The organism is Shuttleworthella satelles DSM 14600 (assembly GCF_000160115.1).
Classification (GTDB): domain Bacteria; phylum Bacillota; class Clostridia; order Lachnospirales; family Lachnospiraceae; genus Shuttleworthia; species Shuttleworthia satelles.
Map to the genome: position 1 here is coordinate 1,083,182 of NZ_GG665866.1, position 230,686 is coordinate 1,313,867.

General features: G+C 52.2%; 214 protein-coding genes, 2 tRNA genes, 2 pseudogenes and 1 riboswitch (2 of these 219 cut by a window edge). Of the genes and pseudogenes, 22 read left to right on the forward strand and 196 right to left on the reverse strand.

The window, feature by feature from the left end; genetic code table 11:
- The 30 genes from nadD to gmk all read right to left on the reverse strand — a co-directional run.
- Positions 1-468 carry the beginning of a nicotinate (nicotinamide) nucleotide adenylyltransferase gene (nadD, locus tag GCWU000342_RS10165; protein WP_006906179.1) on the reverse strand. The gene continues 981 nt to the left of window position 1, outside the view, so the window shows 468 of its 1,449 coding nt (coding positions 1-468); its start codon is at positions 466-468; its stop codon lies beyond the left edge, outside the window.
- A gap of 99 nt (positions 469-567) precedes the next feature.
- Positions 568-855, reverse strand: a complete 288-nt coding sequence (yhbY, locus tag GCWU000342_RS04865) for a ribosome assembly RNA-binding protein YhbY (protein ID WP_045000704.1) — start codon at positions 853-855, stop codon at positions 568-570.
- 11 nt (positions 856-866) lie between these two features.
- Positions 867-2,153, reverse strand: a complete 1,287-nt coding sequence (obgE, locus tag GCWU000342_RS04870; protein WP_045000327.1) for a GTPase ObgE — start codon at positions 2,151-2,153, stop codon at positions 867-869.
- A 252-nt stretch (positions 2,154-2,405) separates the two neighbouring features.
- Positions 2,406-2,696: a 50S ribosomal protein L27 gene (gene rpmA / locus GCWU000342_RS04875; RefSeq protein WP_006906182.1), complete on the reverse strand. Its 291-nt coding sequence runs from the start codon at positions 2,694-2,696 to the stop codon at positions 2,406-2,408.
- Between the two features lie 3 nt (positions 2,697-2,699).
- The gene (locus GCWU000342_RS04880; protein ID WP_006906183.1) at positions 2,700-3,023 is read right to left on the reverse strand and encodes a ribosomal-processing cysteine protease Prp; all 324 of its coding nucleotides are present in this window, start codon (positions 3,021-3,023) and stop codon (positions 2,700-2,702) included.
- A gap of 5 nt (positions 3,024-3,028) precedes the next feature.
- Positions 3,029-3,337, reverse strand: a complete 309-nt coding sequence (gene rplU, locus GCWU000342_RS04885; RefSeq protein ID WP_006906184.1) for a 50S ribosomal protein L21 — start codon at positions 3,335-3,337, stop codon at positions 3,029-3,031.
- Positions 3,338-3,530: 193 nt separating this feature from the next.
- Positions 3,531-5,522, reverse strand: coding sequence for an ABC transporter permease (locus tag GCWU000342_RS04890; RefSeq protein ID WP_006906185.1), 1,992 nt, complete (start codon positions 5,520-5,522; stop codon positions 3,531-3,533).
- Positions 5,519-6,274, reverse strand: a complete 756-nt coding sequence (locus GCWU000342_RS04895) for an ABC transporter ATP-binding protein (protein WP_006906186.1) — start codon at positions 6,272-6,274, stop codon at positions 5,519-5,521. The genes GCWU000342_RS04890 and GCWU000342_RS04895 overlap by 4 nt, the downstream gene beginning before the upstream one ends.
- 322 nt (positions 6,275-6,596) lie before the next feature.
- Complete coding sequence (locus GCWU000342_RS04900; protein WP_006906188.1) at positions 6,597-7,511, reverse strand: sensor histidine kinase; 915 nt, start codon at positions 7,509-7,511, stop codon at positions 6,597-6,599.
- Positions 7,511-8,188 carry a response regulator transcription factor gene (locus tag GCWU000342_RS04905; RefSeq protein ID WP_006906189.1) on the reverse strand — a complete coding sequence of 226 codons (678 nt, stop codon included), beginning with the start codon at positions 8,186-8,188 and terminating at the stop codon, positions 7,511-7,513. Before GCWU000342_RS04905 ends, GCWU000342_RS04900 begins: the two co-directional genes overlap by 1 nt.
- A gap of 162 nt (positions 8,189-8,350) precedes the next feature.
- Positions 8,351-9,466, reverse strand: a complete 1,116-nt coding sequence (locus GCWU000342_RS04910) for a ribonuclease E/G (RefSeq protein ID WP_006906190.1) — start codon at positions 9,464-9,466, stop codon at positions 8,351-8,353.
- A gap of 86 nt (positions 9,467-9,552) precedes the next feature.
- The gene (locus tag GCWU000342_RS04915) at positions 9,553-10,311 is read right to left on the reverse strand and encodes a TIGR03936 family radical SAM-associated protein (protein WP_049921552.1); all 759 of its coding nucleotides are present in this window, start codon (positions 10,309-10,311) and stop codon (positions 9,553-9,555) included.
- Positions 10,286-12,169 carry a TIGR03960 family B12-binding radical SAM protein gene (locus tag GCWU000342_RS04920; RefSeq protein ID WP_006906192.1) on the reverse strand — a complete coding sequence of 628 codons (1,884 nt, stop codon included), beginning with the start codon at positions 12,167-12,169 and terminating at the stop codon, positions 10,286-10,288. Before GCWU000342_RS04920 ends, GCWU000342_RS04915 begins: the two co-directional genes overlap by 26 nt.
- Entirely contained in the window at positions 12,166-12,591 is a 426-nt protein-coding gene (gene hisI / locus GCWU000342_RS04925) for a phosphoribosyl-AMP cyclohydrolase (RefSeq protein WP_006906193.1), read from the reverse strand. Before hisI ends, GCWU000342_RS04920 begins: the two co-directional genes overlap by 4 nt.
- Before the next feature lie 387 nt (positions 12,592-12,978).
- Positions 12,979-13,479, reverse strand: a complete 501-nt coding sequence (locus tag GCWU000342_RS04930; RefSeq protein WP_006906194.1) for a hypothetical protein — start codon at positions 13,477-13,479, stop codon at positions 12,979-12,981.
- Positions 13,480-13,586: 107 nt separating this feature from the next.
- Positions 13,587-14,180 carry an imidazoleglycerol-phosphate dehydratase HisB gene (gene hisB / locus GCWU000342_RS04935; RefSeq protein ID WP_006906195.1) on the reverse strand — a complete coding sequence of 198 codons (594 nt, stop codon included), beginning with the start codon at positions 14,178-14,180 and terminating at the stop codon, positions 13,587-13,589.
- A gap of 188 nt (positions 14,181-14,368) precedes the next feature.
- Positions 14,369-15,685 carry a histidinol dehydrogenase gene (gene hisD / locus GCWU000342_RS04940; protein ID WP_006906196.1) on the reverse strand — a complete coding sequence of 439 codons (1,317 nt, stop codon included), beginning with the start codon at positions 15,683-15,685 and terminating at the stop codon, positions 14,369-14,371.
- Entirely contained in the window at positions 15,682-16,338 is a 657-nt protein-coding gene (gene hisG / locus GCWU000342_RS04945; RefSeq protein WP_006906197.1) for an ATP phosphoribosyltransferase, read from the reverse strand. The genes hisD and hisG overlap by 4 nt, the downstream gene beginning before the upstream one ends.
- A 144-nt stretch (positions 16,339-16,482) precedes the next feature.
- Positions 16,483-17,661, reverse strand: coding sequence for an ATP phosphoribosyltransferase regulatory subunit (gene hisZ / locus GCWU000342_RS04950; protein WP_006906198.1), 1,179 nt, complete (start codon positions 17,659-17,661; stop codon positions 16,483-16,485).
- A gap of 136 nt (positions 17,662-17,797) precedes the next feature.
- A complete protein-coding gene (locus GCWU000342_RS04955; protein ID WP_006906199.1) occupies positions 17,798-18,328 on the reverse strand; it encodes a Holliday junction resolvase RecU in 531 nt (176 codons plus the stop codon).
- 92 nt (positions 18,329-18,420) lie between these two features.
- Positions 18,421-19,434 (reverse strand): RluA family pseudouridine synthase, encoded by a 1,014-nt coding sequence (locus GCWU000342_RS04960; protein WP_006906200.1) that lies wholly within the window; start codon positions 19,432-19,434, stop codon positions 18,421-18,423.
- A 123-nt stretch (positions 19,435-19,557) separates the two neighbouring features.
- Entirely contained in the window at positions 19,558-20,217 is a 660-nt protein-coding gene (locus tag GCWU000342_RS04965) for an HAD family hydrolase (RefSeq protein ID WP_242649974.1), read from the reverse strand.
- A 130-nt stretch (positions 20,218-20,347) separates the two neighbouring features.
- Positions 20,348-21,061, reverse strand: coding sequence for a hypothetical protein (locus GCWU000342_RS04970; RefSeq protein ID WP_006906202.1), 714 nt, complete (start codon positions 21,059-21,061; stop codon positions 20,348-20,350).
- A gap of 4 nt (positions 21,062-21,065) precedes the next feature.
- Positions 21,066-21,554 carry a pantetheine-phosphate adenylyltransferase gene (gene coaD, locus GCWU000342_RS04975; RefSeq protein ID WP_006906203.1) on the reverse strand — a complete coding sequence of 163 codons (489 nt, stop codon included), beginning with the start codon at positions 21,552-21,554 and terminating at the stop codon, positions 21,066-21,068.
- Positions 21,555-21,557: 3 nt separating this feature from the next.
- The gene (gene rsmD / locus GCWU000342_RS04980) at positions 21,558-22,103 is read right to left on the reverse strand and encodes a 16S rRNA (guanine(966)-N(2))-methyltransferase RsmD (protein WP_006906204.1); all 546 of its coding nucleotides are present in this window, start codon (positions 22,101-22,103) and stop codon (positions 21,558-21,560) included.
- On the reverse strand, positions 22,094-22,618 hold the full coding sequence (locus GCWU000342_RS04985) for a CinA family protein (protein WP_006906205.1): 525 nt from the start codon (positions 22,616-22,618) through the stop codon (positions 22,094-22,096). Before GCWU000342_RS04985 ends, rsmD begins: the two co-directional genes overlap by 10 nt.
- Position 22,619: 1 nt before the next feature.
- The gene (gene pgsA / locus GCWU000342_RS04990; protein ID WP_006906206.1) at positions 22,620-23,162 is read right to left on the reverse strand and encodes a CDP-diacylglycerol--glycerol-3-phosphate 3-phosphatidyltransferase; all 543 of its coding nucleotides are present in this window, start codon (positions 23,160-23,162) and stop codon (positions 22,620-22,622) included.
- Positions 23,146-24,495 (reverse strand): 30S ribosomal protein S12 methylthiotransferase RimO, encoded by a 1,350-nt coding sequence (rimO, locus tag GCWU000342_RS04995; RefSeq protein ID WP_006906207.1) that lies wholly within the window; start codon positions 24,493-24,495, stop codon positions 23,146-23,148. The genes pgsA and rimO overlap by 17 nt, the downstream gene beginning before the upstream one ends.
- A gap of 1 nt (position 24,496) precedes the next feature.
- A complete protein-coding gene (rpoZ, locus tag GCWU000342_RS10170) occupies positions 24,497-24,907 on the reverse strand; it encodes a DNA-directed RNA polymerase subunit omega (protein WP_006906208.1) in 411 nt (136 codons plus the stop codon).
- Between the two features lie 2 nt (positions 24,908-24,909).
- Entirely contained in the window at positions 24,910-25,554 is a 645-nt protein-coding gene (gmk, locus tag GCWU000342_RS05005) for a guanylate kinase (protein ID WP_006906209.1), read from the reverse strand.
- 342 nt (positions 25,555-25,896) lie between these two features.
- Here gmk and GCWU000342_RS05010 point away from each other — a divergent pair, with 342 nt between their 5' ends.
- The gene (locus tag GCWU000342_RS05010; protein WP_045000332.1) at positions 25,897-27,642 is read left to right on the forward strand and encodes an Rqc2 family fibronectin-binding protein; all 1,746 of its coding nucleotides are present in this window, start codon (positions 25,897-25,899) and stop codon (positions 27,640-27,642) included.
- 88 nt (positions 27,643-27,730) lie between these two features.
- Here GCWU000342_RS05010 and recG read toward each other — a convergent pair whose 3' ends face one another.
- The 3 genes from recG to GCWU000342_RS05025 all read right to left on the reverse strand — a co-directional run bounded on the left by recG (position 27,731) and on the right by GCWU000342_RS05025 (position 32,051).
- Positions 27,731-29,824 (reverse strand): ATP-dependent DNA helicase RecG, encoded by a 2,094-nt coding sequence (gene recG / locus GCWU000342_RS05015; RefSeq protein WP_278081332.1) that lies wholly within the window; start codon positions 29,822-29,824, stop codon positions 27,731-27,733.
- A gap of 193 nt (positions 29,825-30,017) precedes the next feature.
- A complete protein-coding gene (locus GCWU000342_RS05020; RefSeq protein ID WP_006906214.1) occupies positions 30,018-31,673 on the reverse strand; it encodes a DAK2 domain-containing protein in 1,656 nt (551 codons plus the stop codon).
- A gap of 18 nt (positions 31,674-31,691) precedes the next feature.
- Complete coding sequence (locus GCWU000342_RS05025) at positions 31,692-32,051, reverse strand: Asp23/Gls24 family envelope stress response protein (RefSeq protein ID WP_044958747.1); 360 nt, start codon at positions 32,049-32,051, stop codon at positions 31,692-31,694.
- A 165-nt stretch (positions 32,052-32,216) separates the two neighbouring features.
- On the opposite strand from GCWU000342_RS05025, the gene rpmB reads away from it, so the two are divergent.
- Entirely contained in the window at positions 32,217-32,402 is a 186-nt protein-coding gene (rpmB, locus tag GCWU000342_RS10175; RefSeq protein ID WP_083790727.1) for a 50S ribosomal protein L28, read from the forward strand.
- 265 nt (positions 32,403-32,667) lie between these two features.
- Positions 32,668-34,770, forward strand: coding sequence for a sodium-translocating pyrophosphatase (locus GCWU000342_RS05030; RefSeq protein WP_006906218.1), 2,103 nt, complete (start codon positions 32,668-32,670; stop codon positions 34,768-34,770).
- A gap of 157 nt (positions 34,771-34,927) precedes the next feature.
- On the opposite strand, the gene GCWU000342_RS05035 is transcribed toward GCWU000342_RS05030, so the two are convergent.
- From GCWU000342_RS05035 to GCWU000342_RS09945, 13 genes are all read right to left on the reverse strand, one after another.
- Positions 34,928-35,368, reverse strand: a complete 441-nt coding sequence (locus GCWU000342_RS05035) for a GerW family sporulation protein (RefSeq protein WP_006906219.1) — start codon at positions 35,366-35,368, stop codon at positions 34,928-34,930.
- 11 nt (positions 35,369-35,379) lie between these two features.
- Positions 35,380-36,360, reverse strand: a complete 981-nt coding sequence (locus GCWU000342_RS05040; protein ID WP_006906220.1) for a hypothetical protein — start codon at positions 36,358-36,360, stop codon at positions 35,380-35,382.
- Positions 36,357-36,671, reverse strand: coding sequence for a hypothetical protein (locus GCWU000342_RS05045; RefSeq protein WP_156784485.1), 315 nt, complete (start codon positions 36,669-36,671; stop codon positions 36,357-36,359). The genes GCWU000342_RS05040 and GCWU000342_RS05045 overlap by 4 nt, the downstream gene beginning before the upstream one ends.
- A 119-nt stretch (positions 36,672-36,790) precedes the next feature.
- Positions 36,791-38,413, reverse strand: coding sequence for a peptidoglycan D,D-transpeptidase FtsI family protein (locus GCWU000342_RS05050; protein ID WP_006906222.1), 1,623 nt, complete (start codon positions 38,411-38,413; stop codon positions 36,791-36,793).
- 10 nt (positions 38,414-38,423) lie between these two features.
- Positions 38,424-39,779 carry an FtsW/RodA/SpoVE family cell cycle protein gene (locus tag GCWU000342_RS05055; RefSeq protein WP_006906223.1) on the reverse strand — a complete coding sequence of 452 codons (1,356 nt, stop codon included), beginning with the start codon at positions 39,777-39,779 and terminating at the stop codon, positions 38,424-38,426.
- Entirely contained in the window at positions 39,779-41,977 is a 2,199-nt protein-coding gene (locus GCWU000342_RS05060) for a U32 family peptidase (protein WP_006906224.1), read from the reverse strand. Before GCWU000342_RS05060 ends, GCWU000342_RS05055 begins: the two co-directional genes overlap by 1 nt.
- Entirely contained in the window at positions 41,970-42,641 is a 672-nt protein-coding gene (gene zapA / locus GCWU000342_RS09940; RefSeq protein WP_006906225.1) for a cell division protein ZapA, read from the reverse strand. The genes GCWU000342_RS05060 and zapA overlap by 8 nt, the downstream gene beginning before the upstream one ends.
- 1 nt (position 42,642) lies before the next feature.
- On the reverse strand, positions 42,643-43,647 hold the full coding sequence (ruvB, locus tag GCWU000342_RS05070) for a Holliday junction branch migration DNA helicase RuvB (RefSeq protein WP_006906226.1): 1,005 nt from the start codon (positions 43,645-43,647) through the stop codon (positions 42,643-42,645).
- A gap of 60 nt (positions 43,648-43,707) precedes the next feature.
- Positions 43,708-44,307, reverse strand: a complete 600-nt coding sequence (ruvA, locus tag GCWU000342_RS05075; protein ID WP_006906227.1) for a Holliday junction branch migration protein RuvA — start codon at positions 44,305-44,307, stop codon at positions 43,708-43,710.
- Between the two features lie 2 nt (positions 44,308-44,309).
- Entirely contained in the window at positions 44,310-44,825 is a 516-nt protein-coding gene (locus tag GCWU000342_RS05080; protein ID WP_044958728.1) for a Gx transporter family protein, read from the reverse strand.
- 167 nt (positions 44,826-44,992) lie between these two features.
- A complete protein-coding gene (locus tag GCWU000342_RS05085; RefSeq protein WP_006906229.1) occupies positions 44,993-45,382 on the reverse strand; it encodes a NusG domain II-containing protein in 390 nt (129 codons plus the stop codon).
- Entirely contained in the window at positions 45,375-46,979 is a 1,605-nt protein-coding gene (miaB, locus tag GCWU000342_RS05090) for a tRNA (N6-isopentenyl adenosine(37)-C2)-methylthiotransferase MiaB (protein ID WP_006906230.1), read from the reverse strand. The genes GCWU000342_RS05085 and miaB overlap by 8 nt, the downstream gene beginning before the upstream one ends.
- Positions 46,980-47,594 (reverse strand): 5-formyltetrahydrofolate cyclo-ligase, encoded by a 615-nt coding sequence (locus GCWU000342_RS09945; protein WP_049921555.1) that lies wholly within the window; start codon positions 47,592-47,594, stop codon positions 46,980-46,982.
- A gap of 141 nt (positions 47,595-47,735) precedes the next feature.
- On the opposite strand from GCWU000342_RS09945, the gene GCWU000342_RS05100 reads away from it, so the two are divergent.
- The gene (locus GCWU000342_RS05100) at positions 47,736-48,782 is read left to right on the forward strand and encodes an FAD:protein FMN transferase (RefSeq protein WP_045000334.1); all 1,047 of its coding nucleotides are present in this window, start codon (positions 47,736-47,738) and stop codon (positions 48,780-48,782) included.
- 193 nt (positions 48,783-48,975) lie between these two features.
- On the opposite strand, the gene GCWU000342_RS05105 is transcribed toward GCWU000342_RS05100, so the two are convergent.
- The 6 genes and pseudogenes from GCWU000342_RS05105 to rsxC form a co-directional block, all read right to left on the reverse strand.
- Positions 48,976-49,821, reverse strand: coding sequence for an RnfABCDGE type electron transport complex subunit B (locus GCWU000342_RS05105; protein ID WP_006906233.1), 846 nt, complete (start codon positions 49,819-49,821; stop codon positions 48,976-48,978).
- Positions 49,822-49,823: 2 nt separating this feature from the next.
- Entirely contained in the window at positions 49,824-50,405 is a 582-nt protein-coding gene (locus tag GCWU000342_RS05110) for an electron transport complex protein RnfA (protein ID WP_006906234.1), read from the reverse strand.
- Positions 50,406-50,639: 234 nt separating this feature from the next.
- A pseudogene (gene rsxE, locus GCWU000342_RS10905) lies at positions 50,640-51,464 on the reverse strand (electron transport complex subunit RsxE); the annotation flags it as partial.
- Positions 51,464-52,093 (reverse strand): RnfABCDGE type electron transport complex subunit G, encoded by a 630-nt coding sequence (locus GCWU000342_RS05120; RefSeq protein WP_006906236.1) that lies wholly within the window; start codon positions 52,091-52,093, stop codon positions 51,464-51,466. The gene GCWU000342_RS05120 and the pseudogene rsxE, both read right to left, overlap by 1 nt.
- The gene (locus tag GCWU000342_RS05125; protein ID WP_242649975.1) at positions 52,090-53,037 is read right to left on the reverse strand and encodes an RnfABCDGE type electron transport complex subunit D; all 948 of its coding nucleotides are present in this window, start codon (positions 53,035-53,037) and stop codon (positions 52,090-52,092) included. The genes GCWU000342_RS05120 and GCWU000342_RS05125 overlap by 4 nt, the downstream gene beginning before the upstream one ends.
- A 10-nt stretch (positions 53,038-53,047) precedes the next feature.
- On the reverse strand, positions 53,048-54,397 hold the full coding sequence (gene rsxC / locus GCWU000342_RS05130) for an electron transport complex subunit RsxC (protein WP_044958722.1): 1,350 nt from the start codon (positions 54,395-54,397) through the stop codon (positions 53,048-53,050).
- Between the two features lie 330 nt (positions 54,398-54,727).
- Here rsxC and GCWU000342_RS05135 point away from each other — a divergent pair, with 330 nt between their 5' ends.
- Both GCWU000342_RS05135 and GCWU000342_RS05140 read left to right on the forward strand, forming a co-directional pair.
- Positions 54,728-55,810 carry a ribonuclease H-like domain-containing protein gene (locus tag GCWU000342_RS05135; protein WP_006906240.1) on the forward strand — a complete coding sequence of 361 codons (1,083 nt, stop codon included), beginning with the start codon at positions 54,728-54,730 and terminating at the stop codon, positions 55,808-55,810.
- Between the two features lie 50 nt (positions 55,811-55,860).
- Positions 55,861-56,409, forward strand: coding sequence for a DUF308 domain-containing protein (locus tag GCWU000342_RS05140; RefSeq protein ID WP_006906241.1), 549 nt, complete (start codon positions 55,861-55,863; stop codon positions 56,407-56,409).
- A 28-nt stretch (positions 56,410-56,437) separates the two neighbouring features.
- On the opposite strand, the gene GCWU000342_RS05145 is transcribed toward GCWU000342_RS05140, so the two are convergent.
- The 65 genes from GCWU000342_RS05145 to GCWU000342_RS05465 form a co-directional block, all read right to left on the reverse strand.
- Positions 56,438-56,695 carry a PF20097 family protein gene (locus GCWU000342_RS05145; protein ID WP_006906242.1) on the reverse strand — a complete coding sequence of 86 codons (258 nt, stop codon included), beginning with the start codon at positions 56,693-56,695 and terminating at the stop codon, positions 56,438-56,440.
- A 133-nt stretch (positions 56,696-56,828) separates the two neighbouring features.
- Positions 56,829-56,984, reverse strand: coding sequence for a hypothetical protein (locus GCWU000342_RS10460; protein ID WP_006906243.1), 156 nt, complete (start codon positions 56,982-56,984; stop codon positions 56,829-56,831).
- 293 nt (positions 56,985-57,277) lie between these two features.
- Positions 57,278-58,393: a 30S ribosomal protein S1 gene (gene rpsA, locus GCWU000342_RS05150; RefSeq protein ID WP_044958960.1), complete on the reverse strand. Its 1,116-nt coding sequence runs from the start codon at positions 58,391-58,393 to the stop codon at positions 57,278-57,280.
- On the reverse strand, positions 58,374-59,234 hold the full coding sequence (ispH, locus tag GCWU000342_RS05155) for a 4-hydroxy-3-methylbut-2-enyl diphosphate reductase (protein ID WP_006906246.1): 861 nt from the start codon (positions 59,232-59,234) through the stop codon (positions 58,374-58,376). The genes rpsA and ispH overlap by 20 nt, the downstream gene beginning before the upstream one ends.
- Entirely contained in the window at positions 59,231-59,899 is a 669-nt protein-coding gene (cmk, locus tag GCWU000342_RS05160; RefSeq protein ID WP_006906247.1) for a (d)CMP kinase, read from the reverse strand. Before cmk ends, ispH begins: the two co-directional genes overlap by 4 nt.
- Positions 59,900-59,955: 56 nt before the next feature.
- Positions 59,956-61,206, reverse strand: a complete 1,251-nt coding sequence (locus GCWU000342_RS05165; protein ID WP_006906248.1) for a BaiN/RdsA family NAD(P)/FAD-dependent oxidoreductase — start codon at positions 61,204-61,206, stop codon at positions 59,956-59,958.
- On the reverse strand, positions 61,199-62,122 hold the full coding sequence (locus tag GCWU000342_RS05170) for a MurR/RpiR family transcriptional regulator (protein WP_045000338.1): 924 nt from the start codon (positions 62,120-62,122) through the stop codon (positions 61,199-61,201). The genes GCWU000342_RS05165 and GCWU000342_RS05170 overlap by 8 nt, the downstream gene beginning before the upstream one ends.
- A gap of 235 nt (positions 62,123-62,357) precedes the next feature.
- Positions 62,358-62,921 carry a hypothetical protein gene (locus GCWU000342_RS05175; protein WP_006906250.1) on the reverse strand — a complete coding sequence of 188 codons (564 nt, stop codon included), beginning with the start codon at positions 62,919-62,921 and terminating at the stop codon, positions 62,358-62,360.
- Between the two features lie 214 nt (positions 62,922-63,135).
- Positions 63,136-63,921: an aminoglycoside N(3)-acetyltransferase gene (locus tag GCWU000342_RS05180; protein ID WP_006906252.1), complete on the reverse strand. Its 786-nt coding sequence runs from the start codon at positions 63,919-63,921 to the stop codon at positions 63,136-63,138.
- Positions 63,922-64,092: 171 nt separating this feature from the next.
- On the reverse strand, positions 64,093-65,502 hold the full coding sequence (locus tag GCWU000342_RS05185; RefSeq protein WP_006906253.1) for an oxaloacetate decarboxylase subunit alpha: 1,410 nt from the start codon (positions 65,500-65,502) through the stop codon (positions 64,093-64,095).
- A gap of 507 nt (positions 65,503-66,009) precedes the next feature.
- Complete coding sequence (locus GCWU000342_RS05190; RefSeq protein WP_006906254.1) at positions 66,010-67,158, reverse strand: sodium ion-translocating decarboxylase subunit beta; 1,149 nt, start codon at positions 67,156-67,158, stop codon at positions 66,010-66,012.
- Positions 67,159-67,185: 27 nt separating this feature from the next.
- Positions 67,186-67,545 carry a biotin/lipoyl-containing protein gene (locus GCWU000342_RS05195; protein ID WP_006906255.1) on the reverse strand — a complete coding sequence of 120 codons (360 nt, stop codon included), beginning with the start codon at positions 67,543-67,545 and terminating at the stop codon, positions 67,186-67,188.
- Between the two features lie 16 nt (positions 67,546-67,561).
- Positions 67,562-68,275: an OadG family transporter subunit gene (locus GCWU000342_RS05200; RefSeq protein ID WP_006906256.1), complete on the reverse strand. Its 714-nt coding sequence runs from the start codon at positions 68,273-68,275 to the stop codon at positions 67,562-67,564.
- 13 nt (positions 68,276-68,288) lie between these two features.
- On the reverse strand, positions 68,289-69,701 hold the full coding sequence (locus tag GCWU000342_RS05205; protein WP_045000340.1) for a carboxyl transferase domain-containing protein: 1,413 nt from the start codon (positions 69,699-69,701) through the stop codon (positions 68,289-68,291).
- Between the two features lie 162 nt (positions 69,702-69,863).
- Positions 69,864-70,436 (reverse strand): SMC-Scp complex subunit ScpB, encoded by a 573-nt coding sequence (gene scpB, locus GCWU000342_RS05210; protein WP_006906258.1) that lies wholly within the window; start codon positions 70,434-70,436, stop codon positions 69,864-69,866.
- A gap of 6 nt (positions 70,437-70,442) precedes the next feature.
- Positions 70,443-71,204 carry a segregation and condensation protein A gene (locus GCWU000342_RS05215; protein WP_006906259.1) on the reverse strand — a complete coding sequence of 254 codons (762 nt, stop codon included), beginning with the start codon at positions 71,202-71,204 and terminating at the stop codon, positions 70,443-70,445.
- An 86-nt stretch (positions 71,205-71,290) separates the two neighbouring features.
- Positions 71,291-73,381: a polyribonucleotide nucleotidyltransferase gene (locus GCWU000342_RS05220; RefSeq protein WP_045000342.1), complete on the reverse strand. Its 2,091-nt coding sequence runs from the start codon at positions 73,379-73,381 to the stop codon at positions 71,291-71,293.
- Between the two features lie 157 nt (positions 73,382-73,538).
- Positions 73,539-73,805 carry a 30S ribosomal protein S15 gene (gene rpsO, locus GCWU000342_RS05225; protein WP_006906262.1) on the reverse strand — a complete coding sequence of 89 codons (267 nt, stop codon included), beginning with the start codon at positions 73,803-73,805 and terminating at the stop codon, positions 73,539-73,541.
- Positions 73,806-73,930: 125 nt separating this feature from the next.
- Positions 73,931-74,866, reverse strand: a complete 936-nt coding sequence (locus GCWU000342_RS05230) for a bifunctional riboflavin kinase/FAD synthetase (protein ID WP_006906263.1) — start codon at positions 74,864-74,866, stop codon at positions 73,931-73,933.
- Positions 74,863-75,810 (reverse strand): tRNA pseudouridine(55) synthase TruB, encoded by a 948-nt coding sequence (gene truB, locus GCWU000342_RS05235; protein ID WP_006906264.1) that lies wholly within the window; start codon positions 75,808-75,810, stop codon positions 74,863-74,865. The genes GCWU000342_RS05230 and truB overlap by 4 nt, the downstream gene beginning before the upstream one ends.
- Before the next feature lie 106 nt (positions 75,811-75,916).
- Positions 75,917-76,864, reverse strand: coding sequence for a DHH family phosphoesterase (locus GCWU000342_RS05240; RefSeq protein ID WP_006906266.1), 948 nt, complete (start codon positions 76,862-76,864; stop codon positions 75,917-75,919).
- The gene (rbfA, locus tag GCWU000342_RS05245) at positions 76,851-77,228 is read right to left on the reverse strand and encodes a 30S ribosome-binding factor RbfA (protein WP_006906267.1); all 378 of its coding nucleotides are present in this window, start codon (positions 77,226-77,228) and stop codon (positions 76,851-76,853) included. Before rbfA ends, GCWU000342_RS05240 begins: the two co-directional genes overlap by 14 nt.
- A gap of 24 nt (positions 77,229-77,252) precedes the next feature.
- Entirely contained in the window at positions 77,253-80,129 is a 2,877-nt protein-coding gene (gene infB, locus GCWU000342_RS10185) for a translation initiation factor IF-2 (protein WP_006906268.1), read from the reverse strand.
- A gap of 13 nt (positions 80,130-80,142) precedes the next feature.
- A complete protein-coding gene (locus GCWU000342_RS05255; protein ID WP_006906269.1) occupies positions 80,143-80,457 on the reverse strand; it encodes a L7Ae/L30e/S12e/Gadd45 family ribosomal protein in 315 nt (104 codons plus the stop codon).
- Positions 80,458-80,460: 3 nt separating this feature from the next.
- A complete protein-coding gene (gene rnpM, locus GCWU000342_RS05260; protein ID WP_006906270.1) occupies positions 80,461-80,715 on the reverse strand; it encodes an RNase P modulator RnpM in 255 nt (84 codons plus the stop codon).
- Complete coding sequence (gene nusA, locus GCWU000342_RS05265; RefSeq protein ID WP_006906271.1) at positions 80,712-81,932, reverse strand: transcription termination factor NusA; 1,221 nt, start codon at positions 81,930-81,932, stop codon at positions 80,712-80,714. Before nusA ends, rnpM begins: the two co-directional genes overlap by 4 nt.
- 21 nt (positions 81,933-81,953) lie before the next feature.
- Positions 81,954-82,427 (reverse strand): ribosome maturation factor RimP, encoded by a 474-nt coding sequence (locus GCWU000342_RS05270; protein ID WP_006906272.1) that lies wholly within the window; start codon positions 82,425-82,427, stop codon positions 81,954-81,956.
- 141 nt (positions 82,428-82,568) lie between these two features.
- Positions 82,569-82,907, reverse strand: coding sequence for a DUF3784 domain-containing protein (locus GCWU000342_RS05275; protein WP_045000345.1), 339 nt, complete (start codon positions 82,905-82,907; stop codon positions 82,569-82,571).
- Between the two features lie 94 nt (positions 82,908-83,001).
- Positions 83,002-83,235, reverse strand: a complete 234-nt coding sequence (locus tag GCWU000342_RS05280; RefSeq protein ID WP_006906274.1) for a cysteine-rich small domain-containing protein — start codon at positions 83,233-83,235, stop codon at positions 83,002-83,004.
- Positions 83,236-83,312: 77 nt separating this feature from the next.
- Positions 83,313-84,866: a cobyrinate a,c-diamide synthase gene (locus GCWU000342_RS05285; RefSeq protein ID WP_006906275.1), complete on the reverse strand. Its 1,554-nt coding sequence runs from the start codon at positions 84,864-84,866 to the stop codon at positions 83,313-83,315.
- Between the two features lie 50 nt (positions 84,867-84,916).
- A complete protein-coding gene (gene cobK / locus GCWU000342_RS05290) occupies positions 84,917-87,007 on the reverse strand; it encodes a precorrin-6A reductase (RefSeq protein ID WP_006906276.1) in 2,091 nt (696 codons plus the stop codon).
- Positions 87,004-87,732 (reverse strand): precorrin-3B C(17)-methyltransferase, encoded by a 729-nt coding sequence (gene cobJ / locus GCWU000342_RS05295; protein ID WP_006906277.1) that lies wholly within the window; start codon positions 87,730-87,732, stop codon positions 87,004-87,006. The genes cobK and cobJ overlap by 4 nt, the downstream gene beginning before the upstream one ends.
- A 198-nt stretch (positions 87,733-87,930) precedes the next feature.
- Positions 87,931-89,058: a cobalt-precorrin 5A hydrolase gene (locus tag GCWU000342_RS05300; RefSeq protein WP_006906278.1), complete on the reverse strand. Its 1,128-nt coding sequence runs from the start codon at positions 89,056-89,058 to the stop codon at positions 87,931-87,933.
- A gap of 3 nt (positions 89,059-89,061) precedes the next feature.
- The gene (cobM, locus tag GCWU000342_RS05305) at positions 89,062-89,838 is read right to left on the reverse strand and encodes a precorrin-4 C(11)-methyltransferase (RefSeq protein WP_045000347.1); all 777 of its coding nucleotides are present in this window, start codon (positions 89,836-89,838) and stop codon (positions 89,062-89,064) included.
- Positions 89,839-89,969: 131 nt separating this feature from the next.
- Positions 89,970-91,154 carry a cobalt-precorrin-5B (C(1))-methyltransferase CbiD gene (gene cbiD, locus GCWU000342_RS05310; RefSeq protein ID WP_006906280.1) on the reverse strand — a complete coding sequence of 395 codons (1,185 nt, stop codon included), beginning with the start codon at positions 91,152-91,154 and terminating at the stop codon, positions 89,970-89,972.
- Positions 91,151-91,813, reverse strand: a complete 663-nt coding sequence (locus GCWU000342_RS05315) for a precorrin-8X methylmutase (RefSeq protein ID WP_006906281.1) — start codon at positions 91,811-91,813, stop codon at positions 91,151-91,153. The genes cbiD and GCWU000342_RS05315 overlap by 4 nt, the downstream gene beginning before the upstream one ends.
- Entirely contained in the window at positions 91,810-93,279 is a 1,470-nt protein-coding gene (locus GCWU000342_RS09950; protein WP_049921559.1) for a pyridoxal phosphate-dependent aminotransferase, read from the reverse strand. The genes GCWU000342_RS05315 and GCWU000342_RS09950 overlap by 4 nt, the downstream gene beginning before the upstream one ends.
- 128 nt (positions 93,280-93,407) lie before the next feature.
- On the reverse strand, positions 93,408-94,451 hold the full coding sequence (cbiB, locus tag GCWU000342_RS05325) for an adenosylcobinamide-phosphate synthase CbiB (protein ID WP_006906283.1): 1,044 nt from the start codon (positions 94,449-94,451) through the stop codon (positions 93,408-93,410).
- Positions 94,448-95,167 (reverse strand): histidine phosphatase family protein, encoded by a 720-nt coding sequence (locus GCWU000342_RS05330; protein WP_006906284.1) that lies wholly within the window; start codon positions 95,165-95,167, stop codon positions 94,448-94,450. The genes cbiB and GCWU000342_RS05330 overlap by 4 nt, the downstream gene beginning before the upstream one ends.
- Positions 95,148-95,654, reverse strand: a complete 507-nt coding sequence (locus GCWU000342_RS09955; protein WP_006906285.1) for a bifunctional adenosylcobinamide kinase/adenosylcobinamide-phosphate guanylyltransferase — start codon at positions 95,652-95,654, stop codon at positions 95,148-95,150. The genes GCWU000342_RS05330 and GCWU000342_RS09955 overlap by 20 nt, the downstream gene beginning before the upstream one ends.
- Before the next feature lie 129 nt (positions 95,655-95,783).
- Positions 95,784-96,599 (reverse strand): adenosylcobinamide-GDP ribazoletransferase, encoded by an 816-nt coding sequence (locus tag GCWU000342_RS05340; RefSeq protein WP_006906286.1) that lies wholly within the window; start codon positions 96,597-96,599, stop codon positions 95,784-95,786.
- Positions 96,600-96,602: 3 nt separating this feature from the next.
- Entirely contained in the window at positions 96,603-97,223 is a 621-nt protein-coding gene (locus tag GCWU000342_RS05345) for a bifunctional adenosylcobinamide kinase/adenosylcobinamide-phosphate guanylyltransferase (protein WP_006906287.1), read from the reverse strand.
- Positions 97,220-98,434 carry a nicotinate-nucleotide--dimethylbenzimidazole phosphoribosyltransferase gene (locus GCWU000342_RS05350; RefSeq protein WP_006906288.1) on the reverse strand — a complete coding sequence of 405 codons (1,215 nt, stop codon included), beginning with the start codon at positions 98,432-98,434 and terminating at the stop codon, positions 97,220-97,222. The genes GCWU000342_RS05345 and GCWU000342_RS05350 overlap by 4 nt, the downstream gene beginning before the upstream one ends.
- A 293-nt stretch (positions 98,435-98,727) precedes the next feature.
- The gene (locus tag GCWU000342_RS05355) at positions 98,728-100,305 is read right to left on the reverse strand and encodes a cobyric acid synthase (protein ID WP_006906290.1); all 1,578 of its coding nucleotides are present in this window, start codon (positions 100,303-100,305) and stop codon (positions 98,728-98,730) included.
- Between the two features lie 233 nt (positions 100,306-100,538).
- Positions 100,539-100,610, reverse strand: a tRNA-Glu gene (locus GCWU000342_RS05360).
- A gap of 29 nt (positions 100,611-100,639) precedes the next feature.
- Positions 100,640-100,711 (reverse strand) — tRNA-Glu (locus tag GCWU000342_RS05365).
- Between the two features lie 85 nt (positions 100,712-100,796).
- Positions 100,797-101,813 (reverse strand): UDP-glucose 4-epimerase GalE, encoded by a 1,017-nt coding sequence (galE, locus tag GCWU000342_RS05370; RefSeq protein ID WP_045000349.1) that lies wholly within the window; start codon positions 101,811-101,813, stop codon positions 100,797-100,799.
- Between the two features lie 301 nt (positions 101,814-102,114).
- Positions 102,115-102,471: a 50S ribosomal protein L20 gene (gene rplT, locus GCWU000342_RS05375; RefSeq protein WP_006906292.1), complete on the reverse strand. Its 357-nt coding sequence runs from the start codon at positions 102,469-102,471 to the stop codon at positions 102,115-102,117.
- A gap of 25 nt (positions 102,472-102,496) precedes the next feature.
- A complete protein-coding gene (gene rpmI, locus GCWU000342_RS05380; RefSeq protein ID WP_006906293.1) occupies positions 102,497-102,694 on the reverse strand; it encodes a 50S ribosomal protein L35 in 198 nt (65 codons plus the stop codon).
- Between the two features lie 15 nt (positions 102,695-102,709).
- The gene (gene infC / locus GCWU000342_RS05385) at positions 102,710-103,252 is read right to left on the reverse strand and encodes a translation initiation factor IF-3 (protein ID WP_408640212.1); all 543 of its coding nucleotides are present in this window, start codon (positions 103,250-103,252) and stop codon (positions 102,710-102,712) included.
- A gap of 299 nt (positions 103,253-103,551) precedes the next feature.
- Complete coding sequence (pheA, locus tag GCWU000342_RS05395) at positions 103,552-104,688, reverse strand: prephenate dehydratase (protein WP_045000738.1); 1,137 nt, start codon at positions 104,686-104,688, stop codon at positions 103,552-103,554.
- A 183-nt stretch (positions 104,689-104,871) separates the two neighbouring features.
- Positions 104,872-109,470 (reverse strand): PolC-type DNA polymerase III, encoded by a 4,599-nt coding sequence (locus GCWU000342_RS05400; RefSeq protein WP_006906298.1) that lies wholly within the window; start codon positions 109,468-109,470, stop codon positions 104,872-104,874.
- Between the two features lie 15 nt (positions 109,471-109,485).
- Entirely contained in the window at positions 109,486-110,550 is a 1,065-nt protein-coding gene (ispG, locus tag GCWU000342_RS05405) for a flavodoxin-dependent (E)-4-hydroxy-3-methylbut-2-enyl-diphosphate synthase (RefSeq protein WP_006906299.1), read from the reverse strand.
- 58 nt (positions 110,551-110,608) lie between these two features.
- Positions 110,609-111,643 (reverse strand): M50 family metallopeptidase, encoded by a 1,035-nt coding sequence (locus tag GCWU000342_RS05410; RefSeq protein WP_006906300.1) that lies wholly within the window; start codon positions 111,641-111,643, stop codon positions 110,609-110,611.
- A 4-nt stretch (positions 111,644-111,647) separates the two neighbouring features.
- Positions 111,648-112,814 (reverse strand): 1-deoxy-D-xylulose-5-phosphate reductoisomerase, encoded by a 1,167-nt coding sequence (locus tag GCWU000342_RS05415; protein ID WP_045000740.1) that lies wholly within the window; start codon positions 112,812-112,814, stop codon positions 111,648-111,650.
- Between the two features lie 207 nt (positions 112,815-113,021).
- Positions 113,022-113,828, reverse strand: a complete 807-nt coding sequence (locus GCWU000342_RS05420) for a phosphatidate cytidylyltransferase (protein ID WP_006906302.1) — start codon at positions 113,826-113,828, stop codon at positions 113,022-113,024.
- A gap of 57 nt (positions 113,829-113,885) precedes the next feature.
- Positions 113,886-114,584, reverse strand: coding sequence for an isoprenyl transferase (locus GCWU000342_RS05425; RefSeq protein ID WP_006906303.1), 699 nt, complete (start codon positions 114,582-114,584; stop codon positions 113,886-113,888).
- A 167-nt stretch (positions 114,585-114,751) separates the two neighbouring features.
- Positions 114,752-115,306 (reverse strand): ribosome recycling factor, encoded by a 555-nt coding sequence (gene frr, locus GCWU000342_RS05430; RefSeq protein ID WP_045000353.1) that lies wholly within the window; start codon positions 115,304-115,306, stop codon positions 114,752-114,754.
- A 31-nt stretch (positions 115,307-115,337) separates the two neighbouring features.
- Positions 115,338-116,036 carry a UMP kinase gene (pyrH, locus tag GCWU000342_RS05435; protein WP_006906305.1) on the reverse strand — a complete coding sequence of 233 codons (699 nt, stop codon included), beginning with the start codon at positions 116,034-116,036 and terminating at the stop codon, positions 115,338-115,340.
- 166 nt (positions 116,037-116,202) lie between these two features.
- Positions 116,203-117,132 (reverse strand): translation elongation factor Ts, encoded by a 930-nt coding sequence (tsf, locus tag GCWU000342_RS05440; RefSeq protein WP_045000354.1) that lies wholly within the window; start codon positions 117,130-117,132, stop codon positions 116,203-116,205.
- Positions 117,133-117,204: 72 nt separating this feature from the next.
- A complete protein-coding gene (gene rpsB / locus GCWU000342_RS05445; protein ID WP_045000355.1) occupies positions 117,205-117,942 on the reverse strand; it encodes a 30S ribosomal protein S2 in 738 nt (245 codons plus the stop codon).
- Positions 117,943-118,297: 355 nt separating this feature from the next.
- Positions 118,298-119,092, reverse strand: a complete 795-nt coding sequence (codY, locus tag GCWU000342_RS05450; protein ID WP_006906308.1) for a GTP-sensing pleiotropic transcriptional regulator CodY — start codon at positions 119,090-119,092, stop codon at positions 118,298-118,300.
- A gap of 166 nt (positions 119,093-119,258) precedes the next feature.
- Entirely contained in the window at positions 119,259-121,337 is a 2,079-nt protein-coding gene (gene topA / locus GCWU000342_RS05455; protein ID WP_006906309.1) for a type I DNA topoisomerase, read from the reverse strand.
- Between the two features lie 235 nt (positions 121,338-121,572).
- Positions 121,573-122,712 (reverse strand): DNA-processing protein DprA, encoded by a 1,140-nt coding sequence (gene dprA / locus GCWU000342_RS05460; protein WP_156784487.1) that lies wholly within the window; start codon positions 122,710-122,712, stop codon positions 121,573-121,575.
- 94 nt (positions 122,713-122,806) lie between these two features.
- Positions 122,807-124,363, reverse strand: coding sequence for a YifB family Mg chelatase-like AAA ATPase (locus tag GCWU000342_RS05465; protein ID WP_006906311.1), 1,557 nt, complete (start codon positions 124,361-124,363; stop codon positions 122,807-122,809).
- A 133-nt stretch (positions 124,364-124,496) separates the two neighbouring features.
- Between GCWU000342_RS05465 and GCWU000342_RS05470 the strand changes: the two genes are divergently transcribed.
- Positions 124,497-125,450, forward strand: coding sequence for an RluA family pseudouridine synthase (locus tag GCWU000342_RS05470; RefSeq protein ID WP_045000356.1), 954 nt, complete (start codon positions 124,497-124,499; stop codon positions 125,448-125,450).
- A 61-nt stretch (positions 125,451-125,511) separates the two neighbouring features.
- Here GCWU000342_RS05470 and GCWU000342_RS05475 read toward each other — a convergent pair whose 3' ends face one another.
- The gene (locus GCWU000342_RS05475) at positions 125,512-126,141 is read right to left on the reverse strand and encodes a DUF5662 family protein (protein WP_006906313.1); all 630 of its coding nucleotides are present in this window, start codon (positions 126,139-126,141) and stop codon (positions 125,512-125,514) included.
- A 269-nt stretch (positions 126,142-126,410) separates the two neighbouring features.
- Here GCWU000342_RS05475 and GCWU000342_RS05480 point away from each other — a divergent pair, with 269 nt between their 5' ends.
- Positions 126,411-126,725 carry a DUF1292 domain-containing protein gene (locus GCWU000342_RS05480; RefSeq protein WP_045000744.1) on the forward strand — a complete coding sequence of 105 codons (315 nt, stop codon included), beginning with the start codon at positions 126,411-126,413 and terminating at the stop codon, positions 126,723-126,725.
- Here GCWU000342_RS05480 and GCWU000342_RS05485 read toward each other — a convergent pair.
- Entirely contained in the window at positions 126,710-128,617 is a 1,908-nt protein-coding gene (locus tag GCWU000342_RS05485; RefSeq protein WP_045000357.1) for an ATP-dependent helicase, read from the reverse strand. The two genes, GCWU000342_RS05480 and GCWU000342_RS05485, sit on opposite strands and share 16 nt — an antisense overlap.
- A gap of 31 nt (positions 128,618-128,648) precedes the next feature.
- On the opposite strand from GCWU000342_RS05485, the gene GCWU000342_RS05490 reads away from it, so the two are divergent.
- Positions 128,649-128,906 (forward strand): hypothetical protein, encoded by a 258-nt coding sequence (locus tag GCWU000342_RS05490; protein WP_006906317.1) that lies wholly within the window; start codon positions 128,649-128,651, stop codon positions 128,904-128,906.
- A gap of 390 nt (positions 128,907-129,296) precedes the next feature.
- Here GCWU000342_RS05490 and gltX read toward each other — a convergent pair whose 3' ends face one another.
- The 4 genes from gltX to GCWU000342_RS05510 form a co-directional block, all read right to left on the reverse strand.
- Positions 129,297-130,745, reverse strand: coding sequence for a glutamate--tRNA ligase (gltX, locus tag GCWU000342_RS05495; RefSeq protein WP_006906319.1), 1,449 nt, complete (start codon positions 130,743-130,745; stop codon positions 129,297-129,299).
- Between the two features lie 159 nt (positions 130,746-130,904).
- A complete protein-coding gene (locus tag GCWU000342_RS05500) occupies positions 130,905-131,714 on the reverse strand; it encodes a DUF2225 domain-containing protein (RefSeq protein ID WP_006906320.1) in 810 nt (269 codons plus the stop codon).
- Entirely contained in the window at positions 131,711-132,961 is a 1,251-nt protein-coding gene (locus GCWU000342_RS05505; RefSeq protein ID WP_006906321.1) for a DUF5716 family protein, read from the reverse strand. Before GCWU000342_RS05505 ends, GCWU000342_RS05500 begins: the two co-directional genes overlap by 4 nt.
- 10 nt (positions 132,962-132,971) lie before the next feature.
- Entirely contained in the window at positions 132,972-136,523 is a 3,552-nt protein-coding gene (locus GCWU000342_RS05510; protein WP_006906322.1) for a DUF5717 family protein, read from the reverse strand.
- Positions 136,524-136,727: 204 nt separating this feature from the next.
- On the opposite strand from GCWU000342_RS05510, the gene cobD reads away from it, so the two are divergent.
- Positions 136,728-137,822: a threonine-phosphate decarboxylase CobD gene (gene cobD / locus GCWU000342_RS05515; protein ID WP_006906323.1), complete on the forward strand. Its 1,095-nt coding sequence runs from the start codon at positions 136,728-136,730 to the stop codon at positions 137,820-137,822.
- Between the two features lie 17 nt (positions 137,823-137,839).
- Here the strand turns inward: cobD and GCWU000342_RS05520 are convergent, their stop codons facing one another.
- From GCWU000342_RS05520 to GCWU000342_RS05580, 14 genes are all read right to left on the reverse strand, one after another.
- Positions 137,840-138,979, reverse strand: a complete 1,140-nt coding sequence (locus GCWU000342_RS05520; protein WP_045000359.1) for a glycerate kinase family protein — start codon at positions 138,977-138,979, stop codon at positions 137,840-137,842.
- 157 nt (positions 138,980-139,136) lie between these two features.
- Positions 139,137-139,472, reverse strand: a complete 336-nt coding sequence (locus GCWU000342_RS05525; RefSeq protein WP_006906326.1) for a hypothetical protein — start codon at positions 139,470-139,472, stop codon at positions 139,137-139,139.
- A 231-nt stretch (positions 139,473-139,703) separates the two neighbouring features.
- Positions 139,704-141,188, reverse strand: coding sequence for an ATP-grasp domain-containing protein (locus GCWU000342_RS05530; protein WP_049921564.1), 1,485 nt, complete (start codon positions 141,186-141,188; stop codon positions 139,704-139,706).
- An 85-nt stretch (positions 141,189-141,273) separates the two neighbouring features.
- On the reverse strand, positions 141,274-142,629 hold the full coding sequence (locus tag GCWU000342_RS05535) for a Na+/H+ antiporter NhaC family protein (RefSeq protein ID WP_006906328.1): 1,356 nt from the start codon (positions 142,627-142,629) through the stop codon (positions 141,274-141,276).
- Positions 142,630-142,741: 112 nt separating this feature from the next.
- Positions 142,742-144,592 (reverse strand): aminopeptidase P family protein, encoded by a 1,851-nt coding sequence (locus GCWU000342_RS05540; RefSeq protein ID WP_278081421.1) that lies wholly within the window; start codon positions 144,590-144,592, stop codon positions 142,742-142,744.
- Positions 144,593-144,701: 109 nt separating this feature from the next.
- Entirely contained in the window at positions 144,702-145,046 is a 345-nt protein-coding gene (locus GCWU000342_RS05545) for a hydrogenase maturation nickel metallochaperone HypA (RefSeq protein WP_006906331.1), read from the reverse strand.
- Complete coding sequence (locus GCWU000342_RS05550) at positions 145,047-147,830, reverse strand: FAD-dependent oxidoreductase (protein WP_006906332.1); 2,784 nt, start codon at positions 147,828-147,830, stop codon at positions 145,047-145,049. It lies immediately after the preceding gene.
- 164 nt (positions 147,831-147,994) lie between these two features.
- A complete protein-coding gene (locus GCWU000342_RS05555) occupies positions 147,995-149,032 on the reverse strand; it encodes a DUF5692 family protein (protein ID WP_006906333.1) in 1,038 nt (345 codons plus the stop codon).
- Between the two features lie 451 nt (positions 149,033-149,483).
- A complete protein-coding gene (locus GCWU000342_RS05560; RefSeq protein WP_045000360.1) occupies positions 149,484-152,333 on the reverse strand; it encodes a hypothetical protein in 2,850 nt (949 codons plus the stop codon).
- Between the two features lie 178 nt (positions 152,334-152,511).
- Positions 152,512-153,234 (reverse strand): DNA alkylation repair protein, encoded by a 723-nt coding sequence (locus GCWU000342_RS05565; protein ID WP_006906336.1) that lies wholly within the window; start codon positions 153,232-153,234, stop codon positions 152,512-152,514.
- An 8-nt stretch (positions 153,235-153,242) separates the two neighbouring features.
- Positions 153,243-154,298, reverse strand: coding sequence for a hypothetical protein (locus GCWU000342_RS05570; protein ID WP_006906337.1), 1,056 nt, complete (start codon positions 154,296-154,298; stop codon positions 153,243-153,245).
- A gap of 92 nt (positions 154,299-154,390) precedes the next feature.
- Complete coding sequence (locus tag GCWU000342_RS10465; RefSeq protein ID WP_006906338.1) at positions 154,391-154,540, reverse strand: hypothetical protein; 150 nt, start codon at positions 154,538-154,540, stop codon at positions 154,391-154,393.
- Between the two features lie 48 nt (positions 154,541-154,588).
- Positions 154,589-155,191 (reverse strand): MptD family putative ECF transporter S component, encoded by a 603-nt coding sequence (locus GCWU000342_RS05575; protein ID WP_006906339.1) that lies wholly within the window; start codon positions 155,189-155,191, stop codon positions 154,589-154,591.
- 59 nt (positions 155,192-155,250) lie between these two features.
- Positions 155,251-157,473, reverse strand: coding sequence for an ATP-binding cassette domain-containing protein (locus GCWU000342_RS05580; RefSeq protein WP_006906340.1), 2,223 nt, complete (start codon positions 157,471-157,473; stop codon positions 155,251-155,253).
- A gap of 332 nt (positions 157,474-157,805) precedes the next feature.
- Between GCWU000342_RS05580 and GCWU000342_RS05585 the strand changes: the two genes are divergently transcribed.
- The 3 genes from GCWU000342_RS05585 (at position 157,806) to GCWU000342_RS05595 (ending at position 160,053) form a co-directional block, all read left to right on the forward strand.
- Positions 157,806-158,573, forward strand: coding sequence for a DUF6630 family protein (locus tag GCWU000342_RS05585; protein ID WP_006906341.1), 768 nt, complete (start codon positions 157,806-157,808; stop codon positions 158,571-158,573).
- Between the two features lie 236 nt (positions 158,574-158,809).
- Positions 158,810-159,148 carry a transposase gene (locus GCWU000342_RS05590; protein WP_006905209.1) on the forward strand — a complete coding sequence of 113 codons (339 nt, stop codon included), beginning with the start codon at positions 158,810-158,812 and terminating at the stop codon, positions 159,146-159,148.
- A 29-nt stretch (positions 159,149-159,177) separates the two neighbouring features.
- Complete coding sequence (locus tag GCWU000342_RS05595; protein WP_006905210.1) at positions 159,178-160,053, forward strand: IS3 family transposase; 876 nt, start codon at positions 159,178-159,180, stop codon at positions 160,051-160,053.
- A 69-nt stretch (positions 160,054-160,122) separates the two neighbouring features.
- Here GCWU000342_RS05595 and GCWU000342_RS05600 read toward each other — a convergent pair whose 3' ends face one another.
- The 17 genes and pseudogenes from GCWU000342_RS05600 to asnS form a co-directional block, all read right to left on the reverse strand.
- Positions 160,123-160,512, reverse strand: coding sequence for a PrgI family protein (locus GCWU000342_RS05600; protein ID WP_006906342.1), 390 nt, complete (start codon positions 160,510-160,512; stop codon positions 160,123-160,125).
- Positions 160,513-160,515: 3 nt separating this feature from the next.
- The gene (locus GCWU000342_RS05605) at positions 160,516-160,779 is read right to left on the reverse strand and encodes a hypothetical protein (protein ID WP_006906343.1); all 264 of its coding nucleotides are present in this window, start codon (positions 160,777-160,779) and stop codon (positions 160,516-160,518) included.
- A 17-nt stretch (positions 160,780-160,796) separates the two neighbouring features.
- Positions 160,797-161,660, reverse strand: coding sequence for a VirB6/TrbL-like conjugal transfer protein, CD1112 family (locus GCWU000342_RS05610; RefSeq protein WP_006906344.1), 864 nt, complete (start codon positions 161,658-161,660; stop codon positions 160,797-160,799).
- Positions 161,661-161,679: 19 nt separating this feature from the next.
- On the reverse strand, positions 161,680-161,895 hold the full coding sequence (locus GCWU000342_RS05615; protein WP_000863833.1) for a Maff2 family mobile element protein: 216 nt from the start codon (positions 161,893-161,895) through the stop codon (positions 161,680-161,682).
- A gap of 3 nt (positions 161,896-161,898) precedes the next feature.
- Positions 161,899-162,210 (reverse strand): single-strand DNA-binding protein, encoded by a 312-nt coding sequence (locus GCWU000342_RS05620; RefSeq protein ID WP_005541371.1) that lies wholly within the window; start codon positions 162,208-162,210, stop codon positions 161,899-161,901.
- A 165-nt stretch (positions 162,211-162,375) separates the two neighbouring features.
- Positions 162,376-164,160, reverse strand: coding sequence for a VirD4-like conjugal transfer protein, CD1115 family (locus GCWU000342_RS05625; protein WP_006906345.1), 1,785 nt, complete (start codon positions 164,158-164,160; stop codon positions 162,376-162,378).
- Positions 164,157-164,642 (reverse strand): PcfB family protein, encoded by a 486-nt coding sequence (locus GCWU000342_RS05630; RefSeq protein ID WP_006906346.1) that lies wholly within the window; start codon positions 164,640-164,642, stop codon positions 164,157-164,159. The genes GCWU000342_RS05625 and GCWU000342_RS05630 overlap by 4 nt, the downstream gene beginning before the upstream one ends.
- The gene (locus GCWU000342_RS05635) at positions 164,639-165,490 is read right to left on the reverse strand and encodes an ATP-binding protein (RefSeq protein ID WP_006906347.1); all 852 of its coding nucleotides are present in this window, start codon (positions 165,488-165,490) and stop codon (positions 164,639-164,641) included. The genes GCWU000342_RS05630 and GCWU000342_RS05635 overlap by 4 nt, the downstream gene beginning before the upstream one ends.
- A complete protein-coding gene (locus tag GCWU000342_RS05640; protein ID WP_045000370.1) occupies positions 165,487-166,266 on the reverse strand; it encodes a replication initiator protein A in 780 nt (259 codons plus the stop codon). The genes GCWU000342_RS05635 and GCWU000342_RS05640 overlap by 4 nt, the downstream gene beginning before the upstream one ends.
- Positions 166,267-166,353: 87 nt before the next feature.
- Positions 166,354-166,638, reverse strand: a complete 285-nt coding sequence (locus GCWU000342_RS05645; protein WP_006906349.1) for a CD1845 family protein — start codon at positions 166,636-166,638, stop codon at positions 166,354-166,356.
- 158 nt (positions 166,639-166,796) lie between these two features.
- On the reverse strand, positions 166,797-168,395 hold the full coding sequence (locus GCWU000342_RS05650) for a class I SAM-dependent RNA methyltransferase (protein ID WP_006906350.1): 1,599 nt from the start codon (positions 168,393-168,395) through the stop codon (positions 166,797-166,799).
- Between the two features lie 208 nt (positions 168,396-168,603).
- Positions 168,604-169,623: a hypothetical protein gene (locus GCWU000342_RS05655; RefSeq protein WP_006906352.1), complete on the reverse strand. Its 1,020-nt coding sequence runs from the start codon at positions 169,621-169,623 to the stop codon at positions 168,604-168,606.
- A gap of 289 nt (positions 169,624-169,912) precedes the next feature.
- Positions 169,913-170,125: pseudogene (locus GCWU000342_RS05660) on the reverse strand (hypothetical protein); the annotation flags it as partial.
- Positions 170,126-170,393: 268 nt separating this feature from the next.
- Complete coding sequence (locus GCWU000342_RS05665; RefSeq protein WP_006906354.1) at positions 170,394-172,655, reverse strand: ATP-dependent helicase; 2,262 nt, start codon at positions 172,653-172,655, stop codon at positions 170,394-170,396.
- A gap of 70 nt (positions 172,656-172,725) precedes the next feature.
- Complete coding sequence (locus GCWU000342_RS05670) at positions 172,726-173,019, reverse strand: YerC/YecD family TrpR-related protein (RefSeq protein ID WP_006906355.1); 294 nt, start codon at positions 173,017-173,019, stop codon at positions 172,726-172,728.
- A gap of 308 nt (positions 173,020-173,327) precedes the next feature.
- Complete coding sequence (gene asnA, locus GCWU000342_RS05675; protein ID WP_006906356.1) at positions 173,328-174,338, reverse strand: aspartate--ammonia ligase; 1,011 nt, start codon at positions 174,336-174,338, stop codon at positions 173,328-173,330.
- Positions 174,339-174,388: 50 nt separating this feature from the next.
- Complete coding sequence (gene asnS / locus GCWU000342_RS05680) at positions 174,389-175,786, reverse strand: asparagine--tRNA ligase (RefSeq protein ID WP_045000748.1); 1,398 nt, start codon at positions 175,784-175,786, stop codon at positions 174,389-174,391.
- Between the two features lie 374 nt (positions 175,787-176,160).
- Positions 176,161-176,261, forward strand: a riboswitch (TPP riboswitch).
- A 28-nt stretch (positions 176,262-176,289) separates the two neighbouring features.
- Between asnS and GCWU000342_RS05685 the strand changes: the two genes are divergently transcribed.
- A complete protein-coding gene (locus GCWU000342_RS05685) occupies positions 176,290-176,976 on the forward strand; it encodes an energy-coupled thiamine transporter ThiT (protein ID WP_006906359.1) in 687 nt (228 codons plus the stop codon).
- A gap of 150 nt (positions 176,977-177,126) precedes the next feature.
- On the opposite strand, the gene GCWU000342_RS05690 is transcribed toward GCWU000342_RS05685, so the two are convergent.
- The 8 genes from GCWU000342_RS05690 to uxuA form a co-directional block, all read right to left on the reverse strand.
- Entirely contained in the window at positions 177,127-178,356 is a 1,230-nt protein-coding gene (locus GCWU000342_RS05690; protein ID WP_006906360.1) for a DUF4317 domain-containing protein, read from the reverse strand.
- Positions 178,357-178,535: 179 nt separating this feature from the next.
- Entirely contained in the window at positions 178,536-179,522 is a 987-nt protein-coding gene (locus GCWU000342_RS05695) for a DMT family transporter (protein WP_169304665.1), read from the reverse strand.
- Positions 179,523-179,715: 193 nt separating this feature from the next.
- A complete protein-coding gene (locus GCWU000342_RS05700; RefSeq protein ID WP_006906362.1) occupies positions 179,716-181,074 on the reverse strand; it encodes an MATE family efflux transporter in 1,359 nt (452 codons plus the stop codon).
- Positions 181,075-181,130: 56 nt separating this feature from the next.
- Positions 181,131-182,450, reverse strand: a complete 1,320-nt coding sequence (locus GCWU000342_RS05705; RefSeq protein ID WP_006906363.1) for an aspartate kinase — start codon at positions 182,448-182,450, stop codon at positions 181,131-181,133.
- Between the two features lie 252 nt (positions 182,451-182,702).
- Complete coding sequence (locus tag GCWU000342_RS05710; protein WP_049921572.1) at positions 182,703-183,308, reverse strand: ECF transporter S component; 606 nt, start codon at positions 183,306-183,308, stop codon at positions 182,703-182,705.
- A gap of 237 nt (positions 183,309-183,545) precedes the next feature.
- The gene (locus tag GCWU000342_RS05715; protein WP_006906366.1) at positions 183,546-184,637 is read right to left on the reverse strand and encodes a sugar kinase; all 1,092 of its coding nucleotides are present in this window, start codon (positions 184,635-184,637) and stop codon (positions 183,546-183,548) included.
- A gap of 81 nt (positions 184,638-184,718) precedes the next feature.
- On the reverse strand, positions 184,719-186,329 hold the full coding sequence (locus GCWU000342_RS05720) for a mannitol dehydrogenase family protein (protein ID WP_006906367.1): 1,611 nt from the start codon (positions 186,327-186,329) through the stop codon (positions 184,719-184,721).
- Positions 186,330-186,346: 17 nt separating this feature from the next.
- On the reverse strand, positions 186,347-187,426 hold the full coding sequence (gene uxuA, locus GCWU000342_RS05725) for a mannonate dehydratase (protein WP_006906368.1): 1,080 nt from the start codon (positions 187,424-187,426) through the stop codon (positions 186,347-186,349).
- Between the two features lie 231 nt (positions 187,427-187,657).
- Between uxuA and GCWU000342_RS05730 the strand changes: the two genes are divergently transcribed.
- Positions 187,658-188,563, forward strand: coding sequence for a helix-turn-helix transcriptional regulator (locus GCWU000342_RS05730; RefSeq protein WP_045000371.1), 906 nt, complete (start codon positions 187,658-187,660; stop codon positions 188,561-188,563).
- A gap of 111 nt (positions 188,564-188,674) precedes the next feature.
- Here GCWU000342_RS05730 and GCWU000342_RS05735 read toward each other — a convergent pair whose 3' ends face one another.
- From GCWU000342_RS05735 to GCWU000342_RS05765, 7 genes are all read right to left on the reverse strand, one after another.
- Positions 188,675-189,163: a MarR family winged helix-turn-helix transcriptional regulator gene (locus GCWU000342_RS05735; protein WP_045000372.1), complete on the reverse strand. Its 489-nt coding sequence runs from the start codon at positions 189,161-189,163 to the stop codon at positions 188,675-188,677.
- A gap of 45 nt (positions 189,164-189,208) precedes the next feature.
- Positions 189,209-190,132: an NAD(P)/FAD-dependent oxidoreductase gene (locus GCWU000342_RS05740; protein ID WP_006906373.1), complete on the reverse strand. Its 924-nt coding sequence runs from the start codon at positions 190,130-190,132 to the stop codon at positions 189,209-189,211.
- Between the two features lie 62 nt (positions 190,133-190,194).
- Positions 190,195-190,506, reverse strand: a complete 312-nt coding sequence (gene trxA, locus GCWU000342_RS05745; RefSeq protein ID WP_006906374.1) for a thioredoxin — start codon at positions 190,504-190,506, stop codon at positions 190,195-190,197.
- 474 nt (positions 190,507-190,980) lie between these two features.
- On the reverse strand, positions 190,981-192,129 hold the full coding sequence (locus GCWU000342_RS05750; RefSeq protein WP_242649976.1) for an FprA family A-type flavoprotein: 1,149 nt from the start codon (positions 192,127-192,129) through the stop codon (positions 190,981-190,983).
- A 190-nt stretch (positions 192,130-192,319) separates the two neighbouring features.
- Positions 192,320-193,315 carry an L-lactate dehydrogenase gene (locus tag GCWU000342_RS05755; RefSeq protein ID WP_006906378.1) on the reverse strand — a complete coding sequence of 332 codons (996 nt, stop codon included), beginning with the start codon at positions 193,313-193,315 and terminating at the stop codon, positions 192,320-192,322.
- Positions 193,316-193,448: 133 nt separating this feature from the next.
- Positions 193,449-194,747, reverse strand: coding sequence for a phosphopyruvate hydratase (eno, locus tag GCWU000342_RS05760; protein ID WP_045000373.1), 1,299 nt, complete (start codon positions 194,745-194,747; stop codon positions 193,449-193,451).
- A 224-nt stretch (positions 194,748-194,971) separates the two neighbouring features.
- Complete coding sequence (locus GCWU000342_RS05765) at positions 194,972-195,175, reverse strand: DUF1858 domain-containing protein (RefSeq protein WP_006906380.1); 204 nt, start codon at positions 195,173-195,175, stop codon at positions 194,972-194,974.
- A 147-nt stretch (positions 195,176-195,322) separates the two neighbouring features.
- Between GCWU000342_RS05765 and GCWU000342_RS05770 the strand changes: the two genes are divergently transcribed.
- A complete protein-coding gene (locus GCWU000342_RS05770; protein WP_006906382.1) occupies positions 195,323-196,000 on the forward strand; it encodes a Crp/Fnr family transcriptional regulator in 678 nt (225 codons plus the stop codon).
- A gap of 56 nt (positions 196,001-196,056) precedes the next feature.
- Here the strand turns inward: GCWU000342_RS05770 and GCWU000342_RS10645 are convergent, their stop codons facing one another.
- From GCWU000342_RS10645 to GCWU000342_RS05795, 6 genes are all read right to left on the reverse strand, one after another.
- A complete protein-coding gene (locus GCWU000342_RS10645; RefSeq protein ID WP_006906383.1) occupies positions 196,057-196,233 on the reverse strand; it encodes a DUF6472 family protein in 177 nt (58 codons plus the stop codon).
- Positions 196,234-196,244: 11 nt separating this feature from the next.
- Positions 196,245-196,745 (reverse strand): COG2426 family protein, encoded by a 501-nt coding sequence (locus GCWU000342_RS05775; protein WP_045000375.1) that lies wholly within the window; start codon positions 196,743-196,745, stop codon positions 196,245-196,247.
- A 163-nt stretch (positions 196,746-196,908) separates the two neighbouring features.
- The gene (locus GCWU000342_RS05780) at positions 196,909-197,970 is read right to left on the reverse strand and encodes a pyridoxal phosphate-dependent aminotransferase (protein WP_006906386.1); all 1,062 of its coding nucleotides are present in this window, start codon (positions 197,968-197,970) and stop codon (positions 196,909-196,911) included.
- Positions 197,971-198,091: 121 nt separating this feature from the next.
- Positions 198,092-199,753 carry a L,D-transpeptidase family protein gene (locus GCWU000342_RS05785; protein WP_006906387.1) on the reverse strand — a complete coding sequence of 554 codons (1,662 nt, stop codon included), beginning with the start codon at positions 199,751-199,753 and terminating at the stop codon, positions 198,092-198,094.
- 123 nt (positions 199,754-199,876) lie between these two features.
- Entirely contained in the window at positions 199,877-200,761 is an 885-nt protein-coding gene (hslO, locus tag GCWU000342_RS05790) for an Hsp33 family molecular chaperone HslO (protein ID WP_045000376.1), read from the reverse strand.
- Complete coding sequence (locus tag GCWU000342_RS05795) at positions 200,758-201,687, reverse strand: class I SAM-dependent DNA methyltransferase (RefSeq protein WP_006906389.1); 930 nt, start codon at positions 201,685-201,687, stop codon at positions 200,758-200,760. The genes hslO and GCWU000342_RS05795 overlap by 4 nt, the downstream gene beginning before the upstream one ends.
- Before the next feature lie 151 nt (positions 201,688-201,838).
- Here GCWU000342_RS05795 and GCWU000342_RS05800 point away from each other — a divergent pair, with 151 nt between their 5' ends.
- Positions 201,839-203,029 carry a DUF6709 family protein gene (locus tag GCWU000342_RS05800; RefSeq protein WP_242649977.1) on the forward strand — a complete coding sequence of 397 codons (1,191 nt, stop codon included), beginning with the start codon at positions 201,839-201,841 and terminating at the stop codon, positions 203,027-203,029.
- A 37-nt stretch (positions 203,030-203,066) separates the two neighbouring features.
- Here GCWU000342_RS05800 and GCWU000342_RS05805 read toward each other — a convergent pair whose 3' ends face one another.
- The 4 genes from GCWU000342_RS05805 to pta form a co-directional block, all read right to left on the reverse strand.
- Positions 203,067-204,032, reverse strand: a complete 966-nt coding sequence (locus tag GCWU000342_RS05805; protein WP_006906391.1) for an alpha/beta fold hydrolase — start codon at positions 204,030-204,032, stop codon at positions 203,067-203,069.
- A gap of 235 nt (positions 204,033-204,267) precedes the next feature.
- Positions 204,268-206,040 (reverse strand): single-stranded-DNA-specific exonuclease RecJ, encoded by a 1,773-nt coding sequence (recJ, locus tag GCWU000342_RS05810; RefSeq protein ID WP_006906393.1) that lies wholly within the window; start codon positions 206,038-206,040, stop codon positions 204,268-204,270.
- Between the two features lie 158 nt (positions 206,041-206,198).
- Positions 206,199-206,711, reverse strand: a complete 513-nt coding sequence (locus GCWU000342_RS05815) for a ferritin (protein WP_006906394.1) — start codon at positions 206,709-206,711, stop codon at positions 206,199-206,201.
- A 244-nt stretch (positions 206,712-206,955) separates the two neighbouring features.
- Complete coding sequence (pta, locus tag GCWU000342_RS05820) at positions 206,956-207,942, reverse strand: phosphate acetyltransferase (protein ID WP_006906395.1); 987 nt, start codon at positions 207,940-207,942, stop codon at positions 206,956-206,958.
- Between the two features lie 457 nt (positions 207,943-208,399).
- Here pta and GCWU000342_RS05825 point away from each other — a divergent pair, with 457 nt between their 5' ends.
- Entirely contained in the window at positions 208,400-209,014 is a 615-nt protein-coding gene (locus GCWU000342_RS05825) for an ECF transporter S component (RefSeq protein ID WP_006906397.1), read from the forward strand.
- Positions 209,015-209,055: 41 nt separating this feature from the next.
- The gene (locus tag GCWU000342_RS05830) at positions 209,056-209,235 is read left to right on the forward strand and encodes a DUF4250 domain-containing protein (protein WP_006906398.1); all 180 of its coding nucleotides are present in this window, start codon (positions 209,056-209,058) and stop codon (positions 209,233-209,235) included.
- An 85-nt stretch (positions 209,236-209,320) separates the two neighbouring features.
- Here GCWU000342_RS05830 and purD read toward each other — a convergent pair whose 3' ends face one another.
- From purD to GCWU000342_RS05905, 15 genes are all read right to left on the reverse strand, one after another.
- Positions 209,321-210,604: a phosphoribosylamine--glycine ligase gene (gene purD, locus GCWU000342_RS05835; protein ID WP_006906399.1), complete on the reverse strand. Its 1,284-nt coding sequence runs from the start codon at positions 210,602-210,604 to the stop codon at positions 209,321-209,323.
- Between the two features lie 98 nt (positions 210,605-210,702).
- Positions 210,703-211,350 carry a phosphoribosylglycinamide formyltransferase gene (purN, locus tag GCWU000342_RS05840; RefSeq protein WP_006906400.1) on the reverse strand — a complete coding sequence of 216 codons (648 nt, stop codon included), beginning with the start codon at positions 211,348-211,350 and terminating at the stop codon, positions 210,703-210,705.
- Entirely contained in the window at positions 211,344-212,369 is a 1,026-nt protein-coding gene (purM, locus tag GCWU000342_RS05845) for a phosphoribosylformylglycinamidine cyclo-ligase (protein ID WP_045000756.1), read from the reverse strand. Before purM ends, purN begins: the two co-directional genes overlap by 7 nt.
- 188 nt (positions 212,370-212,557) lie before the next feature.
- Entirely contained in the window at positions 212,558-213,058 is a 501-nt protein-coding gene (gene purE, locus GCWU000342_RS05850) for a 5-(carboxyamino)imidazole ribonucleotide mutase (RefSeq protein ID WP_006906402.1), read from the reverse strand.
- 116 nt (positions 213,059-213,174) lie between these two features.
- Positions 213,175-214,911, reverse strand: coding sequence for an ABC transporter ATP-binding protein (locus GCWU000342_RS05855; protein ID WP_006906403.1), 1,737 nt, complete (start codon positions 214,909-214,911; stop codon positions 213,175-213,177).
- A complete protein-coding gene (locus GCWU000342_RS05860; RefSeq protein ID WP_045000378.1) occupies positions 214,908-216,680 on the reverse strand; it encodes an ABC transporter ATP-binding protein in 1,773 nt (590 codons plus the stop codon). Before GCWU000342_RS05860 ends, GCWU000342_RS05855 begins: the two co-directional genes overlap by 4 nt.
- Before the next feature lie 361 nt (positions 216,681-217,041).
- On the reverse strand, positions 217,042-219,192 hold the full coding sequence (locus GCWU000342_RS05865; protein ID WP_045000380.1) for an aminopeptidase: 2,151 nt from the start codon (positions 219,190-219,192) through the stop codon (positions 217,042-217,044).
- A 90-nt stretch (positions 219,193-219,282) separates the two neighbouring features.
- Positions 219,283-219,615: a hypothetical protein gene (locus tag GCWU000342_RS05870; protein WP_045000382.1), complete on the reverse strand. Its 333-nt coding sequence runs from the start codon at positions 219,613-219,615 to the stop codon at positions 219,283-219,285.
- Positions 219,616-220,077 (reverse strand): VanZ family protein, encoded by a 462-nt coding sequence (locus tag GCWU000342_RS05875; RefSeq protein WP_006906407.1) that lies wholly within the window; start codon positions 220,075-220,077, stop codon positions 219,616-219,618. It lies immediately after the preceding gene.
- Between the two features lie 86 nt (positions 220,078-220,163).
- Positions 220,164-220,844 carry an orotate phosphoribosyltransferase gene (gene pyrE / locus GCWU000342_RS05880; protein ID WP_045000759.1) on the reverse strand — a complete coding sequence of 227 codons (681 nt, stop codon included), beginning with the start codon at positions 220,842-220,844 and terminating at the stop codon, positions 220,164-220,166.
- A 250-nt stretch (positions 220,845-221,094) separates the two neighbouring features.
- Positions 221,095-222,012 carry a dihydroorotate dehydrogenase gene (locus tag GCWU000342_RS05885; protein WP_006906409.1) on the reverse strand — a complete coding sequence of 306 codons (918 nt, stop codon included), beginning with the start codon at positions 222,010-222,012 and terminating at the stop codon, positions 221,095-221,097.
- The gene (locus tag GCWU000342_RS05890) at positions 222,009-222,863 is read right to left on the reverse strand and encodes a dihydroorotate dehydrogenase electron transfer subunit (RefSeq protein WP_006906410.1); all 855 of its coding nucleotides are present in this window, start codon (positions 222,861-222,863) and stop codon (positions 222,009-222,011) included. Before GCWU000342_RS05890 ends, GCWU000342_RS05885 begins: the two co-directional genes overlap by 4 nt.
- The gene (gene pyrF, locus GCWU000342_RS05895) at positions 222,860-223,789 is read right to left on the reverse strand and encodes an orotidine-5'-phosphate decarboxylase (RefSeq protein ID WP_045000384.1); all 930 of its coding nucleotides are present in this window, start codon (positions 223,787-223,789) and stop codon (positions 222,860-222,862) included. The genes GCWU000342_RS05890 and pyrF overlap by 4 nt, the downstream gene beginning before the upstream one ends.
- 89 nt (positions 223,790-223,878) lie before the next feature.
- The gene (gene hflX, locus GCWU000342_RS05900; RefSeq protein WP_045000761.1) at positions 223,879-225,162 is read right to left on the reverse strand and encodes a GTPase HflX; all 1,284 of its coding nucleotides are present in this window, start codon (positions 225,160-225,162) and stop codon (positions 223,879-223,881) included.
- Positions 225,163-225,290: 128 nt separating this feature from the next.
- Positions 225,291-226,268, reverse strand: coding sequence for a tetratricopeptide repeat protein (locus GCWU000342_RS05905; RefSeq protein ID WP_006906413.1), 978 nt, complete (start codon positions 226,266-226,268; stop codon positions 225,291-225,293).
- Positions 226,269-226,625: 357 nt separating this feature from the next.
- Between GCWU000342_RS05905 and GCWU000342_RS05910 the strand changes: the two genes are divergently transcribed.
- From GCWU000342_RS05910 to GCWU000342_RS05920, 3 genes are all read left to right on the forward strand, one after another.
- A complete protein-coding gene (locus GCWU000342_RS05910) occupies positions 226,626-227,873 on the forward strand; it encodes an adenosylhomocysteinase (RefSeq protein ID WP_045000386.1) in 1,248 nt (415 codons plus the stop codon).
- 93 nt (positions 227,874-227,966) lie between these two features.
- Entirely contained in the window at positions 227,967-229,343 is a 1,377-nt protein-coding gene (locus GCWU000342_RS05915) for an HlyC/CorC family transporter (RefSeq protein ID WP_006906417.1), read from the forward strand.
- 170 nt (positions 229,344-229,513) lie between these two features.
- Complete coding sequence (locus GCWU000342_RS05920; protein ID WP_006906418.1) at positions 229,514-230,035, forward strand: peptidylprolyl isomerase; 522 nt, start codon at positions 229,514-229,516, stop codon at positions 230,033-230,035.
- An 87-nt stretch (positions 230,036-230,122) separates the two neighbouring features.
- Here the strand turns inward: GCWU000342_RS05920 and GCWU000342_RS05925 are convergent, their stop codons facing one another.
- A complete protein-coding gene (locus tag GCWU000342_RS05925; RefSeq protein ID WP_006906420.1) occupies positions 230,123-230,494 on the reverse strand; it encodes a nitrous oxide-stimulated promoter family protein in 372 nt (123 codons plus the stop codon).
- A gap of 154 nt (positions 230,495-230,648) precedes the next feature.
- Positions 230,649-230,686: the end of an amino acid ABC transporter ATP-binding/permease protein gene (locus tag GCWU000342_RS05930; protein WP_006906421.1), read on the reverse strand. Its footprint extends 1,615 nt past the window's final position; only the last 38 of its 1,653 coding nucleotides appear in the window; the start codon falls outside the window, past its right edge; it ends in the stop codon at positions 230,649-230,651.

Here is a 230,686-nt window from a genome sequence, read left to right on the forward strand (position 1 = left end):
CGCGGCCGCCTGGTCCCGGCTGATCTGCTGCGAAACAGTGATCGCGTGCAGGGTTTCCTCCGGACTTCGGCAGGCAATGAGAATGGTCGCCATGGCACAGATCCGCTCCGGGTGGACCCAGCTGAAGAAGAGGTCCAAAGAATCCTCTCCAATGATGTAATAGAAGCTGTCGTCAGAAAAACGCTGACGCAATTCCTTCAGACTGAGATAGGTGTAGGATTTCCCGGACCGGCGAATCTCCAAGTCGCTGACCTTTACCCCTCGCATTCCCTGAACTGCAAGTTGACACATGTGAAGGCGGTCATAGCGTCCAAGAGAATCTGTAATCCCCTTGTGGGGCGACTCCCCTGTCGGCATCAGCCAGACCTCGTCCAGGCCGAATTGCTCTCTGGCCTGACGGATGATATTCAGATGGCCATTGTGAATGGGATTGAAGGTTCCTCCCATAATTCCAATCCTGCGCGTCATACATGACTCCGATCTGAAGACTTCTTCCCCGCGGCAACAGCAAATTACTCTGTCCAAATTTGTGATAACAGGAATCTCATCCTGTCAGTCAGCTGATATTCACCTGGGCAGCTCAATCTTTGGCTTTTTGGCCGGGCGGTAGAGAATGATAATTTTTCCGATCACCCTCACGACAAGAGAGTGACTCCTTTCCGCCAGGATATTGGCAAGCTCCATGGGGTCATCGAAGCAGTTCTTTAATACGTGAATTTTGATCAGCTCTCTGGCCTCCAGAGCCTCGTCAACAGAGTTTACAATTTCCGGGGTTACTGAAGATTTGCCGATCTGCAGGATTGCGTTCAGAGGGTTCGCCATGGAGGACAGATAGGCCCTCTGCTTGTTGGTCAATGTCAGCATAGTCACTCCTTATAGTAGTCAAATGTCAGCCCATACATGCGAACCGTATCTCCGTCCTTAATTCCCCTGGACTCAAGATCCTTGAGGATCCCCTCTTTCTTCAGGAACTGCTGGAAGAAGACGAAACCGCGCTCTGATTCAAGATTCGTGTAACCGAGCATTTTGTCAATCTTTGGCCCCTCAACGACATACTCTCCGTCCGCGTTGATCTCAATACTGTAGGGCTCGTCTGCGCGTATCAGGTCGTTGGGGTCGAACTCAGCATCGTAGACGACAGGTTCTTTGGGGAGGGAGGATAAGAGCTCTGATACCCTGTAGAGCAGTTCTTTTACACCCCGGCCTGTCACAGCGGAGATTCCATACACTTCGATTCCTTCCGAAGAAAATGCCTCCCGCAATCTGGTCAGAACCTCTTCCCCGCCATCCGGGCAGAGGTCCAGCTTGTTGGCGGCAATGATCTGAGGTTTCTTAAGCAGCTTAGAATGATAGGACTCCAGCTCATGGTTGATGGCCCTGATATCTTCGATGGGATCCCGCCCCTCCACAGAGGCCGCATCGACAAGGTGGACAATCAGCTTGGTCCGTTCGATATGACGAAGGAACTGGTGACCCAGCCCCAGTCCCTCAGAGGCTCCCTCAATCAGACCCGGAATGTCAGCGATCACGAAACCGGAGGCCCCCTCCAGATCGACGACGCCCAAATTAGGATTTAGGGTGGTGAAATGGTAGTTGGCGATCTTGGGCCGGGCATTGGTCGCCCGGCTTAAGAAGGTGGATTTGCCCACATTTGGGAATCCGACCAGGCCGACGTCTGCAATTACTTTGAGCTCCAGGATCACTTCAATTTCAACGGCATTCTGTCCTGGCTTGGCGAATTTGGGCGCCTGCATGGTAGATGTGGCAAAATGCATATTGCCAAGTCCGCCATTTCCGCCCCGTAGAACGACCATACGCCGGTTATCTCCGGACATGTCCGCAATCACCTGCCCGGTCTCCGCAGACTTGACAATGGTGCCCTCGGGAACCTTGAGGACAATGTCCTGTCCATTTCTGCCGTGGCATCGCCTCTTGCCGCCCTCTTCTCCGTTGCCGGCCGCAAACTTGTGTCTGTGACGATAATTGTAGAGAGTGTTCATTCCGTCATCCACCTCGAAGATGACGTCTCCCCCCTTGCCTCCGTCGCCGCCGTCAGGCCCTCCGTCGGGTACGAACTTCTCTCTGCGAAAACTGACATGCCCGTCTCCCCCCTTGCCGGAAACGATCCATATCTTAGCGCGATCTGCAAACATAATTATCCTCCACTTATCCAAGGGAATCGAGGAATCTATCTTTTGAGATTTCCTGATCCCCATGGGATTACAGATTCTCTTGGGCGCTATGACCGCAAAGCGTCAATCACTGCACCGTGCAGGAGCATCATAGCCTATCCGACCGGATAGAACAAGAAAGTCCTGAAAGAAAAAACCACCCCGGATCGCATCTGCAAGCTCCAGGCAAGTGCGAAACAGGGTGGTTGATTTTATTCTGACAGAAATGCCCTTTTATTCCGCGTCCGCAACGGGATAGACAGAAGCGACCTTCTTGTCTCTTCCCTTGCGCTCGAAGCGAAGCACACCGTCAACCTTGGCGAAAAGAGTGTCATCGCCGCCAATCCCGACATTCAAGCCCGGATGGATCCTGGTGCCGCGCTGTCTGTACAGAATATTCCCGGCCTTTACATGCTGTCCGTCCGCCCTCTTGGCGCCCAGTCTCTTGGACTCGGAATCTCTACCGTTCTTGGTAGAACCCATTCCCTTTTTATGAGCGAAGAACTGAAGATTCATCTCTAACATGGATCACACCTCCTGTGTGTTAAATGAGACATAGGTCTCACCATAGCTGTCTATAATTTTTCGGATACCCAGAATCATGGTTTCCATCAACAAATGACTGTCATGGGATACGGTATCTTCAAACTGAAAATCAATCATGCCCTGGCCAGGGTCCTCTCCGATAGAGAAGTGATCCTCAGTAAAGGTCTCAATCGCATTGATGGTATTGAGCACAAGCGCCGAAACCGCTGCACAGACGACATCATCTGTATCGGCGTAGCCCGCATGCCCCAGCAGATAGAGTCTGCGAAACTCGCCCTTTTCCTTTGTGACAGTAACAGAAATCATGGCAGTCAGCCATTGATCTTGTCGATCTTAACCTGCGTGAATGACTGTCTGTGACCGTTTTTCTTGTGGTAGCCGGTCTTTCTCTTGAACTTGTAGACAATCACCTTGCGAGCGCGTCCGTTGCGAACGACAGAGGCCTCCACGCTGGCGCCGTCAACTGTAGGACTGCCAACCTTTAGCCCGTCATTGCTGACTGCTAAAACCTGGTCGAAAGTCACCTTCTCGCCCTCCTCGGCACCGAGCTTCTCAATGCTGATGACGTCTCCCTCAGATACCTTGTACTGCTTACCACCGGTAGCAATAATTGCGTACATGTCTGTACCTCCTCAACATACGCCAGTTTTGGTGTCCCGGGACCATCCCGGAATCTTCATACCTAACTGCGCGACATACTAGATTATATTAGCATCACAGAAAATCGCTGTCAAGCTGGCAGACGATCTGATCGCAGACAGGTGGCCGATGGATCCGATCATAGGGTGGACTGCAACCGAACTTACGAATCGACTAACGGACAATCCGGTAGTAGATGCGGCTTGTCAGAAGGAAAATCAACAGGTAGACTAGGGCGAATATCCCTGTCACAATTCCAAGTCGAATCATGTAGTAGGTCATATTGCTCACGCCAAAGAGGATCAGAATGTTGGACATAATCTTGCCGGCCGCAAGGCAGTGAACGATTGCCACCGCAAGAGGGGCGAAGAAAAGCCATACGATCTGACTGGCCGCGGTTCTGCGGATCAGAGCATCCGGGAGTCCCACCTGTTTCATGATCTGATACTTTTCGCGGTCCTCATAGGCCTCGTTGACCTGCTTGTAATAGGTGACAAGAACCGTTCCGATCAAGAAAACCAGGCCGACCACAAGCCCCAGGAAGAGGAAGCCTCCGTTGAGGGAATAGACTTCATTTCTCGCCTCTGTTTCATTGATTGCCACAAAGTTATCGTGATTCATACTCTTAACTGCCCGGTTTAGAGCCTCGGATTGATCGGCTGCATTCCAGGCGTAATAGGAATTTGTAATTGTTCCCATCCCCATTTCGTCAGGCGCCTGCAGCAGGTCAGATACCTCCAGCATGGTTTTTTGATCCGGCAGAACCAAAAAGATATAGTCCACATTGAAGTTAGACGAAACCATGGTCTTTCCCTTGCTGAGCTGGTAGGTCTTATCCCCTATCTTCAAGCTCTTGATGTTTGACACGCTGTCTCTGTTACTATAGATCAAAGCCTGTCCCTGACTGAGTTTGATATCAGTTCCAAAATACCGGTTATATTCGTCAAGACTTCCCAAAATGGCAAAGCCGGTCTTAAAGCCGTCTTTGGGATTCATCAGATCCTTCTCTTTCCTGGAAACATACTTTATCTCCTGACTGGAATATAAGACGGCACTTGTCAGCTGAGTAATGCTGATCCCGTCCTTGACCTTCGTATAGGCTTCTGTCGTCTGGCGGGCTTTCTCCTCCACCTCGCCTGCCCATTGTTGAAGCTCATCCGTACTTGGAGACTGTTCCGTATTTTGAATGGAGTAGAGCTCATAGTAGCGGTTATGCAGGATTCCATCTACCGTTTTCTCCATGTTGGAGTACATGACAAAGACCGTTGACAGGGTCAGAATGACCCCGCAGGCCATAATCGCCATCGAGGCAAGCCCAACCGCGTGAGATTTCATGCGGTAGAGAAGACCTGAAATGTTTAGAAAATTCCTGGCCTTATAGTAAGACTTCCTCTTTCGACGAAACTTGAGATAGATCACAGAAAAAGAGATAAAGAGGCAATAGGTGGCCAGGGCAACCGCTAGAACAGCAAAGACGATTTTGCTTATGGCGGATAAGAGCCCTTCTACATGCATGGCCTGATAATAGCCATAGCTTAAGGCAGCCAGACCGATAACCAGAAGCAGCCAGTTGGATCTCGGTTCCTTTTCACCCTTCTTCTCTCCTGTCAACAGGGCAAGAGGAGCCTTGGAGCGGATCTTGCTGCAGTTGATGACAAAGAGGACAAAAAAGAAGGCCAGCTCGAATCCCGCCGTCATAAGAAATGCCTGCGCAGAGAATGGGTAGTTCATCAGCTTGACCCCGGAATCATGGAGCAGCTCATTGAGTCCGGCAAAGATCAGCTTGCCGAAGATGAAGCCCCCAATGGTGCTGATTATGGTCATAAGGGCAAAGAGAATCAAGAGCTCAATGAAGAGAATTCGGCGGATATGCCGTTTCTCCAGGCCCAGAATGGAATAGAGGGCCAGCTCCTGCTTCCTTCGACTCATGAGAAAGCGATTGGAATAGAGGACAAAAACACCGGCCAGAATCAAGATCAGCCAGGACCCGTATTGAATGAAAGTGATCAGGTCCTTATGCCTGGTCAGAACATATTGATTGGACTGCAGGGACACCATGACATTGTAGAGAAGAAACATAATGCCGTTGGAAATGACAAAGGGGATATTGACCAGGCGGTTTGCCCTGATATTCTTGAGAGCGAAACGGGCTGCGATGGTAGTCATGCAAGCACCTTCTTTCTGAGGACTGTCTGGGCCTGATGGATGCGCTCCATAAAGGCCTCCTGATCTTCCTCCCCCCGGTAGAGCTCATGGAAGACAATCCCATCCTTGATAAAGAGAACCCGCCTGGCGTAAGAAGCTGAGCGCAGGGAGTGGGTTACCATGAGGATGGTCTGAGCATTTTCATTGATTCTGGTGAAGAGTCTCATGATCGCGTCAGCAGAAGCGGAATCCAGGCTTCCGGTCGGCTCGTCCGCAAGGAGCAGGGCTGGCTTTGTAATGATCGCTCTTGCCGTGGCAATGCGCTGTTTCTGGCCGCCGGAGATCTCATAGGGATATTTGTCTACAAAATCTCCGATCATGAGCTGATCCTGAATCTCCGCTAGGCGGCTTTTCATCTCCTCTGCCCTGACGCCTGAGAGAACCAGGGGAAGATAGATATTGTCCCGGTTGGTAAACTGGTCCAGGAGGTTAAAGGTCTGGAAGACAAATCCGAGCTCATTGCGTCGGAAGGCGGTGATGTCCTTCTCCTTGAGATGGGCCAGATTCTGTCCCTCGAGGATAATACTGCCGGACGTGGGCTGGTCCAAGGTGGCAACCAGATTTAAAAGAGTCGTTTTCCCGGATCCGGACTCGCCCATAATCGCGATGAACTCGCCCTCGTCGACGGAGAAATTGACCCCCTTCAGGGCCTGGGTCTCGATGCCTCTGGACCGGTAGGTCTTCTTTACATCCTGCAACTCCAGTATTTTCATGGGATACCTCCTCTGATATCGTTTCAATCTCATTTTGCTCTGATGTGTGCGCTCAAAAATCAGAAGGATCGTTTCGATCGATCATCCGATTCGCTATCATCATAGACCTATCCGGTCGGGCAGGCATTTATATAAAATAACAGCTTCCTTACAGACCTGTAAGGAAGCTGTGAAAATCCTCTCTTACCCGGCCAAATACCTGAAGAAATGATATGGGCAGCTTGTTTTTCTCTCACGAGGCGAAAGATAGATCCGAGCAAGGCAAAAGATGGATCCGATCAAGACGAAAGGTGGATTCGATCCATGGAAAAGCTGGATTGAATCAGGGAAAGAGCACTGTAAAACAGCTCCCCTCTCCCACTTTGGATTCGACAGCAATTTTAAGCGATAATTTCCTGGCAATCGTATCTACAAGAAAGAGTCCCAGACCGGAGGACTTATCTGTTGCGCGTCCGTTAAAACCGGAATAGCCCCTGTCGAAGATTTTGGGCAGGTCCTGCGCGGGAATCCCGGCGCCGGTGTCTTCAACCCGCAAGGCTTTCTTGCCCAGATCATAGCAAATCAAGATCTTTCCCCCGCGCGTGTACTTGACCGCGTTGGAGATGAGCTGTTCCACAAGAACAGACAAACCGCGGGCATCGGACAGAACATAAGCGGACCTGGGAATGTCAATCTCAATCCGATCGTCGTTTTCCACGAAAAGGAGAGAGTAACGCTTTAAAATCTCTGTCACAAGCGGCTTCAGCTTCACCCTGGTCAGATCCATGTCATTGGAATCTTGCATAAGCTTCAGATAGGACATGGCCATATTGGCGTATCCGTTGATCTCCATCAGGCGGGATTTGATTCGAATGGCGTTGCTGTCACAGGACATAGAGTCGGATTCCAGAAGCAGGGAGGCTGCTGTAATCGGCGTCTTCATCTGGTGCATCCAGAGAAGGAAATAGTCTTCCAGATCTTTCTGCCTCTGCAGGGTCTCCTCTTCCAATTGACGCTTTTCTTTCATAATCCTCTCCAGTTCCCTGCTCAAGTCCGTCCGGCGCCTGATATGATAGCTGGCAAAGACAAGGTAAATCAGCCAGGAGAAGACAATAATCTGTACGCAGAGAATCATATAAGAGTTCTCCATTCCGCCAAGCATAGAAACGGTGGCAAGGAGAATGACAACCAAAAGCAAGCTTGTCGTGACCGGAAGAATTTCACGGAGAAAATCGAGGATTTCTTTTTTGTCAGGCATTATGTTTCCTCCGACAGGCAGTAGCCGATTCCCTTTTTGGTTTCGATCAGATTTTCCAGGCCGATTTCTCTTAATTTTTTGCGAAGTCTGGAGATGTTGACCGCCAGAGTGTTGTCGTCAATAAAGTTCTCGCTCTGCCAGCAGTGGTCGATCAGGGCTTCCCGGCTGATCACCTTTCCCCGGCCGACAAAGAGGGGTTCTAAGATCAAAAGCTCTGTCCGGGTCAGATCCAGCTGTCGATCCCGAAAGTAAATCGCGGTCTTGGCAAGGTCCAGTTTCACCCCATTCCAGACGAGCTCATTGGCATTCTGCCCGAACTCGTAGGATCGACGGAGAAGGGCGTCGATCTTGGCTCGCACCACTTCTAGGGAGACCGGCTTGGTCACATAGTCGTCCGCCCCCATCTGCATGCCCTGGATCAGATCCATATCATCAGACTTAGAGCTCAGAATTAATATGGGCAGAGTCGAGAAGGCGCGGATCTGCTGACACCAGTAGAAACCGTTATAAGAGGGGAGCACGACATCCATGATGACCAGATCCGGCGCCGCTTCCCTGACCTCCTGGGCAACCCTGGTGAAATCGCGGACACATGTCACCTTATGGCCCCAGCTGGTCAGATATTCTTCCAGAGACTTAGCGATGATCTCATCGTCCTCGACAAGAAATAAATTCATATCAGATCATTCCTTCCCATATTCCATGACCGTCTTTGCGGTCGTCTCGCTGTCATGAGCGCAAGCCGGCTTCTATATAAAATGCAGGCCTTTTCCCCGAGCGCAAGCAGTTTTTTCGTCCCGAGCGTAAGCAGTCCAGTTGATGCGGGCCCACAAATCGCATTATGACGAGAGGATCTGCTTTAATGATGCGTATTTCTTCTGCCTGGTTATCTCCACCAAGCCCAAAGCGGTGACGTCAACCAGACTCACCCCCTGGGGGTCCCTCTTGCAGCAGGAGGACAAATGTTCCATCACCCGGGTCAGATCTCTCTTATCTCTCATATTGATAAAATCAATGACGATATTGCCCCCGCAGGGAAGCCAGACAGTTCTTGAACTGATTTCTTTCATCAGTCGGGTCAGATTGCGCAGCTGATAGAGGGGGTATTCGTCCCGGTAGGCGTGAAAGAGGGGAGCATAGTCTGCCAGTCGACTGTCGGCTCGCCTGGTCCATGAACATCCTTTTGATCCCTGTGTGTGAGAGCCATTGTTTCTTTCTCCCGCAAAGGAGGCAATCACCTCCTCTAAATCACTGGTGATGGACGCGATCTGCCCGGCGGGATAGGTCATCAGCCGCTCCATCCAAAGAGGCTGACCAGGCTGAAAGACCGTAAAAAGCGCCTGCTGACCGATGGTCGCCTGAAAGTCCTCCATTTGCTCAACGAGAGCTTCGACCTGCCCGGACAACTCCTCCTCTCCTAAAGAGGCTGCGGACGTCCGCAAAGTCAGATGATAGTTTTCCCCCTGGCAGGCTGACAGAAAATCTCTGAGACGTCTTCGGTCCTGTCCGCTGATCTTCCTGGAGATACCGGATTCTCCCGATCCCAAATGCGCAATGACGTCGGCGGATTTAAAGACGATATCACTGCTCCCTATGGCGTCCTTGCTCTTGATGGGGTCGGCGACAATCTGCAGGAGGATTTGGTCACCCCCGTGAATCCCCTCGGATTTGGACTGTCTGCGCACATAATTGAGTTCATCCGGACTCTTCACGGGGAGAAAGACCTTTTTCTGGTCTGCGATATCGACAAAGGCTGCATGCAGGGAGGGCAGATATTTTTGAATCCGTCCAATGTGAATCTGTCCGACCATGCTGGGTCTGGCCAGGTTCTCCACCTGCAGCTCAATCGCCTGTCCGTCCCCGGTCCGAACAAGAAAAAGCCCGATCTCTATGTCCTTCCAGGGCATCCGGGTAATGCATATCTCAAGTTGTTCCTGCTCTGAAATTTCCGGCATCCTGTATCCTCATCAAGTTTCCCATCAAATCCCCATCAGATCCTTATCAGATCCCCATCAAAGCCTTATCAGATTAGACACGCCAATCAAAAAATTCCCTCCCCTACATCCTCCAGGGAGACAAATTGTCCATCCACCCTGGTGAACATATCCTCCCGGTAGACGCGGATAGCATATTCCTGAGGATCCAGCCCCAGGAAGCGATGGAAATGTTCCATGACCAGATCCGGCTTGATATTATCCGTCGAACCGGAAGACAGCATGATGCGGTGGCAGACAGGGCCGCATTCTTCGTCCGCTGGATCCGCCGGACAAGCCTGATTTCCTGGGATAAAAGGCTCAATCTCCCAGCGGTAGATCAGGGGCTTGAGATCAAGCGAGCGCTCGGATTTTTTGGTCTTCTTGACAATTGTAATATGTTCTGCCCGATCATAGAAGTCCTCCCTGGCATCGATCAGCTCCCTCAGCTGAAGAGGCGCCTTGCCCCTGCGATAGGTCAGGCGGTAGCTGGAGGCCTCTACAGACGCCATGGCGTTTTTCGCGTTCTCGGGCAGCCGGCGAAGAGAATGAATCACCATCCCGTCCACCATAGTCTCCCCAAGCGCCTTCATAGCGGAAAGCCCATCCAGACCCTCTTCCGTCTCAATATCCATGTACTCCCCGTCGGAAGTAATGCCGAGGCCCAGGGGCTCCGCAAAGGACATAATGGGATGGGGATGGTAGCCCTGAGAGAACTTCATGGGAATGCGGGCCCTTCGCATGGCCTTCTGGAAATAGCGCATGATATCCAGGTGCCCGATGTATTTCATGGCTCCATGTTTACCGAAGCGGATTCTGATTTTCAAAGCACACCCCTCCCCCCATCGATCTCATACCGCAGCCGGAGCACTGGTCCCTGCAGTTTGGCGTCAGTTTACCCGCCATGGCATTCTTCCACTCCCGCTCCAAAAAGGGACGGGTCAGGCCGCAGTCGATGAAGTCCCAGGGGAAGATTTCGTCGAGGGGGCGCTGACGATAGGCATAGAAATCAGCGGAAATACCGAATCTGTCGAAGGCCTCCTGCCAGACCTCATCGTTAAAGTACTCGCTCCAGGCATCGTAGATCTGGCCCTTTTGGGTATAGGCCCAGAGAATGGCATCGGCCACCTTGCGGTCCCCTCTGGCGAAAATCCCCTCTAATACGGAGATCTGGGGATGATGCCACTCATAGTGCAGGCTCTTGCGATTGAGCTGCTCGTGCATGGTGTCTTTGACCAGCCTGGCCCTTCGGATGTAGTCCTCCGGCGGATGCATGGGGGCCCACTGAAAGGGAGTGAATGGCTTTGGGACGAAGAAAGATGTGGACATGGTGATCTGCGCTCTTCCATTTCTCTGGTCTTTGGGGATCTCTTCAAAGTAGAGGGCTGCCAGATCGTTGCCCAGCCGGGGAATGGCCATAATGTCCTCATCAGTCTCCGTGGGCAGGCCCAGCATGAAGTAAAGCTTGAGCTTGTTCCAGCCCCCGTGAAAGGCCTCTTTTGCCCCCGACATAATTTCTTCCAGGCTGATTCCCTTGTTGATGACATCCCGCATTCGCTGGGAACCGGCTTCCGGGGCAAAGGTCACAGAGGACTTGCGGACATCTTGAATCTTTGACATGACGTCTAAGGAGAAGGCGTCAATGCGGAGGGAGGGCAGGGAGATATTGATCTTCTCCCGGTCGCATTTGTCAATCAGATAGTCCAGAAAATCGGACAGGCCCCGATAATCGGAGGAGGACAGAGAGGACAGAGAAATCTCGTCATAGCCGGAGGAGGAAAGCATCTCCTCCACATAGGATTTCAGCGTCGCAAGGCTCTTCTCCCTGGTCGGTCGATAGACCATGCCGGCCTGGCAGAAACGGCAGCCGCGGATGCAGCCCCGCATAATCTCAATGACCACACGGTCCTGCACCGAGCGGACAAAGGGGACGATCGGGTGAACCGGATACGTCGCGTGGTCCATGTCCATCATGACCTGCCTGCGCACCCGACTTGGAATGTCATCGTATTTGATTTCCCAGTCCTCAAGCCTGCCGTCCTCCTGATAGACCGGCGTAAAGAAGGCAGGAACATAGACCCCGGGAAATTTGGCCGCCTCATGCAAAAAGTCCTCCCGGCTGTAGACTCCCTCCTTTTTCATGCGCTCATAGAGGCGGACGACGTCAACATTGTTGACCTCCCCTTCTCCCAGGAAGAACATGTCAAAAAAAGGGGCGATGGGCTCCGGATTATAGGTGCAGGGGCCGCCTCCGACGACGATGGGATCTTCCTCGCCGCGGTCTTTAGCCAAAAGGGGAATCTGACTCAAATCCAGGATCTGCAGGATGTTGGTGTAACACATCTCATACTGGATGGTGATGCCCAGGAAGTCCTTGTCCCTGACTGCTGTCTGGGTCTCTAAGGTAAAGAGGGGAATATTCCTCTCCTTCATGATCTTATGTAAATCCGGCCAGGGGGAGTAGAGGCGCTCGCAGTAGATCCCCTCCTCCCTGTTGTACATATCATACAGAATCTGAATGCCCTGGTGGGACATTCCCACCTCGTAGACGTCAGGGAAGCACATGACAAAGGAGACAGCGACCTCAGAGGGATCCTTCATGACGCTGTTTAATTCATTGCCGATATAGCGGGCGGGCTTATCCACCTGCATCAAAATATCCTCTGAGAGAGCAAGTTTTCTCATAGATTCTCCTGGTCAACAGACTTTTGGTCCAGCCCATCTGCGCTGACGATGGGATTGTGAAAACAGGAATGAGCGCCGGTATGGCAGGCGATTCCTCCAATCTGATGCACTGTCGCAAGAATAGTGTCGTAATCGCAGTCAGCGATCAGAGAGACCACCTCCTGCCTGTGTCCGGAGGTCAAACCCTTGGTCCAGAGCTCATTTCTGGAGCGGGACCAGTAGGTCATGAGACCTGTCTCCACAGTCTTCAAAAAGGCCTCCTCATTCATATAGGCCAGCATCAGTACGTCCTTGCTGCCCTCTTCCTGCACAATCACAGGGACCATGCCGTCTGCGTTGCGCTTGAAATCAGACCACTGCAGACGGGGCTGGTGGAAAGAAAATGGTCCGGACTCATCTTGTGTGATTGCTCTCTGATCCATGGGATATCCTTATCCTAGCTGCTTTCTCGTTTCTCATCCTGCTGACTCTATCAATCATTCGCTTTTGTACTCATGAAAAAAGCAAGAAGCTGAACCCCACAGGAATTCATCTCCTTGCATTTTACTTGATCCTGAAATGGTTTTCACCTTCGGAGTATTTTCCTCCGTCAGCGATCGTCTTTCGTGCCGATCAGCGCTCCGGCGCCGACAAAGAAAACGGTTACAAGAACAAAGGCAAATAATGTAGACATCCCGTCACCCCCATGACATGATAGTCGATTGATTCCCCAATGAACTTTACTCAGACATTATAGCAAAAGAATCCAAGTTCGGCGAGTGTTCTTTCTTTCACCCCGTAGCCTGACGTGTGTAGCACGATAACGATATCTAATCTTCTTTATAACAGATAATATATGCTTTTATATTGTCACTTCCTTCATATAAAGTTAAAGGAATTGTTAAAATATCAGTTTCAGTACTAGCTGTATTATAATCTTTTCTTTCTTCTGGAGGATACGGATACATTGCTACTGTATAGGTATGTCCTTCCTCCAAATAAAGATCGAACTGTATTTTTTCAGTTTTTAAATTCCTTGTTTTCCCTAAAAATACATCTGTTGACTCAAAAATACCTTCAAAAGAATGATTCCCCGCGGATAATGCCAGTATTTTTTCTAGATTTTCACCAGAAACAGGGTTGAAAACAGAAATATCCTGATTATCTATCTTGATTTTTCGGCAATACAAGTGAACAATCGCTTTATCTTTATTATTTACAAGATAAGAAGAGGCTTTTGCTTTATTCTTTTTACCTATCAGCATAAATAAAATAAAAAGTATCAGCCACACAAGTGCAACAATTGAAACAATTAAAATAGTCTGGTTCATAAATTTACCCCCTGCTTTCTTGTTTAGAAAATATTCTAATTAATTTTCAAAAAATATTTTTATTAATTGTATACTTTTATTAAAATAATAACAACCTATTGATTCCGTCATATTTTCCCCTTGGTGGACAGGACATCCACGATTCTGGGATCAGAGGAAACCGCCTGATCCAGGGCCTTGGCAAAGGCCTTAAAAATCGCCTCGATCATGTGATGACAGTTTCCCTCCGTCAGCATCTTCACGTGCAGGTTCATCATAGCCGAGTAGGAAAGGGCGTAAAAGAACTCCCTCACCATCTCCGTGTCCATCTGCCCTACCATGGGGACGGGAAAGACGGGATCGAACTGCAGATAGGGGCGGCCGGACAGGTCAACAGCAGACAGAACCAGGACCTCATCCATGGGCAGGATACAGGAACCATAGCGGCGAATCCCCCTCTTGTCTCCCAGAGCCTGTCGGATGGCCCTGCCCAGGACAATGCCGGTGTCCTCGATGGTGTGGTGGCAGTCCACACCCAGGTCTCCCTTGACCTGAGCTTTCAGGTCAAAAAACCCGTGGCGGGCAAAGCCCTCCAACATGTGATCGAAAAAGCCAATGCCGCTGTCAATTTCAGATTGACCGGATCCGTCCAGATTGATTGTGATTTCGATCTCCGTCTCCCTTGTTTTGCGGCTTACGCTTGCAATTCTGTCCTGAGCCATATTCTACCTCCCTAACACTGTTTATCTCTTCATCCGGCTTGTCTTTCTATCTTCTGATCTTTTGATCCGGCTGTTCTCTCCATACAACTGGTCTCTCTTTTTTCCTGTTCTCTATAAAGTCTTTTCAACGATCTGCTGTGATCTGGATCTTATGTCATAGACAGAGCCGGATCAACTCTAAAAGAGATTCAAGTCAACTCTACATTCTCCTCATCTTCCTCAAAGCGAACACGCACAGAATTGGCGTGACCAGTCAGACCCTCCGCCTCCGCAAACCGGGCCACATCCTGATAGACTCCCCGCAGGGCCTCTTTAGAGTAAGAGATGACAGACGACTTCTTGATGAAGTCGTCGACGGACAGGGCGGAGAAGAACCTGGCTGTACCGTTGGTTGGAAGGACATGGTTGGGCCCGGCCAGGTAATCTCCGATGGGCTCGGAGGAATAGGAGCCAAGGAAGATCGCCCCGGCGTTTTGAATCCTGGTCAGACTCTCCCAGGGATCTCTGGTCACAATCTCCAGGTGCTCCGGAGCGATGGCATTGACGCAGGCGATGGCCTGATCCATATTTTCAGCCAGGAGAACATATCCGTAGTCCTCAAGAGACTTTCGGATGATCTCTCTGCGGGCCAGCTTTTCAGTGAAGTAATCCTCCCAGCGAATCACCTCCTTGGCCACCCTCTCATCGTCTGTCACCAGGATGGCGGAGGCCATGGGGTCGTGTTCTGCCTGAGACAGGAGGTCGGCCGCGACATATCTGGGATTGCAGCTTTGATCGACAAGGGCCATCACCTCAGACGGACCCGCGATTGAATCAATCGAGACGTAACCGAAGACGGCCTTCTTGGCCAGAGCCACGTAAATATTGCCGGGGCCCACAATCTTGTCTACCTTGGGAATCGTCTCCGTTCCGAAGGCAAGGGCCGCAACCGCCTGAGCCCCGCCCAGCTTGTAAATCCGGCTGACCCCTGCCTCTTTGGCGGCCACCAGAGTGGGGGCATAGACCTTCCCCTCCATGTCGGGCGGCGTGGTCATGACAATATCGGGAACGCCTGCCACCCGGGCGGGAATGACATTCATCAGAACAGAGGAGGGATAAGCGGCCCTCCCGCCGGGAACATAGACCCCGACCCGCTCCAAAGCGGTCACTCTCTGGCCTAAAATGACGCCGGGATGATCGGCGTCGAACCAGGATTTCTGACGCTGTTTTTCGTGAAAGGCGCGGATGTTGGCAATCGACTTGCGGATGACGTCTAAGAGAGCGGGATCTACCTTCCGGTAGGCCTCCTCGATCTCCTCCTGACTGACGAGGACAGAGGAGGCGTCCAGCAAAATTCCGTCAAATCTGGCCGTATAGTCAAAGAGAGCCGAGTCCCCCCCTTCCCGAACCTGGTCGATGATCTCCTGCACGCTTTTCTCAAACTGATGATAAGAGCTTGGGCTTCTCTTTAAGAGCTGGTCTAAAATATTGGCGATACTGCTGTCATTTAATTTTGTGATCTTCATGCTCCCTCCTGACTCGCCCTTTTAAGCGCCTCGATCAAGGCGGTGATGCGCTCGTTTTCCATCTTCATGCTGACCTGGTTGACGACCATGCGGGCGGACAGGGGCACGACCTCTTCTAAGACAGTCAGTCCGTTCTCACGCAGGGTAGAACCGGTCTCGACAATATCACATATGACCTCCGACAGGCCGACAATGGGAGCCAATTCGATGGACCCGTTCAGCTTGATGATTTCTACCGTCTGGTGCTTCTTCTTGTAGAAATAGTCCCGGGTGATCTTCGGATACTTGGTCGCCACGCGAATCAACTCCTTATGTCTGAGCTTATCCTTTGCGCAGGAGGGACCGGCGATACACATGCGGCACTTCCCAAATCCCAGATCAAGAACCTCATAGATCTTTCGCCCCTCTTCTAAGATGGTATCCTCGCCCACAATGCCAATGTCGGCAGCTCCATACTCGACATAGGTGGGGACGTCCGGCCCCTTGGAGAGAAAGAAGCGCATCTTATGCTCCTCGTCCACAAAAATCAGTTTTCTGGTCTTTGAATCATCCATCTCTGGACAGAAAATGCCGATTCTCCCGAAGAGCCGCATGGCCTTTTGCGCCAGGCGTCCCTTTCCCAGAGCCACCGTCAAATATCTCTCTTCTGCCATATCTCACCTCGTATGATACCTGATTTAACTGACACCAATTTTGATTCAACCGGTATCAATTTCTCTTGTCACAGATTCTATTTCATTCTCAATTTCGTTTCATTGCGCCAGCAGTGCTCTCGTCAATTTCCGGCCTCTTCTGACTCAGATCAAGCATGTCAGGCGGGCGCCGGCGTAGCGGCTTTTCTCTGCCTCCAGATCTCTCGTGTCCTCGCAGGATATTAAAGTCACCCTCTGTCCTGCCTGGCGCAGGTCATGAGCCAGATGCAGGGCCTTGACGCGCTGAGACCTGTGGTAGAGGACAAGCTGGTCCTGACCGTCCTCTTCGATCTCAAGTTCCTGACTGGATGCGGCCAGCATCAGCCGGTCGACAGAGAACGCGAAGCCGATGGCTGCGGCATTCTTGCCGAAGTAAGACAAAAGCTGATCATAGCGGCCGCCTCTGACGAAGGCCTGTCCGCTTCCGAAGGTGTAACCGGCAAAGATCAGCCCCGTGTAATATTCACTGGAGGCCAGCAGCCCGGGCTCAAAAGAGACATAGGAGTCAACTCCGTAAATTTTGAGGATCTCGTAGATCTGCTCCAATCGGTCGAATGCCTCTGTAATCTTTGGGTAGGCAGCACATCGATTCGTCAGGTCAGCCCAGTCGACAGGACTGTTGTAAATCCTTGTCATCGAGTCAAAGAGCTTCGCCAGGTCGGCAGGGACGGACTCCTCTTCCAGGTACTCCTGCAGACCGAAGCGATTGTGATTTTCAATCAGACTCTGGATCCGCTCGCGGTTGTCATCGTCAAAGCGGCAGGCATCCATAAGACCGGAAAGAAGATCGGCGTGCGTCACAGAGATCTGAAAGTCCAAAAAGCCAATGGCCTGCATCCCGCAGACGACAAGCGCAATCATCTCGGCATCTGCGTCGACGGAAGGATCCCCGATCAACTCAGCCCCAAGCTGCGTGCTCTCCTTAAGATGCCCCTGATAGGAAGAATTGTTATCGAAAATATTGCCCTGATAAGAGAGGCGTATGGCCCTGTCCTCCTCTGTGAAATATTTCGCGGCGGCCCTGGCAATGGAGGGAGTGATATCCGGCCGAAGAACCAGGGTATTCCCCTCCCGGTCAAAGAACTTGTACCAGGATTTCGCGTGGGAAGTGCCCCTCTTTGATCCGAAGACGTCAAAGAATTCAAATGTCGGCGTCTGAATGGGCTGATAGCCGAAAGAAGCCAGTCTCTTGTGCAGGGCTCTCTCAATATGCTTCTTTCTGGCCAGCTCTTCTCCGTAGAGATCTCTTACCCCCTCCGGCGTGTGTAAGATGCGGTCGTTCATCTTCCCTCCTGACTTTATCTAATTAACGCGATAACGCAGTATCATATTAAAGCTATTTTACTCTCTTAATCGCTGTCGTCAAGTTGATTCACAAGAGATCCAGGTCATGGATCCATATCATAGCGGATGGGGATTCTCACCTCTTTTGCAGATCCAAGGCCAGCTGATCCAGGTATGGGACCAGAAGGTTTCCCCTGCGGGAAAAGAAACAGTCCGCATCCAGCTCCTCCCTGCGAAAGCTCTTTCGTCCGCCCTCTTGCATGCGATTCCAGAATCGCATCATCTCCCGATATTTCATATAGTAGAACTCTTCCCTCCGGGTGAAGGAGAGCAAAAGAAAGCTGATTCCGTCCTGTCTCTCAAAATCAGTCATGAAGGCAACCTGATGCTCATGGATATTGGCCAGTGGAAAGGTATCTCCCGCGCACTCCTTGGCGTCAAAGCAGACCGGAACCCCCTGGACCAGGCCGATATAGTCTACCGTGGATTTCTGATCGAAATAGGCCAGCGTAATGTGCCGATTGGTCTTGTCAATATTGATGGGAGTAATGGGCGTCGGTATCTTCTGCACCAGAGCAAGTTGATTGTCCCGATAGACCTCATTGGTCTGATTGATATATTCCTCTAAGCCGGATCCTCTTAATCCCCTCGAATTCCAGGTCGCCATAACAGATTTATCCTATCTTTCTTTTAAGACCGTTTGTTTTTCTTTCTTTTAAGGTCGTCTGTTTTTCTTTTTTTGGGCCGTTTGCTTCCCGGTCAGGTCTGTGACTTTCGATTTTTCAATGTCCCGTCACGCGCGCACCCATCCTGTCCTGATAAAACCCGCCTGTAAATCTCTCCCTCCGGACAGATGATCTCTCTGCCATCCGGCAGTTTGATGGAATAGGAATGGAGCAGCTGGCCTCGGACCCCATATTTTCTCCTCAGGATCTGATTCCAGTGAAAATCTCCATATTTGGGATCTCCGGCGATGGGATGACCGATCGATGCCAGGTGAGCGCGAATCTGATGGCTTCGCCCGGTCATCAGATGAACTTCAAGCAGGGTCAGATCCTTCCTATGGTCAAGAGGGCGATAGGCGGTGTGTATCTCCTGCGCTCCCTCGGGCAGGTCTTCTTTCTTTTCAGAGACCAGAACCTGATTCCTGCCGACATCCTTATAGAGGTACCCGTCCAGCTGCAGCTCTTCTGTAAGGCGTCCTCTGACAATTGTGTGATAGAGCTTGATGACGCTCCGATCTCTGAGCTGTTCTGACAGATATTGCTGTCCCCGCAGGGTCTTTCCCGCCAAAATAAGCCCGGAGGTATTTCTGTCCAGTCGATTGGCGACCGAGGGGTGAAAAAGGAAATAAGACTCCCTTGTCAGCGCCCCCTTTGCGATCAGATAGGCGAGCATCTCCTCATTGAGAGAAATGTCTTTCTGTCCGGCTCGCTGGGAGAGACAGCCCGCCGGTTTATCGAGGGCAAGAATATCTTCATCCTCATAAATCACATGAACATGTCTGTAGTCGATTTCCTTCAGGGTGAAAAAGGCCTGATCCTGATGATCCCCTCCCCTCATCCGTTCAAAGGTCTCATCCGAAAAGAAAACCTGAATGCGATCGCCCTCAGACAGCAGCTCTCTTCCCTCTGCCCTCTTTTGGTTGAGGACGATATTCTTCTTGCGAAGCATCTTATAGAGAAAGGAAGTCGTAGCTGCGCGGAAGTATTTGCAGAGGAACTTGTCTAACCTCTGACCGGCCTCTTCTTTTGTGATAGAGATTTCTCTCATATTCTCTTCCCTTTTCTCTCATATGCTCTTCTGTTTCTCTGTCACTCTTCTATTTTTCTGTTGTCCTTCTATTTCCTGGTAAAGGGACATGAAGCTTGCGCAGGGAACCTGCCGGAAACAGTTTTATTGGCTCAGAATCGAGATTGCCTCCGCAAAGCTGTCAATGAAATAATCCGCCTCCCGGATTTTCTGATCACGGACAGCGGCGGAATAGGGGTCTTCAACGGCACAGACCTTCATTCCAGCGGTCCTGGCAGCTGCGATACCGGGAAGGATATCCTCGAAAACCAGACAGGACGCGGGCGAAAGAGACAGATCTCTGGCGGCCCTGAGATAAATATCCGGCGCGGGCTTCCCCCTGGAGATCTCGTCAGAGGTGACGCAGACAGAGACCAGTTGATCCAGATGGTTTCTGGAAAATGACGCCTCCACCAGGGGACGGGAATTGGAGGTGCCGATCGCCAGAGCATAGCCTCTGTCGCGAAGCATTTTCATGAACTCGATGGCGCCAGGCTTGGTCTCTATGGTCTTCTCATAGGCCTCCATAGCCATGGCATTCCAGATTCTTGTCAGCTCCTCAACGCTCTCCGCCAAATGATAGCTCTCCTTAAACCAGGCCGCCGTCTGAATCATAGACATCCCCTCGATTCTCTCCTGCAGATCCGGCCGCATCAAAAGTCCGCGGGAATTCAGGAAGTCCTCATCAATCTGTCTCCAGATATGCATGGAATCGAGCAGGGTGCCATCCATATCAAAAATCACTGCTTTTACCTGATCGAACAAGTTCTGCCTCCTCAAACAGGCCCAATATAGAGGAAGCCGACCACCATAGGATCGCCTGCGCAGCTTGGCTGCAAAAGCGAACTCTGGTGATCGGCATATATGAACTCAGCTTCCTGCCGCGATCTGCTCCTTAAGAAAAGAGCTCATCCGGGACCTCGATCGAAGCGTCCTCCTCAGCAGAAGCCTCCAGGTCAGCCGTGGCGGCCAGCTTGGAATCCGCGGATGGCTTGGCTTCGGACTTTGCCGGCCTCTCAATATGAGGGGTCTGCACCGGAACCGGGCGCAGCTCCTCACGGTTCTGCTGAATCAGATCCAGATATCCGTTCATGGAAGAGGAGAACTGCTCATCAGATGTGCGGACAGCCTCTGTCAGAGCAGTGTGGTACTGGCTGGCGTCCCGCAAGGTATTCTCTACAATGGATTGCACGCGGGAAAGCAGGTCATCGGTGTACTCAATGGCGCCGGTGCGGATACTGTTGGCATCTTCTGTCGCCTTGTCCAGCATCTCCTGCGCGTTCTTGGTCGCCACATTGACCACTTCATTGGCCTGCGCATAGGCCTGCTGCATGATCTGGTGCTCGCTCACAAGCTCATTGGTCTGAATCTGCGCCTGCGCTATGATGGCGTCCGCTTTGGTCTGCGCGTCTGCGAGAATGGCCTCCTTGTTGTTGATAATCTTCTGATAACGCTTGATCTCGTCCGGAGTCTTGCTCCTGAGCTCCTCGAGAAGAGAGTCGATCTCATCGCGGTTGACAACAATCTTGGTCGAGGAGAAGGCGGACGGCTTACAGCTGTCAATGTACTCCTCAATCTCACTGATCACATCTTCAATTCTACTTGACATCTTTTCACTCCTTATCAATATTGTATTTGCCGTAAATCAACGGAATGATCTCCGCCGGTACAAATTGACGAATGTCGCCCCCATAGGATGCAAATTCCCTTACTATTGTAGAACTTAAATAGGAATAATTCAAACTGGTTGTGAGAAAAATTGTGTCAATTTCCGGATACTCCACGTGGTTGGTCTGCGCGATCTGAAGCTCATACTCGAAGTCACTGACCGCCCGAAGCCCCCGAACTAAAAAACCGGCGTCCATGCGTCTGGCGTAGTCGATGAGCAGGCCCTCGAAGGAATCGACTTTCACATTGGGGCAGCCAGCTGTCAGCATTTTTAGCATGTCGACTCTCTCTTCCACGGAAAAGAGAGATTCTTTGGCCGAATTATTGAGAACCGCGACAATCAATTGATCAAAGAGCTTGCTGGACCGCTCGATGATATCCAGATGTCCGAATGTGGCCGGGTCAAAGGAGCCCGGATAAATTGCTGTGCGCATAGCTTACTCCAGAGACAAGAATACATGCTGATTGGTCTTGTAGCGTTTGATCCTGTCGATTTGATAGCCCAAAGACTCCGCGTAGGAAAAATCACTGTTCAGAGGGGACTCGATAATGACGATGGCATTGGCCCTGAGAAGATCTCTCAGCTGTCTTAAGACGCCCTCTTCAAAATCCTGTCCATAGGGGGGATCCATAAAGACAAGATCCGGCAGATCCCGTCGATCCCAGAGAGCCAGGGCTGAGGAGACGTCAGAGGCAATTACCTTAGCCCTCTTTTCCAGATGACATCTGCGCAGGTTTTCCTGAATGCAGGCGATAGCCTCTCTCCCCTGATCCACAAAGGAGGCTGCTCTTGCCCCGCGGCTCAAGGCCTCAATCCCCATCTGCCCGCTGCCCGCAAAGAGGTCCAGGAAATAAGCCCCCTCGACTTCATTCTGCAGAATGTTAAAGAGGGTTTCCTTTACCCGGTCCTGAGTCGGTCGAGTCTTGAGCCCCCTGGGCGTCAAAAGCTGTAATCTTCTGGCGCTGCCAGCAATCACTCGCATAGCTGATCCTCTTTCTCCTTCTCCCGGATACAATCCAAAAGAAGCTCCAAAGCGGCAGCGGTCGCCTTGTCGCGAACCGTATTCCGGTCCCCGGAGAAGGCATAGTGGCGAACCAATGTGTTGCCCTCGTAGGAACAGGATAAATAGACCGTGCCGACCGGTTTGGACTCGCTTCCACCGTCCGGCCCCGCAATTCCGGTCGAGGAGAGGCCAAAGTCAGACTGGTAGCAGACTCTGGAGCCGAAGGCCATCTCCCTGGCTGTCTGCGGGGAGACCGCTCCGAAGAGTTCCAGGGTCTCATGGCGAACCCCCAGCAGAGACTCCTTGGACTGATTGGAATAGGTGATCAACCCCTGGGAAAAGACATTGGACGCCCCCGCTACTCCGACCAATTCGGCAGATATCAGCCCACCGGTACAGGATTCACTGCTGGTGACCGTCCATCCATGGCTGACGAGATTACAAACAACCTGATCGGCGAGCTCTTTCGCCCGCGTCCTGAGCTTATTTTCCATACTATTTCTGCTCCTTTAAGACAGCCGCGTTCTGCAGCAGGTAGGTGACCAGTGAAATCAGAGTCAGGGCCAGGGCGATCCACATGAGGATGTCTCCCAGAAGGGCCCAGTAGACATTATCAAATGCCAGCACCTTGACAATGACCATCAGCATCTGAAAAACCGTCTTGAACTTGCCCCAGTAGTTGGCCGCGATTACAATCCCGTTATCAGAGGCAATCAGACGAAAACCGCTGATTATGAATTCTCTGGCCACAATGATGATCACGATCCAGGCATAGACCTGTCCGGAAACAATCAGACAGATCAGGGCGGATACCACCAGAAGCTTATCCGCCAGAGGATCCATAAATTTTCCGAAATCCGTGATCAGGTTGTACTTGCGCGCAATCTTGCCATCCAGAAGGTCTGTCAGACTGGCGACGATAAAAATCGCCGCAGCCGCAAGACGCAGTCCCTGCGACTGCCAGCCCAGAAGGTAGACTATCACGAAGACCGGAATCAGCAAAACGCGAAAGACCGTTAGTTTATTGGGAAGATTCATCCGTCGGCTCTCCTATCAGATCGTACTCATAAGCGCCTGATACGTGCGTCATAACCAGGTCGCCTGTGTGAAAGACGTCGTTTTCTCCGCTGACAAAAATATAGCCGTCAACATCAGGGGCATCCCGATAGGTTCGTCCCACATAGGCGGGTTCGTCAGCGATCTTGCCCTCGATGATCGCCTCCAAGTCAGAGCCGACCAGGGACTCATTCATGGCGAAATTGATTTTCTGCTGCTTTTCCATCACCCGGGCCAAACGCGCTTCCTTGACCTTTTGATCCAGCTGTCCGGCAAACGAAGCGGCAGGCGTATCCTCCTCCTGGGAATAGGCAAATGCCCCAAGGCGGTCAAACTGCATCTCGTCGATAAAATCGAGCAGATTCTGATGCATCTGATCCGTCTCACCTGGGAAGCCGCAGATGACGGTGGTGCGAATGGCAATGTCCGGCATGGCCTCTCTGAGCATGGCAACCTTTTTTCGAATATCGTCCTGATTGGTTCTGCGGCCCATTCGTCTGAGGATCTCGTCATCCCCGTGCTGGATAGGCATATCGATATAGTGCAGGACCTTGTCATTGCGAACCATCGCCTGAATCAGCTCCTGATCAATCTCCTCCGGATAGGCGTAAAGAATGCGGATCCAGCGCAGGCCCTCGATATCGTTCAGCTTATCCAGAAGCTCCGGCAGCATCTTCCTCCCATAGAGGTCACTGCCATAGAGAGTCGTCTCCTGGGCGACTAAAATCAATTCTCTGACCCCCTGGGAGACCAGTTCCCTTGCCTCTTTGATCAGCTTGATCATGGGGACCGACCGGTAGCTGCCGCGCAGCTTCGGAATAATGCAGTAGCTGCAGTGCTTGTCGCAGCCCTCCGCAATCTTTAAGTAGGCGTAGTGACCTGCCGTCGTCAGAAGCCGTCCTGCTTCCTCATCATCCGGAAGATCGTCAAGATCATCGATACGGGTCTGCGGCAAGCCGTCGAGGACCGCATGCAGGACAGGGACGATATCATCGTAGGAGTTGGTTCCCAGCACCCCATCCACCTCCGGGATCTGCTCTCTGATCTGCCTGGCATACCGCTGGGAGAGACAGCCTGTGGCGAGCAGAGCCTTGAGACGTCCTTTCTCTTTATAAGCAGCCATCTGCAGGATGGTCTCTATGCTCTCCTCCTTGGCTGATTCAATGAAGGCGCATGTATTGACAATGATAATATCCGCTTCCTCTTCACTGTCAGTCATGGAAAAGCCGTCGCGGTGCAGACGGGAGAGCATATGCTCCGAATCCACCAGGTTTTTGTCGCAGCCGAGGGAGACAAAGAGGATCTTTAAAGACACCCTACGCCTCCTCCAATTCGCTGCCGGCGGCATCCGTCAGATCAGAGCTCTCCTCTTCATCCTCCTCAGCCTCATCCTGGGCCTTAAGAGCGTCTCTCTTCTCCTTCTCAGCTCTGGCAGCGGCCTCCGCAGCGGTTCTGGCAGCAAGGGCCTCCTCCTCATTTAAAATCACAAGCTTGCCCTGAGCCAGCTCATGGACGGCGATCGTAATCGGCTTCATTCCCTCGGTGTTCTCTATCATGGGGCTGGCCCCGGCGATCAGCTGACGGGCGCGCTTGGCGCAGGCCGCAACAATGGTATAACGGGAATTGACCATCGGCTCCTCTCCGACCTCAACCTGATTGTTGATGATCTGCATCAGCTCCACATAAGACGGGTGGATCATCTCAAAACGCGCATCGTTCTTAGCCATTCTTACTCTTCTCCTTTCGCGAAGACCTGAAGTTCTCTCTGAATCCGGGCAATCGCCCCTCTTCTGCGGAATGTATGATTGTGTTCACTCTGAATGATCGAGTGAACCTGAGCGACAGAGTCCTCGATCTTATCATTGATTACCAGGTAGTCATATTCGTTCATGAGTCTGGACTCTCTGGCGGAAATTGCCAGCCTCTGAGCCACAACCTCTTCGCTCTCGGTTCCCCTGCCCAAAAGACGATCTCTAAGCGCCTCGGCGGAAGGCGGCGTCACGAAGAGGAGGAGGGCCTCAGGGAAGATCTTCTTTACCTGCAGAGCGCCCTGAACCTCGATCTCTAAAATGATATCCCTGCCGGCCGCGATCTCTTCCTGCACATATGCCCTGGGCGTACCGTAATAGTTGCCGTTAAAGTTGGCGTATTCCAGCAGTTCTCCGGCCGCAATCATCTGCTCAAAGGACTCTTTGCTCTTGAAAAAGTATTCCCGTCCATCCTCTTCTCCGTCCCGAATCCCTCTGGTCGTCGCTGAGATAGACAAATGGTAGGTATCCGGGTGACGACTCATGAGGTGCTTCATAATCGTCCCCTTCCCCGCTCCTGAAAACCCTGAGAGAACGATCACCATTCCGCTGTCTTTCTCTAACATCTGCCACTCCTTAATCTATATGCCACATCGATATGCTGCGCATCGACATCTGAACCTGCTCAACAGACAGAAATAATTCAATTTATTATATTCTAGGAAACAAGCTCCGTCAAACCCGTGCGGGATCGAATCAAAGCCCGTCATAGCCCGCACGGACAGTTCCCTCATCATCTCTCATTTTTCAAGTCGAATCATAACTCCATTGCTGAAGTGAATTTCCTTTGTTGAAGTGAATTTTCTTTATAATAGAGCAAAAATCAAGCATAATATAGCAATATCAAACGTTAAAATATCTCGCAGACATTCTCTTGTCGCGATTTACACAGAAAGCAGGGTGATTCTATGGCATTCGACGGATCCAGCATCCACTGCCTGGTATCAGAACTGAATCGAGAGCTCACGGGTGGACGCATCTCAAAAATCGCCCAGCCGGAGGCCTTAGAGCTTCAGCTGACCATCAAGACAGCCGCAGGCAACCGCCGTCTTCTGATATCGGCCAACGCCTCTCTTCCCCTTATCTATCTGACCGAGGAGAATAAGACCGCCCCTCTGACCGCCCCTGTCTTCTGCATGCTCCTTCGCAAGCACATTCAGGGCGGACATATTTCTTCTATTGAGCAAATCGGCTTCGAGCGCGTCATCCGCATCCGCGTCCGCCATATGGATGAGCTGGGCGACCCCGCCGAGAAGCAGCTCTACATTGAAATTATGGGAAAGCACTCCAATATCATCTTCTGCGATCAGGAGGATAAGATCATCGATGCCATCAAGCGCGTCCCCTTCTCCCTCTCCTCAGTCCGAGAGGTTCTGCCGGGACGAGATTATTTCATTCCCGCTCAGGAGGGAAGACACAACCCTCTAAACAGCAGTCAGGAGGAATTCATCTCCGCTGTCTTCTCCTCGCCCAGGCCTCTGGTCAAAGCCATCTACTCCGCCTATACGGGTTTTTCTCCGGTCATCGCCAATGAGATCCTCTGCCGGGCGGGACTGTCCTCAGCCAACAGCAGCGCGGAGCTGACAGAAATCCAGCAGATCCAGCTCTACGGCGCGTTTGACCGCATGATGACCGACCTTGGCCAGGAGCGCTTTAGCCCCTGTCTGATCAGGGATGCGAAAAGCGGCGCCCCCAGGGAATACGCCGCCTTTTGCATCAGCTTTTATCCAAAGGATACACTGGTCAGATACGAGTCTATCTCCCGCCTTTTGGTCGACTACTACGCGGGCCGCAACAAGGCGACCAACATGCAGCAGAAATCCTCGGATCTCAGGCATCTTCTGACCACTCTCCTGGACCGCAACCGCAAGAAGGAGGCCATCCAAAAGAAGCAGCTCAAAGACACTGAAAAGATGGACCTCTACCGCATCCGGGGCGAGCTGCTGCACACTTACGGTTGCAGTGCCAGACCGGGCGACAGGTCTTTAACCTGCGTCAACTACTACGACAACAAAGAGATTGTCATCCCTTTGGATCCTCTTTTGTCCGCGCAGGAGAATGCCGCCAGGTGCTTCGCTCGCTACGAGAAGCTGAAGCGAACCAAAGAGGCCTCCCTCCGCTTGATCGAGGAGACCTCTTTGGCCATCGCCCATCTGGAATCCATGCTGACTGCCCTGGATCTGGCCGAAAACAGCGCTGACCTGGAGGCCGTCCATCAGGAAATGATCCGATACGGCTACATCAAAAAGAGGGGCAATGGCAAGAAAATCCAAGGAAAGAGCAAGCCCCTGCACTATGTGACGGAGGACGGCTATGACATCTATGTGGGCAAGAACAACGAGCAAAACGACTATCTGACCTTTAAGGTGGCCACGGGCAACGACTGGTGGTTCCACGCCAAGAAAATCCACGGCTCCCACGTCATTGTCAAGAACCCTGCCGGAGGAGAAATGCCCGACCAGGTCTACGAAATTGCCGCCTCCCTGGCCGCCTATTACTCCCAGGGACGGGAGTCCGGAAGCGTCGAGGTCGACTACCTGCAGAAGAAGAAGGTCAAAAAGCCTGCCGGAGCTGTTGCCGGCTTCGTCGTCTACTACAGCAACTACTCCCTTTTAGCAAGGCCCTCCACAGAGGGCGCCAGGCTTGTCGATTGAAGGGATCTTTTCCGGGGAAAAACTTGAATCGGCCTCATGAGATTCTTCTTTTCCCCTTTCCCTGCGGATTCGTGCAGACTTCCTTCCCTTACAGGTTCGTGTAGACCTCCTGCCGTCTGCGCTCTAAAAAGCTGCGAATCCCCGCGTGCTCCTCAAAGACCAGCCTGGGATCTGCCTCCAGGATTTCCTTGCTGTCCTCGGAAGCCATCTGCAGGACATCGGCGTCCTGGTAGATGTCCGCGATCTTAAAGTCCAGGTCTCCGGACTGTCGAATTCCGAAGAAGTCGCCCGGGCCGCGCAGCTTCAGATCCTCTGAGGCGATGGCAAAGCCGTCATTGGAGTGCACCAGAATCTCCAGGCGCCTGGAGATCTCCTCTGAATCCGAGGAATCAATGAAAATGCAGTAGGCCTGATCCGCTCCTCTTCCCACGCGGCCCCTGAGCTGATGGAGTTGGGCCAGCCCGAAGCGGTTGGCATTTTCAATAAGCATAACGCTGGCATTGGGCACATTGACACCAACCTCGACAACCGTCGTGGAAACCAGGACCTGAATCTTGCCGGAGGCGAAGTCCTCCATCACCTTGTCCTTGTCTTTGGACTTCATGCGCCCGTGCAAAAGACCGACGGTGATCTGATCCCCGTAGAAATCCTTCAGTGCCTGCGCATAGTCCATGACATTTTCATCCTCGCTGACATCGGAGGCCTCTATCAGAGGGCAGATCACATAGGCCTGGCGGCCGGCCAGAACCTCTCTGGCCACAAACTGCCAGGCGCTTTTCTTTTTATCCGAGCGAATGATGGCGTTCTTGATCTTCCTGCGGCCAGAGGGCAGCTCCCGTATCACAGACAGATTCATATCTCCATAGAGAATCATGGCCAAGGTTCTGGGAATGGGGGTCGCGGACATGACAAGAACATTGGGCGACTGACCCTTGGAGGCGAGGATCTTTCTCTGTCTGACCCCGAAGCGGTGCTGCTCGTCCGTCACCACCAGAGCCAGATCCCTGAATTCGACCGTTTCCTGAATCAGGGCGTGTGTTCCGACGATAAAAAGGGCATCCTCCTCTGAGATCCTGGACTGGATTTCCCTCTTCTCTTTGGCTGTCGACGCGCCGGTCAAACATACCACAGAGTAGGGCAGCGCATACTCCTGGCAGAGTCTGATAAACTCTTTTTCGTGCTGTCTTGCCAGGACCTCGGTCGGGGCCATAATGACAGCCTGAAAGCCATTCTCCAGGCAGGCCAGCATCGCCAGAAAGGCCACGATCGTCTTACCGCTCCCCACATCGCCCTGAATCAGCCTCTGACTGACCAGGGGCGCTGAGAGGTCTCCCAGAATATCAGCCAGAGCCTTCTTCTGTCCGGGAGTCAGGTCAAAAGGCAGTCTTTCCTTGACATCTTCCATCTGGGCCGTCTCTGTGATCGGATGCCGGTTTTCTTCCGGGGCCTCATCCAGGCGGTTTCTCCCCAGCTCCAGAAGGAAGAAAAAGAACTCGTCGTAGACCAGGCGCTTCCTGGCTCGCAGCAGATGATCAAAATCGATGGGAAAGTGAATCTGCTTTAATGCCCACTCATAGGAGGCCAGCTGATTGCCTTCCAGAATCTCCTGCGGGAGATATTCTCCCAGGCGGATACCACTGTCAAAGACGGTTTGAACCGCCTTCTTGACGTTGTTATTGGTCAGCCCGCCGGTCAGACTGTAAACCGGCTGTGGCTGCTGCATAAGGGCACTGTACTCGTCCGGACTGTAGATCTGAGCCTGGGATATTTTGAGCCTTTCCCCCTCCGCTTCCAGTTTTCCATAGAAGACATAGGCCTCTCCGACCGCGAGCTGACTTCGGATATAGGGCATGCGAAACCAGACCAGGTCCAGAGACCGATCCCCGAAAAAGGCGGTCGCAAGAGTCACATCCATGCGCCGCCCCTTCCTGACTTTGGCCGGACTCTTGAGCCTGGCCAAAAGAGCGACGGACGCGCCGGGCTTTAAGTCCCCGTAATTGGACAGGGGCGGATAGACCTGATAGGACCTCGGGTAGTGCAAGAGAAGGTCGCCCACCGTGTAGATATCCAGTTTTTGGTAGAGTTTCTCTGTCTTCTCCCCGATCCCCTTAAGGTCACGGAGTCTTTCCATGTAATCCATTCTGTCTCTCCGCTTTTTTGTCCTGTCTGCGTTTTTCTTCAATAAATTATTGGCATATCATTGGCATTTTTCTCTCAGAGACGAAATCAATGATTAAAAAGAGCCGGCCGACATACACCGCGGATGCACAGAAGGTAAAAAACGCGATATATGCCGGTCGGCTCTGTATTACTTATTTCTGTCCAGGGAAGGACTCACGCGACACTGTAATACCCATTTCTGTCTGAGGAAGGTCTCACTCGACACTGACCACATAGCAGTATACAGGCTGCCCGCCGTTCTGGACCTCGACTTCGACCTGGGGATGACGCTGGCGCGTCTGCTCGGCAAGGGCATTGGCGTCCTCTTCACTGGCATCCTGTCCAAAATAGATGCTGATGATTGAGGACTCTTCATCCACCATGGCGTCGATCATCTGATGAAAGGCCCGGTTCAGATCCGCGTCAACGGAAATGATTCCATCATCTCCGATCCCCATAAAGTCTCCCTGGTGGATCTGCTTATTGTCAATCAGAGTATCCCGGACCGCATAGGTGATCTGCCCGGTCTTAACCAGAGCGATCTCTTCCATCATGCGGTTCTGATTATCCTCCAGAGACTGATCCGGAATAAAGTTGATCATAGCCGTAATTCCCTGTGGAACCGTCTTCGTGGGAATGACGACAACCCTCTTGTCCTCGGTCAAATCTGCCGCCTGCTTCGCGGCCATGATAATGTTCTTGTTATTGGGAAGAACGATAATATTTCTGGCATTGGTCTTCTCGATCGCGGAGAGAATATCCTCCGTAGAGGGATTCATGGTCTGCCCTCCGGTGATGATGTGGTCGCAGCCCAGCTGGCGGAAGACATCATTCATTCCCTCTCCGACAGAGACGGCAACAAAGGCGATTTCTTTGGCCGATTCAGCCGATGATTCACTGCAAGAAGACTCTTTTTTCTCCTCTTCGGCTCTCTCCGAAGAAGCCTGCTCTGTCAGAGCCTCTTTCCCCTCCCTGGCCTGAACTGTCTTGGAGTTGGGATTGGAGTGCAGATGAACCTGATGCAGGACACCGTAATCCATGGCAATCGAGATCACCTGACCGGGATCATCACATTCGATTTCAACAGAAATGGAATTGGCATTGCCGGTCACCTGGCATTCCCTGCCCTTCATGATCTTATGCCTCAGGTCAGAAACCTGATCGCCTGTGACAAGCATGGCAGAGACGACCTTGAAGCGAAGGCGATAGGCATAGGCCGCCTCCGTCTGAATCTCAACGGCCTTCGCCTCTACTTCACCTCCTGAGAGAACAATAAAGGCGCCTTTTAAGACCTCGATCAGGCCCTGTCCGCCGGAATCGACAACACCGGCCTGTTTTAAGACGGGAAGCATATCCGGGGTCTGGGCCAGAACACGTTCGGCTTCCTTGATGACAGCGTCGGAAAATACCAGAACGTCGTCCGTCTGCGCCGCCATCTCAAGGGCCTTGTCAGCGGCGGCTCTCGCCACGGTGAGAATCGTACCCTCCTTTGGCTTCATCACAGCTTTATAAGCGGTCTCACAGGCTCTTTGCATGGCCTCGCAGAGGATCTGAACATTGAGTTCGGAATAGTCCCTGCTGATCTTGCAGAAGCCTCGAAAGAGCTGGGATAAAATAACGCCGGAATTACCCCTGGCGCCCCGGAGGGAACCGGAGGAGATGGCCTTGCAGATATCCTTCATGGCAGCTTCGCTGCCGAGTTCTTCTACCGCATGCGCGGCTGACGCAATCGTAGCCGTCATATTCGTTCCGGTATCACCATCCGGGACAGGGAACACATTCAGCTCATTGATCCATTCCTTGTGATTGTCAAGGTTGGTTGACGCACCGAGAAATGCCTTTGCAAGAAGCCTGGCGTTGATCGTCTTCATTTCCACCTGAGTTCCTCCTTAATCGGTAACGCGAACACCCTCGACGAAGATATTGATTTCTTTTACCTTCATTCCGGTAAAGGCCTCTACCTGATATTTTACCGTGTCCTTGAGGTTGCGGCAGACGGTACTGATCCCGACGCCATATGCCACGATGACATGGAAATCCAAAGTGATCTCGCTCTTGTCATCAATTGCGACATTGATGCCTCGATTCAGGTAATCCTTCTTGAGCAGGCGCGTCAGTCCGTCCATCATATTGACGGCTGCCATACCCACGATACCAAAGCACTCCACCGCGATAGAGCCGGCATATGTCGCGATCACATCCGGATTAATCTCTATCTTGCCGAGTCCGGTAGACATTGCACCTTGCATACAGGCACCTCCATTCTGAACAGACATTTTCACATGCAATTATATCGGATTCCCCGGAAAATACAAAGGGATTTTCCTTGCTTTTGCCCTGGCACTCTGCTATATTATCAATGTTGTGATTTGCCACTGAGGGCAAATAATCTTAATTTAAGGAGGTGTCTGACGATGGCAAAGTGTGCAGTTTGTGGTAAGGGCGCTCATTTTGGTATTAAAGTGAGCCATTCTCATAAAAGATCAAACAGAATGTGGAAATCCAATGTCAAGTCTGTTCGCATTATTGAGAACGGTACCCCGAAGAAGGCTTATGTCTGTACTTCATGCCTGCGTTCCGGTGCAGTTGAACGCGCATAAAATCATTCCTTCGGATTTATGACCCGCGAAGAAATTCGCGGGTCTTTTTTTACTTTCTGCGACCATCCTTTTTACTCTCGATGCCAATCTTTTATTTTTACTTTCAGTGACTTTCAAAGATCATCTTTCTTTTTTTTACATTTAATGAGCATCTTGCCATCTCCTTTTGCAGCCAGTATCATTTTATACAGGCAGTAGCTTCTGCTGTATCGCGTGTATCGCGGGCAGAAGCAGTTGTTCATAATATAATAAGGAGGGTCTGCATATGGAACTGTTTTTCCTGATTGGATTTATCGGAGCACTTGTCGCCCTGCTCTTTGCGCAGAGTCGCCGCCTTGTCGTTATGGCCTGCCCGGAGGGCAATGACCGGATGAGGAAAATCGCGTCCGCGATCCGCGAGGGCGCGAACGCCTATCTGAAACAGCAATACGCCACCGTCGCCAGAATCTTCGCGATCGTCTTTGTCATCCTCTTGCTCATGGCCTTTGGAACCAATGGGTCTATGCTCTCCAAATTCACTCCATTCGCATTTCTCTCAGGCGGCATTTTCTCCATGCTGGCCGGATATATCGGAATGAAAATCTCTACCCAGGCCAATTCCCGCACTGCCAGCGCGGCGTCAAAAAGTCTCAACCGGGGTCTTCGTGTCGCCTTTGCCTCCGGTTCCGTCATGGGCTTTACCGTCGTCGGACTCGGCATACTGGATATCTCCTGCTGGTTCTTTTTACTGCGTTTTATCTTCGGAATCTCTGACCCGACGGATCTTGGAAACATCATGGTTATGAACGGGATGGGAGCTTCTTTCATGGCTCTATTCGCCCGTGTCGGCGGCGGCATCTACACCAAAGCCGCCGATGTCGGAGCCGACCTGGTGGGCAAGGTTGAGGCGGGCATCCCGGAAGACGACCCCCGCAACCCCGCTACCATCGCTGACAATGTCGGCGATAACGTCGGCGATGTCGCTGGCATGGGAGCCGATCTCTACGAGTCCTACGTCGGTTCCATTCTCGCGACCTTTTCTCTCGGCCCCCTGGCCGGCTATGGCTACCGGGGGATGCTCCTTCCCATGGCTCTAGCAGTGACCGGCATCCTCTGCTCCGTTCTCGGGACCTTTTTAGTTCGAACGGATGAAAATACAGACCAGAAGGCTCTGCTGGGCTCCCTTCGCAAAGGAACCTACTCCGCGGCAATCCTGGCAGCGCTCTTCGCCGCGCCCCTTACCTATGTGATCCTTGGGAATATGGGCGTCTATGTATCGATTCTGTGCGGACTCGCCGGAGGAACAGCAATCGGCTACTTCACCGAATACTATACATCCGATAGCTACAAGCCCACGCAGGAGCTCTCCGCTTCCGCTCAGAGCGGCACCGGACCGCTGATTATCGGCGGTATCTCCCTCGGCCTCAAGTCCACAATGTCCTCCATCCTGATTGTCGCAGCAGCGGTTATCATCTCCTTTATCGCGGCCGGCGGGTACGGCAACTATAATCAGGGCCTTTATGGAATCGGTATCGCCGCAGTCGGCATGCTCTCAACGCTGGGCATCACGCTGGCGACCGATGCCTATGGTCCTGTAGCAGACAACGCGGGTGGCATCGCTGAGATGTCCGGTCTTCCGGAAGTCGTTCGTGAGCGCACGGATGCTCTGGACTCTCTCGGCAACACAACGGCCGCTACCGGCAAGGGTTTTGCCATCGGTTCCGCCTCTCTGACAGCGCTAGCCCTGCTGGTATCTTACGTCTCCATTGCCGACAACAAGCTCGCCGCCGCGGGGAAAAAGCTGATGGATCTCTCTCTGACCAACCCCCAGGTACTCGTCGGTCTCTTTGTCGGCGCCATGCTGACCTTCGTCTTCGCTTCCTATACCATGAGCGCCGTCCAGATATCCGCCCAGAGCATCGTCAGCGAAGTACGGCGTCAGTTCCGCCAGATCAAGGGAATCATGGAAGGGACTGCGGATCCGGACTACGCCAGATGTGTTGCTATCTGCACCAGGGGCGCCCTTCGCCAGATGGTCATTCCCGCGCTTCTGGCAATCATTGTTCCCATCCTCACTGGCCTGATCCTGGGCTGCGAGGGTGTCGTAGGACTCCTTGGCGGAGTCTCTGTCACAGGCTTTGCCATGGCCGTATTTATGAGCAATGCCGGAGGCGCCTGGGATAATGCCAAAAAGTACATTGAGAAGGGCAACTTCGGAGGCAAGGGGTCCGAGAGCCACAAGGCGGCCGTTGTCGGGGATACCGTGGGTGACCCCTTCAAGGACACCTCCGGTCCGTCTCTGAACATTCTGATCAAGCTCTGCTCTACGATTTCCATCGTCTTCTCCGGACTGATCGTCGCCTTCCATCTGACCGGCTTCTTCATGTGATTTCTCTCAGTGGAACCTGTGTCTGTCCGACATATACTCATGTGATTCCTTACAGTGATCATTCTCTCTGTTATTGTAAAAAGCACCCGGACAGCGGAAACCAAACCGCTGTCAGGGTGCTTTCTCTTACGTGAGGAGCCTTGTTGGAAATTCCTTCTTATTTCTGGTCCTTCTGTGAGACTTTCTGGCGGATCGCCTCGGCCGCCTTGTCTCTGGCCGTCTCAGACAGACTTTTGTCCTGTCTGTCCTGTTTTTCTTTCTTGTCAGCTCTGGCTGTTGTAAAGCGGTCGACGAAATCGGGAACCATGTCCAGAATGCGGTCCATTCCGCTATGCGTCGATATGTTAATCAAGCGGGTGATGCCATTATGAATGACAATCACTGAATTCGGAGAGACACGTCCTCCCATGCCTCCTGCCTGGTAATCCTTGGGTCCCATAGAACCGGCCCCCATTCCAAAGGAGACAGACACAAGGGGAATAATAATCGTGTCATCAATGTGGATGGGGTCGCCCACAACCGTCTTGGAAGAAACGAACTGATCCAGGCCATTGATCATACTGGCCACAGAGGATTTAATACCTTCATTAGCTGCCATTGCTGTCTCCTTTACTCATCCAGTATTTCCTTGATCCTATAATACGACTTACGGCAATCCCGATTCAAGAAGATTCGTATTGCGGCCCAGAGAAAACTGCGCAGGGCCAGGCGCATTCGCAGGCAAAACACACCGGAAAGATAGATCTCCTCACTGACAAAATCCGGGCGGATCGACACGTTCTTCTGGTAAATCACCGGCAAGAGGCTGAGCAGGCCGGCGAGGTAGGCCGTATTCTGCGGATCATCCAGATCAAAAGCGACCCGCGTATCTCTCAGGCTAAGATGAAAACCGCGAAGGAGTTTTTTCAATCTCTTCCAGAGAAATTTCAGGCTCTTCTTGCTCTCTTCCTGGCGGATAAAGCTGAGAATACTTCGTATCTTCTTTGCCGCATCCTTTCCTTTTCCTGAATGGGCGCCAGAATCAGATATGCTCTCCTTCTGCCCGGACTCTTTTCTCCGGCTTCCTGTCTTTTTTCTCAGCTTCTTTTGGGATTCTATATTCCCAATATTTCGAACCGGCTGGCTGATCTCTTCCTTTATCTCCTGCTTCTTCTGAATTTCTGTATTCCCGGCATCCCGGGACGACTGCCTCTTCGCCTCTTTTTTCTGCGGCTTTCCGGCCTCCTGGCTCAGCCGGCTCGTCTGCCCTGTAACTCTCTCCGTTAATACCTTGTCCACAGGATTTTGTTCCCCGGGCTCTTTTCGTCTGACGGCCTTGGGCCTCTGGTAGAGAGTGAGCAGACCCCAGAGAAGACTGACCCGTATGCTCGCCTCCTCTTCTCCCGTCGCGCGAACCAGGTCCAGCCCCAGAAAATAGAGAAATCCCCTGACCGACAGGCGCAGATCCAGGCTCTTATCTCTGCTGTCTCCCTCGCCGCTCGCCCGAATATGCATGGGGAAAATGACCAGATAGAGCAGACAGGCGAAAAGAAAGAGAAGAAGCGCCAGAAGGATGATTCCTGTCCACTTGAGGATGAGAAGTAATATCATAATCTCTCCTCCTCGAACAATCTCTTCAGGTCCCCCTCGTATCCCATAGAAAGACTCTCTTTCACCATGCCAAGGATCAGGAGTCTGGCGCTGATGAAATTACTGGCCAGGCCAAGGACACGTCGGTCATCAAAACGCCCCCGGTTCCACTCCAGCCCACTGTAAATCTCAAGCTGGTTTTCTGTCGAGGGACAGTCTAACAGAACAAAGTAATAGGGCTTCAGCCGATGATGCTTTAATCTCTGCAGGACTGTGACCCGTTTGACCCCGACCAGATCGGGACTGCGGTATATCTCTTTTAAAATATGCACTTGTCCCTCCCCCTTTGCCGGGAAACATCTCTTACTTTCAAGCTCCATTGGATTAGAACCGACTGACTCTCCACTCCAGTCAGAGCTTCTTTACGCACAAGGATCAGAATTCACAGTGATCAGAAACAGGCCTTGAAAACGGCCCCCGCCGCGGATGTTGCCGAGGTCGATGTCCCGCCGACCTCCTCGAGGATCACGGCAACAGCTACCTTCTTCTGATCCTGCTCCGCAAATCCAACGAACCAGGAGTGAGAGTCCTTCTCACTATTATACTCCGCCGTGCCCGTCTTTCCATAGATGGTATAGCTTTTGCTGTTGATCGACCTGGCTGTTCCGTTGGTCACAACATACCGCATATAGCTTTTCAGCTGATCTGCCTCGGCTGAAGTCATGAGCTGACCTGCCTGTCGGGCCTCCGCGGAATAAACCGGCAATCCGTCCTCGGAAGTCACCTTGTCCTTGATATAGGTTCGCATCAACTTTCCGCCGTTAGCGACCGCAGAAGCCAGCATCGCCATGTGAATGGGCGTCACAAGCGTATTTCCCTGGCCGATTGCTGTCTGCATGATTGCCGCGGCTCCGTCGCTTTTTGCCAGCTGAAACTTACTGGTCGCGCTGTTACTTAAGTCTGTCGGCAGATTCGTATCAAAAAGCATATCCCCCGCCGTCTGCTTCCACTGCTCATAGTTTAAGGACAGGCCCACATTCGAGAAAGCCGTGTTGCAGGAGTTTCCGAATGCCTGGGTCAGATTTTCCCGGCCGTGCTTCTCATTGCCAAAACAGTGGATGGTGTATCCGTCTTTGCTGAATGTTCCCGTGCAGTCATAAGAAAAATTATGGTCAGATCCATTGTTCTGTCTGAGATAAGCCAGGCTGGTCACAATCTTAAAGGTAGATCCGGGGGGATAGAGTCCCTGATTGGCCCGGTTGACCAGGGCTGCCTGATCCTTGTCCGTTGACAGCTTGTCCCAGTTCTTCTCCAGCTTGTTAGGGTCGAAATCAGGCTTGGAGACCATGGCCAGGATCTTTCCCGTGTCAGGATCCAGCACAACAACCGCTCCCTTGTGATTCCCGATCGCACCATAGGCCGCCTGCTGGATCTTAGAATCCAGGGTCAGGGTGACATTATCCCCCTGGTCCTTCTTGCCTGCGAAAAGGTTCTGGATCCGGCGGACAGGGGAGACATGAGACCTGAGCAGGGTATCGTTCTCCTGCAGCTCGACTCCGCCCTTGCCGTTGCTGTTATATCCAACGGCATGGGCATAGACATCCTCGAAAGGATAAGAGCGATTCCCGTCCTTGCTGCTGGCTAAGACCTTGCCGTCAGAGGAGAGGATATCCCCCCTCGTCACCCTGGCCTCCGCCACACTGAGGCGGGGATTATAGGCGTTATTTCTGTAATAATCTCCCTCCTGTACCATGAAATGGATAAAATAGGCCCCTACCGCGATAAAAAGGGCGACAAAGACCGAAGAAATCACGGTGAACTCCGTGTTGTGAATGACCGGCGCATGCAGGTTGCTTCTGCGCAGGCGGCGCTTCGGCCGGCTTGTCTTCCCGGCAAGAGGGGCTCTCCCCTGATTTGCCGCTGAGGCATTCTGGCCTTCCGTTCCCTCTTTTCCTGCCTGAAGGTATGAGCCTGAAGGAGCGCCCTCTTCCTTGGGGCGCCCCTCTGATCTTCCCGAAGAGGGATCGGCCCTGTGCAGTCCCGGTCTGTGCAATTGATTCTTCTCTCTTGACATATTCGCCTCCTTACAGGTGCTCCCGGTCGGACTGCCTGCAGTAGAGTCCCTGGATCACAGCAATCATGAGTATGGTCGAGAGCAGGGAAGATCCCCCGTAGCTGACTAAGGGCAGGGTGACGCCGGTCGAGGGGATGAACTTGATGACTCCGCCGATCATGAGAACGACCTGAATGGCATAGGTAACCCCCAGGCCACAGGCAACAATCTTGTAGAAGGGATCTCTCATGCGAAGAGAAATCCGCATAAAGGCCAGAAAATAGGCAATGCAAAGGAGCAAGAGACAGAGTGCGTAGATTCCGCCGAACTCCTCACAGATGGCCGCGAAGATAAAATCCTTGGTCACGACCGGGATTTTATCCGGCATTCCCTGGCCAAGTCCTGACCCGAACCAGCCACCGGAGGCAATGGCAAAGAGGGACTGGCTCATCTGAAAGCCTGACCCATCGAAAGACTTCACCGGATTCTGCCAGGCCTCTACTCTCTGCTGCACATGGGGGAAGAGCCGGTATCCCACGAGAGCCGCCAGGGCAAAGGCCCCCAGTCCCAGAATAAAATAGCCCGGCTTTCTTGTCGCCACATAGAGCATCGCCAGATAGCAGAGAAAGAAAATGCTCGCGGAGCCGAGGTCCTTGGCCCCGACCAGAACCAGAACATGCGCCGCCGCAACGCAAGATGTGATGAAGACAATCTTGAAATCAGGCCTGTGGATATGAATCCGAAAGGGATCTCTGTCCTCCAGAGGCAAAACCTGCAGCATACTGGCGACGAAAAAGACGAAGAATATCTTGACCAGCTCAGAAGGCTGAATCGTAATCCCGGCAACGCTGATTGAGAGGTTGGCCCCAAAGGTTCGATTTCCCAGCAGGGTCACCACGCTTAACATTCCCAGGCCGATGATGGCATAAAACCACTTGATTGTCTTAAAGAAGCGAAAGCGCTCAAAGAGAACCGGAATCATCGCCGAGAAAATCAGGGCAATCGCGCAAAACATCAGTTGTTTTTTGGCCAGAGAGAACTTGAGTCGAACCAGCATGAGAAAGCCAATGGTCAAAAACATGCACATGTGATTGACCAGAGAGTAAGAAGCTCCCGAGTAGATATACTTGTATAGAATCATGGCGGCCGTAATGATTCCCAACTCAGCCAGGCTGGCCAGCAGGATCTTGTAATCAAACTGCTGCACATACAAAACGATCACGCCATTGATCAGAGTCAGATAGATCAGTATAGTCTGTCGGTTAAAGAGGCGCCTGGCCTCCTGACTCCGGGTATCCATCAAGAGCGAGCGAAAGGCCTCAATGGTATAGAGGACCATCATCAGTCCCAGTGAAAATCTTGAAATGGATGCGACAATATATCCCATTACTCCACTCCTCTGCGATAATGCCCTCTGGTATAGTCCTTCTTCCAGACAAGCCTGTCCCCTCTCACAGAGCGGCAGGCAAACGCAATGATCTTTCTCATCTGATCCGGGCTCTCTGTACTGAAATCCAGGCGGAATTCCCGGAAGCCAAAAGAGGCCAGCTCCGGAATCTGATCCAGAAGCATTGTGGGCAAATGATTATAGATTAGATTGTAGCAGGAGTCGCAGCGGTTTAAAACCCGCATGCGAACGCCCTTGCGATCCTCTAAAGACAGATGATGGGCCCTGTGGTCACAGCCCATACTGTCTTTGACCAGGCAGTTTGCCGTGATCATAAGCGGCAAATGCCCGTAAACACAGATGATCCCATCCTCATTATCCCGATGCATGAGCTCAGCCCGATTCAGTTCCACAGGAGCTGTCAGGTGATGATAGCCCCAGGATCTGGCCCGGGCAAGAGCCCGGTTATTCATGGTGTAGAGGCGATAATCAAAAATGATCTTATCTGCGTCAATTCCCCTCTCACGCAAATATCCCAGGGCGTCTAAGCTTGAGACCATAAAGCCGTCGATCCATGCAGCCGCGCGATCGGACAAAAGCCCCTCTATCCAGGATTCGCTTTGCATGCGAAAGATCTGCGGCATGAAGAGATAGAACTTCTGCCCGCTCTCTCTGACCTGAATCCGCATCCGCTCACAGCTTTCCTCAGACATCCCGAGAATAAGCTCAGCCGGGCAGTAGATGGCTGAAATTTCCTGATTGCCGATCAGTTGATCAAGCTGTTTTCGATCCATAACAGAGGCAGAGAGGAATTTCTGTCCGCCTCCATCTGACCTCGCGGGCTTTGGCAGGGGAAGAAAGGGCTTGGCCCTTCTTTGCAGCTGCGCCCTCGTGAAATCCTGCCCCATCTGCTCGGCGATCAGTCCCTCTTCCAGCTCTCCTTGCATCCTTCGCCGGAGCTTTTTCAGAACAGACACAGGCACAAAGGGCCTGCCAATCACCTTCACCGTAAAATCACCGGGCATAAAGCAAGTGCCTCCCAGCTGAAGAAATTTGCCGGCGACAGAGGCCTCTTCGGCAGCCTGCCTGCCCGCTGTCGCAAGCTCCTCCCCCACAAGCTGACAAGAAACCGCATGTCCGCGGACACTGGCCTGAAGATACAGGGCTTTTCCCTCCTCTAATATCAACTCTCCGTCCAGGAGATATTTTTTCTCCTCTTCCTCCTCGACCTGACTGATCTTATGCTGGTGAGACGGCTCAGTATATGTGAGCATGTCGGCGGAATTGTTCTCGTGCAGCCAGACATTCGTGAAGCCCTTGCGGTTGCCGAGATCCAGGAGTCTTTCAACCGTCTTCGGGTCGACGCGATAGTTTTTGGCCCCCTTCTCCAGGTACTGATCGATCATGGATCGATAGACACGAACGACACCCAAGGCATAAGACATCTGCTTCATGCGTCCCTCGATCTTCAGAGAGTAGACGCCGGCAGCATCCAGCGCCGGAATGTCCTCCAGGCCGCAGAGATCCTTCATGGAGAGGACATAGGGCCCGGCAAGGGGCATTCTTTTGCCATCGTCGCCGAGCAGAGTATAGGGCAGACGGCAGGGCTGTGCGCAGCGTCCCCGATTGCCGCTTCTGCCGCCGAACATGGATGACATATAGCACTGGCCCGAATAGCAGACGCAGAGAGCCCCATGAACGAAAGCCTCCAGGTCCGCCTGACAGGACTCATGAATCCGGGCCATCTCCGCAATGGAGACCTCGCGGCTGACAACAAGGCGCTCAAAGCCCTGCTCCTGCAGAAACCTGGCCCCATAGATATTACTGACCGTCATCTGTGTCGAGGCGTGCAGTCCCAGTCCCGGAAAAGAGTCCTTGAGCAGGCCAAAGACTCCGAGGTCCTGAACTAAAATCCCGTCCACGCCCGCTTCATAGTAGGCTTTTGCATAGTCATAGAGACTGCGCTCAACCTCCGTGTTCTTAAGAAGGGTATTGATGGTCAGATAGGATTTCACCCCATGAAGATGCCCGTAACGAATGATCTCCTCCCCCTCTTTCGCGCTGAAATTGGCTGCGTAAGCCCTGGCCCCGAAGCGATCTCCGCCAAAATAGATGGCGTTTGCTCCGGCATTGATCACTGCCCTGGCGATCTGTGGACTTCCCGCGGGGGAGAGGAGCTCCAGACCCTTTTCACTCATTGTTCTTCTTCGCTTTTCTCTCGCGGGCCTGTGTGTCTCTCTCATGAGACTGCGCGCCGGCCCCGGGATTCGCGGTCAGATCATCAAAGGACATCTGCATATCGTCCAGGCTCTTATCCTCGGCAATTTCCTGTAATCTGGCTGTCTCTGTTCCGCCGCGGCCTGTTTTTTTGCGCTCTGCCTTGATGTCCGCGTCACCTTTAGCAGGGTCTGTGCTCTTGTCTTTATTTCCGGCCATTTTGGTCGCTCTCTTGACAGCGGAAATTCCTTTTCCCAGTTCTTCGGTCTGCTCCTGAATCGTTCTGGCCGCGGCGGCAAGCTCCTGGCCCTTTTTGGCCAGCTGGCTCTCCTGCTCGTCATACTGAACCCGAAGCGAGGCCAGCTGATGTTTGAGCTCATAGAGCTCCTTCTCCTTGGCAAGCGCCTCGTCCTCCAGCTCCTCGATCCTCTTCTGCGCCTTAAAGTAATCGTCGGCAATATTAATCTGGGTCAGAACATGGCGCTCATCTCCGGAGAGCTTGCGCCAGGAGTCCATCTCCCTCATCTGATCCAGCAGATTATTGATATAGACGCCAACCTTCTGCAGATACTCCTGAGACTCATATCCGCCCAGCCGATAGATTTTCCCGTCGATCAGCACTTCCTGTACATTCTTATCAGACATCTCACTCCTCCATTTCTCTCTTCTGACCGAAATGATGATAGGCCTGGTCTGTCGCCACTCTTCCCTTCGGGGTCCGGTTGATCAGGCCGTTCTTCACCAGATATGGCTCATAGACCTCCTCGATGGTTCCCGCGTCCTCTCCAATGGCCGCCGACAGGGTATCCAGTCCGACCGGGCCCCCGTCAAACTTCTCGATGATGGTCATGAGAATCAGGCGGTCATTGCTGTCAAGCCCCATCTTATCAACCTCCAGCAGATCCAGAGCCTCCCCGGCCACCTCCCTGGTGATTTTCCCCTCGTACTCTACTTCCGCGTAGTCGCGCACCCTCTTTAAGAGTCGATTGGCCAGACGTGGCGTTCCCCTGGACCTCCTGGCCATCTCATAAGCCCCCTCCCTGTCAATCGTGACGCCGAGCTTATCTGCCGAATGCCTGATGATGACGGATAACTCCTGGGGGGTATAGAATTCCAGATGATGAATGATCCCGAAGCGGTCCCTTAACGGGGCGGACAAGAGACCTGCTCTGGTGGTCGCCCCCACCAGGGTGAAATGGGGAAGGTCCAGGCGAATGGACCGGGCCGACTGCCCCTTTCCGATCATAATGTCGATCGCGTAATCTTCCATTGCCGGATAGAGGACTTCTTCCACCTGCCGGTTGAGTCTGTGGATCTCATCGACGAAGAGAATGTCTCCCTCTCCCAGGCCGGACAGGATCGCTGCCATCTCTCCCGGCTTTGCAATTGCCGGTCCGGATGTGATCTTGACATTGACCCCCATCTCATTGGATATGATCCCTGCCAGGGTGGTCTTTCCCAGGCCGGGCGGTCCATAGAGGAGGACATGATCCAGAGATTCCCCCCGGTTTTTGGCCGCCTCAATATAAATTCCAAGAGACTGCTTGGCCTTCTCCTGTCCGATATACTCCGATAATTTCCTGGGCCGCAGGGAGAACTCCTGGGCCTGATCTTCCTCCTGAATTTCTGTACTGATGATACGTCTTTCCATATTCTCGGACTCCCTCTTTCCCTGACCTTTGTTTGTGAAAGGCCCTCTGATGAAGCTGAATTACCGCAGGGCGAGTTCCTTCAGGCCTGCTCTGATCAGATCCTCGACACTCATGGAGGATATATCAAGATCGCGGATGGCCTGCAGGGCCTCAGCGGAGCTGTATCCCAGGGCGTTTAACGCCAGGATCGCCTCTCCCCTGATATCGTCGGAGGAGCGATCACTTGCCTTTGAATCCAGCTGGGCCTCCAGTGTCTGCGTGAAATCGATCTTATCCCTGAGATCTAAAATCACCCTCTGCGCCGTCTTCTTTCCAATACCGGGCGCCTGCGCGATCGTCTTATCATCTCCGGCCGCAATGGCAAAACGAAGCTGATCTACGGAGAGAACTCCGAGAATCGAGAGGGCTCCCTTGGGGCCGATTCCTCCCACCCCGATCAGGAGTTTGAAGAGATCAAGATCCTCCCTCTTGAGAAAACCGAAGAGAGAAAAGCCATCATCTCTCACCTGGAGATAGGTGTAGACGCGAAGCTGCATCTGCCTTCGAATCTGGGACAGACTGGACTGAGGAAGTCCGATCTCATAGCCGATACCGTCATGATCCAATACGATCCCTTCCGGGTTTATTTCTTCTACTCTTCCTTGAATATAGGAAAACATCGTCACACCTCCCCTGTCTGTGACAAAACCGCGATATGCTTAATCCGATCGTGAATCAGGGCGGCAATAATTCCGATCAGAACTCCTGTCAGACAGCCCGCGATCATGAGTACCGGCAGGTAAAAGAGCACATTGTAATTGTTGACCAGCAAAACCGCCATGAAGATCTGGCCTACATTATGTGTAAAGCCACCCACGACCGAAACGCCGATCATGCGCAGCTTTAAAAAACGGCGGGCTAGATACATACAGAAGAAACTGAGCAGTCCGCCCGCGAGGGAGTAGGCGATGGAGAAAGCATTGCCGAACATAAAGCCGGACAGGATGATTCGCAGGAACGAAATCAGAAGCGCCATGGGAGCCCCATAGAGATAGAGGACTAAAACGACAACCGTGTTGGTCAGTCCCAGCTTCATGCCCGGCACGCCAAAGTAGAAGGGGATCAGAGATTCCACATAGGAAAAGACCAAAGCCAGGGCCAGGAGCACTCCCATAACCGGGACTTTTCTTCGATTCATACAGCCTCCTCTCTCCTTACCTTCCAAGCTATTCCCTAAACAGATACCATGTGCTGTCAGCTGACTTCTCAGCCAGCAAGAATATCCCAGGAGTTCATCCTTGCTCCATATCTCCTGTCTGACGGGGGATCTCAAGCATTCGCAAACATATCCTGTCGTCGGCTCTCCTACTTGACAACGGAATCCATGGAATCCTTATCTCCGCTGATCACGGTAATGACAACCCGATTGGGAAGACAGACAATGGACTGACCGACCTTATTGATTCTCCCCTGTTTGACACAGAGCTGATCGTGGCAGTTAGCCTCGGACATATGCGCCTGCCCTCCCTCAATCGTCACCTGATTGATCACGTTTCCGTTTGAATCGCGAATCAAAATCACCTGATCCTTATCCAAATCGTAGACTCCTAAAAGGGCGCCTCTCTGTTCAATTCGAATCCTCCCGCCTGATCTGCTGTGCCTGAAGGCCCAGAAGGCGAAGAAGGCAAAGGAAACGGCTAACAGAAGGACGATAACGACAATATCACGCTTAGCGATGTAACCCTTTTCAAACACGGATCTGCTCTCCAATATAGTAAAATCCCCTGCATTCAGTCAGTCTGACCTGAACCAGTCTGCCGATCAAATCGGCGCCGCCCGGAAAATGAACCGTCGAATTGTTGCTCATACGGCCGGTGACAAGAGCAGGGTCCTGGCGGTTGACTTCCTCCACTAAAACCTCCTGTATACTTCCGGTATAAGCGGCGGCCCGATTGCGCGCGTCCTTCTGCGTCTGAGCCAGCAAGCGGTCGAAGCGGTCCTTTATCACAGATGCCGGGGTCTGATCCTCCCTGGCCCACTTGGCCGCCGGAGTCCCGGTTCTGGGCGAATAGACAAAGGTAAAGGCCGAGTCATAGCCAACCTGCCTGACCACATCCATGGTATCCTCAAAGTCCTCTTCCTCCTCCCCGGGAAATCCCACGATGATATCCGTTGTGATCGATACATTGGGGATGCGCTTTCGGATCCGGTCAGCCAAGGCCAGATAGGACTCCTTGGTGTACCTTCGATTCATGCGGGCCAACAGGCGTGAAGATCCGGACTGAAGCGGCAGGTGCACGTGATGGCAGATCTTGTCGGAAGCGGCAATGACGTCGATCAATTCGTCAGACAGGTCCTTGGGATGGGATGTCATGAAGCGGATGCGGGCGAGCCCCTCAATCTTCTCAATTTCACTCAAGAGCTGAGCGAAGCTCATGTGATCCTCCAAGCCCGCCCCGTAAGAGTTGACATTCTGTCCCAGAAGCATGACCTCGACTACTCCGTCGTCAACCAATCGCTCGATTTCCCGAATAATCTCAACCGGCCGACGGCTTCTCTCACGGCCCCGGACATAGGGGACGATACAATAGGTACAGAAGTTGTCGCAACCGAACATGATGTTGACGCCGGATTTAAAGGAGTACTTGCGCTCAACCGGGAGATTCTCCACGATTCGATCCGCATCCTTCCAGATATCGATAATCATCTGATCCGCCTGCAGGGCCTCATATGCCAGCTCAGCGAACTTGTAGATATTGTGAGTCCCGAAGATCAGGTCGACAAAGCGATAGGACTGCCGGATCTTATCCACAACGACGTCCTCCTGCATCATACAGCCGCAGAGGGCGATCATCATGCCTGGATTGGTCTTCTTGAAACCGTGCAGATATCCGAGCCGGCCATAGACCTTGTTGTTCGCGTTCTCACGGACCGTACAGGTGTTGTAGATGACGAAGTCAGCCTCCTCCGACTCCTTCTCCACATAGCCGATCTTCTCTAAGATCCCCCGCAGCTTCTCCGAGTCCCTGGCATTCATCTGACAGCCAAAGGTCGTGACACAAAAGGTCAGCTTGCGGCCGGCCTCCTCTTCCCTGGCTTTGACCAGACGTCTGGCCCTCTCCATAAAATAGTACTGGCGCAGAGGCTCCTCCCGGGGGGGCACAGAGGAGTCGTAATCTATCTCAGCGATCCTGGCGCTCAGGCTGGCCCGCGCGGTCTCTTCATCCTTCTTCCATGCCGCGGGATCCTCGGAAAACAGGTCGTTTCCCGTGGAAAAAGCGGGTTCTGAAAGGTTTTTTATGCCGCCCTCTCTTGTGGCAGCGGTAAATTTCTCATGTAATTCTCGGTTCATTTACAATCCTTTCAGGAGAACTCCCGATCGGTAACGACTGCAGTCAATCCATTTCTCTTCCGTCACGATATAGTCCATCTTCTGATCCCAGTCCGCCTGAGGAATCGGATCATCAGAGATCTGAAAACGATAGGCGACGGCGATTCGAATCAAGTCTTTGTGTTCCCGTAAAAAGCGATCGTAATAGCCGCCTCCATAACCGACCCGACTGCCGCTGACATCGAAGGCCAGTCCCGGAACAATGGCGACAGCAAAGCCGGATTGATAGGGATTTTCTCTTCGAACCGGCTCTTTGATTCCCCAGAGCCCAGGCTCAAGATCGAAGACGGAGGAGGCCGGATAAAATCTGAGCTCTCCCTCTTTCGTCAGCGGAAAGTACTGCTCTCTTCCTTCCTCCCAGCGCTTCTTAATCCAGGGCCAGAGGTTAATCTCTTCATCCATGGGGGCAAAGACAAGCAGGGGCCTGTCCTCCCTTCGCTCTTTTATGGAATCCAAAAGCTCATCCAGATTCCCGCGGATATCCTGTGACCAGAGCGCTCTTGTTTGGGCAGGGATCCTCTTTCTCATCTGACGCATATGCCTGCGCAGTTCTTCAATCTCCTGACAGATATTCATATCACCCTCTAAAAAAACAGCGTGCACACCTGTGAAAAGGCGGCGTGCATACCTAAGAAAGTTTACCATATTTCTTGTATCTTGAGTACGTTTCGGATTATGCTATACAGGACTAACAGAATGTTCCGTACGGAGGTTTCAATGAAAACAGCCCTTAAAAAAATAGTCCCGCTCAGCCTCATCGCCCTGACAGCCGCACAGGTCCTCTGTTCCTGCGCCAGCGCTCAGAAAAGTGAGCCCTATCAGAAATCAGGCTTCTATTTCGATACGATCATCAACCTGACTCTCTACGGACAAGACGGACAAAAAGAGTCGAATTTCGACGGTGCCTTCGCTCTGGCCCAAAAATACGATAATCTTCTCTCCATGCAGAAGGAGGGCAGCGATATCAACCGGATCAACGCCAACCCCAAAAGCTGGGTTGAAGTTGACCCCGCGACGATCGAGGTCTTAAAGGACGGCATCCGCTATTCTCAGGAGTCCTCAGGAAGCTTCGACATAACTGTCGGCAAGCTCTCCTCTCTCTGGAATATCTCCGACGCGGCGGAGAATGACCACAAGGGTCAGATCCCGTCTCAGGATCAGATCCGCCCCCTTCTCTCCCATATCGGCTGCGATAAGATCAAAATCGACGGCAATAAAGTTATGCTGGATGATGATCAGACCGCCATTGACCTCGGCGGCATCGGCAAGGGCTATATCGCCGACAAGATGAAGGAATACCTGCTTTCCCAGGGAGTAAAGAGCGGCTTAATCAACCTTGGAGGCAACGTCTTAGTCATCGGCCAGAAGCCGGACAAGACCGATTTTGAGATCGGTATCCAAAAGCCCTTCGATCAGGACGGAGATGTCCTGGCCTCTGTCAAGCTCAATGACCAGACGGCCGTGACCTCAGGTATTTACCAGCGCTACTTTAAGGGGGAGGACGGAACCATTTATCACCACATGTTAAATCTCAAGTCCGGTTACCCGGAGCAGAACGACCTGTCCTCCGTCACCATCATCTGCAAGGAGTCAACGGAGGCGGACGCCCTCTCGACCATCACCTATCTCAAGGGTAAGGATGAGGGAATCAAATTCATCGAATCCCTGGACGGCGTGGAGGCCGTCTTCATCGACCGGGACAACCATATCTCCTATAGCTCAGGCATTGGAAAAAAGATCCCCTTCCGCGAGATCAGCCAATAGGCATCCTGACTGATTTCTGTTTATAAATAGACTTCCATTCATAAATAAATTTTCGTTTATAAAATACGAGTTCTTACCTCTAAAAAAAGATAAGAACTCGTCTCTATGGTTCTCTGATAAGAAAAATCCGGTGGCGCGTGACCTTCCACCCGGTCAATCCGTTATGTGTTGATACATCGGAGCAGAAATTATATCAGGCCTGTGCCGCTTCGGCGCGCTTTGCCCGGTTCTGCTCTGCCAGCGGTACATTCTGCATGAGAATGACCTTTTTGGGACACTTGTCCGCGCACTTGCCGCAGCCGACACACTTGGACTGGTCAATATGAGCGATGTTGTTGACGACGTGTACCGCATCGTACTCGCAGGCCTTCTCACACATATGACAGGCGATACAGCCGGCCTTGCAGACCTTGCCGACCTTTGGCCCCTTATCCTCTGAAATACAGGATACCGCGTAAGAGGAATCATAGGGGATCATCTCTATGATATCGCGGGGGCAGGCCGCAACGCACTTGCCGCAGGCCTTGCACTTCTCACGGTCGACAAAGGAGATCCCATCTACGATATGAATGGCGTCAAAGGGACAGGCCCGAACGCAGGTCCCGAGACCGAGACAGCCGTAACTGCAGGCCTTGGCTCCGCCGCCGGGAAGCTGAGACGCGGCGACGCAGTCCATAAGTCCCTGATATTCATACTGATCTTCCGCCTTCTCACAGTTGCCGGAACAGCGGACGAAGGCCACTTCTCTTTCAGCGGCGTCCGCGGAGACGCCCATGATCTCAGCGACCTGGGCCGCGACGGGTTCCCCTCCGACGGGACATTGATTGACGGGGGCCTCTCCCTTGGCGATTGCCGCGGCAAGAGCGGCGCATCCGGTGTAACCACAGCCGCCGCAGTTATTGCCCGGCAAAACATCTAATACAGCCGCCTCCTTGGGATCTACCTCCACAGCGAACTTCTCCGCGGAAAAGCCCAGGAAGAAGCCGACAATGACGCCGGCTCCGGCGACAACTACTGTTGCAAGAATTATTCCAGTCATACTTACCTCCCGATCATCCCGGAGAATCCGAAGAATGCAATTGCCATCAGACCTGCCGTCACAAGAACGGAAGCCGTTCCCCTGAATGGCTCAGGAAAGTCATTGAACTGAATTTTCTCCCGGATACCGGCCATGATTACAATGGCGATCAAAAATCCGACCGACACACCGGCTCCGTAAATCACACCCTGCAGAACATTGTACTTATACTGAACGATATTTAAGGCCGCGCCTAAAACAGCGCAGTTGGTTGTGATCAGGGGAAGGTAAACACCGAGAGACCGGTAAAGGGCCGGGACATTCTTCTTCAGGAACATCTCGACAAACTGTACCAGAGCGGCGATTACAACAATGAACACAATCGTATTCAGATAGTCCAGCTTATTGGGGCCGAGAATCAGTGTGTATATCGCTCCCGTCACCGCAGACGCAATGGTGATGACAAATACAACCGCTCCTCCCATACCTGCCGCGGTCTTAACGTCCGTGGATACCCCAAGGAAGGGGCAGAGACCCAGGAACTGGCTGAGCACGACATTGTTTACAACGGATGCCGCAATAAAAATCAAAAGTAAAGAAGCCATTTTCGCTCACCTCCCTCAGTCTTCCCTGGCCAGAGTCTGGTCTTTGTCTTCAGCCTCGGGCTCGGGCTCGGTCTCAGCCTTCGCTTCCGTCTCAGACACAGGCTCAGATTTAGACTCATCCTTAGCCTCAGTCTCAGCTTTCGCTTCTGTCTCAGACACAGACTTAGTCTCGGTCTTGACTCCAGTCTCAGCTTTAGCCTCAGTCTTAGTCTCGGTCTCCGCCTCATCCTTAGCCTCGGCTTCAGCCTTTGCCTTTGCCTCAGCTTCAGCTTTTGCCCTGGCCTTAGCCTCAAGAGCCGCCTTCATCTTCTCTGCCTTGGCCTTCTCGGCCTCAGTAAATTCGACCGTGGCAGGCGTCATACCATGACATTGATCCTGCAGAGAACAACTCTTGCAGTCTCCGGTAAAGACACAGCCCTGGGCCGGAGGCAGGGGCTTGCCCTTGGCATCCGCCTTCTTGCGGACCACATTCATCACTGCGACCAGGATGGAGAGAATGAAGAAAGCGCCCGGGGCCAGGACAAAAATCGTAATCGGGGTATAGCCGATCTTTCCTGTATCCGCCAGAGGAAGAACCTGCATCTTAAAGAGCTGGCCTGCGCCCAGGAACTCACGGACAAGGCCGATCGCAGTGATCGAACAGGTAAAACCAAGTCCCATGCCAAGTCCGTCAAAGAAAGAAGGAATGACAGGATTCTTGGATGCATAGGACTCCGCGCGTCCCAGGATAATGCAGTTTACAACGATCAGGGGAATGTAAATGCCCAGCGCGTCATTAATCGCCGGCGCGTAGCCCTGCAGGAGCATCTGCACCACCGTTACCAGGGATGCGACAATGACAATATAAGCGGGCATGCGCACGCGGTCAGGGATGATTTTTCTCAGTGCTGAGATGATCAGATTTGACAGGGCCAATACCGCTGTGGTAGAGAGTCCCATTCCGATTCCGTTGACGGCGGATGTGGTGACCGCGAGTGTCGGGCACATTCCAAGCATCAGTACAAAGGTGGGATTCTCCTTGTAAATTCCATTAACTAATCTCTCGATTGGCTTGTTCATTACTTGTCACCTCCCATCAGACTCCTGGCATAGGCCACACCTGAATTGACGCCAATGGTCACAGCGCGAGAGGTGATCGTCGCGCCAGATATGGCCTGGATTTCATTGTCTGCAGAGGGCTTCTCCTTTACGACCTCAAGGGCCTTATCCGTCTTCTTCCCGTTAAACTGATCCTTGAACTTTGGTTCTGTAGACTTCATGCCAAGACCGGCTGTCTCAGAAATTGTCGTAATAGAATAGCCGTTTAGGGTTCCGTCATTTTTGATACCGACAGAGAAGGTGATATCTCCGCCGTATCCCTTATGAGAGGTTACGGTCACGACATAACCGATCTTATTGCCTGAGCTGTCAACAGCCTCGACCGCGTTTTTAATATCGTCATCCGGAAAACCATTCTCATGAATGTAAGCGGAGGCCTTGTTTTTCGAGGCGTCTTCCTCTGAGTCAAATCCGTCGATCTGCTTAAAGTCGGCCGCGTCCGCGTAGACCTCTTTATAGGCTTTTTTGGTCGCTGCCTCCTGAGCATTTTTAATCGGGATCTCGGTAATGTTGTTGACAAAGCCGAGGGAAACACCGGAGATCAGAGTGATACCGGTCAGTATCAGAGCATCATGTACAATACGGTTCACTGTGCGCCTCCCTTCTTCTCCTTCACTTGACCAAATGCCATGGGCACCGTCCATCTCTCAATCAGAGGAACGAGCAGGTTGGACAGAATAATCGCGTAGGAAACGCCCTCTGCGTTCGATCCATAGAATCGGAAGAGACCGGTAAAGATACCAAGAACAACTCCAAAAACAATTCTTCCCATGGGCGTCACAGGACTGGTGACATAGTCAGTTGCCATAAAGAAGGCGCCCAGGATGATACCTCCGCCGCAGATTTCCTCCGCTAAAAAGAGCAGGTCAAAGCCATGCTTTCCAAAGAGAAGGGCGAAGACCGAAAAGGTCGCGATATAGACCAGAGGAATTCTCCAGTCAATAATCTTCATGGCAATCAGGAAGACAGCTCCGATCAAGAGGCAGAGGGTAGATGTCTCACCGATCGTCCCTCCGATGCGCCCCAGGAACATGGACAGAAGATTCACGCTGCCATTGCCTGACTTGATGATGGCAAGAGGCGTCGCGCCGGTATGTCCGTCAAAAGCGAACTTGGTCATATCACCGGCAAATGAGATCAGAAGGAAGCATCTCGCGCCAAGAGCAGGGTTCATGAAGTTCTGCCCCAGACCGCCGAAGACCATCTTGACAACAAAGATGGCAAAGAGACCGCCGATCACCGCCTCAAACCAGGGAAGTGTCGGGGGAAGGTTCAGGGCCAAAAGCAAGCCGGTCAGGACAGCGGAATAATCTCCCGTTGTGTTCTTGTGATGGGTGATTTTGTTATATAGCCACTCTGAGCAAACCGTTGTCGCAATGGTAATGCAAATCAGAAAGAGGGCATACCACCCAAAGTTGTAGACGCCAAAGATGCTGGCGGGCATCAGGGCCAAAATCACGCACTGCATAATGGTGCGCGTGCTCATCTTATCTCTCACATGAGGAGATGAGGTCACATTCAACATATTACTCACGATTCACCTCCTACCTGGCAGCCGCTGCCTTAGCCTTGGCAGCCGCGGCTCGCTTATCCGCCATCACCTGCTTCTTCATCAGACGCACGCTCTGCGCGGTATGTCTTCTCGCGGGACACACAAAGGAACAGGATCCGCACTCGATACACTCAAGGCCATGCCACTGCTCAAAGAGTTCCTTCTGCCCCCGGTCATTGTAGTCGGCCAGGCGGCAGGGAATCAGGTTCTCCGGGCAGGCCTCAACACAGCGGCCGCAGTTGATGCAGGCGGACGCCTCATAGCTGACGCAGGTCTCTGCCGTCATGGCGAGGAGGGCGGACGTCGTCTTGGTGCTGGCGACATGGGTGTCGTACATGGCAAAGCCCATCATGGGGCCTCCTGAGATGTACTTGGCCACCTCCTGATTGGTCCCGCCCGCGGCGGCAAGAATCTCATCCATGTAGGTGCCGATATGGATGTGGAAGTTCTGCGGCTCAGCAACCGCGTCGCCGGACACCGTAAAGATACGGTCAATAACGGGAATGCCGAAGCGAACCGCCTTGTAAATGGCACATATGGTGGCTACATTGTCTACGATGCAGCCCGCGTCAGCGGGAAGCATCTTGGAATTAATAGCCCGGCCGGTGCAGGCATATATGATCTGCCGCTCACCTCCCTGTGGGTATTTGGTCTTGAGAGGAATCACACTCATGCGCGGCTCATCCTTGACAAGCTCCTCAAGTTTGGCAATGCAGTCGGGCTTGTTGTTCTCCACGCCGAAGAAGCCCCTGGCCTTGCCGAAGATCTGCAGGATGATGCGCATTCCCTCAACCAGTTCCTCCGGATGATCCATCATCTGACGATAATCGGAAGTGAGGAAGGGCTCACACTCCGCGCAGTTGGCGATGATTGTATCGATTTCATCCGGATTCTTGGGGGACATCTTGACCGCGGTTGGGAAGCCCGCGCCGCCCATACCGACAACGCCAGCCGTGCGGATCTTGTCAATAATCTCCTCTTTGCTCAGATAATCGACCTCATCACACTCTGTGAAATCGACTTCCTGGTACTGCTCGTCATTCTCGATAATGATCGCGTCGCCGACAGCTCCGGCCGCGCCCAGACGGGGCTCAATTCCCTTCACCTTTCCGGACACAGAGGCGTAGATGGGGGCGGAGACAAATCCACCGGCCTCCGCAATCATCTGGCCCCTCAGCACGGTGTCACCGGCAGCCACAATGGCCCTGGCCGGAGCGCCGATGTGCTGGGAGAGGGGGAAAGCCAGTTCCTTACCGGGAAGCAGCTCTTTGACCGGCTTGTCCTTCGAGAGATCCTTCCCCTCGATCGGATGCACGCCGCCCTTAAATGTGTTTAAAGACATACTTAGTCCTCCCATAAAATATAAGCTGTGTTTATTATAGCATTCTGCCGATTTCTGGCATCTTTCCTCGGATGATTTTTTGTATCTTTCAGAAAACATCTCTTGATTTCTCCGGCGTTTTTTGTTATATATGCCTAACTTTTTATAGTCTCTGTTTCATGAACTCAGCCCCTCTTTTGTGCGTGTTTTTTAATCTGATCCTATTTTACGGATTCTGTTTTATTTTGATCTTTCGGGGAATTTTCTTCTCGCCTTTGCTTCATCTTTTTGATTTATATTTTTTGGCTTATTTTTCGGATCCTTTCCGCCCCTTCATGTTAGAATGTTTTTATGAAAATTTGGACAGATGCTCTCTCTTTGGATGGACAGGAAGAAACAAGTGAATATCAGGCTCTTGGCCCCGGAGCATTTCTTTTGGATATTGAGACCACCGGTTTTTCGGCCAAATTCTGCTCCATCTACCTGATCGGCTGCGCTGTCCGTCGGGATCGTCAGCTGCTTCTGACCCAGTTCTTTGCCGAGACGCCTGCCCAGGAGCCGGCGATTCTGGCCGCTTTCGCCGACTATCTCTCGGACAAGAATTCCATCGTCACTTTTAACGGCCAGGCCTTTGACCTGCCTTTTCTGGAAAGCCGCGCCCGAAGGTCCGGCGTGAATCTTCCCCTGCGACAGCTTATCTCCATTGACCTCTATCGAACCGCCAGAAAATATCGTGCCATTCTGCATTTGCCCTCTTATAAACAGGAGTCCATTGAGAAGGCTCTGCATATCGAGCGCAAGGACAAGTACAGCGGAGGACAGTTGATCGATGTATATCAGGACTATTGCCGGAACAGGGCCTCAGAGTCAGAGTCACTTTTGGCCCTGCACAATCACGACGATGTCTTCAACATGTACCCTCTGCTTGGCCTTCTCTCCTATGAGAAGCTGAGAGAGGCTAATGTAAGCCTGACTGATATCCAATCCAATGACCGGGAGATGATTTTGAGCGCCAGATTAAATCTGACCCTGCCCGCAATAGCCCGGGTGCAATCCGAATCTGTCTATATGATTCTGGAGAAGAATCAGCTTCATGCCTCTATCCCCCTGCGAAGGACACGCATGCGCTATGAGCTGGATCATCCGGCTGACTACTACTACCTCCCCGAGGAGGATATGGTGATCCCCAAGGTTCTCGCCTCAAGCATAGATTCCTCCCGTCTGAAGAAGGCCACCCGTCAGAACTGCTGTGTCAAGAAGGAGGGACTCTTTTTCCCCATAGACGACTTTGTCATGAAGCCGGAGGGACTCCCTGTCTTCCGCGAGCATCCAAAGAGCCGCCAGACTTATCTGGAATTTCCAGAAACAAAGTCAGAAGAATTCATACAGAGATATCTGGAGTCCATTCTGCACTCCATCGAAAGCTACAAGTAACAGCGTACACACTGCCCGTAACCTGCGATCAGACACAGAAGGAGAAACTCATGAAACGCTTTCTTCGCGGCGCCAGACACAACAGACAGATCTATGCCTTCGCCCTGCTTGGTCTGCTCTTGATTCTCTTTCCCGGGCAGATCACCAGCTATGCCTCTGAGCTGATCGGCGGTCTTATGCTTCTCTACGGAGCATTTGACCTCTTTATGCATCACTTCTACAGGACCCATCATATTCACACAGGGACCTCCCTTCTCTATCTGATCCTGGGTGCGGTCATCCTCTTTCAAACGCAGCAGGCTCTTGTCACAATAGGCATCACATGGGGTATCATATCCCTGCGCGAGGGGGCTTATGAAATCGATGAGATCCTCAACGGCAGGAAGATCACGATTCCTCAGGCTATTATGCTGTTCCTCTCTTTCATCTTTGCCGCCATGCTCCTCTTCGACCCCTTCCATCATTTTGAGTTCCATGTGCGCCTGGTCGGCTTTGAGATGATCTTCGACACCCTGGATTTCATGTGGGCAGAGCGCAGCCGCACGAAGACAGAAAGAGCTCCCTCCGAAGAGGGAGCCGATGGGGATCAAAAATCATAAATTCCCTTCACTGCAGCAAATTCGCATTTCATGATGTGGGATCTTTTCCCTTTACATTTGGGAAAATCCTCGCGTATTTCTGGTCCGGAATGTCTGCGAAAAACAGGTGACAGCTCCTGCAGACATAGGATTTCAGATTCATATTGGTCAGGTTGCTCGTTAATTGTATTGATTTTTTTGTCTTTTCAATGAGGTTTCCACCATCGGGGATCCACTTCATGCCAAGTCGATCAGGAATAACCCAGCCGATTTCCGCCTCGTTTCCGCAAATTGGGCATTTTCTCATGGGTATTACCCTCCATATTTTTTATACTGAATATTATTTAATATCTCTCTAGTTCTGTTAGAAATATTTTATATGGTTTCAATTCAGCTGTCTTCAGATTTTGTAATATGATAACTAATCCAATCTTTTCAGCTTACAGTTCAGCATATTCATACTCCATATTTGTCGAGAGCTTCACCATCTCAAGAAGAATCCTGGTCACCCTGGCCATGTCCCTCTCCTGCCAGGACTCCGCGTCAATGGATACCAGTCTCTGAAATTGCCGCAGCAGGCGCTTTTCATTTACCATATTTGCCTCAGATATCTCATTCTCTCTTCCGTCACGATATAGATTCAGATATCTCTCTTGCGCTTCTCCAGGCGCAATATGGACTCAGATCTCCTCTTTGGAAAAAGATAAACCCGCCCCATCCCTATTCACAAGGGATGGGGCGGGCTCATCAGCACATTTTGTCCTGATACCATACAAAATGATATCTCCATTTAAAACACAGATATCAATGCGACAGTCAGCTTTTTTGTCTCAGAAAAGAGACAAGCTTCTCAGAGAACAGTCGACCTTCCTGAAAATCATACCGCCAACTACTCGGCATCGCTGTCGGTGTAAGCGGTCTCAACATCCTCATCGTGAGCGAAACGGGAGTTGGAGTCATCAAGAGCCTTCATGGAAAGACTGATCTTGTGATCCGCCTCGCGGAACTCGACGATAACCGCGGTAACCTCCTGACCTACAGAGAGAATGTCAGAGGGCTTGTCGACATGATCCTTAGAAATCTGAGAGACATGGAGCAGGGCGTCAATGCCGGGAGCAAGCTCAATAAAGGCGCCGAAATCAGTCATGCGGGCAACCTTACCGGCAACAACGGTACCGACAGCGAACTTCTCAGACGCGCCGTTCCAGGGATTCTCATCAGCGAACTTGCGGGAGAGGGCAATCTTGGTTCCGTTGATCTCCTTGATGAAGACGCGAACCTTGTCATCCACATTGAATACCTTGCGGGGATTCTCAACGCGGCCCCAGCTCATCTCAGAGATGTGCAGAAGTCCGTCGATTCCGCCCAGGTCTACAAAGGCGCCAAAATCCGTGATGTTCTTGATGGTGCCCTCAATGATGTCGCCAACCTTGAGCTTCTCCAGAAGATCCTTCTGGATCTCGCTCTTGCGCTCTACAAGAATCATCTTGCGATTGCCGATGATTCTTCTCCTGCGGGGATTAAACTCCGTGATCTTGAACTCGATTTCCTGGCCCAGATACTTGTTCAGATCGCGCTCATAGCGGTCAGATACAAGACTTGCCGGGATGAAGACTCTGGTTCCCTCGATCTCGACAGAAAGGCCTCCCTTGAGAACCTGTGTCACAGGCGCTTTGAGCACTTCCTCGTTCTCGAAGGCCGCCTCAAGCTTCTGGTTGCCCTTCTCCTGGAGCAGTCTCTTGTATGAAAGACTCACCTGACCCTCTCCGTCGTTCACCTTGGTGACAACGGCCTCCATAGTATCGCCAACCTTATGCAGGGTGGTCAGATCCAGGTTGGAATCATTGGAGTAGTCACTTCTTAAGATGACGCCATCGGACTTGTAGCCGATGTTCAGGATGATCTCGTCCGGCTTAACGGATAAAATCGTGCCTTCCACTACCTCTCCATTTCTGATTGTCTTAAGACTCTCTTCCAGCATTTGTTCAAAACTCATTTCTGACATTAGTTTGAACCTCCTTTATAATTTTTTGTGGGGTGCTGGCCCCTGCTGTTATGCCTACATTTTGAATGGATTGTAGTACCGACACATCAAGATCATCTATGGTCTGGATAAAGTATGTTTGCTTGCATTCACGGCTGCAGATCTCATACAACTTCTGTGTATTGGAACTGTTTTTGCCACCAATAACCAACATGACATCTGTCTTGCGTGCGATCTCGTAAGCGTCTCTCTGACGCTCTTCCGTCGCATTGCAGATCGTATTAACAGCGGTAATATCATATCCTTTTTGCTCAAGTATTTCAACCAATTGGCCAAATTTCTTATAGTTGAATGTAGTCTGAGAGACCACAAGCAGCTTGTCATTTTCGGACAGGGTAAATGCCTCCGCCTCTTTTTCTGTCGTGATCGCGGTATAGGGGCTTCCCGCCGGGATCCAGCCGATGATCCCCTCCACCTCCGGATGTCTCGCGTTGCCGATGATAAGAATGTGATAGCCCTCCCTCGCGTATTTCTCCACCAGGCGGTGAATGCGAAGAACATTGGGGCAGGTGGCGTCCACCAGCGTAAATCCGTGATCCTCCAGGTCATGATAGACCTTCGCTGTGATCCCGTGAGAGCGCAGGATTACAATGCCGGGCTCATACTCAGACAAATCATGCCCTTCCTCGATGACTGCGACCCCTCTCTTTTCAAAATCCCGGACGACAATCTCATTGTGGATGATGGGACCATAGGTGTAGATCGGCCCCTTCCCCCTGGCGATTTCCTGATCGACCATGTCGACGGCCCTCTGCACACCGAAGCAAAAGCCGGCGGAAGGCGCCAAAATCACGTTTTTCATTTTATTTCCTCTTCTGCCAATTGCAGGATCCGCTCCACCACCTGATCGATGGACATTTGAGAAGAGTCGATCCGAACCGCATCCTTGGCCTGCGCTAAGGGAGAGATCTTACGGTGCATATCCCTGTCGTCTCTCTCCTCGATGTCTCTTTGAATCTGCTCCAGATCAAAGGCTTTCCCCTGGGCCTCATACTCTTTTGCCCTGCGCAAAGCGCGGGTCTTTGCCGACGCGGTCAGATAAATCTTGAGGGATGCGTGGGGCAAGACGGTCGTGCCGATATCTCTCCCATCCATGACCAGATTTTCCTGGGCCGCCAGTTCTCTCTGCAGACAGGTCAGCTGGTCTCTGACCTTTGGGTAGATACTGCTGGCAGAGGCGGCATTTCCAACCTCTTCCGTGCGGATCAGGCCGGAGACATCCTCCCCATTGAGGAGAACCTCCTGTTGTCCCTCGCGATAGCGAAGGGATACATGGCAGTCTTTGACCTGCTTTGAGACAGCGTCTTCGTCACTTAAATCCACTCCTGACCGAAGCAAAAAGAGGGCAATGGCCCGGTACATGGCCCCAGTGTCGACATAGAGATAGCCGAGTTCCTTTGCCACCCGCCTGGCGATAGTTGACTTTCCTGCCCCCGCGGGGCCGTCAATTGCGATATTCATATACATGATACGCCTCTTTTCTCTTTCATATCCAAATCAGAGCACTCCATCAAAAAACCCGCTCAAGACTCCGCCGCGGACATCCCGGCCAGATATCCTGTCGACCAGGCCACCTGCAGATTAAAGCCGCCGGTCAGAGCATCCACATCGATGAGCTCCCCGGCCAGATAGAACCCTTTTACCAGCCTGGACTCCATGGTAGAAGGATTGATTTCTTTGACGCAAATCCCACCCTGGGTGATGATAGCCTCTGAAAATGACCGGGTTCCGGTCAGAGTCAGGGGAAAGTGTTTTAGGCAGCGCATAATCCGCTCCCGGTCTTCCCTTGTGAGATCATGCATCTTTTTGTCCTGGTCAATCCCGGTCCTTGCGATTACAAGCGGTATCAGCTTGGATGGGAGGAGTCCTCCGTAGAGATTCTTATAGGACTTGTTGATCTTATCCCTGATCTCCCTCTGCAGTCTGGCGTCAAGCTCCTGCTCGCTTACAGCGGGCTTTAAATCAATCTCCGCCCGCAGAATTCCTTCTTTTCGAAGACGTCTGCCAAGGATACTGGCCGCAGACAAAATCAGGGGACCGGAGACCCCGAAATGGGTAAAGAGCATCTCTCCAAATGCCTCGTAAAGTTTTTTCCCCTGCTTGCCGAAAACCTTAAAGCTGACATTGCGCAGGGAGAGTCCCTGCAAGGTAAGGAGGTCATCTTCTGCCACAGTCACAGGTACCAGACCGGGGATCGGCTCCTTTATGGAATGTCCCAGGCTCTCAGCCATCCGGTAACCGTCCCCGGTCGACCCCGTCGAGGGGTAAGACAGACCTCCGGTCGCAAGGATGACGGCATCCGCCCGCAGTTTTCGCCCGTCTTCAAGAATCAGACCGGTGACAGCGCTCGTTTCTCCTGCCTCAAGCACCAGATCCCTGACCCTGCAGGAAAGCCAGATCTTGACTCCCGCTTTCCTACAGAGCCCAGCCAGAGTATTGGTCACGTCCGAAGCGTGATCCGACTGCGGAAAGACCCGGTTTCCGCGCTCGACCTTGCAGGGCATTCCCCCCTGAGCAAAGAGCTCCATTACCCTCCGATTGTCAAGGCAATAGAAGGCGGAATACATAAACTTTGGATTTGTGACCAGATGCGAGAAGAATTCCTCCGGATCACAGGCGTTTGTGAAATTACACCTGCCTTTTCCGGTGATGTAGATCTTCTTGCCCAATTTCTCATTTCTCTCCAGGAGAGTGACCTTAGCCCCATGACTTGCGGCGGCGTATGCTGCCATAAGCCCGGCAGCGCCGCCGCCGACAACGATGATCTCAGGCATGCTTCACCTCGCCCGGATAGTCCATCCCAAGGGAATCGTCCGATGGATTGAGCTCATCGATCCCATCAAACGCATACTCTCTGACAAGCTCCTCCAAAGTCTTCATCTGTCTTGCGACCGCGCTCTTCCTCTTTCTGGCCATGGCGACCAGAAGGGCGTTGATCAGGCTCATGGGAGCGACCAGGGACTGGGCGATTTCGTTGAGCTCTACCTGTGCTGTCAGATTGCAGGAGGAATAGAGGTTCATGGGGGATGTGACCCGGTCTGTCAGAGAGATCACCTTGGCGGAACGGGCATTCGCGAACTCCATCGCCTTTAAGGTCCGCATGGAATAGCGGGGAAAGCTGATCCCAAAGAGGGTGTCTTTGGATCCGATATGGATCATCTGCTCAAAAATCTCTGAGGTGTTCAGACTGGTGATCATATGGATATCGTCTCTGACCAGGCGCAGGTATGAGACCAGATACATGGCCAGGGGCGCGGACGCCCCTAGCCCCACAATGTAGACATTTTTAGCTGACAGGATAATGTCGACCGCCTCATCGAAAGCATTCTGGTCCGTCTGCCGGAGAGTCTCCTCCAATTGATGGCGATCAGACTCCAGGATCTGGGCCAGGATCTGAGATTTTCCGGCTCTTTTATTCTGGCTCTTGATCTCCTGTCGCTCCATCAGACGATTCTTGACATTGTCCTCCAAGTCCCTGCGAAAGGCCGGATAACCGGAGTAGCCGAGCGACATGGCGAAGCGGACCGCTGTGGACTCAGAGACGCCGACCGCTCTTCCAAGCTGAGCCGCCGTCATAAAAACCGCCTGATCATAATAATCCGCTATATAATTGGCGATCCACTTCTGTCCCTTGCTCATCCTGCTGTAGTCGGCATTGATGCGGGCCATCAAGTCATTTTTCACTGCCATATCCGCTGCCCCTTTCCTCGCGATACACCCATTCATTATAAAAAAGAGGACCGCCCTTTGTCCAATCGCGTTAACTAAAGGGCAAGCCGGGAATTGGCTGGTGAATTGACGGTGAATTGGCTGAAGGATGATTCGGGAACTGACCGAAGAGAAAAGCCGGGACATTAAACAAAAAGAATAGCCGGGAAGACCTGCTCTGTCCTCCCGGCTCTTTCGTTTTTATTCCAAGAATACGTTATCGCCAGCTCACTGACATCTCTCCGTCTATATCGCGCATATCCATATACCAGACAAGGAAATGCAGGATCAGATAAAGGGCAAATAAAATGAGGGCAATTATCCCAGGGAAGGATGTGCCATACACTGCATTCCTGCCAAGCAAAAATGCACTCCAGCTGCAGACCAGCGCAAGGTTCCTTGCTCCTACCAGGGCCTTGCCCGCCCCCTTTTCCTTATGGTCTGATTCTCTGACCGCAGTTCCGTCATCCATCCAGTAAGCGACGATCTGGCATATGAAGATCAGGAGAGCCGCACTGATTTGAATGAAAAAAACATTCCAATCTTCCCTCAGTATACAAATACATTCCACCAGAAAGGCAAAGCCTGAGAGGAAGTAGAACGCGCTCCTTAATCCTTGGCTTTTCATCCCGGCATAGAAATCATAGGCAGCCAAAAGAAGTAAGGACACCGAGAGCATTAGGATCCTCATTGGAAAATAAAATGTCAAACAAATCGCAATCATCATCCACGCCAGAAGAAACAGCGCCTCAAGGGTAATTCTCAAGTTCTTATGCTTCATCTTCCCCTCCTGTTAAGTGATTCCTGTCCCCTATCAATCATATATCCGATCTCTATACACAATATATCAGACTTCTATACGCCGCCAGACGCTTCTACTCCATTTCTCCCCTATAACAGCTGTTACTAAATATAATCTAACACGATTGCACACAGTTTGTCCACGAAGTTAAAATCCGGTTTGGAAAAAGCTGGTTTAGCCGGTTTAGACCGGTTTATCTTCGATGGCTTTCAATCCAGGAAACAGAGAAATCTACAATATCGCGTTGCCTCATGAATCTGGAATCGGCGTTACCCACCTTACCTGCACTTGCAAGTCCTGTTTTATCAAAGGCACTTCCGATCTCCTCAAAATCTGCTCCGTCAACAAACAAGGTACTGTATGCCTTCCATACGCGCACCCCCTTTTCAAGGATGGCGCTGTGTTCGACGCAGTTATGTTTCCCCGGATATGTTGCACGTACATCTGCCAAGTGAATCGATGTATTCTTGTCATATCCGACGCCCAGTAACAATACCTTTGCGTCAAGTTCATAGAGCTTTGCGATCGGTGAACCCTCTCCAAATATATTGGAAAGGCTATGTTCTGCCGTAATATAGGCAGCATGTTTTCCCCATGCGCACAGGGATCTTGCCGGATGATCTGTTCGGATGCTGCCTGGCCATTGTCGAAACATTTCCGCAACAGCTCCCATCGTATTGGTCGGTGTGATCTCTTTGTCATATGCCGGCCAGTTTTCTCTGATGATATTCCAGTCTGACTTGTCTGCATCCCAATGCACACCTGTTTCGGGATCCAGATTTTTCCATGACTGTGTCGGCATTACAATGGTACCTTCAGATGTCACCACTTCCATGAGGGCTTCTATCACAGCCTGTGCCCCGCCGCATACATATCCAATGTTCTTTAAGGATGTATGTACCATAACAATATCCCCTTTTTTCAAACCAATTCCTCTTAATCCCTGCACGATATCTTTTTTACATACCACTTTCATCATCTTTACCTTTTCCCATCAAAAAATTGCAAATTTGCCAGAGATTGCGAATTAAAAACGGGATACTCGCTCCGCGGGTATCCCATCGTTCATGACAATGGAATACTCGCAGAGCGTGTATTCCATTGTTTGTGAAATATATCTTTAAAAAACGATACGCAAGAAAGCATGGCTTTACACAGGATAGGCCCCGTTCTCGCTGTCTGCCAGCTTGGCGTCCATCTTGGTCTGCTGAGCCTGACGGTACTTGAAGTACTCGACAGCAACCTGAGGGAAGAGGGCATAGGACAAGGTATCCTCATCCTGCTGTTTGTAAGGAGCAACTGCCTTTTCCATTTCCGGGAGCTGGGGTTCTATCAGATCCGCCGCCCGACAGCTGATCGCCTCAGACTTACGATCGCCTAGAGCTTTCTCGACAACCTCAGGATTAAAGGGTTTCTCGGTCTTTCCGTATTTACCCAGGAGCAAATCCTTGGTCTGATCCGTCACGACCTTATAGCGCTCTCCCATGAGGACATTGAAGACGGCCTGTGTCCCCACGATCTGTGAAGAGGGGGTAACCAGAGGGGGCTCACCCAGATCCTTGCGGACGCGGGGTACTTCCTCGAGGACCTCCTGCAGCTTGTCAGACTTTCCCTGCTCCTTGAGCTGTCCGATCAGGTTGGAGAGCATTCCTCCGGGAACCTGATACATGAGGGTCTTGATATTAACTCCCAGAACCTTGGGATCCAGGCGGCCATTATCGATGTACTTCTGGCGAATGGGAGCAAAGTACTCGGCGATCTCTGCCAGCTTGTCCAGATCCAAGCCTGTATCATAGGGAGTATCCTTGAAAGCCTCAACCATGACCTCAGTCGCCGGCTGTGAAGTCCCCAGGGCAAAGGGGGAAATGGCAGTATCGATGATATCAGCGCCTGCCTCAACCGCCTTCATCAGGGTCATGGAGGCTACGCCGGAGGTGTAGTGAGTATGAATCTCTATCGGCAGATCCGTCGCGGATTTTAAGGCGCTGACAAGCTCGGTCGCAGCCTTGGGAATCAGCAGCCCGGACATGTCCTTAATGCAGATGGAATTGGCTCCCATCTCTTCAATGCCCTTGGCCTTCTTCATCCAGTAATCTAAGGTATAGGCGTCACCCAGGGTATAGGACAGGGCTACCTGGGCGTGTCCCCCCTCCTTAACCGTCGCCTTGACCGCCGTCTCTAAATTGCGCAGGTCATTCAGGCAGTCAAAGATACGCACCACATCAATTCCATTGGCCACAGACTTCTGTACGAAGTACTCCACAACGTCATCTGCATAGGGCTTATAACCTAAGATATTCTGTCCGCGAAAGAGCATCTGCAGAGGCGTGTTCTTGAAGCCAGCTTTGAGCTTGCGCAGACGGTCCCAGGGGTCTTCCTTCAAAAAACGCAGGCAGGCATCGAAAGTAGCTCCGCCCCAGCACTCCACTGCATTATAGCCGATCTTGTCCATGGCCGGAACAATGGGAAGCATCTCCTCCGTCGTCATGCGGGTTGCAATCAGAGACTGGTGGGCATCACGCAGAACCGTCTCTGTAATCTTTAATTTCTTATCAGCCATGTATCTCTCCTCTCAACAAGTGATACAAGTGTTTCCTCCCTGCATTCGCATTCCCGCTCTGCTCCGCATCGCTTCATGCTCATGCAGGGGATTTTCCTGTCGTCTTGATGATCACCGGATTGCTCCGCACTTCGCGCTCCCGCAATCCTCCCCTGCATTCGCATTCCCGCTCTGCTTCGCATCGCTTCATGCTCATGCAGGGGATTTTCCTGTCGTCTTGATGATCACCGGATTGCTCCGCGCTTCGCGCTCCCGCAATCCTCCCTGCATTCGCATTCCCGCTCTGCTTCGCATCGCTTCATGCTCATGCAGGGGATTTTCCTGTCGTCTTGATGATCACCGGATTGCTCCGCGCTTCGCGCTCCCGCAATCCTCCCTGCATTCGCATTCCCGCTCTGCTTCGCATCGCTTCATGCTCATGCAGGGGCGCCTCTCAAAGTTGGTGTATCGCGCTTTGGTGAGCGAGCTCCCCACGCGCAATACACCAGCTTTGCTCGGCTGTGATCATCATATCCCAAATATTGCCATGAAGACGCCGGCCGCGACAGCCGTGCCGATAACGCCGGCGACATTGGGTCCCATTGCATGCATCAAAAGGAAGTTGGTCGGATCCTCTTCTGCACCCACCTTCTGGGAGACACGGGCGGCCATCGGCACAGCGGATACTCCGGCGGACCCGATCAGAGGATTGATCTTGCCGTGTGTGATATGTGATAAGATTTTTCCCAGGATCACACCTCCGAAAGTACCGAAAGCGAAGGCAATCAGACCCAGAACAACGATTTTGATCGTCGTCACATTGAGGAAGGCCTCCGCGGAAGTAGAAGCTCCTACGGAAGTTCCCAGCAGGATAACGACAATGTACATCATGGCATTGGACGCGGTCTCTGTCAGCTGACGAACCACACCGGACTCACGGAAAAGATTGCCCAGCATCAGCATCCCGACCAGGGGCGCCGTCGTGGGAAGGACAAGGCAGACAATGATCGTCACAATGATAGGAAAAAGAATCTTCTCCAGCTTGGACACCGGACGAAGCTGCGCCATATGTATGGACCGCTCCTCCTTGGTCGTGAACAGCCTCATGATCGGAGGCTGAATGATGGGCACCAGGGACATATAAGAATACGCCGCCACGGCGATCGGCCCCATCAGAGCCGACTGTCCCAGCTTGCCCGCCAGGAAAATCGATGTAGGACCGTCCGCTCCTCCGATAATGGAAATGGCCGCTGCGGCCTTGTCGGAAAATCCCATAAAGATGGCCAGAAGATAGGCCAGATAGATCCCCAGCTGAGCAGCCGCCCCCATCAAAAATGAAATAGGGTTGGCGATCAGAGGACCGAAGTCAGTCATTGCCCCGACGCCCATAAAGATGAGAGACGGTAAGATGGACCACTCGTCCAGCTGGTAGAAATAGTAGAGCAAACCTCCTACGCCGTTGCTGGTATCCTCCGGACTTGCGATAATATCGGGATAGATATTGACCAAGAGCATGCCGAACGCAATCGGCACCAGCAAGAGGGGCTCAAAGCCCTTCTTGATCGCAAGAAAGAGGAAGACGCAGGCCACGCCGATCATGACATAATTTCCGGGAGTGAGACTCGCGAAAGCTGTCTGACCGAGGAGGTTTGTTATCGTCTCCAAAACATAACTCATGAATTATTTCCTCCTGGAAAGGCTCGCTTAGTTCATGGTGGCCAGAAGATCACCGGCCTCGACCTGCTGTCCCTCTGTTACTTCGATTGACGCGACGGTACCGTCCTGGGCAGCAACAACCGGGGTCTCCATCTTCATAACCTCAAGGGTTAAAACTGTATCCCCCTTCTTGACCGCGGTTCCCACAGGAACATTGAGCTTAAAGACCTTGCCTGCGGCTCCGGCCTCAATGCGAACAGATCCTGCTCCACTGCCTGCCGCAGGGGCTGCAGGGGCTGCTGCGGGAGCTGCGACGGCCTGGCTGCGTGGGGCGGATGCGGATCCGGCTCCCTCTTCTACAGTGACATCATAGCTCTTGCCGTTAACGGTGATCGTATAGTTTTTCATGGTGACTTCCTCCTGATTAATATCTTCTCTTGATGGACCGAACGACGAAATCATCGGTCGAGCTTCCGGTGGACGCAGCAATCGCTGCGGAAACAATGGCGACTAGCTCAAGATCGTCGGCATCTTCTCCTTCATCCTCATCTTCCTCCAGGAACTCATCTATCAATGGTTTCTTGACAGACGCGCCGGAACCGGGAATGAATTTGAAGAGACTGATCAAAATTGAGATCAGGATCAGCATGAAAAATACCGTTCCCATGCCCATGAGGACATTGAGTCCCGCCTTGCCCATGGTCTCGCCTAACCCATAGACTTGCTCAATGTTGATGGATGTGACCTCCATGGTCTTGGCCTTCATCACATAGGTCAGCTTTAAGTCGCGCTTGCTGTACTTAAGGATCTGTGTCGCGGTCAGGGTCTTTCCTGACTTACTCAAAGTGAATTTGCCGTAGTCCTGGAAATCTCCCGCCTGGTCGCGGTTTTCGGCCCAGTTTTTAAACATCTCGGCATAGACCGCAGCATTCTCTTCCTTTGTATTCTTGCTGTAGTAGTTCTGATACTGTCTGGCTTCATCGGCGGACAAAGCCTGCAGCTGACCGGCCGTCTTTTGAATCACAGACTGAATATCCTGCTCAGAGTAGCCATTGTAGTCCGTCCTGGCGCTGCCGCAGGCAGTCAGAAGAAAAATGCTGATCAAGGTCAGAGCGAGAATTCTTACTTTCTTTCTCATAGTCTCACCTTTCTTACTTGGTCCCGTGCTTCTTGAACGCGAAATCCTCTCTCTTTCCAAGGAGCATTTCAAAACCGGCAATCAGGTATTTTCTCAAATCCTCGGGAGCGACAATCCGGTCGACAAAGCCTCGGCCTGCCGCCGTGATGACGCCTGACTGCTTCTCTGCAAATGCCCTGGCCTGCGCCGCCTGCTCTGCCTGATCGGCAGAAGCATACATGACCTGGGCGGCCAGACTGGCGTCCATAATCTCAATCTGCGCATCGGGCAGAGCGAAGGTTAAATCAGCGCCGACAGACTTGGCGTTCATAGCTAAAAATGCCGTTCCGACAGCCTTCTTAGTAATTACATTGATCTTGGGAACCGAGGCGGAGGCCAGAGCGTAAATCAGACGGGCCGCAGCCTGTCCCAGGGCCTTCTCCGCATAGAGACTCGCCTCATAAGAAGCCACGTTGGTCAAACTGAGCAGAGGAATATCAAACGCGTCGCAGAAGCGGACAAAATCAGCCGCCTTATAAGCCCCATTGACTGTCAGCTGATTGCCGTCATCCCGGTCATCGCACTTCTGCGTGTTGCCGAAGATGCCGACCGTAATTCCGCCGAGCCGGATAAAGCCTGTGGTCATCTCTTTGGCATATCCTGCCCTGGTCTCAAAAAACACATGCTGGTCGGCGAGCTCCGCTGCGGCGGCCCGGGCATCGTCTCTCTTGACATCCAGCCCTTCGGCGGCGCGATTCAAATCATCAGAGGCCTCAGCGACCTCTCCCTCCTGCAGATTGGAGCCGGGAACAAGAGAGATCATAGAGCGGATCTGAGACAGAATTTCTTCTTCGCTTCCAATTCCATCCGCGTTACCTGCCTCAAACTGAAAGGCAGCGGAGGCAGTATCTAAGGTCTCCTCACTGTTGCCGGGAATTGCGTTGGCGGAGTTGATGAAGAGTCTGGCGCCTTCCTCGATAAAGGTGAAATCTGATATCGATGTCAGAATTCCCAGACCTCCGCCGCAATTACCAAAGACCGCTGTCAGCTGAGGAATCACACCGGAAGCCGCAACTGCGCTGGCATAAATCCGTCCGACCGCGTCCAGGGCGTCTATAGATTCCTGCAGACGAATCCCGGTCGAATCGAGAAGCCCGATCACTGGCGCTCCGACCTTGACTGCCATTTCGTAGAGCTGGCAGATCTTTCTGGCATGCATCTCGCCGACGGATCCGCCCATCACCCCGGCATCCTGGCTGTAGACAAAGACCAGATTCCCGTCGACGGTTCCGTGACCGATCACAACACCGTCAGACGGAGCCTTCTGCTCCTGAGAATTAAAATCCGTACTTCTTGAAGTCACAAGCGCTCCGAGTTCCACGAAGCTGTGCTCATCGAGAAGAGATTCGATTCTTCGGAACGCAGGGCTTGTTGCTACATTACTCATGCTCATTCCTCCATATATTATGATCTCTCTCACGCATTTTTATATGCTCTTTGCAGAAAAAACGCGTTCTACTGGCCCTGTCCCCCGAAAAAGGTCCAAAAGCCGACTAAATAATAGTATCTCTCTTATCTGGATAATTCAACTGAATGAATCGCTAAATAATCAGATATCCACCTCCATCTCTGCGGCCTCCTCGGAGGCCTCCTGACGGAACTCCTCGACCTGGAGAGGGCTCATGGCCGGCAGTTCATCCAGGGAAGAAACCCCGAAGGAACGCAAAAACTGCTCCGTCGTTCCAAAGAGCATGGGTCTTCCCGGAGCGTCCAGCCGTCCCAGCTCCTCAATCAGGTCATACTCCACAAGCCGACTGATGGCATGATCTGAGGATACCCCGCGAATCTTGTCCACCTCCGCCTTCGTGACCGGCTGCTTATAAGCCACAATCGAGAGGGTCTCAAGCATGACATCCGTCAGGACCTGTTTTTTGGGCTGTCTGGCAATTTTAATCAGTGACTCGTAAATATCAGTACTGGTGCACATCTGATAGGCGGACTCCAAAGAGATGATCCGCATTCCCCTATCCTGAAGCTCATAGTCCCGCTTCATCTGCTCCAGACAGTCGGTCACCTGAGAAAGCGGAATCTGAAGAGCCTGCGCGATACGCGTTGGCTCAACGGCATCTCCCATGGTAAAGAGAATTCCCTCGACTGTCTTATAGAGTTCTTTCTTCTCCATGATTCCCTACTCCTCCGTCAGTCTGGACTCGATCTCGATCTCTCCGAAGCTCTCCTCCTGACTGACCACAATATTTCCTGCCTTCATCATTTCAAGAATGGCCAAAAAGGTCACGACAAGTTCCGTTCGGCTCTTCGCCCCCTGTAAGAGACTTCGGAAGGAGAAACGCTTTCTCGTCCGGGCGAATTTTCTCAAGTCGTCGATCCTGTCATCAACAGAGACCTCTTCCCTCTTGATATTGCCGAATTTGGCCCGGATGGGATCAATCCGCCGCTCCTGTCTGAGCAGTGCCTCCCGAAAGACCTCATAGAGCCGGTTCAAGTCGACGCCGGACTCTTCAATCAGCTGATTGGGATCTACCGGCGGCTCATAGGCCCGGACCTCTTTCGGAATCGAGGCCCTGTGGTAGAAATGCAGCCTGGCCGCCGACTGCTGATCCCTCAGCTGGTCGGCCATATATTTATAGAGCTTGTATTCCAGAAGCTGACGAACCAGGTCTGCCCTGGGGTCCTCTTCCTCCTGAGCTTCCTCTCCGTCAGACTTGGGAAGAAGCATCCGGGACTTGATATCAAGAAGAGTGGCTGCCATGACCAGAAATTCACTGGTCACATCTAAAGACTCCTCCTTCATAGCCTCCATATACTCCATATATTGTCTGGTGATTTCGACAATCGGAATATCGTAGATATCGACCTTATTCTTGTCAAGGAGATGCAGGAGCAGGTCTAAGGGCCCCTCAAATGTCTCCAGTTTCACGTTGAGTTCCATAAAATCTCCGACAGCGACACAGAAGAAAAATCACAAAAAAATCCGCTCGCAGGAAAGATCCGGCGAGCGGGGTCAGGCTTTTAAAGTCACTGAGCCAGGTCAGACGACTTCATCGAGAAAGACATGCGACCCATCTTATCCTTGCCCATGCAGACCACTTCGACGATATCGCCCAGGGTCAGTACATCCTCAACGCGGTCAATTCTCTGGTTGGCAATCCTGGAGATGTGCACCATCCCCTCCTTGCCGGGGGCGAATTCGATGAAAGCGCCGAATTCCTTGATGGAAACCACCTTTCCTGTCAGATGCTGTCCCTTCTCAAAATCCATCGTGATAATCTCTACCAGACGGACCGCCTCGTCGATTGCGGCCTGATCCATCGCCGAAACAGAAACTGCGCCGGACTCGTCAATATCAATCTTGGCTCCGGTGCGATCGATGATCTCGTTGATGGTCTTGCCTCTCTGACCGACCACATCGCCAATCTTGGACGGATCAATCTGGATCTGCACAATCTTGGGAGCGTACTTGGACAACTCGGCGCGCGGCCGGTCGATCGCCTTTGACATGCAGTTGTCCATGATAAAGAGACGGGCCTCATGGGTTCTTCGGATGGCCTCCTCAACGATGGTCCTCGTCAGACCGTGGATCTTGATATCCATCTGGATGGCCGTGATGCCGTCTTTCGTCCCGGTCACCTTGAAATCCATGTCCCCAAAGAAATCTTCCAGACCCTGAATGTCCGTGAGCAGAACATAGTCGTCATCGTCCTCCCCTGTTACCAGTCCGCAGGAAATGCCGGCAACCATCTTCTTGATGGGAACGCCCGCCGCCATCAGCGACATGCAGGAAGCGCAGGTAGAGGCCATGGAAGTAGACCCGTTTGACTCAAAGGTCTCTGAGACAGCGCGAATCGCGTAAGGGAAATCCTCCACGGTGGGCAAAACCGGAAGCAGCGCTCTCTCCGCCAAAGCCCCATGGCCGATCTCCCGCCGTCCGGGTCCCCTGGAGGGCTTGGTCTCTCCCACAGAGTAAGAGGGGAAGTTATACTGGTGGATGTAGCGTTTATTTGTCACATTGGCGTCCAGTCCCTCTACCCTCTGCACCTCTGACAGGGGCGCAAGGGTGACAATATTACAGATCTGGGTCTGTCCTCTGGTGAACATGGCGGATCCGTGCACGCGGGGGATCAAATCCACCTCCGCGGACAGAGGGCGGATCTGATCCAAGGCGCGGCCGTCAGGCCGCCTGTGGTCTTTCAGGATCATCTTCCGAACCGTCTTCTTCTGGTACTGATAGACCGCGGAATCCAGGACAGCCAGGTAATCCTCACGGTCAGCGAAAGCCTCGGCCAGGCGCTCTGTCACCCTGCGGATATTCTCCTCCCGAACCTGTTTTTCATCGGAGAACACAGCCTCTTCCATCTGCTTTGGAGTCACAATCTTCTTCATTTCCTCGAACATCTGCCGGTCAATTGCCACATGTTCATAATCGTGCTTGGCCTTGCCGACCTCAGCAACCATCTGATCAATCAGGGCAATAATGGTCTGGTTGACGTCATGCGCCTTGTAGATCGCCTCAATCATCTCCTGATCAGACAGCTCATTGGCCCCGGCCTCGATCATGATAACCTTGTCTCTGGTGGATGCCACCGTCAGACGCAGGTCTCCATTGTCCCAGTCAGACTGGGAAGGATTGATCAGCAGATCCCCATTGATCATCCCCACCTGTGTCATGGCGCAGGGGCCGTCGAAGGGAATATCAGAAATCGCGGTCGCCATTGCCGTGCCAATCATAGCGACCAGTTCCGGTCTGCAGGAGGGATCCACGGAGAGCACCAAATTGTTCAGGGTGACATCATTGCGGTAATCCTTGGGAAAGAGAGGCCGCATCGGACGATCAATCACGCGGGCGGTCAAAACAGAGTTCTCGCTGGCCTTACCCTCTCTCTTGTTGAAGCCGCCGGGAAACTTGCCGACCGAGTAGTACTTCTCCTCGAATTCGACGGACAGAGGGAAGAAGTCAATCCCCTCTCTGGGCTTTTCGCTGGCAGTCGCCGTACACAGAAGCGTCGTCTCCCCGTAGCGGATCATAACCGCCCCGTTGGCCTGCTTGGCGACCTTGCCCACTTCGATCTGAAGTTCCCTTCCGGCTAATTCCATCCTAAATGTCTTCATACAAACCTTCTCCACTGATACAAACCCACTATAAAACATCATCTACAAGCGCAACCTGCGGCTATGTGATTTTTATAAAAGCAATGGAATGTGAGCCTCTCATACATTCCCTTGTCAAAAATAAAGCGGAGTGATAATCACTCCGCCTAAGAAATTCTTATTTACGCAGACCCAGGCGCTCGATTAAGGAACGATATCTCTCAATATCCTTGTCCTTGAGATAGCCCAGGAGATTGCGTCTCTTTCCGACCATCTTCAGAAGACCGCGGTTGGAATGGAAATCCTTGGGGTTCTTCTTCATGTGCTCGGTCAGCTCATTGATGCGAGCCGTCAGAACTGCAATCTGTACCTCGGGTGAACCGGTGTCGTTCGCTCCCTTGGCGTACTCGTTGATAATTGCTGTCTTTTTGTCTTTTGCGATCATTCGAATCCTCCTTATTTCAATCGATTCGCCGCTACCAAGTGCGGGTCGGAGTTTCCGCGCACTGAGTATGGCCTCAATTACCGATAGATCATACCATACCTGCTCTTAATATAGCAAGCTGTATTTCACTCCGAAAGACTCTCCGGGTGACGGCTCACGTATCTGGCAATCTGCTCTTTATCTCTGCCGATCTGCAGCTTCAGGGCCTTTATATCCTCGAATTTCTTCTCATCTCTCACAAAGTGCAGAAAATCAATTCTGGCCTCCCTTCCATAGATATCTCCCTCAAAGTCCATCAGATAGGTCTCGATCCCGGGCGCGCGTCTGCCCTCAATCGTCGGCTTGACGCCGACATTGGTCATGCCCCAGTAAGACTTTGTCCCCATCACTACTCTGGTTACATAGACCCCATAGCGGGGCAGAAGTTTGTCCTCAGGCGGAGAGAGATTGATGGTCGGAATTCCGATCGTCCGCCCGATTTTTCTGCCGTGAACAATCTCTCCGTAACAGAAGAAATCGTAGCCCAGGAGGGCATTCGCCTCTTCGATCTGCCCCCCTGTAATCAGACGGCGGATGCGGCTGGAAGAGATATCCTCCCCGCCCTCCTTGAGCTTGGGAATAATCAGGGGGCGAAAGCCAAGCTCCGAAGCCAGTTGCTTAAGGGTCTCAACATCTCCCGCCCCGCGATAGCCAAAGTGAAAGTCCTCTCCCACGACCAGCGTTCGCATAGACAGGTCATGAACCAGCTGTCGAAGGAAGGCTTCCGGCTCCATACGCGCAACCTTTTCGTTGAATTCCCATTGGAGCAGGCAGGAAATTCCGGTCCTCTCGAAGAGCATGCCTCTCTCCCTGTTATCCACGATGTTAAAGCGATCCTGATCCAGAAATCTGCGAGGGGATGTCTTAAATGTCAGGGCAACTGAGACCAGTCCTCTTGTCTCCTCCTCCCTGGTCTTATCTATCAAAAGGCGGTGTCCCCTGTGAAGGCCGTCAAACTTGCCCACACAGACAGCGCTGTCTTCCATTATCCGATCCTGCGCGGGACCATAGAGATAGATCATAGCCTCTCCTCATAGAAGAAGTTCTTCAGGCGAAGTCCCTCCTCGCATCTCACATAAATTCCAAGAAAAACCCCGTCAGACAGATAGACCCGAAAGGCCAGTCCCAGACCGGCCTTTCGCCAGTCTGACCCTGTCCGCGACTGCTTTTCCCCCTCATAAAGACAGGTTATCCCCTCTGTCTTCTCCGCGATGGGAGCCCCGTTTTTCCCCGCCTTCGTCAGTCCCTCTGGAAGCTTTAATGCCGGAAGATCCGCGAAGACAGCGTCAACCGGATAGAGAATGTCTTCCAGTCTCCCGGCGGCGGCTGCTTCCTGGATCTGATCCAGCCGCAGCGCGTTCTTACTGTCAAAATCCCCTACCCGGATTCGCTCCAGGGCGGCCATAGATGCTCCGCATCCGAGGGCGTCCCCGATATCCGAGCAAAGGGTACGGATATAGGTTCCCTTGGAACAGGTCACCTCCATTATGACATGGGGTAATTCCATGGATAGAATCTGAATGTCATAGATCACGATGTGACTGGCCCTGCGTTCCAGCTCAATCCCCTGCCTGGCGTAATGATAGAGTCTCTTTCCTCCCACCTTCCTGGCTGAGTACATGGGCGGAATCTGATCCTGCGGGCCGAAAAAGGAGGCGACCTCTCTTTGAATCTCATCCTCACTGACCGAGACTGGATTTCGTTCGAGAATTTGCCCCGTCATATCCTGGCTGTCCGTTCGTATTCCCAGCTGCATATCGGCGATATAGGTCTTGGTCCAATTCGCCATGAGATTCACCGCCTTGGTCGCCCGACCGATACAGACCGGGAGAACCCCTCTGGCAGCCGGATCCAGAGTCCCGGTATGACCGATTTTTCTAATATGCAGGATTCCCCGCAATTTGGCCACCACGTCAAAGGAAGTGAAGCCGGGCTCTTTGTAGACATTGAGGATTCCGGATCTCATCTTTTCTCCATTGCAATCTATTGAACATATGCTCCGCAAATGCTTCATCCGCATTCCATGTCATGAAAAAATATCCCGCCTGCCGAAACAGGCGGGATCGACTGGATCATGACAGCAGATCTTCCACGCGATCAGCGAAGAGACGGATGGCCTCCTTCGGTTCAAGCGCCGTATTGCAACCCGCTGCCCTGACATGTCCGCCGCCCCCGTATTCCATGGCTAAAGCTGCCACATCGATCCTGCCGTTGGACCGGAAGCTGACTTTAAAGTCATCCTCACCCACCTGATATAGGAAACAGGCCACCTCCACTCCCTTAGTAACGCGCAGCTGACTGACGATCTGATCCAGATCACTGGCCGCGACGCCATAGGCGTCCATCTCCTCTTTTGTGATATAGGACGCGACAAAGCTGCCGTTTGCGTAGAGTCTGGCCTTGTCCAGGGCATGACCAAGGACGCGGTTCTGCGCAAAGCTTCTGGCTGAGAAAGTGGCGTCGATGATCCAGGAGTAGTCGATTCCTGTGCTCATGAGTCTCCCGGCGATCCGCATGGTCTTCTCAGAAGTGCAGGAATACTGGAAAAGTCCGGTGTCATGGGCGATTCCCATATAGAGACATTGGGCGATCTTATCGTCCAGCATCTCCTGATCAATCAGATCAAAGATGAGCTCCGAAGTCGAACTGGCATCTGGAAAAATATAGTTGATCCGGGCAAAATCCCCCATACGGACATGGTGATCGACGCAGACGGTCTCTTTGGCCGCGTAAAAATACCTTGCGGCCGGGCCGATGCGGTCGATGGCGCCGCAGTCCAATGTGATGAAGAGATCAAATTTTCTCTCCTCACCAACCTGCCTCACCTGACTGGCCCCCGGCAAAAAGAGAAACTTGTCCGGCAGGGGATCCAGATAAACCCTGATATCCCGATCCGGATATTTTTTCGTCAGATAGTTCCAGAGACCCAGGCAAGAGCCGATGGCGTCCCCATCGGGACGAATATGGGCCGTAATCCCGATGACCCTGTGGCCTTGAATCACTTCGTCAATCTTTCTCATGATGCTTTGCGTCCTCTTCATTTACCTGATCGATCAGCTTGGACATGCGAACTCCGTAGGCGATGGAATCATCCAGGATAAAGAAGAGCTCCGGCGTATTGCGCAGGTTGACAGAGTGGGCAAGCTTGCCGCGGATAAAACCGGCGGACGACTTGAGTCCCTTGACGGTATTGATCCCCGCCTCTTTGTCTCCGAGCACGGAGACGTATACCTTGGCCGTCTTGAGATCCGGGGCCACCTCAACCAGCGTGACACTGGTCATAAGGCTGACCCTGGGATCCTTGACGTCTTCCCGGATAATCTTGGAGAGCTCACGCAGAACTTCTTCATTGATGCGATTGTTTTTGACACTGCGTTTTCTCATGCATCCTCCTTGGAGGCGAAGCTCCTAACGGGGAACCTCCACCATCTTGTAAGCCTCAATCTCATCGTCAACCTGAATGTCCGCAAATCCGTCAAAGACCAGACCGCACTCATAACCGGCCTTGACCTCTTTGACATCATCCTTGAAGCGCTTGAGGGACCCGAGATTCCCCTCCCAGATCATATCCTTGCCGCGATGAATCCGAACCTTGCAGCCGCGCTCCACCTGACCGTCCAAAACATAGGAACCGGCGATATTTCCGACGCCGGAGGCCTTGAAGATCTGGCGAACCTGGGCATGGCCGATCACCTGCTCCTCATAGATGGGCTCAAGCATTCCCTTCATAGCGCCCTCGACATCTTCAATGGCATTGTAGATAACGGAATAGATCTGAATGTCAACCCCCTCGTCCTCTGCCATATTCTTGGCCACGGTATCCGGGCGCACATTAAAGCCGATGATGATCGCGTTCGAGGCAGACGCCAGCACGACATCAGATTCAGAGATAGCTCCGACGCCTCCATGAATCACCTTGACGATCACTTCATCATTTGACAGCTTCTCCAGGGCGCTGGTGACAGCCTCGACAGAGCCCTGTACGTCCGCCTTGACGATCAGATCCAGTTCCTTCATGCTGCCAGCCTTAATCTGGTCAAAGACATTGCCCAGCTTGGTTCTGGCTCTCGTCTCATCCAAAAGCTTGGACTTGGACTCCTCGACAAAGGTCTGGGCATAAGAGCGGGCCTCCTTGTCGGAGTCGAGCACGTTGAAGATCTCCCCGGCATTGGGAACCTCAGAAAGTCCCAAAATCTCAACGGGAACAGATGGACCTGCCTGCTTCACCCTCTTGTGATGGTCGTCAGACATGGCCCGGATCCTTCCGAAGCTTGCGCCGGCGGCCATGTAGTCGCCGACATGCAGGGTTCCCTTCTGTACCAGGGCGGTCGCGACAACGCCGCGTCCTCTGTCCAGCTTCGCCTCAATGATGACGCCGCGGGCATTGCGGTTGGGATTGGCCTTGAGCTCCAGAACATCTGCCGTCAAAAGAATCATATCGAGAAGGGTATCGATTCCCTCTCCGGTATGGGCGGATACAGGAACCATGACCGTTGATCCGCCCCAGTCCTCCGGAATCAGTTCATATTCCGAGAGCTCCTGCTTGACGCGGTCTACATTGGCCCCGACCTTATCGATCTTGTTAATGGCGACAATAATCTCCACGCCGGCAGCCTTGGCATGATTGATCGCCTCAACGGTCTGCGGCATGACGCCGTCGTCAGCGGCAACCACTAAGACAGCAATATCCGTAGAATTGGCCCCACGCATCCGCATCGCGGTAAAGGCCTCGTGTCCGGGCGTATCCAGGAAAGTGATTTTCCGATCCTTGGCCTTGACCGTATAGGCTCCGATGGCCTGCGTGATTCCTCCGGCCTCCTTGCCGCTCACATTGGATTGGCGTATTTTGTCCAGAAGAGAGGTCTTACCGTGATCGACATGACCCATGACAACGACAACCGGCGGTCTGGGTACCAGGCTCTCGGGATCATCATCCTCATCGGTCAGGAGCTCCTCGATCACGTCTTCTTTTTCCTCAGGCTCGCAGATACAGTTGAATTCCTCAGCGATCTTCTCCGCCTGTTCGTAGTCCAGCTCTGTATTGATAGTGGCCATCGTCCCCTTCATAAAGAGGTTCTTGATCACCTCGGATGGGGTTACCATCATCTTCTCAGCCAGAGACTGAATGGTCAGATGTTCGGGAAGCTGAATCGTGAGCAGTTCCTCCATATTTCTCTCCGGTCCCTTGTTCTTATTTCGGTTGCGCTTGGTTGTGGTCTTCTCGAGAGAAACCATATTCTCGGCATGACGGCTCCTGTCGTCCCTTCTCTTGCGGTTCCCGTAGGCAGACCCTGATCCGTAATTCTTGCGGCCCCCGTTGCCGTTAGCGACAACCGGGCTCTGAACCATTGCGGCTGCGGAACCGCGGCCGCCCTGACCGGCATTTCCCCTGCGGGCTCCACTGTCATTGCCGCCTCGTCCGCGATTGGAGCCTCGATTATCTCCCCCTCTGCCGCGGTTATTTCCATAGCCGGACTTGGAGAGGTCAATATGGCCGAGGATCTTGATTCCGGCTCCCTTGGAGGCTGCCTTCGCGGGCTCCCTCCTGGCAGGGCGCTCGCCCGCGGCAGTCTGTTCTCTCTTTCTGGTCTCTTCCCCTTTGGCCTTCCGGTCAGCCCCCGGAGCCTGCTCTGTCCTGGACGTCTGCTCTCTGGGTGCCTGCTCTCTGGGTGCCTGCTCTCTGGGCGTCTGCTCCCTGGGTGTCTGCTCACGAAGAGTCGCGTCCTCCTGCCCGCTGATCGCTGTGGGAGTCTGCTCTTTTATCTCCTCCTGAGGCTCATTGGAGACAAGCGTTCTCTGAGAGACCAGTCCCTTGGGCCGGATGATTCCCCTTGGCGCGGTCTGACGGCGATCGTCCCGATTCCTGCGGCGATCCCCTTCTCTTCTCCTTGCCCTTCCATCGCCGCCGCCATTGCTCATGTTCTGGTGATTGACGATAAACCTGACATGTTTTTTCTTTGGCTTCTCCTGTCCGGCAGCAGTCCCATCCGCCGTCTTCTCTCTGGCCTTTTCGCCGTCGGCGGTCTCCGGCTTCTTCTCCCGGACCGGCCTATGCGCAGCAGCTTCCTGACGCACCTTCTCTGCCTCCATGTCCTTTTTGACAGAAGCTTCCTTCTTTTTCTCCGACTTTTTCATAAAATGCCCCCGGATCCCGTCCGCCGTCTCCTGGTCGAGCCCGCTGGAGACGGTCTTTGCATCCGCGCCCATCTTCTGCGCAAGGACAAGGACATCCTTGGATTCCGCTCCGATCTCTTTTGCTAATTCATATATTCTGGTTTTTGCCATTCCTGGTCCTCCCTTATTCAGTTGTGGACTCCGCGTCAATCTTTTGGCACAAAGCCTCCGCCATCTTCCTATCCGTCACACAGACCACGGCCCGCATCTTTTGACCGATGGCGTGCCCGATGCTGATCTTACTCCCGTAAATACGGAGATCCGTATGGTAGTAACTGCACATATCACGAAAATCCTTTTTCGTGTTCTCCGAGGCATCCTCAGCCACCACCACCAATGCGGCCCGATGTCTCTTCACATTCTTTTCTACGGAAAAAGCCCCGCTCTGTACATGTCTTCCTCTGGCACAAAGGCCAAGAAACTGGAGAACACGGTTCATGAATCACATCTCCTCGCTCAATGCCCGCAGCACACTCTCATCGACTCTCGCGCCCAGGGCCCTGTCTATGGCCTTGCTGCGGATCGCTTTGGCCAGGCAATCCGGGCTCTGACAAAGATAGGCGCCTCTTCCCTGTCCCCTGTGGTCTCGGTCAATGAAGACGGATCCCGACTTGCATCGCAGGCAAATGAGTTCCCTCTTAGATTTCATCTGCCGGCAGGCGACACACATGCGCATGGGAACATGCTTTAAGCTCATGCCTCATCATCCTCATCAAAGTCCGCGTCGTACTCCTCATCGTCCGCATCGCTTTGCTGATCATACGAATCCTCGCCCTCATAGGAGGGATCATCTTCATAGTCCTCCTCGTAAGCGTCCTCATCATAGTCGTCGTCATAGTCCTCGTCGTAATCCAGCCAGCCCTCAGCCTCCTGAGCCTGTGTCTCCGACTTGATATCAATCTTATAGCCGGTCAGCCGGGCTGCCAGACGGGCGTTCTGCCCCTCCTTTCCAATTGCGAGGGAGAGCTGATAGTCGGGAACAACCACCTTTGCCTCTCTGGCGTCTTCATCCGCAAGCACCGCGATCACCTTGGCTGGAGACAGGGCATTTTCAATCAACATGGCAGGGTTCTCATTCCAGTTGATAATGTCTATCTTCTCGTTGTGGAGCTCGTTGACAATCGCGTTGACACGGCTTCCGTTGACGCCCACACAGGCGCCAAGAGGATCTACATCCGGGTCATTGGACCAGACCGCCATCTTGGTCCGGCTGCCCGCTTCACGCGCAATCGCCTTGATCTCAACGATTCCGTCCTTGACCTCTGTCACTTCCTCCTCAAAGAGCCTCTTCACGAGCTCCGGGTGCGTGCGAGACACCCGAATGCGGGGACCCTTGGCCGCGTCCTTGACCTCAAGCACATAGACGCGGATCCGGTCGGACTGGTGATAATGTTCTCCCTTTACCTGCTCGCTCTCCGGAAGAAAAGCGTCGACCTTACCCAGATTGACCGAGATATTCCTTCCGATGAATCTCTGCACGACGCCGGTAACGATATCGTGTTCAATCTTGATATACTCATCCAGGAGAATTTTCCTCTCCTCCTCCAGGATCATCTGCTTCATGATGTTCTTGGCTGTAGACGCCGCGATACGGCTGAAGTCATGTGACTGCAGCTCCTCTTCCGCCGTGTCTCCCACATTCAGACTCCCGTCAATGTCGTGCGCCTCCTCTAAAGACATCTCACTCTGCGGATTGGTCACTTCATCGACAACCGTCTTTTTGACGAACACGTGGAAGTCCCCTGTCTCGCGATCTACAACCGCCCGCAGATTGGTCGCGTTGTCGGAGAACTTATAAGTCACCTTGCAGGCGGCAACAAGAGATTTTTCAATCGCTTCGAGAATATGCTCCTTGCTGATACCGCGCTCCGTCTCCAAGGCATCAAGCGCTTCCAGTAAATCTGTGTTACTCATGTTTTCCCTCCTGAGATAATTCTAAAACGACGAGAGATCAATGGCCTCTCGGATCAGCGCGATATCCTCCCTGCAGATCTTTCGGATCCCCTCTTCGCTCTCGATTGTGACGTCCGCCTTTGAGTAGTCCCGCAGCAGACCCAAAAATTCCTTTTCACCGTCGATCGCCCGGTAGCTTTTAATTTCCACCTCTTTGTCAAGATTGCGCGCGAAGTCCCGCTCTTTGCGGATGGGACGGCCCAGACCCGGAGAGGACACCTCAAAGGTATAGGTCCCGTCGATGTAATCTTCCCGATCCAGGATCTCGTTCATTTCTCTGCTGACATCGACGCAGTCATCGATGGTAATTCCACCCGGCTTGTCGATATAGGCTCGAAGATAGTACTGTCCCCCCTCCTTGACATACTCCACGTCCACAAGAGAAAAGCCATCTTTCTCCAGGATGGGAAGGAGAAAAGCCTCTGTCTTCTCTTCATAGGTCTCTTTTCGTGACATTCCGTCTCCTGTCCTGCTCTGCACAAGATGGGAGCGGGTCCTCTCGGATCCGCTCCCAACAACAACATATATATGATAGCACCTCTTGACCTGTCTTGCAAGTGCCGGGATTTCCTTTCTTTCAGCCGTCGGCCAGCGGAACTATTTTATGTCTGCCGACCCGTTTTTTAAATTTTTGCTGAAAGCCATCCACAAATTTAAAACAACAACAGCCAAAAGAACAATCACCAATGTAAGATATAAAAGAAATGTATACTTAAAAAAATCACCTAAAAAGCCAATAAGCGTCGCCATTGCACAAACAGCATAAAACCGAGCGATCCCTTTATAAAAAACTTTCTTATTATATTTATCTTGTTCTTGTCGAGATAAGGCATTATAGATCGGTATAAATAGGCCTCCCTTACCTGTGTACAATAAAATACTGATTACCACCAGATAGACCAAAACACACCATTCAATAATATATCGTTCCATCATTCCCCTGATTTCTCCTAACACACATGCTAATTGCTCCAATACAATCATTCTTTCACAATCATTAAAAGGATTTTGTGGACTCCATTATTTCTGCTCAATACCCACTCAAAATCCGAATAATTGCCGGATAGTTCTCTGCCTCATGGGGATAGGTGCAGTCTGTGCATACCTTGACCATGCGGCCGCGGATCTCTCTCATCTCGTAGTCCCCCGGGCAGTCATAGGTGTAGAGAGGACAATAACAGAAGAGGCAGTTGATATGCTCCATCTTATGGCAGGGGTAATACTTGCAGTCCCTGTTCTCAAAATATCGAAATGAATTCTTCACGCCATTCTCCTTATCATCAGATACTGCCCTCACCCGCATGTTGTACCCGGCAGCCTGTCTTTGATTTCTGTCTCGTTTCAGTCATCATTTCTCTCCTCGGCCATCCTTCTCTTATGATAGAGGTCAGCTGCATAGAGGAAATTGGCGGCAAACCCGGGGCAGGAAGCGTAATAGAGATGGGGAAAGCCCCACCAGTGATCCGGACCCGAAAAAGCACAGGACCAGCTCCTCCCTGAGAGCGGCTTGGTTGCCAACATATCGGACCCGTTTTCACTTGTGTCATAGTAGTGAAACTCATGCCCGCGAATCCCCTCTGTCCCGGAAAAGCCGCTCTCCGTCTTCCCCAGCAGTTCAACATAGCCAAAGCGAACCAGTCGGTTGGTCTTCCAGGCTTTTCCGGGCAAAAGCCCGCACATGCGATAGGATTTACCATCGGGATCACTCACGAGCTCCTGCAAGTATAGAAAGCCTCCGCACTCGGCAATCGAGGGCAGGCCGCCGGAAATGGCTCTTCGGATATCGGTCCGCATACCGTAATTGTCCTCCAGCTGCTTGAGATAGAGCTCCGGGTATCCTCCGCTTAAAATCAGCCCGTCAATATTCTCAGGCAAGCGCTTGTCATGCAGGGGGGAAAAGGGAATGATCTGCGCCCCCATCTCCTCGAAAACTCTCTGATTCTGCGGATAAATGAAGGAAAATGCCCGGTCCTTTGCCAGAGCAACGCGAAGGCCGAAAAATTTGCCGGCATATTCCCTGCTTTTAGGCTTTTGCCGATCCTGTCCGCCCCGGCCATCGCTGTATTTCTGCTGCTTTAATCCGTTCCCACTGTCGCCGCGATTTTGCTTGTCCAGTTCTCCCCCGTCATCGCTGTAGCTTTGCCGGTCCCGTCCGCTCCTGTCGTTGCCACAACCCGATCTATTCTCCCCAACATTCAGGAGAGGAGCCTGTCCTGCAATTTCTTCAATGGCCGCAAGGTCCAGGCTTTCTTTTGCCATCTCCGCCAGCTTTGTCAGCTTTAACTCGAGATCAGAAAGGCTGTCCGGAGTCATCAGACCCAGATGTCTGCTTCCGATTTCAATCTGCCGGTCTTTTGCCAGATAACCGCAGACGGGAAGCTTGAGCTCCTCCTCGATCAGGGTCTTCAATCGGGGATAAAAGGAAGGGGAGACCTGATTTAGAATACAGCCGCGGATCAGTCCCTCCCGGTCGTCATCCATAAAGCCCCGCAAAAGAGAGATCAGGCTGCGCCCGATCCCCCCGGCTCTGACCACAAGAATGATCGGCGTCTTTGTCCAGACCGCAAGCTGGTAGGAGGACGCCTCTTCGCTGACCCCTCCCAGGCCGTCATAGAGGCCCATCACTCCCTCAATCAGGGCAAAATCACTCCCGGCTCTTTTGGCATCCTCTGCCAACAGATGGCAAATATCACTTTGCCCCAGAAAGTAGGGATCTAAGTTATCAGATGAAACGCCTAACATACGGCGGTGAAACATGGGGTCGATGTAGTCCGGCCCGCATTTAAAAGAAACGGGATTTCTCCCTCTCTTCTTCAGAGCCGCCAGAAGACCGCAGGTGACTGTGGTCTTGCCTGAACCGCTCATAGGAGCGGCAATCATAATTCTACTGACCATTTCACTCCTCTTTCTGCTAATCCGAAATGCACTTTCTGCTGACCCGTAAGCTATACCTCTCCCAGAACTCCACTGATGATGTAGATCCCATTTTCAGCCATCATCATGTGATAGGAGGCAATATTCCTGGCCCTGGAGACCTGCACCAGGCTGATCTTCTCCCTCCTAATCGGCAGACTGACCGCCAGTCTCTGATATTCCGCCAGAGTCTCCAGTGTGATGGCATTTAAGACAAAGCGAACCGGCTTGCCACAGCGCCAGAGTTCCTCAAAAATGGCTCGAAGCGCCCCGGAAGAACCGCCGATGAAAACGGCGTTTGGATCCGGCAAATCCTCCAGAGCCGCCGGAGCTCTTCCATGGATCAGCTTGATATTGTTTAAGTCAAGAGCAGCCATATTCCTGCGGATTAAATCGACAGCCTCCGTCTTCTGCTCGATCGCGTAGACTGTGAGATCTGGGCTGATATTAGCCGCCTCCATGGCGACAGATCCGCTGCCGGCGCCGATATCATAGAGAATATCTCCGGGCTTTAATCCAAGAGCAAGGACAGACAGGTGGCGGATTTCTTCCTTGGTCATCGGCACCTTATCCCTGAGGAACTGGCGGTCCTCTAAAACCGGTGTCAGAGGGCGGACCACCCGCTTTCCGATGAAAAATGCAGACCAGAGACCTTCCGCGTAGCTGATGTCCGCGGCCTCCTTCAAGTCACAGAAGATCACCTTCTCACCCTTACATCCCAGCTGATAGCCAAGAATCAGATCCATTCTCTGCCTCTGTGCCAACAGAGTCCTGGCCAGGGCCGCAATCTGCTCTCCTCTGCTGAAGATGATAAAGCACTTCTCATGGCTGCTGATCTGACCGAGCGCGTCATCCTCCCTTCCGTGGAGACTGATAAAGAAAGCATCCTGCCAGACAATCCCCGCTTTCGCCGCCAGATACTGGGGAGAGGAAAGACCGCAGTGCCGAAGGATCTCCCAGTCCGCCCACTCTGACCTTTCGGACGGATTCTTAAATAAGTCATAGGAACCGGGATAAGCGGCGGCCCCGCTGAAAAAGCCCAGATCTCCCGAGAAGACCACACCGGCGGAGGAGATCTCGGGATGGCGAATCAGGTACTCCCGCACATAATCCTGGCGGTACTCTCTCTCTGTGTCCAGATCCTCAGGAAGCTGCAGACGATCTAAAAGACTTCCGGCTCCGAAGATGATCTGGCAGTCAGCGAGAGCCTCTTTTGCCTCATCCGTCAGATACCTCTGTCCTCCCGGTCCGATGGCAATCAGGTGCAGGATTTTCTTCCCATCCTCTGTAAGGCGACCCTGCGCAGGACAAACTGCGCGCCTGATACGCTTTTCTTCCTCCCGATAATGCTCCAGTTCCATCCCGAGTCCCAGCCGGTTTGCCATCATTCGAAGAACCTGAGAAAACGAATAACCCTGTTCCGGCGGACGGGAAATCATCACCGTATTCACTCCGACAAGGGCAGCGGCCGCCAGCTTCTCCTCGACGCCTCCGACACGGCCGGAGGCCTTGGTCATCTGCCATTGAATCCGCAGATCCTCCAGAGTCGCCTGGTGCATCTTCTCAGAGACAGGGCCCTGCATGGCTATGATCTGCCGGCCGAAAAAACCCGCCTCATGGCAGAGTCGAATGCTTTCCTCAGAGGGCAGGACCCGGACGTAAACCCGTGACAGGTCCCTGAATCGACCAGCGATTTTAGCAAGATCTTTCGAACCGGTCGTGAGAAGAATATTCCCCTCCTGCTGATCAAGGAAGTCCGCCCCCTCCTCAATCTTCGAAAAAATCTTCACATGATCTTGATTCAGGCAAGCCTGCTCATCTCTGAGCAGGCGAAGATAATCCAGCTTCAGCTTTGCGGCTGCCTCGCGAATATTAGAAGAAACCTCCTGCGCAAAAGGATGGGTGGCATCCACGACAATGGTTCTCGGCTCCTTCGTCAGGAATGTCTCCATTTCCTTTTCATCCATGCGGCCCCTGTGAATTTTAGCCTTCTGAAATCCCGGAAGAATCATTTCTCCGTATTCCGTTGCGACGCAGATATCCAGAGGAACCCCGGCCCGGTCCAGAATACCGGCAAGGGTCCGTCCCTCGGTTGTGCCTGCGAAAATCACGACATGTCTCATAAGTGGTATCCTCGCTTGGTCACCAGGCGCCCGCCCAGAGTAATCGTGGCTGACGCGCCGATGAAAACCGTAGTAAACATATTTACCCTGGTCTTTCTCAGCTGATCCAGGGGAAGAATTTGCATCCTCGCTCCCTCTCTCCCGATCCTCTCGACAATACCGCAGGGTCGATCCTGCGGCATGTACTCCAGGAGGATATCACAGGCCTTTTCCAGATAATCCTCTCTCTTTTTACTGGAGGGATTGTAGAGGACAATGGAGAAGTCTGCCGCGGCCGCTGCGCGCAGCCGCTTTATGATGGTCTCCATGGGAGTCAGAATATCGCTGAGAGAAATCACGCAGTAGTCGTTTCCAAGGGGAGCGCCCAGCATGGCGGCTCCGGAGTTGGCTGCCGTCACGCCTGCTATGATCTTAAGCTCGATCTCCGGATAGTCCACGCCGACTTCATACATGAGTGAAGCCATGCCATAGACTCCGGCATCACCGGAACAGAGCATGGAGACCTGTCTTCCCCTCATGGCCTCCTCAAAGGCCATGACACATCGTTTTCTCTCCTGCTTCATAGGAGTGGAGAGCAGCCGCTTGCCCGCGAATTCCTCAGACAGCTGCTCAAGATAGACCGGATACCCGACAATGGTATCACTCTTTCGCAGGGCACGCCTGGCCTCAACGGTCATATAGACTTCCTGCCCCGGCCCCATACCCACGACATAGAGCTTTTTCATTGATTCTCCCTCTCCTTATCTCAGAAACGGTTTTTCCTGTCGATCGGTCGCCCCGCTATCAATCAGTTGCTTCAGCATCGATCAATCGGCTCAGCATTGATCGGTTGCCTCAGTGTCGGTCGTTTACCTCCATGTCGATCGGTTATCTCGGCAGGATTCAGCGCATTTACAATTTCTATCCGCCTCTGACCAGGTTCTCTAGATCCGCAGTAATTTCTTACATCTGGCGACGGCAAAGGTCACCTTTTCTTTTGCCTCTCTTTGAACAAGCAGCTGTGCCGATTCCTCTTCCGAGGACAGATCCTTTGCCAGCAAGAGGGCCGCGCGCTCACAGACATTATCGCAGCCCAGTGTTTGCATGACAAAATCGGAGTGGTGAAAATCCCCTTGGACTGCCATCAGTTCCTCAGGGCTTCTGGTAAAGAGCTCGATCCCCTCCCTGCGATGCAGAGCGAGCAGGGCTTTTTCCTTTGCCTTTCGATCAACCGTAGCGAGCGCATAGACCTCACGCGGGTCGATTCCATGCTTCTGAAGAAAGGCATGATACTGCAAAGAGACCCTGTCCGTATCTACACCGGCTCGACAGCCGATCCCGACAATATAGGGTCTGGCATAGAGGATCAGACAGCCAGGCTTTTTTCTCTCTCCCTCCAAACCAGCCATGGTCAGATGATCTGCAAAGCCTCTGGCTCTGGCATAGCTGTCAAAAACCAGGAGATAAGCCTTCTCCTCCCCATGACCCGCAGCCTGCAGGAGACTTTGTATATGGTCAATTCTCACCAGCTCCCCGGGCAGAGCGCTCCCCTCCTCCCAGCCGATTTCCGACCAGACGCCGACCTTTTCATCACGCAGGATGCTTGAGGAGATCGCTTGAATCCTCTCTCGGTTCAGAATGCCCAGTCCGTTCTTTTTGGCCCATAGATCACAGGCAAAGGCCCTCGCTCCGTCGGTCGACGTCGTCAGCACGGGAGTGGCATGGATCCACCCTGCAAGCGACTTGGCGAGCGCATTGGCTCCTCCCACATGACCGCTGAGCAGAGGGATGACGAAGCGCCCCCCGTCGTCCATGCAGATAACGGCAGGATCCAGCAATTTGTCCCTGACAAAGGGAGCGATAGCCCTTATAGCAATCCCGGCCGCTCCGATGAACACCAGGGCATCAAAATGAGAAAAGGCATAGGCAGTCCAGTCAGACAGGCTCTCCTTTCTGCGGCGCATCCAGCAGAGCTTTTTTTCTCCTGACTCCTCCCTGAAATCAGTATGGCAGATCAGGCTCTCCTCCAGTCGTTCTCCCTTGGGGGAGAAATGACAAATTCCGATCTCCACAGCTTACTCCTCTCTGCTCGCGCTCATTCCTCCCCGGCGGTATTCCGTGGAAAAGTCCGGATCATAGAGCTTGCTCCTGGCATAGGTCCGATGGGCGACTGCGTCCCCCACTAAAACCAGAGCGGTCTTTGTGATCCTGTTTTTTCGCCCCGTCTCGGCCAGATCCTTTAAACTGCACAGCCAGCTCCTCTCATCCGCCCAGCTGGCCTTGTAGACCAGGGCTGCCGGCGTGTCCGGCGGATACCCTCCCGCGATCAGGCGATCTGTCAGCTCATCCAGCATGGCCGCGGACAGGTAGATGGCCATGGACGCCTGATGCGCTGCCAGAGATTCCATCTTCTCCTTGTCCGGCACGGATGTCTTTCCGTCCATTCGGGTCAGGATCAGGGTCTGACTGACCTCAGGCAGGGTGTACTCAATGCCCAGGGAAGCTGCCGCCCCGAAGGCGGCGGTGACGCCGGGGGTCACATCGTAGGGAATCTTCGCCTGGTCTAAAAGATCCATCTGTTCCCGGACCGCCCCGTAGAGAGAGGGGTCTCCTGTGTGCAGGCGGACTAGATCCAGCCCCTCCTCACTTGCATCCAAAAAGACGTCCATCACCGCCTCCAGAGTCATCTTGGCTGAATTATAGATTTTGCATGGCTCCTTGGCATAATTGAGCAGCTCCGGGTTGACTAAAGATCCCGCATAAATAATAATATCCGCTTTTCCAAGCAGATACATACCCCGGACTGTAATCAAGTCCGGCGCCCCGCATCCGGCTCCGACAAAATGTACCATAGTCACCTTCTCCTCTATCTCCGCATGGCCCAAATACAATCAGGACCTGTCTTCCCTCTCTGTCTCCGCATGGCCCAGGACACGATCAGGATCCGTCTCCCTCCTCTATCCCCGCATGATCCTGGACACGATCAGGATCCGCCCTTCTTCCGGCAGGCCTTAAGGAGGGCATCGGCGCCCTTTGTCCTGGCCAGACAGCCATAGGCATCCGCGTAGGTCATAACTTCAATCTGGATTTTGCCGTCAGCCCTGCGATTGAGATGATAGGAGATCCTTTCCATCAGGTCATTCATCACAGCCGGCAGCTTTCCCTCCTGCTGCAGAAGCTCACAGGCGGCCTCCGTTGTGACGCAGTTCAGAAGCTCGCGCAGGAGTTTTTCTTCCAGTCCCTGGCGAATTCCCGCGGCCGCCATCAATTCCAGGCGGCAGTCAGCCATCCTGGAATGCGTGTTCATGATGCCTCCGGCCAGCTTGACCAGCTTGCCGATGTGCCCGGTTAAAAGCAGTTTCTCAAAGCCCAGATCTACCGCCATATCAACCGACTCGCCCACATAATTGGAGATTTTAACCGAGGCATCCAGATCATAGCCATAGCTTGTCCTCAGAAAGTCTCTCCCGTAATTGCCCGGCGTCAGGCAGATGACTTTCTCCCCCAAGGCGGCATGCTGTTTCATCTCCACATAGATGGTATCCAGCAGGGCCTTCTCGCTCATGGGCTCAACAATTCCTGTTGTTCCGAGCACAGAGAGGCCTCCCACAATCCCCAGCCGCGGATTAAAGGTCGACCGGGCGATCCGCTCTCCCTCGGGCAGAATGACCTGGGCAAAAAAGGGTCCCTGCTCATCCAAAAGGTCAGCCGCCCGGCAGATCTCCCGCGCGATCATATGTCGGGGAACCCGGTTGATCGCGGCCGCTCCAACCGGCTGGTCAAGGCCCGCCCTGGTCACCCGTCCGACCCCCTTGCCCCCGTCGATATAGACCTCATGGGACAGGGCCTGTCCCTCAAGATCATGACTGGTCAAAAAGAGCTCCGGCCTCGCGAGCATCTGGTCGGGAATCCTGCGGCTGACCCGGACGCCCACCGGCATATCCCTCGTGGCGTCCGGGTCATCTCCGGACTCCTTGCGGACAAAGCATGTCACTGCCCCCTTCTCCACAAGAACTTTAGTCAGCTTCGGCCGATACTCTCTGCCGGCCGGCGTCACAATGGACAGGTCTTTTAACCTGCGACCGGATAAGAGGGTGTAACAGGCGGCATAGGCGCAGGCGGCCGCGCAGGAGCCGGTGGTAAAACCGGACTTCAGTCTCTCTCTCATAGACGGCTTTCCTCAATCTGATAGAGCAAGCTGTTGACGATGGCGGCGGCGACATTGCTCCCGCCCTTGCGTCCTGCGTTGACAATATAAGGAACCAGAGTCGACATGATCCGTTCCTTGGAGGCGACCACATTGACAAATCCCACAGGCACGCCGATCAAAAAGTCAGGAATCCATCTGCCGGACTTAATCATCTCATAGACGGACAGCAGAGCCGTAGGGGCATTCCCGATCGCGAGCATCACCGGCCCGGGAAGTCGGCTGGCCGCCTCCATAGAGACAGCAGCCCTGGTGACGCCGCGCTTTTTCGCCTCGGCGGCAATCCGAGGATCCGCCATATAGCAGATCGCCCTGGCCTTACATCTGTCCAGAGCCCTCTTGTTAATTCCGGCCAGGGCCATGTTGGTATCCGTCACGATTGTTGCCCCTGCCTTGAGGAGAGCAATTCCCCTCTCAACGGCATTTTCAGAAAAACGAAGGGTCCTGACATAATCGAAATCTGCGGAGCTGTGGATGCAGCGCATGACAGTCGCTGCCTGCACGGGATCTAAGGTCACGCCTCTTTCAGACAGCTCCTGGCGAATGATCTCCATGCTCCGCGCCTCAATCTCCATGGGCCTGATATACTCGATTTCTGTAAATACCCTGTCGGCCATCATCGTTCTCTCTTTCCTGTCTGTTCTGAAGGCGGCCGCTTCTCTCGCCCCTCTACAATTCTACCAAGAAGACGAATCAATGTCTGATTTTTCTCGTGATCTAAGACGGCAACGCGGTAAAAGCCCTTCCCTAATCCCCGGTAATTGCCGCAGTCTCGAATCAGAAGCTTTTCTTTTCGCAGGATCTGACCAAGGCTCTGCTCCTCGGAAAAAATCCCCTCCTGTCTCCATTTCTCCTCCGCCGGGTCCGCGAAAAGGATGAAATTTCCCTCTCCCCCACAGACCCGAAAGCCGAGCCCGCCAAGGGCCTTTCGAAGATAGCTGTTCTCCTCCTTAAGCAGCTGACTTGTCTCTTTTAAATAGGCGTCCAGTCGGCCGTTTTCCCCCATTCCAAAGAGCTCGTCAAGTGCGATCTGCGCCGGCAGAGAGAGATTCCACTCGGGAAGTCCCTGTCTGATTCCTGCCAGATGCTCGCTGTCCCCCAGCAGATAGCCCAGACGCAGGGAGGGAATGGCGAAGGTCTTGGTAAAGGCTCCCAGAACCAGAAGCTCCCTGTGCCAGGCGAAGTACTTTTGCAAAAGAGCCGCGTAAGTCCGCCGGCTGCTCCATGCCGCCGAGTCACTCTCCTTGACAGTCCCTTGACTGGACTGGATCCAGTCTTCCTGATCAGGCCCCTTACTGACGTCAGGATTCTCGCGGGTATTCTCCCCATGCAACTCCTTTTCGAGTTCAAGGTTGCCTTCGGTTCCAGCGTGCGGATTCTGGTGGGCATTCTCCCCATGTAACAGGAGGCTCAAGGGCATGAAGCAGAGGTCTAACATCACAGGGATCCGACAGGCGGCCGCTCTCCTTAAGATCTTCTCAAGCAATTCCTCCTTGATCCGCCCTCCGTTGGGGTTATTGGGGTTGGCAAGCAAAATCAGATCCGGCTTCTTATCCATCTGCTCCAGAAATCCCTCGTCTAAAAGGAAGTCCTCTTCCTCCCGCAGGGGATAGGATAAAAGCTCCGCCCCAACCGCCAGGGCCGCGCGGCGGTATCCATAGAAGGATGGGTCCGCCAGCAGAACCCTGTGGGGTCTTTTGACGAGGAAATAGGTCATGAGGAGCTCTGAGGCGCCGCTTCCGAGAAGAGAGCCGATTTTCGCCCCTTCTCTCTCCGCTTCTTCTTTTTCTTCTTTCCCCTCTCTCTCTGCTTCTTTCTCTTCTTCTCCATCTACTTTCGGGACAGAATCATCCGGGAAATTTTGCCCTTTTCCCCTCTCATATGCCTTTCTTTCTCCTGAAAGTCCGAGAAATCCAAGCAGCCGCTTTTCTTCTTTTCTGTGGTCCAATTGGGGATAGCGATTGAGCCAGACCTCAGGCTTATCCAGAGCCCTTTTGATTTCCTCCGGCGGCCCCAGCGGATTGACATTGACGGAGAAATCCAGGGCGACAGGAGACGGATAGATGTTTCCGCCGTGTAAATCCATATATCTCATATCTCCTAAATCATCATTCTCTAACTTTCGCTTAATCCCCTTGCGTTGGCGCTATTCGCTGTGCAAGCGGCCTTCTTCCCAGGAACTCAAAAACAGTTGATGTCTTCTATCGATGTCTTCTAAAGAAGGACAACTAGCAGGAGCAGGACCATCAGCCCAAGTCCCCAGACGATCCCGGTCGTCAGGTACATAAGATGACAGGCTCTTGGAATATCCTCCGCCTCAATCTCCCTGAGAGGGTCGCCAATGGTAGACTTGTGAACCGGTTTGCCGAAGTATGAGGCGTCTCCTCCCAGCTGCAGCCCAAGAGCTCCGGCCATAACAGACTCCGTCTGAGCGGAGTTGGGACTTTTGTGACAGAAGCGGTCTCGTCGAAAAATTCCAAGAGCGCGCGAGCCGTCTCCTCGCCCCCGCCAGATAAAGACGGCGGCGATCATGCTTAAGGCCGAAAGACGGGAAAAAGGAAAATTGACCAGGTCATCCAGTCTGGCCGCGGCAGTACCGAAGTCACGGTAGCGGTCATTTCGGTAACCAATCATGGAATCCATGGTGTTGATGGCCTTGTACACAAAAGCCAGGACAGGGCCTCCAAGCCAAAGGCAGCAGAGGGGAGCAATCACACCGTCCGAGCTGTTCTCCGCGACGGTCTCAACTGTCGCCCTGCAGATTCCCGCCTCGTCCAGACTGTCGGTGTCTCGTCCGACAATCATGGATACTGCCCGGCGGGCCGCCAAAATATCATGCTTTTTAAGAGCATCATACACTTTCATACTCTCTGTGGCCAGACTGCGGGCCGCAATCGCCTGCCAGCCCATAATTGACCAGAGGGCGACCCCGAAAGCCCAGTGCAGGTGGAAAGCCAGCTCCAGAAGTCCTCCCGTAAGAGCGGCCGTGACCAGGACGACAAGGAGGACGAGGATTCCCCCCCGCAGGCGAGCGGATCTCCCCTGCCGGATGAGCCAGTCCCTTTGCTCCGCCTGTGTCTTGCCAGAGGATTCAGATGACCTCTCCTCTTCCCGCGGATAGAGCCGCCCCTCCAGTATCTGAACCAGCTTTCCCATGCCCCGAACGGGATGCCAGAGCCAGTGGGGATCCCCTAAGAGCAGATCCATGGGCAAGACCAAAATCCAGGCAATGATCGCGTGAAGGCATAGGGTTCTCATTCTTTTTCTTCCTCGAGCCTGAGAGGAACAAGGTCTGTCAGGTGCAGGCCATGCCCAGAATCCAGCATGATAAGACAGGCAAAGCCCTCTCCATTGGCGCACTGATAGTCAAAATACCCTCCGCCGGCATAAGCGGAAAGAATTGTCATGATCACGCCTCCGTGCACAACAGCCGCCACATTTGGAATCTCTCGCTTGGAGCTCTCATCTATGCTCTCAAGGAGGATTCCCCTCTCCCCCGGGGTCCAGGTCTCCATCTCTGTGACCACCCTGTCAAATCCCCTGAGAACCCTTTCTCGAAAGGCGGCGCGGCTCTCCCCTTCCGGGAAGTCGCCTTCTCCCCCACCGTCAATCCAGGCCTGATAGGCCCTGTCTGTCTTTAACTCCTCGTAGTTGTGCCCCTCAAACCTGCCGAAATAAATCTCCCTCCAGTCCTCAATACTCTCCTTTAAAACCTCCGGATAGAGCAATCCCGCGGTCTGACGGCAGCGCATCATGGGGCTCATATAGAGCTTGAGCAATTGGGAGGGCGCAGGTAGATAGGGAGCATGCCGCAGGGCCTTCACAGCCAGCATGCCCTCCATGGACAGGTCTTCATCGCTGGCCGAGCCAATGTAACGCCCCTGGGCATTGCCCTTGGTCGCGCCATGGCGAATGAAGAAAATCCGTCCCAGACAGGACCATTTGCGTGCATCCTCAATCTTCCAACGGACCATTGCGCTCTCCATCCTTTAAGACCTGACCCAGGCCGGCCGTCACCAGTTCCACATGTCCTGCCCGCGCAGCCATCCTGACCTGCAGGCGACCAAGCATCTCCCGGTAAATGCGATCCCCCGGATCCAGGGGTACAATGCCGTTTCCCGCGATATCTGAGATCACGATCAATTTGCCGCAGGTCCGATCGGCCTGTCGGATTACTTCCAGGCATTCATCCAGGAAAAGATCCTCCCACTTCTCCTGCTCGCGATAAGGAAGCTTGGACAAATGCTCTGGCAGGCGGTTTTTAAGCATTTCCCTGACAAAAGAGTGAAAGTGGTTCCAGATTCTTAGGGCATCCGTCTGCTCGAAGACGCATGCCAAATCATCGCCCCGGCAAGGCAGATGGGATCCCTCCACAATTTCCGCCCTGGCGGCCGGATATTTTCCCAGGACATATTGCAATTTTCCCTGGGCATAGCCCCCGAGATATAAGTCCAGACTCATCTGTCACTCCTAACCAACTCTTATCAAAAGCCACCGATTTCCGCGGAATCTCACAGCAGAGAACTAAAAAACATCTCAGCAGACGAGGTCTGACTAAAATCCCACAGGAACAGAGACCTGGCCGAAATTTCACCAAAACAGACTGACCAGGCTGGCCGAAAGGGCCATTGCGACCTCGCTGTAGGACACAAACCAGCCTGCCAGATCCCCGTTGATTCCACCAAACTCACGCCCGGACTTCCAGTGATAGTAGAGAAAGCTTGCGCCGCCTGCGATCAGGACAAAGAGGCCCGGGATCCCTCCCAGGATCAGAATCCATAGACTGGCCAGGATCAGCTGCAGGATGAGAAGAAGAAGCACCTTCTTCCGGTCGGCCGCCTCTGCGAAAGAGGCTACCGTCCCGCCGCCGGACATGGGCGAAAAGGTCAGCACAGATAAGGCGCTTAGAATCCGACTCAGCCAGAAAATGCCTGCCACGGCCCCGGGAAGAGCTTTCTTGCCGCCCGGATCGAGGATTGCCGGGGTGGAAAATTGTCCTGTCTTATCGAAAGACTCCAGAAGGATACAGGCAGCCGCCAGGGCAAAAAGCAGAAGGCAGACGAAAGAGATCACCGCGAAGGCTCCCGTATGGGGATCCTTTAGGATCCGAATCTTGTCCTCTCTCTCTCGATAGGAATGAAGGGCGTCGGAAGTATCCATAAAACCGTCCAGGTGGATCGCCCCAGAGATCAGGATCGGCAAGAGAAGGAGAAGCAATGCCAGGGGAAGCCTGGGAAGAGACAAGCGATGCGCCAAAATCAGCAAGAGTATCTCTCCCAGACCGATCACCAGACCGACCAGGGGAAAGAAGGCCATGACAAAGCGCATGTCTCTCTCCTCCCAGTCAAACTGGGGAACCGGAATTTTTGAGTACATGGAAAAGGCAATCGCCAGCGAACGAAGCATCCCTTATCTCTCCTTCAGCAGCACGGGCAGACCTGCCAAAACTTCTGTGACCCGGTCCGAAGCCCGCCCTAAGCGCCGGTTGATCAGACCTAATTGCGCAATGTAATCCTGCGTGACCTCATCATAGCAGATTCCGTCCTCGTGGACATTGTTGCTGACAATAAGCAGATCTTTGCAGATCTCTCTCAGGCTTAAGATCCCCTCGCAAAATCTGTCCGGATCATAGGCCATGGCATGGCGGTCAAAGATCTGATTGGCCAGGAGGTTGGAGACGCAGTCCAGGAGAATGACTCCCTTTGCAGAAAAGGTCTGCAGATGAAGCGCCTTTCCTCTTTTCAGGCGGTCTCCCGCCTCTGCCTCTCCCTTGGCAGGATCTGATATCAGGCCGGTTAAGAGACACTCTTTGACCCTGTCACAATCCAGGTTATAGGGAATTTCCAAACTGACAAAGCCCATTCCCCTCCTGCGCCTGACATGACGATCAATTCTGACAAGGGTCTCCGGATCATCCCCTTTCATGGTCGCCAGATAGAGCAGGGGCTGATTCGCCGCAAGCCTCAGAGCCTCTTTCTCCGCGTATTCGGATTTGCCGCTGGCGCTTCCGCCCAGGATCAGATGCATCATAAGCTCTCCCTCTGGTAGGCATCCATACCGAGCTTTTCAAAGGTCTTTGTGGAGGTGTAGACAGAGGCGGCTGTCTGCAGAAGCTGCAGCGCCAGAAGGGCTCCCGTTCCCTCCCCAAGGGCCAGATCGGCGTGGATGATCGGATTCAGCTTCAGGACCCGCATGGCATGGGACATGCCCGGTTCTCTTCCCAGATGAGAGGCCAGGCAGACCTCTCTTGCTCCGGGACAGAGACGGTCTGCAATCAGAGCCGCAACCGTGCTGATCAGTCCGTCCAAAAGCACCGGGGTTCGGGTCTGGTTGGCTCCAAGAATCAGGCCGACCAGGGCGGCAATATCAAAACCGCCGACCTGACAGAGAATGGCCAGAGGATCCGGATTCTCCCGGCGACATGAAGAATAGAAAATTTCTCTAGCCCGGTCGATGACCTCTCTTTTTTTGGCCAGTCTCCGGTCCGACAAACCTGCCCCCCGCCCGGCCACAGCCTCTGCCGGCAGGTCAAGAAGGGCAGAGAGGCAGGCCGCGGAAGTCGTTGTGTTTCCAATCCCCATCTCTCCAGTCAAAAGCAGTCCAACTCCATCCTCCTTCGCCCGCGCAGACTCCTCAATCCCGACAGAAATCGCGGCAAGCGCCTCTTCCTCTGTCATCGCTCCCCGATGAATCTCAATGCTTCCGTCAGAGCAAAAACCGGACGGGGATATCTCTTTCTCCGTCATCGCTCCCCGGCTGATCTCAGCGATATTTTGCGCGAAAAGGCCTCTCTCTTCTTCCGTCCTGCCGGAAGACCAGCTCTGCGCAAAGTTCCTGCTTCCCCGGGCGACCTTGGCACAAATCACAGAGGGTTCTCTGGCGTCACAGGCCATCCCGACGTCTACAACCCTCAGCTGACAGTCGCAGCGAGCGGCAAAGATGGCGGACGGAGATTCCCCGCAGGCAATGGAGTCGGCGACTAAGGCGGTGACCTCCTGTCCGGTCTGGCTCACCCCCTCCGCAACAATCCCATTGTCTGCGCACATGACAAGAAGTCGAGGCGCTTCCAGAAGATGATCCGCATTTCCCAGAATACCGGCCATGCGAATCAGATCCTCCTGCAGAGTTCCAAGACCATCCAAAGGCATGGCCACCTTATCCCAGCGGTCTCTTGCCTGGCGCATTGCCCTTTGGTCAGGCACAAGCGCCTTGATTTTTCTGATTTTCTCTCTGCTGATCATCTTCTCTTTCCTGACATTAAAGTATACCCGGAGGGCATCCTTCTAAGCACCGATATTTAGGCTGCGCTTAAATATAGATATTTCCCCTTATCGTCTCAATTGGATATTTCCCCTTATCGCCTCAATTGGATATTTCCCCTTATCGCCTCAATTGGATATTTCCCCTTAACATTTCAAATGGATATTTCCCCCTATCGTCTCAAATGGATATTTCCCCTTATCAGCTCAAAAGAACGGATTTCTGCCTTGTCCCATGAACCATAACTCACCTGCTCCATCCCATAAACTGCAGCCTATAAATTTAAGATTTTCTCAATTTGTCTCATATCCATGTGGTCTTGCAGACAGTCAGCCAGAATGTCATATTGCTTCCCGGCAAAATCTGCCGCTTCTCTTGGCTCATATCGCTGACTGAGTCCCTTTTTCTCCGCGATGGCATTTAAAAGGGCTTCCGCGTTTCCGGTCCCGTCAAAAATCCCATGGACATAGGTCCCCAGCACTGATCCCAGAATCATTCCCTCCGTCCTTAAATCATCCTTCATTAGATCATCCTTTTCAGTAGATCCATGAATTGACCCTTGTAAAGAAGTGCTTTGGACCTGGTCCAAACAGACCCAGTCCTCCCGATCTTTTTTCCTGTCCTCAGGAGGGAAGTCCACAAGATTCGTCTTTCCCATGTGAATCTCGTAGCCATTTAGGGACCTTCCACATAAGCAGGACCAAAAGCCCGGCAGATCATCGCAAAAATGCCCTCTGACCTGAGTCAGCTCCTTGTTTCTTTCGAGCAGAGTCTCATGGGGAAATAGACCTAAGCCCTTACAGCTTCCTCCGCCTTCCAGGCCCTGGGGATCTGACACCCTCTGTCCCAGCATCTGATAGCCTCCGCAGATGCCCGCCACAAGGCCTCCCCTCTCCGCGAATTTCCGGATTTCCTCTGCCAGGCCGACCTCTTTCATCCATTCCAGGTCTGCCGTCGTGTTCTTACTTCCCGGAAGAATGACCAGGTCTGCCCTGCACAATCGATCCGCTGACCTGATATAGCGAAGAGATACCCCCTCTCGCCCCTCAAAAACGGTAAAGTCAGAGAAATTTGACATATGAGGCAGGCGAATCACGGCAATATCAATCGCGTCCGGCCGCCCATCCCGCAGCCTGTTCGAGAGCGAATCCTCCTCGTCAATGATCAGATCCATATAAGGTATGACGCCCAGCACCGGAATCCCGACTTTCTCCTCCAACATCGCGATCCCCGGATCCAGGAGGCTCTGATCACCCCGAAACTTATTGATCACAAAGCCGCAGATGCGCCTTCGCTCCTCACTCGGAAGCAGGGCCCAGGTTCCATAGAGCTGGGCGAAGACTCCGCCCGGATCAATATCTCCAACCAAGAGAACCGGGGCGTCGATCATCTGGGCCAGCCCCATGTTGACGATGTCCTCTGCCTTGAGATTGATCTCAGCCGGAGAGCCTGCCCCCTCGACGAAAATAATATCATGTCCGGCAGCCAGCCGCCGGTAAGCGTCCATGATCCGCGGAACCAGGGTCTTCTTATATTGGAAGTAGTCTCTGGCCCTCATATTGGCGAGGGGTTTGCCTGAGACAATGACCTGGCTTCCCACATCACTGGTCGGCTTTAAGAGAATGGGATTCATGTCAACAGAGGGCTCAATTCCACAGGCCTGCGCCTGCATGGCCTGGGCCCGTCCTATCTCCAGTCCCTCCCTCGTCACAAAGGAATTGAGGGCCATATTCTGTGACTTAAAGGGAGCGACCCGATAGCCCCGGCGGGCAAAAAGGCGGCAGAAACCGGCCACCAGAAGACTTTTTCCGACATTTGACATCGTGCCCTGAACCATGAGAACTCTGGCCATGCTCACCTCCCGTCTTCTACCATGATTCTGCCTGTCATTTTCTCTGCTATTGTAGCTTAATCCGAACCATCCATCGAATCAAACAGCCACCTGTTATTTTACACCCCTTAATGGTAGCTTTTGCAAACACTGCCTGACATCATCCGTCGAAGCTGAGACCCGCAGAGGAAAAGAAAAAAGCACCGGCAGAGCCGATACTTCTTCTGGGTTGGGCTGTTCATTGATTGAACAAACAGTTCCTAGCGGAATCGAACCGCTGTTTTCGCCGTGAGAGGGCGACGTCTTAACCGCTTGACCAAGGAACCCTATGAATTGCAGGTGTTCATGACACCAGTAGTTCCTAGCGGAATCGAACCGCTGTTTTCGCCGTGAGAGGGCGACGTCTTAACCGCTTGACCAAGGAACCGGATTCATTGTTGTCACAAGAGAGACAACAATGAAATGATACATGAGCTGCGCGCTCAATGCAAGTCTTTTTGTTTGAAAATTTATCAATCTTCGTAGCCGTTCGGATTGGACTTCTGCCAGTTCCATGAATCAGCGCACATCTCCTTGATTCCGTACCTGGCCTCCCAGCCCAGCTCTCTTTTGGCCTTTTCCGCAGAGGAGTAGCAGGTGGCAATATCACCGGCACGACGGGGCTTGATCGAGTAGGGAATATGAATCCCGGTAGCCTCTTCGAAATTGTGGACAATATCGAGAACCGAATAGCCAATGCCTGTACCCAGGTTATAGATGGACAGGCCGCTCTTCTCCTCCAGCTTCTTAATCGCCGCTACATGTCCGCTTGCCAGATCGCAGACATGGATATAATCCCTCACCCCGGTACCGTCAGGCGTATCGTAGTCATTTCCAAAGACACCCAGCTCCTTGAGCTTGCCGACAGCAACCTGGGTGATATAGGGCATAAGGTTATTGGGAATGCCGTTGGGATTCTCTCCGATACGGCCGGACTTGTGAGCCCCGATGGGGTTGAAATAGCGGAGCAGAACCACATTCCATTCCGGGTCCGCCGTGTGCAGGTCGGTCAGAATCTGTTCCAGCATCCACTTGGTCCAGCCATAGGGATTGGTGCAGGTTCCCTTGGGGCAGTCCTCTGTAATGGGAATCTGTGCCGGATTCCCGTAGACCGTTGCCGACGAGGAGAAAATGATGCTCTTGCAGCCGTGCTGACGCATGACGTCAAAGAGAACCAGGGAACCGGAAATATTATTCTCATAGTACTCCCAGGGCTTGGCGACAGACTCACCGACTGCTTTTAAGCCGGCGAAATGGATAACCGAGTCAATCTTCTGCTCCTCAAAGAGCTTGTTTAGGCAGTCGCGATCTCTGATATCCCCTTTGTAAAAGGTGACCTTCTTGCCTGACAACTCCTCGATCCGGTCCACAACCTTTGGACTGGCGTTGACCAGATTATCTAAGATCACAACCTCATATCCGTTCTCCAAAAGCTCCACACAGGTATGACTTCCGATATAGCCGGCACCACCGGTAACTAAAATTGCCATCTTTATCCTCCTCATTGTCTGCAGAACAACATTCCGACACCGCCGCCTTTTTGCCCTTGAACTAATAAGCAGAGAAGAGGCAAATGCCTTCCGTCTCGGAAACTGCGCTTATTTTATCACAATACAACCGGACAATCGAATATCAACGCCTCGCACCTGCAAATTGAAATTTTGATGACATGTAATACGCAAGAATTTATAGATGAAATCATTCACGAAAGAGCTTTATTTCATAAACAAAAAAGAGAGACAGCCTGATCAGGATATCTCTCAAAAACATAGAAAACAGGTTAAAAAGGCCTCACTTAATCTCAGCCTTTGCGGTCTCGACCAGAGAGGCAAAGCCCTCCGCGTCATTAACTGCCATCTCGGCCAGCATCTTGCGGTTCAGGTCGATGCCGGCACTCTTGAGACCGAACATGAACTTGCTGTAGGACAGACCGTTGAGACGCGCTGCCGCGTTGATACGGGCAATCCAGATACGGCGGAACTGGCCCTTGCGCTGACGGCGGCCTGCGTATGCAGAAGCCAGCGCGCGCATCACGGACTGCTTAGCCACGCGATACTGCTTGGAACGCGCTCCTCTGTAGCCCTTAGCCAGCTTTAATACTCGATTGTGCTTCTTCTTAGCGTTATATGCGCCCTTAATTCTTGCCATCTTAATATCCTCCTGAGAATCTCAATTACATGTAAGGTAAAATCTTCTTCAAGCTCTTGACGTTGCTTGCGTCGGTGATTGCAGACTGACGAAGATTTCTCTTACGCTTGGTGGTCTTCTTGGTCAGGATATGGCTCTTGAAAGCCTTGTTTCTCTTAAGCTTGCCGCTGCCGGTAGCTGTAAAGCGCTTGGCCGCTGCTCTCTTTGTCTTCATCTTTGGCATTATCTTGTCCTCCTGTTAATTCTTCTTGACTGCCAGCACCAGACTCATGCTTCTGCCTTCCATCTTAGGCGCCTTATCCACTGATGCGATATCCTCCAGACTCTCGGCGAACTCCTCGAGAATATGTCTGCTCGCAGAGACATGTGCCATCTCGCGACCCCTGAAGCGCAGGGTGATCTTCACCTTGTTCCCCTTCTCGAGGAACTTGCGTGCAGCCTTGGTCTTGGTCATGAGATCATTGGAGTCGATATTCGGTGACATGCGAATCTCCTTGAGCTCAATCTGCTTCTGCTTGCGCTTGGCCTCCTTGGCCTTGCGGGCCATCTCGTAGCGGTACTTGCCGTAGTCGATGATCTTGCAGACAGGCGGTTTCGCCTGAGGGGCTACCTTGACCAGGTCAAGCTTTGCCTCGTCGGCGAGCTTCTGCGCCTCGCGGGCAGACATGATACCAAGCTGCTCTCCGTGAACTCCGATCAGACGAACCTCGCGGTCTCTGATCTGCCCATTGATCTGTAATTCGTTGCTAATGGTTACACCTCCGGGAACATACCCAAATATTGCATGAAAAAAGTGGACAGGCAGACTATCCACTTACAAGTCACAAAGATAAAAATCCTGTGAATATGCAACCGCAAGACGCCTGAAGCGGCGCTCGGGTGAGAGCGGATAACTCTGCTTTAATTTCACAACATGTGGATGATACCACTGAAGCATCCACCCCGTCAAGTCCCTGTGAAGGTCTCTGTTCGGAAGCACTGCGAAAGCCTCTGTTCGGGAGCTTTCGCCAAAATCTACACCGAAAAAACCACTTCCAGAACGCTTCTTCCTGAAGATCGAAGATCGCGGAGCTATCACTCCTAGAAGGTCCCCAGGATAAACATCTCCTCCGTCTCCTCCTTGAGACCCTGCAGGCAGTTCATAACAGCTTCTTCTCTTAGATTCCCCTCGAAATCGATGAAAAAAGTGTACTCCCATTTCTTTCCGCGCAGGGGTCGGGACTCGATCCGGGTCATAGACAGGCCATTAAAGATAAAATGCGAGAGAACCCGGTAGAGGGAGCCGGATTCATTGGGCAGGGAGAAGGCGATGCTGACATTTTTGGCGCCGGACGTATATTCCCGCTTGGGAGAGACCACAATAAAGCGGGTCTCATTGCCCTTGATATCCTGAATCGCCTGATCTAAGACGACCAGTCCATAGATCTGAGCATTGATGCTGCCCGCGATGGCTGCCTGCGACGGATCTTTATCCTCCATCACCTTCTTCGCCGCCATGGCGGTGTTCTTGAGGGAATAGGCCTCAAAATCCGGATGAATATTGCGCAGGTAGCCCTCGCACTGGGCCAGAGCCTGGGGATGAGAGTAGACCCGTCTGATATCTGAAATCTTTGCCCCCGGCAGACCTAAAAGCGCGTGATCAATTCGGATGATCTGCTCTCCAACAATAACCGCCTGGTACTCCATCATCAGGTCATAATTTTCAGTGACAATCCCCGCCGTGGAATTCTCCACCGGAAGAACCGCGTAATCCGCCTCTCCATTGGAGATCGCCTCCATCGCGTCTCTCCAGGTCTCTACCGGTTCCATGGAGGCACAGCCCTCGCGAAAGAAGGCCTTGCAGGCCGCCTGCGAATATGCGCCCCGCACCCCCTGGTAGACTACCCTGGCACTGGGGAAGTCATAGTCTTCAATTTCGTAGAATCCCAGATCTTCCGACATGCCATGCTCTGCCAGAAGGCGGTACTGCTTTTTGCGGGAGACCGACATGATCTGTTCAAAGAGTTCTCGAACCCCCTGCCGCAGGAAGGCGTCATCTGTCATAGCTTCCAGCCGGGTCAGCTTCTCCTCTTCTCTTCTCTTGTCCAACACCGGACGATGATTGGCGATCTTGTACTCTGCCACATCCCCGGAAATCGCCAGACGCTCCTCATAGAGCTCTGCAATTCTGGCGTCAATCTCATCAATTCTTCTGCGCGACTCTGCTAAATCCTTCATTCCATCCATCCTTATTCTATCAATTCTCATTTCCCGCCTGCCCGGCGAAGGGAAAATACTTACAGCCCGGCGAAGGGAAAATGCCCCCTGCCAAACCGGCATTATTCTGTCACAAGCCGATCCTGCCACCGGCAGATCACGCCTGACAGGATGGCGCAAATTTCCCTGACCATCCAAGAGTCCCTAGGCAAAGTCAAAAATGGAGAGCTGGTTGCTCTTTGGCATATCCCCGGTCAGCCCCAGTTCATTTAACTTATCGGCAATGGTCTGGGAGAGCTTGCCGCGCTCCTTGAGATCATCCATGGAGAGGAATTTCCCCTGGGCAGCCGCAATCGCCAGCGTCTCAGCCGCCTTATCTCCCATGCCGTCGATGGAGGCAAAGGGCGGGAGCAGCTTTCCGTCAACAATTTTAAAATAGCGGGCGTCCGACTGGTAGAGATCCAGAGGCAGAAACTCATATCCCCTGACGTACATCTCCTGCACAATGCGCATGTCCCGGTAGGTGTCCTGTTCCTTGTTGGACAGCTGATCCCTGCGCTTGTCGTACTCCGCCAGTATGGTCTCCAGATAATTCCTCCCCCGGCACATGATCTCGTAGGAGAAGGCAGTTGCCCGGATGGAGAAGAAAGCGGCGTAGTAGGCCAGAGGGTAGTAGACCTTGCAGTAGGCCACGCGCCAGGCCATCATGACATAGGCAGCCGCGTGGGCCTTAGGGAACATATACTTGATCTTCTCACAGGAGCCGATGTACCAGTCAGGCACCCCGTGCTCCTTCATATCCGCCGTCCATTTCGCCCAGTCGTCGGCCACTTTCCCCTTGGCCACCAGGCCCTTTCTGACCCGCTCCATGATGGTAAAGCTCTCCTCAGAGTCCATTCCCTGATTGATCAGGTAGACCATAATATCGTCCCGGCAGCAGATCGCTGTGGAAATAGTAGCAATTCCCTGCTGGATCAGATCCTTGGCGTTGCCCAGCCAGACATCCGTTCCGTGGGACAGACCGGAGATACGGATCAGATCCGAGAACTCCTTTGGCTTGGCGTCCCTGAGCATCCCCATGGCAAAGTCTGTTCCGAATTCCGGGATTCCAAGCGTCCCCATAGAGGTCCCGCCCCAGAGCTGATCCCCCTCCGGGATCCCGAGGCTGTCCGTTCCCATGAAGAGTCCCATAACTGCCTTGTCATCCAGGGGAATATCTGTGGCGCGCAGGCCTGTCAGATCCTCCAGCTTGCGGATCATGGTGGGATCATCATGTCCCAGGATATCCAGCTTGAGCAGGTTCCCGTCGATCTTATGATAATCAAAATGGGTCGTGATGATATCGGATGTCATATCGTCCGCCGGATGCTGTACCGGTGTAAAGGAGTTGATCTCCTCTCCCACAGGCAATACGACAATGCCGCCGGGATGCTGTCCCGTGGTGCGGCGAATCCCCACACAGCCCTGGACAATGCGGTCGATTTCACAGCTCCGCTTATGGATTCCCCGCTCCTCATAGTAGTTCTTAATATATCCGTAGGCCGTCTTGTCCGCCAGCGTTCCGATGGTTCCGGCCTTGAAGGTCTGGCCCTCGCCGAAAATGACCTCTGTGTACTTGTGGGCCTTGGCCTGATATTCTCCGGAGAAATTGAGGTCGATATCCGGCTCCTTATTGCCCTTAAAGCCCAGGAAGGTCTCAAAGGGAATGTCAAAGCCCAGCTTCATCAGATCAGCCCCGCAGCGCGGGCATTTGCGGTCAGGCATATCGCAGCCGGACCGGCCGGCAAAGGCCTTGACCTGGTCTGAATCGAAGTCGACGAACTTGCAGTCCGGGCAGAGATAGTGAGCCTGCAGAGAGTTTACCTCTGTGATCCCGGCCAGATAAGCGGCAAAAGAGGACCCGACAGAGCCCCTCGACCCCACCAGATAACCGTCCTCATTGGACTTCCAGACCAGCTTCTGGGCGATGATGTACATGACCGCATATCCGTTGCCGATAATGGAATTGAGTTCGCGTTCCATGCGCTCCTCGACGATGGCCGGAAGCTTTTTGCCATAGAGCTCATGCGCACGGTTGTGACAAATGGTCCGAAGCATCTGGTCTGAATTGGCAATCACCGGCGGGCACTTGTCCGGGCGGGTCGGATGAATCCGCTCACACATATCCGCGATCCGGTTGGTGTTGGTGATAACCACCTCTCTCGCCTTGTCCATCCCCAGGTAAGAGAACTCCTCGAGCATCTCCTCCGTCGTATGTAAAAAGAGAGGAGGCTGATGATCCGCGTCCTTAAAGCCCTTTCCGACCTGAATGATCCGCCGGTAGATCTCGTCCTCCGGATTTAAGAAATGCACGTCGCCGGTGGCGCAGACCGGCTTGTGGAAGTCCTCTCCCAGCCGGACAATCCGACGGTTAAAATCTCTTAAATCCTCTTCGGTCTGAATATTGTCGTTATCCGCCTCTAAAAGGAAGCGGTTATTCCCAATCGGCTGGATCTCCAGGTAATCATAGAAAGAGACAATCCTGGAGATTTCCTGCGGCGGTCTGCCGCCCTCCAGAGCCTGAAAGAGCTCCCCTGCCTCACAGGCGGAACCGATAATCAGCCCCTCCCGGTACTTCTCGACCAGACTCTTTGGGATCTTGGCCTGACGCTGGAAAAAGCGCAGGTGGGACAGGGATGTCAGCTTGTAGAGGTTGATGCGGCCAATATCATTCCTGGCGATCAGGATACAGTGGTTGGCATGCATCTTTCGGATGACTTCATCAGACATCCTGGCATTGGCATTGATATCAGACAGTTCGTTCATCCCTCTGTCTCTAAACATCTGGATGAATTTCTCGAAGATATGGGCGGTCGCCTCGGCGTCGTCCACAGCCCGATGGTGATGGCCCGGATCAATCTTCAAGGCCTTGGCCAGGGTGTTTAATTTCTGATTGTGCAAAGAGGGCATGAGATACCGCCCCATGGCAACCGTATCCATATAAGTCGCGGGCGCCTCAAGATGAAGGCGCAGACAGTTCTGGCGGATAAATCCCATATCAAAATCCGCGTTGTGGGCGACCATAATCGCCCCCTGGGAAAAGGCAAGGAAGTCCGGCAAGACCTCCTCGATCCCCGCCGATCCGATCACCATATCGTCTCGTATGGAGGTCAGCTCCGTGATCCGGAAGGGAATGGGGCGACCCGGGTTGACAAAGCTTGAGAAGCGATCAGTGATCCTCCCGCCTTCCATCCGTACAGCACCGATTTCGATGATGCGATCCTTCTCGGCGGAGAAGCCTGTCGTCTCAATATCAAAGACCACGAAGGAATCGTCCAGACTCTGCCCCGGCAGCCCGTCTGTGACCACCGTCTTGGTATCGTCGACCAGATAGGCCTCCATCCCGTAGATGACCTTGAAATCCGGATCCTTGCCAATTTCGTGATCGGCATCCGGGAACGCCTGAACCACTCCGTGATCCGTGATCGCCAGAGCCTTGTGCCCGAAATGTCTGGCCTGCCTGACGATGTCCTCCACCGCGGAGACTCCGTCCATATCGCTCATCTTGGTGTGGCAGTGGAGCTCGACACGCTTTGTGGCCGCATTGTCCGCGCGGATTGTCTGAAAGGATGGAATCGCCATGATCCCCTTGACATAGCCCATGGTCAGATCGTGATCGAATGTATCTAAAGAGGGCGTTCCCTTGATTTTAACGAAGGCTCCCTTGTGCAGTCCCTTTTCCAGCTCCTCCATATGGGCGTTTGCCACAAAGAGCTTGGTCACGATGCTGTCCGTGAAATCCGTCAGGGCGAAGCTGACAAGGGTCCGCTCGTTTCTGATCTCTCTGGTCTCAAAGGAAATGATCTGACCTCGAATACAGACCTCCCCCACGGCTCCCTGGATCTCGCTGATCGGCGTAACCTCATCATCGAAATCACGGCCATAGATCAGGTCTGCGTGCGAGGAGTATTTGAGGGGCCTGGGGCCTCTGAAGGAGGCGCTTCCTCTCTCCCCCTGCTTCCATGAGGGCTTGCCTCTGTCGGCAGATGAACCGCCGGCGGCAAAGTAGACGGACGTTCGTCCTCCTTCCTGCCTTTTCCCCGTCTCTCCCTGTCTCTTTGCGAAATCCGGACTCTGTCCCTTTTTCCCCATCTGCTTTTGCAGATGAGGCCGGTGCCCCAGGCCCAGATCCTCACTTGGCAGGCCCTGGGCCGCTTCTGCCGCCGCCTCTTTCTCCAGCATCTGCTTCTGACGCTCGACAATCTCTGTCACCCGGTTGGCGATCACCGCGTCCGTATCCGCCCGATACTTACTTTTCTTTGCCTGCTTATAGGCAATGTCAATGAGCAGAGTCTGCCCGCATCTCTGACAGAAAATCTTGTCTAAAATATCATGGATCTCCTCTTCTCTTCCCCGGGCTAAAACCGTATCCTCTAAGGTCAGCTCCAGGTGATCATCGCGGTCAAAGGTGAAATCAGCCTTTTTGATGATTCCATAGAGGATGGAACTGTAGTGCTCGATTTCCTCATAGATACTGTCCCGATAGGACGCGAAGAGATTTTTGGCGTTGTAGGCCTCAGACAGGTAAAAGCGCTCAATGATGCGGACGTCGACCTGCTGCTCTTTAAAATACTGGCTGGCAATCGCCTTCTCCAGCTTCCAGATCCTGCGCTTGGGAATCAGATCCTGAAAGGACAGATAAATGCGCATGACGTCATGCTGTCGGTTTGTCGTCACCCGTTCAATCTGCGCGTTTTCCAGGAGCCCCGTCAGTCCGGCGCTCAATTTCAGATTGGAAAAAAGCTCCTGAAAAGCCTTAGCCATTGTCTGCCTCTTATCTCAACCTTGTTCCCAGTGCTCGAGCTCGTCCCGCAGAGCATCCAGGAGTTCTTCCTCCGCTACCTTGCGAATGATCTGCCCATGCCGCATGAGCAGACCCTCTCCATTGCCGCCGGCCACGCCCAGGTCCGCTTCCCTGGCCTCTCCGGGCCCATTGACCGCGCAGCCCATGACAGCGACCTTGATTTCCAGGGGGTACTGCGTCACCAGGGCCTCTACCTCGTTTGCCAGAGAAATCAGGTCGATCTGGGTTCTGCCGCAGGTGGGGCAAGATACCACCTCAATCCCCCCGCGGCGAAGACCGAGGGTCCGCAAAATCATCTTGGCTGACGAGATTTCCTCTATGGGATCTCCCGTCAGAGAAACGCGGATCGTATCGCCAATGCCCTGTCCTAAAATCAAGCCCAGTCCCAGGGCCGACTTGATGTTGCCGCTGGTGATTGTTCCCGCCTCTGTAATCCCCACGTGCAGAGGGTGATCAGTTCTGTCTCTGATCTTCTCATGGGCGGCGACACAGGTCATGACATCGGAAGACTTAATGGAGATGACCAGATTGTCATATCCCATGTCCTCAATGATTGCCGCCTTGTCAAGTGCGGATTCCACCAGTCCGTCCGCCGTCACCCCGCCATACTTGACTAAAAGATCCCTCTCCAGAGAGCCGGAATTGACGCCCACGCGGATGGGGATTCCCCGCTCCTTCGCGCAGTCGACCACGGCTCTGATCCGCTCCTTGCCCCCGATATTTCCCGGGTTGATCCGGATCTTGTCCGCCCCATGCTCCATGGCCGCAATCGCCATCTTATAGTCGAAGTGAATATCCGCAACCAAAGGAATGTGGATACGCCGTTTAATCTGTTCCAGAGCCTGAGCCGCCTCCTGATTGGGTACCGTACAGCGGATAATCTCACAGCCCGCTGCTTCCAGGGCTAAAATCTGAGCCACTGTTGCTTCCACATCCTGTGTCCGGGTATTGGTCATGGACTGAATCAGTATGGGATGGTCGCCGCCGATGACCCGATCTTTGATCTTTACTTCACGCGTTTTCATCCGATTGTATTTCATCTTCGATTTACCCCATCTCACACAAGGTCTCAGACGCCCCCGCCGGCCGGCGGGTGTCCTAAGCGAATATCTTGAACAGATCGCTGAATACCACTAAAATCATCAGGCCCATCAGAAGAACAAAGCCCGCCATATTGACATAGCCCTCCAGCTTCTGCGGAGCCGGCTTGCGCCGAATCATCTCGATCAGAAAGAAGACCAGCCTCCCTCCGTCCAGAGCCGGAAAGGGGAGCAGGTTCATAACTCCCAGATTCGCTGTCAGAAGGATGGCGATCGAGAGCATATTGACAAAGATATAAAAGGCCCCGTCTCTTGCCGACTGCTGATAGGTATCTCCGATGGTCTTAACGATCCCCACCGGGCCGGAGATCTGGCGCAGGCTGACCTGACCTGTCACCAGAAACTGCAGGCTCTTGGCCGTATTGTAGATCTGGTAGCGGATCTCATGAAAGGAATAGCCCGCAATCTGCCCCGCAGACAGCTTCTCATAGTCACTTGGCCCCTGGATCCCGATCAGATAGCGCTTACTCTCTTCATCGTATCTGGGGATGAGCGTTGTCTGATGGTTCTGTCCCTCTCTGGTATAAGTCACCGAAATCGCTTCTTTTCCGTGAAAGAAGACATATGCGGAAATCTCCTGATAGAAATAAACCCGGTGGCCTCCGAGCGCTGTGATCTCATCTCCCGCCTCCAGGCCGGCCTCCTGGGCCGGATAGTCCTCCATGACCCCGCCGATTTTCGGCTTCATCACTCCAATGGCTGCCAGCAAAATGGCTGAGAGAATGAAGGCCAGAAGGAAGTTAAACATGGGCCCCATGAGGACGATGAGAAAGCGCTGCCAGACCGGCTTATTGCCAAATGCCCGGTCGTTGTCGCTCTCCTGGTCTTCCCCCTCCATCACACAGGCGCCGCCGAAGGGAATCAGCCGCCAGGCATAGAGGGTCTCTCCTTTCGTAAAGCCGATGATCTTGGGGCCGAAGCCCAGGCAGAATTCATTGACCTTGACTCCGCAGGCGCGGGCGGTTAGAAAGTGCCCCAGTTCATGAAAGATAATAATAAAACTAAAGATTAAAATCGCGATGACAATATTCATATACTCACTTATCCATAATGCTGTCAATGTAGTCGCAGCTCGCCTGCTCCGCCATTAGAATCTCCTCCAGGCCGGGATCCGCCACAAAGTCAATTCCTTCCATGGTCCGGGCGATCAGTTCATAGATGTCCAGAAAGCGGATCTTCCCCGCCAAAAAGAGGGAGACTGCCCGCTCGTTGGCCGCATTGAAGACGGTGGGAAGATTCCCGCCCCGCCGCATGGCCTCGCAGGCCAGGGGCAATCCCAAAAAAGTCTCCGTATCCGGCCTTTCAAAGGTCAGGGCTCCTGTCGAAAACAGATCCAATTCATTTCCCCGCATCCGGTGGCGGCGAGGGTAATAGAGGGCGTACTGGATCGGAAGCTTCATGTCCGGAAAGCCCATCTGTCCGATGACTGCCCCATCCTCATACTCCACGGCGGAATGAAGTATGGACTGGGGGTGAACGAGAACCTGAATCCGATCCGCCTCAAGGCCAAAGAGCCAGCCGGCTTCCATGACCTCCAGCCCCTTATTGACCAAACTGGCGGAATCTATGGTGATTTTTTTGCCCATAGACCAGTTTGGATGCTTTAAAGCATCCCGGACGCCGACCTCCTCCAGATCCGCTCGCTTTTTCCCCCGGAAGGGTCCACCGGAACAGGTCAGAAGAATCTTCCTGACCCGATTCATTTCATTCCCCCGCAGACTCTGGAAAATGGCCGAGTGCTCAGAATCCACCGGGAGAATAGAGCAGCCTCTCTCCCTGGCCAGAGGCATAATGATGTGCCCGGCGCAGACCAGGGTCTCCTTATTGGCCAGGGCGATGTCCTTGCCGGCCCGAATCGCTTCTATGGTGGGACGAATCCCGATCATCCCGACCACTGCAGTCAGCAAAATCTGCGCGGACTCCTCTGTCGCGACAGCGCAGAGCCCTTCCATGCCGGAGTGGATTTCCGGGAGTCTTCCCGCATCCGGATCGGATGTGAGCAGGTCTTTGAGCTTTTTCGCATCCTCCCCCTTTTCGACGGAAACGAGCTTCGGATGAAAGCTTCTGACCTGCTGCGCCAATCGCTCGATATTGCGGCCGCAGGACAGGGCGGTCACCTCGAAATCCTCTGCGTGGTCAGCGATCACTTCCAGCGCCTGGCTTCCGATGGATCCGGTAGAACCCAGAATTGCAACTTTTTTCACCATACTCTCCTCCGGGGCATCTGTTACGCATCAGGCGGATCTAATCCGCCCGGCATATGTCTTTCCTCGTTCTCAGCCAGGCGCCCGCTCTGTCATTTCTCAGGGATAAAACTCTGCAAGCCGTCTTAATGCGTGGGACTTGACCTCCCGCGCGTGAAATGTAACCTTTAGCGTGAGATTCAGCCTCCCGCGCGTGAAATACAAACTTCAGCGCGTGAGATTCGACAACAGATAAAAGACAATCGGCGCCGTAATAATCACCGAATCAAAGCGATCCAAAATTCCGCCATGTCCCGGGATCAGCCTCCCATAATCTTTGATCTCATAATTGCGCTTGATAGCGGAGGCCGCCAGATCGCCCACCATGGAGATCAAAGCGCCCACAGCCGCGGTCATAGACAGGAGGAGGATCCCCCTTGTGTCTACCGAGAGAGCCTGCCGGAGAACACAGGCATAAATCCCTGTCAACAGGGCGGATCCGATGACGCCCCCGACCGCGCCCTCTATGGATTTCTTCGGGCTCAGAACAGGCGCCATCTTGTGCTTTCCAATCAGAACTCCGACCGCGTAAGCGCAGGTGTCACAGCCCCAGGAGCAGAGAAAAACCAGCCAGACCAGATAGCTTCCCTTGCCCGCAATGGACCGGGTCTGATAAATAAAGGACAGACAAAAGGCCACATAAAAGAGGCCGAAGAAGATTTTCATGATCTGACCGGCCTTATACTTTGGATAGGAGAAGACATAGACCGACAGGAGAAGAATCAGATAGATCATGGCGATCATCATTGTCTCCCTGAGCCAGCCGAAATAGAGATTCCCATAATAGAAAGCGCAGACCAGATAGGACAGGTTGGCGGGCAGACTTTTCTCAAGACCGAAAACCCGATAGAGCTCATACATGCCGATGATACTGACAGCGCAGGTAGAAAGAGCCAGAATCGGCCCGCCCGCAATAACAAGGATCAGGGCAAGCAAAAGCAATACAATTCCACTTACTAATCTGGTACGAAACATAATCCCTCGCTTCTCGACTCTGATTCAGGCAGAACCAACTCTCCAACTCCCCTGAATTCATATCTTACCATACCGGCGCTCTCTGTGCTCATAGGCGGCAATCGCCTCCAGGAATTCTTCTCTGCGAAAATCCGGCCAGGGCACAGGAGTAAAATAAAACTCCGCATAGGCGAGCTGCCAGAGCAGATAGTTCGACAGTCTCTGCTCTCCGCTGGTGCGGATCAGCAAATCTGGATCCGGCAGATCCGCCGTGTCCAGATAAGAGGAAAGTCGTCCCTCGGTAATTTCAGACGCGTCCGCTCCCTTCTCTGTGAGATCAATATACATTTCTCTCATGGCCCGGACAATTTCATCCCTGCCCCCGTAATTCACCGCAATCGTCAGGTTCAGTCCGGTATAGACGGAGGTCTCTCTCTCCACCCTGCTGATCAGCTCCTGCAGCGAGGGTTCCAGGCGACTGATATCTCCAATGACTCTCAAGCGCATATTATCCCGCCTGGCTGTCTTCAAACAGGTGTTTAAATAGGTGGTCAGAAGCTTCATCAGGGCGCTGACCTCATCATCCGGCCTGCTCCAGTTCTCCGTCGAGAACGCGTAGAGGGTCAGATATCTGACGCCTGTCTCATAGGCAATTCTTGAGATTCTCTCCACGTTCTTGGCTCCAACGGTGTGCCCGTAAGTCCTGGGCATTCCCTTGCTTTTGGCCCAGCGACCGTTGCCATCCAGAATAATTGCCACGTGCTCCGGTACTGCCATATCGTCTCTCCGCTAAAATCAATCGATTGTGATGCGCGTGCGCCAAAGGCGCTTCTCCTGAAAAAGCCATGAACAGGAAAGACCAACCGCCGGATCGCGTCTGCGTCTTTTCTGCGCGAACGATCCGTAGCGGTTGGCCCTGTTCTCATGACAATAAAATCCCGCGATCAGAGGGTCATCAATTCCTGGGTCTTTTTGTCAATCTCCTGGTCGAGGATCTTGACATAGCGATCTGTCAGCTTCTGCGCCTGATCCTCCAGATCAGCGATTGCGTCCTCCGACATATCTTCCGACTTCTTTAATTTCTTAAATTCATCCATGGCATCCCTGCGGATGTTGCGGATTGCGACCTTGGCATTCTCCCCCTTCTTCTTGACGTCCTTGACCAGCTCCTTGCGCCGGTCCTCTGTCAACTCCGGGAATACCAGGCGAATGGTCTTTCCGTCATTGGTCGGATGAATGCCGACATCCGACATATTGATGGCCTTTTCAATCTCCTTGAGCAGGGAGCTCTCCCAGGGCTGAATCTGGATCATGCGGGCCTCCGGAACAGAGACATTGGCCACCTGCTGCAGGGGGGTAGGCGCCCCGTAGTACTCAACCTCGATCTTGTCAAGAATATGAGGGTTGGCGCGTCCGGCGCGAATAGAAACATACTCTGCCAGAAGAGCGTTGACGCTCTTTTTCATCTTCTCCTCATAGGGATTTAAACGACTATCCATAATACTCTCCTTCATTGAAATCTGTAACCTGTCAATCAACGGTGACAATCGTCCCGTGAAAATTCCCGGAAGCCGCAGCCACGATGCTCCCCTCTTCCTTCAGAGCGAAGATATAAAGAGGCATCTTTTGCTGCTGGCACATCAAAGAGGCGGACAGGTCGATGACCTGCAGCTTCTTCGCAAGCACTTGCTCTAAACTGATTGTATCATAGCGCCTGGCGTCAGGATGGATCGCCGGATCACTGTCGTAGACTCCATCGATATTCTTGGCTAGAAGGATCCCGTCCGCGTCAATCTCAACAGCGCGAAGGACCGCCCCTGTGTCCGTGGAAAAATAGGGATGTCCTGTTCCTCCGGCGAAGAAGACAACCTTCTTATGCCGGAAGGCCGTATTGACACGGTCCTTAGAGAAGAGCTCCGTGAAGCTTCCTACCGAAAAGGGAGTCATAATCGTCGTCGCAAGCCCTACATTGCGGAAGGCCTCGGAGACATAAATGCAGTTCATCACAGTCGCCAGCATGCCGATCTGATCGGCCCTGGTCCGATCCATATTGGCCTTACCTGCTCCGCGCCAGAAATTCCCTCCGCCGATCACGACCCCGACCTCCAGTCCGGAGTCGACCAGCTGTCTGACCTGATCCGCGACCATCCCGCAGGTCGTCTCATCAAAGCCCTTGCCCTTATCTCCTGCCAGGGCCTCACCACTCAACTTCAGAAGCACTCGTTTCATTGATTTTTCCCCTCTGCCTTTGTCTCAGATATCGGAATTATTCTACCATAACTGGCATTTGCTGAAAACAAAATGGAAGTCGCCCACCGGCAATATCGCCCCCCTGAAACAAAAAGAGGAAGTCACCCACCGGCAACTCCCTCTTGAAGTAATTTTTACTGATTCCTTATTTAGCTGCGGCAGCTACCTCAGCAGCGAAGTCCTCTTCCTTCTTTTCAAGACCCTCGCCGGTCTCATAGCGAACAAAGCTGACAACGTCAACTGCGGCTCCCACCTGCTTGGAAACCTGCTCGAGATACTTGGCGACAGACTGCTTGCCATCCTCCGCCTTGACGTAGACCTGATCTACCAGGCAGATCTCCTTGAGTTCCTTGTTGATCCGACCCCGGATCATGCCTTCCTTCACCTTGTCGGGCTTAGCGGCCTCCTTGGGATCATTTTCAATCTGAGCCTTGAGAATCTCCGTCTCATGGGCAATGAAATCGCCGGGAACCTCTGAGTCGCGGACATATCTGGGGTTCAGAGCTGCAATCTGCATTGCCACATTGTGCAGTGCCTCTTTGACCTCATCGTTGACAAGCTCCGCCTTAGCGTTGACAGCAACGCTGATACGGCCATTGCCATGGACATAGGAAACGACCAGATCGTCTGAAGTCACCTTCTCAAAGCGGCGGATTTTCAGATTCTCACCGATGACGGCAATCTGGTTCACCAATTCCTCAGAGACCGTCTTGGACGGATCCTTAAACCACTTCTCAGCCAAAAAAGAATCCAGGTCGCGGGCGTCGGAAGAAGCAGCCTGCTCAGCCACATCCTCCACATAAGCGCGGAACTTCTCATTATTGGCGACAAAGTCTGTCTCAGAATTCACCTCAACAATTGAGGCCGTCTTGTCGTCCTTCTGGAAAACAAGAGAGAGGCCCTCTGCCGCAATGCGGCTCGCCTTCTTCTCCGCCTTGGCGGCTCCCGTCTCGCGCAGGAACTCAACAGCGGCATCCATATCGCCGTTGGTCTCGGTCAGGGCCTTCTTGCACTCCATCATGCCAGCTCCGGTAGCATCGCGAAGCTCCTTAACCATCTTTGCAGAAATAGCCATGAATATCCTCCATTCAAACATTCAAATATGATTAGCGTCTGATAACAAGCATCTGATCCCTGCGACCTGAGTTTACTCCTCAGTCTCTTCCTCGTCCTCGGCCTTGGGCTCAGCCTCGGCAGTCACAGTTCCCTGCTTGGCCTCAATGACAGCGTCAGCTATTGTAGAGGTGATCAGACGGATGGCGCGGATCGCGTCATCATTGCCGGGGATGACATAGTCGAGCTCATCGGGATCGGCATTGGAATCGGCAATACCGATCAGAGTAATGCCGAGAGACTCGGCCTCCTTGACACAGATTCTCTCCTTCTTGGGGTCAACGACGAAGATCGCGTCTGGAATACGGTCCATATTCTTGATACCGCCAAGATTCTTCTCGAGCTTCTCGAGCTCCTTCTCAAGACCGGCGACCTCCTTCTTGGGAAGAAGATCAAAGGTTCCGTTCTCTCTCATCCTCTCGATTTCCTTCAGGCGCGCAATACGTGTCTTGACGGTGGAGAAGTTGGTGAGCATTCCGCCCAGCCATCTCTGGTCAACATAGAACATGCCGCAGCGGGTTGCCTCCTCGGCGATAGCGTCCTGCGCCTGCTTCTTGGTCCCGACAAAGAGAATGGTTCCTCCCTGAGAGACGATATCATATACCGCGTTATAGGCATTATCGATCATCGGCACTGTCTGCTGCAGGTCGATGATATGGATCTGATTGCGCTCCGTAAAGATATAGGGAGCCATCTTGGGGTTCCATCTTCTGGTCTGGTGGCCAAAGTGGACTCCTGCCTCTAACAGCTGCTTCATAGATACAACACTCATTTTCTTACCTCCATGGTTAAACTTCCACACGATTCATCCCTGAAAATCACCATAGATCTCAGCATTTGCCTACCCATCTGACGGCACCATTTTTCAAGTCCTCGCATGTGTTGTATAAACTAACTTTCAGATTTTAGCACAATAAAAAGCGAGACGTCAAGGCACCCTCTCCGTCTCACCACACAAGCCAGCCTCTCGTCTCACCGCACAGCCATAGATAGGCCCAAATTCTGTCTCACATCCGGCTCACAGCAATCACAGGCCTGCAAATCCTGTTGATTTCACACCGTTTACAGATCTGTGATCCTGTCTCAGCCTCTTAGCTTACAAACAATCCGTCCCGACTCCTCTGCAATCAGCGAATCGTGATCTTGTCATTCTGTTCCTTGATTTTATCCAGTGCCTCAAAGACATAGTCATTGACAACCTTGATATAGGTCCCCTTCATGCCGGAGGATCTTGACTCAATGACTCCCGCAGACTCGAACTTGCGAAGCGCGTTGACGATCACTGATCTTGTGATCCCAACCCGGTCCGCAATTCGGGACGCAACTAAGATCCCCTCGTCCCCTTCCAGTTCGTTGAAAATATGAATGATTGCCTCTAATTCAGAGAAGGACAGGGTATTGATGGCGGATTTGACCACTTGCTCCTTGCGCGCCTCTGCCGCGTTCTCCTCCGTGACAGCCCGCATCATTTCGAGGCCAACAACGCTTCCGGCATACTCTGACAGGATAATGTCATCGATTCCGTAGCTCTTGTGGTAGCGATAAACCACCATGGTTCCAAGGCGCTCTCCCGCGATATCAATCGGCGTGACAATCGCAGTACAGTCTGGAATCGTGTCTCCGGTAATTCCAAGGGTCTCCAGATTCACATTCTCTTTGGTAGAGAGGATTCCCAGGAGACGCTCATTCAGGATCGGCTCAATAAAGGTACCGATCTCCTTACTCAAGTCATTCGTCAGTTCTTCCCCTCCGGATCCAAAGCGCACTCCAAGAATCTTTCCCTTTCGGCTGATAACAAGCGCGGTAGATTCCAGGATATCTGTCAGGACAAGGCAAATATCATTAAAAGTCACCTTGGATGATGAGTTATTGTGGAGCAATCTGCCGATTTTCCTGGTTTTATCCAGCAATTCTACACTCATGATATACCCTCCTTTTTTGCTGAACGACCCTACTTGTTTCTTGACAATATTTTAACATCATTTTTTGACAATTCAACCAAAAGGTCGTTTTTTCTTTGAATGTTTTTGGGGTTATCCAAAGAATATTCGAAAGGTAACCTGAGACCTTCGAAATTCTTTCAGTTCCTTATGATCCTTCTTCATCTTTGGGCTTGGAAAAACCACAGGCGGGATCTGAGCAGACGATCTTATTGCCCTTGATCACCATGTATTTGCCGCAGCGGGGACAGGCCTCCTTGACCGGACGATTCCAGGACATGAATTCGCAGTCCGGATTATTCTCGCAGCCATAGTAAACCCTTCCCTTGCGTGTCCGCTTCAGCACGACATCCCTGCCGCAGAGAGGACAGGAAACTCCGATCTTCTCCAGACAGGGCCTGGTATTTTTGCACTCGGGAAATCCGGGACAGGCCAGGAATTTACCGTGCGGTCCGTATTTAACTACCATATGCCGCCCGCAGTTCTCGCAGATAACGTCGGTGATTTCCTCCTTGATCTCTACCTTCTCCAGCTCCTTCTCGGCCTTCTTGACAGAGGCGTCCAGGTCCGGATAGAAATTTCTGACCAGAGACTTCCAGGCGACCTTCCCCTCTTCTACCCCGTCTAAAAGTCCCTCCATATTTGCCGTGAAATTCTGATCAACAATGCTTGGGAATGACTCCTTCATAATGTCATTCACAACCTGTCCAAGCTCCGTCACATAGATGCTGCGCCCCTCCTTGGTAATATAGCGGCGCTTGAGCAGAGTTGAGACAATCGGTGAATAGGTCGATGGGCGGCCGATACCAAGCTCCTCCAGCGTGTGCACCAAAGAAGCCTCTGTGAAGTGGGCCGGCGGCTGTGTAAAATGCTGTTTCTCCTCAAAGCTCTGAAATTCCAGCCTGCTGTCCTGGTCGATCTTGCTCAGATTCTGCTTGTCCGCCTGGTCCTTATCATCCTCGCTCAGATAGATGAGGGTATACCCGTCAAAGACCAGACGACTGGCTGACGCTGAAAAGATCGCGTCTTTCGCGGCGATCTTTACACTGGTCATCTCATAAATGGCATTCGCCATCTGAGAGGCCATAAAGCGCTTCCAGATCAACTGATAGAGACGAAATTGATCTCTGGAAAGAGAGTCCTTGATCTGACTCGGCATCCTGGTCAGGTCTGCGGGACGAATCGCCTCGTGAGCATCCTGGACCGACTCCGACTTTTTGCCTGCCTGATAGCGCTTGCAGTACTCCTGCCCATAGCTGCTTTGGATAAAAGAAGCGGCCGCAGCCTGGGCCTCATCCGCCACGCGGGTGGAGTCTGTGCGCAGATATGTGATCAGACCAACCGTGCCGCTCCCCTTGATGTCGACACCTTCATAGAGCTGCTGGGCAATACGCATGGTCTTCTGAATAGCGAAATTCAGTGACTTGGATGCCTCCTGCTGCAGAGTGGATGTCGTAAAGGGCAGGGGACTCTTTCTCTCTCGCTTGCTTCTTGTGACAGAGTCAATGACAAAATCCGCTCCCTTTAGAGAAGAGGTGATCTCTTGCATCTGATCCTTTGATTTGATTTCTCTCTTGCCCTTGCTGTCACCATAGTAATGGGCCTCAAGGGGCTTGGTCAGTCCCCTGACCTTGAGGAAGAGATCCAGCGTGTAATATTCCCTGGGAATGAAGGCCTCGATCTCCTCCTCGCGATCACAGATAATCCGAAGAGCCGCCGACTGAACGCGACCGGCTGACAGCCCCCGCTTAACCTTAGCCCAGAGCAGGGGACTGATGCGGTATCCGACCATACGATCCAGAACACGGCGGGCCTGCTGCGCGTCGACCAGATTCATATCTATCTCACGCGGGTGCTTGATCGCCTCCTTGACCGCGTTCTTGGTAATCTCATTGAAGGTAATTCTCTGAACAGGCTTGGCCGGATCCACATTGAGCGCCGCAAGCAGGTGCCAGGAAATGGCTTCCCCCTCCCGGTCAGGGTCTGTCGCCAGATAGATTTTATCAGCCTTCCTGGCTTCCTTGCGCAGGCTTGCCAGCAATTGTCCCTTTCCCCGAATCGTAATATATTTTGGGTCAAAATCATGATCGACATCGATTCCCAGAGAAGACTTGGGCAGATCTCTGACATGTCCCTGTGATGCCATCACCTCGTAATTTTTTCCCAAAAACTTCTTGATTGTCTTGACCTTGGTGGGGGACTCCACAATAACCAGATTCTTTGCCATGACCAGAGTATTCCTTCTATAATAAAACTAACAACAGGATCCAAAAGCGGCTGCAATGCGGCAATCATACAACAGCAAATTTGTATTTTCAAGCCGGTGTTCTCAGCACGAGATCCTTCCCATGTTGTCATTGCGAGGTTATCGTGGGTTCGCATTGCAAAGTTATTTGATGTTCTCATTGCTGAGTCATCCTGTTCTCTTATCACGACATCATCATGTGTTCGCGAAAATACCCTCAACGCAATTTCAGGAACTGGTTGTGCGAAGAATCGACAGCGATTCCCAGATCACACAGCTCCGTTAAAACCCGTACTGCCTGCAGATAGTCCAGTTCGCTCCTTTTCACCAGCTGGTCCAGATCCATCGGATAGAAGTCAAGGCACTGGTAGAGCTTCTCCTGCTCCCTCGTAAGAGGCGGAAGTCTGCGAAGATCTTCTCTGGGCTGAAAATGTCCCATTCCTGCAATCAGTTCCAGGTCGTCGATCAGCTGATCATAGTCTGTGATGGGCTGGGCCGCGCCCTGGTGCAAAAGTTCGTTGCAGCCGGCAGACATGGGATCGGTAATTCGCCCCGGAAGAGTATAGACGTCTTTTCCCTGCTCCAGAGCAAAATCCGCGGTGATCAGAGATCCGCTTCTTCTCCTCGCCTCGATGACAAGGACCACAGACGCCAGCCCGGATATAATCCGGTTTCGGGCCGGAAAATGCCGGGACAAGGGGGCCGTCTGCGGCGGGTACTTGCTGAAGAGGCATCCCGTCTCAACAATGCGGTCATAGAGGATCCAGTTCTCTTTGGGATAAACAATATCAGCTCCGCAGCCCAAAACCGCGATTGTCTGACCACCCGTGTCCAGACAGGATGTCTGGGCAATTCCGTCAATGCCCCTGGCCATGCCGGAGACAATCTGATAGTGATAATCAGTCAGTATGGCAGACAGGTCTTCTGCCACCCTCTTTCCGTACGCAGACGGCGTTCTGGAGCCTACGACCGCGGCCAGCCTGGAGGATCCGCTGCTCACCCCGGAGGAGATTCTTCCCCGGAAGAAGAGACCGAACGGGGCGTCGTGAAGCATCCGCAGATTTGCCGGATACCCCTCCATATCCAGTGTGACCAGCCCCATATCCGCTTCTAAAAACCGCTCGTACTCCTCCCTCAAATCCCAGGACCCCCTCTGGAATATGAGGGCATCCACTTCCCTCTGCCGAAGGAATCCCAGCTTGTCCAGTTCCTCTTTACTGGCCCGGTAAACAGCTGAGGGACTCTTATAACAATCCAGGAGCTGCCTCTTGGACCGATTCCCCAGTCCAGCCCCGCTCAGGCAGGTCATCCAGTAGCGGTATGGTCCTTCAGCTTCCGCATTTTCCCTGTATTCCAACACTTGCTTTCTCCTCACAAATCCCTGTATCGACTCGCCGGCATAAATCCCTGCACGGATTCATCGACATGAATTCCCGCGTAAATTCGCCGCCTCAGACATTCTTCCAATAGTTTCGATCCAGACCATGATAGATTCTGGCCTCCTGCAGGTGTTCCCTATGAATTCTTTCGCTCGCGGCCATGTCCGCAATCGTCCTCGCGACGCGAAGCAGACGCCCGTATCCTCTTGCCGTCAATCCCAGCCTTTCATAGCAGAGCCGAAGATAATTCTCCTCTTCTGTTCCCAAAGTGCAGTATTTTTTGAGTTCAGAGGCAGGAATCTGACTATTGCAGACAATCCCGCTGCCCGCAAAACGCTTCTTTTGTATCTGTCGGGTTTGAAGGACTCTGTCTAAAATACTTGCCGAACTCTCTGCCTCCTCCTCCCTGATCAAGTCGTCAAAGGAGACCGGAGAAGCATTTGCGCAGAGATCAATGCGATCTAAGAGGGGCTGAGAGATTTTCCCAAGATAGTCTCTCACCTGCGAAGGCCTGCAATGGCATCTCTTCTTGTCGGGAAAATAACCACAGGGACAAGGATTCATAGCGGCAACCAGCATAAAGTCCGCCGGGTATTCCACATCCGCCTGCTGCCGTACGATACGCACGCGCCCCTCCTCCATTGGCTGCCGCAGGGTCTCAATCGTCGCCCGGTCGAATTCCGGCAGCTCATCCAAAAAGAGGACTCCTCCATTGGCTAAAGAGATCTCTCCGGGCTTGGGGATCAGTCCTCCTCCGATTAAGCCTGCCGGAGAAATCGTGTGATGCGGCGCGCGAAAGGGTCTTCGTTTCATCAATTGTCCCCCGTCTGTCAGAAGCCCGCAGACGGAGTAAATCTTAGAGAGTTCCAGCTCCTCTTCCCTGGTCATGGGCGGTAAAATGCCGGGGATGGACCTGGCCACCATTGTCTTGCCTGCCCCCGGCGGCCCGATCATGAGCAGATTATGTCCGCCGCTGACCGCGATTTCACATGCCCTGCGAAGGCTCTTCTGTCCGCGGATATTCTTAAAATCATAGATTTCAGCCTCGGCAGGATGATTGCTCTTCCTTGCGCGGGAAGTAAATTCCTCTGTTTTTTCTCTCTCCCGCCTCAGCTCACACTTCCCGCCCAGATACCGGATGACATCCTCCAGGTGATCGACCGAAAGCAAGCGCAGACCGTCGATCAGGGCTGCCTCACGCAGATTGGCCCTGGGGATGACAGCAGAGGTCAGACCGGCTCTCTTGGCCTCCATCATAATCGGCAGAACCCCGCTGACCGGATTGATCTTCCCGTCAAGCCCCAGTTCTCCCACAGTAATGATATCCGCCAGCCGCTCCTGACCGATTACTCCGATCGCCGCCAAAATAGCAATCGCGACCGGCAAATCAAAACCGGTCCCGGATTTGCGAATGGAGGCTGGCGAAATATTGACCGTGATCCTCTTGATGGGCAGCTGAAAGCCGATATTGCGCAGGGATGTTCTGACCCGCTCCCTGGCTTCTTTGACTTCCGCGGAGAGAAAACCCACCATTTCAAAGAGGGGCATTCCGTCAGAGACGTCTGCTTCCACCAGCACCAGCTGAGAATCAATCCCCCGTATAATTGCAGTATTTACTTGACTGTACATAAGCGCTCCTAGCCGGAGTCAGACCTGCCCCTTAGGGCAGAGCGAAAAAATCTCTGATCTTATGTCAGATCAGTACGGATCAGCGAAAGGTCATGCCATGAAATCGTGGCGAATATCTGTTAGGATAAGCGGGATGAGACGAATACTGACTTACGAAAATGAACTTGACTATGACAGCATTTACGACTGGCTGCGGGGAAAAATGCGTTTTCCCCGGTCCATTGTCGCTGCCCTTCGGTCCGGCGAGCAGGACTATCGGGTCAACGGGAAGAAACCGGTCCTCTGGCAGCCCCTCCCCGCCGGCTCCAGGATTCAGATCATCCTGGAGGACAGGAAATCCTCTCCCTTCGCTCCGGTAAATCTGCCGCTGAATATCATATACGAGGACGAGGACATCCTTTTGATCGACAAGCCGGCCGGCATGCCATCTCATCCCTCGATGAACCATCAGAAGGACACCCTGGCCAATGCCGTTTTATATTATTACCAAAAACAGGGAATCCCCTTTGTCTTTCGCATCGCAAACCGGCTTGATATGGATACATCCGGTCTGGTCGCTGTCTCCAAAAACAGTTTGGCGGCGGCGCGCGTCAAACAGATGATTGACAAAAGACAGATCCACAGAGAATATCTCTGTATTGTAGAGGGGTCTTTCTCTGCAGATTCCTCTCTGGCAAAGAGGGACTTTGTTAAGATGCGATATGACGCCGACGGACAGATGATCGGCGGGCGAATTTGGGCTCCCATCTCGCGCAGAGAGGGTTCTGTCTTAGAGCGAAGAGTAAACGCCAGCGATGGCCAGACTGCCCTGACAGACTTTGAAATCGTACAGGAGGGAGCAAAATATTCTCTGCTGCGGGTATGGCTTGGGACAGGACGCACGCACCAAATCCGGGTTCATATGAATTATCTCGGCCATCCCCTCCCCGCCGACTACCTCTATCATCCGGTCTATCAGGATATCTCCCGTCAGCCTCTGCACTCCGCGAAACTGCGCTTTCCCCATCCTGTCAGTGGCCGGCAGATGTGCTTTGAGAGCAGGCTGCCGGCTGATATGCGGCATTTGCTGGATAACTTCCACAGCTGACAGGTTTCCTTTGCCCAGACGGCTGTCCCTCAACAAATATCTAAATTTCACGAATCACAGATCAATCCGGCAGCATCTCCTCTGTCATTTCAAGGAGCTTCCCCTCTTTTGGGTCGTAGTTGGGCAGGCTCGGATAGGCGTCAAAATCCCTGCGGTTTGCCAGAATCACCCGGCGAATATAGGAATAGCTTTTGGCCTCTCCCCGCCTGGCTAAAAAGAAAAGCATAAACTCCAGGAGGGCCTGGGTCTGCGGATGAATGATCAGATGATCTCTTCCCCGCAGGTAGTAGTTCCAGGCGGAATCATCCTGATACCGGTCTCTCTGATAGTTTTTCGAGGCTGCCACCCGATCGACAAAAGACTCCACCACGTAATTGACAGGCATCTTCATTCCGACCATACCCGGGCCGGAATGCTCGTCGACAGCATAGTCGATCCAGTACTCAAAGTGATGCTTATTCCTTCCCTTGTGATGGAGCCAGGACAGAGAATATCCCCGATCCCTGCGCTCCCCGTCATTGGGACTGTGAGATCCGGTGTAATATTTGGCTCCGACCATAAATTCCGTGGGGGAGTATTTGGATAAATCGTGGAGTAACCCCTGCCGGTAGAGTCCAAGCGCAAAACACCCCTGCATGACCAGCATTTTGTGATGGTGAATGGTCCGAAGATGTCCCAGCCAATTCCACATTCTATCCTCCTCATTGAAATCCTTCGAGGGAATTATACGAGAAATCCTATCTTATGTCATTTGTCATTGCATTTTATGCTTGCTGTCATGGCTGTCAGTCATGCGGCGCCGCCAATACTGGCCGCCCTGAGACATTGAAATACCGGTTTCCTTCCCCTATAATCGGAGACAATCTACTAAAACAAACCTGCAAGAACAGTGAAGCTGAAGTGAATCAACAGGTGCTGTGAAGCTGAAACAAATTCACAGGAGTCATGAAGGAGAAGACCATGTCTGATGAGAATATAAACACTCCCTGTCCGGAAGATGAGGACGATGATGTCATGGTGACCATAGAGTTAGAAGATCAGGATCTGGACTGTGAAATTCTAACTATTTTTACGCTTAACAGCCAGGACTACATTGTTCTCATGCCTGTCGACGAGCACGGAGACCCCATCGACGACAGCATGGTCTACATCTACCGATACCTGGAAGACGCAGATGGCAATCCTTCCATCGATAACATTCAGACGGATGAGGAGTACGATCGAGTCAATCGCTACTTCACACAGTTAGCAGACCGGGACTATCCCTCATCCTGATCTTTTTCCTGTATCTCTGCCAGAAAACGGGAAGGAGCGAGCTTTTGATTGCCCATTTCAAGACAGGAGTAGAGATATACCTCTCTCTTTGCCCTGGTGAGCGCGACATAAAACATCCGCCGCTCCTCCTCCAGGGCCTCCCTTCCTCTGGCTCGTGAAGAGGGCGTAATCCCCTCGTTGACATCCATGATGTGAACCTGGTCAAACTCAAGCCCCTTGGATCCGTGGAAGGTAAAAAGTCCCACCGGCGGCGCCCGGTTATTGCTCTGCGCCAAAATCTCATTTTCCCCCATCCCTCTTCTCCTCTGGTCATACTGATCTGCCCCTCCTGCTTCAGGCAGCAGACGTTCTTCTTCGAGTATTTTTATATAACTTTTAAGGGCCTCTTTGCCCCTGCCCCGGATCCCCCTGGCCAGGCCCATAAGAATCCCAAGCAGCATTTCAATCTCATCCCATTCGCTCCTCTTACCCCTGTAGGATTCCTCTAAAAATGCCCGGTATCCGACCTTCCCAAGAAGATATGTCAGGGCGGCATATGGGGAAGAGGATGCAAGAAAAGCCATATCCCTCTCCAGTTCCAGAAATTGCTTTGCCTGCCCGGGATGCTCTTTCAATCGCCTCCCCAGTTCCCCCCACTCAAAGGTCTCTTCTTCAATACAGGATCTTGGCAGCTGACGACAGGGTCTGTTTAAAATCCGAAGAAGATCCTCCCTCCTCCTGTGTCCCAGCGCAAGGCTGCAGTAGGAAATGATATCCTGTGTCAACCAGTGCCCGGCGACTTTGCGCTCCTTTCTACGCATATAAAAGGGAATCCCCTCCTGCCGCAGAACCCGTATCAGCTCAGTGGACTGGGCCCTGGTCCGAAACAAAACCGCGGTCTCTCCCCTGCGCTTTCGCAGAAGGCCTCCAATCTGCTCCGCCTCCTCCCTTGGATTTCTAAGACGCCTTACCACAATCCTTCCCATCTCCTTTCGGTCTGGCCGAATGCTCTTGGCATAGCGCATCTTGTTGTGACCAATCAGCCGCTTTGCCGCCTTGACAATAGACCGGGTCGAACGATAATTGGTCTGCAAATGCAAAATGACCGCATTCGGATAGGTCGATCGGATGTCCAAAAGAAGTCCGGGCCTTGCGCCGCGAAAGCCATAGATTGACTGGTCATCATCGCCCACCAGAAAGAGGTTTCCCCATCCCTCCGCAAGAATCTGTACCAGAGAAAACTGCAGAGCATCCATATCCTGGGCCTCATCGACAAGAATCATCCGAAAGCGATGGGACCACCTGTCGCGAATCGCCGGATTCTCCTCCAGGAGTATCCTGGCCTCAGATAGCATGTCCCCAAAGTCTAGAACCTTGTCCCGCCTTTTCATCGACCAATAAATTCGGGCGAATTGCTCCGTCAGATCAGATTCCTTTTCTGTCTCATTCGCACTCCTCTCCAGGTCTTGCGTGCCAGTGATCGGATCCGTCTCTCTTTGCGACAGACCATCCAGTCTTTTTAAAAAAGTCTCTGTCTTCCGCCGGTCCGCCCGGATCCCCATTTGATTAAGAGCCTCCATTGCCAGAAGAAAGCGCTTCTCCTCACTCAACAGACTGTCAGCTGAATAACCCCGCTCCTCCCTAAGGATACGAAAGAACACAGAGTGAAAGGTCCCGAAGACAACAGGGATTCCCTCCGTTCCCAGCACTGACAGGAAGCGATTTTGCATTTCCATGGCAGCCTCCCTGGTGAACGTGATCACAAGGATCTGCTCCGCCGGAATCTTCCTCTCCTCAATCAGTCTCGCGACCCGGCGGATGATAACACTGGTTTTTCCGGAACCCGGTCCGGCGATCGTCAGGCAGACTCCCTCAAAAAAGGAAACCGCCTCCTCCTGTTTTATATCGAGCAAGAAAATCACCTCCATAGACCGGATACAGAATGTGCGCGAGGGTGAAAAAAGAGTACCAAAAGGGGTGGCTCAGCACTTGCCACTTCTGAAAAGAACTAATGTCCAAGACAAAAAAGGTCTCAAGCACACACGAAGAACATATTCAAATGAGTTAAAAATGGCTTCTAAAAAGCTGCAAAACAAAGCTGCAAATCTGAGAAAGAAAGAGCACGTAGAAACGAAAAGGAAAAAACAGAAAGCATCGAAAAACGGAAAGGGAAACAGAAGAATGCAAAGCATTAAAAAATGAAAAAGAGAAACAGAAAAATACAAAGCATCAAAAACGAAAGAGAGAAACAGGAAAATACAAAGCATCAAAAACGAAAGAGAGAAACAGGAAAATACAAAGCATCAAAAAACGAAAAAGAAAGATAGAAAGCAGAAATATCTGAAAAAGATAAGCGAAAGCCATCAGAAATACGAATTAATAAAAAAGGCTTAGCCCTTTGGGAAGGACTAAACCTATTTATAACATCTTATGTATCGACTTGCAAGAGCCCGCATTTCATTGCCTATTGTCACCAGTGCATCCCATTGCCCACCGCTATCGAACGCGCTTGCATGTTTCCCTCTGAGCTCACTTGCTCATTGCTGTTGAACTCTCTTTATCTCCTCTGCAAAAGCGTGATGAATGTCAGACTCAGCTCAGCTTCTCAATGGCCGCCCGGATACGGGCGATCGTCTCTTCCTTTCCAAGGACCGCCATGAGCTCCGTCGCTCCTCCGGGAGTCATCTGCTTGCCTGAGACCGCCGTTCGAAGAGGCCAGAAAACATAACCGTTCTTGTATCCGTGCTCTTTGGCAAATGCCTTACAGGCCTCAAAAAGTCCCTCATTACTGTAATCCTCCTGGGCCTCTAAAAGAGGGAGGATCTCCTCCAGAGTCCTGCGGGAGTTCTCCGGCGTGGTCTTCATCTTCTTGTGCTGGTACATATCCGCGTCATAGTCCGGAACGGCGTCAAAGAAATCCACATGTTCCCTGATATCCGGGAAGATCTCGATGCGGGACTGAACCATAGACGCAATTGCCCGCAGATCATACTCTCCCCTGATATATTCCCGCAGGTAGGGCAGAGCCATCTCATAAAATGTATCAAAGGGCAGGGCCTTGATATACTCTCCATTCATCCACTTGAGCTTTTCAATATCAAAAACCGCGGGAGACTTGGACAGACGGTGATAGTCAAAGGCCAAAACCAGCTCCTTTAAGGAGAAAATCTCTCGATTCTCCTCCGGACTCCATCCCAGAAGAGCCACATAATTGACAATGGCATCTGAGAGGAACCCCTGCGCTATCAGATCTTCATAGGAGGAATGGCCGCTTCTCTTAGACAGCTTCTGGTGATCCGTATTGGTAATCAGAGGGCAGTGAATATAGGTGGGAACCTCCCAGCCAAAGGCCTCATAAAGGCGGTTATACTTGGGAGCGGAGGACAAATACTCATTGCCTCTGACCACATGGGTAATCCCCATCAGATGGTCATCGACCACATTGGCGAAATTGTAGGTCGGATACCCGTCCGACTTGATCAGGATCATATCGTCCAATTCCGCATTATCCACAGAGATATGGCCGTAGATCTCGTCATCAAAGGAAGTCTGTCCCTCTCTCGGATTATTCTGGCGAATGACATAGGGAATGCCGGCATCCAGCTTGGCCTGTATCTCTTCCGGAGTCAGACGCAGACAGTGTTTATCATAAATGGCGATCTCTTTATCTCCAACCTTGACCTTGAGATTGGCCAGGCGCTCCGGCGTGCAGAAACAATAATAGGCCTCTCCCCGATCGATCAGTTTTTTGGCATACTTTAAGTAGATGCCCTGCGCCTGACGTTCGGACTGGACATAAGGGCCGACTCCGCCGTCCTTATCGGGGCCCTCGTCATGAATCAGGCCTGTTTTGGCTAAGGTCCGATAGATGATATCTACCGCCCCATCCACGTAGCGCTCCTGGTCGGTGTCCTCAATGCGGAGAATAAAGTCTCCGCCCGCGTGCTTGGCCACAAGATAGGCATATAGCGCCGTTCTCAAATTTCCAACATGCATACGCCCCGTGGGACTGGGGGCGAATCTCGTTCTGATCTTACTCATTTTTCATCTCCGATCCGCAACGCAATCACAGGGCCGACTGCCTGCAATTGCAATACAGCATATTAGTCTAGTAAGCCCGATCTGTCTTGTCAATCCGCCTGTGACAAGTCCTATAGATCTGCCTGTAACAAGTCCTACAGATCAGCTGTGACAAGGTCTCTAGATCGCTCCCTTTGCGTACTTGTCTTCCAGACGATAGAGCTCCCGGGACACCTCAACTTGTCCGGCTTCCTTCATGCGGTTTAATTCCACCCCGTAGCTGATCAGGTCTGTGCTCTTGGCCAGGTCACGAATTCCAGACGCGATGCTCTCCAGGGTCTCCTCCGCGACATGGTAGCGTTGGCTCTGGATCTCCACCATAGCTAAGTCTCCCCGCAGATAATAGCTGGAAAACATGGCGCGCAAAGAGGCCTGTCGGGCATTTCTCTGAAAGGCCTTCTCGAAGCATTCTCCCGCTTCCTTGTAAAAGAAGAGTCTGCTGTAAGCTGTTCCCATATTGTGATAGAGATCCCCGATAATTCTCGGATTGGTCGTAGCTTCTGAAATCTCTGACAGCAGGCTTCGGTACATAAGAATCGCCTCCTGATATCGCCCCAGGGCGGCCATGCGGTCACAGGCCATTTTTCGCCGCTCCCCCATCCCTTTGCCGGACAGGGCAGCGATTGTTCCGCTGATCTCCTGGACCTCCTGTCTTGACAGATATCCTATGTCAAGAAGCAGGGTTCCCACAAAAATGTGCAGGGCAGCCTTGTCGCGGATCAGCCTGCGCAGTCTCTGCGCCAGCTCGTGCATTCCCGCCTGTGTGTCGATCCACTGACAGAGCTCCAGACTCATAAAGGTCTCATCCAGTGTCTGTATGTGCGTAGCCAGATAGAAACTCAGTTCCTCAGGGCTGAAGACGCGAATCCCCTCCTGGGTCTGATAGGGCGAATCCGCCAGAGGAGAAGAACACAGAATACATTCACTCATCTTTCCCCTCCCTCCTTGTACAAAGCGATCTGATAGGTCCAGACCTGTCCGCTGGAGGGATAGAAGTCTCCAAAGCCAAGGTCAAAAACCTTCACTTCAATTTCCTCATCTCCCCTTGATTTGGCCTGAACGCGAAGTCGGCTGGTTCTTGGCGGACGCCTGGGCAAATCAGACAGCTCAATCACATGCAAATATGCCTTTTTTTGCCGGGGTTCCCGGATCCACAGCTCAAGCTCCGCCTGTTTGTCCAGGATAATCTCACAGGTCCCCTTTGCCTCATACCGATTCTCCCCTGCCGCAAGCAGGGTACGAAATTCCTTCTTTCCATGGTTTAAGACCTGCAGGCCGACGTTAACCTTCAGATCATTGGAAGAGAGATAGGCAAAGGGCCAGGCTTCATCAGACATCCGAACGCGGCCGCAATAGCACGCCCCCTTGGTGTACAGATTTTTCCCGATAAAGACCCTGCGTCCTCTGCAGAGTCGGTTTAAAGAGAGCTTCATCCAGTCTCCCTCAAAGCCGCTCCCGATCAGGTATACCGAAGAAATACGATCCCCCTTAAAATTTTGATCGATGATCTGATCGAAGCAGAGATCCAGATTCTCCGTATCGACGGACAGATTCTTCTCCTCAATGGTCACCATCTGGGGCTGGGTCTTCTGATCCCGGTGCAGACGCCAGAATCGCATGACATTCTCCTGATAGGAAAAGAGCGCGACATCACCCACAAAAATCTGGGCCTGCTGGTGAAAGACAAAATAGTAAAAGCTCTCCTTTCGATCAATCACCCGGATCAATTCTCTGGAATAATGCATGGCGTCCGCCAGCCTGCCAATCAATCTGACCCTCTTTGCGTCCACGCGGTCCAGGACAAAGACCATCTGTCCCAGGACCATTTGCCCAGCGAGCTGGGGTGCCAGTGCCATAAGGTGGTTGAGAAAATACAGAAGAAGGTCGAAGGGATGGTAGGGTTTGCCCTCCAGATAGACATCTTCTTCGGCAAGCGCTCTGGAAAACAGCTGGTCTGCCAGGTCAGCCTCCAAAAGCCTGGCCGCCCTGACGGCATCCTCGCCATAGAGCCAGCTCTCCTCCCCCCTGCGACGGCCAATGCAGGTTGGGATCTGATAGAGACCGCTCCCAAGGACCGGACTCATGGTCTGCGGCTCCTTGTGCATGGAATCCAGGTAGGAAAACATGGTATAAGAATCGTCCAGGTCAATCCCGTAATAGATTCGATTATCTCTCATTGACTCCCCCCTAGAGCAAGGAAAACAGCTTGGATGTAATATTTTCCTGCATGCGATAGTCCATCATCTCCTCGATTCCCTGCTCCAAATTGCCCTGACCAAGCAGGTCTTCCATGCGGTTCAGCCGGTTATATGCCGCCTCCTCTTCGATTTTGGCCTCAAGCTGACAGCTGATCTTACCGCTGACCGCCGGATCCTTCCCGCGCAAATCATCCCAAATCAGATAATCGACGGTCTGCCCTCGAAAGAGAACCATCTGCTTGACATAAAGGCCGCAGTAGATCTCCGGCATCAGTTCCTCCCGATATCCTCCCTCCGGCAGGGAATAGCGGATTCGTATCGTCTGCTGGGGATCTGACTGATACTCAATCATAGCCTTGTCATAGAGCTGATACTTCATGAGCAGGCTGTGGTCAACCTTCTGCATGAAGGAGAAGCGGATCCTCTGAGAGAGCGCCTGGCCGATCAGCCGATCCAAAAGAGCGAACTCCGCATTGGTCAGCTTCTTAGAATAGCAGAGCCGTTTCATCAAGGCCAGCATACAGGACTGGGAGGGAGATCTTCTCCTGGCATATTCATCATAGATGTAGAAAAAAATATGCTCAGGAATCCCATGGTCTTTTTGATCCACATCCAGCAGGTAGCGGTGGGCAAAGAAGTTCTGATAAGCCTCCATGATCTTAGTGTTCGGCCGCTGCCCTCTGTAGTAATCAAAGACCTCAGACAGGCCCTTTGGAATATCCTCCGTATAGAGAGATTGCACCAGGATGCGCTCCGCCAGGGCAAAACGATCCAGCTTTGCCTCACCGGCCAGTTCCCAGAGGATCATCATGCGGTCAGTCGTGCCGACAAAGCCCTCCAGCATAAAGGCGATCAGTCTTTCGTCCCACTGGGCAGAGGATACTCCCTCCCCGACACAGTCCAGCAAAAATCCGCAGAGACTCAGACCAAAATCCCGGCTGTCACTAGCGTCCTCTCCCAGGCAGACCGCGCTGACCAATCCCGCGAGATCCTCCGGAGCCAGACCGGGTACCGTAAAGTCCTGCAGGGCCAGATAGACCTTGTGATACTGCCCGCTGTGAATCCAGGAGGTCAATACATATTTTCGCATGTCCCGGTTCATTCCCGTCAGGTCAGTCACCTTGCGGAAATGTTCCTCGATCACACTCTCCTGCCCCGCGGCGAGCAGACACTCGCTCATCGCTGGATAGTAGGGAGCCAGGTAATCCTCACGAAGCTTATAGGAGGACAGCATGGCAAGCATCTGCGGGCGGTTCAGAGGCATCCGCGGGTTCAGAGAGAGCCCATGAAGCAGATAGGGAATGCTGTCCGGCGCCAGGGGAGCCAGCCTGTCATAGAAGCGGTCGATATCCAAAAGCGGCTCGACACCAAGCAGCTTCTCTCCCTCTGTAATCGCGCCGTTCTCATCCTCTAATACCAAGAGCCGATCCCCTCCGTAAAGGGGCAGGTAGGCCGCGTGATCTGCCACAGAGGCGATCACCGGCTCCGTAAGCGCCTGGTGATAGACGAGCACCCGTCTGGAGCCCTCCGCCGTACAGAGGATCTTATGAATGAAGAGCAATGGGGCCATGGCTCTGGCGATCGTTTCCGACGGGGTAATGCGATCCAGGTAATCATTGTAGATGATGGCTATGTTATCGTCGATTCGTCCCTCGATCATCATCCGCTCTGCAAAGCGGTCTAAAGAATTGCGATAGGCTTCATAGGTCTTTGGATCCCGCTTCTGGAAGGAGACAATATTCGCGTAGAGAAGGGCCTGCTTCTCCTGCGGCAGTCTGTTATTAATGAGAAAATACCGGGCCAGCAGAGGCGGAATGGAACGAATGGCATCCTGGGGCATAGACATCATGTATGCCTCATAGAGCCCCGGGACATTGACCCCCTCATCGACCGCTCTCTCATACCAGCTTTGTGCCCTGGCGGATCGATTGGGCTCCAGAAGCAGATAGGCAATCAGAGCAGACAGATTCTCCCGGCTCGGATAGGCCCAGACCGCCCCCATAAAGATACGGGTCCAGGCCGCCGAACAGGTCTTGGATGTCGCTAGAATCTTGACCAGGCGGTCTACCAGAGCTGCTGTGAAAGCCCTGCGGCTTCTGACCCAGGATAAGAGGCCAAAAGCGAAATCATCCGCCTGGGTCAGCAGATAGGGTTCCTCTCTTAATAAATCATATGCTTCCAGATAGAGCAAAGGAGAGTGAACGCGGGCGGCTTCTTCAGAAATCTCCGCATATTTCTCCGCCGTCTCCTTCTCTTCTGTCCGCAGAAGGCAGCAGAAGAGGTCCGCCCGATTCCTGTGCCTCCGAAAAATCACGTCGATCTGGCGGATCAGTTCTCTTCGATTCTGGCGATCCTCAGACAGATTACAGTAGAGATAGAGGAGTAAACCCCATTCCGGGCTGTTTTTATCCGCAATTTTCCCCTTCAGTCCTCCGATCAGATCAAGCGCCTCCTCTGTCTGACCGTTTTCAATCAGAGCCATTGTCTGCAGGAGCTGCCAGAAAACATCCCGATCTGAATCCAGCCGGCGCAGATCCTCCAGATCCCGCAGCCAGCGGTGGCACCACTCCGGTCTGCTCATGCGGCCCAGGCGGTAGGACTCATAGTCGCGCATCACCCTTACGATCAGCGTTCGTAAGCTCTGACGGATCCCCGGAATCGCAGATGGGAAGTCCCTGCACGTCGCCTGGATCGACAGCTGATGCACCAGACCATTGGTCTGCATCTGAATGACAGCATAATTCACACCCGCGCGAAGCTTCTTTGCGTCCAACAAATAGGGGACATCTGCCGTCTGCCCCAGGAAGTCCTCAGAGCTGATCCTCTTTTTCTCCAGGCTGATGAAGTCCCCCCGGCAAGTCAGCTGAATCTCGCCATGCCCCCAACCTCTCTTGAGAAGATGAATATGATCCTCCTGGTCTTCCCGCAGCCAGGCGTACTTTCGAGTCTCGTCCGGCAGACCGAACACAAGAGCTTCCTTGAGTCCGGCATCCACCAGAAAATGCTCCAGATTCACCCCCGAGAGCGCCCCCCTTCGATAGGCCCGATAGAGGAGCCGAAGCCTATGATCCTGTCTTATAATCCAGTGGGCGAAGGCGTCCGAATAGAAAAGATTAAGGGCCTCCTGCCAGTGATCCCGGGCTAAAAGAGCAAATTGGCGAATCTCTTTGATCTGGCCGATGGAGGACATCAGCTTCGCCTCTGTATATGTGATCTCATAGGGAATCTCTAACGTGACCTGGTTCGCCACTATCGTCATATGCCCACGCAGGCAGTCCCCCGCCAGAGCCTTCGGCAAGTGAACCTCATAGGCGATCACATTTTGCAGTCCCTCAAATTGCGGCGTTATGCAGACGACATAGGGATTGGAAGAGTAGACCATTCCCCGAAGAGGAATCTCATTTAAGGAGATGACCGTAAAAGAGCCGCTGATATGACTTGCCTCAGCGGCCTCAACTGCAATCCGGTCAGGTTTCACCAGAACCTGAGGACTGGGGGTATCAAATTCATCATTGGCCAAACGCCAGATCCTCTTACGCACCTGATCTATTCCTATTCTCGTCGCTTGAACGCTGCATTTTCATCAGCTAGAATTATAGCCAAAGAAGGGGCCTGCCGCAAGGCAATGCCCTCCTGCCACAGGCAGCCTGCGCTCGCCCGAACAAGAACAGTGCTCGCCCGACAGAGGAGTCAACGCCTGCCCGGACGAAGGAGTCGATACTCACTCGGACAAAGGAGTCAGATCATGGAACAAATTCAGCACAAGGATCATTTTCACGGAAGCGATCTGGAAAAAATTGAGCAGATCTATGGGATCCGAAAAGAGGAAATCATCTCCTTCTCCGCCAATGTCAACCCTCTGGGGATTTCTCCCAGACTGCGCCGGGGTCTGGCAGAACATGTCGACGCCATTGCTTCCTACCCCGATCGGGAATACACAGCTCTTCGCGGCTGCATCAGTCAATATGTCGGATGTGATATGGAACAGGTCATCGTTGGCAACGGATCAACAGAACTGATCTCACTCTTCATCGACTTTATTCATCCCAAAAGAGCCCTGATCCTTGGTCCTACCTATTCTGAATACGAGCGATCTGTCAGCCTGAGCGGGGGCAGCAGCCACTACTACCCTCTCCACGCGAAAGAGGACTTTATTCTTCACACGGAGGATCTCTGTGCCAAATTGGCCGAGGGCTATCAGCTGCTCATCCTCTGCAATCCCAACAATCCGACTTCTACCCTGATTCCCCGCCAGCAGATGCGAAGGATCCTGGACACCTGTAAGATGCTCGGAACCTACGTCCTTGTAGATGAGACCTATATCGAATTCACCTCTGATGTCACCGCGTCATCCTCTGTACCTCTGGCCAGAGACTACAATAATCTGATCATTCTCCGGGGGACATCGAAATTCTTCGCTGCCCCCGGCCTGCGACTGGGTTATGCCGTCCTGGGCAACCCCGACATGATTTCCACCATCCGGCGGGTCAAAAACCCCTGGATGATCAACGCGCTCGCGGACGTCGCCGGTCAGCTGATGTTTGCCGACGAAGACTATAAAGAAAAGACTCGGCATCTCATTCTCTCTGAGCGAAAGCGTCTCTACCAGCTCTTTTTGACCTCCGGCCGCTTCAGGCCCTACGCCCCACAGGCCAACTTTATGCTCCTTGGCATCAAAGATCCCACCTTAAACGCGGCTGATCTCTTTGACCGCTGCATTCGCCAGAAAATGATGATCCGGGACTGCTCTACCTTTCCCTTCCTCTCCGATCGCTACATCCGCTTCTGCTTTATGAAGCCGGAGGACAACGACCGGCTGACAGCCCTGCTCTTATCCTGACTGAGGACAACCCCTGCTCAAGACAGGGAAGCGATCAGCCGAAAGACCTGCTCCGCCGTCGCGGCAAGATTCTCGCGGGCATTTCCCGCGTCCATGGCCTGGTCCAGGGTGCAGACCCTGCGCAGAATCGGGAAAAAAGCATCGATCCCATGCTCGTTGCACACGCTGGCGTCATCGGTCACGCATCCGCTGAAGGCAATCACACTCTTTCCGTACTTCTTGGCAATATGAGCCACCCCGATCGGAGCTTTTCCCATGACGGTCTGTCCGTCCAGCCGTCCCTCTCCTGTGACGACAAAATCTGCATCCTTGACATAAGACTCCAGTTTCGTCTCTTCCAGAACGATCTTAACTCCGGATTCCAAGACGGCATTGGTGTAGGACAAAAAGGCAAAGCCCAGGCCTCCGGCGGCTCCTGTCCCCGGGATCATCCTGTCGGCTCTCTTATACTTCTCACAGGTCAGGGCAGCGTAATGAGCCATCCAATGATCCATCTCAGTCACCATGGCAGGCGTCGCCCCCTTCTGTGGTCCAAAGACCGCGCTGCAGCCCTCCTCGCCGCAGAGAGGATTCGTCACGTCGCAGGCCACCCTGAAATGACATTGGGTCAGCTCCGGCAGAACCTTTTGATCGCGGATACGGTCTATGGCGGCAAGCCCTTTGGCTCCATAGGGAATCTGTCTCCCCTCCTGGTCTAAAAACTGGTAGCCCAGAGCCTGCAGCATACCGACGCCCCCGTCGTTCGTCGCGCTGCCTCCGATTCCCACGATGAAATTGCGGCAGCCCTTCTGAATGGCATCGGCGATCATTTCGCCCACGCCATAGGTCGTCGTATGCAAGGGGTTCCTCTTCTCCCGGGGAACCAGGGTAATGCCGGCAGCAGCGGACATCTCGATGATAGCCGTTTTGCTGTCGTCAATGATGCCATAGACTGCCTCAACAGGTTCTCCCAGAGGCCCTTTGACAAGAATTTTCTCGACTCTGCCATTCATTCCGAGCGCCAGCGCTTCAACGGTTCCCTCGCCTCCATCCGCCAGAGGGCGAACCAGAACCTCCGCATCCCGACAGGCTCTGCCGATTCCATCCGCGACGGCATTTCCCGCCTCCAGAGATGACAGACTCCCCTTCAGCGAATCGATCGCTACAAGCACTTTCATGTTTTCCATCCCCCTTTATCTATCCTTGCCCTGATTTCTCACAGCATCTTTTACTCCAAAAACGACCTGATCTCTCAAGGTGCCTTTCATTCCAAAATCGCTCTGGTCTCTCAAGGCGCCTTCAATTCCAAAAATACCCTGCTTCCTCAAAGCGCCTTTATCTCTCAAAGGCAAAGTAAACCAGGATGGCATCGTCCGCCTTGTGCATGTAGACGCCGCTGTCCTCCCCCTTTTCCCTTCCCAGAGGAGCAATATCATAGCGGCCATACTCATGCCCCTCCTTCTGCTTCTTCTGGTGCAGGGCGGCATCGCCAAAGTCCCGGTTCTCGAAGCAGCGAACCGCCTGAATCAGGCTCTGCTCGCAGGACTCGCCCAGGAAGATCTGACGAATCCCCCTGGAGAGATAGACAGACTCTCCGTTGATATTGCCGTACTCATTCATCCCGGCTCCCCTGCCCCTCAGGGACTCTCTCAACTCTGAAAAATCACTCATCTTCCTCTCCTCTCTTCATGGGCGGATATGTCCCATCTCTCTTGCTGTCCTTATTCTACCCCATTTGCAGACCAAGTACATTCCGCGTTTTTCCGGCTGCCTAATCACCCGGCCCAAGTCACTCCCCTGACTCGATGCTGGTCAAATCCCAACCTGTGCTCTCATGGCCGCATCGGGAAGATGACAGGCAAATCTTTGATCCCTCTCTGACAGCCCGGCCGTTAATTTACCTCATTTCTCTTTTCCCCTCGGACGAACCAGAACAGAAACCATCTCATGCTCATCTCCCTCCACAGAGATAATATTTACGGGAGACAGGCGGGAGTAGATCCCAGCCAGCCTGCCCCCATAGAGATAGAGGCCTGTCATATTGGCGAAGGAGTGTATATAGGGGCTCTTCTGTCCCAGGGCCTGTTCCTGGTAATCATTCCCCTCGTATGAGGTCTTGGAGTAGTCCGCGTTGAGCGTCCGGTAGGGCCCAATATACTCCTGGATGATATAGCCCTGTCCGCAGCAGGCGTCCAGCGTCTTCTCCCAGTCCTCCTGCTTCATATTCCCGCTGTAGAAAATCCCCTCGGCCCCATAGGAGTCCTCCGGCTTGATGATCCATTCCTTGAACCGCCGGCGGATATCATCCCGGTTCGCGTGGACTGGACCCAGGATCGCCGTGAAGGGGACGTGGCGCATAATAAAGAGATTCTCCTCCGCCGTCAGAAAAGACATGGTCTCTTCCTGGTGCAGGATCCGAAAGAGAATCTTGTCGTGGACAATCTGAGTGGCAAAGTCTCCCACAAGAGTCACCTTTTTGTCTCTGACCGCAGATATAAAATCCCCGATCTCCTCCCTGTGATCCATGATGTCTGACGTCACCGCCCTGCGATAAATGGCGTCTACCCGCATACCGTCCCCTGTATAGAGCTTTTCTCCGTCATAAGACAAGTCCCGGATTTCCGCGATCCGCGCCTGGCAGCCGGCTCTGCGGAAGGCCTGGACAAAGCGGTCAAACTCATTCAGGTTAATGGCATTTTCCAGAAAATCAACAATGGCAACATTAGGCAGGCTGGCAGGATCATAGTCCTCACCCGAAATCACATCCACCGGCTGACCGAAGATATTCTTTTGAATCGGCTTCTCCCGGGTCACATCGCGAAGACGGATGTTCAGCCGCGGATCCTGATGACAGATTGCAAGAAAAGTTCTGACCCAGGAATCAAAGAGTTCAAATTCCTCGATCTCATATGTATCTTTCAGGTTCCGATAGATTTGACTTCGGGCAAACAGCTGCCCCATGACCCGGTTCTCATTCATCGCAGAGGCTCCGTCCGCGTTGAATTCACAGAAGGCGAAGTCTCCGCTCTTCTCATTCCAGAAAATATCCAGTCGGCAAAGGGGGAGAAGGCAGTCGTATCCCGGCAGATTCAAAATCAGCTCCTCCAATTCCTCAGAGAAGCCAAAAAGAGCCCTGTATTCAGGGCATTCAATATACCGGCGCATCACCTTGACTAAAATCTGCCACATGGTCTCTCCCGCGGACCGGACAATGGCAAGCCCATCCTCTGTAAAGGCCTTGGGCAGATAGAGCATCTTGACCGGCTGACCATGGTAGGACAGCTCCGAATTCTCAATTGCCTCATTCTCTTCTCTCCCGGAGGCATCATGAGCCTCGGGATCGGAATAATAGGCTTCCAACAGTTCTCTCTGCAATGTGTATTTCATGCCGTCCCCCCCCCCGGAATTCTCCTGCGCCGTCACACTTATGCTAAGACAAGTGCCCGGGCAATTGCAAGGTTTCCGGCTTTTCTCACCGGGGCAGAAGGAATCCGAAAATCAAATAGGTCACAAAGGCCAGACTGCTGGCGATCACAACATAGGGAAACTGTGTCAGGGCGTGATCCATATTCTCAATGCCGGAGATCTGGGAGGATAAGAGGGTGGCGTCAGCGTAAAAACAGGCATGGCTGCCAAAGGCGCCTCCGGAGATAATGGCCGCCATAGCTAAGATGACATTGGCCCCGACTGCCGCCCCCATGGGCATGATCACCGGGATAGCGACTGCGGACATCCCCCAGTTGGAACCGGTTGTGAATGTGAGAACCGCCACTAAAAAGAAGGCAAGCGCCGGGAAGACCTGGGGTATCAGCCCGGGCGCAATAATTTGCAGCAGATAATCCGTCAGTCCAAGACCAGCCAGTCCCTTCTGCAGGGTAAAAGCCACGAGAAGCATGGCAAGGACCGGAAGCATATCAGCGAAGCCCCGCGTGCAGACCGCGGTGAAATCCGCCACAGATAAAATTCGCCTGGGAATATAGAGGACAAAACAGATGCCGATGCAGGCAATTACCGCGAGAAACACATCCCCCGTCACAGTCGATATGATAATCAGGGCAAGGACCGGAAGTAAAAAGTCAAAGACATTGCCCTTGTCCTCCTCTTCCACATCTAAAATATTATATTTGGCGGAATCCCGCCCATAGGTCACTCCCGTTCGGCCGGTTCTGGCGTATGCTCTCCTCATCGGCCCAAGATTGGGAATCCAGCCCATACAGAGCAAAAAGACCAAGATGACCGCAAAAATCGGATAGAAGAGAAAGGGGATGGTATGTATATAGGCCTTCATGGGTTCCATCTTAAGGGTCTGAACCCAGGGCTCTTTGGCGAAGAGGCCTGAGAAGAAGATCGCCCAGGTCGAGAAGGGCAGAAGAACACAGATCGGCGCCCCCGTGGAATCGAGAACATAAGCCAGCATTTCCCTGGGAATCTTGTGTCTGTCATAGAGCTTCTTCATACAAATGCCCACAGTCATGACATTGAGATAGTCGTCCACAAAGATGAGCGTTCCCAAGAGAAAGGAAGCCAGCTTGGTCCGCCGGGGATTTGAGCAGTAGCGCTCCGCGATCCTCTCAAAACCGCGGCTGCCCCCGGAGGCCTCCAAAAGAGCAATTATGCAGCCAAAGAAACCACAGAGGAGAAAGATCCAAACATTGTCACTGAGGCTCTTTTGTATGGCACTGATCCACTCTGTCAGAAAATTGCCCCGGTAAAGAGCGATAAACGACATGAGAGAACCCAGAGTTAAGACTTCAAGACTTCGCTTGGTCTTAAAGGCCAGGACAATCATCAGAACTACGATCAGAAGGGAAAGCATGCCATTGGACATCTTGACTCACTCCATGCGGAAAAAACCGGATGCCTATCTGCGCCCAGACCCTGGATACACATCCATTTCAAAAGTATGATCACACAGATTTCAGGAAAAGCTCTGTCATCTCTCAAGCGCAGACCGGCCCTGTCGCCTGTTTCAGCCATTCCAGATCTTCCCCCTTCAGGAAGGGAGAGATCTTCTCCCATACCATTTTGTGGTAGCGATTGAGCTTATCGATATCGGAAGCGTCCATCTGTTCCGGCTTCAAGCCCTCCAGATCAATCGGCACATAGGTCAATGGCTCAAAGCAGAGAAATCTTCCGTATTCATTGACGCAGTCTTCCACGCAGAGGGTAATCGACTCGGTGCGAATCCCGTACTGCCCCTCGATATACATTCCCGGCTCGTCTGAGGTGATCATCCCCGGGACAAAAGAGGTCCGGTCTTCAGGAATTCGGTCTCTCCAGCGGATCACCTGCGGTCCCTCATGGACATTTAAAATATAGCCGATCCCGTGCCCGGTACCGTGGTTGAAATTCTTATGCCTCTCCCAGAGGGGTTCCCTTGCAATCGCGTCAAGCACCATACCGGAGCAGTCCTCCATAAAGCGGGCAAAAAGAAGACGGAGATTAGAGACGGCAACCGTGGTGAAATCCTCTCTCATCGAATCGGTCAATTCCCCCAGGCAGATGGTTCTGGTCACGTCGGTCGTGCCGCCCAGGTACTGTCCCCCTGAATCCACCAAAAGAAAACCTCTGCCCTCTATCCTGGCGCAGTCGTCTTTTGTCGGCGCGTAGTGGGCCATAGCGGCATTGGCGTTATAAGCGCAGATCGTCTCAAAGGAGAGATCCAGATAGCCGGGCAGTTCAGCCCGCAGGCCCTCCAGATAGCGAGCTGCTGACAGCTCCGTCAAATTTCCCTCTCTCGCGTGTTTCTTTACATAGGCGATAAACCTGCAGACAGCCACAGAGTCCTGCAGATAGACCTCTCTGATATGAGAGATCTCCACAGAATTCTTGACGGCCTTCATCATCTCTGTCGGGTTGGCGGCCAGAATCAGGTTTTCAGCTCCCAGACAGGAGGCCGCCAGTGAGACCATAGCGTCAGAGGAGGATCTGGGATCCAGCATGAGTTTGATCGGCTTCTGATCGCCGGTCATCGCTGAGTCCGGATCTTTTGCTGCCGAATCCGCCAGCCGCCCGGAAAGGATCTCAAAGGTCTCATTGTAATCCTCCAGGGTGATCTCCTGCTCTCTGGCATAGGTACGCAGCTCCTCTGTGATCTCACTCTTCTGGAGAAACAAAAAGGCCCCGCGGTCTGTCAGCCAAAAATAAGAAAGAGCCACCGGATTACAGGCAATATCTGCTCCTCTGATATTGAGCAGCCACATGATATCATCCAGCTTGGAGAGAATCAGCTGGTCGGCCCCCTTAGCGGCCATAGCTGCCCTGACCCCGGATAGCTTGTCCGCGTAGGACTCGCCTGTCAGGTCCTCTTTTAAGACAATGACCGGATGCGAGGCTCTATTCGGACGATCTATCCAGAGTCTGTCCTGGGGCGCAAAACGATTGTTTAATTCACATCCCTGTTTCTCTGCCAGATTGTGGTATTGTAACCCCTCCGCGTAAGAAAAGGTTCGCCCGTCATATGCCAGGCAATCTCCCTCCTTCAAGCTGACGTCCAGATAGTCGCACAGACTTGGGACGCCAGTCTGACCCGATTTCATGAGAACATACTCGCTATTCTCAAGTTCTTGGGCCGCGGAGATAAAATAGCGGCCGTCTGTCCAGAGAAGGGCTTTTGTCTGACTGATCAGAATGCGAACGTTATCTGAGCTGCAGCCGGACAGCCAGAGGCTGGTCTTGTCGTAGTCTCCCACATACTCGGAGGCATGCTCGTCCGAAGAAGAAATCAGATAATAACTGACTCCCTCCTCTCTCATACAGGCTCTAACCCGGCTTAAAACTTCTGCGATCAAGTCGTCACACTTTCTCTTTTCTCATCTGCGGTTCTCTTATCCTAACAGATCATAACAGTCAGGCCGGGCGGATTCCAGTCGTTTTTCTCCCCGACCTGTCCTCTTCCAGCTACTCCGCCTCGATCTCCTTGATAATGAACTCGTTGCCCTGAACAAGCCAGGTCTGATCCGAACCGCAGCTGGGGCAGATCTTCCCATGCTCCACTGTCCCGTAGTCCTGCCCGCAGCCATCGCAATGGGAGACAGCCGGAATGGTCTCAATGTTCATCCTGGCTCCGCGCAGAAGGTCCCGCTTGTCAGCCGCCCAGCGCCAGCAGTCCAAAAGATAGTCCGGAATGACGGTCGACACTTCTCCCAGCTGCAGAGTGACAGCGCTGATTTTCTCGACCTGATTCTCCTCAGCGACCTGGGTCAGCTGATCTACAATGTGAAATACGACCCCGAGCTCGTGCATTTATTTCTTCTTTCCAAACTTGATATGGATGGCCTGCTTGGCGGCATAGGGCAGAATATATTTCATCTTGTCCTCCGCCACATGCATTTCAGAGCATTCCGGCCGGTCACGGTGAATTGTAATCGCGTCGAACTCGCACTTGGTCGTACAGATGCCGCAGCCGACACAGCGATTCGGATCGACAATACTGGCTCCACAGGAGAGACAGCGGGCGGTCTCCGCCCTGACCTGGTCCTCCGTAAAGGTCAGCTTTGACTCACGGAAGGATTTCTTCCAGTCCCTGCCTTCGGGATCTCTCCCCTCTTGATAGTGAACCTCCTGACGTCCCGCGTGATCATAGTCATCGATGCGAATGTCGTCCTTGTCCAGCATGTTGAACTCCCAGCGGTTCCTCCCGATGGTGAGTGTAGAGTGGGGCTGAACAAAGCGGTGCAGAGAGGTCGCCGCCTTCTTTCCGGCAGCAATGGCGTCAATCGCGAAGCTTGGGCCTGTATAGACATCACCTCCGACGAAAATATCGGATTGTGCCGTCTGATAGGTGACCGGGTCAGCCACTGCCCCCTGTCCTCTTCCCAGCTCTACCTTGGATCCCGCCAGCAGATCTCCCCAGAGAATTGACTGGCCTACGGATAAGAAGAGATGGCGGCAGGAGACTGTCATGGTGTCGTCTTCATCGTACTCGGGCGCGAAGCGATGCTGGTCATCGAAGACCCGGATACAGCGCTTGAATACGACCCCGCTGACCCGACCGTCCTCTGTCAGAATTTCCTTGGGTCCCCAGCCGGGATTGATTTGAATATCTTCCTCCTCGGCCTCTTTGATCTCCTCCGAGGAGGCGGGCATGATCTCTCTGGACTCCAGACAAAACATGGAGATTTTGGCCTCCCCGCAGCGGCCGGCAGACCTGGCCACATCAATGGCCACATTTCCTCCGCCGATGACGACGACATCTCCTCGGATGTCAAATGCCTTCTTCTCTCCGACCTCTCTTAAGAAATCGACCGCGGTCATCACTCCCTCGGCGTCCTCGTGGTCAAGACCGAGTCCTCTGCCCCCCTGACAGCCGATCGCCAGGTAAAATCCCCGGTAACCCTGTGCCCTGAGCTCATCCAGACTGATGTCCTTACCTACCTCCACCCCATACTGAATCTCGACTCCCATGGCCTTGATAATCTCAACCTCGGCCAGGATGACATCCTTCTCCAGCTTGTAGGACGGGATCCCATAGGTCAGCATCCCGCCGGGCATGGCATTCTTCTCAAATATGGTCGGCGCGTACCCCATCTGTGCCAGATAAAAGGCACAGGAGAGTCCGGCAGGGCCTGCGCCCACAATGGCGATTTTTTCGTCAAAATGGCCCTTTGTCGCGGGAACAACCTTCTTTGGGATATAACGGGTCTCTTCCTTCAGGTCCAGATCGGCCAGGAATTTCTTGACCTCATCAATTGCGACCGGATCATCGACCCTTCCTCTGGTACACTCGCTCTCGCACCTGCGGTTACAGATTCTTCCGCAAATGGCAGGCAAGGGGTTGTTCTTCTTGATGAGAGCCAGAGCCTCCTGATAGCGCCCCTGCGCCGCCATCTTCAGATAGCCCTGGACGGCGATATGAGCTGGGCAGGCAGTCTTGCAGGGAGCGGTGCCGGACTCATGGCTGTTCACCCGGTTGTCATCCCTGTAGTTTTCATTCCACATCTCCTTTCCCCACTTATGCTCAGAGGGAAGGACCTGTCTCGGATAGCTGACCTCTGTTCCATCCGCCCTGCAGAGCTTCTGTCCCAGCTTCAGGGCCCCTGCCGGACAGTACTCGACGCAGCGTCCGCAGGCCACACATTTCTCCTTGTCTACATGGGCCACGTAGGCGGACCTTGACATATTGGGCGTATTAAAGAGCTGGGAAGTTCTAAGAGCGTAGCAGACATTGACATTGCAGTTGCAGATCGCAAAGATCTTATCCTCTCCGTCAATATTGGTAATCTGATGGACGAAGCCGTTATCCTCTCCCTTCTGGAAAATCTCTAAGGCCTCCTCTTTCGTGATATAGCGGCCGCCCTTATTGGTCTCCACCACATAGTCCGCCATATCCCCTACCGCGATACACCAGTCCGCCGGATCGTCGGCACAGCCCTCATCATAGGTCTTTCTGGACATGCGGCAGGAGCAGGGAGAAGCGGCATACTTTCCCTCGTACTTGTCCAGCCAGTGGCTGATATGCTCAATGGAGACGGAATGATCCTCCATTGCGATCGCCTTCTCGACGGGAATGACGTGCATGCCGATACCGGCTCCTCCCGGGGGAACCATAGGGGTCACCTTCTCCAGCGGCAAAAAGGTCATCCGCTCAAAGAAGCGGCCTAACTCCGGGTGTTCTTCCAGAAGGTCGGCATTCATGTTAGTGAACTCCCCGACTCCGGGCACAAACATAGGCACCTGCCAGCGCTTCTCATGTCCGGGGTTCTTGCCATCCAGGTTCTCCCAGTGATATTCCAGAAGCCCCGTGTAGGACATGTGAGACAGACAGTCCTCCAGGGTCTTGTCGTCCAGTCCGCTCAGTCGCTTGATCTCCGCAAAAGTTCTCGGCTTGCGGAGTCCCATCTCCAGGGCGATCCTGGCCTCCTGGTCTGTAGCAATCGCGGCTAAAGCCCAGTACTCCGGATCTTCTTTTGTAATTTTGGTCAGTCCAAGGTGCTGCGGCACGCGATCTGTAATCATCTTGGCCAGCCTGACAATCGGCTCTCTGATCGGTCCGTCATCCCTGATGTAGTCCGGTCGGTTCAACGACATATAAAACCCCTTTCATAAGAAAAGGATCCGCAGGCTCGCGTATGCTTCAGACAAGCCCGCAGATCTTTTCTGTAACTCAATTGACGCTTCAAAACTTCATAAGTGAAAATTCTCTCGTCAGTCCTCTCCCATCAATGACCTCAAAGAGCAAGCTCACGGGCAAGTCACTCCGCTCTCGCCATAGCCTCATCGAAGTCCCTTGTTCCCTTCCAGATCTCTCCCCGATAGGGATTGATTCCGCTTCTCTTAGACCTCTTGATGATAGCCAAAAGCAATGCCAGATTCACCAGGATGGATAAGACAGCGACCATTCCGCCGACCTGGGGCGCAGCCGTAGCCGGGTGAACATCGGTCCTCATGAAACCGTCCGCGTAGAGCACGGGAAGAACCGAGAAGACAGAGGCATCCTGGAAGGTCGGGAATACCTGGGCGAACATACACCAGGTCGCCAGGGTATTGGCCCGATTCTGAATCCAGCCGCCCTTGTTCCAGAAGATAGCGGCAACCGTGGGCGCCAGAAGAAGGGCGAAGCCACAGTACCAGGAGTGCGTGGGCAGGTTCAGATAGGTATACTCAAAATTCCAGATGTCATAGGCCAGAATATAGGCCCAGGTCATATCGGGCCAGAGCATATCGTCCTTCTTCCTGGAAGAATAGATTCCCCACCAGCCGGTCATACAGAAGATATTGATCAGGCCGGCAATTCCGTTAGCCCAGTTCCACCAGCCGCCATAGAGCCAGACTCCCTCAGAGGACAGCCACCATCTGCTCCCTGTCTCAGCCAGAGCCATGGAACCGCGAATGGCGGACTCAAAGTCACTTCCCACAGCAATCAGAATATTGATGGCTACAATCAGAAAAGGAAATGCCTTAAACCACTGGGTCTTTCCGATTCCCTTCTTGTACTTGAGAAGCATAAAGCCGATACAGCCGGCAGAAGCGGCATAGAGCTTGGCATAGTGGAACCAGGAATTCATGTGGATATAGGTCGGGTTATTCAGCGCCCACTCGGCTTTCTGCGCGGCTCCGACATAGATGGCAATAAAGTATATCGACAGACCGGCCAAAAGTCCGACAAAAATCCCATAGCCGCCGATTTTAGATCTGCGCTCAATTTCGTTGAAGAGAATGAGTCCTCCGAAGACCAGAATCCAGCCCAGGACCTGATAGAGGGACAAATCACCGTAAACCTGAAAAAACATTTTCACTACCCCTTTCGCTGTAAAGCAATCCGAAGTCCGCCTTATAGGGCAGACTCTTATCTTATTGCCGCAAACTTTTACATAAAATCAATTATATTAAAAAATGCAAATTTCAAAAGGATTTCCCGGAGATTTTATGTAAAAGAGAAAATCAAAATAAATATGATGCACAATCGTTTCTTGAAATCGGCCAAATTAGTGGCTTTCTTTGCTATTAGCTCCTGCTAACTGTTTTCATGTAGAAAAATCGGGGATGAATTTGTCTATTTTGCACAAATGCTAAAAGACCTGCAAAAAGGCTGACCGCCCCTGCCTGCTCCACTCATGGGGACAGGCAGGTATGGCAAGTCAGCCTTCAACGATTTTATGCTTTTATTTGTATCTGATGATCTGTGCCATCAGCCGATCTTTGTTATCAACTGAATCCGCAAGATCAGCCGGATCTGCGCAATTACCTGTCAGCCTTCCTCTTTCTGGCGAACGCAAACAGTCCGATTGCAAGCGCGCCAACTGCGAGGCTCGCGTAGATGGGAAGCTGAGTCTGGTCGCCCGTCTTGGGCGCAATCTTGCTATCCTTTACAGGAGCCACAGGCTTGTTTGGCTTGGGCTCAGGCTTGGGTGCGGGGGCAGCCTTATACTTGAGGGTGAAGCTGATATCCTTGCTGGTCGGATTGATCGCGTCCGCGCCTGAGGGCAGCTGCTCTGCCTCCCAATTAAAGCTGAAGCGGATGGTCTTCCCGCTCAGGGGATTGGTCGCCCTTGCCTTCAACTGGCCGTTCATGATTCCGCGAACCGTGTAATTGGTGTCGGCCTTGGCCTGGCTGTTGAAGACCGTGCCGTTGACAAGGACCTTGAGCTGATCGTCCATGCCGTTGACGGCATCCTTCAGATCAGCGAAAGAGGTCACATTCTTATTGACCGTCATGGTCACGGTGATGGTCCTGCCGGTCACCTGGCTGCTGATAATCTTATACTTGCCGTTGTCGTTCAAAAGAGATACGTCCGGCGTCCCGTCGAAGTCCATCTGATCGGGAAGGGTCAGCTTGGCGGTAAAGGTGGAGCTGTAGTCAGAGACGGCAATGGAAGCCGGATCCAGGTGAGACTGGTTAAATTGCGCCTCCACCTGCTTTAACTGCTTCTTGACCGGAGTCACATCAAGAGCTCCCGTAAAGGCAACCTTGCTTCCCTCAGCGACCTCATAGACCTGATTGTGCTCTGTCTCATCTCCGACCAGGATATCGCCCGGCAGCTTCACATCTGCATGGAATTCCTGTTCCGGCTTGGGCGCAGCCTTATACTTGAGGGTAAAGCTGATATCCTTGCTGGTCGGGTTGATCGCGTCCGCGCCTGAGGGCAGCTGCTCTGCCTCCCAGTTAAAGCTGAAGCGGATGGTCTTCCCGCTCAGGGGATTGGTCGCCTTTGCCTTCAGCTGGCCGTTCATGATTCCGCGAACCGTGTAATTGGTGTCGGCCTTGGCCTGGCTGTTGAAGACCGTGCCGTTGACAAGGACCTTGAGCTGATCGTCCATGCCGTTGACAGCATCCTTCAGATCGGCGAAGGAGGTCACGTTCTTATTGACCGTCATGGTCACGGTGATGGTCCTGCCGGTCACCTGGCTGCTGATAATCTTATACTTGCCGTTGTCGTTCAAAAGAGATACGTCCGGCGTCCCGTCGAAGTCCATCTGGTCGGGAAGGGTCAGCTTGGCGGTAAAGGTGGAGCTGTAGTCAGAGACGGCAATGGAAGCCGGATCCAGGTGTGACTGGTTAAACTGCGCCTCCACCTGCTTTAACTGCTTCTTGACCGGAGTCACATCCAGGGCTCCTGTGAAGGCAACCTTGCTTCCCTCAGCGACCTCGTAGATCTGGTTGTGCTCTGTCTCATCTCCGACCAGGATATCGCCCGGCAGCTTCACATCTGCATGGAATACCTGCTCTGTAGACTCTGCGTATCTTACGGACAGGGCGATCTGACTTGGATTATGCACGCTCTTACCTGCCTCGGTCTGCTTGCCGTTCCAGGTCAGGTTAAAGTTAATCTGCTTGCCGCTGACCTTGTTGGTCGCCGTCGCCGTCAGATCTCCTGAGATGCTGCCTGTGACCTCATAGTCCGTGTTGGCCTGCGCATTCCCATTGAACTTCGCGGTCTTAAAGGTCACCTTAAGCTCGTCGTCCACCTTGTTGACAGCAGCCTTGAGCTTGGCAAAGGTATCGATCTGATCGTCATTGACCAGACGGAAAGTCACGGTAGCGGAGTGGTCGTCTCCCGTAACGCTCTCGATCTTAAAGGAACCGTTGGCTCCGTCTAAAACGGCATCCTTAGACGCGAAGGTCAGCTCATTGGGAAGCGTAATCTTGGCCGTAAAGCCCGTCTTGAGGTTGGACAGGGCAATCTTGTCCGCATCCGTGCCATAACTAGCTTCAATCTGAGCCATCTGATCCTTGATGGTCTTGGCATTGATCACGCCGACGAAATCCATGTTGTCCGCCTTCTGGACCGTGATCGTATTGTTTCCGGTATCGCTGCCCAGCTTCAGATCAGCGTCAATATTGACTGTCTGGCTGACCTCCTGGGTCTGGAAGACATCCGAGCTGGCAAAGTTCGTGGCCAGGGGCTGCTTGGACAGGTCCGCGTTGAAGGTCTGCTTGCCGATCCCCCATCTTCCCCAGCTCCCACTCGGATAGAAAGAGAAGTTGCCGGTACTGTCAATGGTCTTAGCCTCCAGCGCCTGGGCCTCCTGCTTGCTATTGGCGGTCAGGGTGTAGGGGATGGTGACATTGACCGTGCGATTGGCTGTCCCGGCAGCCCGATCCTGTTTGTAATATTCGTAGATCGTCTTCCAGTTGACATCAGCCAGCTTGAACTTGAACTTCACCGTGTTGCCGGACTTGCTGTTGGAGATGGTGCTGGCCGGAATCATATTGGTGCTGCTGGATGTGGTCGGATTCCCTACCGTCACACCCTCAGGGAAGGTCACATTGTAATAGATCGAGGCGCTTGTGCTGACCGTCTCAATATCCCAGGGGAAATGACCTGCATCCGCCTCCTCCTTCATTTTATCCTCGAAGGCAGACATAACGTCAGCCATGGGGATGGAAGCCTTCCACTCGCCCGCATAGGTCCCGTGATTGCTCCCGGAGGCGCCTGTCACCGTCCCCTTGGCCGTCTTGACGTATTGGGCCACCTGCAGCTGACTGGCAGCCTCTACTGTCCTTGCTCCCGGCAAGACCATCCCCGCGACCATGACCATCGCCATGAGTCCGGCAAATGACTTGCTCAGGATACTCTTGTATCCCTTCATTCTTTCTCCTTTCTGCATAACCAGCGCTCCCCATCTGAGCTTTGCATCTGTTTCAATAGAATAACTGCACAACTGGCAGAGTAATTATAAACAATCTGTGAACTTTTGTCATCCCAAATTTTATTATTCCCTGTTCTGTCCAATCCTGATCGCGGACGCAGGGGAAAATCCGATCCATCTATCCTCTATCGAAAGCCCCAGCCGCTTTTCCCAGTCTTAACCCCTTAAGATACTCCTTCTGGTCCGCCGTGATCCGGTAGCTCTCGCAGGCCTTCTGTATGGTCTTATTGTGAGTCCAGATCCCGAGCTTATGATTCTCCAGGTAGGGAACTGTCGCCTTCCACTGCTTGGCAAGAGCTGTCGCGAAGAACCAGGCGACCATCATCCTGACATAGTATTCGTCCAGATGAACCTGTGCAGGCAACTCCAGATAGCGTGGTTTAAAATCATCATCCAGGAAATGCGTCATCAGCATCTCGATTCCAAAGCGGCAGGTATAGGTCTGGTCTGACCCGATCCAGCGGGGAATTTCCGCCAGAAGACGCCTGTGTTCCTTCTTGAAGATCCGGGGGGGCAGGATGTCGCAGACGGCCCAGTTATCAATGTAGGGGAGGAACGCATCCACAGCCGAAATACAGGCGTCAAAATCATTGATTTCAGAGATCAGCAAACTGTGCAGCATATTCTCGTCGTAATAGCTGTGAGGGAGAGCCTGCATGAAATCCTGCCTCTGCTCCTGCATCTGCTTTTCCCGCACTTTTCCCATTCGCTTTGCCAGTTTTCTGAGCTGCGGAACACGGACTCCGATGAAGGTCTGGCGCGACACCGTGGGCACAAGCCTGCTCTGAAAGTCCGCATATTCCCTATCCTGAAGGGCAAATAATTCCTCTTGAACGGTCATCCTGCCTCCTACAAATCCACTGAAATCGAGGTCGAGAAGATGGGTACCTGCTTTGACCCGCCATCCGTTTGATCCGCGTAAATAATGGCAGCGTATTTCCGGATATATTCACTTGCCTCTCTGTGGAGGTTGATGATATCCGGTACACGCTCCCTGCCATAGGCCAGATACGATACGGAGACTCTGCATCCCCTGCGGTTGAAATCAGGAGATATATGGGCCCGCTCGATACCAAGCGGAAAGGTATTGTAATCAATCAGATCACAGATATCCCGGTATCTTGTATCCCAGATCGTCTTTCGAAACCCAAACCAATCGCTCTGCACATAGAGATGAAATTCCTGTTCCGGAGCCCGCTTCAACCGAACCTGATAGATCTCCTTCCCGCTCCCAAAATCCTCCGTCTCCTCGTAGCTGTAGTTGCCCGTGCCGTAGAGGGAATCCAGATATGAACCGATCAGTCTGCCGTTTCCCCTGTCTGATGTCCATCGGATCAGCTTTGGGCTCTCCACCCCATATTCCTGACCTGTCGCAGCCGCATCACTCTTGACTGTAAGTGTCACATGGGCATCTTTTGCAAGAGGAGCATAATTCTCCTTCATATCTCTGCAGAGCGCCTCTACCCTCTTCTGCAGATCCGCAATCTTTGCCTCGTCAGAGAAATCGCTCAAGACCTCAACCGTCATCCCTCCGCCCCCGAAGCCGCTTGCGTAGCTGATTTCCTTCATTTCATCCGCCGTGAAATACCTGGGCGCCAAAAGTCTCCCCAGGGCCTCCATCCGGTTCTCTTCCTGGCTGTGCTGGGGAACCGGTACGACGCCGCCACGATGGATCACGCTTGTCACAGTATAATGAAGCCCTGCATACTGGGGCAGGGCCACCTGCCAGTGATCCCTGTCCAACTGCTTGAGCTGATAATTTCCAGCGCCATAGCGCTCTGCCAGCTGCCGGTTGACTTCCTCCGTCGTAAGCGGCTTGCCGTCGACATAGAGATAGCAGGCCGTACTGGTACCCGCGAACACCAGCGCCAGGAGTAATATTAGAATTTTCCGACCACCTGCCATTTGCCCTCTCCTCTATGATTCCGGCACACAAAAGCGCCTCTCTTCCCACATCCATACTCTCCTCTCCATCATAGCAGATTGCCGCCAGTTCATCAGATGACGCTCTGTATTTTTATGCCCGGTGATAATGAGGTTTCCATATCGCTTGAGCCGCTCGTAGCAAAGGGATAGAAGGATGCAAATCCGGTAATTGCTCTATATTCTTTTATTAAGGAAGCTGCTCCGATCAGACCTTTGGACATATCTCAGCATCCTCACTGATCCATAAGATACCGGCTTGACAGACTGGATCAGTTTTCATCCCCGTAAGTTCCTTCGGCCTTTTGTATATGTTTCCTGACAACTCTCTTGCCTATACGCGAACCGATCAAGGCAACGATGGCCGTCGCTGCCAGCAAAAGGATCCAGCCCCAGTTCATGATTGCATGGCCCGCATGGGTCATAACGTATTTCAGATTGTCAGATTCTTTAACGCTCATCTTTTCCATCGTCTTCTCGATGGCAAAAACGTAAGGATATACAGTGCTTCCAAAGCACAGGCCCACCTGCTGTAGGATGTAACTTGCTGTGAGCCCCCTGGAATCACCATATCCGGTCTTAGACAGAATCACTTCGGATACGATCCCCATTAAAATATAGGCAAGCGTGTACGGGAGGTAGAAGCCAATGATCCCCTGGATAGCGCAATAGATCAACATAGCGCCTCTCTTGCGCACCCTGGTGCCTATTGTAAATACAACCATCCCTTCAAGCAAGGCATAGTACAGGGGCATAAGCAACAGCGTTACCGGTGTCGCATACAGGAAAGTCCCCGACATGAATATGACAATATTAATTAATGACAATAGAACGACCGTTATAATGTCCTTTGTCTTGAGTCTGTTAGATCCCATCGCAACCTCCTCTCGTAGGTTAAAAATATATGGTTCTTTGATTTGAGCTCTGAAACGGCTCAGAACAGGCCGACCATTCTCGTATAGAAAAAGCCGCAGCCGATCAAAGCGAGCGCAGCCGCGGTAATGATCACATCTGATATATCCATCTTGAGAGATGTAAAGGACTGTCTGCGGCCGGGCAATGCGATTCCGCGAGTTTCTGCTGACGCAGAGAGTGACTCGGCAATCCGAATCACCCTCAGCATGAGGGGGGCTATGATCATTTCCATATATTCCGGGAACGCTGCGATTCTATCTGTTCTTGTCTTGAAAAATCCCCTGGTATGTATGGATTGCCTCATAAGCGACAGATCTTTGCCCATCACCGGAGCGAACCTGAACATCACGGCAAAGATCATGATTGCTCTCTCTGGCATATGCATATATCGAAATGCGGTTATTGTCTTATCGCCTCCGTCATTACTGATTACGGCTGACAAAAACTCTCCTATTACCAAAAACCTTGGAATGATATTGACCAAAAGCCCCGTCACCGCATTTGGAAATGCCAGGTATGCCAAAAGCAGGACCGCATATATGGCGCCATATCCAATGGAAGATTTGTATTTACGCTCATATATATTGATGATCATTCCTGCCGCAAACATCCCTGTTACGAGCGGCATATCTGCGAATGCGCTTGTCGTACAGCAAAACAGTGTCATTACAAGTTTGATACGCGGATCAAAGCTGTGCTTTGGATTCGCCGGTATGTATGGATCTGTTGCGGCTTGTAGCTTACCATCCCTGTATCTGCGAAACTGACGCAGGGACTCGTCAGAATCGAGAACAAAACGATCCTGCCCCTGTCCGTCTTCCAGCCAGACACAAGCAGTGCACGCACCTGCTATAAGCTCTATATCGTGCGTAATCATGAGAACAATCTTGTCCTTTTTCATCGCATTGACAATCTCTATGCAAGTTCGCAGAGAACGCCCGTCCAGCCCTGCCGTCGGTTCATCCAGTACAAGCACAGGTTTCTCCGAAAAATATGCCAGGAGCAGAACGAGCTTCTGCATCTGACCTCCGGACAAGCTGAAGGGATGTCGATTCCTAAGTTCCCATAATCCTGATCGCCTCAGCATCCTCTCCATCTCAGCTTCAAGAATCGGACTTGTTTTTTTGCCGTACTTCAATTCATTCCATACCGAGTTTGTAAAGAATTGAAATTCCGCTTCCTGCATAATGAAAATGCACTTATTCTGTAATTCTTTTGTCCTTTCAGCCACTCCGTCGAACGTAATCTTTCCGGATGAAGCTTTAAAGATTCCGCATATGACTTTGCCCAGCGTGGTCTTTCCATTGCCATTGGGTCCGGCAAGCGCAAGGACCTCTCCTGTTTTCAATGTAATATTGGCTGATTTTAGCGTATCCTCCTTAGCCCCTCTGTATCTATATGTCACATTCTCACAGCTGAGGACATGTAGCAAAACATCGTCTGGCTGTCCTCCGACGAGGTCCTCACTGAAATCCATATCCCTTCGCCTGATATCCCTGACTTCCGGCGCCCGGAGTCCCATATCCGTTAATTCCTCTTCTGTCAGCTGAAGCATTTCTTTTGCCTGATAGCATTTGACAAGTTCACCCGAATGGATATACCAATATTCGTCAGCGAGTCCTGCTAAATAATACAGCCTGTGTTCGCTCACTACGATTGTCTTCCCCTCTGCCTTGAGTTCCGACAGCATATCATGAAGCTTGGCGATTGCTCTTTGATCCAGGTTTGCTGTCGGTTCGTCCATGACAATAACGTCTATAGCAAGCGCCCAGGCAGACAGAATAGCGACAAGCTGCCGCTCTCCGCTTGACAGTTCAAACACAGACCTGTCCTTCAGGGAATCCAATCCAAATTTTCGAAACCCCTCGTTCACTCGCTCTACGATTTCATCATGTGACAGGCCAAAGTTTTCAAGACCGAATGCAAGCTCGGATGAGCTGTTCACTGTAAAAAACTGTGCTCTTGGATCCTGGAATACAGACGCCACCCGCTTCCCCACTTCTCCGATACGCAATCCTGATATGTCTTTGCCGTCAATCCTGCAAACACCGGTGAGCTCACCCTCGTAAAATTCCGGAATGAGATGATTGATACACCGCAACAATGTCGATTTACCGCAGCCGCTACAGCCGCATAAAACAACAAACCTGCCCGGCTCAATATGACCTTCCACATCGATAAGGGAGGGCTTGCGTCTCTCGTTATAGGTAAACCCCAGATGAAAATCAATCTTCTCTGCCATATCCAAAACGAGCCCCCGTAAAGCTGCCGGCAACCCTTATTCTGATGTCACAGAAAATGCCGTCCTCAAATCACGTCCTCGATCAGAATAGTAGTCCAGTCTCATTAGTTAGCTATCGCTAACATTCTAACATATGATTCCTCACCACAAAAGATTGTTTTGCATGCCTTGAGGCAACAGCTTGATGTTGGAACATATTTCACATCCATTTGCCATTTGACGCCGAGTTGTGTCAGCGTATGATAAGGTGTTAGCGTGTATGACTTCTTCTTTTTCGTAGCGGCTTTACGATATCCCAGTTTATTGCTGAATCAGATAGGAGATCGAAGGATATGAAAGGAAAACAGAAAAAAGGACAATTTGCAGATTGGAAATTACAGGACTGGTGCATATATGCAGGCTTCATTTTGCTCTGCTTTTCATTCCTTTACGGCGCGTGGCATTTTATAAAAACGGGCAGGTACCTTCACGGATTTCTGCTCGCTATTTGTTTTGTTCCTCTGTTTCTTTTTTGCCTGTTTCCTATTTTTTCAAAGCCAATTCCCGAACGCAAAAACAAATATACGCCTTTGCGGCTTCCTCTTCCGGAAACGAAAGAGGACTTTTTAGAGCTTGCAAAATCCATAGGGACGAGTGACAAAAACATTTTGGAGGAAATTTCTGAATGCCTTGCTGAGCCAGAGCATTTTCTGGAAACAATAGAAAAGATTGCAAAAGAAGCTGGTGGAAGTGAGGCGGAGGGACTTTATGAAGATTTAAGCGCTGAGTATGAGGAATATAAGGATTACGCAAAAAGCGCCAATGAGCCATTTCTTTATGGTACACTGATCCTTCTTGATTACAGGCGGATGATTGCGAGATTTGACTGGAAAGCCGACAGGGAAACCTTTGTATTTCTGATGAAGAAGTTGCGCGTGGTAAAGGCAAATGGGCTTCCAGTAGGTGAAGATATTTTATCGGAATCAGGAGATGTGGAACAGTTTTGCGGTCAACTGGATAAGCTTTGGGAAAAGGCAGGGTATCATACGGTGCTGATTGATACTGACAGTGACGAATATATCATAGGGGTACAGGAAAATTTGGGGGGAAGTAAGGCTTAAATATATCCAATTAGAAACCTCCAATATTCTACAGATGTAATTCCCAGATTGTCATCCGTCACCTCTTAGCTATTCCTCATCCGCCTGACCTTTTGAATCCACTGAGGGATTGCTTCTATTTGACCACCTCACTGAACACAGCATAACCCCTGGAGTTAATGATGCTGTATAAATAAAGTTGACATCTTATTCTCAAGGATTTCATTATAATTTAAGAGAATAAGGAGGCGTTTACGGTGGCAACTAACAGACAGTACGATCAGGAGTACAAAATCCAGGCAGTTAAGCTGGCAAAAGAGATTGGCCAGGCAAAAGCTGCACGTGAACTAGGCATCCCCAAAAACACGCTCTATACATGGATACGCGCTAATAGGCTCGGAAATCTGGATCTTGGAGCGGGATCCCAGACCCCCAAAAGTGCTATGACCCTGAATGAGGAGCTGATCACCTTACGTAAGCAGGTCAAAGATCAGGATAAGGAAATTCGTCGTCTTAAAGAAGAAAACGAGTTCCTGGAGGAAGCCAGCGCTTTTTTTGCCGCGAGCCGTCTGAAGTCAGCAAAAATGAAAGACTGAAATATATCACTGTTAAGACAGAAGGCGGCATGATTAAAGGGAAACTTACATTCTACTGTCGGATGCTCCATGTGAGCCGCCAGGCATTCTATAAATACCTGCAACGTAAGGATCGGCCTTGGAAATATCAGAAGCTGGCCGATGCTATGCGGGATATCCTAAAGGAAGATGAATGTAATGATACCTATGGTCGTTCCAGGATGCGTGACGCTCTTCTGCAGAAGAAGCCGAAGGATATCGATATCCCGAGTGAGCGGACCGTCTATCGAGTAATGGAAGAAATCGGCATCAGTCATCGTCCAAAGCGTAAGCCAAATGGAATAACGAAAGCCGACAAGGCTGCTCGTAAATCGGATGATCTGCTCAAGCGGGATTTCAGGTCAACAGAGCCACTGACAAAATGTGTTACGGACATAACCGAAATCAAGGCAAGTGATGGTAAACTCTATGTTTCTGCTATGTTTGACTGCTTCGATCTGGCTGTCTTAGGACTGGCAATGGCTACCAACATGAAGGCCCCGTTGTGTGCCCGAACCCTGAGGAATGCTCATAAGGCTTACCCGGAGATCGAAGGTGCGATCTGCCATAGCGATCGCGGAGTACAGTACACCAGTGATTGCTACCGTAGAGCCGTCCAGGACTGCCATATAACACAGAGCATGAACAGTGATGGTGGCCGTTGCCATGATAATGCTCGTTGCGAGAGCATGTGGGCGAGAATGAAATCTGAACTCTTATATGATCGCTATGATACCGAGAAGATGACTGTAACAGAGCTAAAAGAGCTTATCTGGCGTTACTACATGAGCTACTGGAATAACCGTCGAATCTGTTCCGCAAATGATGGCCTTCCACCCATGGTCAAGAGACAACAATACTATTCATCTTTACAGGAATCAGCTTAGGGTTGTAAATCCTTGAGGAAAATCTGTCAACCATTATTGACAATATCATTATCTTTTTTTGGCTTGCAATTACTTTTCTTTAAGTCCCGCTTTTGACTTCTCAATGCCTTTTCGTTTTGCATGAGTTTTATTTGCTGAATTTTTCTTTTCTTGTTCAAGGTAAACCTCCTTTCTCACTCTCTTTTGCGGTTGATAAAACTTATGAAGATAAATATGCTTAAAGTATTTCTCAAATGTCAGTCCGTCTTTTTCAAATAGTGTGATGAAAAAGATAGGAAGCGTGGATACGATAAGGAATATGACAGCTATGTCATTTGGCACAAACTTCCTCATAAATAAATAGACTGGTATTCCAACCAGTCCTGCAAGTGTGAAGCCTATGAGCTGCCTTTTCGTTAGGTTAAAAGCAACCTTTGTCTTTACCCTATTTAAGTCTTTAGGGATTGGTACATATGCCATATCTTACCTCCCATCTTCTTTACCCTTTGACAGCTCCTCAAAGTGTTCATATACAGAGCCGATTTCTTCCTGAATAATCTCTATCTGTTCATTCGTACTTTTGTTATATCTTTCCTGCATTAAGCAAAAATCATTATGGCAGCGACCAATGTCATCTGTTCTTTCTTCCAATTCTTTTACCTTGTTATGAAGCCTGATTCTATCAATTATCGCCATAATGCCTGCTCCAATTACTACTGCTGTAAATACTGTTTTTCTTTTATCCATACTATCTTTCCTTTCTTTTAGTGTGCATTTAATACGCTTTTGGCCAGTGTTCCGCTCTTTAGCATCATTAACCCCAGCAAAACCGCATAGCCAAGTATCGTCATGGTACTTGTGTGTATATCTGTTATCTTAATCGTCTTAACTAAAACTGCGTAAATTCCAAGACAAACCATTAAAAAGAGTCCTTGTAGTCCAAGTGCAAATAGTCCTTTGATGTAGTTTGTTCCAATCTGTCCCCACTCCTTGTTTCCCATTGTGGCAAATGGAATGGCTGAAACCGATGAGTAAACATAAATCTCAAACATTCTTCCGTAAACCACAAGCATAATCACAACGGATATTACCTGTATAGCAACCTTGATGAGTGAGGTTTCAAAGAGAATCATGACAAGTTCTCCAAGCCCCTTTTCTTTTAGGGTATCCATCATTGCCACTATCTGATCTCCGGAAACGGTGGCAGAGGTATTTATCACCCCTGCCGCCTTATTTACCATGTGCTGTGCCACATCAAAAACTGCCATTGAAAACTCAAAGGCATGAGATACTAACCATACAGCAATCCACATCTTGATGATGTACTTGAAAAATTCAAAGGTATCTGTATCGTGCATATTGTTCTTTTGCATCACCATGTTGATAAGCTCAATACAAAGAACTGCTGTGATGATTAGTCCCGCTATGGGAATAATGACGGAATCGTTAATGCTTTTGATAAAGGCAAATACATCTCCGTTCCACCCCATAGGTGTTTTACCTACATCTGTTGCAACCGCACCAACTTTATTGTTGATATCAAGAAACATGGACTCTAAGTTTGCTTGGATACCGCCCAGTAGAAGCTCCTTAAAGAATTCTTCTATCTTGTCGAATATTCCAAACATCTAAGCTCTCCTTTTCTTCTCAATTGAGTACATTGGCAAGTAGTGGAATGAGCTTAAGTCCGATAAGAACGATACCTCCTCCAGCCATAAGCTGCTTAATACCCTGGCTCTTAGCACCGGGATTGTCATTACCATATCCTTCCATCAGGTTGATAACGCCCCATGCTCCAAGTCCTGCACCTACTGCCATAACCAAAATCTTTAATACATTAACTGCCTGTGTAAAAAATGCCATAAGTTATTCCTCCTCATTTTCTTCTTTCTTTTCAATTTTGTTGTAGGACTTCACTACAAAGTTTTTGTAAGTCTTTCCCTCTTTTTCACGCTTCTTAAAGTAACCAAAGATATGAATCAAATCGCCTTTTTCAAAGTCCTTTGCCTTCTCAGCTTTTTCTCCATAGGCTGCACAGTTAATATACTCCTTGCCTTTACCGTACTTTTTTACAAGCGTGAAGTTTGCAACTTCTACCGTTTCTCCGTCTTTTTCAAAGTTTGAGAAAGTAGGTTCCGCCACTAAGTTGGCGTTGATGTTAATCATTTCTTGTTTCATCTTTTTAAATTTCTCCTTTTCATTTCAATAAAAAAAGCGACCGGAAGTATTACTTTTCCAATCGCTGATACTCTTACTATTTAGTTTTCGTTTAAGTAGGACTTCTGATCCTTATCATCTTGCCTCCTGATTTTGAATAAAAAAAACAGCAAATCTTTTTAAGACTTACTGCATTCTTGTAATAACCGTTTCTCTATTTAATTTTGCTTTTCCTTTTCGCTTCATATAGCTTTCTATGTCAAACAAATTCTTCTTATCATAGTCCTCAAGTAATCTATAGTTCTTATGCTTTGTAATATCGTATTTATCTGAAAGAAAAGGTCTGACACCTCTAAGCTGAAAGATACATTTACTACCGTCCATTACAGTAATCTCATCTTGGCTCATAAGCTCCTTACCTGTCTTTTGGTAATTAAGTCCAAAGCTCTTTTGATTACTCCTTGTTTCCGATGTGTTATATAAATCTATCGTTTCTTTTCCCAGTGTTTCAGACAATTCTTTTAGCGTAGTTTTCTCCTTGCCACCAAGAAACAAGGTACTATCACAGTTACCTACGATTGTATCAGCGTTATCCTTGTAGATTGCCTTTAGCTGAGATTGTGCTTGAAGTATGATGCTTGCTGAAATCTCTCTACTTCTGATTGTGGCAATCAGCTTTTCAAACTTTGGAATTAAGCCGATGTTTGCAAATTCATCAAGCAAGCATCTCACATGGACAGGTAATCGTCCGCCATATACATCATCTGCCTTATCACATAAGAGATTAAAAAGTTGTGAGTACATAATGGATACTACAAAGTTAAAGGTATCATCTGTATCAGAGATAATAACAAAGAGTGCCGTTTTTCTATCTCCGAGTGTATCAAGCTCAAGTTCATCTTCACTCATCAAGTCCCTAAGTTCCTGAATATCAAAGGGGGCAAGCCTTGCACCACAAGAGATAAGAATAGATTTTGCCGTTTTTCCGGCAGCCAATTTGTACTTTTTATATTGCTTCACTGCAAAGTGTGTCGGCTCTCTTTTCTCAAGTGCTTCAAAGAGTCTATCTATGGGATTCATATAGGTTTCATCATCTTCTCTGACTTCAGAAGCATCTATCATATCGAGTAGAGTCGCAAAGTTCTTTTCTTCTCTTGGAGCTTCATAGAAGATGTAGCCGATAAGTGCTGTGTAGTAGAGTTTTTCGGCTTTTACCCAAAAATCCTCACCTGATTTTTCTCCCTCTCCCTTGGTGTTTGCGATGATTGTCTGTACTAATTTGAGTATGTCCTTTTCACTTCTAAGATAAGCAAAGGGATTGTATTTCATGGACTTTTTGAAGTTAATGGTATTTAGGATTTTTATCTCATAGCCATTATCTTCAAGCATCTTACCGCACTCAAGGACTATAGTTCCTTTCGGATCAGTTACACAATAGCTACTGTGCATCTGCATTAAGTTAGGTTTGACATAAAATCGGGTTTTTCCACTTCCTGATCCACCGATGACAAGAACATTCTTATTTCTTGCATACTTAGGATTAGCCGGTCTGCCATTCATAGTTAATCGTTCTGTTTGCGTAAGTATGATATTATTTTGAAACTTTTCATCCATATATGGCTCTATATCTTTTTTGGTTCCCCATCTTGCTGAGCCATACTCTTTCCCCTGTCTAAACTTTTTAGCATTTTTCCCTTTGGTATATACGATAATTTTGATTAAAACAGCTACTACCACGCCCATTATAATATCCGTAGGATGAAGGCTTGGAAGAAAGCTCATCGTGTTAATCTCTAATATCCCTTGAAAGATTTTGTCAATAATATCACCACCTACATAGACTCTTACATGATGTGAAAAGATATTGCCTACATAGAAAAATGCAAGATAGGGAATGTTCTGCTTTAGAAACTTTACCTTATCTTGCACCTTACATAAGCCTTCGATGTCCTTTAATATTTTATCTATCATAGGCTCTGCTCCTTTTGTTTATTCTTGATTTTATCTTTGGAAACAGAGTTCTTAGCCATCTCCTTGAACTTCTCAATATTCTTGTGAATAGATTCTTTCCTTTCTGTTTTCTTTTCAGACTGTGCTAATGCGTGCTTAAAGGCTTTATCCATCACTTTCATATCTTTGGCTTGAAAGAATACGGAGTATTTACCAGTTTCCTTATCCTTCATCACTGAAAACTTGACGCCATACCGATTAAGTTCTTTTTTCAGTTCCTTAAGCTCTGCTTCTTCAACCGGAATTTCTTCAAGCTGTCCCTTTTTAACCATATCTTTTAGCTTTACTTCATTTCCGTTAGCATTAACCAGCTTTTCAAGTCCTCCAAGTTTTTCTGCCTCTTTCATCAGCTTCTTTAGTAAATCCAATAGAAGTTTCCCTGTTACTTTAGCAGCTCTAACTTCCATATTCAGTGTTTTTCTTGCTATTTCTTCATTGATCAACTTCTCTCACCTCCATTCAGCAGTCTGTCCCTATTGCGATTCAGTTTGTCCTTTTGAATAACCTTTCTAAAATCCTCACCTACAACCATAACAGGAATACACATCTCTATGATTCTTGAGTAGATTCTTTGATACTCTACGCTATCCTTACAATTTTGGATTGTGTCGTAGGAAAGGTTAGTAGTGAAGATAGTCGGTTTCTGTTTTAAGTACCTGTTATTCACGATGTTATATACTTGCTCTTTGGCATAGCTTGTATCTCTTTCTATTCCTAAGTCATCCAAGATAAGAACGGAAGTATTTACAAGGGATTCAATATATGCGTTCTTGTCAAAATCAAATCCTCCCTTTTGCAGCTCATTGATAATCTGTGCAAAATTTCTTATTTTAACGCCTATTTGATACTGTTCAATAAGGCTATTTGCAATGGAGCAGGCAAGATAGGTCTTTCCGCTACCTACTGAGCCATAAAAAAGAAGTCCGATATTTTCTTTTTTCATTTCCTCATAGTCTTTTACAAAGTTCTTTGCAATGATAAGGCTTTGATTTTCTTCTCCCTGATAATTTTCAAAGGTATATGACCACTGAATAATCGAGTTAAAGCAGCTACTCTTTAATCGTTCAATCTCCATCTGCTTTTGTCTTTCTTTTTCTCTTGCTTCTCTATCTCTATCACACTTGCAGGAAGTTCTAAAGAGCATCTTGTTTCCGAAAAACTCCATCACTTTTCCGTCTTTTCTTTCATGACAAACTTTACAAAATGCGTGTCCATCCTTGATATATTCTTTTTCAGGATCGTAAGAATACTCTACATCTTCTATCATTACTTTTTCTAATTCTTTCATCATAGGTGTTCTCCTTTATCATATTCTTCCCATGTCGGGATATTTGATGTTTTCACTTCTTTTCCTCTCCCCTGATCTTTATAAAACCAAGAAAGGATTGTCGCTTTATGGTCTTTATAGGTCTTTCCGGTGCTTTTGATATATGCAGATAATCTCTCAATGTAATTATCAAGCTGTGAGTTCATTATGATTTGTAAATCGGATATATCTTCAGCAGCTAAAAATACATTTTGAAATGTTCCAAGCCCGTTTTCACCAAAACTATATTCTCTCTTACTATACTTACTCTTATTATTCTCTATATAGTTAGAGTCAAGATTTTGAACTTCATGAAGTTCATTTTCTTTACTTCTGAGGTTAAAATCTTTTACTTCTGAAGTTAAGTTTTTTGACTTCTGAAAGTCATTTTCTTTTACCTGAAATACACTCATAAAGTCTTTAACATATATGACATTCGGCTTACCAAGCCCAAGCCTTACTCTTTCAATCAGTCCGATTCCTTTTTTCATATCGAGTTCATCTAATGTTTTTATAGCTGTCGGCTTTGAGATATTTCTTCTTCTCATAATTTCTTCAACAGTAAAATAGATAAATACCCTGCCATCTTTGTCTATCCAGTTATTCTTAAAAGACATTCCTGTCCGTTTCAAAAGCATAGAATAAAGGATAATTGCTTCAGCAGACAGTCCCTTAAATTTTTCTCCGTCTACCAATATTTCAGGTACTTTTAGAAAGTTAAATCTTTCTGCTTCTCTATTATAGAAATAGTCAAAGTCCATCGCTTCACCTCCCTCCTTAAAAATTGGCAAAGAAAAAGACGATAGTTTTTCTTCTATCGCCTTTGGTAACCATTTGTATGAATTTTTTTAGATTGATTTTATTGCTTCATTGATTCCCTGAAGGAATGCTATAACAGCTGCTCCGACCATCGGTATTCCATAAGGACTTAACAAAAATCCTAATACCAATGCCTCAATGCCAAGTGATATATCTTTTTGCATAAATGATCCTATTGCAGCAACTATACACATCAGCATTAAGAAATACAGAATAGTTGTTCCTATGCCAAGTATAAATGTCAGAAAGGCAGTAAGGATACTCAGCAGCAAGCTGATTGGAAATAAGATTATTTTTATTATCCATCTCATCATTTCTTATTCCTCACTTCCCAATTCATACTTTGTATCTCCACACACCATATCAATGCAAACATTCACATCTATATAATTTTTTAGGACTTTTTTTCGTCCACCTTCGCCATCTTCTACAAATACATAATGCTTGTAAAACTGCTTAAAATGCAGGATTTTCACGATTTCACTCTTTGTATCAACGCTATGCACTCCACATGCCCCGTCGCCGGAAACATATCCACCCCCCGCATCCGCCGGACCTCATAGCCTCTGGCCATGAGAATCTCCAGATCTCTTACCAGGCTGGTTGGCTTGCAGGAGATGTAAATCATGGATTCAACTCCATAGTCGATGATTTTATCCAGAGCCTTGGGGTGAATCCCGTCCCTGGGGGGATCCAGGACAATGAAGTCCGGCTTGTCCTCAATATCGTCAATGACCTTTAAGACATCACCGGCAATAAACTCGCAGTTATCAAGACCGTTTTTCTTCGCATTGGCCCTGGCGGCCGCAACCGCTTCTTCTACAATCTCAACTCCAATCACATGACCTGCTGCCGGAGCCAGGATCTGGGCGATGGTGCCGGTACCGGAGTATAAGTCAAAGACGGTCTTTCCTTTAATACAGTCAAGGTTATTTCGATTCTTCTCCTGACCGTCAAAATGGTCTCGCTTCTTCGCTTCGCCGTCAGAGTGACTTTGTTCCTGTTCTTTATCTGCCCCCTCCGGAAGGCTCAGAACCGTCGACAAGTCGATATTCTCCCTTCCCTTTTCGTCCCCTCCGATAAATTCTCTCACTGTTTCATAGAGAACTTCCGCCCCAGGCGAATTGGTCTGAAAGAAGGAGAATGGTGTAATGTCAAAGCGCAGACCCAGGATCTCTTCCGTCAGGAAATCTCTGCCATAGAGAAGCTCCGTCCCCTGGTCTTCAATGGCATCCGCCGGAGAATCATTTTGTGTGTGTAGGATGCCCGCCAGTTCATCACTCCAGTTGTGACTGAGCAAAAGCTGCTTCCAGTCACCAAGCAGCTTCTTCTCCTCCTCTTCTGTGAAAGGCCTGCCCTCCCGATCAACCCGATCCGTTGAAGTCACAAGATCGACCATCAGCATACCGGTTCTCTGCGCCCGGCGAACCAAAAGGTGACGCAGGTAACCTTCATGGCATATCTTGTGGTAAAACCCCAGTCTCCTCTCTGTAAAGAAATCCAGAGTCAAACGCAGAAGATCCCGCATATCCTGGCTGATGATACGGCACTGGTCTACGGTGACAATGTCATAGAAGGATCCTCGCTTGTGCATCCCCAGTGCCAGCTGGCCTCCCTTCGTTTGATCTCCAAAGGAGAATTCCATCTTATTTCGATATTCCTGATGGGCCGGTGAAGCCGTCACCCCCTCGAAAATCCGATCGACTCCCTCTCCGAAAAGGGGCTGCATCAGATGCCGTATCTGATCTTCCTTGAGCTTCCGCTGATCCTCATAAGGCAGGTTCTGATAGCTGCAGCCCCCACACTCTGCAAAATGCGGACAGGCCGCCTGCTCTAACTCGTTGGGAGCCTTCTTTAGAACTTCAAGCAGAATTCCCTGCCTCTTGCTGCGGCCGGCTTTCTTAAGGCGAAGGCGAATCTTCTGCCCGGGGAGAACATGCTTCACGGTTACCATGCGGCTGGATTTTGCCCCCTGGCCAACGGACTCCTCAGACTCCGCCAGCTCTACCTGCCCCTTATTGGGAAAATCGACTCTCCTTACGATTCCCTCTGCTTCCTGTCCTCTCTTCACTGCGCAATCCTCTTACACACAAAATACCATTGTCTTCTATCATCATGGCGTCTCTGAACGGATCCTTCCGGAGGATATTGCTGAAACAGGCATCTCTCCTGCGTCAAAGAACGCTCAGAAAAACACAAATGAGACTATGCGTCTCTGACAAAGATACCGGCCTGTTCCTGCTGAAAAAGTGAAATTCAGCGTTTTCCTTCTTCTTATCTTATCGAACCGGATTGGTCAGAAGCTCGAATCTGGTCATAAAATTCAACTCATCAAAACGGATATAAGAGTAAAAATTATTGAAGAAGAAATTATCAGACCTGCAAGTCCACTGTATTCCATAGACCAAACTCGTAACATCGGCATTCTTGCGGTCACCGGGCTGAAGCCATAGCTTCTTCCCGAAAACACGAGCCAGTTCTCCCTGATCCAAAGACCGCATCAGATTAATCCCCTCAAGTTCAATCTGCAGGCCCTTCTCTCGATCAGACTGACTTCCGTCTTCTTCAATGCCAAAACCGATTACTGTGCTGTTCTCCAGAATCTTATCCTCTTTCCTGCCCGCATAGAAAATCAGACTCCCGATAATCTGGCCGTTTTTAACCAGCAGGTAATCCGGATAAGCCCCATCAATATCTCTGGGCTCATATCCCCTGGGGATCGTACGGCTTTGATCCCAGGCATATTTCTGATAATCCCCACTGGTCAGATAGTCCCGGTACTCGGCTCTGCCCGCATTTTCTCGTCTGCAGTAGATGTCATAGCCCTCCGCGTGCAGATCCTCTGCCGTCGTCTGGTCCATGACAATCTGTGTCTGATTGATCTTAAGTCCCGGCGCCTTGGGAGGCAGACCAATAAAGAAAAAGAGCAGCATAAAGTAAAAGACTATAAAGAAAGCGGCCAGAAGAGCCATCAGGGAACGGCCTGTTCTCTTTCTCGCATTGAAGATGGAGACGGCAATCGGAATGATCACCGCCCTGCCGATATAGGAGAGTTTATATCCCCCCCGATAGACGGCATCGTAGATGATGAGACCTGCGATGACAATCATTCCCCCGTAGATCAGGATCTCCGCAACCGATGGTCTTCCTGTCTTTGTCTGGTCATTGACCGCGTCATCGATCGCCCTCGTTCCATCCGCCCGTTTTCGTTTCATCTGGTAGACTAAGAACAGATAAATGGCGATATAAAAAAGGGCCAGACCTACATAGCTGGCGATCAAGACACTTCTTGCATCCATCTTTTCCCCCTCCTCCGGTGTTCGCGCGCTTCCCTGTCCTTGGCCGCAGGTCAAATCTTTCCTGACCGATCGTCATCGGGTCCTCATCCTGCTCATGCACCGAATTCGCCCCTTATTAACATGGAAAAAGGATTTCCCATCCCATGGATCGGAAATCCCTCTGTATAACATATACTGTGATCCGTTTCTCACACACCCTGCCCTGTGGGCTTACAAACAGTATACATCAGAATGCAGGCTCCGCAGGTATTTTGATGCCGACATTCCACTGTCACAAATCAAAGTCGGATCAGTCAGCGAAGCTGCTCTCATCCTTGAGTTCCTCTTCTGCCTCCTTCTCGAGCTTCTCATCAGCATCATTCTTGGCGGCGAACTCCTCGCTGTCCTCGTCCTCGAAGAAATCATCGTCATCGAACTCATCATCGATGTCATCCATGAACTCTTCTTCATAATCGGGCTTGAAATACTTATACACTGCATAACCGACACCGGCGACAAGAGCTGCTAATGCGGTCAAACCAAACAGAGTCTTAAATGCCTTCTTCATAGCGATATACCTCCTGTATACGTGCACAACTTTTTCTTATTCCTGATTATAGCACATTGCCTGATAAAGCAATGATTTTCAGAAAAATTTAAGATTCCATCCGCATCTGAGTCTACATCAAACCCATAGAAACATTCTCCGAATCCATATCTGAGTCTGTTTTAAATCCCTATCGCTTCTATCTCCATCTCCATCATCACATCCTCCTTGCGTTCCTCCCCGCTCATATCCTCTGCAATTTCGCAAAGGTTGCGAACATCTTCTTGCTTCCGACCCGGTCGAAGTCGACGGTCACCTCATAGTCACGTCCACCGTCCACAAGAGAAGTGACCTGTCCCTCCCCGAACTTCAGGTGAAAAACACGGTCTCCCACCTGGTAATCCAAAGGCTCCTTGCCGCCATCGCCGAAATTCTTCGCGGCGGCCGCGTACTTCTGAGCCGATGTTTTCTTACGAATCTCTGCCGCGTTGCCGCGGGCATAAGCGACGGAACCGTAACAGGGGCCCTCGGCGTTCTCCCACGCAAAAGCGTCTGCCCGATTCCTGTCAGGCAGATTTCCGTCAATGGCCTCGGCAGGGATCTCCTCGACGAATCGACTCAAAGACGCGTACTGCATCTCTCCCCGCACCATGCGCATGCGGGCCGCTGTCACCGTCAGGTGTTCTTTGGCCCGTGTAATTCCCACATAGGCCAGGCGACGTTCCTCCTCAATCTCCTCATCCGCGTTCTCTGCTGTGATTGACATATAACTGGGAAAGAGTCCGTCCTCCATACCGACCAGGTAGACATTGGGAAATTCCAGGCCCTTGGCGGAGTGCAGGGTCATCAGGGACACATAGTCGGCGGATTCCTCCAGCTGATCAATATCAGCGACCAGAGAAACCTGCTCTAAAAAGTCATTTAAGCTCGGCTCTTCTGTCTCCTGCTCGTAGAGAATGACCTTGTTGATCAGCTCATCGATATTGTCAATTCTGGCTCGGGCCTCATCGGTCCCCTCCGCTTTCAGCCCTTCCACATATCCGGTCTGATCGATGATATAGAGAAGACTCTTGCTGATGCCCTCCTGCGCCAGAACCTGTCTGGCACGCTCAATCAGAGATATGAAGGCAAGAATCTTAGCGGCCGCTCTGGCCAGTCCCTGGATCTGTCCGGCCCTGGTCATAGCCTGGTAGAAGTCGAGGCCATTGGAATTGGCATAGGCCTGCACCCGATCCATGGATGTGGCCCCGATGCCACGGCGGGGAACATTTAAAACCCGCCGCACCGCAAGGTCATCCTGCGCATTGTCAATGACTTTGAGGTAGCTGACCAGGTCTTTAACCTCCCGCCGGGCATAGAAGTTGACGCCGCCGAAGATCTTATATGGAATGTTGTCGGCCACCAGCTTCTCCTCCAGGAGGCGGGACTGGGCATTGGTCCGGTAGAGAATAGCGCAGTCTCTGTAGCTGTATTCCCCGCGGCGGACTAGGGATGCAATACTGTCGGCCACAAATTCCGCCTCCTCATAGGCGGAGTCAAACTGCTTGAGAAGAACCTTCTCTCCCTCCCCCGAATCCGTCCAGAGGGACTTGTCCTTGCGGCCGGTATTATTGGCGATCACTCCATTGGCCGCTGTTAAAATGTTCTGGGTAGACCGATAATTCTGCTCCAGTTTAATGACCTTGGCGTCCGGATAATGCTCTTCAAAGTGAAGGATATTATAGATATTCGCGCCGCGAAACCTGTAGATGGACTGGTCGTCATCTCCGACCACACAGAGATTGCGGTAGCCGTCCGCGAGGAGCCTGACCAGTTCAAACTGAGCGGTATTGGTATCCTGATATTCATCCACCATAATATAGTGAAAACGGCGCTGATAGTATTCTCTGACCGTGGAATCCCCTCGCAGGAGCTCGACTGTCTTCATGATCAGATCATCGAAGTCCAGGGCGTTGTTGGCCTTCAATCTGGCCTGATACTCCCGATAGACCTGTCCCTGACGGGTCCGGTTGAAATCTCCCGCGGCCTCCTGCAAAAACGTCTCCGGTCCGACCAAATTCTCCTTGGCATGTGAGATCACGGAGAGGAAGGACCGCTCCTTATGGATCTTCGTGTCGATGTCCAGATACTTACAGACGTCCTTTATCAGAGACTTCTGGTCATCCCCGTCGTAAATGGTAAAGCGGCTGTCATAACCGACCCGATCGGCAAAGCGGCGCAGGATCTTCACGCAGGAGGAGTGAAAGGTTGCCACCCAGACAGCTTCTCCTCCAAAAGAGACCAGCTTGTTAATCCTTTCCCTCATCTCCTCAGCCGCCTTATTGGTAAAGGTAATGGCCATGATCTGGTAGGGGGCCACGCCCTTTTCATCAATCAGGTAGGCCGCCCGATGGGTCAGAACCCGGGTCTTTCCGGACCCCGCCCCGGCCAAAATAAGGACGGGGCCCTCCGTGGTGAGGACTCCGTCTCTCTGCTGTTCATTTAGTAAGTCCAATATCTTTGACATCTGATCTCCCCATCGACCATAGGATCCAAAATTCGCGGTGATCCTATCGTCCTGAGCAATGAAAGGGCTCTCACAGATCAGAGCTGACTCTCTCCAACACTGTGTTATAGCCGCCGTCTCCATAGTTGAGGGCCCGGTTCACCCGGCTGATCGTCGCCGTAGACGCCCCGGTCTTCTCGGCAATATCCATGTAGGTATAGTTCCTGCGCAGCATGCCCGCGACCTCAAAGCGCTGGCTCAGAGAAAGCATCTCGTTGACGGTGCACAGGTCCTCGAAAAATAAATAGGCCTCTTCTCTGTCCTTCAGAGTCAGGATTCCATCGATCAGGCGATCCGTATTTTCATCTCTCATCTTCTTGCTCATGCTTATCCCCTTGTATTCCTGTCGCCCGGTCTCCTTCTTCGATAGAAAATCCCGGCGGTTGCCTTAAAACAACTACCGAGATTTTAGCACGCTAATACGTGACATTCAATCTGTTCGGCCGATCCGCCCTTGGTCGCATTCCAGCCGATCCGCCATCGATCACATTCCAGCCGGTCCGCCATCGATCGCATTCCGGCCGATCCGCCATCGATCGCATTCCGGCCGATCCGCCCGCAAGACCTCTCAGCGGAGAGCAACGTCCCTGTCAACGCTTAACCGAGTCCCCCTGCTTGTAGTCACAGACTATTTCAGAGGAGAACCACTCCCCTGTCAGCCGCCGCCTTCAGGTCCTCCTGGGGCCAGATGGAGACCTGAACCTCGCCGATATGGCATTTGCGCAGGAAGAACATGCAGATACGGGACTGCCCAATTCCGCCGCCGATCGTATAGGGCAGCTTTTTCTCGAGAATCGCCTTCTGGAAGGGCAGTTCTGCTCTTTCCGGGCATCCCGCCTTAAGAAGCTGGCTTCTGAGAGCTTCCTCGTCAACACGAATTCCCATCGAGCTCAATTCCAGAGCAATGTCATCGACAGGATAGTAGACAATGATATCTCCGTTCAGACTCCAGTCGTCGTAATCAGGGGCGCGGCCATCATGCCTGTCACCGCTCTTTAGCTGATCGCCGATCTGCTCGATAAAGACAGCGCCGTGCAGCCTGGCAATCTTGTACTCCCGCTCCTTTGGCGTGCAGTCAGGGTACCTGTCCTCCAGCTCCTGTGTTGTCACGAAGCTGATGTCATCAGGCAGAAAGCATTTCACATAGTCGTATTTATTGGCTACATACTTCTCTGTGACATGAAGGGCCTCATAGACATTTTTGACAATCTTATGCAGGAATTCTGCATTGCGATCCGACTTCTCAATCACCCGCTCCCAGTCCCACTGATCCACATAGATGGAGTGAATATTATCGGTGTCCTCATCGCGGCGGATGGCGTTCATGTCGGTGTAGAGCCCCTGACCCGGAGCAAAACCATAGCGTCCGAGAGCATATCTCTTCCACTTGGCCAGAGAGTGAACAATCTCCACCTCGTGATCATTCTGCTCCTTGATTCCGAAGGCCACCGGGCGCTCCGTACCATTTAAATTGTCATTGAGACCGGAGGACGGCTCCACGAAAAGGGGCGCTGTCACACGCTGCAGGTTCAGCTCAGCGGCCAGCTGGTTCTGAAAGAAGTCCTTGACCTTCTTGATTGCAATTTGGGTGTCCTTGAGGCCAAGGGCTGACTTGTAGCCCTCGGGAATCTGAATACTGCTCATGTTTCCTCCTCCGTCGATTTGCTCAATTGATATGCCATATCATCCCGGACTTATAACTCACAGTTCCCAACGGTTCTCGGGAAGGGCAAAACGTCCCTGATATTGGCTATCCCGGTCAGATACATCACCAGGCGTTCAAAGCCCAGACCAAAACCCGCATGACGAGTCGATCCGTACTTGCGCAGATCCAGGTAGTATCCGTAGGTCGACTCGTCCATTCCGTTCTCTCGGATGCGGGATAAGAGCTTGTCGTAATCATCCTCGCGCTGAGAGCCGCCGATGATCTCCCCGATCTCGGGAACCAGGCAGTCGACAGCGGCGACTGTTCTGCCATCCTCATTCAGCTTCATGTAAAAGGCCTTGATCTCCTTGGGATAGTCGGTGACGAAGACCGGGCGCTTGAAGATCTTCTCTGTCAGGTAGCGCTCATGCTCCGTCTGCAGATCACAGCCCCAGAAGACCTTGTATTCGAACTCATCATTGTGTTTCTCAAGCTCCGCAACCGCGTCCGTATAAGAAATGCGCCCGAAGTCTGACCTGACCACATGGTTCAGGCGGTCGATAAGCCCCTTGTCCACAAAACTGTTAAAGAAGGCAATTTCTTCCGGACAATGCTCCATCACATAAGCGATGACATACTTGAGCATAGCCTCCGCCAGCTCCATAGCATCCTCCAGATCGGCGAAGGCAATCTCCGGCTCAATCATCCAGAATTCGGCCGCATGCCTCGTCGTATTGGAGTTCTCCGCGCGGAAGGTGGGTCCGAAGGTATAGATCTTCTTAAATGCCTGGGCGAAGGTCTCCCCCTGCAGCTGCCCTGAGACGGTCAGGTTGACGGGCTTGCCATAGAAATCCTGCGTGAAATCAACATTGCCCTTTTCATCCACAGGCACGTCCTTTAAGTCCAGAGTCGTCGCCTGAAACATTTCTCCGGCTCCCTCGGCATCCGAAGAAGTCAGGATGGGAGTATGGGTATAGACAAAATCCCTCTCCTGGAAGAATTTATGAATGGCATATGCCGCCACGCTTCTCACTCGAAAAGCCGCTTCAAAGGTATTGGTTCTGGCCCTGAGATGGGGCAGGGTGCGCAAATACTCTAAGGTATGGCGCTTCTTCTGCAAAGGATAGTCCGGAGTGGACGGCCCCTCGACCTCGATCTCAGTCGCCTGAATCTCAAAGGGCTGCTTCATCTCAGGAGTCAGGGTCACCAGACCGGTCACCCAGACGGCCGCCCCGACATTCTGGTGAGAGATCTCCTCGTAATTGGCAAGCTTATCCGCGGAAAAAACCACCTGTACAGGGGTAAAGAAGCTTCCGTCATTTAAGACCATGAAGGAGAAATTCTTGGAATTTCGGATGCTTCTGACCCATCCTCCGACGGTCACTTCTTTTTCTCCGTAATCCTCATAGTTCCGCTGCAGCGTACGGACATCCAACTTCTCAGCCATCTTCCTCTCCTTCATCTTGGAAAACATAAAAATTAAGCTATAGTTTAGACCATACCGGCTCCCATTTCAACCAAAGCCAAGCCCGCTTGCTCCCTTGCTCCGGCCTCGGTACTTCCTTCTCTCTGCCCCCGGCCATTTCTTCTATACTCCGGCCTCTGTCATACACCCTTGCTCAGATCCCTGTCGGCTCTGCTATTTTCTCTGCAGATTTCTATCCTTTTCCTTTCTGGTTCTTGTCTCTTCCTTTCTGGCTATTGCCATTCTCCCTTTCTGGCTCTTGCCATTCCCCCTTCCTGGTTCCTGTCACTTCCTTTTCCGACTCCTGCCATTCCCCCTTGACAATCCTCCCTTATGTGGTAGCCTGATTGATGTAAATATATCGCTGGGGGTGCCCTGTGGCTGAGAGAAGCATATGCTTCGACCCTTATTACTTGATCCGGATCATACCGGCGTAAGGAAGCAAGATTCCCACCCCCCGCGAAACAGTCAAGGGAGGTTTTTTTATGTCTTTACTCGCAAATGTCGGCGCCGACGGAACTTATTCTCTCACGGTCTGGGGCTATACCGCCCTGGTCATCGCTCTGATTGCCATTCTTCTGCTGGGCAATCTTCTCTTTGGAAGAAAGAGAGCCTTTTCCGCCAGAGAGATCTCCTTTGCAGCCATGGCCATCGCCCTTGGCACGGTTGCATCCATGATCAAGATCTTCAATATGCCCATGGGTGGTTCCGTCACCTTACTCTCCATGCTCTTCATCGTCCTGGTCGGTAACTGGTATGGCATTGGCATGGGGCTGTCCGCGGCTTTTGCCTACGGGATCCTCCAGCTGCTCTTAGGCCCTTACATCATCAGCCTTCCCCAGATGATCTGTGACTACATTCTGGCCTTCGGTGCCCTTGGACTCTCCGGGCTCTTCTCCAGGTCCAAAAATGGTCTCATCAAGGGTTATATCCTCGCTGTTCTCGGCCGCTATTTCTTCGCCGTGCTCTCCGGCGTCATCTTTTTCGGCGTCTACGCGGAGGGGGTCAGCTTCGCCGGACATGATTTCTCCGGGCAGCCCCTGCTCTACTCTCTGTCCTATAACGGTCTCTATCTCTTCACCGAGGCTGTCATTACCCTTCTGATCATCGCGATCCCGCCGGTTCGCAAGGGACTGATCCGAATCCGCGAGATGGCTCTCGGAGAGGCATAAGGCAAACGCGGGCCTCTTTTCCAAAAGCTTTTTCAGGCGGCCCGCCTTCTCAAAAGCTTTTCTCAGGCAAGCCGCCTTCTTAAAAGCTCTTCTCAGACAGACCGCCTTCCCAAAAGCACCTCTCAGACAAGCCGATTCCCAAGGGTCTTCTTAAAAGAGATAGTCCTCGCCGTTTAGTGTAGCCCGATCGTCCGCTTCCAGAGGGATGATCAGGCATTTTCGCCCGTCCACAAAGCTGGTCTCCACCTCATCCAGACGCTCATCCGGCAGCTTGACGACAACGTCGATGGACTTGCCGTCCCTCGCAATGACGCCGGCGGCCTCCAGCTGATCGGTCAGTTCGACCACCTTCTTCTGCAGGCTCTTCTTCTCCTTGCGAACCTCGTTGTCCTTGAGAAGCTTCGTATCCAGCAAGTCTTCTGCATTCGGCGTCTCCTCCTTAAAGAAGTCCTCAAACCTGGCGCCGACTTTCTCGGACCTGTCCTCTTCCATGCCGGACTCCTTTAAGATATCAAGCAGATCCTCTTTTGTCAGCGGCAGGGGCTCCTCATCTCCCCTGCGATCCTCCTCGATCGCAATGAAGTCACTCAGATTGGACTGAACATCTAAGAGCATGTCCTCCGCGGCATCCTGGTCAGCGGACAGATCGCGGCAGACCATATGACCGAAGGCGTCCCTCTTCTCAGCTGCCGTCAGCCTGGGCTGACATCCCATTCCATTCTCCCAGAATTCCTTATGTGGTTCTCTGGCCTTCTTGGCGTACATGAGGACATGGTGAATATCTGTCGCCCTATCATCAAAGGCCGGAAAGAGAAATCCGGTATCCACCGGCCCGACAACCCAGTCGCGAACTCTGGCGGCGATGGAATTGTCCTCCTCCCGGTAGCCTAAGCCCGGCTTGGACAGAGCTACCGGACAGATTGCGCAGAGAATGTAGTCAAAGGCCTCTGCGGACTCGTCCAGATCAATATTGTCAGAGCTTCTGCTCATCACATCATAGACGTCGTGAAAGAGCAGGATCAGATAGTTGCCGACAAAATCATAGGTCTCTATGACATGATCATAGAAGCGATCCAGGACAGTCTCCTCTTCGATTGCGGTATTGCGAAGAGCCATCAGCAGGTGCTGACGACCACCCTCCTCTTCTTCCTCCAAAGGGAATTCCAATTCCAGCAGCTGATTTCCCAGTTTCCCGGACAGGACCTTGTTGGCGATCTCCAGGTACTTGGAGAACTCATCATCCTCCAAATTGAGAAAGGACTGGTTGAAGCTGGTCACCTTATTTTTCTGGGCATCGACATAACAGCCGGCCATACGGGAAAAGGACACCGTCTCCCTCTTTAATCTTCTCTTCAGCTCTGTGACTTCCTTCTGAATCATCTTGCATACACCTCGATTCTTATCTGCCAATCCCTATCCAGCTGTCACACTCCCAGTGACTGAAAGCAATTACTGAGTGTATACGCAAAACTTTTCCATCACAAGACTTGAAAAATACACTGAAATTCGCTAGTAAAAATATACTGCTATTCGCCAGGGTTCCCATCGCCCGTGTTCTCTCACTCTCCAAACAGAGTCGCGAGCAGAATTGCAGTAAATAAGACGGCGCAGCCAAAAATCTCTATGGCCGACAGGGCCTGATGGAGAAAAAACCAGCCGGCGACCGCGGAAATCACTGATTCAAAGCACATGAGAATCGATGCCAGGGTCGGATTCATTCCTCTCTGCCCTATGATCTGCAGGGTGAAAGCGACTCCACTGGAAAGAACTCCCGCATAGAGCAGGGGAAAGATAGCCAGACCGATATCCTCGATCCTGGGATGCTCCAGCGCCAGGGCAAAGACAAAACTGAGGGCGGACGACACGGCAAACTGAATCATGGCAAAGACCGCCCCATCACAGTAGGAAGAGCGGTGACCCACATACATGATATGAACCGCGAAACAAAGTCCCGAGACCAGCTCCAGTCCATCACTGACATTCAAAGAGAGATGTCCGCCCTTTATGGACAAGAGATAGAGACCAAGAACAGAAAGAAGCACACAGCCCCAAATCATCTTCCTGACTCTCTTGCCCAGGAAAATGCCGAGAACGGGCACAAAAATCACATACATGGCCGTAAAGAAACCGGCCTTGGCCGTTGTTGTGCCGGCAATGCCCAACTGCTGCACATTGGACGCGACAAAGACAATCACTCCCAGGATGGATCCGCTGATCAGCTCCCTCTTCGTCACGAGAGCCCTCTGTCCTCTTCGGCCTGGAATAAATACATTGTCCGGCCGGTTCTCCCGCTCGGGGCGGGCAGAAATACCCCTGGCCCGAAAGAGAAGGGTCACGGGAATCAGAAAGAGAAAGCCAATCAGATTGCGGACTGCCGTGAAACTGAAGGCGGCCAGATGATTTGCGCCAAGACTCTGCGCGACGAAAGCAGTTCCCCAAATCAGAGTCGCGGTAAAAATCAAGGACGCATTCCCAAATTCCGATTTTCTGACGGTCTGCGCGCCCGCTGTCTGTATTCCCGCCATTTGGATTCCAGCTTCCTGCATAGGTCCTCCTTTCATTTCCTGCCGCTTTAGCAGACTAAAATCTCCCTAAAACCACACGAAACGCATTCCCCAGATCGGAAATGCGTTTCGCTCTTATCATATGTCAGCCCCGTGGGGCTTTCGCTTTTCTATATCCTAACACAGGATTTGGCGCAGGGTAAGCCCTATTTTACTTTTCGGCAAATTTTCCCTCTCAGCCTCTGGTCAGATTTTTAAGCCACTGATACTTCTGAAAGTGATAGCAGACCCACGGAATCTTACCCAGTTCATCCAGGCAGGTGCAGGCATAGACGGCAAGAACAGGCCAGTGGAAATAAAACGCGCCCGCAAGCGCCACTGGAATTGAAATCCCCCACATGGCAACGACCAGAGAATACAGATCAAAAATGGTATCTCCGCCCGAATCAAAAATGCCATTGATCATGACGGTGTTGACGGTTCTCCCGATCATGTAGAAGGCCTGCACAAGCATCATCCCTGTCAGATAGGACTGAGCAAGCGGCGTCAGCTTGAGCCCCGCGACAACAGGGATGGTCAAAAGGAGAACCATTCCCATGGAAACAAATCCGATGAAAAAGGAAATATCCCTCAGGCGAATTCCGATCCTCCGGGCCTCTTCCTGATTGCCCGCTCCCAATTCCTGTCCGAGAAGAATCCCTCCCGCGGCCGCGATCCCGTTGCAGAGACAGCAGATCAGATCCCTCACGACCGACGCGACCGAGTTGGCCGCGGCGGCATCCGCTCCCAGATGACCCACGATCGCTGTATAGGCGCTGAAGCCTGCTCCCCAGAGCAGAGAGGCTCCCAGAAGGGGCAGGCTGACTCTGATGAAATCTCTGCTGAGAACGGAATCCACTTTCAGGAGATTGGCGGTTCTCGGGTGCAGATATCCCGGTCGACAGGACAAAAACAGACAGATCACAAGCTCAGCCAGCCTTGAAATCACGGTGGCAATCGCGGCCCCCTCCGCTCTCAGCTGCGGAATCGGACCGATCCCAAAGATAAAGACCGCGTTAAAGGCAATATTCATGAGAACCGCCGCGCTTGATACATAGAGGGCAGATCTGGCATGATCTGATATTTTCATGAAGACCTGATAGGACTGGGAAATTCCCATCAGCAGATAAGACCAGGCGGCAATCCGCAGATATCTTCCCCCCAGTTCAATCAACAGCCCGTCAGAGCTGTAAATCATCATCAGCTGCCGGGAGATGAAAAAAGAGGCCCCAAAAAAGACAAGGTCCACCAGAGCCATGATTCGCAGCATGATATGAAAGATGTGATCCAGGCTCTCCGGATCTTTCTTGCCCCAGTACTGCGCTGCCAGGACACTGCCCCCGCTGGCGATTCCAAGAATGAAAATGGACATGACAAATGAGATCTGAGCCGCCAGGGCGACAGCTGCCATGGCGTTTTGCTCCAGAAGTCCCAGCATAAGAGCGTCTGCCGCCGCGACAGAGGCAAGCAGAAGGCTCTGCAAGGCAATCGGCCAGGCCAGATGCCAGAGTCTGCGGTTAAATCTCGAATCCCCAAAAATCTCCCTGATTTTCATCTAAGCCTCCCAGCGAAGTGATCCCGGCTCATTTATGGGGACAGGGGATTTTGCCATCACAGATTGATTGTCACAAAAATATCGTAGATGGCCTTGATTGCCCCTTCAAAGTCCTCATTGGCAACGCCGATAATAATATTGAGCTCTGAAGATCCCTGATCCATCATGCGAACGTTGATGTGGGCATGAGCCAGGGCGGAGAAAATCCTGCCGGCGGTACCCCGCATCGACTTCATTCCCCGGCCGACGACAGCGATCAGCGCCAGATCAGATTCGATTTCCACCTGATCCGGTCGGGTCAGACGGTGGATCTCAGAGACAACCGCCTGCTCCTTGTGGAGGAACTCGTCCTCGTGCACCACAATCGTCATCGTATCGATCCCTGAGGGCATATGCTCAAAGGAAATACCGTTGTCCTCGAAGGACTGAAGAACCTTGCGGCCAAAGCCGATCTCTGAATTCATCAGATCTTTGGTGATCGAAACGGCGCAGAAACCCTTCTTTCCGGCAATTCCCGTAATGGTAAACTGGGGCTTTCTTGCAGTGGACTCCACAATCCATGTGCCTTCCGCATCCGGGGCATTTGTGTTCTTTATATTGATGGGAATCCCCTTGGACCGGACCGGGAAAATCGCGTCCTCATGCAGAACAGATGCTCCCATATAGGAGAGCTCCCTGAGCTCCCGGTAAGTCAGAGTATCTATGGACACGGGATTGTGAATGATGCGGGGATCAGCGACCATGAAGCCTGAGACATCGGTCCAGTTCTCATAGACATCTGCCCCGGCAACAGCCGCGACGACAGAGCCTGTGACATCAGAGCCTCCCCGGGAGAAGGTCTTGACCCTTCCGTCGAAGCCGCATCCATAGAAGCCCGGGATAATGGCCTTCTCAACGCCTGCCAGGCTTTTCCCCAGGACCCTTTCGGTCTTGTTCATATCTAAAAAACCATCTTGGTCAAAGAAGATATTCTCCGCGGGTTCGATAAAGCGATAGTCCAGATAGTTTGCCATGAGCTTTCCGTTCAGCTGTTCTCCGCGGGAGGCGGCAAAGTCAAGACTGGGTTCTTTCTTCAGACTCTCCTCAATCTGATCGAAATCCTCGTCCAAACGAATGGATAAATTCAGCTGATCTATGATCTCCTGGTACCTGTCTTTGATGGCCATGAGCTGTCGGTGTGGATCTGACCCCTCCGCGGCAATCCGATAGGCCTCCAAAAGCATATCCGTCACCTTCGTGTCTCCCTCAAAGCGCTTTCCCGGCGCGCTCGGAACCACATAAGAACGATTTGGATCGCTTTTGATGATCTCTCCCACCTTCTCGAACTGTCTGGCATCCGCAAGAGAACTGCCGCCGAATTTTACAACTTTTTTCATGAAACCCTCGCGATCTTCTTTCCACTGCCCGGAATCTATTTTTCACAGGCAGATGATTCATACTTTGTCCGTGTACAGCAAACAGCTGTGCGTCACTAGTCGAAATGGTAACACAAGAGGAGCGCGGATGCTACTCTTTTACAGTTTCTTCATCGCTTCTGACAGCCTTCTTACTGCTTCTTTTTGTATGCAAAGTCTCTTCTGCCTATAAACAGCTATACTGCATTTATGAGCTTCTCCTCTTCTGTCCGTTCACATTTCTTCGTTTTTTCCCTTGATCAGGTGGGCCTTCGACAATGTCGCGACAACGGGTCCGGTCACCACCGCCGCCACAAGCATCTCAAAGAGCGCATTGCCCGCGATGATCGACAGGATAAAGGCGAGGACATTTCTGCCCGCCATCATCTTCTGCAGGTAGGCTGTCTGTCCGAAGAGGAGGACAATCCCCGACATGAAAAACAGGGTGTTAAAGAAGGCGGACAAAAAGCCGACCAGGGAGCCGCTGATCAGGGGATTGGTCAGCTTGCGAAAGCCCCTGTATAAGAGACCGACGAGTACTCCGTCCAGGATACGTGGGAAAAAACAGAGAAGAGCCGTCGCAAGCGGCGACATATTAAAGAGAATACTGGTCATCCCGCTACTCCCCAGAAGCGCCTTGAGCAGGGAGGCCAGTCCCCAGATCGCTCCGGCGGCCAGACCTCCTGCCGGTCCCAGGGCCACAGCCGTCACAGAGACCGGCACCATGGCTAAAGAAACCGTGATCGCTCCCAAGGGCACCGTCACAAATTGCAGTACAAAAATCAGAGCCGTCATCAGGGCCATGATCGCCAGTGAGTTACTTCTTGTCCTCGTATTCATCATTTTCCTCCGTTATCGTTCCCCGCTTTCACCTGGTCCTCGGCATGCAAAACGCACCGCTGTCGCTCCAATCCGGATGCAATGCGATGCGTCTTGACGCAGGCTTCAGACCAGGCTTCCACTTTGGGATACAACACATTGTCTTTACCTGTGCATTATAGTTTTCTCAGACCCAAAAGGTCAACAAATGAATCCTCGGCGCCACACGCGATATAAGCCTTGCGGCGCCATCAATTCTCAGCGCTGCACGCGGGCGCCTGCGCCGCCCATGATTGCCTCAACCTCGTCCTTTGATGCCATGGTGGTATCACCGGGCGTAGTCATGGCCAGGGCTCCATGAGCCGCTCCGTAATTGACAGCGAGCGCGGCGTCGCCGGTCGTCATCAGACCATAGATCAGGCCGGAGGCGAAGGAATCGCCGCCGCCGACCCGGTCCATAATCTCAAGGTTCTGATAATCCCTTGCCTTATGGATCTGTCCATCCGCCCAGCAGAGAGCCGACCAGTCGTTTACTGTAGCGGTCTTAACCGTGCGAAGCGTTGTCGCCACCGCCTTGAAGTTGGGATAGGTCTGAACCGCCGTCTCAATCATCTTCTTATAGCCGTCGACATTGAGCTCCTTGAGTGACGCGTCCTGTCCCTCGATCTGAAATCCCAGACAGGCAGTGAAATCCTCCTCATTGCCGATCATGACGTCGACGTGGGAAGCGATTTCACGGTTCACCTCCTGGGCCTTGGCCTGACCGCCGATCGCAGACCACATGGAGGGACGGTAGTTGAGATCGTAGGACACCAGAGTTCCGTACTTCTTTGCCGTCTTGATCGCCTCAATCACCGTCCTGGACGCCTGCTCGGATAGAGCCGCGTAGATACCGCCGGTGTGAAGCCACTTGACGCCAAGCTCCCCAAAGATATAGTCGAAATCGAAATCCTCCGGTCTCGCCTGCGAGATGGCGGTATTTGCCCGGTCAGAGCAGCCCTTGGCCCCCCGGATACCGAATCCCCGCTCTGTGAAATTGAGGCCGTTGCGGCAGAGACGTCCGATTCCATCTGTCTTCTTCCAGACGACCAGAGAGGTATCAACACCTCCCTGCAGCATGAAGTCCTCGACCAGCTTACCGACCTCGTTGTCGGCAAGAGCGGTAAGTACCGCCGTCTTCAGGCCAAAGCACTTGCGCAGGCCCCGGATGACATTGTACTCTCCGCCGCCCTCCCAGGCGCGAAATTGCCTGGCCGTGCGGATCCGGCCTTCTCCCGGATCCAGACGAAGCATTACCTCTCCCAGAGACACCGCGTCAAAGGTCGCGTCTTCTCTTAATTTCAAATCCATACTATCCTCCTAAAGAATGTGCCTGATTTTAAATGTACCTGATTTTCCTGCCAAAATGTACCGCCAAAGGATATCCTCCCCTTAAGCAGTGTACTTTTTCAATGTCGCGCGGACAGCGCCGGGACCCGCAATCAACTCCTCAAAATAGGAAATCACCGTCTTGTCCATGCCGATTTCGGACAGATCAAGACCAAAGATCTGCTCATTTGTAAGCAGAGGCGCCACCCTGGAGGCAGCATCCTTATCGCCCAGGCGGATGTCCTTTACATATTCCGATGCCGAGGCAAGAAGGGGATCGGGAGATGGCTCAAAGGCTCTGCCCTCATCGTCAAGAGCCATCAGGTAGCGAAGCCAGCCTGCGAATACCAGGGGGATCAGCTTGAGATCAGCGACATCCAAAGAAGGATCCGCCAGATATCTCTTGATCGTCTCTCCGAAACGGATGGCCAGCTTCTGTGATGTATCCGTGGCAATTCGCTGTGGCGTATCGGGCATAAAGGGGTTTGGAATTCGAACCTTCAGCACCGTATCGATGAACTCTCTGGGATCCAGTACGCCGGGATCAACAACCACCGGAAGCCCCTCTTTGTAGCCGATGATCTCAACCATTGCCTTGAGCTGCGGATCCTTCATCTCCTCGGAGATCTTCTGGTAGCCGAGCAGACAGCCATAGACAGCCAGCGCCGTATGGAGGGGATTTAAGCAGGTGCAGACCTTCATCTTCTCCACCTTGTCCACAGTCTCGCGATCTGTGAAGATAACGCCTGCTTTCTCAAGCGCGGGACGACCGTTGGGGAAAGAATCCTCTATCACCAGATACTGGGTCTCCTCCGCGTTGACAAAGGGAGCGACCCAAGTGTTTTTGCCGGTGACAACCGGGTCGAGTCCGGACAGGTCATCCTTTCGAAGGATCTCCTCCACAGAAGCGTCTGGCCTGGGCGTAATTTTATCAATCATGGACCAGGGGAAGGAAACCTTAGACTTGTCATTGACATAGTCGTAAAAACCGGTCTCTGCCCTGCCGTTTTTCGTCCACTCCCTGGCAAACGCAGAGATCGCCTCATAGAGCTTGTCCCCGTTATGAGAGCAGTTGTCTGTAGAAACCATGGCAATCGGTCTGGCTCCGCTCTGATAGCGGGCATAGAGCAGAGAGGCAACCTTTCCCATGTAACTTTCCGGCGCCCCGGGGCCGGCCTGATAATCATCCGCAACAGCAGGGAGTAAGTCCCCCTTGCCGTCTACCAGCGAATATCCCTTTTCTGTAATGGTGAAAGTGACCATCTGCAGAGAATCCTTGCTGAAGATCTCCCTGAGGCGCTTATACTCTGCCTGATTGGAGGACTCCAAAATGCAGGACTCCGCAATGGATCCGACCACCGTCTTATCTACTCCGCCGTCAGCCTTCAGAGTTACCAGGATAGAATAATTGTCATGGGGGCGATACATCTTCTCTATAATTTCAGCGTCAAAGCCCTCCGCGACAATCAGTCCCTGGTCGCTGGCGCCGGTATTCAGCAATTCCTGGGCCAGGTTGGCCTGAAAAGCGCGAAAAATATTCCCTGCCCCGAAATGAATCCAGCTGGGATTTGCCTTTGTTGTCTCAATCATGGCCTTTCGATCATACCGAGGGAGCTGATAGTCCTTGCTCTCCCACTCGGCGCTTTTTGCCAGACCCTTCTCCGTTAATTCCATATCCTTTCCTCCTTCCGTCAGCGTCTGCTCTGACTCTTGTTGATCGCCTCCCAGAGACCGACAAGATACGCAGCTCCTAAAGCCCGATCGTAGAGACCGTAACCCGGCATGGCCTTCTCTCCCCAGATCATGCGGCCATGATCCGGTCGAATAGGACCATCAAATCCGATATCATACAAAGCCTTCATGATTTCATACATGTCGAAGCTGCCATCCTCAGACAGGTGCGCCGCCTCTTCGAAGTCAGTCGGGCTGTTGAACTTAAGGTTTCTCACGTGGGCAAAATGAATCCGTCCCCTCAGAGAGCGGATGATATCGGGAAGGTCATTTTCCAGATTCGTTCCCAGAGATCCGGTGCAAAGCGTCACCCCATTGTGGACGTCATCCACCATCTCCATCAGGCGAAGGAGGTTCTTCTTGTTGGTGATAATGCGGGGAAGCCCGAAGACAGACCAGGCGGGATCATCCGGATGGATCGCCATCTTAATGTCATACTTGTTGCAGACCGGCATAATTCTCTCGAGAAAATATTTGAGATTGTCAAAGAGCTTGTCATCGTCAATCTCATACTCCCTGTAGAGGGCAAACATCTCCCTGACATGCTCCATGCGCTCAGGTTCCCAGCCTGGCATCACAGAACCATTCATGTCCCCGGAGATGGATTCGAACATCTTCTCAGGATCCAGAGCGTCAACAGCCTCCTGTGTGTAGGCCAGGACTGTAGAAGCGTCTGCCCTCTCCCTGGCCAGCTCCGTTCTTGTCCAGTCAAAGACGGGCATGAAATTATAGCAGACCAGGTGGATGTCCTCCCTGCCCAGATTCTCAAGACTTGCAATGTAATTGTCGATCAGTCGATCTCTGTTTGGCGTTCCAAGCTTGATTTCCTCGTGAACATTGACAGACTCAATTCCGGCGACGTGAAGCCCCGCGGCCTCTACCTCCTCCTTCATGGATCGAATCGCCTCCCGGGTCCAGACCTCCCCCGGCTGTGTGTCATAGAGCGTCGTAATAAGACCTGTCACATAGCGAATCTGGCGGATCTGTTCCAGGCTGACGGTATCAAAACTGGAGCCATACCAGCGCATCGTCATTTCCATATCCTGCTTCCTCCTTGTTATGAATATATGTTCTAGTTCTCATTATATCGGCCAGATGGATTTGATACATTACAGTGCTTGTTGCTGTCTTTGCAAATCTTGTGATTCGTGCTAGGATATCATCTGTAGTCTCCCGCGGGCAGGCGGCCTCATATTGCGATCGCTTCGCTCAGATCGGTCATCAGGCCCGTCTCTTTTCTCCCCTCTCAAGGGGAACGATAGGAACCAGCATTGAAAGAGCCACTCCATTCTCCCTTTGTCAACAGACAGTACATGCAGTCCAGAGATTTTGAGATCTTCTATTACAATGACTGCAATCTGAAATCCGTCAGTAACCACTCGCACTCCTATTATGAGTTTTATTTCTTCCTGGGCGGCAGTGTCAGCATGCACGTCGACGGAGTCGATTATCCTCTGACCAAGGGAGACGTCATCCTGATTCCTCCCAATGTCAGACATCATCTGATCAACCATGCCCCGTCCCTTCCCTATCAGCGCTTTATCTTCTGGATCAGCCGCAATTTCTGCAATGAACTGATGCAAATTTCTCAGGACTACGGCTATGTCATGCAGCAGGTCATCGTCAGCAGGCGCTATGTCTATCACTATGACGTCCTCTCCTTTAATACCCTGCAGGGCAAAATATACGCTCTTTTGGACGAGATCCACAGCAACCGTTTCGGCCGGTCCGCCAGGATCTCTCTCTGCGTCCATGACCTTGTCCTGCATTTAAACCGCTCGATCTATGAGATCGAACACCCCCGCCAGGAGCAGGAGGTCTTCTCTCTCTACGAGAATATTGTCTCCTTTATCGACCGGCACTTGGAGCAAAACCTGTCTCTTGACGATATCGCAAATAATTTCTTTGTCAGCAAGTATCATATCGCCCATATTTTCAAGGACCATCTGGGGCTCTCCATCCATCAGTACATTCTAAAGCGCCGCCTGGCCATGGTCTGCGACTCGATCGCCTCCAATATGAATATCTCTGACGCCTATCAGCGCTGCGGTTTTAATGACTACTCCTCCTTCTTTCGCGCTTTCAAAAAGGAGTACGGAATCAGCCCCAAGGAGTATAAGGAGAGCTATGCCTTTCCCGAAGAAAGTCCCTCCGGGACACAGGGCACAGGAAGATAAACAACGTTCTTTATCCTGTCACTTTGCCTTTTTTCCCTCGCTATCGCTTATCCTTATTTTTCCCATAGCTTAAAAAAAAGAGCCTCCGACCAGTGCCGAAGACTCTTATATTCATGCGTCAAGCGCCTCTAACCTCGCCTCCAGGTCCTCCAGAGGCCCCTGCCCCGGATCAAGATCAGCAAGCATATTGTAGAGCAGCTTATAGAGCGCGAGAAGTTCCTCCCGCTTGATGTGAAAGCACTCGCGCATATGAACGGGGACAGACAGGGCCCGCTCCCGGAGCTCCATCCCGCTCTCTGTCACTGTGACAATCAGCGATCTCTCATCCTCTTTGGATCTGGCGCGATCAATATAACCCTTGCCCTCAAGCTTCTTGAGTACCGGCGTCAGTGTGCCGGAATCCAGATAGAGAACCTGACCAAGTTCTTTCACCGTCAGCTTCTGCTTCTCCCACATAACCATCATTGTAATGTACTGCGTATAGGTCAGCTGCAAGGGGTCTAAGAAGGGTTTGTATTTGCGCACAATCTCCTTGGAAACCGCGTATAGGGGGAAACAGAGCTGGTTCTCCAGCTTGAGTGCATCATACTTATCGCTCATGCCAATCATCCTCCAAGGCCTAATCTATTTACAATGGAACACACGCTAGGCGGACATCTCATTATCATGAATGTAGGCAACCGCCGCGAGCGCTGCCACAGCGCCGTCGCTTGCCGCAGTCGTGAGCTGGCGCACAGTCTTGGTTCGCGTGTCACCCGCGGCGAAAATTCCATCAACATTGGTCCTGCAATCCTCACCGGCGACAATATAACCGCCCTTATCAAGACCGACAACGTTAGAGAATATCATATTCTCCGGCGCCTGTCCAATTGCCACAAAGAGCCCATTGACTTTAATGATCCTCTTTTCTCCAGTGATCTTATCAGTCACTTCAAGGGCCTCCAGGCGATCCTGCCCGAGGAGGGCCGTAATATTGGCATTGAGGACAAATTCAACATTCTCCCTGGCCCGCAGCTTCTCGACCCGAACAGGCTCGCCGCGGAACTGATCTCTTCTGTGAATCACATAAACCTTCTCAACGATATTGGAGAGGAATTCTGCGTCCTCCAGGGCCGTATTCCCACCCCCGTTGACCGCCACGATTTTCTTGCGATAAAACATTCCATCGCAGGTCGCGCAGTAGGAAATCCCTCTGCCGATCCATTCCTTCTCATGCGCTAAGCCAAGCGGCCTGTTTTTAGCGCCGGTCGCCAGGATGATCGTCCTCGACGCAATGCGGTCTCCGTCCTCTAAAACCGCAATCTTATGATCGCCTGCATCCTCGATAGAGGCAACTCTTGCCTGGCGATACTCCACTCCCAGATCAATGGCCTGCTGATAGAGACCCATGGCAAAGTCGAAACCGGAAGTGTGCGCAATGCCGGGATAATTCTCAATATCGGGAGTATTAATAATCTGTCCCCCAAAGGTATTGGCCTCAAGAATCAACACGCTCTTGTTCTGGCGAACTCCGTAGATCCCCGCGGACAATCCCGCGGTACCGGCGCCTACAACTAAAATATCATACATATTGCACCTCATTTCCGACTGGCAAAGGCCCTGCAAAAGATACTCTCTTAAAAAAGCTTTCCTTACTTGAGCAAGTCCAAAAGCTGAGCCTTCGGAACAACACCGACAGACTTCTTATAGACCTGTCCGTCTTTAAAGACGATCACGGTCGGAATCGACATCACATTGTATTTCTCCGCGAGCTCCATCTCCTCATCAACATTGAGCTTGCCCACCCTGTATGAGCCGTCTGACTCCTCGGCGATCTCAGAGATGACCGGACCAAGCATCCTGCAGGGGCCACACCAGGAAGCCCAGAAGTCAACCATTACCGGCACATCACTCTTTAATACTTCGCTCTCAAAATTAGCTGTGGTAACTTTTAACTCAGACATATGATCCTCCTATCATCCTGATACCAGCTTCCCTCATGCGACAGTCATTGCATTTCATCTGCATGGAAGCTTTTTGCATTGAAGTTCTCTTGAAGCGCTTCTGACTTTTGTCAAAACAAATTGTACACAACTAAATATCGCCTGTCAACACCCAAAACGATTTTTTACGCGCCTCTGCCAGGGCCCCCCTTCCCTTGGCATAAATTCAGCATCCTGCTCCGCTGCTGTCAATGCCTTTTCCCGAACATATCCAGATCCATTCCTATCATTTGATCGAAAAAGCCGACTGCAAATCGCATAAAAAAGACTGCGAATTATATAAAAAAAACTGCCGGGGCTGAGGCCTCTCACAGGCCAGCGCCGGCAGTCGATTTTATTCGAATGATTTTTCGGGTCCACTCTGCTTTTTACAGATTCTTCCCTCTCCCGTTTCAGCAGTTTTCCCACATGACTGATTCTCTCGTCTTTGTGTTTCTATGCCTCTGCCAGAGCCTCGACCAGCTCTGCCATTTTCTCCCGGCTCTCCTCATTTAAGGTGGAGCGAATGGTTACCTGCGGTTCGATGAATTCAATATTCTTCCAGCCCTCCATAATCTTCTTCATGGTGCGGGCGGCTGTAGGTCCCCAGGAACCATTCTCCATAATGGCGATCTTGCGGCCCTGGAAGGCCTTGTTTGCCAGGTGATGGAGGAAATCCTGCATGGGAGGATAGACCTGGGCATCATAAGAGGAGGCCGCCAGAAGCATGCGATCGAAGCGGAAGGCCTGGGCCACCGCCTCAGAAACATCCACCTTGGTCAAATCCATCAGCTTTATCTCAATGCCCCTGGACGCGAGCGCCTTTTCGGCCTCCCTGGCAGCCGCCAGCGTATGTCCGTAAATTGACGCGACGGGAATAAATACCCCCTTCTCCTCAGGAGCGTAGGAGGACCAGGTCTGATACAGCCCCAGATATTGGTCCAGATTCTCGGTCAACTGAGGCCCGTGCAATCCGCAGATCTTCTTGATTTCAAGACCGGACAGCTTCTTGAGCAGGGTCTGCACCTGGGGACCATATTTGCCGACAATGTTGAAGTAGTAGCGTCTGGCCTCTGTCACCCAATCGTCCGCGACATCGCCGCAGCCAAACTTGCCGAAGGCATCCGCGGAAAAGAGCACCTGATCGGTCATATCATAAGTCATCATAACCTCGGGCCAGTGCACCATAGGGGCAAAGAAAAATTGCAGCTTGTGGTCTCCCAGGTCCAGGATGTCCTTATCCTGCACCATCAGTTTCCGATCAATGGACAGGTCCAGCTGGGGAAAGAAGGCATGGATCATGTTGAAGGTCTTATTGTTCCCGACAACCTTTACATTGGGATACTTTTCCAGGGCGACCGCCAAAGAGCCGGAATGGTCAGGCTCCATATGCTGCACAATCAGATAATCCAGCGGGCGGCCGGCCAGAGCTTTCTCAAGGTTATCAAGCCACTCCCGTGTCTTCCTCTCATCCACGGAATCCATTACGGCTGTCTTCTGACCATCAATCAAATAGGAGTTATAGGACATGCCCGCCGACAGTGGGTACTGATTCTCAAACATCTTTAAATCTCTGTCGTGGGTTCCAATAAACCTGATACTCATCTTTTTTTCCTCCATAGATTCCTCTCGTCGGAATAAATTATAGCATAAAAACAGGAATCATCTCTCAGCGGAAGAAATGATTCCCGAAATTGATACTCCCCCGTACAGCTGATCACTGATCCTGTTTTTTCAGAAAGAGGCAGGATCAGATGAGATTCAAGGCATCTGACGCTGCATCTGGCGCCGGCCCTTATTTATCCTGCTTTTTTGCGGGCATAGACAGATCCAGCTTGCCCAAAATTTCCTTTAAGGTATTGGCGGAATTCTGCAGATTGGTCAGTTCCTCATAGCTTAAGTCAATATGCACCTTGGTCTCTACGCCGGAGGATGTGACAACAGCCGGCATGGACAGGTAAATGTCGCTGATCCCATACTCTCCCTCCATCAGGGAGGAAACGGGCAGAATCGACTTCTCATCCTTTAAGATGACCTCGGCAATCCGGCGAACCGCGGACGCGACACCATAATAAGTAGCATGCTTCTTCTCGATGATCTCATAGGCTGAGTTCTTCACGTCATCCGCGATCTTCTTCATAGAGGATTCATGCTGGAAATGTCCCCGGATCTCGCAGAACTGGTTTACATTCACGCCGGACACATCGGCGGAGGACCAGGCCACAATCTCTGAGTCCCCGTGCTCGCCAATAACATAGGCGTGAACATTTCTCGCGTCCACATCCAGATGCTCGCCCAGCATATACTTAAGGCGGGCGGAATCAAGAACGGTTCCTGACCCGATGACGCGCTCCTTTGAAAAGCCGGAGATCTTCCATGCCACATAGGTCAGAATATCAACCGGGTTCGATACAATCATCAGAATGCCGCCAAAACCGCTGTCTCTGATCTGGGGAATGATGGACTTGAAAATCCCCACATTCTTATTGACCAGGTCAAGGCGGGATTCCCCGGGCTTCTGGGCGGCGCCTGCCGTCACAATCACAAGGGCGGCATCCTTGATATCCCTGTAGTCTCCCGCATAGATATGCTGGGTTGTAGAGAAGGGAATGGCGTGGCTGATATCCATGGCCTCCCCCTCTGCCCGATTCTGATCGGCATCAATCAAGACGATTTCTGAGGCGATGCCGGACTGCATGATGGCGTAAACGCTGGTAGATCCGACAAATCCGCATCCGACCATGGCAATCTTACGGGGATTAATATTGGCATTTTCCAAAATATTGGACATTGTATTCACACTTTCTCTGCAAAAAGGGAGTTACAGTTTCTCTACCGTAACCCCCTTCTGATTCATCGATCAGATTCTAACACGAATCCACCAGCTTTGGGGAATTCAAAGAATCAATTGTTAAAAGCACGGCTTATCTCTTAACCTTAAACGCCCCCATCTTGGGATAGATCGCGGAATTCCCAAGATCCTCTTCAATCCGAAGAAGCTGGTTGTACTTGGCGACACGCTCGGAACGACTGGGAGCGCCCGTCTTGATCTGGCAGGTATTCATGGCAACGGCCAGGTCGGCGATTGTCGTATCCTCAGTCTCTCCAGACCTATGGGAGGTAATTGCGGCATAGCCTGCCTCATGAGCCATCTTGATCGCCTCAAGGGTCTCTGAGATAGAGCCGATCTGGTTGAGCTTGATCAGGATCGCATTGGCGACGCCCATATCAATCCCCTTCTTCAGGCGCTCTGTATTGGTGACAAAGAGATCATCGCCTACCAGCTGCACCTTGTCGCCCAGACGAGCTGTCATGCGCTGCCAGCCCTCCCAGTCTTCCTCATCGAGGCCGTCCTCAATGGAAATAATGGGATACTTTTCAACCAGCTTGGCCCAGTGCTCAATCAGCTCATCGGACGTAAACTTGGTTCCAGCCTTGGGAAGGATGTACTCTCCCTTTTTGGATCCCTTCCACTCAGAAGAAGCGGCGTCCATGGCAATCATGAAATCCCTGCCGGGCTCATATCCGGCAATCTTAACGGCCTCCAGGATCGCTTCAATGGCCTCCTCGTCAGACTTGAGATCGGGGGCAAAACCGCCCTCATCTCCGACAGAGGTGGCGAGACCCTTGCCCTTTAACTCACTGGCCAGAGCATGAAATACCTCGGCGCACCAGCGCAGCGCCTCTTTAAAGGAGGGGGCTCCGACAGGCATAATCATGAATTCCTGCGCGTCAATGGTATTGGCTGCGTGAGCGCCCCCGTTGATGATATTCATCATGGGAACAGGAAGGCGATTTCCGTAGATCCCGCCCAGGAAACGGTAGAGGGGAAGCTCAAGAGACTGAGCGGCCGCCTTGGCGGACGCAATCGAGACAGCCAGGATGGCATTGGCTCCCAGCTTGCTCTTATCCTTTGTCCCATCCGCCTCAATCATAGCGCGGTCTACCGCGTAGATATCTGACGCGTCCAACCCCTGCAGGACATCATTGATGCAGGTATTGATATTCTCAACTGCCTTGGTCACTCCCTTGCCCAGATAGCGGCTCTTATCGCCGTCACGAAGTTCAAGCGCCTCGAACTCACCGGTGGAAGCGCCGGAGGGAGCCGTGCCGCGGCCAACGGTTCCGTCTACAAGAGTTACCTCTGCCTCGACGGTCGGATTCCCTCTGGAGTCCAGAATCTCACGACCCACAACCTTCTCAATCTGAAGATACTCGTTCATTGCATTTTCCTCCATGCCGTTAGTCTTTACTTACAACTGCGATTCTATCACAGAAAACCGCCTCCGTAAACCGGATTCGTCCTTCTTGCCGGGTTCTGCTGTACCCCTCTTACCAGGGTTCTGCTCCTGAAATCGAATCTGCTCATGCCGCAGGGTTTCGATCACAAAAAGACCTGTAAATCGGACTCTTCCTTACCATGAATCTCCCGCTCGAATCTCCCGCGTCAAATACCCAGCTTCTCAGCCTCTTCGTTGAGGAAGTTCACAACGGGATCAACCGGAAGATTATGCACCTTGCAGGCCTCCTCCAGGGTCTCCATACGGGAGACGGAACAGGATGTACAGTGCATTCCCAGTCCCAGCAACACCTCACTCATATCCGGGCTGTCCGCCAGAATATCTCCCAGAAGCGTATCCTTGTCCCACATTGCCTCATCACCTCCTTCCGATCTGCGCTTGTCCTACGCCTATCAGCATAGTCCATTTCAGATTGCTTTCTGTTGTAATCACAACGTTTTTGTAGTAGTTATAGGTATATAGTTTAGAAAACAAACAATAACATAGGAGACAAGATCATGGTCAAATATGAAGAATATCTTCCCGTACTCAAAAAATCGAATCTCTTTCTGGGCGTATCCGAAAATGAGATTCACCATATGATGTCCTGCATGAATCCGCAGAAACGCTCCTATGAGAAGAACGAAACCATTCTCCGGGCAGGGGAACAGATCCATAGCTTTGGTCTGCTCCTGAGCGGAACCGCTCTCATTGAGAAGGAAGATTTCTGGGGCAATGTCGCCGTCATGTCCGCCCTATCCTCCGGCTCCATGTTCGCTGAAGTCTATGCGGCTCTGTCCCAAATTCCGACCGATGTCACCGTCATCGCCACTTCTCACTGCGAAATCATGTTCTTTGATCTCTCCGCCTTCACAAGTCTCTGCGGAGAGTCCTGCAGCTACCACAGCCGCATTATCCAGAATGTCATGACCTCGATTGCCCGGAGGACCCTCCAGCTGAATCAGAAAATCGACTGCATCTCTAAGAGAACCATTCGCGATAAGCTCATGGCCTACTTATCCTCTGAGAGCATGCGCCAGCACAACAACACTTTCGACATCCCCTATAACCGCCAGCAGCTGGCGGACTATCTCTTTGTCGATCGCTCCGCCCTCTCCAATGAAATCAGCAAACTGACCAGGGAGGGACTGATCCGAAGCCAGCGGAACCATTTTGAAATCCTCAGAGAAATCTGAGCCCCCTCAACTGGCGGCTGCCGATGTCATTTGGCAGTCATTGACTCCATTCCCCATCAAAAGGCCTGATGCCGCACGATCTCGTACTCGTCATTGCTCTGATAGTAGGGACAAGATCTTGTGTTCCCCTGCAAAAAGCGCACCATATCATCCTCATCCAGGTTCAGATCACAGATATAGCACTCCTCTTCATCGTCCCAGAGATAATTATTGCAGAGTTCACACAGGTCCATTTTGCCTCCGCTCAATGTAAAAACAGGCCCAGGAGGCCATAGCTGACAGCTGACATGATGACTGTCGCAATGGCGACCCCAACCAGTTCCGCAATGACAGCCTTCTTGATATCCATCTCCAGAAGCGCCGCAATCAATGATCCGGTCCAGGCGCCGGTGCCTGGCAGAGGAATTCCGACAAAGAGGGCAAGCCCCCAGAACTCCGCGCTGGAAACCTGGCCGGACTTTTTCATGGCCCTGGCCTCCAGCTTCTCGATCAGCCGTCCCATCCCCTTGAATTTCTTCATCCATAGGAAAATCCTTCGAATGAAGAGCAGGATAAAGGGAATCGGAATGATATTCCCGATAATACAGATCGGAATCGCTGTCAGGAGGGGAATCTTTAAGAGACTTGCGGCCAGCAGTCCCCCGCGCAGCTCCAGAAGGGGAACCATCGAAATGATAAAGACAACCGCCTCTTTTGATATGTGCTGTCCCAGTGTCATTGTAAACCAGCTGACAAGCGCCTCCATAAAATTTTCCTCTTCTCTCATCTAAGACCGAAATGTTCTCTAAGCGCGCATCAGAAGATTCTGATCATCAATCTGCAGATACCGATTCAAAATCAGTGCTTCCTCAGGCAGCGATTAAGACCAGTAATCCGCCAGACAGCAATCCTAGATCAGCAATCCGAATTCAGTGATCCGCCAGATAGTGATCCAGGAAGCGGATCATATCCTGCATCTGCTGATCCGTTCCAATGCTGATGCGCAGGTAGTTATCAATTTTTGGCAGCGCAAAGTGCCTGACCAGAATCCCGGCCTCCTTTAACGCGTGAAATATCTCTATGGCCGGCAGCCGCTCGTGTCTGGCGAAAATAAAGTTTGTCCTGGAGTCAGGGAAGTAAAATCCCAGCCTCCGAAGCTCCTTTTTTGTCCATTCCCGGCTGGCAACGACCCTGGCCAGCTGCACCTGAAAATATTCCTCATCCTCTATCGAAGCGGCTCCCAGCTTCTGCGTGATTCGGTCCATGGTATAGGAGTTGAAGGAATTTCTGACATCCCAGAGCGCGCGGATCAACTCGGGATTTCCCATGGCAAAGCCGATACGGCTTCCCGCCAGAGCCCGGGACTTGGAGAAGGTCTGCACCACGAGCAGGTTGTCGTAGCGATCAATCAGAGGCAGGAGGCTGACCGCGCCGAAATCCACATAGGCCTCGTCAATAATGACAACCGCGTTCGGATTTGCCCTGATGATCTGCTCTAGTTTCTCCTGGCCCGCGTCAATGCCGGTGGGAGCATTGGGGTTTGGAATGATAATGCCCCCATTCTCTCCCGCGTAGTCCTCGGAATGAATCTCGAAGTGATCATCCAGGGGGATTTTACGATAGGGAATATCAAATGTCTCTGCCCAGACATCATAGAAAGAATAGCTGATATCCGGGAAGAGAAGAGGGCGATTCGAATGGAAAAAAGTCATGAAGGACATAGCCAGAACATCGTCAGAGCCCACGCCGACAAAAACTTCTTCTCTTCTCAGGTCATATCTTCTGGCAATAGCATCAACCAGCAGTGTGGCCGAGGGATCCGGATACCGGTTCAATTCCTCCGCGTCATAGCCGCGCAGAATCCACTCGACCGCCGGCGCCGGCGGATAGGGATTCTCATTGGTGTTCAGCTTGATCATATCCTTTAATTCGGGCTGTTCTCCCGGAATATAAGGCCTGACCCTGCGAATATTATCCTTCCACCCGTACATATATGCCCTCCCTTGAGAACTCTCCCAGCCAGGAGCGCGGGAACAGTACGATCCGCTGACTCTTTTACTTACATCAGTCGCATCGGCTCCCAGCCAGGAGTGCGGGAACAGCCCCCGGCTCTTATTCGTGATCCGTATTGACCGCCTGCTCGTGCTCTTCGACCTTAGCCGCGTCTGCCAGGGCGGCCGCGTACTTGTTCTGCGCCTCTTTCAAGGCAGACAGATTATATACATCCTTTTTTTGCGCCGCGGACAGGGCCTGATAGGCATCTGTCGCCGCCTTGGCTGCCGCTGGTCCGGAACCGGCCTTGCTGATCTTGTTGATTACCGCCTGAACTGCGCTGTCAGTGCAGGAAGTCTCTGTCCCGGGCAAATTATAGACGACGACCGGCATGCCGACAGAGACATTGGCAAATACGCTTCCCGCAACAGATGGGGGGAGATTGACGCAGCCGTGGGATCCGTTGGTCAGATAATTCTTGCCCCCATAATTGGACTTCCAGGGAGCGTCATGGAGTCCGATACCACCATCAAACGGCATCCAGTACTTCACCGGACTGGCATAGGAGGAACCGTCGTCATTTCTCCCGCGAAGCGTTCGGTTGGCCTCATGGCTCTTAACCCGAAAGATCCCCACATTGGTCTGATGATTGTTGACAGGCTTGCCTGTTGTCACCGCCGTATCCACTACCTTCTTGCCATCCTTGTAGACAAAAAGGTGCTGGGCAGTCAGATTGACCTCAACATAGCTGGACCCGATATCATCGCCGGCACCGCCTGCCGCCTTCTGAGAGAAGTTCAGATCGCGGGTCAGGTCCCTGCCGTCTGTCAGGTTTTCCTTGAGGGCATTGAACTCAGCTTCCTGGTCCACCTTCCTCCCATAGTCCCCGGAGGAAATATTGACGACCGCCCCATAGGAAGTATGAAAGCTGCGGTTCTTGCCAACCGTATCGTATTTGCCTGCCAGTTCCCCGACATATGCCCTGATCGCCTCATCATGCACGACCATATTGGCATTCTCGTCGATCCCGATCCACGAGATGATTTTCTCCTGCGGAACCGTCTCCTGGTCTCCTCCGATCTTCAGAGTGATCTTCATCTGGGCGATCTGATTCATTTTCCCGATGAGCTCTTTCAGTCTGCTGTCATCCGCTTTGAGCGTTGGCTGTACCGCATAGTCAGCCAGAGAGATTTCCTCCTGTAAATTGACAATCGCGTCCGCCAGGGCATCCTTGAACCGATCGGTGTCAATGTTATTGCCGTATACTTCCTCCTGAACAAGGTAAGATTTCTGCTGCTGATCATAGACCAGATCGGCATTCTTCGTCTGCACCAGGTCTGTCCGGCTGACCTCCGGAAGAGCGTCAACCAGGGCATTTAACTTATCTCGATTGAGCTTCCAACCGCTTGTCTTTTGTTCCAGCTTATCCCCGAGAAGATACCTGGGCCAGAGAAAGGCCTGCTGGTTTGCCAGTAAACGGCTCATATCACCTGGCTGAAGGTTGCTGGACAGATCGACCATATCCGGCGTGATCACCTGTTCGGTGGCCCCGTCAGCAGTCTTAATGACCATGTGATAGGACTTCTCTCTGTCTGCAAGAAGATCTGCCATCTGCTGCGCCGTCTTGCCGAAAGAATCGATCCCGTTGACCCTGCTGTTGGGAACAAAATGACTTCTAAAGAAGATTCCGACTCCCAGATAAGCAGCTGCCAGAAGGCCCACACAGGAAGCGGCGATCAAAAGCTTCTTAGGACCCCGCTTCTTCTTCTGTTCTTCCTCCATACTCTGCTCCCTGTCTTTTTAAACAAAATCGGACTCATTATAGCACAATCCCTGAGATCTATCTCCGGCTCAGTCAATTCGCCCTCAGACCGCATCTGTCAATCTGCCCGCGCGCTGCATCTGTCAATCCGCCCGCGCGCTGTCTCTGATTTCTCTCAGCTCCTCACTTGTAAAATGATAGGCCCGGCCGCAGAACTGGCATTTGACCTCAATCGTCTTTCCCTCATCGATCATCTCCCGCAACTCCCTGTCGGACAGGGAAATCAGAGTCCGCTCCACCTTGTCTCTGCAGCAGTCACAGCGAAATGCGGCAGGCAGCGTCCCCCTCATCTTGGGTTCAAGACCAGCCAGAGCCTGATCCAGCATATCCTCCGGCCGCCTGCCTGAAGCAAGCATCTCTGTGACGTCCGGAATGCGTGACAGATTTTGCTCCAGAAGATCAATCACCGCATCCTCCGTATTGGGCATGAGCTGTAGAATAAAGCCCCCCGCCGCGAGGATATTCTCATCCCTTCCCACCAGAACGCCCAGGCCTGCCGCGGAGGGAACCTGCTCAGATGCCGCGAAATAATAGGTCAGGTCCTCAGCGATTTCTCCGGTCTGGATGTCGACCGTTCCGACATAAGGCTCCTTGAGTCCCAGGTCCTTGATGACGCGAAGGATTCCCCCTCCTACCGCGCTTCCCACATCCAGGTGGCCGTCTGTCCTGGCCGGCAGATAGACCTCTGTGTTGCCGACAAAGCCCTTGGCGTGTCCCCTGGAATCCGCTGTCACGGTGATATTTCCCAGAGGGCCGTCAGCAAGGAATTGCAGAGTCAGTTCATCCTCCTCTCCCTTCATCATGGCCCCCATCATGAGAGCCGCGGACAGGCTTCTGCCCAGAGCCGCGCTTGCGATCGGACTTGTTTTATGTCTCTCATGCGCCGTCTGAACCAATTCCCTCGAGCGAATGGCAAAGGCCCGGATCTGATCCCCGGCCGCCGTTCCTCTGACAATGTAATCTTTCATTTCCATCTCCTGAACGATGCTGTGTTTTTTGATCCGGCCTTGGCAATCTCCCTGGCCACAAAGTAATAGCGCTGGGTCCGGTCTGAAATCTCCCCCATGGTCTCCGCGTCCAGAACCTTCTCAAAGGCCAGACCGGACTCCTTTATCAGGCAAATGACCCTGTCGACCGGATAGGTCCTGGTCACATGCTCCTCATGACGGCGAAAGTATGCCCTCTCTTCTCTCCCCTCTCCCGCAGCGTCTCTTTTCTCCTCAGTGCCCTGCTCTTTGCCTGATGACGATTCCACCGACGACTCCACCGCCAGTTCCCCTGCGTCCTCGCGGATGAACATCTCCAGATCATAGTGATTGATCCGACGGGCCTCGTCGAATTCATTTTGCCAGATGAAGGCCCCGATATCCCTGCAATCGGCAATCGTTCTCTCTCCCATCTTTCGATAGGCAGCCTCCGAGACAAGGTCAAATATGAAAACTCCTCCCGGGTCCAGGTAGTTGTTGACCAGGCGCAAAACCGTCAGCAGATCCTCCTCCGTCAACAGATAATTCATAGCGTCGCAGACAGCGTAAATCCCCGCCATCGTACCATAGAGCTCAAAGGACCGCATATCCTGACACAGGTAGAGGATCTGCGCGGTCTCCGTCTTCTCTTCCGAGTCGGCTGCCGATTCCCTGGATAAAAGGCGGCGTATCTGCTTCTCCTGGGCAATCTGCAGCATGTCCGTCGACCGGTCAATCCCGGTCATGTCATAGCCGCTGGCCGCCATTCGCTCGGTCATATTGCCGGTGCCGCAGCCGAGTTCAGCGACAAGACCGGATCGAATCCCATACTCCTTAAAAATAGACAGCAGATGATCTCTCCACCGATCATAGGGTACGTCATCCATAAAGCGGTCATATATTTCTGCAAAGCTCTCATAACAGGCCATGCGTCTTCTCCTCTTTTTCGGGTCTCGTCAAATATCTTAGCATTGATCTGTGTTATACTGAATGCGCGTTTGACTGTCCATCCCGGGGATGTATTTTCAGGGAATAGAGCCCCTTCTTGTCCCCGATTTTTCAACAAAACAGGTAATTTTCATGAAATACAGGTTCCGGAGCCCTTTCCGCTGGCTCAGAAAGCCCAATGTCCACGCGCCTATGACCGATACCGAGGGCGGCACCAATGTCTCCGAGCGCTTTCATCACTATATTTCCCGCTCCATCGCGGGCTTCTACAGACGACGCGTGCTTTCCCCCGCTATTTATCTGCTGATTCTGCTGGGGCTTTTCGCGCTGTCTCCGGCCCGCTCTATACTCTATCCCATGCAGGTGGAAGGATCCTTTAATCTGGCAGAGCTCTACCAAAATCAAACTCACTACGTGCATCTCACCCTGTCCAATCTCCACTTCACCGGCTATACCCGTCAGATGTTCGGCCTGACAACCGGATACTACTACTATACGGTCATGGATCAGAAGAGCTATATTGTCCTTCTCCGGCCGGATACATCCTCACAGGGCCTGCCCCAGATTGATCAGGTCGAAGTCTTCGCCAAAATCATCAAAAACCCCGCCTCCCTTGACCGGATCAAGGTTCATCTGACGGAAGATTTGGGAGAGCACGCCGGTCTGGCTGGCGCCCTCTCCCCCTATATGGTCTCTGAGGCCGATGCCCGCGGTATCCTGCACCGGCTCCTGCTGATTTTTATCTGGCTGACAGGCATTTACGCCGGCATCAGTCTCCTTTTAGACCTCCTGTACATCTTCTTTCCCAAGCTGTCCGCTCCCGTGCGTCGGCTGGGAGCCTACGGCGATCCATGGAAGCTGCTGGACCAGGCGGAAGAAGAACTCGCGACCATGCCCCAGCTGGCCACCGAGGATATTTTTATCACAGAGCATTTCTTTATCGAAACATCTGTCTACGGCGTCGCCATTGTCCCTATCTCAGAGATCAAATGGGTCTATAAGTATTCTACCCTGCACCGGATTCTCTGGCACCACTTCAGCATCTCATACACCCTCTATATCATGACAACCCATCGGCAGGCAATTCACTGCCCCAAGAATGCCAAGTCTGATATTGACGGAGTGATCGATTACCTGTCTGAGGCCAACCATGACATCCTGGTCGGCTTCACGGAGCGCAATCGCCTGCGCATGCAGTGGTACCTGCGCAAGCTTCCTCTGAGCGATCTCATCCCCTTCCTGCGCAGCCGCCCCGGTCATCGTCAGAAGATAGAAGCGATCAAGAAGCGGGAAAAGATATCCAAAGAAGATGAGCAGAACTGACTAAAGTCATCGACCGGCAAGATGAAGATGCAGCGCCTTACTGTTCCTGTGAGTTTATCTTGCTCCCGTGCTCCTGCATCCAATCCCACAGGTCCTCATAGACCTGCTCACGATCTGTCTCATTTAAGATCTCATGCCGGTCATTCTCATAGAGCTTCATCCGCAGATCACAAAAGCCGGCCGCCGCGTATTGCCCTCTGACACGCTCAACCCCCTTGCCCAAATCACCCACCGGGTCCTCGGCTCCGGAGACCAAAAGGAGGGGCAGATCCCTGCGTATCTTTGCGAGATGCTCCGGCCGATTGTCATAATAGCAGGCCTCCATAAGCCCCCGATAAGCGCCCAGACTGAAGAGATAGGTGCACTTGGGATCGGCGTAGTACTTTTTCACAATTTCCTGGTCCTTGGTCAGCCAGGAATTTCCGGTATCCCTTCCGCTTAAGTCATAGCGCTGATAAGGCCCTGAGAAGCTGAGCTTTTGAACCAACGAGCTGCGATAGTTCCAGCCCCTAAAGGCGGCGATCAGCTTGAGAACAGCCAGGCCAAAGCGCAGAGAGGAATCCGGCAGAGAACCGGTTCCCATGACAATTGCCCCATCCAATCCATCCAAATCCCCTGCTTTCTTCCCCAGAAACATGCGGACCAAATAGCTCCCCATGGAATGTCCCAGAAGAAAGAAAGGTGAACCGGGCCATTTCTCCTTCCCCAACTGATAGTTTCGAAAGATATCCTCAACCATGATATCGGCCGGGTGCTCGGGCGACATGATCCCCCATTCCTCAGGCCCTCTCACAGACTCCCCATGGCCGATATGATCGTGGCCGAAGACGACGATTCCCCGCTCATTTAACCAGAGGGCAAAAGGCTCGTATCGCTCGATATACTCCTGCATTCCGTGAACAATCTGCAGGACTCCCCTGACCTTCCCTGAATCTGGGACCCAGCGCACTGCGTGAATTTCAGAGTGTCTGTCTTTGGATTCAAATGTATAGCTTTCTCTCATCTTTTCCTCCCCTTCGATTGCAGATCTTCCTCAATATGCTTCTTCCCGCCGCAGACCCTGGATCTGATTCTCCTTGGCACAAGCCCTGGATCTGATCGCTAAAAGTTCTTGATGGTTAACCGGAAAATCTATTCTTTAAATTCTAACAGCTTCCATAGCATCTCTAATATTATCTCTAACAGCCCCTTCTTTCCAGCTGACTCTTCGCAGGGAAGACCAGCTGTGCCGGAGTCCGTCAGTCGCCTTCCGGCTCAATTTCCCGGATCACAAGCTGCAGACTCTTTCTGCCGCGGTAGGAATTGATCTGTGGCTCATAGACCATGCGAACCGCAAGGTCCCTTCGAAATCCATGGCAGAATTCCTCCCAGGAGCCCTGGCCATAGGCCTCTTCCACCGCTGTCGCAAATGCCCTCGCGTCGCCGAAATAGACTCCTTCCACTTCTGATGACCCTTCTCGCAGAGAAAATTTCAGGAATTGTCCCTCCCTCCCCATGGTTCGAAGAGAGCGAACCAAAACATTTCGAACCGCAAAGAGGGGCTTTGGATTCCCGTTTCCGAAGGGCTCCAGCCGCTTTAACTCCTCCACTAATGAAATCGTGATGTAATGCAAGGGCATAGGGACATCAATGTGGATCTTCGGCAGCAGGTCATCCTCTGTCAGTGTGCAATTCGCGTTGAGCGCTCTGCGCAGGGAATCAATCTTGTCCCGCCGCAGACTGAGACCGGCCGCCATGGGATGCCCACCGAATTGAACCATCAAATCCTTACATCGGTTCATCTCTTCGAACATGGAGTAGGGGGGAATGGACCGGCCGCTCCCCTTGACCAGGCCCTCTGCGCTGGCGTCCGTCAGGATGAAGCAGGGACGCCAGAGACTCTCCTTCACCTTGCCCGCCACCAGCCCCGCGATGCTCTCATGCAGCTTGGGCAGGTAAATGACCAGAACCGGGTCTTTTGCGTAGTCCCCTTCTTTGATCTGGGTAAAGGCATCCTCCAGGCCTCTGGCTGTCATGGCCTTGCGGGTCTCATTCAAGGCTGCCAGGTCCTCTGCCAAAACCCAGGCCTTTTCTGGCTCTTTCTCCTCTAAGAGCCGTGTACTCTTTTCCGCCGTTTCCAACCGCCCGGCGGCATTGAGACAGGGGCCCAGGATGAAGCCGATATGATAGGCGGACAGGTGGTCGGGATCAATCTCTCTGACGCGCATCAGGGCGGCCATCCCCGGATTGGAGGTCTTTCGCAGGCGCTCTAATCCCAGGGAGACGATAGTCCGGTTCTCATCCACCAGGGGCATGACATCGCCGACTGTCGCAAAGGCCGCGTTTTCCAGAAAATCCATGGCGAGAGTCACAGAGACGCCACGCTTCTCATAGAGAACAAAGACCAGCTTCCAGGCCACGACCGCCCCGCAGATTTCCTTGAAGGGATAGGGACAATCCGCCTGCTTGGGATTGACAATCGCGTCCGCCGGGGGCAGCCTGTCAAGTCTTTTCCCATCGGCCATGGCAAAGGGAACCTCATGGTGATCCGTGACAATCACCATCATCCCCAGGTCTTTGGCACGAGCAATTGCCTCCTTTGCCGCAATGCCATTGTCACAGGTAATGATAAGAGAAACGCCGGATTCGTGGGCATCTTCCACCAGATGTGAATTGAGCCCGTAGCCATCCTCGATCCGCTTGGGCAGGACATAATCCACATCGGCCTGGCAGGTCAGAAGCGCCTGGTGAAGGATATAAGTCGACTGGATCCCGTCGATATCGTAGTCACCGATAATGCGGATCTTCTTACCTGCATCGATGGCTTCAGACAGCAGGTCAGCTGCCCTGTCAACATCCTTGAGATCATGGGGATTTCGGATCTGATCCAGGGAGGGATGCAAATAGGCGTCAAAATCTTCTTCCGCGACACCCCGGTTGACCATGACCCGGGCCGTCACCTGGTCAATTCCATTGGCCCTGGCCAGAGCCTTAAAATCTGCCTTTTTATTGGTCAAAAGCCATTTACTCATCTGTCTTTCCCTTGTGCTAATTCACTGTCATGAATAAGAAAAGCCGACCCTCTGGCTCTCCCGGGTCGGCCTTATGTTTCATCCATTTCCTTATCCCAACATCTCAATGATTCTCAAGGCAAGGAAACAAATCACCAAAACACTTCTATTGTTGTGAATCAAAGGGTCAGAGAGGGAGCGACATAAGCTCTTGCCAGAAGTTCCTGATTCAGCTCATAGAGCCCCTTGGGATCGTGGCCGAAGAGACTGAACTTCTTGATCAGATCGTCAGCATTCTTCTCCTCTTCTCCCTGTTCCTTGACGAACCAGTCATAGAACTGCATGGTGCGATAATCATGCTTCTCGTGAGCCGCCCCATAGATCTGATTAATCCGACCTGTAATGTAACACTCATGTTCCATCGCATAGTGCAGAGGATCCTCAGGGCTTTTGTATTCCTTAACGGGCATCTCGATATTGCTGAAATGAATCTTCTCCCCATTGTTGAGCAGGTAGGTTCGCATGAGCATAGCGTGATCACGTTCCTCCTGCGCCTGCACCTGATACCAGTTGGCGAAACCGTCCAGCCCCTGATCTTCGTAGTAGTTGGCGAAATCCAGATAGAGGTAGGCGGATACGAACTCCGCATTGATCTGATCGTTGATCATCTCTGCAATCTTTGCATCTAACATATATTGCCTCCTTATCAAAAACCAGTCCTGATTATAGTTGATTTCGAAAAAATATAGTAGTCCCTAGCTCATATCATCACTCTGACCCTGTCACTGCCGATCACGGCTTCCTGCCAGATCCCGGGCGCCGGTCAATATTCTCCAGTCAGCTCCTAATCGCCACTCTCCCTCGCTGATATCGGGATCTGTATCGTCCATGTCCGTCATCGGCCTCAGATAATGCAGATAAAAAAGACCTCTGCTCTTAAGCCAGAGAAGCAGTCACGATCGCCATATCATATACCTCCTGGGAATTGCATCCGCGGGAGAGATCGTTGATGGGCGCATTTAACCCGAGAAGAATGGGGCCGTAGGCATCGAAATTACCCATACGCTGGGCGATCTTATAGCCGAGATTTCCGGCATTGATGTCCGGGAAGATGAAAGTATTGCAGTGGCCTGCAATCTGGGAGTCGGGAGCCTTCTGGCGGGCTACTGTTGGAGAAACAGCCGCATCGAACTGCAGCTCCCCCTCAATGGGAAGGTCCGGATACTTGACCTTGGCCTTGGCCGTTGCGTTCTGCATCTTGGTGACTGATTCTCCCTTGCCGGATCCCTTGGTGGAGAAGCTTAAGAAGGCAACCTTGGGATCGACGCCGAAGCGCTCCGCGCACTTGGTGGCCTGCCCGCAGATCTCGACCAGCTGATCCTCTGTGGGAACCAGGTTGATCGCACAGTCAGCCATGCAGAGAACCTCATTTCCGCCGGTTGCGGAAGGACGAACCAGAATAAAGCAGGAGGAGACAATGCTGTTGCCGGGGGCAGCCTTGATGATCTGCAGGGCAGGACGAACAGTGTCAGCTGTGGAATAGGTTGCGCCTCCCAGCAGGGAATCAGCATAGCCCATGCGAACCAGCATCGTCCCGAAATAGTTGGCCTGCTTTAAAGTCTTGACCGCCTGCTCTCTTGTGCCTGCCTTGGCGCCGCGCAGCTCAATAAAGAGATCCACCATCTCATCCATGCGGTCAAAGTTGTTGGGATCAATAATAGCGGCGCCATTGATATTATCCCCGTCCGCCTCGGCAACGCGATGGATCTCCTTCGGATCCCCGACCAGAACCGGCTGCAGCCAGGTACCGGCCAGCAGCCTGGAAGCAGCCTGAAGGATGCGCTCATCGCTGCCCTCTGTAAATACGATCTTCTTTGGATTCGCCTTCAGGCGATCGATCATTGCACCAAATCCGTAACCCATACTGATTCCCTCCTATGTCTGATGTGGTTTCGGGCAAATGCCCGCTCCTGCATTTCTCACAGATCTTTATGTCATTTTAGAACCCTTTTTTCACCGGCACAATGGATTTATGTTCGAAAGTTGATACATATTCTTTTGTATTCAATTGTGTGCAATTTTCCGTTAATCTTTTGTCAGAGAGGGCTCCTAAAAAGACTTGATAGAGATTCCGTCCCTCGCAATCCGTCTTCTTACAATTCACGATAATGAACTGCCCTCGGCGCTAGTATTCTTTCTCAGTCGTTGACATGCCTTCTTTTATATTTTGAACACTGTGTTTGATATTTTTATATTTTGACACGGTATCTGATGCTTTGACACAGATTTTTCGACAGATGAACCTGTACAAATCAAGCCCTATTCAAGATAATAGGAAACAGGCTCTGTTCAGATCATTAACATAAAGGGAGACTTTGCAATGACAAACCTGCGTAAACTGATTCTGGCCGCTCTTCTGGCTGCCCTGACAACTGCGACAACCATGGTGGTGCGTATCCCCACTCCCACTATGGGTTACATCCATCCCGGAGACGCCATGGTTCTGCTCTGCGGCCTCCTCCTCGGGCCGGTGACCGGCGGGCTGGCCGCCGGGATCGGAAGTGCCCTTTCTGACTTCTTTGCCGGTTACCTCACCTATGTGCCCGGCACATTTCTGATCAAAGCCCTGACCGCCCTGATCGCCGCGCACCTGTCAGTCTGGCTGACCTCTGTCAGCAGGCACGCGCAGGAATCAGCCCATCAGGGATCCGGCCTCATCAAGGCGCATCGAAAGAATGTCATCGGGGCTGTCATTTGCGGAGGCGTTATCGGAGAGACCTTTATGGTGTTCGGCTACTTTATCTATAAGATTCTTCTGATCGGTCTGGCAGCCGGCAGCGGATTTACCTCTGCGGTCCTCTCCTCCGCCATTGTCTCTTCCGCCGCGGGCATCCCCTTTAATATCGTTCAGGGAATCACAGGCGTCACCCTTGCCGCCATCCTCTACCCCATTCTCTATCCGCTGACCCAAAGGCTGCTTCAGACTGACAGCTGAATTCCCTGTCCCCAGGTAAAAACACAGAACAGGAGGCATCCATGCTTGATCTTCCGAGAGACCCCGTCCTCTTGCTCAGTTTCGTCAACACTGAGCTCAGAGACCGCTATCCTTCCCTGACCAGACTCTGCGCGGCCCATATGACCAACACAAAAGAGATCATTCAAAAACTGGCTTCCATTGGCTACGAATATGACGAGGAGCAAAACCAGTTTATATGATGTGCTCTATATAATCTGCTTTATATCATTTGCGTCATCAGCCGGTTTTCTCGTCAGCCCCGTCTGTCCCGGCATCAGCAGTTCTCTATCTGGTCTCAGATGCCTCGTCAATGGCCTTTCCGATATCATGCCGCATGTACTTGTTGGCGAATGAGATCCAGTCCGTCGCCCGATAGGCATTGTCTCTGGCTTCCCTGAGACTGGCTCCCTTGGATGTGATCCCCAAAACGCGCCCGCCGTTGGTCACAACAGTCCCGTCTGCGGCCAGCCTGGTTCCCGCATGGAAGCAGAAATCTCTGACATTGTCGAAGTGCTCAAAGCCACTGATGGGAAATCCCTTCTCATAGGAGAGAGGGTATCCCTTTGACGCCAAAACGACACAGACAGCCGCGTTGTCCTCAAATTCCAGATCCAGATTCTCAAGTTTCCCGTCAATGCAGGCTTCAAAGGCATCGATGATATCTGTCTTCATTCGGGGGAGGACAACCTGGGTCTCCGGATCCCCGAAACGAGTGTTGTACTCCACGACCTTAGGCCCGTCTGCCGTCAGCATGAGGCCGAAATAGAGCACTCCCTTGAACTCACGCCCCTCCGCCAGCATGGCGTCCAGCGTGGGCTGAAAGATATGCTTGTCACAGTAATCGCGGATCTCATCTGTGAAGAAGGGACTTGGAGAGAAGGTTCCCATACCGCCGGTGTTCAGGCCCGTATCACCGTCGCCCGCCCTCTTGTGATCCTGGGAAGACGTCATCAGCTTGTAGTGTCTGCCGTCACAGAAGGCCAGGGCGGAGACCTCCCGTCCGGTCATGAATTCCTCAATGACAAGCTCATTGCCCGCAGACCCGAACTTCTTGTCTGTCATGATTTCCTTTACCCCAGCTTTGGCCTCTTCAAAATCCTGACAGATCAGAACCCCCTTGCCCAGAGCCAGGCCGTCCGCCTTTAACACAATCGGATAGCTCTCATGCTCCAGGTAAGCGCAGGCGGCATCCGGGTCAGTAAAGACCTCATAGGAAGCCGTGGGAATCGCGTACTTCTTCATCAGGTTCTTGGAAAATGCCTTGGATCCCTCGATGATCGCCGCGTTTTTTCGGGTCCCGAAGATGCGGATTCCCGCCTCCTCAAAGGCATCTACGATTCCGGCGCAGAGAGGATCATCCTGAGAGCAGACCGCCAGATCGATTGCCTTTTCCCTGGCGAAAGCGACCAGCTGATCGAATTCCATCACGCCGATATCGACCAGTTCCGCCATATCGCGCATCCCGGCATTGCCGGGCGCGACATAGATCTTGTCCACCCTGGGGCTTTTGTAGATTGCGTGGAGTATGGCGTGCTCTCTTCCGCCGGCGCCGATCAGTAATACCTTCATAAAAACTCTCCTTATCACATCATGCTAACCCGGGTGGGGCGTCAAAAATCCTGTCAAAGATCAGAGATCCTATCGAAGCTCAGAGCTCTCAGCAAAGTTCAGAGGGCAAAAATATCCAGCTTCTCATCAATAGTCACCCTTCGCCCCTTTACCCTGACCTTATCGTTGGCGATCAGGTCAATCGCCTTAGGCAGGATCTTCCACTCCGCTTCTTCCATCACGCGCAGCTGCAGGCTTTTGGCATCGTCATCAGCGTGAACCGCCACCGGCTTCTGCAGGATAATCGGCCCCGAATCTGTCCCCTCATCCACAAAATGCACGGTCGCCCCGGTCACCTGAACTCCTCTGTTAAGGGCCCCCTCATGGACCTTAAGTCCATAGTATCCGCTTCCGCAGAAGGAGGGGATCAGGGACGGGTGGATATTAATAATGCGATTGGGAAATGCCCTGACGATGGCCGCCGGGATCACAACCAGAAAACCTGCCAGGACAATTAGGTCCGGCTTAGCCGACTGTAATGTCTCAAGAAGGATCTGATTGTACTCCTCTTTATCCGGATGATCTGCGCGGGAGACACAGACCGCGGGAATTTTTGCCTGCCTGGCTCTCTTTAGGGCATACGCTCCCGGATTGTTGGACAGAACCTGCACAATCTCTGTATTGCTGATCTTGCCGGAAGTCACGGCGTCAATGATGGCCTGAAGGTTCGTGCCGCCACCGGAAACGCAGACAGCTACTCTTAACATAAGGTCACGCCCTTCTGTCCGTCTTCAATGTGACCGATCACATAGGGCCTGTCCCCCGCGGACCGGATGGCTTCCACAGCGGTATCCACATCTGCCGGATCAAGGACCAGCATCATGCCGATGCCCATGTTGTAGGTGTTATACATCATCTTCTCGTCAATATTTCCGGTCCTTGCCAGGAGTTTGAAGATGGCCGGAATCTCATAGGAATTCTTCTCAATGACCGCTCTCTTTCCCTCAGGCAGCATGCGGGGGATGTTTTCATAGAAGCCGCCCCCGGTGATATGACTGCAGGCCTTGACGGTCACTCCGGCCTGACGAACGGCCTTGAGGGCATGTACATAGATGCGGGTTGGAGCCAGCAGGGCCTCCCCCAGAGTCGTTTTCAGCTCTTCATAATAGGTCTCCAGGGACTCCCGGCTCATCTCAAAAACCTTGCGTACCAGAGAGAAGCCGTTGGAGTGAACGCCGCTGGAAGCCATCCCGATGATGACGTCGCCGGCCCTGACATGTTCGCCGGTCACAATGTCCTTGCGGTCAACCACGCCGACAGAAAAACCGGCCAAATCGTACTCATCCTCGGGCATGAGACCGGGATGCTCCGCTGTCTCCCCTCCGATCAGGGCGCAGTCGGACTGGCGGCAGCCCTCGGCAACCCCCTTGACAATGGCGGCGATCTTCTCGGGATAGTTCTTGCCGCAGGCAATGTAGTCCAGGAAGAAAAGGGGCTCCCCGCCGGCGCAGGCGACATCATTGACGCACATGGCCACCGCGTCAATGCCAATCGTGTCATGCCTGTCCAAGAGGAAGGCCAGCTTGATCTTCGTGCCGACACCGTCGGTTCCGGACAAAAGCACCGGGTCTTCCATGTCCTTGCAGCCGGCCAGGGAAAAGGCCCCGGAGAATCCTCCCAGGCCGCCCAGGACCTCGGGGCGCATCGTCTCCTTCACATAGGTCTTCATCAGCTCCACCGACCTGTATCCGGCTTCAATATCAACTCCGGCGCTCTTATAATCCATAATCTCTCCTTTGGCATCGATCAAATTTTCTTCTCATCAATTCAAGCAGGATATCCCCGCTTCCATCTCATCTGTCAGCCGATAAAAACAGAAGACGCTTTTCGTAAGGCAATATTCCAAAGAGAATGCACTTTTTACCGGGCAATGTTTTCGGAAAAAACCGCGGCATAAACAGCATAATCAAATCATCAGTATGCCTTATAACCTGACTCCTGCAGCCTGCGATCCTTCTCGACGACCTGATTCTTCAAATCCTCCGCGTACTTCTTCAGGCGCGAAAGAAGCTGCGGGTCTGACGTGGCCAGAATCTTGGCCGCCAGAATCCCGGCATTGGCGCCGCCGTTAATGGCGACCGTGGCAACCGGAATGCCGGAGGGCATCTGCACGATGGAGTAGAGAGAATCCACCCCTCCCAGATCCGATGTCTTCATGGGAATGCCAATGACCGGCATGGGAAAGAGAGCCGCGCACATGCCGGGCAGATGGGCCGCTTTGCCGGCGCCGGCAATGATGACCTTGCAGCCTCTTTCTTCAGCGCTCTTTGCGTAGTCGAAAAAGACATCCGGCTCTCTGTGCGCGGAAATAATCCGCATCTCATAGCTGATTCCAAGCTGGTCTAAAATATCGGCTGCCTTCGCCATAATCGGCATATCCGAGTCACTGCCCATCACGATTCCAACCTGCGCCATACTCTCTTCCTTTCCAGGGCAAACCGCCCTATCATCACTGATCGTGGCACATCTATTTTACTATATAAAGCGGGCAGCAATTGTTAGACTTTCTAATCGAACCAATAAGCTCGGCCCTATCCGATCTTCCAGCCGATTGCCTGCCGTCTGGAGTCGACGAAGCGCCGATAGATTCCTTCCTGTTCCATCAGTTCCTCATGCGTGCCCCTCTGAACAATCTTCCCCTTGTCGATGACAAAGATCTGATCCGCGTTTCGCACTGTCTTTAAGCGATGGGCGATCATCAGGATTGTTTTCTCCCTTGTCAGAGCCTGGATTGCCTCCATAAGGTCCTTCTCATTTTCAGGATCGACATTGGCCGTCGCCTCATCGAGAATGATAATCGGAGCATCCTTCATGATTGCTCTTGCAATCGACAGGCGCTGTTTCTCTCCTCCTGACAGGGAGGCCCCGTTTTCGCCGATGATCGTATCGTATCCATCCGGCAGCGCCATGATAAAGTCATGGCAGCAGGCCTTTTTCGCGGCCGCAATGACGTCCTTTATCGGCGCGTCCGGCCGGCCAAAGCGAATATTATTCGCAACCGTATCATGGAAGAGGTAGACATTCTGAAAGACAAAGCTGAAATTATCCATCAGAGAATCCATGGAATAGTCTCTGACATCCTTTCCGTCGAGGGACACCCTTCCCCGATCCACATCCCAGAAACGGGCGATCAGGTGGCAGAGTGTTGTCTTGCCTCCGCCGGACGGTCCCACGAAAGCTGCCGTCGTTCTCTCCGGCACCTTAAGCGACACATGGTCGATGATTTTCTTTGTGTCATAGGAGAAATCGATCTCTGAGACTTCAATATCATCTGTCTTTGGCTCATATTCCTGCCCCGATATATCCATGGGCTTTAGGGCCAGCACTTCCTTTCCCCGCTCCACGCACAGGTCAACGACTCTCAAAAGCGCGGAATAAGCTCCCATGGCCTCAAGGCCCGCAAAGACCTGGAAGGACATAATCATCATGATAAACACCTCCAAAAGCCCCATGCTTCCGCTGAGATAAAAGGAAATTGAGAAGAGGAGGATCGCGACGCCGGTCAGCTTTAATACCATGTTCTGCAAGGGAACATAGCGGTTACAGATCATCTCCATGTCTGTATTGATGTCACCGGCCATCCGAATGGTATCATCCAGTTTTTTCCTGGATTGACCGACCAGATTATAGGCCTTCACCTCCGCGATCCCCTGAACATACTCCAGGACACCCGAAATCACCCTGGTATCCGTCTCTACCTTGGTCACGGATACCCTGGCATTCGCTTTTCGCATGGCCCGATTGATCCCGGCGAATAGCCCGATGCCAATCAGGCAGATCAGTCCGATTCTCCAGTCATAGATAAGAATCAGAAGAACAATGATCGCCGAATTCAAAATCCCCTGTGTTGTCAACATCACAACCCTGGTCGCCACGTCGCCAAGCTGCTCCATAATATTGGTCGTAACCGTCGTAATCTCACCGAGGCTGTTCTGATTGAAATATCCCATGGGCAGATATCTCAAATGCTCCGCGATTTCGATTCTCTTCTCAGCGCATTCACAGTATCCTGCCCTGCACTGCAGCATTGTTGACCTGCCCTTGGCCAGAGACTCCACCAGTGAGGCGATCAACAAAATCACAAAGCCGGACAGAATCATATTTTTCGATATGGACCCGGACAAAAATCCGGCCAACACCAGATAGATTGCCGGGAACTTGGCCGCTTCACAGGCAGCGATAATGACTCCTATGCCAAGCGTCCTGTAAAACATACGGCGATTCTGCACTCTGCAAAATTCAAAAAATTTCTTTAGCGTAGAAATCATGCGATTGCACCCCCTTCTTCATCGGCATCCTTTGCGTAAACATGGGCCTCCCACATATTCCGATAGAGAGGACAGGAATCTAAAAGCTCTGTATGCCTGCCCCTGGCCTCGATATTTCCGTCCCGGATCACAACGATCTGGTCAGAATCGATCACCGTAGAGAGTCTGTGTGCAATCACAATGAGCGTCTTTCCCCTGGAGAGCTCGGAAACAGACCTCTGTATGACGGCTTCATTTTCCGGATCCGTATAGGCAGTCGCCTCATCGAGAATCAGAATCGGCGCGTTCTTCATCATCGCCCGCGCGATGGAAATCCTCTGTCGCTCCCCGCCGGACAGGTGCGCTCCGCTGCCGCCCACGATTGTGTCAAAGCCCTTCTCGAGGCCCATAATAAACTCGTAACAGCCGCTCTTTTTCGTGATCTCTTCCACTTCCATATCCGTGGCGGATGGTCTGCCCATGCGAATATTTTCTCTCACAGAAGCGTCAAAAAGGAAGCTGTCCTGCGACACATAGGCAATCTGCGCGCTGTAATCCGCTATCGACATATCCCGTATATCCGCCCCGCCGACCAGGACACTCCCCTCTTTCACATCCCACATGGAGGCGATCAGCCTCGCCAGCGTTGACTTTCCGCTGCCGGATGGGCCTACCAGGGCCGTCACGCTCCCTGCCCCTATGTCCAGGTCGATGCCGTGGAGCACTTCCTTTTCACCGTATCCAAAACGAACGCCCCGCAGTTGAATGCCGTGGTTTTGGGGCAGATTCCTGCTGACTTGCGGCCGCTTGAGCTCAGGCAGTTCTAAGATCGCGTCGATTTCTCCGAAAATTGAAGTCGCCTTGGTGATGTCATCGTTATAGCTCATCACGGTAATGAGCGGCGCAATCAGCCCGCAGGATAAAACCACAATCATAATATAATTGGAGAGCGAAAGAGAGCCCTGTATCGTGAATATCGCGCCGATGGGAAGAACAGACAAAAGAGTCGCCGGTGTGATCACCATGCCCAGCGAGAAGGGAACAATGCAGGCCATCATCCAATCGATGAAGCTGTTGGCATTCTCCCTGGCGGCATCCGCGAAGCGCTGATAGGAGCTCTCCGCCTTGCCGAAGGCCTTGATAACCTCAATCCCCCCGATATATTCCACCGCGGTATCATTCAGCTTTTTGGTGGTCTCCTGCGTCTTCTGAAACCTCTTGTCGCTGTCCTTAAACATCCACGCCATCGCGATCGCCGCAATCGGAAGCGTAGCGAGTGAGAGCAGGGCCATCCTCCAATCTATGGTCAGGATGTAAATAAAGAGCATGAGCGGCGCGCAGAGATTCGCTGTAAACTCCGGCACGACATGCGCCAGTACCGGTTCCATGGAATCCGTTCGCTCACAGATAATATTCTTCAGTGTGCCGGAGGCCATCCCCTGAACGGTTCCCAGGGGCAGACGGGACAACTTGTCGACAAGGGTGATCCGAACATTCCCAATCAGTTTGAAGGTTGTCCTGTGCGAGATTTTCGTGGAGACCGTATGGAAGGTCACACGCAGAATCCAAAAAAGAGCCATTGCAAGCCCTTCCGTCAGATAAACCTTGAATTCCCTCTCCCCCTCAAGGAGCTTTTTTACCATATCTCCCATCAGAATATAGGGGACGATGGAACAGACCACCCCAATCACGGCAAAGACCACACTTTTTATGTAGCTGCTCCTGTAGTCACCCGCAAATTGAAAGATGTAGTCAAAAATCCCCTTTTGCTTTTTCTTTTCTGTATCCATAAGCTCTTTCTCCTTCCCGAAAAATCCCCTTCTGCTATCCGCCAATGTCATACAAGCGCCTTTTTCCGATCTTTGTCGAAACAGAGCGGTCGGCTCTTTTCTCTGCTTTCGCCATGTTAGACTCAACTAACCTTTTTAAGTATAGCATGAAACGACTCGCCTGTCCCCATTTTCGCTGACATGCTCAATGACAGATTGCAAAGGTAAGATCCTAGGGCCTTTCGCGCGCATTCTGCTGCTGTAACTGTCGAATACATGCGTACAGACATTCCGCATGAGCATTCCATCATGTGAAAAAAGCCTCCGGGGACATTTCCCCGGAGGCTGAGCTCTTCTCTTCTTCTTTCATTTCATCTGACACTCAATCTGACAGAGGAAGATTCAGTTCCTCTGTCCCGGGCACCACAAATTTGCCATCCCGTATGATATCGCGTCTCCTTCCATCCGCTGAGATCACTTCAATGACCCCCAGCTCCTCGAAGGGAATCGTAATATCCGTGTGACAGCCAAAATAGGCCCCGATCGGGTCCTCTTTCCTTCGCTTCGAGATGGAATTCTCCTTGGCAACAATCTCCTTGCCGTCGGGATTATAGACCCGGTTATCCTCTTCATGAGAATAGCAGGTGTCGCCCAGGGCAAAATGGGGGCCGGTCTTCTCCGCAATCAGGATGGGCAGCTTGGAGCCGATTCCATAATCCTTTGCCATGCGATAGGCTGTCGTATTGGTACCGATCGCGAACTCTCCGATGGGCAGACTCTTGTGCTGATAGAGAATATTCTCCCTGATCAGCTGTCGCCCCTCCTCTTTGCTCTCAAAGTTGCCGCAGGAATAATCGACAAGCATCCCATCCCTGAAGGTCAGCCGCAGATCCTTGAACTCCATCCCGTCCAGATAGACATGCGAGACGTGAAGAATCCCATTTGTCCCCTCCAGGACAGGGGACGTGAAGACCTCCCCCACCGGAATGTTGACGTCAGCCACACAATTCTCGAACCTGGTCATGTGACTGGGATCCGCAGTCGGAAAAAGCTCTACTGTGATGTCCGTTTGGTTTCCCCCCTGCCCCTGAACATGGACCCTCTCCCCCTGATCTAAGAGATCGATGATCTTCTGCTGCATCCTCTGATAGCTGTGATAGTCCAGGGTATTGATCTCCATGGTCCTGGCGAAAATCTCCTCGAACTGGTCTCCGATGGAGGGCAGGGGGAAGGCGATCATGGTGAAGCTTCTCTCCCTGCCGATGATGTAGCGGTTACTGATCTGCCCGGCCTGCGCGGCATAGCTGACATTTAACTCCTGCTGCCTTGTGCTGTAATGGTAATTGGCCTCGGAGTTGACAGGCTCAAAATCCTCCTGTCCGAAGACATCAATCACAGCGGGACCGCCCATGCCGCGGGCCAGCTTTTTATGTTTCTCAAAGGTATCCTGCATGACCTCCAGGCGACGCTGGTTCAGCCCCGCGTCCAGATAATAGCCCAGGTCATTCTTGTGGTCGTAGTCAAACTGACGGTTCAAAGAACAGGAAAAGACGCCCCGTTTCCCTTTGCCCCTCCCCTGTAGAGAGAGTATGCTCTCGCGGACTAAAACAGGAGCAAGACCCATCTTACGGAAATTACGAATCGCCTGGCGTACCATGCGTTCCATCCCGATCGGGTATTCTATTTTGACCGCGGACTTGATCGAAATATCCTTACCGGTCACCTGAAAGCCGATCCGGTAGCCCTCTGTATAGGTTGCCGCCATGCGGCGGACCTCCTCCTCAGAGAGACGGTTGAGGTAAGCTGCCATGGCCAGCTCATTCTCCCCGATAGGACTTCCGTAAGAATAGAGATAGGACAGGTCGCTTAAATCAGACTCCATGACAATACGGGTCAGAAAATCGCGGCCTGGATCAATCAGGTTCATGACCGCGTCCCTGGTGAAGATCTCGCTGTAATCGCGGTAGAACCAGTAAATACTGTCTCTGACGGTCTTTTCCGCCGCCCCCTCGTCCTTTGCCATGGCCAGATCCCCGTGTATCATCACGAAGAGCTCCGCGTAAATGGTCAGCAGGTCCAGCCTTCCCTCATAAACCCAGGGAATCAGAGCCAGCAGATCCGCGGCAAAGGCAGACAAAATCCCGCCAAGTCCTGCTCCAAGCCGCCTGACCGCATAGTCGGGGCAGAGATAGGAGCTGCGATAGTGATCCTCATGCAGGGCAGCATAGATATCTTCCTGCCATTTTGCTCCCTCCTCCCGGGTCAGGCGGGGATATCCCACTCTCTCAATAAAATCCGCAGCGGCCGGGTCCTGCCCGACGTTCTCTCTTTTCTCCTCTAAAAAGGCCCTGTGCCGGTCGATCTTGAGGAAGAAACTGCCGATCTGCATCATATAATCGCAAAAGTTTTCTCTCACCTCAGGATTCGCCGCAATCCCGGCGATCCGCTCCATAGCCAGCTCGTAGCGCTCGCGAAAAATGATTCCCTTACAAGGATCCTCTTCTGTATGCTCTTTTCTTGTATCCTGATTCATATGACCTTCCCGCAGGCAAAGCTTCGTTATCGTCATCCGCCCTGCTTTCTATCGTCGCGCAAAATCGTTTTCTCTTCCTCTTTCACGGAGTCAGGATAAAATTCCCAGAATGTAGGTTCCCAACCAGAGAAAGCTGGCCACAAGGGGCAAGAGAAGACCCGACAGGCGGGAACTTCTGCTGTATGTCCCCAATCGGAACTCCCTGACCCCATAGTAGAGACAAATCAGTGAGAGAATCATAAAGAGCACCGCTGCTGCTCCCATGAGATTGGGCGTATCGCCTCCTGAAACTGCCGCTTGATAGGCCATAAAGAGATAGGCGGCAATGGACAGGCTCGCCAGAACCGCCATGAGGATGGCCAGGTTGGATCGATTCTTTTTATGCATGCGCTGTCTGCGGCGCCGTCTTTCATCTCTCATCATTTATCTTTCTACCCACGACCTAATACCATGCGCGATCTCATAGCAGATCAGACCGACAATGACACCCAGAGTATTCAGGATAATATCATCTACGTCGCAGGTCCCAAGGTCTGTGACAAGCTGGATGAATTCCACCAGGCAGGAAGTGAAAAATCCCGCCAGGATGACTCTTCCCCCCCTGGCCTTCCTTTGCATCAGCATAGGCAGGATGAGCCCAAAGGGGACAAAGGCCGCAATGTTTCCGGCCAGGTTGAGAATGACCAGCCAGACGCCGATCTTGCGCCAATAACGCAGATAGCGTCCGATCTCATGAAAGGGAATCAGGTTTTGCCCATTGATGCCGGGGTCACCGCGGCCAAAGCTCTCCGCGAAGAAGAGAAAATAGACCATGACGGCGACGTAGACGAGAAAGAGACACCATAAAATCCCTCTCTCCTTTTTGGATCTGCGTCTTGTGCTCAAGAGAAACTCCTTTCTCAAGCTTCTTTACCTATCCTGCCCTATGCGAAATTGCCGGAATTTTCCCCCCTTCTTCCTGTCAGGCCCCCTTATTGCGCGGCTCCATACTCCCTGTAATACGCGTCGATTGCCGCCTTGAGCTTATCATCAATGATGACCTCCCCTTTATAGGGCCGGTTATAAAGATGAGCGACGACCTCTTCCATCGTGACAATCGCGCAGGTTTTCATCTGATACTTCTCTCCGATCTCGATCAGCGCTGCCTTGTCTCCCTGCCCCCGCTCCATGCGGTCCACTGACACAACAAGACCTGCCACCTGAACATGTTCGGCCTGTGACTGAATCAGGGGGTAGGTCTCCTTAATGGATGTCCCGGCAGTAGTCACATCCTCGATCATGACAACCCGATCATTCCTCTCGATGGGACTGCCTAAAAGGATGCCCTTATCCCCGTGATCCTTGATTTCCTTACGGTTAGAGCAGTAGCGAATATCCGCGCCATAGTTCTCTGAGAGCGCAATCGCTGCAGACACAGCCAGTGGAATTCCCTTATAGGCAGGCCCAAAGAGCAGGTCAAAGTCTGTACCAAAGTGATCTGTGATTGCCCTGGCATAGTACTCTCCCAGGCGCTTGAGCTGAGAGCCGGTGCGATAGAAACCGGTATTGACGAAGAAGGGGGTCTTTCTTCCGCTCTTGGTCACAAAGTCGCCGAACTTGAGGACCTGACAGTCAATCATAAACTCAATAAATTCCTGCTTGTATGTCTCCATATGGTCCTCCTGTCCTGACTCGGTGCTCTCTGCTATCTTTTGCTGTTTTCTGCTGTCTTTTGTTGTTTTCTGCTGCCTTTTGTTGTTTTCTGCTGCCTTTTGCCGTTTTCTGCTGCCTTTTTCCATTCTCGCAAAACCGCAGAGAAAAGAATTCACACTTTGCAGATATCCATGATAAGTCTAAGATGCCTTCTCGGCAAATATCATACTACATATGCTCCTGCCACATATCCTCCTGCCAGATATGCTCCTATCCTCCTGCCTGGCGCACGGCCCCAATCAGCTCCCGGATGTCCTCGACTCCCTGGTCTTGCATATAGGTCTCAATCCCCTCTATGACATCCAGGGTAGCCCGGGGCCGATAGAAGTTGGCCGTCCCGATAGCGACAGCGGTCGCCCCGGCCAGGATCATCTCCAGAGCATCCTCAGCGCTTGCGATCCCTCCCATGCCGATAATGGGAATCTTCACTGCCTGCGCCGCCTCGTAGACCATGCGAACGGCAATGGGATGAATGGCCGGGCCGGACATACCGCCGGTCTTGTTGGCCAGAGCAAAGGTTCGATGCCCTACATCGATCTTCATCCCTGTGATGGTATTAATCAGAGAGATGACATCTGCGCCTCCCGCCTCCGCCGCCCTTGCGACATCGGCAATGCTTGTGACGTTTGGCGTCAGCTTGATGATAATGGGCTGGGCAGCCCTCTTTTTAACACTTGAGGTAATGTACTCCACCATCGCCGGGTCCGTTCCAAAGGCCATACCTCCCTCCCGGACGTTGGGACAGGAAATATTAATTTCCAGGAGATCCACCCTCTTCTGATCGGCCAGGGTCTCTACCACGCGAAGGTACTCCTCCTCTGTGTGCCCGCACACATTGACCACCACCCGGGTATCAAAGGCATCTAAAAAGGCCAGATCCCGTTGAATGAAGGTCTCTAAGCCCGGATTCTGCAGGCCGATGGCATTGAGCATACCGGCGGGCACCTCCGCGATCCGGGGCGTGGGATTGCCCGGCCAGGGACGGTCAGCTACGCCCTTGGTGACCACAGCCCCCAGGCGGTTCAAATCGACAAACTGGCTGTATTCCATCCCGCTCCCAAAGGTTCCGGAGGCCTCCATAACAGGGTTCTTCAGGCAAATACCCGCTAAACTCACAGATGTATTCATGACAGATCCACCTTTTTTGCATCGAAGACAGGGCCATCAGCACAGACTCTGGCATTCTTCACCCTGGAGTGATCATCCGCATCGACTGTCCTACAGACACAGGCAAGGCAGGCCCCGATGCCACAGGCCATGCGCTCCTCCATCGAGATGAAGCAGGGCAGCTTATTTTGCTCGGCATAGGCCTTGACTGCCCGCAGCATGGGCTTGGGTCCGCAGGCAAAGACAGCGTCCCCTGTCACCCTCTGCTCTCTGATAGCGTCAATTACAGTTCCGTGCGTCCCGATGCTGCCGTCATCGCTTGCGATGACAAGGCGGCCGGCTGCCCGGCACTCTTTTGTCAGAAAAGTATCCTCATTGCGGTAGCCCATGACCAGGGTCGGCTCCACCCAGGCATGCTCTCCGACCCTTTCCTGATCAGACGCGTCAGAAATGCTCTCGCCAGATCTGTTTGCGCTGCACAGGGTCTCCGCCAGGCCGACCATGGGGGGAATCCCAATTCCGCCGCCGATTAAGATGGGTCTCCTGCAAATTGGCAGGGTCCCGGCGTCCGCGGAAAACCCATTGCCCAGAGGCCCCAGGACACGAAGGCTCTCTCCCCCCTTAAGACGGGAGAACTCCTCGGTTCCCCTTCCGACTACCCGATAGACCAGGCGCAGCGTCCCGGCGTCCCGCCTGATCTGACAGATGGAAATAGGGCGGGGCAGGAGTCTGGCCCCATCTCTCGAGTAGACAGAGATAAACTGGCCTGCAACAGCCTCCTCCGCAATCTTTGTCTGAAGGAGCAGAGAAAAGACTCCCTCCGCCAGAGGCTCGCTTTTCAGCACGCGAGCCTGATCCATTTGCTTGCTCATCTTCCCAGTGCTCCGTTGATATCGGCCAACATGTCAAGGACAGCCTGTCTGGAGGCCTCCGCGAAATGCTCAGCCCCAAACCCTGCGTAATTATCCTTCTGATACGCGGCAATAATGCCGCGTGAGGAGTTGACAATCGCGCCCAATCCATCCTTGTCGAAGAAATGCGTCAGATCAAATCCCCTGCCGCCCTGAGCTCCATAACCCGGCACCAGAATGTAGGTATGAGGCATGAGCTCCCTTAAACGCTCTCCCTGCCTGGGATAGGTGGCGCCGACAACTGCTCCCACGTCAGAGTATCCATCCTCTCTGGTCTCCTCCCCCCACTTCTCAACCATATAGGCGACAGATTCATAGAGAGGCTTCCCTGTCTCAGCCAGAATCTGATCCTGAAACTCTCCGGAGGAGGGGTTCGACGTCTTGACCAGGACGAAAATCCCCTTATCCTGCGCCTTGCAGACATCGACAAAGGGGCCTACCGCGTCTGTTCCCATATAGGGGTTGACTGTGGCGAAATCCTCTCCGAAAGGAGCATAGACCTTTTCCCCGACTGTAACCAGGCCCAGATGTCCATCCGCGTAGGCGGCGGAGGTAGACCCAATGTCCCCCCGCTTGATATCGCCAATCACAAGAAGCCCCTTGTCCCTGGCATAGGAAATGGTCTTATGGTAGACCGCCTCACCGGCCAGTCCCAGCCGCTCATACATGGCGGACTGGGGCTTTACCGCCGGAATCAGATCGCAGACAGCGTCAATGATCGCCCTGTTAAAGTCCCAGAAGGCATTTGCCGCCCCCTCCAGGGTCTGCCCGTACTGCTGATAATTTTTATCCAGCAGCTTCTGGGGAATCAATGCCATCTGGGGGTCAAGTCCCACAACAATGGGAGCATTCTTCTTCTGAATCTCTCTGATTAACCGCTTGATCATCTGTGTCTCCTCGCCTCTTTCAATGATACCTGCAAATTGTCCTTCCGCCATCCTCTAACAAAATACATGACTGTCATTATGTCTCTGCCCTAGTCGTCTAAAATCCCATAGACTGCCAGAGGCACATAGGCTTTGATGTGAATCCCATCTTCCTCATAGGACTCCTCTAAGACCTGGCCCCGCTCGTGAATACGGGCGAGAAGCTGCATCTTCTGATAGTCCAAAACCCGCTCGACCAAGACCCGGTCCTCTCTGAGAAAATCTGCCAGGGCCTGCCTGACCTCATGTAACCCCATTCCCGTCCGGGCCGAAATACACAGGGATTTGTCCGCCCGAAAATCATGCAAAGACAGGTCCTCTTCGAGCCGATCGCACTTGTTGAACAGGGTCAGGATCTTCTTATTTTTGACGCCGAGCTCATCCAGGGTCTGCCTGACCACATGCATGCGCTCTTCCATGTCCGGGTCAGACGCGTCCACCAGTTGAATGATATAATCCGCGTATTTCGCCTCCTCCAGGGTAGATCGAAAGGCATCAATCAGACCGTGGGGCAGCTTGCGGATAAAACCGACCGTATCTGTCAGCAGCATGGTCTCAGAGCCCCCCAGATCCACGATCCGCGTCGTCGTATCCAGAGTGGCGAAGAGGATATCCTGAGCCAGAACTCCCGCTCCTGTCAGCGCGTTTAACAGGGTGGACTTGCCGGCATTCGTATAGCCCACAATGGCGGCGACAGGCATCTGCTGGCGCTTGCGATGCTCTCTGGTCAGTTGTCGGTGGGCCGCCGCCTCCTGCGACATGGCCTTCAGCCTTCCAATGCGGGACCTTATCCGTCTGCGATCTATTTCAAGCCTTGACTCGCCCGGTCCTCTCGTCCCGATTCCTCCTCCCAGCCGCGACATCGAAAGCCCCATGCCAGTCAAATGTGTGGCCCGGTAACGCAGCTGCGCCAACTCCACCTGGATTTTACCCTCCGCGCTCGCGGCATGAGACGCGAAGATGTCAAGGATTAAGATGGTCCGGTCCATGACCTTACAGTCCAGGGCCATAGCCAGATTACGCATCTGCGCCGGAGTCAGCTCATCGTCACAGATGATACCGTCGGCCCCTGTCATTTCCAGATAGCCGCGAATCTCCTCAATCTTACCTCTCCCCAGGTAAGAGGCTGTGTTGGGCGCATCCTGCTTTTGGGTGATCCTGCCGACCGACTGTCCGCCGGCCGTGTGAAGCAATTCCTCCAACTCATCCAGGAGGAGCTGTGTCTTGCTCTCGTCCTCAGTACAGACTGACACCAGAAGAAAGGACTCTGCCTGCTCTTTGATTCTCTGATTGTGCTCTAAAAGGGGCTGGTTCAATTTATTCTCTTCTTCCATATCCAGGTCAAACCGATCCCGGTCAACCCGACTGTCTGTATCCAAAATCATGCTGTTCGCGAAATTGCGCCAAATTCCCAATGAAGTCTATTCCTGTACGGGTATTTGCGCCAAGTTCTCAATAAAGTCTATTCCTGTACAGGCTTTTGGGCGTACTCGATCAATTTCAATTCCCGGATCATCTGTCCGTCTGTCGGATAGAGCTTGAGATAGGCCTCAGCCCTGGTCTTCGCCTCATCGTATTGCCGCAAATGTTCCAGGCAGGCCACCTGGTCCGCAAGCAGCTTCCTCTTCTCCCCCTCCTTCAGGCCCTTGAGCTCCAGAGCCCTGTCTACATCCGACCTGGCATCCTCATAAGCCGCCCGATCCAGCTGAATGCCAACGATATTATGGTAGTCTTCTCCGGATAGCTTTTTCTGCTTGTATTCCTCCAGGGCAGTATCCGCCTCTTCTCTCTTCTGCTGCCGGTCAAGCAGGGCGATCAGGGGACGATAAGCCTCGTTCTTTCCGGCCCGGACGGCCGCCTGATAATCCGAGACCGCCGCGTCAGTCTGTCCAAGGTAATCCTTGGCTTTGGCCCCGTTCAAATAGTCCTCTCCCTCATGGTCAAGGACATACTGGAGCTGATCTTTGCCCTTTTCCTCCTGTCCATATTTCCTGTAAGACTCATAGATACAGATCCTGCGCGAGAGATCATTCGGGTCTATCTGAAGGGCCTGGCCAAAATCAGTCTCCGCGGATCCTGCGTCCTGCTTCGACAGATAGACATTTCCCCGCAGAAAATAGGCATCCGCATTCTTAGCATCCGCCTTGATCAGCTCACTGTAAGTGGCTATCGCCCCGTCCTCATCGCCCGAATTGAACTGGGCGATCGCCTTATAGTAGTAGTTGTCCAGTCCGGATGAAGTCTTAGGATCAGAGCTTTTCTCAAGAGCCTGCTCGAAGAGATCCTGCGCCTTCCCGTAAGAACCCTGCGCCATAGCGCGGATTCCCTCTGTCCGATCCTCCTTTGCCTCCTGAGACTGGTTGGAGGAACAGGCTGTTACCACCATAAAAACGGCGAGTAAAAGCACTGCTGACAGGATCCTCATTTTCTTCTTCTGCATCTTGTTAAACCTCTCCTGGAAATTTTATTCATTATAGCAAAAAGTTCCCCTCTCGAAAACGAGAGGATCGCTCTGCGGCGCAAAGGAAGCGTAAATGCCAGAACGCTCCTGCGACGCAAGGAAAGGCAAATACCAGGACGCTCCTGCGGCGCAAGGAAGGGCAAATGCCAGGACGCTCCTGCAGAGCAAGGAAGGGCAAATACCAGAAACGCTTATATGGCACAATAGCACCGCCTGGGCTATAATAGCTTCTACCACTTGGCCGCCTGCCGGAAGCTCACTTTCGGGCAGAGGGCCCTGTATTTCCGCAAGCATTTGCCTGCCTTAGATCACGGCGGGCTGTAAGGAGAAGAATATATGGACTGTGAAATCAGAGATATCAGCCTGGCAGCAGACGGAGCCCACAAAATTGACTGGGTCAAAAAGAACTGCCCCCTCCTCAGAGGTCTGGAGGAAGATTTTCGAAGAGAACAGCCCTTCGCCGGCATCCGCATCGCCCTCTCCGTCCACCTGGAGGCAAAGACGGCCTATCTGTGCAAAGTGCTTGCCGCAGGCGGAGCACAGATGTATGTGACCGGGTCCAACCCCCTCTCCACACAGGATGATGTCGCCGCGGCCCTGGCCCAATCCGGCCTCAATGTCTATGCCTGGTACAATTCCAGTCAGGAGGAGTACACCAGACACCTGCGGCAGGTTCTGTCCCACCACTGCAATATTATCATTGATGATGGCGGTGATCTGGTCGGCATGCTCCACAGCTCCATGCGAGAGGAACTCCCCTACGTCATCGGCGGCTGCGAGGAAACCACAACCGGCATCATCCGCCTGCGCGCCATGGCCGCTGCCCATCAGCTTGCCTTTCCCATGGTCATGGTCAATGACGCCGACTGCAAACACCTCTTTGACAATCGCTATGGAACCGGCCAGTCCGTCTGGGATGGGATCAACCGCACGACCAACCTGATTGTGGCAGGCAAAAACGCTGTGGTCGCCGGCTACGGCTGGTGCGGCAAGGGCGTCGCCATGCGCGCCAAGGCCCTGGGCGCCAAGGTTATCGTCACCGAGATTGATCCCATTAAAGCGATTGAGGCCCACATGGACGGCTTTGAGGTCATGCCCATGAATCAGGCCGCTCTCACAGGCGACTTCTTCATCACGGTTACCGGCTGCTCCCATGTCATCAACCTGGAGCATATGAAAAAGATGAAGAACGGAGCCATCCTCTGCAATGCCGGCCATTTTGATGTCGAGATTGATATGGCAGGTCTGCGGGCTGCCTCTCTCTCATCCATTGACCAGCGGAAGAATATCATCGGCTATGAAGTCCGTCCCGGAAGCTTCATCTATGTCCTTGGCGAGGGCCGTCTGGTCAACCTGGCCTGCGGAGACGGACATCCGGCGGAGATCATGGACATGTCATTTGCCGTACAGGCTATGTCCGCCCTCTATCTCGTACAACACAAGGACAGCCTGACGGATAAGCTGATTCCTGTTCCCCGGGAAGTGGACCAAAAGATCGCCCGCCGCAAGCTCGCTTCTCTGGGGCTTTCCATCGATGTCCTGACCCCGAACCAGGAGGAATACCTCCACTCGTCCGCAATTTGAACAAGTCCCCCGCCAACTCTCGACGGCTTTAAACTCAACGGCTTAAATAAGTCCCTTGCCGACTCTCGACGGCAAAGAAAGTTTCTCAAAATCATGCCTAAGGATTTAATCATTCAAATCATCATTCTGCCGGTTCTTTTGCTGGCTTCCGCCTTCTTCTCCTCCGCGGAGACAGCTCTGACCACCGTCAGCCGGATCAAGGTCAGAACGCTGGCCGATAACGGCAACCGCCGGGCCGAAACGGTCCTCAGGGTTACAGACCGTCAGAGCAAGATGCTCTCTGCCATTCTCATCGGCAATAATGTCGCCAATCTGTCCGCCTCCTCTCTGGCCACCATCATTGCCATCCGCCTTCTCGGAGATATGGGGGCCGGGATCGCGACAGGCGTTTTGACCCTCCTCATTCTCATCTTTGGAGAGATCGCTCCCAAGAGCATGGCCTCGATTAACAGTCTCTCTCTCTCCCTTCGCTTTGCCCCTCACATCTGGCGCCTGATGTGGATCCTGACACCGCTGATCTACATCGTCAATCTTATGGCAAACGCCATGATCCGCCTGATGGGGACGGATCCGCATCGGCGCAGAGAGAATCTGACAGAGGAGGAGCTTAGAACCATCGTCGACGTCAGCCAGGAAGCGGGCGTCATTGAGCACGAGGAGCGCAATTACATCCACAATCTCTTCGACTTCACAGACTCCAATGTCCGCGAGGTCATGATTCCGCGAATCGACGTGACCGTCGCCAATGTCAACTGGTCCTACGATAAGCTCATTTCCGTCTTTGCCGGCTGCATGTTCACCCGCCTGCCGGTCTACGATGAGAACAGTGATTCCATCGTCGGCATCATCAATATGAAAGACCTGCTCCTGGTCAAGGACAAGGCGCATTTCTCCCTGCGGGACTATCTGCGCAGCGCCTACTTCACCTTTGAGCTCAAGAATACCAGAGAGCTTTTCGAGGAGATGCGGCAGAACTCGATCGCCATGGCCATCGTCATGGACGAGTACGGCGCGTTTGCCGGAATTATCAGCCTGGAAGATCTCCTGGAGGAATTGGTCGGCGAGATTCGAGACGAGTATGACTCCAATGAGGAGGACGATATTGTCCAGCTCAATGAGCGGGAATACCTTGTCGTCGGTTCCATGAATCTGGAAGACCTCATGTCCATCATCCCCCTGGGCTATGAGTCCGAGGACTACGACACCATCGGCGGCTATCTGACCGGTGAATTCGACCACTTCCCCAATCAGGGGGAAACCTATGTGGACAGCAATGGCGCCATCCTCAAGGTGGAGAAGGTCAGAAAGAACCGGATTACCAAGATTCTCATTCGCCTGCCTGAGCAGATCGCCAAAGAAGTCGACGAGGAGTCCCTCCCGGATTCCGATGAGGATGAGGAGCCCGGCATGCTGTCTACTCCCGCCTCCCAGAAGGTCAGCCAGGGTCCCTCTAAGCCGGCGCAAAAATAAGTTTCCCTGCGGCCGATACAAGAATATGTCTCTGCCCAATACAAAAATATGTCCCTGTTCCGCTTCGCATTCAGGAGGATTTTTGTTATCCTTATCAAAGATGACATCTTCTCTGAAAGGATGATATTCGCACTGCTGTATCCCTGAGATTGATAAAGGAGGAATTTACAATGGCACAGAATCCGATTGTCACGATCGAGATGGAGGACGGCTCCGTCATGAAGGCGGAGCTCTATCCCCAGATCGCTCCCAACACGGTCAACAACTTCATCAGCCTGATCCAAAAGGGTTACTACGACGGCGTCATCTTCCACCGTGTCATCCCGGGCTTCATGATCCAGGGAGGCGACCCCCAGGGCACCGGTACCGGCGGCCCCGGCTACTGCATTCCCGGCGAATTCTCCCACAACGGTTTTTCCAACGACTTAAAGCACAGCAAGGGCGTTCTCTCCATGGCCCGCACCATGGTCCCTGACTCTGCGGGAAGCCAGTTCTTCATCATGCATGAGACCTCTCCCCATCTGGATGGTGACTACGCCGCTTTCGGCCAGGTGATAGAGGGACTCGATGTCATCGACGCCATCGCCAACGCGGACCGCGACTGGAATGACAAGCCGCTCTCGGACCAGAAAATGAAGAGAGTCACTGTTGAGACCTTCGGCGTCGACTATCCTGAGCCTGAGAAATGCTAAGCTCCTCTTCTATGACCAAATATGTGCCCCCGGGCGCAGCCCAAAAAAGCCCTGTCGACAAGAAAAGCAGCGTCGACAGGGCTTTTCTTATCTGCCCGACTGCTTCTTCTCAGCACGCTTACTGAAGACATGGATCCGATCTGTAAGCATATGCTTCAGCAAAAGCAGGGGATGATACAGCAGCATTCGGGGACCGGAATAGCGCATTATCTCCCTGATTTTGTCCCGCATCTTCGGCTCATAGCAGTGAACCTCACAGGCAGAGCAAAAGGTCTTGGTCTCCATGAAGGGGCAGCGCCGGCTTCGCGCCTGGGCGTAATCAAAAAGCTGCTGGCAGTCCGGGCAAAGCCCCTCTCTCCTCCCGTGCTTCTTATGGCAGTAGATCGCGATCATCTGTCCGATGACCTTTTTCTCCCGATCTCTTTTTTCGGCGATTTTCTGACTCTGATCTCCGCTCATTTCCCTCTCTTTCGCTCTCAGGCAAAAAACCCGCGTATCATTTCCCTGTGTGGGTCCCGCATCGCCAAATCAGGACTTTGAAATCCGAATTTCACCGGGATATTCGAATCCGAATCTCAATGTCCCGTCGCCCTGTTTGAACCCGGGTCTGCGCTCAGCTCAGTCGCCCGCTCTCAATGGAATATGACCGAT

Bases quoted from the DNA above. Each gene is read 5' to 3' on its own strand.
- obgE (WP_045000327.1), bottom strand. From the start codon at position 2,153: ATGTTTGCAGATCGCGCTAAGATATGGATCGTTTCCGGCAAGGGGGGA.
- rpmA (WP_006906182.1), bottom strand. From the start codon at position 2,696: ATGTTAGAGATGAATCTTCAGTTCTTCGCTCATAAAAAGGGAATGGGT.
- GCWU000342_RS04880 (WP_006906183.1), bottom strand. From the start codon at position 3,023: ATGATTTCTGTTACTGTCACAAAGGAAAAGGGCGAGTTTCGCAGACTC.
- rplU (WP_006906184.1), bottom strand. From the start codon at position 3,337: ATGTACGCAATTATTGCTACCGGTGGTAAGCAGTACAAGGTATCTGAG.
- GCWU000342_RS04890 (WP_006906185.1), bottom strand. From the start codon at position 5,522: ATGACTACCATCGCAGCCCGTTTCGCTCTCAAGAATATCAGGGCAAAC.
- GCWU000342_RS04895 (WP_006906186.1), bottom strand. From the start codon at position 6,274: ATGAAAATACTGGAGTTGCAGGATGTAAAGAAGACCTACCGGTCCAGA.
- GCWU000342_RS04900 (WP_006906188.1), bottom strand. From the start codon at position 7,511: ATGCCTGACAAAAAAGAAATCCTCGATTTTCTCCGTGAAATTCTTCCG.
- GCWU000342_RS04905 (WP_006906189.1), bottom strand. From the start codon at position 8,188: ATGAATTTATTTCTTGTCGAGGACGATGAGATCATCGCTAAGTCTCTG.
- GCWU000342_RS04910 (WP_006906190.1), bottom strand. From the start codon at position 9,466: ATGCCGGAAATTTCAGAGCAGGAACAACTTGAGATATGCATTACCCGG.
- GCWU000342_RS04920 (WP_006906192.1), bottom strand. From the start codon at position 12,169: ATGAGAAAACTTGCTCTCTCAGAGGATATTTTGATGCAGGTGGATAAG.
- hisI (WP_006906193.1), bottom strand. From the start codon at position 12,591: ATGGATCAGAGAGCAATCACACAAGATGAGTCCGGACCATTTTCTTTC.
- GCWU000342_RS04930 (WP_006906194.1), bottom strand. From the start codon at position 13,479: ATGAACCAGACTATTTTAATTGTTTCAATTGTTGCACTTGTGTGGCTG.
- hisB (WP_006906195.1), bottom strand. From the start codon at position 14,180: ATGGCTCAGGACAGAATTGCAAGCGTAAGCCGCAAAACAAGGGAGACG.
- hisD (WP_006906196.1), bottom strand. From the start codon at position 15,685: ATGAAGATCACAAAATTAAATGACAGCAGTATCGCCAATATTTTAGAC.
- hisG (WP_006906197.1), bottom strand. From the start codon at position 16,338: ATGGCAGAAGAGAGATATTTGACGGTGGCTCTGGGAAAGGGACGCCTG.
- hisZ (WP_006906198.1), bottom strand. From the start codon at position 17,661: ATGAACGACCGCATCTTACACACGCCGGAGGGGGTAAGAGATCTCTAC.
- GCWU000342_RS04955 (WP_006906199.1), bottom strand. From the start codon at position 18,328: ATGGCGACCTGGAATTCGAGGGGATTAAGAGGATCCGGCTTAGAGGAA.
- GCWU000342_RS04960 (WP_006906200.1), bottom strand. From the start codon at position 19,434: ATGAGAGAAATCTCTATCACAAAAGAAGAGGCCGGTCAGAGGTTAGAC.
- GCWU000342_RS04970 (WP_006906202.1), bottom strand. From the start codon at position 21,061: ATGTCAAGTAGAATTGAAGATGTGATCAGTGAGATTGAGGAGTACATT.
- coaD (WP_006906203.1), bottom strand. From the start codon at position 21,554: ATGCGCACAGCAATTTATCCGGGCTCCTTTGACCCGGCCACATTCGGA.
- rsmD (WP_006906204.1), bottom strand. From the start codon at position 22,103: ATGCGAGTGATTGCTGGCAGCGCCAGAAGATTACAGCTTTTGACGCCC.
- GCWU000342_RS04985 (WP_006906205.1), bottom strand. From the start codon at position 22,618: ATGGAAAATAAGCTCAGGACGCGGGCGAAAGAGCTCGCCGATCAGGTT.
- pgsA (WP_006906206.1), bottom strand. From the start codon at position 23,162: ATGAATCTTCCCAATAAACTAACGGTCTTTCGCGTTTTGCTGATTCCG.
- rpoZ (WP_006906208.1), bottom strand. From the start codon at position 24,907: ATGGCTAAGAACGATGCGCGTTTTGAGATGATCCACCCGTCTTATGTG.
- gmk (WP_006906209.1), bottom strand. From the start codon at position 25,554: ATGTTAGAGAAAGACAGCGGAATGGTGATCGTTCTCTCAGGGTTTTCA.
- GCWU000342_RS05010 (WP_045000332.1), top strand. From the start codon at position 25,897: ATGGCATTCGACGGATCCAGCATCCACTGCCTGGTATCAGAACTGAAT.
- GCWU000342_RS05020 (WP_006906214.1), bottom strand. From the start codon at position 31,673: ATGAAGACGATCAACGCCAGGCTTCTTGCAAAGGCATTTCTCGGTGCG.
- GCWU000342_RS05025 (WP_044958747.1), bottom strand. From the start codon at position 32,051: ATGCAAGGTGCAATGTCTACCGGACTCGGCAAGATAGAGATTAATCCG.
- rpmB (WP_083790727.1), top strand. From the start codon at position 32,217: ATGGCAAAGTGTGCAGTTTGTGGTAAGGGCGCTCATTTTGGTATTAAA.
- GCWU000342_RS05030 (WP_006906218.1), top strand. From the start codon at position 32,668: ATGGAACTGTTTTTCCTGATTGGATTTATCGGAGCACTTGTCGCCCTG.
- GCWU000342_RS05035 (WP_006906219.1), bottom strand. From the start codon at position 35,368: ATGGCAGCTAATGAAGGTATTAAATCCTCTGTGGCCAGTATGATCAAT.
- GCWU000342_RS05040 (WP_006906220.1), bottom strand. From the start codon at position 36,360: ATGATATTACTTCTCATCCTCAAGTGGACAGGAATCATCCTTCTGGCG.
- GCWU000342_RS05050 (WP_006906222.1), bottom strand. From the start codon at position 38,413: ATGTCAAGAGAGAAGAATCAATTGCACAGACCGGGACTGCACAGGGCC.
- GCWU000342_RS05055 (WP_006906223.1), bottom strand. From the start codon at position 39,779: ATGGGATATATTGTCGCATCCATTTCAAGATTTTCACTGGGACTGATG.
- GCWU000342_RS05060 (WP_006906224.1), bottom strand. From the start codon at position 41,977: ATGAGTGAAAAGGGTCTGGAGCTCCTCTCCCCCGCGGGAAGTCCACAG.
- zapA (WP_006906225.1), bottom strand. From the start codon at position 42,641: ATGTCTGATAAGAATGTACAGGAAGTGCTGATCGACGGGAAAATCTAT.
- ruvB (WP_006906226.1), bottom strand. From the start codon at position 43,647: ATGGAAAGACGTATCATCAGTACAGAAATTCAGGAGGAAGATCAGGCC.
- ruvA (WP_006906227.1), bottom strand. From the start codon at position 44,307: ATGTTTTCCTATATTCAAGGAAGAGTAGAAGAAATAAACCCGGAAGGG.
- GCWU000342_RS05080 (WP_044958728.1), bottom strand. From the start codon at position 44,825: ATGAATCGAAGAAAAGTCCCGGTTATGGGAGTGCTCCTGGCCCTGGCT.
- miaB (WP_006906230.1), bottom strand. From the start codon at position 46,979: ATGAACCGAGAATTACATGAGAAATTTACCGCTGCCACAAGAGAGGGC.
- GCWU000342_RS09945 (WP_049921555.1), bottom strand. From the start codon at position 47,594: ATGAATATCTGTCAGGAGATTGAAGAACTGCGCAGGCATATGCGTCAG.
- GCWU000342_RS05100 (WP_045000334.1), top strand. From the start codon at position 47,736: ATGAAAACAGCCCTTAAAAAAATAGTCCCGCTCAGCCTCATCGCCCTG.
- GCWU000342_RS05105 (WP_006906233.1), bottom strand. From the start codon at position 49,821: ATGACTGGAATAATTCTTGCAACAGTAGTTGTCGCCGGAGCCGGCGTC.
- GCWU000342_RS05110 (WP_006906234.1), bottom strand. From the start codon at position 50,405: ATGGCTTCTTTACTTTTGATTTTTATTGCGGCATCCGTTGTAAACAAT.
- rsxC (WP_044958722.1), bottom strand. From the start codon at position 54,397: ATGTCTTTAAACACATTTAAGGGCGGCGTGCATCCGATCGAGGGGAAG.
- GCWU000342_RS05135 (WP_006906240.1), top strand. From the start codon at position 54,728: ATGAAAATTTGGACAGATGCTCTCTCTTTGGATGGACAGGAAGAAACA.
- GCWU000342_RS05140 (WP_006906241.1), top strand. From the start codon at position 55,861: ATGAAACGCTTTCTTCGCGGCGCCAGACACAACAGACAGATCTATGCC.
- GCWU000342_RS05145 (WP_006906242.1), bottom strand. From the start codon at position 56,695: ATGAGAAAATGCCCAATTTGCGGAAACGAGGCGGAAATCGGCTGGGTT.
- GCWU000342_RS10460 (WP_006906243.1), bottom strand. From the start codon at position 56,984: ATGGTAAATGAAAAGCGCCTGCTGCGGCAATTTCAGAGACTGGTATCC.
- rpsA (WP_044958960.1), bottom strand. From the start codon at position 58,393: ATGTCAGAAATGAGTTTTGAACAAATGCTGGAAGAGAGTCTTAAGACA.
- ispH (WP_006906246.1), bottom strand. From the start codon at position 59,234: ATGAAAAACGTGATTTTGGCGCCTTCCGCCGGCTTTTGCTTCGGTGTG.
- cmk (WP_006906247.1), bottom strand. From the start codon at position 59,899: ATGTATATGAATATCGCAATTGACGGCCCCGCGGGGGCAGGAAAGTCA.
- GCWU000342_RS05165 (WP_006906248.1), bottom strand. From the start codon at position 61,206: ATGCCTGAGATCATCGTTGTCGGCGGCGGCGCTGCCGGGCTTATGGCA.
- GCWU000342_RS05170 (WP_045000338.1), bottom strand. From the start codon at position 62,122: ATGGCAGTGAAAAATGACTTGATGGCCCGCATCAATGCCGACTACAGC.
- GCWU000342_RS05175 (WP_006906250.1), bottom strand. From the start codon at position 62,921: ATGAAGCATAAGAACTTGAGAATTACCCTTGAGGCGCTGTTTCTTCTG.
- GCWU000342_RS05180 (WP_006906252.1), bottom strand. From the start codon at position 63,921: ATGATGAAAGTGGTATGTAAAAAAGATATCGTGCAGGGATTAAGAGGA.
- GCWU000342_RS05185 (WP_006906253.1), bottom strand. From the start codon at position 65,502: ATGGCTGATAAGAAATTAAAGATTACAGAGACGGTTCTGCGTGATGCC.
- GCWU000342_RS05190 (WP_006906254.1), bottom strand. From the start codon at position 67,158: ATGAGTTATGTTTTGGAGACGATAACAAACCTCCTCGGTCAGACAGCT.
- GCWU000342_RS05195 (WP_006906255.1), bottom strand. From the start codon at position 67,545: ATGAAAAACTATACGATCACCGTTAACGGCAAGAGCTATGATGTCACT.
- GCWU000342_RS05200 (WP_006906256.1), bottom strand. From the start codon at position 68,275: ATGAGAAAGAAAGTAAGAATTCTCGCTCTGACCTTGATCAGCATTTTT.
- GCWU000342_RS05205 (WP_045000340.1), bottom strand. From the start codon at position 69,701: ATGAGTAATGTAGCAACAAGCCCTGCGTTCCGAAGAATCGAATCTCTT.
- scpB (WP_006906258.1), bottom strand. From the start codon at position 70,436: ATGGAGAAGAAAGAACTCTATAAGACAGTCGAGGGAATTCTCTTTACC.
- GCWU000342_RS05215 (WP_006906259.1), bottom strand. From the start codon at position 71,204: ATGGAACTCAACGTGAAACTGGAGACATTTGAGGGGCCCTTAGACCTG.
- GCWU000342_RS05220 (WP_045000342.1), bottom strand. From the start codon at position 73,381: ATGAAGACATTTAGGATGGAATTAGCCGGAAGGGAACTTCAGATCGAA.
- rpsO (WP_006906262.1), bottom strand. From the start codon at position 73,805: ATGATCGCAAAAGACAAAAAGACAGCAATTATCAACGAGTACGCCAAG.
- GCWU000342_RS05230 (WP_006906263.1), bottom strand. From the start codon at position 74,866: ATGATCTATCTCTATGGTCCCGCGCAGGATCGGATAATGGAAGACAGC.
- truB (WP_006906264.1), bottom strand. From the start codon at position 75,810: ATGAGATCCGGAATCCTCAATGTCTACAAAGAGCCCGGCTTCACTTCC.
- GCWU000342_RS05240 (WP_006906266.1), bottom strand. From the start codon at position 76,864: ATGAGAAAGATTGACGAAGTGATTCAAGGCCACAGGGTCATCGGGATT.
- rbfA (WP_006906267.1), bottom strand. From the start codon at position 77,228: ATGAGAAAACGCAGTGTCAAAAACAATCGCATCAATGAAGAAGTTCTG.
- infB (WP_006906268.1), bottom strand. From the start codon at position 80,129: ATGGCAAAAACCAGAATATATGAATTAGCAAAAGAGATCGGAGCGGAA.
- GCWU000342_RS05255 (WP_006906269.1), bottom strand. From the start codon at position 80,457: ATGAACCGTGTTCTCCAGTTTCTTGGCCTTTGTGCCAGAGGAAGACAT.
- rnpM (WP_006906270.1), bottom strand. From the start codon at position 80,715: ATGAGCTTAAAGCATGTTCCCATGCGCATGTGTGTCGCCTGCCGGCAG.
- nusA (WP_006906271.1), bottom strand. From the start codon at position 81,932: ATGAGTAACACAGATTTACTGGAAGCGCTTGATGCCTTGGAGACGGAG.
- GCWU000342_RS05270 (WP_006906272.1), bottom strand. From the start codon at position 82,427: ATGTCACGAAAAGAGACCTATGAAGAGAAGACAGAGGCTTTTCTCCTT.
- GCWU000342_RS05275 (WP_045000345.1), bottom strand. From the start codon at position 82,907: ATGATGGAACGATATATTATTGAATGGTGTGTTTTGGTCTATCTGGTG.
- GCWU000342_RS05285 (WP_006906275.1), bottom strand. From the start codon at position 84,866: ATGGTCAGTAGAATTATGATTGCCGCTCCTATGAGCGGTTCAGGCAAG.
- cobK (WP_006906276.1), bottom strand. From the start codon at position 87,007: ATGAGACATGTCGTGATTTTCGCAGGCACAACCGAGGGACGGACCCTT.
- cobJ (WP_006906277.1), bottom strand. From the start codon at position 87,732: ATGAAAAAGCTCTATGTCGTGGGTATGGGGCCGGGGCAGGAAGTCTAT.
- cobM (WP_045000347.1), bottom strand. From the start codon at position 89,838: ATGGTACATTTTGTCGGAGCCGGATGCGGGGCGCCGGACTTGATTACA.
- cbiD (WP_006906280.1), bottom strand. From the start codon at position 91,154: ATGAGAGAGAGACTGAAGTCCGGTTTTACCACCGGCTCCTGCGCGGCC.
- GCWU000342_RS05315 (WP_006906281.1), bottom strand. From the start codon at position 91,813: ATGATGGCCGACAGGGTATTTACAGAAATCGAGTATATCAGGCCCATG.
- GCWU000342_RS09950 (WP_049921559.1), bottom strand. From the start codon at position 93,279: ATGGATTTACACGGCGGAAACATCTATCCGTCTCCTGTCGCCCTGGAT.
- cbiB (WP_006906283.1), bottom strand. From the start codon at position 94,451: ATGAGAACCCTATGCCTTCACGCGATCATTGCCTGGATTTTGGTCTTG.
- GCWU000342_RS05330 (WP_006906284.1), bottom strand. From the start codon at position 95,167: ATGGTCCGTTGGAAGATTGAGGATGCACGCAAATGGTCCTGTCTGGGA.
- GCWU000342_RS09955 (WP_006906285.1), bottom strand. From the start codon at position 95,654: ATGAGTCTGGACTTATATCTCGGGGGCTATGCCCAGGGAAAATTGCAA.
- GCWU000342_RS05340 (WP_006906286.1), bottom strand. From the start codon at position 96,599: ATGCTTCGTTCGCTGGCGATTGCCTTTTCCATGTACTCAAAAATTCCG.
- GCWU000342_RS05345 (WP_006906287.1), bottom strand. From the start codon at position 97,223: ATGATGCATCTGATCCTGGGCGGAAGCGCCAGCGGCAAATCCGAATAC.
- GCWU000342_RS05350 (WP_006906288.1), bottom strand. From the start codon at position 98,434: ATGATCAGCAGAGAGAAAATCAGAAAAATCAAGGCGCTTGTGCCTGAC.
- GCWU000342_RS05355 (WP_006906290.1), bottom strand. From the start codon at position 100,305: ATGGCCAGAGTTCTCATGGTTCAGGGCACGATGTCAAATGTCGGAAAA.
- galE (WP_045000349.1), bottom strand. From the start codon at position 101,813: ATGGCAATTTTAGTTACCGGTGGTGCCGGCTATATCGGAAGTCATACC.
- rplT (WP_006906292.1), bottom strand. From the start codon at position 102,471: ATGGCAAGAATTAAGGGCGCATATAACGCTAAGAAGAAGCACAATCGA.
- rpmI (WP_006906293.1), bottom strand. From the start codon at position 102,694: ATGCCAAAGATGAAGACAAAGAGAGCAGCGGCCAAGCGCTTTACAGCT.
- pheA (WP_045000738.1), bottom strand. From the start codon at position 104,688: ATGAAGGATTTAGCAGAGTCGCGCAGAAGAATTGATGAGATTGACGCC.
- GCWU000342_RS05400 (WP_006906298.1), bottom strand. From the start codon at position 109,470: ATGGCTAAGGCTTTTCAGGAGCTTTTTTCCAATCTGAAATTGAGCGCC.
- ispG (WP_006906299.1), bottom strand. From the start codon at position 110,550: ATGAAATACAATCGGATGAAAACGCGTGAAGTAAAGATCAAAGATCGG.
- GCWU000342_RS05410 (WP_006906300.1), bottom strand. From the start codon at position 111,643: ATGAATATTGTCATCGCGATTTTAATCTTTAGTTTTATTATTATCTTT.
- GCWU000342_RS05420 (WP_006906302.1), bottom strand. From the start codon at position 113,828: ATGTTTCGTACCAGATTAGTAAGTGGAATTGTATTGCTTTTGCTTGCC.
- GCWU000342_RS05425 (WP_006906303.1), bottom strand. From the start codon at position 114,584: ATGGCAGTACCGGAGCACGTGGCAATTATTCTGGATGGCAACGGTCGC.
- frr (WP_045000353.1), bottom strand. From the start codon at position 115,306: ATGGATAGTCGTTTAAATCCCTATGAGGAGAAGATGAAAAAGAGCGTC.
- pyrH (WP_006906305.1), bottom strand. From the start codon at position 116,036: ATGAAACGAGTGCTTCTGAAGTTGAGTGGTGAGGCCCTGGCAGGAGAT.
- tsf (WP_045000354.1), bottom strand. From the start codon at position 117,132: ATGGCTATTTCTGCAAAGATGGTTAAGGAGCTTCGCGATGCTACCGGA.
- rpsB (WP_045000355.1), bottom strand. From the start codon at position 117,942: ATGAGTGTTGTATCTATGAAGCAGCTGTTAGAGGCAGGAGTCCACTTT.
- codY (WP_006906308.1), bottom strand. From the start codon at position 119,092: ATGAGTGTAGAATTGCTGGATAAAACCAGGAAAATCGGCAGATTGCTC.
- topA (WP_006906309.1), bottom strand. From the start codon at position 121,337: ATGGCAAAGAATCTGGTTATTGTGGAGTCCCCCACCAAGGTCAAGACA.
- GCWU000342_RS05465 (WP_006906311.1), bottom strand. From the start codon at position 124,363: ATGTACAGTCAAGTAAATACTGCAATTATACGGGGGATTGATTCTCAG.
- GCWU000342_RS05470 (WP_045000356.1), top strand. From the start codon at position 124,497: ATGAGACGAATACTGACTTACGAAAATGAACTTGACTATGACAGCATT.
- GCWU000342_RS05475 (WP_006906313.1), bottom strand. From the start codon at position 126,141: ATGTGGAATTGGCTGGGACATCTTCGGACCATTCACCATCACAAAATG.
- GCWU000342_RS05480 (WP_045000744.1), top strand. From the start codon at position 126,411: ATGTCTGATGAGAATATAAACACTCCCTGTCCGGAAGATGAGGACGAT.
- gltX (WP_006906319.1), bottom strand. From the start codon at position 130,745: ATGAGTAAGATCAGAACGAGATTCGCCCCCAGTCCCACGGGGCGTATG.
- GCWU000342_RS05500 (WP_006906320.1), bottom strand. From the start codon at position 131,714: ATGAGTGAATGTATTCTGTGTTCTTCTCCTCTGGCGGATTCGCCCTAT.
- GCWU000342_RS05505 (WP_006906321.1), bottom strand. From the start codon at position 132,961: ATGAGAGATAATCGAATCTATTACGGGATTGACCTGGACGATTCTTAT.
- cobD (WP_006906323.1), top strand. From the start codon at position 136,728: ATGGAACAAATTCAGCACAAGGATCATTTTCACGGAAGCGATCTGGAA.
- GCWU000342_RS05520 (WP_045000359.1), bottom strand. From the start codon at position 138,979: ATGAAAGTGCTTGTAGCGATCGATTCGCTGAAGGGGAGTCTGTCATCT.
- GCWU000342_RS05525 (WP_006906326.1), bottom strand. From the start codon at position 139,472: ATGAGTGATTTTTCAGAGTTGAGAGAGTCCCTGAGGGGCAGGGGAGCC.
- GCWU000342_RS05530 (WP_049921564.1), bottom strand. From the start codon at position 141,188: ATGAAATACACATTGCAGAGAGAACTGTTGGAAGCCTATTATTCCGAT.
- GCWU000342_RS05535 (WP_006906328.1), bottom strand. From the start codon at position 142,629: ATGTCCAATGGCATGCTTTCCCTTCTGATCGTAGTTCTGATGATTGTC.
- GCWU000342_RS05545 (WP_006906331.1), bottom strand. From the start codon at position 145,046: ATGCACGAGCTCGGGGTCGTATTTCACATTGTAGATCAGCTGACCCAG.
- GCWU000342_RS05550 (WP_006906332.1), bottom strand. From the start codon at position 147,830: ATGTCGTTGAACCGACCGGACTACATCAGGGATGACGGACCGATCAGA.
- GCWU000342_RS05555 (WP_006906333.1), bottom strand. From the start codon at position 149,032: ATGTTTTTTCAGGTTTACGGTGATTTGTCCCTCTATCAGGTCCTGGGC.
- GCWU000342_RS05560 (WP_045000360.1), bottom strand. From the start codon at position 152,333: ATGAAGGGATACAAGAGTATCCTGAGCAAGTCATTTGCCGGACTCATG.
- GCWU000342_RS05565 (WP_006906336.1), bottom strand. From the start codon at position 153,234: ATGACCGTTCAAGAGGAATTATTTGCCCTTCAGGATAGGGAATATGCG.
- GCWU000342_RS05570 (WP_006906337.1), bottom strand. From the start codon at position 154,298: ATGGCAGGTGGTCGGAAAATTCTAATATTACTCCTGGCGCTGGTGTTC.
- GCWU000342_RS10465 (WP_006906338.1), bottom strand. From the start codon at position 154,540: ATGTCCAAAGGTCTGATCGGAGCAGCTTCCTTAATAAAAGAATATAGA.
- GCWU000342_RS05575 (WP_006906339.1), bottom strand. From the start codon at position 155,191: ATGGGATCTAACAGACTCAAGACAAAGGACATTATAACGGTCGTTCTA.
- GCWU000342_RS05580 (WP_006906340.1), bottom strand. From the start codon at position 157,473: ATGGCAGAGAAGATTGATTTTCATCTGGGGTTTACCTATAACGAGAGA.
- GCWU000342_RS05585 (WP_006906341.1), top strand. From the start codon at position 157,806: ATGAAAGGAAAACAGAAAAAAGGACAATTTGCAGATTGGAAATTACAG.
- GCWU000342_RS05595 (WP_006905210.1), top strand. From the start codon at position 159,178: ATGATTAAAGGGAAACTTACATTCTACTGTCGGATGCTCCATGTGAGC.
- GCWU000342_RS05600 (WP_006906342.1), bottom strand. From the start codon at position 160,512: ATGGCATATGTACCAATCCCTAAAGACTTAAATAGGGTAAAGACAAAG.
- GCWU000342_RS05605 (WP_006906343.1), bottom strand. From the start codon at position 160,779: ATGGATAAAAGAAAAACAGTATTTACAGCAGTAGTAATTGGAGCAGGC.
- GCWU000342_RS05610 (WP_006906344.1), bottom strand. From the start codon at position 161,660: ATGTTTGGAATATTCGACAAGATAGAAGAATTCTTTAAGGAGCTTCTA.
- GCWU000342_RS05615 (WP_000863833.1), bottom strand. From the start codon at position 161,895: ATGGCATTTTTTACACAGGCAGTTAATGTATTAAAGATTTTGGTTATG.
- GCWU000342_RS05620 (WP_005541371.1), bottom strand. From the start codon at position 162,210: ATGAAACAAGAAATGATTAACATCAACGCCAACTTAGTGGCGGAACCT.
- GCWU000342_RS05625 (WP_006906345.1), bottom strand. From the start codon at position 164,160: ATGATAGATAAAATATTAAAGGACATCGAAGGCTTATGTAAGGTGCAA.
- GCWU000342_RS05635 (WP_006906347.1), bottom strand. From the start codon at position 165,490: ATGATGAAAGAATTAGAAAAAGTAATGATAGAAGATGTAGAGTATTCT.
- GCWU000342_RS05640 (WP_045000370.1), bottom strand. From the start codon at position 166,266: ATGGACTTTGACTATTTCTATAATAGAGAAGCAGAAAGATTTAACTTT.
- GCWU000342_RS05645 (WP_006906349.1), bottom strand. From the start codon at position 166,638: ATGATGAGATGGATAATAAAAATAATCTTATTTCCAATCAGCTTGCTG.
- GCWU000342_RS05655 (WP_006906352.1), bottom strand. From the start codon at position 169,623: ATGGATGCAAGAAGTGTCTTGATCGCCAGCTATGTAGGTCTGGCCCTT.
- GCWU000342_RS05665 (WP_006906354.1), bottom strand. From the start codon at position 172,655: ATGTCAAAGATATTGGACTTACTAAATGAACAGCAGAGAGACGGAGTC.
- GCWU000342_RS05670 (WP_006906355.1), bottom strand. From the start codon at position 173,019: ATGAGCAAGAAGATGAGAGATGAAAATACGGATCGCCTGATCGATGGA.
- asnA (WP_006906356.1), bottom strand. From the start codon at position 174,338: ATGAGCAGTATTCAGATTCCCGAGGGCTACAAGTCAGCCCTTGGCCTC.
- asnS (WP_045000748.1), bottom strand. From the start codon at position 175,786: ATGGCTGAGAAGTTGGATGTCCGTACGCTGCAGCGGAACTATGAGGAT.
- GCWU000342_RS05685 (WP_006906359.1), top strand. From the start codon at position 176,290: ATGTCTTTACTCGCAAATGTCGGCGCCGACGGAACTTATTCTCTCACG.
- GCWU000342_RS05690 (WP_006906360.1), bottom strand. From the start codon at position 178,356: ATGATTCAGAAGGAAGTCACAGAGCTGAAGAGAAGATTAAAGAGGGAG.
- GCWU000342_RS05695 (WP_169304665.1), bottom strand. From the start codon at position 179,522: ATGCAGGAAGCTGGAATCCAAATGGCGGGAATACAGACAGCGGGCGCG.
- GCWU000342_RS05700 (WP_006906362.1), bottom strand. From the start codon at position 181,074: ATGAAAATCAGGGAGATTTTTGGGGATTCGAGATTTAACCGCAGACTC.
- GCWU000342_RS05705 (WP_006906363.1), bottom strand. From the start codon at position 182,450: ATGAAAAAAGTTGTAAAATTCGGCGGCAGTTCTCTTGCGGATGCCAGA.
- GCWU000342_RS05710 (WP_049921572.1), bottom strand. From the start codon at position 183,308: ATGAATACGAGGACAAGAAGTAACTCACTGGCGATCATGGCCCTGATG.
- GCWU000342_RS05715 (WP_006906366.1), bottom strand. From the start codon at position 184,637: ATGGATTTGAAATTAAGAGAAGACGCGACCTTTGACGCGGTGTCTCTG.
- GCWU000342_RS05720 (WP_006906367.1), bottom strand. From the start codon at position 186,329: ATGGAATTAACGGAGAAGGGTCTGGCAAAAAGCGCCGAGTGGGAGAGC.
- uxuA (WP_006906368.1), bottom strand. From the start codon at position 187,426: ATGGAAATGACGATGCGCTGGTATGGCTCCAGTTTTGATACCGTCAGC.
- GCWU000342_RS05735 (WP_045000372.1), bottom strand. From the start codon at position 189,163: ATGAGCGATAAGTATGATGCACTCAAGCTGGAGAACCAGCTCTGTTTC.
- GCWU000342_RS05740 (WP_006906373.1), bottom strand. From the start codon at position 190,132: ATGTATGATATTTTAGTTGTAGGCGCCGGTACCGCGGGATTGTCCGCG.
- trxA (WP_006906374.1), bottom strand. From the start codon at position 190,506: ATGTCTGAGTTAAAAGTTACCACAGCTAATTTTGAGAGCGAAGTATTA.
- GCWU000342_RS05750 (WP_242649976.1), bottom strand. From the start codon at position 192,129: ATGAGTATCAGGTTTATTGGAACCCACGACAGAGATTTAAAGATGTTT.
- GCWU000342_RS05755 (WP_006906378.1), bottom strand. From the start codon at position 193,315: ATGTCCAATATTTTGGAAAATGCCAATATTAATCCCCGTAAGATTGCC.
- eno (WP_045000373.1), bottom strand. From the start codon at position 194,747: ATGAACGAGTATCTTCAGATTGAGAAGGTTGTGGGTCGTGAGATTCTG.
- GCWU000342_RS05765 (WP_006906380.1), bottom strand. From the start codon at position 195,175: ATGTGGGACAAGGATACGCTTCTGGGAGATATTCTGGCGGACAGCCCG.
- GCWU000342_RS05770 (WP_006906382.1), top strand. From the start codon at position 195,323: ATGGTCAAATATGAAGAATATCTTCCCGTACTCAAAAAATCGAATCTC.
- GCWU000342_RS10645 (WP_006906383.1), bottom strand. From the start codon at position 196,233: ATGGACCTGTGTGAACTCTGCAATAATTATCTCTGGGACGATGAAGAG.
- GCWU000342_RS05775 (WP_045000375.1), bottom strand. From the start codon at position 196,745: ATGGAGGCGCTTGTCAGCTGGTTTACAATGACACTGGGACAGCACATA.
- GCWU000342_RS05780 (WP_006906386.1), bottom strand. From the start codon at position 197,970: ATGTACGGGTGGAAGGATAATATTCGCAGGGTCAGGCCTTATATTCCG.
- GCWU000342_RS05785 (WP_006906387.1), bottom strand. From the start codon at position 199,753: ATGGAGGAAGAACAGAAGAAGAAGCGGGGTCCTAAGAAGCTTTTGATC.
- hslO (WP_045000376.1), bottom strand. From the start codon at position 200,761: ATGAAAGATTACATTGTCAGAGGAACGGCGGCCGGGGATCAGATCCGG.
- GCWU000342_RS05795 (WP_006906389.1), bottom strand. From the start codon at position 201,687: ATGGCCTGTTATGAGAGCTTTGCAGAAATATATGACCGCTTTATGGAT.
- GCWU000342_RS05800 (WP_242649977.1), top strand. From the start codon at position 201,839: ATGAAATACAGGTTCCGGAGCCCTTTCCGCTGGCTCAGAAAGCCCAAT.
- GCWU000342_RS05805 (WP_006906391.1), bottom strand. From the start codon at position 204,032: ATGAGAGAAAGCTATACATTTGAATCCAAAGACAGACACTCTGAAATT.
- recJ (WP_006906393.1), bottom strand. From the start codon at position 206,040: ATGAGTAAATGGCTTTTGACCAATAAAAAGGCAGATTTTAAGGCTCTG.
- GCWU000342_RS05815 (WP_006906394.1), bottom strand. From the start codon at position 206,711: ATGTTAGATGCAAAGATTGCAGAGATGATCAACGATCAGATCAATGCG.
- pta (WP_006906395.1), bottom strand. From the start codon at position 207,942: ATGGGTTACGGATTTGGTGCAATGATCGATCGCCTGAAGGCGAATCCA.
- GCWU000342_RS05825 (WP_006906397.1), top strand. From the start codon at position 208,400: ATGACAAACCTGCGTAAACTGATTCTGGCCGCTCTTCTGGCTGCCCTG.
- GCWU000342_RS05830 (WP_006906398.1), top strand. From the start codon at position 209,056: ATGCTTGATCTTCCGAGAGACCCCGTCCTCTTGCTCAGTTTCGTCAAC.
- purD (WP_006906399.1), bottom strand. From the start codon at position 210,604: ATGAAGGTATTACTGATCGGCGCCGGCGGAAGAGAGCACGCCATACTC.
- purN (WP_006906400.1), bottom strand. From the start codon at position 211,350: ATGTTAAGAGTAGCTGTCTGCGTTTCCGGTGGCGGCACGAACCTTCAG.
- purM (WP_045000756.1), bottom strand. From the start codon at position 212,369: ATGGATTATAAGAGCGCCGGAGTTGATATTGAAGCCGGATACAGGTCG.
- purE (WP_006906402.1), bottom strand. From the start codon at position 213,058: ATGGCGCAGGTTGGAATCGTGATGGGCAGTGACTCGGATATGCCGATT.
- GCWU000342_RS05855 (WP_006906403.1), bottom strand. From the start codon at position 214,911: ATGATTTCTACGCTAAAGAAATTTTTTGAATTTTGCAGAGTGCAGAAT.
- GCWU000342_RS05860 (WP_045000378.1), bottom strand. From the start codon at position 216,680: ATGGATACAGAAAAGAAAAAGCAAAAGGGGATTTTTGACTACATCTTT.
- GCWU000342_RS05865 (WP_045000380.1), bottom strand. From the start codon at position 219,192: ATGAATCAGGATACAAGAAAAGAGCATACAGAAGAGGATCCTTGTAAG.
- GCWU000342_RS05870 (WP_045000382.1), bottom strand. From the start codon at position 219,615: ATGATGAGAGATGAAAGACGGCGCCGCAGACAGCGCATGCATAAAAAG.
- pyrE (WP_045000759.1), bottom strand. From the start codon at position 220,844: ATGGAGACATACAAGCAGGAATTTATTGAGTTTATGATTGACTGTCAG.
- GCWU000342_RS05885 (WP_006906409.1), bottom strand. From the start codon at position 222,012: ATGAATACATCTGTGAGTTTAGCGGGTATTTGCCTGAAGAACCCTGTT.
- GCWU000342_RS05890 (WP_006906410.1), bottom strand. From the start codon at position 222,863: ATGAGCAAGCAAATGGATCAGGCTCGCGTGCTGAAAAGCGAGCCTCTG.
- pyrF (WP_045000384.1), bottom strand. From the start codon at position 223,789: ATGATCAAGCGGTTAATCAGAGAGATTCAGAAGAAGAATGCTCCCATT.
- hflX (WP_045000761.1), bottom strand. From the start codon at position 225,162: ATGGAAGAAGAGAATAAATTGAACCAGCCCCTTTTAGAGCACAATCAG.
- GCWU000342_RS05905 (WP_006906413.1), bottom strand. From the start codon at position 226,268: ATGCAGAAGAAGAAAATGAGGATCCTGTCAGCAGTGCTTTTACTCGCC.
- GCWU000342_RS05910 (WP_045000386.1), top strand. From the start codon at position 226,626: ATGGACTGTGAAATCAGAGATATCAGCCTGGCAGCAGACGGAGCCCAC.
- GCWU000342_RS05915 (WP_006906417.1), top strand. From the start codon at position 227,967: ATGCCTAAGGATTTAATCATTCAAATCATCATTCTGCCGGTTCTTTTG.
- GCWU000342_RS05920 (WP_006906418.1), top strand. From the start codon at position 229,514: ATGGCACAGAATCCGATTGTCACGATCGAGATGGAGGACGGCTCCGTC.
- GCWU000342_RS05925 (WP_006906420.1), bottom strand. From the start codon at position 230,494: ATGAGCGGAGATCAGAGTCAGAAAATCGCCGAAAAAAGAGATCGGGAG.